Genomic DNA, 227,457 nt, shown 5'->3' on the forward strand with positions numbered 1-227,457 from the left:
TACGAGTTCCTGCAGAGGGCCGGCGTCAAGGCGATCTTCGGGCCGGGCACCAACATCCCCTCGGCCGCGGCGGATATCCTGAAGCTGATCCGCGAGGCGCGTCAGGCCTGACCCCCCGCCGTCCGGGCCCAAGGTGCGGGCGGCGCTTGCGCTTGCCCTTGGCCGCCCGCTGTGGAACCTATCGGTCAGATCAGGAGGTCACATGAACGACGGACGCAACGGATCGGTCAAGCAGTTCATCTGCATCAAGTGGGGCGAGAAGTTCGGCCCGGATTACGTGAACCGGCTTCATGGGATGATCTCTCGGAACGTGACGCCTCCGTTCCGGCTGTATTGCTTCACCGATGACGGGACCGGGCTGAACCCCGACATCGCCGTCCGACCCCTGCCCGATTTCAAATACCGCACGCCGCAGCGGACGCGGGGAAAATGGCCGAAATCGCGGCTCTGGGGCGATCTGGGCGACGTGACGGGCGTTGTCCTGTTCCTGGATCTGGACGTGGTGATCACCGGCGATCTGGACGGGTTCTTCGAATATGGCGACCCCGACGACACGATCCTGGGGCTGAACCCCAACACCCCGCTGGAGAAGATGGGCCAGACCTCGGTCTATCGCATGCGCGTGGGCAAGCTGGCGCCCCTGCAGGAAATCTTCCGCGCCGATCCGCAGGCTGCCGCGGACAAGTACAAGTATGAACAGCGCTTCGTGACCCGCAACGCGCCGGGGGGCGTCAAGTTCTGGCCGCGCGGCTGGCTGGCGCATTTCCGGATGCATTGCATCCCGAACTTTCCGCTGAACTATTTCCGCGATGCGAAGATCCCGCCCAGGGCGCGGATCGTGATCTTTCCGGGCCTGGTCAATCCGCCCGACGCCATCGCGGGCCGCTGGTACGAGGATGGCGACCATGTTAGCCCGCGCGAACACCTGCGCCGCGCCTTCAACGGCCAGCGCCGCGAAAGCTTCGTGAAACACATGCGCCACTACGTCCGCCCCACCCCCTGGGTCGAAAGGCTGTGGCGCGAATGAGCCTGCCGCGCGCCCCTGACCGCCTGCCCGAGGACATGGCCGCCGCGCTTGGCCACGCGATCGCGGGTTTCGGCTTTCTCGAAGAGGCGCTGAAGCGGGCCATCTTCTCGTTGACGCGGCAGGGTCTGGGCGAGGATGCGACCGATCAGCAGCTGGAACGCTGGCTGAAGCGGATGGAGGATATCGCCGACGACTCGCTCGGCACGCTGATCGACAGCTTCGGCGCGGCGATGAAGCACGCGCGGATCGCCGAACGAGAGGTGCTGGTCGAGCGGCTGGGCGTCCAGCGCCTGCGCCGCAACCTGCTGTGCCATGCCAGCTGGCGTCCCGGCCGGACACCGGGCGCCTGGCACCCCACCTTCATCAACACGCGCGGCGAACGCCATCCCGACGACATGACCGCCGAGGATATCCAAGAGATCCACGCCGAGACCCTGCGCATCGCCCGCCGCGTCGTCTCGATCATGCGCGAGACCGGGATCGAGGGCGAATGGGTCGCCGAGTGGGAGGACGAGGATGCGCCTGACCGCTGACTATCCCCCGATCTGGCTGGCGGGCTTCGTGGCGGGCGCATGGGGTCTGGGCCGCGTCCTTCCCGCGGGCCCCGGCTGGCTGGTCTGGCCGGGCCGCGTGCTGGTGCTGCTGGGTCTTCTGCTGATGGCATGGGCCGCCGTGACGATGCTGGCCGCGCGCACCACCGTCGATCCGCATGGCAGCCCGCAGGCGCTTGTCACGCACGGGCCGTTCCGCCTGTCGCGCAATCCGATCTATCTGGGCGACCTCGTGATCCTCGTGGGGCTGTCCCTGTCCTTCGGGGCCTGGATCGCCGCGCCCGCCCTGGGTTGGCTGTTCGCCCGTATCGTGACGACCCGTTTCATCGCCCCCGAAGAGGCACGGCTCGCGCAGGCATTTCCGTTGCAGTTCGCGCAATTCCGGGCCCGAACGCGCCGCTGGATCTGACGCATCGCGCAATTGCGGGTTTCGCGCGTTGCAAGCGTCGCTCCGACGGGCTAACACCCGCTGGATCAAAGACAAGAGGCTGTCATGTCGTCTCCCCTCCGTCTCGGCATCGCCGGGCTCGGCACCGTCGGGATCGGTGTCGTCAAGATCGTGCAGAAACACGCCGAACTGCTGTCCGCACGCAGCGGTCGCCCGGTCGAGATTACGGCCGTTTCCGCGCGCAACCGCACCCGCAACCGCGATGCGGACCTGTCCTCCTATCGGTGGGAGGACGACCCGATGGCCGTCGCCACCGCCGAGGATGTCGATGTCTTCATCGAACTGATCGGCGGCGATGCCGGCATCGCCCGCGACAGCATCGAGGCCGCGCTGCGCGCCGGCAAGGATGTCGTGACCGCCAACAAGGCGCTGCTGGCCGTCCACGGTCAGGAGCTGGCCGAACTGGCCGAAGGTCTGGGCCGCGTGATCCGCTTCGAGGCTGCGGTAGCAGGCGGCATTCCCGTCATCAAGGCCATGGCCGAAAGCATGGCGGGCAACCGGATCACGCGCGTGATGGGCGTGATGAACGGCACCTGCAACTATATCCTGACACGGATGGAAAGCGCGGGCCTGCCCTACGAGGCCGTCTTCGAAGAGGCGCGCCAGCTGGGCTACCTGGAAGCCGACCCGACGCTGGACGTGGGCGGGATCGACGCCAGCCACAAGCTGGCGATCCTGTCCTCGATCGCCTTCGGCACCCGCGTCGATTTCGACGCCGTCGAGATCGAGGGCATCGAGCGCGTCAGCATCGACGACATCCGCCGCGCCTCGGACATGGGCTATCGCATCAAGCTGCTGGGCGTCGCGCAGATGACCGCGCGCGGGCTAGAACAGCGCATGTCGCCCTGCCTCGTGCCCGCCGACAGCCCCCTGGGGCAGCTAATGGGCGGCACGAACATGGTCGTGGTCGAGGGCGACAGCGTCGGCCAGATCGTGCTGCGCGGCGCAGGTGCAGGCGAAGGCCCGACCGCCAGCGCCGTCATGTCCGACATCGTCGAGATCGCGCGTGGCCTTCGCCTGCCGGTCTTCGGGCAGCCCGCCGGGCGCCTCGTCTCGGCCCAGCCTGCCCGCACGGCGGTTCCGGCGGCCTACTATATGCGCCTCGAACTCCAGGACAAGCCGGGCGCGCTTGCCAAGGTCGCGGCAGTGCTGGGCGATGCCGGCATCTCGATCGACCGCATGCGCCAGTACGGTCAGCACAGCCCGGCCAGCGTGCCGGTCCTGGTCGTGACCCACAAGACCACCCCCGAGGCGATCGACCACGCGATCGAGGCACTGCCCAAGACCGGCGTCCTTGTCAGCGATCCGGTCGAGTTGCGCATCGAAGAAGTCTGAAAACCGGAACGGGGGCCGCAAGGCCCCCGTTTCACATCGTGTCACCTGCCCGGCCATGCCGGGCAGGTGCCCGCAAGGTCAGGCGCCCTTGTAGATGTCGACCAGCTTCTGCAGCATGTCCAGCGCATCCTCGCGCGAACGCTGGAAGCTGTTGCGCCCGATGATCGACCCGTTTCCGCCACCGTCGCGGATCGCGCGCGCGTCGTCATAGACGGCATCCGCGCCCTTGGCCGCACCGCCCGAGAAGACGACGATCCGGCGCCCGCCGAAGGATGCCTCCATGCAATGCTGCACGCGCTTCGCCTGGGTCGCGATGTCGATCTGCTTTTCCTCGTAGACCTTCTTGGCCTCGGGCAGCATCAGGTGGTCGGTCGACAGCTTGATCTTGATGATGTGCGCGCCGATCAGCGCCGCGATCTGGGCCGCATAGGCTGCGATGTCGATCGCGGTCTCGCCGTCCTTGGTGATCGCCTCGCCGCGCGGATAGGACCAGATGACGGTCGCGACGCCCTTGGCGGCCGCTTCCTTACGCATCTCGACGATCTCCTCGAACATGTCCAGCGCCATGTCCGACCCCGGATAGATCGTGAAGCCGATGGCGGCGCAGCCTAGGCGCAGCGCGTCGTCCACCGAAGCGGTGATCGCCTGGTTCTTGCCCGCCGTGTTCGACATCAGGCTGTTGGCGCTGTTCACCTTCAGGATCGTCGGGATCTGCCCCGCGAAGGTATCGGCCCCCGCCTCGATCATCCCGAGCGGCGCCGCATAGGCGTTCAGCCCGGCGTCGATCGCCAGCTGGTAGTGATAATGCGGATCGTAGCCCGCGGGGTTCGGCGCGAAGCTGCGTGCGGGACCATGCTCGAACCCCTGATCGACCGGCAGGATGATCATCTTGCCCGTGCCGGCCAGCTTGCCGGTCATCATCATGCGCGCCAGCTGGGCTTTGACGCCCGGCGTCTCCCCTTCGTAATTGGCGAGAATGCGGCGCACCGTGTCGGTCATCTGCATGGGAGAACTCTTCCTGATTGTGGGTCCGGGATGGGATAGCACGGCAATGCGACAAAACAATGCTGATGACGCTAACGGTCCGTAAACAAATCCGTTTTGTTCGCCCGCCTGTCGATATGGACAGTTCTACATAAAATCGTCCGAGTTAACGATTCGGCAATCCGCGGCATTTGCGGCAAGTCCTCGGCATTCCTTTGCGTGAAAAGGCAGAACGAATGCATATCAACGGCAATCTGAATAACCTGCACCTGCGCCTGTTCATCCAGAACGACAGCGCCGATGCCAGCTTCGAGACATCGCTTTTCAGCCGCGCCATCACCGTCGGCGCGGAGGAAATTCCTGAACCGTCCGAAACCGCATCGCAGACGGGCAGCGACGATCACCCCGCATGGGTGGCCCGCTCGGAGACCTATCGCCAGGCCGCCGAAACCGCGCGGGCGGAAGAGGCCGAGACGGAGGCGGCCCCGTCCGATCCGGAACCCGCGCCCGCGCCGGAACCGGAACCCGTGACAGAACCGGAAAGCGCGCCGGAACCCGATACAGCACAATCGGCGGAACCGGCCCCCGCCGCCCAGACCGGCACCCAGACCGGTTCCCCCGGCGGCAGCCGTCGCGGCGGGCTTTTCGGCTGGCTTGCGGGCTGAAACGAAAAAGGGCGGCCCGACATGGCCGCCCTTTCCGAAATCAGTGCTTCGAGGCTTCCAGCGCCGCGACGCCCGGAAGCTCCTTCCCCTCCATCCACTCGAGGAACGCGCCCCCCGCGGTCGAGATGAAGGTGAACTTCTCGGCAGCACCCGCCTTGTTCAGTGCCGCGACGGTATCGCCCCCGCCCGCGACCGAGATCAGCGATCCCTGCTCGGTCATCTCGGCGGCACATGCGGCGGCGGCATTCGTCGCGGCATCGAAGGGCTCGATCTCGAAGGCGCCAAGGGGGCCGTTCCAGATCAGCGTCCGGCAGGCGGTCATGGCTTGGCGCAGCGCCTCGACGGTCTCGGGGCCGGCATCCAGGATCATGGCATCCGCCGGGCATTCCCCGACCGGCAGCGTCTCGGAGGCGGCACCGGCCTTGAATTCGCGCGCGACCACGATGTCGACCGGCAGGTGGATCTTGCAGCCGCCCGCCTCGGCCTTCTCGATGATGGCGCGGGCCGTGTCGGCCATGTCGCGCTCGGCCAGCGATTTGCCGACCTCGACGCCCTGGGCGACAAGGAAGGTGTTGGCCATGCCGCCGCCGATGACCAGGTGATCGACCTTCTCGATCAGGTTCGTCAGCAGCTCCAGCTTGGTGGACACCTTGGCACCGCCGACGACGGCCATGACCGGTCGCTGCGGATCGCCCAGGGCCGCGTCAAGCGCCTTCAGCTCGGCCTCCATCAGGCGGCCCGCGCCTGCGGGCAGCAGCCGCGCCAGCCCCTCGGTCGAGGCATGCGCCCGGTGCGCCGCCGAGAAGGCGTCGTTGATGTAGACGCTGCCGAGCGCCGCCATCGAGGCCGCGAAGGTCGCGTCGTTCGTCTCCTCGCCCTCGTGGAAGCGGGTATTCTCCATCAGGGCGACCTGCCCCTTTTCCAGCGCGGCGACGGCACGCTTGGCAGGGCCGCCGATGCAGTCCTCGGCGAAGACCACCGGCTGGCCCAGGGCCTCTTCCAGCGCTGGCACGATCTGCTTCAGGCTCATGCCCTCGACGCGCTTGCCCTTGGGGCGGTCGAAATGCGCCAGCAGGACGGGGATGCCGCCTGCCGCCTGGATGTCCTTGACGGTCGGGACGATCTTCTCGATGCGCGTCGCGTCGGTCACGCGGCCATTTTCCACGGGGACGTTCACATCGACGCGCGTCAGGACGACCTTTCCGTCAAGATCCATGTCGTCGATGCTGTTGAACTGGGCCATGTCGCGTCCTTTCGGGCTTGCAATATGCTTTGCATGGCTTGTCCCGCATGGCGCGGGGATCGTCAACTGGCGCTTGGGCGGGATCATGCCGCCGCCACGCGCCCCGTCACGGTTTCGCGCGTTGTGCTTCACCGATCAAACCCCTAGATGTCAGGACGAACCTGCGAGAGGAGGGCCCTATGGCCGATATCAAGGACCCCGAGAACACCATCATCATCGAGCTGAAGGACGGCCCCGTCGTCATCGAGCTTCTGCCCGACGTGGCCCCCAAGCATGCCGAGCGCATGAAGGAACTGGCCCGCGCAGGCGCCTATGACAACGTGGCCTTCCACCGCGTCATCGACGGCTTCATGGCCCAGACCGGCGACGTGCAGCACGCCAACATGGAAAAGGACTACAACCCCGGTCGCGCAGGCACCGGCGGCTCGGACCTGCCGGACCTTCCGGCCGAATTCTCGGGCGTGCCGCATGACCGTGGAACCCTGGGCGCGGCGCGTTCGCAGAACCCGAACAGCGCGAACAGCCAGTTCTTCATCAACTTCAATGACAACCACTTCCTGAACCGCCAGTACACGGTCTATGGCCGCGTCATCTCGGGGATGGAAGCCGTCGACAAGATCCAGCGCGGCGAGCCGCCTGCGAACCCCGACCGCATGATCAGCGTCAAGGTGGCCGCAGATGCGTAAGGCATTCCTGATCCCCGCAATCCTGGCGATGGGCGCGCATGGCGCCATCGCGCAGGACGCCCCCGAGGTCGAGGATACCGACGGCCCGAACATGGTCATCACCGTGGCCGATGCCGAGGGCGCCGAGAAGGGCACCATCACGCTGGACCTGCGCGAGGACCTGGCCCCGGCCCATGTCGCGCGCCTGGTCGAGCTGGCCGAGAGCGGCGCCTATGACAACGTGGTCTTCCACCGCGTCATCGACGGCTTCATGGCCCAGACCGGCGATGTCGAATACGGCAAGCAGGACGGCGATACCGGCATGGCGGGCATGGGCGGTTCCGACCTGCCCGACCTCGAGGCCGAGTTCACCGACACCTCGTTCCAGCGCGGCACGGTCGGCATGGCGCGCGCCATGGATCCGAACAGCGCCAACAGCCAGTTCTTCATCAACTATGCCGCGACGCCGTTCCTTGATGGGGAATACACCGTCGTCGGTCAGCTGATCGAGGGCTGGGACGTGCTGGACGCCATCAAGAAGGGCGACAGCTCGCGTCAGGGCAACGGCAAGGTCGAGGCCCCCGACTATATGGCGACCGTCGTCATCGAGGGCGCCGAGGCACCCGCCGAAGACGCCGAGGCCGAGGAAGCCGACGGCTGATCACCGGAAAAGGGGGCTGCGGCCCCCTTCTTCATTCGGGCCGCCCGCGACGGCCATAATGCACTTGCAGCACGGGCGATGCCGTCACTACTGTGCGGACATGACAAGCGCGCCCATTGCCTCTGCGATCGAGATCACACCGACTGCCAAAATCTCTCGCGAGACGCATGGCTGGCGATCCAAATGCCTGCAGCGCCTGATCCGGATGGACCTGCCCGTCCCGCGCAGCTTCGCCGTCGATTGCGACAGCGTGCGCAGCATCAGCCAAGGCCGACCCATCCCCGCCACCGAACTGGCCGAGATCTTCGGCGGCAGCGGTCTGGTCAGCGTGCGCCCCTCGGCGGTCAGCCCGGAATGGGGCGGACCGGGCACCGTGCTGAATGTCGGCATCAACGACGCGCTGCATGAACGCCTGACCGCGCAGATCGGCAGGGCGAATGCCGACGGCGTCTACCTGTCCTTCGTCCAGAGCTATGCCACCCATATCGCGCGGCTGGACCCCGACCTGTTCACGCTGGACGGTCCCGACGCCCTTGCGCGCGCGCTGGACATCTATCGCGGAGAAACGGACGAGGACTTTCCCCAGGACCCCGTCAAGCAGCTGTCCGAGGTGCTGCGTTCCATGGCGCGGGCATGGGACGGGCCGACCGCGCGCCTGCTGCGGCAGGCCAAGGGGGCGCCCGCCGATGCGCCCCTGGGGCTGGTCGTGCAGGAAATGGCGCTGGCGCTTGGGCCGGGGCTGTGCGGATCGGGGACCATCCAGTTCATCGACCCGGTGACCGGCACGCCGCGCGTCACCGGACGCTTTCGCGGGCAGCATCACGGCCAGACCGTCGGCTCGGGGGCGGAAACGCTGTACCTGACGCAGGACGACCGCGGCCCCGCGCTGGAGGACAGCGCCCCCGAGATCTTCGACGAGCTGATCCGCTTCGGCATCGCATCGCGCGAACGCCTGAGAGAGGAGATGCAGATCGAGTTCGTGCTGACCGGCGGCGCCATCTCGGTCATCGACGCGGTGCGCACGCAGCGCAGCGCCCGCGCGGGACTGCGCGTGGCGGTCAGCCTTGCCCGCGACGGCATCATCCCCGTCGAGGAGGCGCTGATGCGCGTCGAACCGCGCGCCCTGGCCGAGCTGCTGCACCACCAGATCGACCCGCGCGCCCCGCGCGACCTGATCGCACGCGGCATCGACGCCAGCCCCGGCGCGGCCACCGGGCGGATCGTCTTCTCCGCCTCCGCCGCGCAGGCCGCGCAGTCGCGAGGAGAGCCCTGCATCCTCGTGCGGCGCGAAACCGTCCCCGAGGATATCCGCGGCATGCACGCCGCCGTCGGCGTCCTGACCGAACGCGGCGGCACGACCAGCCATGCCGCCGTGATCGCGCGCGGCATCGGCCTGCCCTGCATCGTGGGCGCGACCGGCATCGTCATCGACGCCCGCAACCGCACGCTGCGCGCAGGCGCCCGCACCCTGTCCGAGGGCGACGAGATCACCATCGACGGCAGCACGGGCGAGATCCTTGCCGGTGCGGCCGTCCTGCTGCCCCCTGCCCTGGACGACGCGTTCACGCAGCTGATGGACTGGGCCGAGGATGCGGGCGGGCTGGGCGTGCGCGCCAATGCCGACACCCCCGAGGACGCGCTGACCGCGCGCCGGTTCCGCGCCCAGGGCATCGGCCTGTGCCGGACCGAGCACATGTTCTTCGACGCGGAACGCCTCCCCGCCATGCGAGAGATGATCTTCGCCGACACCCCCGAGGATCGCCGCCTTGCGCTGGAACGCATCCTGCCCATGCAGCGCGCCGACTTCACCCGCCTGTTCGAGATCATGGCCGGTCATCCCGTCACGATCCGCCTGTTCGACCCGCCCCTGCACGAATTCCTGCCAAGCGACCGCGACGGCCTGCGCGAACTGGCGGCCTCGCTCGATCTGCCGCTGTCGGACGTGACCCGCCGCGTCGAGGCCCTGACCGAGTTCAACCCCATGCTGGGCATGCGCGGCGTTCGTCTGGGCATCACCGTCCCCGAAATCTATGACATGCAGGCCCGCGCGATCTTCGAGGCCGCGGTCGAGGCCGGCCACAAGGGCGATCCCGTCGTCCCCGAGATCATGATCCCGCTGGTCAGCGCCATGAAAGAGGTCGAGCTGGTCCGCACCCGCGTCGATTCCGTGGCCGCCGCCGTCCGCAACGAGCGCCGCACGGATTTCACCTATCACCTTGGCGTCATGGTCGAAACGCCCCGCGCCGCGCTGCGGGCGGGCGACATCGCCGAACACAGCGCCTTCCTGTCCTTCGGCACGAACGACCTGACGCAGATGACCTATGGCCTGTCGCGCGACGACGCGGGGCGCTTCATGGGGACCTATGTGAACCAGGGCGTCTTCGCCGAGGATCCGTTCCATCTTCTGGACGAGGACGGCGTGGGTGAACTCGTGCTGACGGGCGTCGAACGCGCGCGCCTGCACAACCCCGACATCACGATCAGCGTCTGCGGCGAACATGGCGGCAACCCCGAATCCATCGCCTTCTGCGACCGGGTCGGGATCGACTATGTGTCCTGCTCACCGTTCCGTGTGCCGGTCGCGAGGCTTGCATCCGCGCAATCCGCGATCCACCGGCGACGCGGTCGTTGATTCGCGGCTCAATCACAACCTTCGATTGACGAAATATCCCCATCGCGCCCCGGCCCAAGGCGCGAAATGGCCGATTCACGCCAATACCCCAGAAAAGCATAGGCAAGAAAATGCCGGTATCAGGGGAAAACCGATCGGTTCGGGCGGTCACGCGCTTGTTGGCTGGATTGCAGGAACCTTGGAACCTTAAGCAGTCGGCCACTCGGAGGCGTTGCCGATCTGCTCTCGGCATGCCGCCTTAACGCCCCTTAAAGGGCGACGATGTAAGTAGGACCGACCATGCCCATGCTGCCTCATCGGCTGGCGCACGCCTGTCTCTGTGCCGCTGCCGCCTTGACCATATACGCCTCTCCCACCGCTGCTGGCGGGACCGGCTCTCTCTTCTCGGCCGAGATCGGCCTTTTCGGTGCTGCCGCCTCGACGGTGACCGCGAACGTGGATTCGCCGCTGCTCTATGCGAACCACGAGGCGGATCTGAACACCACGCCGACCGACGATGCCACCGTCTATCTGACCAGCAATGCCGCCAGCTATTCGCAGCAGGACCTGCAATGCCTGGCCGAGGCGCTGTATCACGAAGCCCGCGGCGAGGGCCGTCAGGGCCAGGCCGCCGTGGCCGAGGTGATCCTGAACCGCGTCGACAGCCGGACCTTCCCGTCCAGCGTCTGCGGCGTGATCAACCAGCCCAGCCAGTTCAGCTATACCATCGGGGGCGCCAAGCCGATCCGCAACAAGTCCGCCTATCTGCGGGCCGTGGACATCGCCAAGGCCGCATTGTCGGGCGCACCGCGCAACCTGACCGGCGGGGCGACCTATTTCCACACGCCCTCGGTCCGTCCTGCATGGGCCCGCCGCTTCCAGCGCACGGTGCAGATCGGGCGCCACATCTTCTACAGCACCGGCCAGCGCGTCGCCTCGAACTGAGCGATCTGCTGCGCGGCAGGGCTTGCCCGCCGCGCGGTTTTGCTGTGAATGGCGGATATGGAACAACCGGACCGCATCTTTCTTCGCGACCATGTCATCTCGGCCGAGATCGGCGCCTTCCAGTCCGAACGGGGGCTGGAACAGCGCATGCGCTTCAATCTGACGGTCGATCTGCGCGACAGCGTCGAGGGCGTCGACGACCAGGTGGACCGCATCCTGTCCTATGACGTGCTGACCCAGGCCATCGACACGGCGCTGGCCGACCGCCGCTATGACCTGGTCGAGACCTTGGCCGAACGCATCGCGGCCGAGGTGCTGGCCCATCCCCGCGCCGCCCGCATCGACGTCTCGGTCGAGAAACTGGACCGTGCGCCGGGTGCCCTGGGCATCCGCATCATCCGCGATGCGGGCCGCGTGGCAGCGACCGGCGTTTCGGGTCAGATGCGCGTCGTGGTCTGGTATTCGCCGACCCAGATCCCCGAAGGCGCGGTGGCGATCCTGCCCAGTTTTCCGAACCTGCCCCTGCCGACAGGCGGCGACCGCAGGCGCATCCGGCTGCTTGCCTATGATCAGGCCGCATGGTCGCTGGCATCCGACCTGAACCTCGAGGTCGCCTCTACCCGGACCGAAATCGAGGCCGCAAGCCTTCAGGGCCGTGCCGTGGTCTGGGCCCCTGCCCGCATGTGCTTCGACGCACCCGAGGCCGGCGATACCGACGACACGCTGGCCTTCTGGCTGGCCGACCGGCTGGGCGCGACCGGCGTCGATTTCTCGATGCCCGAAACCCATCCCCTTCCCGCGGCCCCGGGCGGGCTGACCCTGCCCATCGGTCGCCTGCAACCGAAGGTCTAGGCCATGACCGCACGGCAGTATTTCCGACCGATCCCGCAGGACCGTGGCGGGCGCTGGCGTCTTGCCTGTGGCTGGACCGGCTTTTCCCGGTTCGAGCTGCTGGAACGCGGCCAGCCGCCGCGCATCACCGATGACGCCCCCGCCGAGATCCTCGACCGCCTGACCGCCCCGCGCGCGCCCCTTGCGGGTCTGTCGATGGACCGCCCCCGCATCATGGGCATCGTGAATGCCACGCCCGACAGCTTCTCGGACGGAGGCGCGTATGATCCGGCAGCGCAGGCCGCAAGGCTGGTCAGCGACGGCGCCGAGATCCTGGATATCGGCGGCGAATCCACCCGCCCCGGCGCGACCGAGATCGCCATCGAGGACGAGATCGCCCGCGTCCTGCCTACAATCGACGCAGGCCGCCATCTGGCGCCTGTCTCGATCGACACGCGCAAGGCCCCGGTCGCGAAGGCCGCCATCGATGCGGGGGCGGTCATCGTCAACGACGTGTCGGGCCTGGATTTCGACCCCGATCTTGCGGATGTCGTCGCCCGAAGCGGCCTGCCCCTGTGTCTGATGCACGCGCAGGGCGTGCCCCAGACGATGCAAGACGATCCGCGATACGACGACGTGGTGCTGGACGTCTATGACGCGCTGGAGGAACGGATGCGCCGCGCGATGGCGGCAGGAATCCGCGCTGACAGGATCGTGGTCGATCCGGGCATAGGATTCGGCAAGACTCAGGCGCATAATCTGGCGATCCTGCGGCGCATCTCGGTCTTTCACGGGCTGGGCTGTCCGATCCTGCTGGGCGTCTCGCGCAAGCGGTTCATCGGCGCGATCGGCGGGGCGGAGCAGGCACGGGATCGCGCGCCGGGCACGCTGGCGGTCACGGTCGCGGCGGTCGCCCAAGGGGTACAGATACACCGCGTCCACGATGTCGCGGAACATGCACAGGGCCTGCGCCTGATCGCAGCCCTCAACGAAGAAGAGGCAGGGACATGAGCAGGAAGCTTTTCGGAACGGACGGCGTTCGCGGACGTGCGAACACCCATCCGATGACGGCCGAGATGGCGCTGCGCCTTGGCGCCGCCGCGGGCCGGTTCTTCCGCCGTGACGGGCGCAACAGGCATCGCGTGGTCATCGGCAAGGACACGCGGCTGTCGGGCTATATGCTCGAAAATGCGCTGACCGCCGGTCTGACCAGCACGGGCATGAACGTCCTGCTGCTTGGCCCGGTGCCGACGCCTGCCGTGGGTTTCCTCACGCGGTCGATGCGCGCCGATCTGGGGATCATGATCTCGGCCAGCCACAACCCGGCCGAGGATAACGGCATCAAGTTCTTCGGTCCCGACGGGTTCAAGCTGTCGGACGAGGCCGAGGCCGAGATCGAGGAGATCGTCGCGGGCGAGATCGAGCCCGCCCAGCCCCGCAATATCGGGCGGGCCAAGCGCATCGACGACGGGCGCGGCCGGTACATGGAATATGCCAAGACGACCTTCCCTGCCGGTCAGCGGCTGGACGGGCTGAAGGTCGTGCTGGACTGCGCGAACGGTGCGGCCTATCGCGCCGCCCCCGAGGTGCTGTGGGAACTGGGCGCCGACGTGATCCCCGTGGGCGTGAAGCCCGACGGGTTCAACATCAACGACGGCGTCGGCAGCACCCACCCCGAGGCCTGCGCGGCCGCGGTGCGCGAACATGGCGCGCATCTGGGCATCAGCCTGGACGGCGATGCGGACCGCGTGGTGATCGTCGACCAGAACGGACGCGTGGCGGATGGCGACCAGATCATGGCGCTGCTGGCGGGGCGTTGGGCCGAACAGGGCCGCCTGTCGGGGAATGCGCTGGTCGCGACCGTCATGTCGAACCTGGGGCTGGAACACTTCCTGCAAGGTCGCGGCCTGCACCTGGAACGCACCAAGGTCGGCGACCGCTACGTGGTGGAACGCATGCGCGAAGGCCGCTTCAACCTGGGCGGCGAGCAGTCGGGCCATATCGTCATGACCGACTATGCCACGACCGGCGACGGGCTCGTGGCCGCGATGCAGGTCCTTGCCGCGATGGCCGATACGGGGCAGCCGGCATCCGAGCTTGTCTCGCAGTTCGATCCGGTTCCGCAGCTGCTGAAGAACGTGCGCTATGCCGCCGGGGCCGACCCGCTGTCGGCCGAGGTGGTGAAGCGCGTCATCGCCGATGCGGAAACGCGGCTGGCCGGGCGCGGTCGGGTGCTGATCCGAAAGTCGGGGACCGAACCGCTGATCCGCGTCATGGCCGAGGCCGAGGACGAGCGCGAACTGAACGAGGTCGTCGACGGCATCGTCGCGGCAGTGGAAACGGCGGCCTGATCTTGCGTCCCGCGATGGCGGGGGGAATTGCATCCCCCCGCCCCCCTGCCGTTCAGGGATGCGCGGCGATGGGATCGTGGTCGTAAAGCCAGTCGAACCTGCCCGGCATCACCCGTGGGGCGATCCGGTCCGCGATGCGCAGCACCGAATGGCCTGCCAGCCGCATCGCGCCGCGCAGGTGATAGTTCCTGGCGTTGGCATTCGCGGCCTCGACGATGCGGGTCACGCGCGGGATGCGGGCCTGCGCATAAGCGTTCAGCGCCTGATCCTGCGGCTGCGCATCGAGGCACGAGGCCAGAACCCATGCATCCTCGATCGCCATTCCGGCGCCCTGTGCCAGGAAGGGCAGCGTGGGATGCGCAGCATCGCCAAGGATCGCAAGCGTTCCATCCGTCCAGACGGGCGCCACCGGGTGGCGGAACAGACCCCACAGGTTGACCTGATCGACAGCCGCAAGCCAGCCGCGCACCGGATTTCCGAACTCCGCGAATGCCGCGCGCAGTTCGTCGGGGTCGCCGGGCTGCGACCACCCCTCGTTCTGCCAATCGCGGCGTTCCTGCACCGCGACGATGTTCCGAAGCCCCCGCCCAAGGGGATAGCTGACGAGATGCCGCCCCGGCCCCATGAAGACATGAGCCTCGGGCGGGCCGTCGCCTGCGATGACCGCGCGCCACGCGGTCTGGCCGGTGAAGAAAGGAACCTCTCGGCCGTTCAGCCATTCGCGGCTGTGGCCGTGGATGCCGTCGGCGCCCACGACCAGCGCGGCGTCCGGAAGGGCATCGACCGTGCGGCCCAGGCGGATGGTCACACCGGCGGCGCGGGCGGCATCCGACAGGACCCGGATCAGGCGCGGTCGGTGGATCAGCAGGAAATCGGCATCCGGTCGGTGCGATACCAGGTCCATGCGCAGGACCCTTCGGGCCGCAGCATCGTTCAGCTGGACGGCGCGGTTGCGCACAGCCGCCTCCCGCAGGGCCTGCCCGACCCCCAAGGCATCGAGAACCCTGACCGCATTCGCCGATATCTGGATGCCCGCGCCGACGTCGCCCAGTTCCGGAGCGCGTTCGTCCAGCGTCACGTCGGCCCCGCGACGGGCCAGCGCAAGTGCGGCGGTCAGACCGCCGATACCCGCGCCGATGACGGCTGCGCGACGCCCCTGCAGATGGCCCATTAGCTGCCCTTGCACGAAAAGGCCCCGCATCGCGGGGCCGTTGGCGTCAGTTGTCGCGGTGAACGCGTTCCTTGCGCTCGTGGCGTTCCTGCGCCTCGAGGGTCATGGTCGCGATCGGGCGCGCGTCCAGTCGCTTGAGGCTGATCGGCTCTCCGGTCATCTCGCAGTAACCGTATTCGCCGACCTCGATGCGGCGCAGGGCGCTGTCGATCTTCGAGACCAGCTTGCGCTGACGGTCGCGGGTGCGCAGCTCGATCGCGCGGTCGGTCTCCTCGCTCGCGCGGTCGGCGATGTCGGGCACGGCACGGGCGCTGTCCTGCAGGCCTTCGAGCGTCTCGGCCGACTGGTCCAGCAGTTCGGCCTTCCAGGCTTCCAGCTTCCGACGAAAATATTCGAGCTGGAGCTCGTTCATGAAGGGCTCGTCCTCGGCGGGACGGTAGTCCTGGGGAAGGAAGGTCTGGGCTTTCATTACGTCCTCCGGCGGCGCCGGGCGGGTATGAAATTCCGGCACCTTGGGCGCCCCATTACGCCAAGTTTCACGGCTTGTCACTAGCCTTGCGCCGATGGCTATGCGTAATCTGCAACCCGAGCCGCTGAAACAGGCAGTTTCGATCAAGCAATTCTTGCGAAAGGAAGAGCCGATGCAATTCACCGGGACGGACCGCTATGTCGCGCCGCCAGACCTTGCGATGGCGGTCAATGCCGCGGTGACGCTGGAACGCCCGCTGCTGGTCAAGGGCGAACCCGGAACCGGCAAGACCGAACTGGCGCGTCAGGTCGCCGCCAGCCTCTCGATGCCGCTGATCGAATGGCACGTCAAATCAACGACCAAGGCCGCGCAGGGCCTGTACGAATACGATGCGGTCAGCCGGTTGCGGGACAGCCAGCTGGGCGATCCGCGCGTCCACGAGGTCGCGAATTACATCCGGCGCGGCAAGCTGTGGCAGGCATTCGAGGCCCCGGAACGGGTCGTCCTGCTGATCGACGAGGTGGACAAGGCCGATATCGAGTTCCCGAACGACCTGCTGCAGGAACTGGACCGGATGGAGTTCCACGTCTACGAGACCGGCGAGACGATCCGCGCCCGGCAGCGGCCCGTGGTCATCATCACCTCGAACAACGAGAAGGAGCTGCCCGACGCCTTCCTGCGCCGCTGCTTCTTCCACTTCATCCGCTTTCCCGACCCCGAGACGCTGAAGCGCATCGTCGAGGTGCATCACCCCGACCTGAAGCCCCGCCTGCTGGACACCGCCCTGACGCAGTTCATGGAAATCCGCGAGGCACCGGGCCTGAAGAAGAAGCCCTCGACCAGCGAGTTCCTGGACTGGCTCAAGCTGATCCTGGCCGAGGATCTGGCCCCCGAGGACCTGACCCGCGACCCGGCCACGATGCTGCCGCGCCTGCACGGCGCGCTGCTGAAGAACGAACAGGACGTCGCCCTGTTCGAGAAGCTGGCCTTCATGGCCCGCAGGCAGTCGCGCTGAGACTCAGCGGACCTCGGGCAGCGGCTCGACGATGCCGGGGGCCACGGGCTCGTCCGGCGCGGGTGCGCCCTCGTCCGGCAAGGGCGGCGTGACCTCGCGCTCGGGGCGCGCCTTGGGGCGGCCGTCGCGCGCCTTGCGGCGGCCCATGTCGCAGGCGGCGTCGCCGGTCAGCGCGTATTCGATCTGGACCTCGGCGTTCAGCTCGACCTCTCCGGCCTGCACGGGCACGCTGTCGGCCATCGCGGCCTCCATCCGCATCATCGGCTGGGGCGCACGCCCGCCGCTGCTCTCGCGCATGGCCAGGATCGGTCCCAGCTGCGCGCCCGCGGCCTCGGCCAGCAGTTCGGCCTTGCGGCGGGCGTCCTGGACGGCCGCGATGCGGGCCTCGTCCAGCCCCGCGTCGCCGTCCTGACGCTGGAAGGCGATCCCGTCGATCTCGTTCGCGCCCGCCCCCACGATCGCATCCAGAACCTCGCCCAGACGGGCAAGGTCGGTCGCGCGGATCGTGACCATGTTGCGCGCCTCGTAGCCGGTGACCTTCGGCGGCTGGCCTTCGTCGTATTGCATGACCGGACGCAGGTTCAGCCCCGAGGTCTGGATCTGCGCATCCGCGATCCCCGCCCCCGTCAGGGCCTCGATCACGGCGTTCTGGCGGGTCGAGTTCTCGGACATGGCCGCGTCGGCGCTGTCGCCCTGCGTCGTGACCCCAAGCGTGATGACCGCCATGTCGGGCGCGACGCGCGCCTGCCCCGACCCCGCGACCGACAGCCGCGACGGTCCGTGATCCGCCCCGCAGGACATCGCCCCGCCCTGCTGCGCCATCGCGGGCGCGACCGCCATTGCGCTCAATGCAGCGCCCAGCAGCATGCTGCGGATGGTTGAATTCCCTTGCATCGGCTCGCTCCTTCTCGATGCGTGTAAGCCTGCGGGAAGACTGCGCCTTTCGGTCCGGATATCCTAGCCCCATCGACCGCCGATACGATCACAGGACCGCCAGTAACGCTTCCTTCGATACCCGATTTGCGGTAGTGTCGTGGACAATAAACCAAATCGCGCCGCCAAGCGGCCACCCTTCCCCGAGCAGTGACAACATTTCATGAACCATCACGCCGCGCCCCCCGAATTCGCGATGAGCTTCACGCAGGAGGCCGTTCAGCTGGAACGCCGCAGGGGGCCGGACTGGCACCCCGTCGGACAGGCCGAATTCAGCCGGACCGACCTTGCCGCAACGCTTGGCGCGATGCATCGCGACGCGGGCGGCCTGCCCGGCGCAAGCGACACGCTGCTGGTGATCCCGGACGACCAGATCCTCTATACCACGCTGACGGTTCCCTTCGGTTCGGACACCGCCGCGACCATCGCCAAGGCGCTGGAGGCCGCGACCCCCTATGCCGCCGAAGAGCTGACCTTCGACTGGTGCCCCGCCGAGAACGGCGACATCGAGACGCTGCGCGTCGCCGCCGTCGCCCTGCGGACCCTGGAAGAGGCCGAGGATTTCGCCCGCGCGCAGGGGTTCCACCCCTCGGGCTTCATCGGGCGACCGGATGACGAGCGTTTCGACGGGCAGCCCGATTTCGGCTCGGCCCGCGCGATCCGTCCTGTCGCCGCGCGGCCCTTCAGCCAGCCCGATCTGAGCCAGGCACGCGTCACCGCCCCCGCGATCGAAATCGCCGAGGAACGGCCCGCCGCGCCGTCGATGCCGGTCGTCTCGGCCATCGTGCCGCACCGCTATGCGCCCGAACCGGCGGCGGAACCCCTGCCCGAGGTCGAGGCCGCGCCGGTGGGTGCGCCTAAGGTCATCCGCTATGGCAACGGCCTGTCGCCGCGCGCCGCCGCCGTCCATGATCGCGCCGCCGCAGCCCGCGCCCTGCGCGCCGAGCGGCAGGAAGACCGCGCCGAGGAACCCGCCGCCGCCGTGATGGCGCAACTGCGCCGGATCGATTTCAGCCGCCTGCCCGTCATGGTCGGCGGCCTTGCGGCGCTGCTGCTGGGCGGGATGCTGTTCTTCGGCGGCGACGCGCCCGATCAGCCCGTGGATGTGACCGGCACCCCCGAGATCGTCGAGGAGATGCCGACCGAGACCGGCGCCCTGTCCGATCCGCAGCCCGCAGCCGAGCCTGAATTCGTCGAAGCCACGCCCGAGATCGCGCCACCCGCCCCCGAGGTTCAGGCGCCGGTCGCCCTGCCGCCCGAGGCCGTGGCCGCGGCAACCGCGCTTGCCGACCGCCTTGCGGCACCGGTGCAACCCGCCGCCGAAGAACCTGCCGATGCCCCCGCCGACGACGCGCTGACCCAGGCACTGGCCGAGGCGATCGGCAATCCGCAGCCGGAACCCGAACTGCCCGCCCAGCCAGAGGCAGCCGAGACAGAGACGACCGAAGAACCCACCCCCGCGCCAGTCGAGACGACCGAGGCCGCAACGCCGCCTGCCGCGACGCCCGCCCAGACGCAGGCCGCCACGCAGGCCGCAGCCCAGGCGCGCGCCAATCTGCGCAGCTCGGCCCGTCCGCCGCGCACACCGCCCGTGGCCGCCCGTGAACCGGCAGCGCCCGACACGCGTCCGGTCCTGCCCGGCAACCCGTTGCCCTACGAGGCGCGCACCGCGCCTCCGTCGCGCAGCGTGACGGGCGCGCGACCGCCCTCTCGTCCGGCGGCTGCGGCTCCTGCTCCGGCGCCCGCGCCTGCAGCAACGCCGGCACCCAGCCAACCGCAGGCTGCCGCGCGGCCCGCGACGACACCCACGGCATCGCGTCCGCCCAGCCCCAACCGTCGCCCCGCGGCCCAACCCGAGCCCCAGGCCGCCGCACCCGTCGCACCCGTCGCGCAATCCAGCGTCGGAAGCGCGCGCCCGCCCTCGCGCCCCGAGGAAGGCAGCCGCGCCGAAGATGACGCCCCGCGCCCCCTGACCCGCGACGAGCGCGCGGCGCTGGAACGCCAGCTGCGTGATTTCCGCACCGCGCAGGCGGGGGCGAGCGGCCTTGGCCAAGGCGAACGCCGCATACTGATCCAGCTGGCGGATGCGCGCCCGATGCGGCGCCCGACATCGGTCATCGCCCCCTCGCAGAAGGCGGTGACCGATGCGCTGCAGGCCGCGCAATCCGACGGGCTGACCGGCGCCCGCCCGCCCGAGCGCGAGGCCGAAGAGGCCGCGGCCCGTCCGGCGGCCTCGACCCCGGCCAGCGTCACGGCATCGCGCCGCCCGCCCGCACGGCCGGCATCAGCCCGTCCCGCCAGCCCCAGCCTGTCGCAGGATGCCGTTCAGGACGCCATCGCATCGGCCATCGACGACAGCACGGCGCGTCCGGGCGGTGTCGCGCTGACCGCGCTGGCGTCCTCGGCCAAGCCGCCGCGCCGCGCCGCAGGTGCCGCGACGAACGCGATCGCGGCCACCGCCGCACCGGTCGCGGCAGCCGCCGCCGCTACCGCGCCATCGGCAGCCGATCTGCGCGCCGCAGCCGAGGCGCAGGCCGCGCAGGAGGAACAGCGCCGCGCCGATGCCGAATTGCAGGCGCAGGCCGAGGAACGCGCCCGCCGCCAGGCAGCCGCCGACGCCGCTGCCGAAGCGCAGGCCCGCGCACAGGCCGAGGCCCGCGCCCGCGCCCAGGCCGAAGCCGAAGCGCAGGCCGCAGCCGCCCGCAACCAGCGCTATCGTCCCGCCGAGGTCGACGAGGAACCCGATGTGGTCGCCGCCGTCCCCCAAAGCGCGGTGGGAAATGCCGCGGCATCCGCGACCGTCAAGGACGGGATCCGGCTGAACAGCACGCAGATCATCGGGACCATCGGCGCGGGCCGCGCAAGCCGCGCGCTGGTGCGGCTGTCGAACGGGCGCGTCATCACGCTGCGCATCGGCGACAAGATCAACGGCGGCACCATCACCGAGATCAAGGACAGCCGCATCATGTACAACAAGCGCGGCCAGGTGCAGGCGCTCGGGGTGCTTAACGGGCAGTAACCCTCAGCCGTCCAGCGGCGTGACCGAGAAGCCTTCGCGGGCCAGAAGCGCAAGCACGCCGTTCTTGCCCGGCAGGTGCAGCGCGCCGAAGCCCGCGACGATCCCCTTGCCGTCGCGCGCCGCATCCTCGGCCCCCTCGACCAGCGGATCGATCCAGGCACGGTTGCGGTTGTCCATCAGCCGGGTCTGGGCAAGCTGCATCTGGCGTTCGATCTCGGGTCTCGGCAGGGCCTCGTTACGCAGGGCTTCGAGGCGACCGAACTCCCAGATCTTCCAGACATCGCCGGCGAAATAGGCGTCAGCGAGGGTCACCGCGTAATCGTCGGCCAGCCTGGCCGAGGGAAGCGCCGCACGGATCATGTCGATCTCGTCCTTGGGGCTGAGCCCGTCGAAGATGTCGAAGATCGTGTCCCAAGGCTCCAGCGCGCGGACGGGCACGTCGCGGGCCTCGGCGCCTTCGACCAGCTGGCGGTCCAGCCCCTCGACCTCTCCGCCACCCATCGAACGGATCATGCAGGGCGAGACCCCAAGGATCATCGCCGCATACCAGGGCCGCATCCGCGAAGCGACGACCGCGGGCGTCCCGCGATCCTCCATCGCCGCCGACAGGGCCTGCCATTCGTCGGGGGTCAGGCGTTCCGGCAGGGTCGGCCCGTCGGTATCGACCATCAGCGTCGGGTCGCTGCGCAGCGCGTCAGTCAGGCGGGCCTCTTCCTGGGGACCGGCCTCGACATAGAGCGCGGCTGCGTCCTCGATGCGCGGCAGGATGCGGTCCAGCGTGGCACGATGGCGGGGATCGTCGAAGTGATAGGTGCCGACCAGCGTGATGCGTTGATCGCCCCGAGCGGCCTGCCACAGGATGCCCCTACGATAGGGAATCTCGGCGGTCGCGGCCTCCAGTTCCTGCGCCTCGGAGGGGGTCAGATCGGCGAACAGGTTGCGCCCCTCGCAGCCCGATGCGGCATGGGACGCCCCTGCCCCGAACAGGCTGACGACAAGGGCGATCAGGGATTTGCGCATGGGTGCGGGCCTTCTTTGGCAGGCGGTTTCGCGCAGGCTGTCACAACCGGTCGGCGGCTTCCAGTGGCGGGGCGGAAAAGCCATCAGAATACCGTTGACAGTCTGGTGAGCCTTTCCTAGATCAGCGTCATTGGCACTCGCAGCCAGTGAGTGCCAACAGCAACAACACTGCAACCTGAAAGATCGGAGTGTTCAAATGGCATTCAAACCGCTGCAAGACCGCGTGCTGGTCCGTCGCGTCGAATCCGACGAGAAGACCAAGGGCGGCCTGATCATCCCCGACAGCGCCAAGGAAAAGCCCGCAGAAGGCGAAGTCGTCTCGGTCGGCGAAGGCGCTCGCAAGGATTCGGGCGAGCTGATCGCACCTTCGGTCAAGGCAGGCGACCGCGTCCTGTTCGGCAAATGGTCGGGCACCGAGGTTTCGGTCGATGGCGAGGATCTGCTGATCATGAAGGAAGGCGACATCCTGGGCATCATCAGCTGATCGCCCGATCGCCGAACCTTCCAATCTAATTTCAGGAGAATCAAATGGCTGCGAAAGAAGTCAAGTTCAACACCGACGCCCGCGACCGGATGCTGAAAGGCGTCAACATCCTCGCGGATGCCGTCAAGGTGACCCTCGGCCCCAAGGGCCGCAACGTCGTGATCGACAAGTCTTTCGGCGCACCGCGCATCACGAAGGACGGTGTCTCGGTCGCCAAGGAAATCGAACTGTCCGACAAGTTCGAGAACATGGGCGCCCAGATGGTCCGCGAAGTCGCTTCGCGCACCAATGACGAGGCCGGCGACGGCACGACCACCGCGACGGTCCTGGCCCAGGCCATCGTCAAGGAAGGCATGAAGGCGGTTGCCGCCGGCATGAACCCGATGGACCTGAAGCGCGGCATCGACCTGGCAACCGCCAAGGTCGTCGAAGCGATCAAGGCAGCCTCGCGCCCGGTCAACGACACCGACGAAGTCGCGCAGGTCGGCACCATCTCGGCCAACGGCGAAGCCTCGATCGGCCGTCAGATCGCTGACGCCATGCAGAAGGTTGGAAACGAGGGTGTGATCACCGTCGAAGAAAACAAGGGCATGGAAACCGAAGTCGAAGTCGTCGAAGGCATGCAGTTCGACCGCGGCTACCTGTCGCCCTACTTCGTGACCAACCCCGACAAGATGGTCGCCGAGCTGGAAGACGCCTACATCCTGCTGCACGAGAAGAAGCTCTCGTCGCTGCAGCCGATGGTTCCGCTGCTGGAATCGGTGATCCAGTCGCAGAAGCCGCTGCTGATCATCGGTGAGGACGTCGAAGGCGAAGCCCTGGCCACGCTGGTCGTTAACAAGCTGCGCGGCGGTCTGAAGATCGCAGCCGTCAAGGCACCGGGCTTCGGCGATCGCCGCAAGGCCATGCTGCAGGACATCGCGATCCTGACCGGCGGTCAGGTCATCAGCGAAGACCTGGGCATGAAGCTGGAAAACGTGACCATCGACATGCTGGGCACGGCCAAGAAGGTCACGATCAACAAGGACAACACCACCATCGTCGACGGTGCTGGTGAGAAGGCCGAGATCGAAGCCCGCGTCAGCCAGATCCGTCAGCAGATCGAGGAAACCTCCTCGGACTACGACAAGGAGAAGCTGCAGGAACGCGTTGCCAAGCTGGCAGGCGGCGTCGCAGTCATCCGCGTCGGCGGCATGAGCGAGATCGAAGTCAAGGAACGCAAGGACCGCGTCGATGACGCACTGAACGCGACCCGCGCGGCCGTTCAGGAAGGCGTCGTGGTCGGCGGCGGTGTCGCACTGGTTCAGGGCGGCAAGGCGCTGGAAGGCGTGACCGGCGTCAACAGCGACCAGGATGCGGGCGTCGCGATCGTTCGCCGCGCACTGGAAGCACCGATGCGCCAGATCGCCGAGAACGCAGGCGTCGACGGCGCCGTCGTTGCCGGCAAGGTCCGTGAATCGACCGACAAGGCCTTCGGCTTCAACGCGCAGACCGAAGAATATGGCGACATGTTCAAGTTCGGCGTCATCGACCCCGCAAAGGTCGTCCGCACCGCGCTGGAAGACGCAGCATCGGTCGCCGGTCTGCTGATCACCACCGAAGCCATGATCGCCGAGAAGCCCGAGCCGAAGGGCCAGGGCGGCGCACCCGACATGGGTGGCATGGGCGGCATGGGTGGCATGGGCGGCATGATGTAATCATCCGCCTTGCCAACCGGCAGGTTCGGGGGCGTCCTTCGGGGCGCCCCCTTTCGTTTGCGCAAGGCCCCGCGCGGCGCGCATGAAAAAGGCCGCCCCCGAAGGGACGGCCCTTGATTGGACGGAGGGTGCGGATCAGATCACGCTGCCCTCGACCCCCATCGACTTGCACATCGACTGGAAGCGCGAATGCGCGACCTCGCCCATCAGCGCGCGCCCGGCCGGGGTCAGCTTCAGCTCCAACCGGTTGTCGGGCTTCAGGGTCAGGCGCCCGGCCTCGGCAGGGTCGTCGGTCGCGAACATCGCGCCGAAGCGCATGGCCTTGCCGGTGATCTCGGCGGCCTTGATCTCATCCTCGGGGAGAAGGTCGAACAGCGGGGCAAAGCGCGATTTCGCGCGGCTGTTCTTGTAGCGGTGCAGCAGCGCCAGCCCCAGATAGACGCGCTCGGGGTGGCTGAGTGCGGCCATGTTCGCGCGGGTCACGTTGTCGAAGCATGCCTCGGCGCGGTAGTCGGGATGCGTCCGCCAGGCAGTGTCGTGCAGCAGGCAGGCCGCCTGCATCAGCCGGTTGCGTTCGGGCGTGATGTCGGGGAACAAGGGAAGCAGGAAGTGGTACAGCTTCTTGCCGAAACCCGGCATCCGCGCCATCTGCTTTTCGGTAAAGCGGGCGGCCTCGATCAGCGGGTCGCGCTTGCGCAGCGTCGTGGACATGTGCTCGTACAGCAGCCCCTCGCGGATGCCATAGCTGCTGATATCCAGTTCCTCGGGCTGGAAACGGTCGATCATCCGGCCCAGAACGCGCGAGGCCAGCGGCACCAGTTCCATCCGCGAGGACGAGATCCCGGTACGCGAGCGCAAATCCTGCAGGTCGGACTTGCCGATCCAGTCGATCGTTTCCCTCGCCGCGTCGGGGGTCATACGATATTCGTGAAGCACGGTCATGGGATAGCCCGTCCGCTCCATGTCCAGCCGCGCGATGGCACGCCACGACCCGCCGACCAGGTACAGCCTGCGGTGATCCGTGCCCATGTGGTCGGCCAGTTGCGCAAGGATGCCGTCGATATGATCGGACAGCGCCTCGTCCGCGATCTGCTGCAGGCGGAACGGCCCCAGCTGCGAGGTCACGCGGCGACCGATGCGGCCCTGCGACACCTCGGCCAGCTCCATCGAGTTGCCGCCGATATCGCAGACCAGCCCCTTGGCGTCGGGCCAGCCCAGCAGCACGCCCTGCGCGGACAGCCGGGCCTCTTCCTCGCCGTCGATGACCCAGATCTTAAGACCCAGCTTCTTCTCGATCCGCGCCTGGAAGGCGGGGCCGTCCTCGGCCTCTCGCATGGCGGCGGTGGCGACGCAGGTCATGCTCTCGACGCCCATCGACTTGGCCAGCGACGCGAAACGCGTCAGCGCCTCGTAGGCGCGCTCGACGCCCTTGGGGTTCAGGCGACCGGTGCTGGCCATGTCCTGCCCCAGGCCCGCCATGACCTTCTCGTTGTAGAAATAGGCCGGCGACCGCGCGGCGCCGTCGAAGACCACGAAACGGACCGAGTTCGAGCCGACATCGACCACGCCCACCCGCCTCAGCGCCCGCTTGGGCAGCTTGCGGAATTTCGGGCCGAAAGGGTCGATCTTCCGACCGCCGGAGGTTCGCACGCCGTTCATCTTGCGCCTCTTGTTTCGTCGTCCTGATGGTCCTGCCCGCTGCCGGGGCAGAGGTCAATCCGCACCATGCGTCAATTCCGGGACATCCGCAGCCCCTGCCGTCCCGCGCCCGGACAGCGACGGGTTCTCCATGAAGAAGCGGTGGCAGTTGAACAGATCCTCTCGCCCCTCGGGCAGGAAGCGCAGGAAGCGGCCATCGGGTTGCAGGATCCAGCTCTGGGCCTCGTCGGCCATGTTCGCGGCCATCACCTGGTTCACGATCTGCGCCTTGACCGTGTCGTTCATGCATTCGACCAGCGTCTCGACGCGGCGGTTGAGGTTGCGGTCCATCCAGTCGGCCGAACTGATGAAGACCCGCCCCTTGGGCGAGGGCAGCCCGTGCCCCGCGCCGAAGCAGACGATGCGGCTGTGTTCCAGGTATCTGCCGACGATCGACTTCACGCGAATATTCTCGGACAAGCCCTTGATACCTGGTCTTATTCCGCAGATGCCGCGAATCACCAGGCTGATCTTGACGCCCGCCTTTCCGGCCTCGTACAGCGCGTCGATCACCTCGCCCTCAATCAGCGAATTCATCTTGGCCCAGATCGCGGCGGGCCGACCCTGGCGGGCATATTCGGCCTCTTGCCGGATCATCGAGATCAGATAGGACTTCATGTCGATGGGCGCGATCGCCAGGTTCTCCAGCCCCTCGGGCTGAACATAGCCCGAGAGATAGTTGAAGACCTTCGTCGCATCCCGCCCAAGCGCCGCATCGCAGGTGAACAGCGACATGTCGGTATAGATCCGCGCCGTGATCGGGTGATAGTTGCCGGTCCCGTAATGGGTATAGGTGACCAGCGCGTCCCCCTCGCGCCGGACGACCGTGCTGATCTTGGCGTGGGTTTTGTAGTTCACGAAGCCGTAGACGACATGCGCACCCGACCGTTCCAGCCTGCGCGACTGGCGGATGTTCGCGGCCTCGTCGAAGCGGGCCTTCAGTTCGACCAGCGCGGTGACGGACTTGCCCGCCTCGGCGGCCTCGCACAGCGCGTCGACGATCGGACTGTCGCGGCTGGTGCGATACAGGGTCTGCTTGATCGCCAGCACGTCGGGATCGCGGGCCGCCTGCGCAAGGAAGCGGACCACCATGTCGAAGGTCTCGTAGGGGTGATGCAGCAGCATGTCCTTGTGACGGATCGCCGCGAACATGTCGCCGTCATGGTCCTGCACCCGTTCGGGCACGCGCGGGGTGAAGCCGGGCCACATCAGTTCGCGCCGGTGGTCCAGAACCAGCTCCTTCAGGTCGGCCATGCCCAGCAAGCCCTCGACCTCGATGACCTCTTCGTGGCCGACCTCCAGCTCGTCCATGATCAGGCGGCGCAGGCGGTCGGGCGCTCCGGCCGTGATCTTCAGGCGGATGACGCTGCCGCGGCGGCGACGCTTCAGCGCGGTCTCGAATTCACGGACCAGATCCTCGGCCTCCTCCTCGACCTCGAGATCGCTGTCGCGCAGCACGCGGAAGCTGCAATGCCCGACATCGCGATAGCCGGGGAACAGGCTGCTCAGATGCATCAGCAGCAGATCTTCCAGCTTGAGGAACCGCTGTCCGCCCGGCAGCGGGACGAAGCGCGGCAACTGCGCGGGGATCGGCAACAGCGCCTGCATCTGCCGCCCGTCGGTCTGGCGTGCCAGTTCCAGCGCCAGCGAGAAACCGGCATTCGGGATGAAGGGGAACGGGTGTGCCGGGTCGATGGCCAGCGGCGACAGGACGGGAAAGACCTTTTCCTGGAAATAGGTGTGAAGGAAGGTCTCCTCGGCGACGGTCAGGCGCTGGCGCGACAGGATGACGATGCCCGCCTGCTCCATCTCGCGGCGGAGGCGGTTCCAGACGCCCTGCTGCGCGGCCATCAGGCGGCGCGCATCGGCATTGATCAGCGACAGCTGCTCGGACGCGGTCAGCCCGTCCTCGGACGGCGAGGTGCTGCCTTCGCGGACCAGTTCGCGCAGCCCCGCCACGCGGACGGTATAGAACTCATCGAGGTTGGTCGCGCTGATCGACACGAAGCGCAGGCGTTCCAGCAGGGGCACGCGCGGGTTGCGGGCCTCGTCCAGGACCCGCCAGTTGAAGGACAGCCAGCTGAGTTCGCGGTTGAAGAACCGCGCCGGTCCCTCGGGCACCCCGCCCGGCATCTCGTGGGGTTCGGGAAAGGGCGAACGAAGAAAGTCAGCTTGGGTCATCGGTTCCACGGCTCTGGTCGTCGGGGTCCATAGATGCCCCGCGCCCCGTCAGCTTGTCCAGCAGATCAGAGGCGAGGCGACGGGTCGGCGGGGTCTTCTGCGCCATCGCCGCGCGGTCCATCGCGGCGACCAGCCTGCGGGCAAGCCCGAGGTCGCGATCCATGTGCAGCACCAGCCAGTCGATCAGCGGGGCCGCGACCTGCAACTGGCGATCCGCGAACAGCTTGACCAGAACGGCGGCCAGAAGCGCCTCGTCCGGCGGCCCAAGACGCACCTGCGGCATGGCATCCATGCGCGATTGCAGGTCCGGCAGCGACAGCCCCCAGTCGCGGGGCACCAGCCGCGCGGTCAGCAGAAGCAGGCATTCCCGCGCGCCGCACAGGTTCCACAGGTGGAACAGCGCCTCCTCGGCGCCGGCGGCATGGCCCGCGTGGTCGGCATCCTCGACCACGACGGCGCCGCGCTCGACGGCCAGCGTATCGGCGGCATCGGTCCGCAGCGCGGCGCAGCCGATCCGGCGTGCGCCGTTCTCGGCGGCCCAGAAGGCGGCCATGTGCGACTTTCCCGCGCCCTCGGGGCCTATCAGCAGCATGCGCCCGCCGGGCCACAGATGCGGGTGGTCGAGGACACGCAGCGCATCCTGGTTGGCGGGGGCCGGCAGGAAATCGGCCCGCGCCTCGGCGGGCGGCGTCGTCAGGTCCAGCGTCAGCTGGCGATGCGGCGCCCCGGCATTCACGCCGGATCGCCCTCCGCGACCTCGACCCGCAGCGCCTCGCGATAGGTGCCGGGGGGCACGATCTCGACCAGCAGGGGTTCGGGGGTGACGGCATCGTCGCCGATCCCGGTATAGAGCGCGCTGGCGCGGTAGCGTTCGATCGCGAAGCGCGCAAGCACGCCGACCGCCGCCGCCATCGGCACCGCCATCACGAGGCCCACGAAGCCGAACAGCGAACCGAAGACTGACAGGGCCAGCAGCAGCCAGACGGGATGCAGCCCGACATGGCTGCCCACGATCTTGGGCTGGAGATAGTTCCCCTCGACCACCTGCCCGACCGCGAAGATGGCGACCACGGCCCCGATCCACAGCGGATCGCCCCAGAAGCTGAACAGCGCGACGCCGATGGCGGTCACCCCGCCGATCAGCACGCCCACATAGGGGATGAAGGACAGCACCGCCGCCATGATCCCGATGAAGAAGCCGAAGGGCAGCCCCACGAACATCAGCGCCAGCGCGTACCACGTCCCCAGGATCAGGATCACCGTCGCCTGCCCGCGCAGGAAGCCCGACAGCGCGTCGTCGATCTCCGATGCGAGGCGGCGGATCGTGCCGGCATGTTCGCGCGGCAGCAGCTCGTCGATGCGCGCGACCATGCGGTCCCAATCCAGCAGCAGGTAGAAGGACACCACCGGCACGATCACCAGGATCGAGATGGTCCCCAGGATGCCGCGCACCGATCCGAGCACCTTCGAGGCCACGTTGCCCGCCTGTTCGCCCAATGCGGCCTGAAGCTCGGTGAGGGTTTCCTGAAGGCCCGCATCGGTCGGGATCATGCCGGGAAAGCGCGACTCGACGAAGGCGCGGCCCTGGCCCAGCATCTCGGGGGCGGTCTGGATCAACGCGGTCGCCTGCCTGATCAGCAGCGGAAGGATCAGCAGGATCAGCGCGACGGCGACCAGCACGACGACGAAGGTGATGACGACGACCGACATCGTGCGCGACAGGCCCATCCGCTCCAGCCGGTCGGCGACGGGATCCAGAAGATAGGCCACGCCCGCGCCGATCATGAAGGGCAGGATCGCCTGCCCCAGAAGCCACATGGAAATCAGCAGGATCGCCGCGGCAAGCCCCCACCAGATGATCTGCTTGCGAACGGGAACGCCCATCGGATGCCTCATGGTAACACGGGTGCGAATGTGCCGCCCCGCAGCGCCGGTTGCAAGCCGCATGACCGGCTGGTTCTTGGCATCGGCAGCCCGATCCGGTAACGCGGGGACAAAGCTGATCGAAGGATTACACGAATGCGTCTGTCGCGTTATTTCCTGCCCGTGCTGAAGGAAGATCCCAAGGAGGCCCAGATCGTCAGCCATCGGCTGATGCTGCGGGCGGGGATGATCAAGCAGCAGGCGGCGGGCATCTATTCCTGGCTGCCCATGGGCTTCAAGGTCCTGCGCCGGATCGAGCAGATCGTCCACGAGGAACAGATCCGCGCCGGTCACGTCCCCATGCTGATGCCGACGCTGCAATCGGCCGACCTGTGGCGCGAGAGCGGCCGCTATGACGATTACGGCGAGGAGATGCTGCGCATCAAGGACCGCCAGAAGCGCGACCTGCTGTACGGACCCACGAACGAGGAGATGATCACCGACATCTTCCGCAGCCACGTCAACAGCTACAAGGACCTGCCGCTGACGCTGTACCACGTCCAGTGGAAGTTCCGCGACGAGATCCGCCCCCGCTTCGGCGTGATGCGTGGCCGAGAGTTCCTGATGAAGGACGGCTACAATTTCGACCTGACCAAGGAAGACGCGCTGCACGCCTACAACCGGCACCTCGTCAGCTATCTGCGGACCTACGAGCGCATGGGCCTGCAGGCGATCCCGATGCGCGCGGATGGCGGCCCGATCGGCGGCGATTACACGCATGAATTCCTGGTCCTGGCCGAGACCGGCGAATCCGAGGTCTTCTATGACAGCGAGATCACCGAGCTGACCTTCGGCGACCGGCAGATCGACTATGACGATCATGCCGAATGTCAGGCCGTGCTGGAGGAATTCACCAGCCGCTATGCCCGCACCGACGAGACCCATGACGAGGCGATCTTCGCCGAGGTCCCCGAGGATCGCCGCCGCACCGCGCGCGGGATCGAGGTCGGCCAGATCTTCTATTTCGGGACCAAGTATTCCGAACCGATGGGCGCGACGGTCGTCGGCCCCGACGGTGCGCGCGTGCCCGTCCACATGGGCAGCCACGGCATCGGCGTTTCCCGCCTGCTGGGCGCCATCATCGAGGCCAATCACGACGACCGCGGCATCATCTGGCCCGAAGGCGTGACGCCGTTCCATGTGGGCATCGTCAACCTCAAGCAGGGCGACGCCTCGACCGACAGCGCCTGCGACGCGCTCTATGCCGAGCTGACCGCGAAGGGGTTCGAGCCGCTCTATGACGATCGCAACGACCGTGCCGGCGCGAAATTCGCCAGCATGGACCTGATCGGCCTACCCTGGCGGATCACGGTCGGGCCGCGCGGGCTGGCGAACAACAAGGTCGAACTGACCAGCCGCCGCACCGGCGAAGCCGAGGAGATGTCCCCGCAAGAGGCCGTCGCCCGCATCGAGCAGATCTATCAGCCCGTGCGCGACCGCGCAGGCCCCGGCCTGTAATCCACGATAAGACCGCGGCCCCGTTGCGGGCCGCGGTCCCCCGATCCTGAAATCTGACGAAAGGTCAGTAGGATCGACGATACATCGCGCTTTCTTTTTCAGAATCGCCCTTCTAGGCTGCCCCAAGGACAATGTTCCAACTGGGAGACAACCAAATGAAGAAGATTCTTCTCGCGACCGCCGCCGGCGCGCTGATGGCCGGTGCCGCAGGCGCTGAAGAGATCAAGCTGGGCATCTCGCTCGGCTTCACGGGTCCGCTGGAATCGATGTCGCCCGCCATGGCGCAGGGCGCCGAACTGGCGATCAAGGAAATCAACGACAGCGGCGCCTTCCTCGACGGTTCGACCGTGACCGCCGTGCAGGGCGACAGCACCTGCATCGACGCCGCCGCGGCCACCGCGACCGTCGAACGCCTGATCACCGCCGAGGGCGTGAAGGGCATCGTCGGCGGAATGTGCTCGGGCGAGACGATCGCCAGCCTCGAGAACGTCGCCAAGGCCAACGGCATCGTCATGATCTCGCCCTCGGCCACCTCGCCCGCGCTGACGGACATCGAGGATGACGGCCTGTTCTTCCGCACCGCACCGTCGGACGCCCGCCAGGGCGAGGTGATGGCCGAGATCGTGCTGGAAAAGGGCATCGAGACGGTCGCCGTCACCTATACCAACAACGATTACGGCAAGGGCCTGGCCGACGCGTTCGAGGCCGCCTTCACCCAGAAGGGCGGCACCGTCACCGTCAACAGCGCACATGACGACGGCAAGGCCGACTACTCGGCCGAGGTCGCCGCACTGGCGGCTGCGGGCGGCGATGCGCTGGCGGTCGTGGGCTATGTCGACCAGGGCGGTTCGGGCATCCTGCGCGGCGCGCTGGACAGCGGCGCCTTCGAGACCTTCGTCTTCCCCGACGGCATGGTCGGCCAGGCGCTGGCGGACAATTTCGGCGACGAGATCGAGGGCAGCTTCGGCCAGAACCCCGCAGCCGAGGGCGAAGGCCGCGAGACCTATCTGAGCATGGCCGAAGAGGCCGGTTACGACGGGTCGGGCGCCTTCTCGGCCGAGGCCTATGACGCGGCGGCGCTGATCATGCTGGCGATGGCCAAGGCGGGCTCGTCCGATCCGGCCGAATACAAGGGCGCGATCATGGATGTCGCCAACGAGCCGGGCGAGCAGATCCTGCCGGGCGAACTGGCCAAGGCGATCGAGATCATCAATGGCGGCGGCGATGTCGACTATGTCGGCGCGGCAGCCGTCGAATTCGTCGAGCCGGGTGAAAGCGCGGGCACCTTCCGCGAAGTCACCTTCGAGGGCGGAGAGATGAAGGTCGTCGGCTATCGCTGATCGGCACGCCTGACCCGATGGCCCGGCGTCCCCATGACGCCGGGCCATTTTTACAATTGATACAGCCTCTTGGGCGCAAATCCTTATCCATCGGATAAGGTCGGGGAACGAAGGATGATAAGGGTCGAGGACCTACACAGACATTTCGGCGGCTTCCATGCCGTCGACGGGGCCAGCCTGACGATCGAGACCGGATCGATCACCGGGCTGATCGGCCCCAACGGCGCGGGCAAGTCGACGCTGTTCAACGTGATCGCGGGCGTGCTGCCCCCGACATCGGGGCGCGTCTTCATGGACGGGCAGGACATCACCGGCCTGCCCCCGCACGAGCTGTTCCACAAGGGCCTGCTGCGGACCTTCCAGCTGGCCCATGAATTCGCCAGCATGACCGTGCGGGAAAACCTGATGATGGTCCCCGCGGGCCAGTCCGGCGAGACGATCTGGAAGACCTGGTTCCAGCGCAGTCGCATCGCCCGCGAGGAACGCGCCCTGCGTGACAAGGCCGACGAGGTGCTGGACTTCCTGACCATCAGCCACCTGGCCGACGAAAAGGCGGGCAACCTGTCGGGCGGCCAGAAGAAGCTGCTGGAACTGGGCCGCACCATGATGGTGGACGCCAAGATCGTATTCCTGGACGAGGTCGGCGCGGGCGTGAACCGCACGCTGCTGATGACCATCGCCGATGCGATCATCCGGCTGAACAAGGAACGCGGCTATACCTTCTGCGTGATCGAGCATGACATGGATTTCATCGGCAAGCTGTGCGACCCGGTCATCGTCATGGCCGAGGGCAAGGTGCTGGCCAAGGGCAGCGCCAGCGACATCATGCAGGACGAGGCCGTGATCGAGGCCTATCTGGGCACCGGTCTGAAGAACAAGGACATGGTGGGCGCATGAGCGGACAGAACAGCTTCGGCAATCGCGGCAACCGCGATGCATCCGTGGTGAACACCCGCGGCATGGGCACCATCGACGGCACCCGCCGTTCAGGTCCCGTGGGCGAGGGTCGCGCGGGCGATCCCTTCCTGATCGGCGAAGGCATGACCGGCGGATACGGCAAGGGCGCCGACATCCTGCACGATTGCACGATCTCGGTCGAAAAGGGCCAGATCGCCGTGATCGTCGGCCCGAACGGCGCGGGCAAGTCCACCGCGATGAAGGCCATCTTCGGCATGCTGAACCTGCGCCAGGGCAGCGTGCGTCTGAACGGGCGCGACATCACCGCGCTGAACCCGCAGGACCGCGTCAAGGCCGGCATGGGCTTCGTCCCGCAGGTGAACAACATCTTCCCGTCCATGACGGTCGAGGAAAACCTGGAGATGGGCGCCTTCATCCGGAACGACGACATCCGCCAGACCATGCAGCAGGTCTATGACCTGTTCCCCGCCGTCGCCGAGAAGCGCAAACAGGCGGCAGGCGAATTGTCGGGCGGGCAGCGCCAACAGGTCGCCGTGGGCCGCGCGCTGATGACGCAACCGCAGGTCCTGATGCTGGACGAACCGACCGCGGGCGTCAGCCCCATCGTCATGGACGAGCTGTTCGACCGCATCATCGCCATCGCGCGCGGCGGATTGCCCGTGCTGATGGTGGAACAGAACGCGCAACAGGCGATGAACATCGCCGACAAGGCCTATGTGCTGGTGCAGGGCGCGAATGCCCATACCGGCACCGGAAAGGAACTCATGGCCAATGACGAGGTGCGCCGCACCTTCCTGGGGGGCTGAGCGATGGATATCCTGAACGCCCTCGTGGTCTTTCTGAACTTCGTCTTCATCCCCGCCGCCGCCTATGGCGCGCAGCTTGCCCTGGGTGCGCTTGGGGTCACGCTGATCTATGGCATCCTGCGGTTTTCCAACTTCGCGCATGGCGACACGATGGCCTTCGGCACCGCGCTGGTGATCCTGGTCACATGGGGCCTGCAGGCGCTTGGGGTGGGCTTCGGTCCGCTGCCCACCGCGCTGATCGCCCTGCCCATCGGTATCGCGCTGACATCGCTGATGGTGCTGGGGACGGACCGCGTGGTCTATCGCTTCTATCGCAGGCAGAAGGCCGCGCCGATCATCCTGGTCATGGCCTCGGTCGGCGTGATGTTCGTGATGAACGGCCTGACGCGCCTGGTCATCGGCGTGGACGAGATCCGCTTCGACGACGGCGAACGCTTCATCGTGACCGTCCGCGACTTCAAGGCGATGACCGGCCTGGACGAAGGCCTGGCCCTGCGCAGCACGCAGGCGCTGACGCTGGTCGTGGCCTTTGCCGTGATGATCGCGCTGTTCTGGTTCCTGAACCGCACCAAGTCCGGCAAGGCGATGCGCGCCTATTCCGACAACGAGGATCTGGCGCTGCTGTCGGGCATCGACCCCGAACGCGTGGTCCGGCAGGTCTGGATCATCGCGGCCGCGCTGGCGACCATCGCGGGCACGCTCTATGGTCTGGACAAGTCGTTCAAGGCCTTCAACTATTTCCAGATCCTGCTGCCCATCTTCGCGGCGGCCATCGTCGGCGGCCTCGGCAGCCCGCTCGGCGCGATCGCGGGCGGGTTCCTCGTGGCCTTCTCCGAGGTGGCGATCACCTATCCGTGGCTGAAGATCGCGGGCTATGTCGCGCCCTGGTACGAACCCGGCGGGCTGATGCAGCTGCTGGGCACGGAATACAAGTTCGCCGTCAGCTTCGTGATCCTGATCGTGGTGCTGCTGTTTCGCCCGACGGGCCTGTTCCGCGGCAAATCGGTGTAAGGGGGTCATCATGGCAAGCAATCGTCAATCCACCGCATCCGCCAGCCCCTGGCGCGCGCCGGTCCTGTTCGGCATCCTCGCCATCCTGTTCGTGCTGGAGGGGACGGTCCGCAACGACCTCTTCTCGGGCAGCTGGAACACGTCGCTCGCGATCCTGAACATGGGGCTGATCTCGGCCATCACGGCATTGGGCGTGAACATGCAGTGGGGCTATGCCGGGCTGTTCAACGTGGGCGTCGTGGGCTTCCTTGCGATGGGCGCGCTGGCGCCCGTGCTGGTGTCCCTGCCCCCGGTCGAGGGCGCATGGCAGGCCGGTGGCCCTCGCCTGATCCTGTCGCTGCTGGCGGGCCTGGGCGTCCTTGCGCTGGCCCGCCTTGTCTGGGGCCGGACCCGCAAGGGCTGGGCCGTCGCGCTGGTGCTGCTGGCGGGCTTCTTCCTGTTCCGGTCGCTGTTCGACCCCGCCGTCCTCGCGATCGAGGGCAACAACCCTGCCCGTCACGGCAATATCGGCGGGCTGGGCCTTCCGGTGCTGCTGTCCTGGCTGGTGGGCGGCGTCTTTGCCGCCGCCGCGGCCTGGGCCATCGGCAAGGTGGCACTGGGGCTGCGCTCGGACTATCTCGCCATCGCCACGCTCGGCATCGGCGAGATCATCGTGGCCGTCATGAAGAACGAGGACTGGCTGGCGCGCGGCGTGAAGAACATCACCGCCATCCCGCGCCCCGTCGCCTACGAGGTGGACCTGCAGCAGAATCCCGACTTCGTGGCCTTCGCCCAAGGCTGGGGCTTTTCCGCGACCGAGGCGTCGGGCATCTGGGTCAAGCTGTCCTACATGTCGCTGTTTCTCGTCGTGCTGCTGGTCCTGATCCTGCTGGCCGAGCTGGCGCTGAAATCGCCCTGGGGCCGCATGATGCGCGCCATCCGCGACAACGAGACGGCGGCCCGCGCGATGGGCAAGAACGTCACCCGCCGCCACCTCCAGGTCTTCGTGCTGGGATCGGCAGTCATCGGCATCGCCGGTGCGATGATGGTGACGCTGGACGGGCTGGTCGCGCCGACGGGCTACAACCCGCTGCGCTATACCTTCCTGATCTGGGTGATGGTCATCGTGGGCGGGTCCGGCAACAACTGGGGCGCGGTTCTGGGATCGGTGCTGATCTGGTTCCTGTGGATCAAGGCCGAGGTCTGGGGCCCCGCCGCGATCGCCGCGCTGACCGGCCCGCTATCCGACGGTCCCCTGAAGGAGCACCTGCTGGACAGCAGCCCGCACATGCGCTTCATCGCGATGGGCGCGGTCCTGCTGGCCGTGCTGCGCTTCGCCCCAAGGGGCCTTCTGCCCGAGAAGTGATACCGACAGGGGCGCCCCATCCGGGCGCCCCTTACCTTATGCGCGGCAGTCGTTTCCAAGAACAACGCTGTGCCAGACGCGCCCGTCCGCGCCGCGCGCGACGCCGCTGCCGATCTCGAATGACAGCTGTCCCAGCACCTGTTCGCGGTTCGGGCCGGGGATCAGCCAATCCGCGACCGTTCCCTCCGGGCTGGTCCCGCCACCGACCAGCTGCACCACGCCGCAGGTCGGATAGCCGACGGCCCGCGCCCGATCCACGACATTGCTGCCATTCGACCCCGCGACATCGGCGCGCCCCATCAGCGCCATGTCGCAGGCATGGGACTGCGCAATGCGGTCCAGCGCCTCGGTCCGTGCAAGGACGGTCTTGCCCTCGGCCACGCGCGCGGCTTCCACGGCCTGCGCGAGGCGGTCGGCGGCAGGGCCATCGCCCGCGCAGCTGGCGGCCAGCGACTGCTCCATCGGCTCGGCCACCGGCGCGGGGGCGATCCGGTCGCAGGCGCCAAGCGCGCCCAGGGCTGCGATTGCTGTGATCGAGGCACGGAACATGACGGAACCCTTTCGGATCGTTGGATGAACGGTTTGCAGGCGATTTCAGTCCCAACCCCATGCCTTCGCACCGGTTCCCCGGATTGACGGGCGCGAAACCCTTGCATGGCCGCGCGGGCGCGCTTAAAGCGCATCCATGACCCAGCATCAGCGCCTTCTCATCATCGACTTCGGCAGCCAGGTGACGCAGCTTATCGCGCGCCGCCTGCGTGAGCTGAACGTCTACTGCGAAATCCATCCCTTCAACCTGCTGACCGACGAGAAGCTGCGCGAGATCGACCCGCGCGCGATCATCCTGTCGGGCGGCCCCGCCAGCGTGACCGAGACCGGCAGCCCCCGCGCGCCGCAAGCAGTCTTCGAGCTGGGCGTCCCCGTCTTCGGCATCTGCTATGGCCAGCAGGTCATGATGGAACAGCTGGGCGGCCGCGTCGAGGCGGGCCACCACGCCGAATACGGCCGCGCCTTCATCGCGCCTGCGCCGGGCCACAAGGGCGACGGCATCTTCGCCGGCCTGTTCGACGCTGGCCGCGAGGAGGTCTGGATGAGCCATGGCGACCGCGTGACCGAGATCGCGCCGGGCTTCGAGGTGATCGGCACCTCGCCCAACGCGCCCCTCGCGATGATCGCGGACGAGGCGCGCCGCTTCTATGCCGTGCAGTTCCACCCCGAGGTGCACCACACCCCGAACGGCCGCACGATGCTGGAGAACTTCGTCAGGATGGCGGGCTTTACCGGCGACTGGACGATGGCGTCCTACAAGGACGAGGCGATCCGCAAGATCCGCGAGCAGGTGGGCGACCGCAAGGTCATCTGCGGCCTGTCGGGCGGCGTGGACAGCAGCGTCGCTGCCGTCCTGATCCACGAGGCGATCGGCGACCAGCTGACCTGCGTCTTCGTCGATCACGGCCTTCTGCGCCTGAACGAGGCCGAAGAGGTCGTGGAGATGTTCCGCGACAACTACAACATCCCGCTGATCCACGCGAACGAGGCCGACCTGTTCCTCGGCTCGCTCGAAGGCGTTTCCGACCCCGAGGTCAAGCGCAAGACCATTGGCCGCCTGTTCATCGACGTGTTCCAGAAATACGCGGGCGAGATCGACGGTGCCGAGTTCCTGGCCCAGGGCACGCTCTATCCCGATGTCATCGAGAGCGTCAGCTTCAGCGGCGGGCCCTCGGTCACGATCAAGTCGCACCACAATGTCGGCGGTCTGCCCGAGAAGATGGGCCTGAAGCTGGTCGAGCCGCTGCGCGAGCTGTTCAAGGACGAGGTCCGCGCCCTCGGCCGCGAGCTGGGCCTGCCCGACAAGTTCATCGGGCGTCACCCCTTCCCCGGCCCCGGCCTTGCCATCCGCTGCCCCGGCGAGATCACCCGCGACAAGCTGGAGATCCTGCGCAAGGCGGATGCGGTCTTCATCGACCAGATCCGCAAGCACAACCTGTACGACGAGATCTGGCAGGCCTTCGTCGCGATCCTTCCGGTCCGCACCGTGGGCGTGATGGGCGACGGTCGCACCTACGACTATGCCTGCGCGCTGCGTGCGGTGACCTCGGTCGACGGGATGACGGCGGATTACTATCCCTTCACCCATGAATTCCTGGGCGAGACCGCGACGCGGATCATCAACGAGGTCAAGGGCATCAACCGCTGCACCTATGACATCACCTCGAAGCCCCCGGGCACGATCGAGTGGGAATGACCTGAGAAGTTGGGGAACGCGCAGGGCAACTTGCGCGTCCCTTTCGTTCTGGGGGGTGCCATGACGCGATTGATACTGGTTCTGGGCGATCAGCTGTCCGACGATCTGTCCGCGCTGCGCGAGGCGAAGGACGGCGATGTCGTCGTCATGGCCGAGGTGATGGACGAGGCGTCCTATGTCCGCCACCACCCCAAGAAGATCGCGTTCCTGTTCGCGGCCATGCGCAAATTCGCAGATCACCTGCGCGACAAGGGCTTCACCGTCGCCTATACGCGGCTGGACGACCCCGAGAACAGCCAGAAGATCGGCGGCGAATTACTGCGCCGCGCATCGGAACACGACGCGTCCGAGGTGATCGCGACGGAACCCGGCGAATGGCGGCTGATCGACATCCTGACCTATCTGCCGATCACGGTGCGCCAGCTGTCCGACGACCGCTTCTATGCCAGCCACAAGGATTTCCAGGAGTGGGCCGAGGGCCGCAAGGAATTGCGGATGGAGTGGTTCTATCGAGAGATGCGCCGCCGCACCGGCCTGCTGATGGAGGACGACGAGCCTGCGGGCGGGCAGTGGAACTATGACCACGACAACCGCAAGCCCGCCGCGGCCGACCTGTTCCGCGAAGGCCCCCCGCGCTTCGAACCGGACCGGATCACCTGTGATGTGCTGGACCTGGTCGAGCAACGCTTTCCCGAAAATTTCGGCGATCTGCGCCCCTTCGACTATGCCACCGACCGCCAGGGCGCGCTGAAGGTGCTGCGGCATTTCATCGACAATTCGCTGGACGAATTCGGCCCCTATCAGGATGCGATGCTGCAGGACGATCCGCACCTACATCACTCGATCCTGTCGCCCTATATCAATGCGGGCCTTCTGTCCCCGCGCGAGGTCTGCGACCGCGTCGCCAAGGCCTATGCCGAGGGCAAGGTGCGCCTGAATTCCGCCGAGGGCTTCATCCGCCAGATCCTCGGCTGGCGCGAATACATGCGCGGCATCTATTTCATGCAGGGGCCTGATTACACCGACCGGAACGAGCTGGGCCACGACCGCGATCTGCCGCCGCTGTACTGGGGTGCGGAAACGCGGATGAACTGCCTGTCGCAGGCGGTGGGCCAGACGCAGCGCCTTGCCTATGCCCATCACATCCAGCGCCTGATGATCACCGGCAATTTTGCCCTGCTGGCCGGGATCGACCCGCACCAGGTCCATGAATGGTATCTCGAGGTCTATCTGGATGCCTATGAATGGGTCGAGGCCCCGAATGTCATCGGGATGAGCCAGTTCGCCGATGGCGGCATCGTCGGATCAAAGCCCTATGTCAGTTCCGGCAACTATATCGGCAAGATGTCGGATTACTGCAAACATTGCGCCTACAAGGTGACGGCCAAGACCGGCAAGGACGCCTGCCCCTTCAACTTGCTGTATTGGGATTTCCTTGTCCGTCACCGCGAACGGTTCCAGAAGAACCCGCGCATCAGCCGCATCTATGGCACATGGGACCGGATGGATGCCGACAAGCGCAAGACGATCCGGGCCGAGGCTGCCGATTTCCTAAAACGGATGGATGCGGGCGAGACGGTCTGACGCCTTCCCCTTGCGCCCGTTTGCAGGCAATCTGCGCCCGAACGAAGGGGAACACCACATGAGCTGCGCCTGCGGACATCACCACGCGACCGAACGCCACGACTGCGCGGAAGGCGGCATGCCCATCGCCCTGCCCGCCCCGATGGTCGCGTTGACCGGTCGCCTGACCTGCGCGGATGCGGGCCAGATGATGACGGCGCTGAACCTGCTGCCCGATCACGTCACGCTCAGCCGGGCCGAGTCCGGGAACCTGCGCTTCGATCTGTGGCAGGACGACGACCCGCTGGTCTGGCACCTGTCCGAGCTGTTCCGCGACGGCGCGGCCTTCGAGGCGCATCAGGCGCGAACCGCCGACAGCCCCTGGGGCCGCGAAAGCACGCAATTCGCCCGCGACTTTCAGCGCCACGACGTGACCCCCGCGATGCGCCCCGAGGAACGGGGCGATCACGATGCCATCGACCACCTGCTGCACCTGGCTTTCGAGGGCGAGGCCGAGGCCCGGCTGGTGCGCCTGCTGCGCGCGGACGGCGATCTGGCACTGTCGCTGGTGGCGGTTGCCGCGGGAACCGTCGTCGGCCACATCGCGCTGTCGCCCGTGGGCGGGGACCGCCCCGCGCTGGCGCTTGCGCCGGTCGCGGTGCATCCCGCCGCGCAGGGGCTGGGGATCGGGTCCGCGCTGATCCGCGCCGCCATCCAGCATGCAGGCGACACGCCCATCGTCGTGCTGGGCGATCCGGCCTATTACGCGCGCTTCGGGTTCCGGCCCGCCGATCTGACCTCGCCCTATGCGGGGCCGTATCTGCAATTGCTGGGCGATCTGCCGGACGGCGCGACCATCGCCCATGCGCCCGCCTTCGCGGCGCTGTGACCAAGGCTTGCGGTTCGCCACATCAGGGTCCACATCTGTTGCGACAGAAGAAAGGACCCAACGCATGGCCGCCACACCGCTTTACGATGCCGCAGAACAGGTCAAGGGCACGCCCTTCGGGAATCTGCCGGAATGGGACCTCAGCGATCTCTATCCCGGTCCTGACAGCCCCGAGCTGAACTCGGATATCGAGCGTCTGGACGGTCTGGTCCGCGACTTCGCCCAGACCTACCAGGGCAAGCTGGCCGATCTGGATGCCGAGGCCATGCTGACCTGCATCAAGGCCTACGAGGCGATCGACATCATCGCCGGTCGCATCATGTCCTATGCGGGGCTGCGCTATTACCAGAACACCACCGACCCGGCGCGGGCCAAGATGATGGGCGACCTTCAGGCCCGCATCACCGACATGACCACGCCGCTGGTCTTCTTCAGCCTGGAATTCAACCGCATCCCGGATGAAACCTACGAGGCCGTGTTCTCCGCCCCGGACGGTCCCGCGCGCTACAAGCCGGTCTTCGACCGGATGCGCGCCATGCGCCCCCACCAGCTGTCGGACGAGCTGGAGCAGTTCCTGCACGACAACTCGGTCGTCGGCGCCGCCGCGTGGAACCGCCTGTTCGACGAAACCACTGCCGCGCTGACCTTTGATGTCGATGGCGAGGAACTTGGCCTCGAGGCCACGCTGAACCTGCTGACCGATCACGACCGCGCGCGGCGCGAGGCCGGCGCCCGCGCCTTGGCGCAGGTGTTCCAGAAGAATGTCGGCCTGTTCGCCCGCGTCCACAACACGCTGGCCAAGGAAAAGGCCATCGAGGACAAGTGGCGCAAGATGCCCACCCCCCAGCATGGCCGCCACCTGTCGAACCATGTCGAACCCGAGGTGGTCGAGGCGCTGCGCGATGCCGTCACCAAGGCCTATCCGCGCCTGTCGCACCGCTATTATGCGCTGAAGGCGAAATGGCTGGGTCTGGAAAAGCTGCAGGTCTGGGACCGGAACGCCCCCCTGCCGACCGACGCGCCCAAGACGATCGACTGGACCGAGGCGCGCGCGACCGTGATGGACGCCTATGCGGGCTTCTCGCCCAAGCTGGCCGAACTGGCCGAACCGTTCTTCGACAAGGGCTGGATCGATGCCGCCGTGAAGCCCGGCAAGGCGCCCGGCGCCTTCGCGCATCCGACGGTCACGACGGTGCACCCCTATGTCATGTTGAATTACCTGGGCAAGCCGCGCGACGTGATGACGCTGGCCCATGAACTGGGTCACGGCGTGCACCAGCGCCTCGCGGCCGATCAGGGAGAACTGCTGGCCTCGACCCCGCTGACGCTGGCCGAAACGGCCTCGGTCTTTGGCGAGATGCTGACCTTCCGCGCACTGCTGGCCAAAACGACCGACCCCGCGCAGCGCAAGGCGCTGCTTGCCGGCAAGGTCGAGGACATGATCAACACGGTCGTCCGCCAGATCGCCTTCTACGATTTCGAATGCCGCCTGCATGCAGCGCGTGCCGAAGGTGAACTGACCCCCGACGACATCAACGCGATCTGGATGGAGGTCCAGCACGAGAGCCTTGGCCCGGTCTTCGAATACATGACCGGATATGAGACCTTCTGGACCTATGTGCCGCATTTCGTGCATTCGCCCTTCTACGTCTATGCCTATGCCTTCGGCGACGGGTTGGTGAACGCGCTCTATGCGGCCTACGAGGACGGGCTGCCGGACTTCCAGCAGAAGTATTTCGACCTGCTGGCCGCAGGCGGATCCAAGCACCACAAGGAGCTGCTGGCCCCCTTCGGGCTGGATGCCTCCGATCCCGCCTTCTGGGACAAGGGCCTGTCGATGATCGAAGGCTTCATCGACGAGCTGGAGCGCCTGGAAGATTGACGCAGCGGGCCGTCCTTCGGGGCGGCCCCTTGCCATCATTCCGCATGGCATCGCGGGCCTGCCGCGCTATGCTGACCCCCAGGGGATCAGTCGGAGGGGACCATGTGGAAGAAGATTGCAGCAGGCACGGGCCTGCTGCTTGTCGCGGGCGGGGCTGCGTTCTTCAGCTTCGCACCCGCCTATGTCGAACGCGGAATGAACCCGCTGACCATGCCCGAGGACGGGTGGGAGATCACCCCCGAGGCGCAGGACCTGCATGACGGCCTGACCATCGGGGATTGGCATTCCGACGCGCTGCTGTGGGATCGCGACCTGCTGACCCGCGTCGATCACGGCCATACCGACGTGCCCCGCCTGCAGGAAGGCAATGTCGCGCTGCAGGTCTTTACCACCGTCACCAAAAGCCCGCGCGGCCAGAACTATGCCGAGAACAGCGCCGAGGCACCCGACAACATCACGCCCCTGTTCATCGGTCAGCTGCGTCCCATCCCCGCCTGGACATCGCTCAAGGCACGCGCCCTGGTGCAGGCGCGCGCGCTGCGCGACGCGGCCGAGCGTGACCCCGATGCGCTGCGCGTCATCCGGACCCGCACCGACCTGACCGAGCTGCTGGCCGCAAGGCAGGCAGGCGCGAACACGGTCGGTGGCATCCTGGGATCAGAGGGCGGCCACCCGCTGGAACGCGACATCGCGGCCCTGGACGAGCTGTACGACGCGGGCTTTCGCCTGATCGGGCTGACGCATTTCTTCGACAACGAACTGGGCGGCAGCCTGCATGGCGAAGGCGGCTCCGGATCGGGCCTGTCGGATTTCGGGCGGCAGGTCGTGGCCGGGATGGTCGAACGCGACATGATCGTCGACCTGGCCCATGCAAGCCCGCAGATGGTCCGCGACGTGCTGCAGATCGACGGCGTGCGCCCCGTCCTGTCCCATACCGGCATCCACGGCCATTGCCCCAGCCCCCGCAACCTGTCCGACGAGCTGGTCCGCGGGATCGCCGACAAGGGCGGGCTGATCGGCATCGGCTTCTGGTCGGACGTGGTCTGCGGCCCGACACCCGCCGACGTGGCCTCGTCGATCAAGGCCGCGATCCTGCTGGTGGGCGAGGATCACGTCTCGCTCGGGTCGGATCACGACGGATCGGTGGACAGCCCCTTCGGCGCGGCGCATCTTGCGGCGCTGACCCAGGCGCTGATCGATGCCGGCCTGACCGAGGCGCAGATCGCCAAGGTGATGGGCGGGAACATGGTGGGCTTCCTTCTGGACAGCCTGCCGGATGACGAAGGATAGGACATGAAGAAGACGACTTTGCTGAACGCCCGGCTTTCGGGGCTGATCGCATCCATGGGGCATGGCGACCTGATCGTGATCGGGGATGCGGGGCTGCCCGTCCCGCCGGGGGTCGAGGTCATCGACCTTGCCGTCACGCGCGGCCTGCCCGGGGTCTTCGACGTAATGGACGCCATCCTGTCCGAACTGGTGGTCGAGCGTGCGGCCCTTGCGACCGAAGCCTCGGTCGATCTGTCCGCCCGCTTCCGCGAACGCGCCATCGGCCAGGTCGAGACGCTGCCCCACGAGGAATTCAAGCGCCGGTCCCAGGCTGCGCGCGCGGTGATCCGCACGGGCGAATGCACGCCATATGCGAATATCTGCCTCTGGGCCGGGGTGGCGTTCTAAGGGCAGGAACCGGCCCGCCGATGGCGACGTTTCAACCGCAGACAAATTCGGAGGTTTGAAATGTCCCGGAAGTTCCTTGGCCTCGGTGCCATCCTTGCCCTGATGGGCCTTGCCGCCTGCGAGACCGTTCAGGGTGCGGGGCGCGACATCTCGACCGCGGGCGCGGTCATCCAGGAGGAAAGCGCCGAGGCGCAGGCCGGCCTGTGAAACCGAAAGGCCCCCGGATCACCGGGGGCCTTTCATCTTCGGATCAGTTGTCCATCTTCAGGGCCTGGATGAAGGCGGTCTGCGGGATCTCGACCTTGCCGAACTGCCGCATCTTCTTCTTGCCGGCCTTCTGCTTCTCCAGCAGCTTCTTCTTCCGCGTCGCGTCGCCGCCATAGCATTTTGCGGTCACGTCCTTGCGCATGGCCGACAGCGTCTCGCGCGCGATGACGCGGCTGCCGATCGCTGCCTGGATCGGGATCTTGAACATGTGCCGCGGAATCAGCTCCTTCAGCTTCTCGACCATGACGCGGCCCCGGCTCTCGGCGCGGTCGCGATGGACCATCATCGCCAGCGCGTCCACCGGTTCGTCGTTCACCAGCACCGACATCTTCACGAGGTTGTCCTCGCGGTATTCGCTGATCTGGTAATCGAAGCTGGCATAGCCCTTGGTGACCGATTTCAGGCGGTCGTAGAAGTCGAACACGACCTCGGCCAGCGGCAGGTCGTAGACCGCCATCGCGCGGCTGCCCGCATAGGTCAGGTCCATCTGGATGCCGCGACGGTCCTGGCACAGCTTAAGCACGTCGCCCAGATATTCGTCGGGGACCATGATGGTCGCCTTGATGCGCGGCTCGGTGATGTGGTCGATCAGCGTCATGTCGGGCATGTCGGCGGGGTTGTGCAGGTCGCGCACCTCGCCATCCTTCATGTGCAGCTTGAAGACCACCGAAGGCGCGGTGGTGATCAGGTCCAGATCGTATTCGCGTTCCAGGCGGTCGCGGATCACCTCCAGATGCAGCAGCCCGAGGAAGCCGCAGCGGAACCCGAAGCCAAGCGCGGCCGAGGTTTCCATCTCGTAGCTGAAGCTCGCGTCGTTCAGGGCCAGCTTCTCGATCGCCTCGCGAAGGGCCTCGAAATCGTTGGCGTCCACCGGGAACAGCCCGCAGAAGACCACCGGCTGCGCGGGCTTGAAGCCCAGAAGCGCGCGGTCGGTCGGTTTCTTTTCATGCGTGATGGTGTCGCCGACGCGGGTGTCGCGGACCTGCTTGATCGAGGCGGTGAAGACCCCGATCTCGCCCGGACCGAGTTCCGCGATATCCTTCATCGCGGGCGTCAGCACGGCCAGCTTGTCCAGGCGGTAGGTCGCGCCGGTCTGCATCATCTTGACCTGGTCACCCTTGCGGATGACGCCGTCCATGACGCGGATCATGACGACGACGCCAAGATAGGCATCGTACCAGCTGTCGACCAGCATCGCCTTGAGGGGCGCATCCCGGTCGCCCTTGGGCGCGGGCAAACGGTGGACGATGGCCTCCAGCACGTCGGGGATGCCCATGCCGGACTTGGCGCTGATCGGGATGGCCTGCGACGCGTCGATGCCGATCACGTCCTCGATCTGCTCCTTGACGCGGTCGGGTTCCGCCGCAGGCAGGTCGATCTTGTTCAGAACCGGAACGATCTCGTGGTCGGCGTCGATGGCCTGATACACGTTCGCCAGCGTCTGCGCCTCGACGCCCTGCGTGGCGTCGACGACCAGCAGGCTGCCCTCGACCGCGCGCATCGACCGGCTGACCTCGTAGGCGAAATCGACGTGGCCCGGCGTGTCGATCAGGTTCAGGATATAGGTATGCCCATCCTGCGCCGGATAGGCGATGCGAACGGTGTTCGCCTTGATGGTGATCCCCCGCTCACGCTCGATGTCCATGGCATCGAGGATCTGGTTCTTCATGTCGCGTTCGGCGACAGTCCCCGTCAGCTGGATCAGCCGGTCGGCGAGGGTGGATTTTCCGTGGTCGATATGCGCCACGATGGAGAAGTTGCGAATGCGGTCGAGCTCGGTCATGGCCGGGCTATACAGGGCCGCGAGGCGCTGGAAAAGAGGATTCAAGCACCCCGCGGCACAAGGTCGTCAGATGACGGTCGGCAGATCGGCCGCCGCGATCATCAGCCGCGCCACCTCGGCCGAGGATTGCGGGTTCTGACCGGTGACCAGCTTGCCGTCGGCAAGGGCATAGGACGACCAGTTCTCGCCCGCGCTGTATTCGCCGCCCTGCTCCTTCAGGCGGTCCTCCAGCAGGAAGGGGACGGTGCCCGACAGGCCCACGGCCTCTTCCTCGGAGTTCGAGAAACCGGCGACGCGGCGGCCCTTGATCAGCGGATCGCCGTTCGACAGCCTCGCGCCCAGAAGCCCCGCCGGACCGTGGCAGACTGCACCGACGACGGCGCCCTTCTCGAACGCCTCGGCCAGCAGGCGACCAAGCGCCTCGTTCTGGGGCAGGTCCCACATGGTGCCGTGGCCGCCCGGCAGGAAGACGATGTCGCAGCCCGAGACCTGGACGTCCGCGACCTTCTCGGTGTTGTTCAGGCGGTTCATGGCGGCATCGTCGGCCAGGAAGCGGCGGACCTCGTCGGTCATCGCGTCATCGGCCTCGCTGCTGGGATCGGCGGGCGGGCGTCCGCCTTCGATGGACGCGATCTCGATGTGGTAACCGGCATCGGACAGCGCCCAGTAGGGGGCGGCCAGTTCTTCCCAGTAGAAGCCGGTGGGCGTGTCGGTGTCGCCCATCCTGCCATGCGAGGTGAGGATGATCAGTGCCTTGGGCATGGTGGTCTCCGATAGCTGTTCGACCAACAAATGTATGGCCGTCCTAGCGGGTTCCATCGCCCCGGCGCCGACGGGACGCGCGCAGCAGGCTGCCGACCACCTGCCTGCCGCCGCCGCGCAGACGGGCCTCGCGCCACATGGCATAGCCCCCTGCCCCCGCGATCAGCGCCGCACCCGCCAGCGTGATGGCGTCGGGCCGTTCGCCGAAGACGAGGGCCGCGATGATCAGCGCAAAGCCCAGCCGGGCATAGCGGAAGGGCGCGACCATCGACGCCTCGCCCATGCGCAGGGCCGCGACCATGACCGCGTATCCGCTGACGCCGAAGACGACGGTCCCCGCGACATGGACCCACTCGATCGGCGTCGGCATGGCCAGCGTTTCGGAGCGCAGCAGGATCAGCACGATGCCCGCCGGAACGATCGCGCCATAGGCCGCACCCGACAGGATGTCGGATGGCAGATCGGCAGGGACCAGCCGCGTGACCAGATCGCGCAGCGCCAGACCGAAGACCCCGACCACGGCCCACAGCATCACCGGATCGAAGGATTGCGTGCCGGGCCGCAGGATCAGCAGGACGCCCGCAAAGCCCAGGATCACCGACAGCCAGCGACGCCAGCCGACCGTCTCGCCCAGGAACAGCGCCCCGCCCATGACCAGCGCCAGCGGCAGCACCTGAAGGATCGCGGCAGTCGCGGCCAGGTCGCCCTTGGCCAGCGCGGTGACGAAACCGACGGCGCCGATGATCTCGCCCAGGGTGCGCAGCAGGACGACGGGGCGAAGGATATCGCGCGACAGCATGCGACCGCCCCGCAGGCGCAGTCTGATCCAGAAGATCGCCGCACCCGGCAGGCCGGTCAGGACCAGAAGCAGCCCGACGCCCATGCCGGCGCCCAGCAGCTTGATGAAGGCGTCCTCGATCGCGAACAGCGCCATCGCGGCGACCATCAGCAGTGCCGCGCGGCCATTCGCCTCGGCGCTCATGCTCTGCGGATCCAGTCCAGAAGGTCGGGCAGTTCGGCCAGCGTCGCGATCCGGCGGAAGCGCGGATCCTCGGGCTCGTCGGCATGTTCCAGCACCCAGGTCATCTCGTGCGGGACATGCACGCCCCAGCCGCCAAGCTCGATCACCGGGATCACGTCGCTTTTCAGCGAATTGCCGGCCATCAGGAAGGTTTCGGGGGCGATCCCCTGCGCGGCAAGGACGCGGGCATAGGCCTCGGGCGATTTCTCGGCCAGGATCTCGACCGAGGCGAAGCGTTCCGCAAGGCCCGACGCCGCGACCTTGCGTTCCTGGTCCATCAGGTCGCCCTTGGTGATCAGCATCAGGCGATGGCCGGACAGGCGGTCCAGCGCATCCTCGACCCCCGGCAGCAGGTTGACGGGATGTGCCAGCATCTCCTGCCCCAATTCCAGGATGCGGTGGATCGTGCGACCGTCCACCGCGCCGTCGGTCAGCTGGATCGCGGTTTCCACCATCGACAGCATGAACCCCTTGATGCCATAGCCATAGCGTTCGAGGTTCGCGCGTTCCACATCGACCAGCCGCGCGGCGATGTCGCCCGGTTCGGCATGGGCCGACAGCATCGCGCAGAATTCTTCTTCGGTCAGCCGGAAGAAGCTCTCGTTTTCCCACAGGGTGTCGTCGGCATCGAGGCCGATGGCGCGGATCATGTGCCCTCCTGGCGCCCGCATGGGGCGATTTGTCCGCACCCGCGCGATTGAGCGGCGGGGGCGCTGATGCTATGATACCGGCTGCATGCGGGATCGCGAAGACCGGGTCAACCGGCGGACCGCTGCCCGAGGATCAGGAAACCGAGGAGACAGTCATGTTCAATCGCCTAGTGATCGCGGCCGCCGCGGTCGTGCTGACGACGCCGCTTGCGATGGCGGGGCCCATCGACAACGCATGCGTCCGTTCCGACCGCGCGCGCGGCAACGCCCCCCTGTGCGGCTGCATCCAGCAGGTCGCCAACCGGTCGCTGTCGCGGTCCGACCAGCGCCGCGCGGCGCAGTTCTTCCGCGACCCGCACCGCGCCCAGGAAGTGCGGATGTCCAAGCGCGATTCCGACAACGCCTTCTGGCGCCGCTATCGCAACTTCGCCTCCCAGGCCGAGGCGCTGTGCCGGTAAGCCGTTTGCGGATCACGGTGCTGACCGGCGCCGGTATCTCGGCCGAGAGCGGGTTGCCGACCTTCCGCGCCTCGGACGGGCTGTGGGAAGATCACCGGATCGAGGACGTGGCCACGCCCGAGGGCTTTGCCCGCGATCCCGAACTGGTGCATCGATTCTACAACATGCGCCGTGCCGCGGCGTCCGAGGCGCAGCCGAACGCGGCGCATCGCGCGCTGGCGCAGCTGCAGGATCATCACGACCTGACGCTGGTCACGCAGAACGTCGACGCACTGCACGAACGCGGCGGCAGCCGCGACGTGATCCACATGCATGGCGCGCTGGACGGGGCCCTGTGCGCGGAATGCGACCATCGCTGGCCCGCGCCCGCAATCATGTCGCCGGACGACCGCTGCCCCAACTGCGCCGCGCCCGCGACCCGGCCCGACATCGTCTGGTTCGGAGAGATCCCCTATCACATGGACCGGATCTGGACAGCGCTGGAGGGCGCGGACCTGTTCGTCGCGATCGGCACGTCGGGCAACGTCTATCCCGCGGCGGGATTTGCGCAGCACGCGTCGCGCAACGGGGTCGAGTGCGTCGAACTGAACCTTCAGACCAGCATGAACGCCCGAGATTTCGACCGCCAGATCATGGGCCCGGCATCCGAGACCGTGCCCGAATGGGTCGCCACGCTGCTATAGCCGGGACAGGATCTCGTCGGTCAAGCCGTTGACCTCGTCGCTGGCGGGGCCGCGCCGCGCGGTTTCCGATGCGCCCAGCCCCGCGCCGAGGCTCTCGGCATATGCCACGCGGTTCGCAAGCTGCGTATCGGCCAGTGCCGCGCCCAGGCCCTGCGCCCCTGCCGCGACCTCGGCCGCAAGGCGGGTATTGGGTCGGGTGCGGTTCAGCACGATCAGTACGTCCGCCTTTTCGCGCTTGGCCAGGTCCAGCACGCCTTCAGTCGCCCACAGGTCCACCTGGCTGCTGGCGACGGGCACCAGAACAAGGTCGGCCACGCGCAGCGCCGGGCGCAGGTCGCTGTCGATCTTGGGCGGCGTGTCGATGATGACGAAATCGAAGCGCTTCTTCAGCTTCTCGGATTCGTAGCTGGCACCCCATGCGGAAGAGGTCGAGAAATCCATCGCCTCGTCCTCGCCCCTCGACTGCATGCGTTCCATGAACCAGCGGCCCATGCTGCCCTGCGGATCGGTATCGACCAGCGCCACGGAATGGCCCCGCGCGTGCAGGCAGACGGCCAGGTTAACCGCCAGCGTCGTCTTGCCCGATCCGCCCTTCTGCTGCGCGACGGTGATGATGCGGCCTGCCATGAAGATGCCCCTTACCGATGGTCCTTCCGGGCAGGTTAACGAAGCGTCACGCGATTGCACGGAATTTCTGCGCTTGCATCATCTTGGTGGTGCAGCAGGATTGCACACCCCGGAAAGCGCGGGCATGTTTGCACAAAATGAAAAGACAGGAGCACAGGGATGACGCCGATCTTCGACGGCCACAACGATCTTTTGCAACGCATCGTCGCGGCCGGAGCCGGCGGACAGGACCTGTGGCTGAACGGGAACGGGCGCGGCCACCTGGACCTGCCGCGCATCCGCAAGGGCGGCATGGTCGGCGGCTTCTTCGCGATCTGGGTGCCCTCGCCCGCCGGTCTGGACGATGATGAGAGCCTTCGCCAGCTCGAGAATCCGCCCTTCCGACTGCCCCTGCCCGAGCCGATCGCCCCGGACGCCGCCCTGCCCCATGCGATGGCGCAGGCCGCAGCCCTGCTGTCGCTGGAACGCACCGGCACGCTGCGCGTCGTTCGCGACGCCGCCGATCTGCGCGACGCCATCGCGCAGGGCCAGATCGCCGCGATCATGCACATGGAGGGGATCGAGGCGATCCCGGACATGGACGCGCTGCATCTGTGGCACCGGATGGGGCTGCGGTCGCTCGGGCCGGTCTGGTCGCGGAACACGCGCTTTGCCGAAGGGGTGCCCTTCGCCTTCCCTGCCACGCCCGATATCGGTGCGGGCCTCAGCGCGGACGGCAAGCGGCTGGTCGCGGAATGCAACAAGCTGGGGATCATGCTGGACCTGTCGCATCTGAACGAGGCCGGTTTCGACGATGTCGCCGCGCTGTCGGATGCACCGCTGGTCGCCAGCCACAGCTGCGCCCACGCGCTTTGTGAAAGCAGCCGGAACCTGACGGATCGACAGCTTGAGGTCATCGCCCAAAGCCGCGGCCTCGTCGGTCTGAACTTCGCTTCGAGCTTCCTGCGCAAGGACGGGCGGCGTCTGCCGCTGGACGATCTGGACGTGATGATCCGCCACATGGACCACATGATGGGCATCCTAGGCGAGGACGGCGTGGCGCTCGGGTCGGATTTCGATGGCGCGTTGATGCCCGCCGACCTTGCGGATGCGGCAGCGCTTCCGAACCTCGTCGCCGCGATGGAAAAGGCAGGCTATGGGCAGGAGTTGATCGCCAAGATCACGCACCGGAACTGGATTTCGGCGCTGGAACGCACCTGGAAGCCCACCTGAACGAAAAAGGCCCGGTCGATGGACCGGGCCTTGTCATTCATTCCGACGTCTGATCGTCGGGCGGTGTGCCGGTATCCGCCTGCGCGACGGCCACCATCTCGGCCAGTTCGGGGTCGGCCCCCAGATCGGCAAGCTGATACGCCTGGGTCAGGCTGTCGGATGCCAGCGCGATATTGCTGACGACCTGCGCACCCGGCGCGGCAGGGCCATAGGTCTGTCCGTTCACCGCGAAGTAGATCGCACCGGAATTGCCCGTCCGCAGGGTCGGCGCCTCTTCCAGCTTGGGCAGGGTGAAGCGTTCGCCCGCATCCATGATCTTTTCCAGAAGGACCGTGCCATCGGCTGCCTTGACGCGGACCCATGCGGGACGCGCGGCCATCAGCTCCAGCTCGGGCGCATCGGGGGCGGTCGTGCTGACGCCTGCCTCGGCCACCTGCTGTTCCGGCTGCGAGGGGCCCTCGACCTCGGTCGGCTGCGACACCTCGGTCACCTGCCCTGCGGCGGCGATCACGCTCTCGACCGCGGCGGCATTCTCGATGATGCCCGGATCGATGGCCGCGATGGGGCCGTCGCGCGCGGTCAGCACCGGCGCTTCGAGGATCTGCGGACGATAGAGACGGTCCAGCGATTCCGGCTGCGGCAGGTTCTGCGCAAGCGTCGCGCTGCCGTTCTGTTCGATGGTCGGGTCCACGATGCCCGCGCCCTTGGTCGGGTCAAGCTCGGCCACGATGCTGGGCGTGTCGTCGCCCGGCGCAAGCGTGACGCGCTGCACCTCTTGCAGGACGGCATAGCCGCCATAGGCAAGCCCGCCGATCAGCGCGACCAGAACCAGCATCGCGCCGACGGCACCGGGCTGGATCTCGGACCAGAAGCTTTTCTTCTGCGGGATGAACAGCGCACGGGGATTGGCCAGCGCCTCGGCCGGGTCCGAGGGACGGCGTGCGGGCTTGGGACCGGATGCTGCGGCGGCCATGCCGTGGGTCGGCTGGAAACCGGATTCCTGGCAGAACCGGCGGAAGGTCCAGTCGGGGTCCATGCCCAGATAACGGGCATAGGAACGCACATAGCCCGAGATGAAACTGGGCGTGTCGAACGACGTGATATCGCAATTCTCGATCGCGGCGACATAGGACGCCCTGATGCGCAGCTCTCGCTGAACATCAAGCAGCGACTTGCCCAAAGTCGCCCGCTCGCCCCGCATGAGATCGCCCAAACGTGTATCTTCGTCGAGGAAATGCACGTCTTCCTCCACTTGCACGAAGTCCTCTGCCGGGTGTTTTGCCCGCAGCCTGCTCATCCCGAATGCCTCATCCGCCCCTATGGCCCACTCCGAATCGGAGATTAGGCCAGCTTCTTTACCAACACGTTATCACGGCGGCGAGAGCAGTTCACGGGCAGATTTCGTCAGGCGCTCAATTCGGCACGATTCAGCGCGCATTGGGACCAGAGGTTGTCCATCGCGCGCACCAGGTGGTCGATCTGCTTGGGATCGTGCACCGGCGAGGGCGTGAAGCGCAGCCGCTCGGTCCCGCGCGGAACGGTCGGGAAGTTGATCGGCTGGACATAGATGCCGAAATCGCGCAGCAGCATGTCGGACAGCGCCTTGCAATGCACCGGGTGCCCGACATGGACCGGCACGATATGGCTGCCATGGTCGATGATCGGCATGCCAAGCGATTTCAGGCGCATCTTCAGGATGCGCGCATGCAGCTGCTGGGCGTCGCGCAGCTTCTGCCCCTCGGGCGTCTTCAGGAACGCGATCGAGGCCGCAGCACCCGCAGCCACCGCCGGCGGAAGCGAGGTCGTGAAGATGAAGCCCGGCGCATAGGACCGCACCGCGTCGCACATCTTGGCGCTGGCCGCGATATAGCCGCCGAAGACGCCGAACGCCTTGCCGAGCGTGCCGTTGATGATGTCGATCCGCCCCGTTAGGCGGTCGCGTTCGGACACCCCGCCGCCGCGCGGGCCGTACATGCCGACCGCGTGAACCTCGTCCAGATAGGTCAGGGCACCGAATTCCTCGGCAATGTCGCAGATCGCCTCGATCGGGCCGAAATCGCCGTCCATGGAATAGATCGACTCGAACGCGATCAGCTTGGGGGCGGCAGGGTCGTCGGCTTCCAGCAGTTCGCGCAGGTGGTCCAGATCGTTGTGGCGGAAGATGCGCTTGGCGCCGCCGTTGCGCTTGATCCCCTCGATCATCGAGGCGTGGTTCAGCGCGTCCGAGTAGATGATCAGGCCCGGGAACAGCTTGGGCAGCGTCGAAAGCGTCGCGTCATTGGCGATATAGGCGCTGGAGAAGACCAGCGCGGCCTCTTTGTGGTGCAGATCGGCCAGCTCGGCTTCGAGGCGCTTGTGATAGACGGTCGTCCCGCTGATGTTGCGCGTGCCGCCCGATCCCGCGCCGGTGGCGTCCAGCGCCTCGTGCATGGCCGACAGAACCGCCGGATGCTGGCCCATGCCCAGATAGTCGTTGCCGCACCAGACCGTGATTTCCTGCTTCTGCCCGTCCGGACGGTTCCAGACCGCCTGGGGGAAACGGCCCTTGTCACGCTCGATATCGATGAAGGTGCGATAGCGCCCTTCGTCGTGAAGCCGTGCAATGGCAGAATCCAGAGCAGCGTCGTAATTCATGGCGGGCGTTCCCTTGCGTAACCTGGCTGGGTGCGATCATCTGCGATCACGCGCGTTGCCGCCTTGATAGAGGTCAAAGCGCCGAAGTGACAGTCTAAAAACGATGCATCCGGTAAAAGATGCCTCGTCAAACCCAACAAAAACAGTGGAAAGATAGGTTTCATGGGCATCGACGCAAGGCTTGGCGACATCCTGACGCAGCTTGACAAGGGGCGCGAGGAAGCGCTCTCGCGGCTGTTCGAACTGCTGCGGATTCCCTCGATCTCGACCGACCCGGAATACGCCCCCGAGGTCCGCCGCGCCGCCGAATGGCTGGTCGCCGAACTGACGGATCTGGGGCTGGATGCGAAGCTGCACGACACGACCGGCCATCCGATGGTGGTGGCGCACACGCCTTCGGGCGATGCGCGTCCGGTGCTGTTCTACGGCCATTACGACGTGCAGCCGGTCGATCCGCTGAACCTGTGGGACCGCGATCCGTTCGATCCCGAACTGCAGGACACGCCCGACGGCACGGTGATCCGCGCGCGCGGCGCGTCCGACGACAAGGGCCAGCTGATGACCTTCGTCGAGGCGCTGCGGGCGTGGAAGGCCGTCCACGGCACCCTGCCCACCGACCTGGTGCTGCTGTTCGAGGGCGAGGAGGAATCCGGCTCTCCGTCGCTGCTGCCCTTCCTGAATGCGCATCGCGACGAGCTGTCGGCATCCATCGCGCTGATCTGCGACACGGGCCGCTATTCCGACGGGCGTCCCGCGATCACCACCCAGCTTCGCGGGCTGGTGGGCCAGGAGGTCGTGATCCGCGGCGCCGATCGCGACCTGCATTCGGGCGCCTTCGGTGGGCTGGCCGCGAACCCGATCATGGTGCTGTCGCAGGCGCTTGCGGCGCTCAAGGATGCGGATGGCCGCGTCACCCTGCCCGGCTTCTATGACGGGGTCGAGGACCTGCCCGAACAGCTGGCCCGCGACTGGGAGGCGCTGAACTTCGACGCGCAGGCCTTCCTTGGCGGTGTCGGCCTGAAGACCCCCATCGGTGAAAAGGGCCGCACGCCCTTGGAAATGCAGTGGAACCGCCCCACTGCCGAGATCAACGGCATCGCGGGGGGATATGCGGGCGATGGCTTCAAGACCGTCCTGCCCGCCGAGGCCCGCGCCAAGGTCAGCTTCCGCCTGACCGGCCAGCAGGACCCCGCGAAGATCCGCGACGCGTTCCAGGCGCATGTCCGCAGCTTCGTCCCCGACGACTGCCGGGTCGAGTTCCACGACCACGGTGCCAGCCCGGCCAGCGTCATGGACATCACCGATCCCGCCTTCGGCCTTGCCCGCGAGGCGCTGTCCGACGAATGGCAACAAGAGGCCGTCTTCATCGGCGCGGGCGGGTCCATCCCCATCGCGGGCGATTTCAAGCGGATGCTGGGCATGGACACGATGCTGATCGGCTTTGCCAAGGATGACGACCGCATCCATTCGCCGAACGAGAAATACGACCTCGAAAGCTTCGAGAAGGGCGCGCGGTCCTGGGCGCGCATCCTTGCCGCGCTGCGATAAGGGAAAGGGGCGGTGTTCTCACCGCCCCTTCTTCGTCCCCCGCTCGATTATCTCTCAGCTCTCGGTCGAGCAGTAGCTCTGCGACGAGGTCCATGCCGCGATGTCGGCCCGCTTGCGGTCGCTGCGCATCGGCGCCCAGTCGCGGGCAACGCCGCGCCAGCCGTCGCCATCATGTGCGACCGCGTTATCGCGCCCGACCTGGTGCGACATGATCTTGACCGCGCAGGACATGTTGTCCGCGCCGTTCTTGATGTTGCCGGTGCAACCGTAATGCCGCCAGGTCGCGGGCGCGATCTGCATCAGCCCCAGCCAGCGGCCGCCGCCGCCCGAAGCCTGCGGGTTGTAGGTGCTTTCGTGCTTGGCCACCGCCGACAGCAGGCCCGCCCAGAACGCGCGGCGGCCCGTTTGGGTCAGCTCGCGATAGTTGGGGCAATACTCGTTGATGTCCTGGGGCACCTGCGACAGGATCGTCGCCCCTTCGCGGTCCAGTGCCGCCAGCGTCGCGCGGGTCCATTCGCTGGATCCCTGCTGTCCCCACCGCATCGGAGGCGTTTGCGCCAGGGCCATCTCCTGCACTTGGACCTCGGCCTTTACCTCGGCCTTCGGGGTTTGGGTGCAGGCAGTGGCAACGGCCAGTGCGGCAAGAGAGAGCGCGATGCGCATTCGGACCTCGGCGGGTTGTTTCGTCGCCGTCCTGATTATCGACCCCGCGGAATCCCGCAAGCTTGGCGTGGCAGGCTCGGCAAGATCACGCCAATCGCCGGCGATGCGTGACGCAATCCCGCCCAAGGCCCGGCGAAATCCCGCATTCGTTAGAATGCGCGCGATTTTCGTGCTTGGCGGGTGCGCTCGAATCGCGGGCGTCATTGCGGCCCGTGACAAGCCCCGCGCCATCGCGTAGAAGCCCGCCAAGACCGATAGAACGCAATGAGGCGCCGATGCTTGACCTGACCTTCACCCCACCCGAGCCCAAGGTGATCCAGGGCGCGACAAGCGACTGGGAACTGGTGATCGGGCTGGAGGTCCACGCGCAGGTGGCTTCGAAGGCCAAGCTGTTCTCGGGCGCGTCCACCGAATTCGGGGCCGAACCCAACAGCAACGTGGCCTTCGTCGACAGCGCAATGCCCGGCATGCTGCCCGTCATCAACGAGTTCTGCGTGGCGCAAGCCGTGCGCACGGGTCTGGGCCTGAAGGCCGCGATCAACCTGTTCAGCGCCTTCGACCGCAAGAACTACTTCTATCCCGACCTTCCGCAGGGCTATCAGATCAGCCAGCTCTATCACCCCATCGTGGGCGAGGGAGAGGTGATCGTGGACATGGCACCGGGCATCGCCCGCCGCGTCCGCATCGAGCGCATCCACCTGGAACAGGACGCGGGCAAGTCGATCCACGACATGGATCCCAACATGTCCTTCGTCGACCTGAACCGCACGGGCGTCGCCCTGATGGAGATCGTCAGCCGCCCCGACATCCGCGGCCCCGAAGAGGCTGCCGCCTATGTCGGCAAGCTGCGCCAGATCATGCGTTACCTGGGCACCTGTGACGGGAACATGCAGAACGGCAACCTGCGCGCCGACGTCAATGTCAGCGTCTGCAAGCCCGGCGCCTATGAGAAATACCAGGAGACCGGCGATTTCGGCCATCTGGGCACCCGCTGCGAGATCAAGAACATGAACTCGCTGCGCTTCATCCAGGCCGCGATCGACTACGAGGCCCGCCGCCAGATCGCCATTCTCGAGGATGGCGGAAAGATCGTGCAGGAAACGCGCCTCTACGATCCCGACAAGGGCGAGACGCGCTCGATGCGGTCCAAGGAAGAGGCGCATGATTACCGCTACTTCCCCGATCCCGACCTGCTTCCGCTCGAGATCGAGCAGGCATGGGTGGACGACATCGCCGCCGACATGCCGGAACTGCCGGACGAGAAGAAGGCGCGCTTCGTCAAGGATATGGGCCTGTCGGAATACGACGCGGGCGTCCTGACCGCCGAGGTCGAGAGCGCGAACTTCTTCGAGGCGGTCGCCTCGGGGCGCGATGGCAAGATGGCCGCGAACTGGGTCATCAACGAGCTGTTCGGCCGCCTGAACAAGGAAGGGCTGACCATTCAGACCTCGCCCATCTCGGCGGCGCAACTGGGCGGCGTGATCGACCTGATCGCCAAGGGCGACATCTCGGGCAAGATCGCCAAGGACCTGTTCGAGATCCTGTGGACCGAAGGCGGCGACCCGGCCGAGATCGTCGAGGCCCGCGGCATGAAGCAGGTCACCGACCTCGGCGCCATCGAGGCCGCGGTCGACGAGATCATCGCCGCGAACCCCGCGCAGGTCGAGAAGGCCAAGGCCAACCCGAAGCTCGCAGGCTGGTTCGTCGGCCAGGTCCTGAAGGCCACGGGCGGCAAGGCCAACCCCGCCGCCGTCAACGAACTGGTCGCGAAGAAGCTGAACGGCTGACCCCGCATCCGCCGCGGGCGACCGCGGCGGCTTTCCCTTCAGGAGGACGCATGGACGCCTTTGAATACACGGTCATTCCCGCCCCCTCGCGCGGGGAAAAGGACAGCCAGGCCAAGACCGCGACCGACCGCTATGCGCTGGCCGTCACGTCCGAGCTGAACCGCATGGCGGCGGAGGGCTGGGAATACCTGCGCGCCGAGGCCCTGCCGAGCGAGGAACGCAGCGGCCTGACCGGGCGCGTCACGACCTATCACAACCTGCTGGTGTTCCGTCGCCCGAAGAAGCGCTGATCACGCCGCGCGTGTCAGGCGCATCGGGGCGAAATCCTCGATCCTGACCTGCGCGCGGTCGAAGGTGCAGAAACTGCCGGGCGGCACCTCGATCCAGTCCGCCTGGTCCTGCTCCAGCGGTTCGGAGACGACGGCGAAACCCTGCCTGCTGTTCGACCACCGATAATAGAGCGAGGGCGCGTGATCGTCGCTGGCCGTCCGCAGGGCGAACAGCCGTCGACCGTCCGACAGCGCACAGGCCGCACGCATATGCGGCGCCTCGCCCCGCTCTCGCGCCAGGGCGGTCAACCGGCCTATCGCGATCTCCAACGCGGATTTCGGATCCTCGTCCAGCCCCGCCCCAAGCGCGATCAGGAACAGCGCCTCGCTGTCGGTCGCGCCCATGCGGTGGCCGTATTGCGCATCCGCGATCAGCGCATCGGCCTGCCTGCGGAACCTGTCATAGCCGCCGAACTGCCCGTTATGCATGAAGGACCAGCGCCCCACCGCGAAGGGATGGCAGTTGTTCCGGCTGGTCGCCGTCCCGGTCGAGGCCCGCACATGCGCAAGGAACAGGCCGGACCGCACCTGCCCGACAAGGCTGCGAAGATTGGGGTCGGACCATGCAGGCATGACATCGCGGTACAGACCCGGCTCGGGCCGTTCGCCGTACCAGGCAAGCCCGAACCCGTCCGCGTTCACCGGCGTCGGGCAGCGCGTCGCGCCCTGGCTCTGCCGGATCAGCGAATGCGCCGGTCGGCTGACGATGTCTTCCAGGAATATCGGTTGGCCCACATAGGCGGCCCAACGGCACATGGCACTGCCCCATCATGACTGCTTTGCGACAGTCCTAGCATGACGGGGCAGGCATTGGCACGCGGTTACGTCGCGGCGGGTGCCTCTTCGACGATCACCAGGTCGCGTTCGCTCGCGCCCTTGGCATGTTCCAGCGCGGCCTGGTACTCGCTGCTCTCATAGCAGGCAACAGCGGCCTCAAGGCTGGGAAAGCGCACGACGACGTTGCGCGCGCGATCGCGCCCCTCGAGCTGCCGGTGACGGGACCCACGGGCAAGGAAAACCCCGCCATGGCCCTCGATCGCCGGACCCGCAGCCTTGGCATAGCGGCCATAGGCTTCGGCATCCGTCACATGAACATTTGCAATCCAGAGTGCGGTCATTTGCTGTCCTCGATCAGTTTGCGTGCGTCCTGGAACGCGGTTTCCGCGGCCGCAAGCGAGGGGGCGCCGCCCTGTGCGCGGTCGGGGCGGCCGCCACCGCCTTTGCCGCCAAGCGCCGCGGTCGCCGCCTGGACCAGAGCGACCGCGCTGATCCGATCCGTCAGATCCGCGGTCACCCCGGCCGCAACGGTGGCCTTGCCATCGGCTTCGGCCAGCACCAGAACCGCACCGCTGCCCAGCTGGGATTTCATGTCATCGACCAGGCCGCCCAGCTCCTTGCCGCCGACGCCCTCGACCGTGCGACCGATGAACTTCACGCCCGCGATCTCCTCGGCCTCGGATGCGCCACCGGCACCCATGGCAAGCTGGCGCTTCAGCTGCGCGACCTCGTTGGCCAGCGCCTTGCGTTCGTCCGACAGCGCCTTGACGCGGTTCACGACCTCGCCCGCCTGTGCCTTGAGGATGCCTGCGATCTCGCCCAGTTGGCGGTCGGCGTCGCGCAGGTGGTCCATCGCAGCCTGGCCCGTCAGAGCCTCGATCCGGCGCACGCCCGCGCTGGACGCACTGTCGCTCAGCAGCGCGAAGGCGCCGATATCGCCGGTGCGCGCGACATGCGTACCGCCGCACAGTTCCAGCGAATAGGTCCGGCCGTCCGTGCCCTTGCCGCTGCCGTCCTGCGCGCCCATCGACACGACCCGAACCTCGTCGCCGTATTTCTCGCCGAACAGGGCCTGCGCGCCGATCGCGCGGGCATCGTCCGGCGTCATGATGCGCGTCACGACCGGGCTGTTCTGGCGGACGTATTCGTTCACCTCGGCCTCAATCCGCGACATTTCTTCGGGGGTGACGGCATGGTTGTGGCTGAAATCGAAGCGCAGGCGGTCCGGCGCGTTCAGGCTGCCCCGTTGCGCGACGTGATCGCCAAGCGCGCGACGCAGCGCCTCGTGCAGCAGGTGCGTGGCCGAGTGGTTCGCACGGATCGCGCCGCGACGGTCGTGATCGACCGAAAGCTGCGCGCCCTGCCCCGGCGCGATGGTGCCCATCGTCACCTCGGCCTGGTGCAGGAAGACACCCGCGACCTTCTTGGTGTCGGTCACGCGTGCCGCGCCGGTCTCGGTCTTGATCAGGCCGGTATCCCCGACCTGACCGCCCGATTCCGCATAGAAGGGCGACTGGTTGACGACGATGGCGATGCTTGCGCCCTCGGCGGCCTCGGTCACTGCAGCACCGTCGGCGACCAGCGCCAAAACCTGGCCCTCGGCCTCTTCGGTGTCATAGCCCAGGAATTCGGTCGCGCCGTGCTCCTCGGCCAGCTCGAACCAGATCGCGGCGTCCTTCGTCTCGCCCGAGCCGCTCCAGGCGGCGCGCGCCTTGGCCTTCTGCTCGGCCATGGCGCTGTCGAAGCCCTCGGTATCGACGGCGCGGCCCTTCTCGCGCAGCGCGTCCTGCGTCAGATCCAGCGGGAAGCCATAGGTGTCGTACAGCTTGAACGCGGCCTCGCCCGGCAGGTTCGCACCTTCGGGCAGCTTGCCCAGTTCGTCGTCCAGCAGGCGCAGCCCGCGGTCCAGCGTCTGGCGGAAGCGCGTCTCCTCGGACCGCAGCGTTTCCTCGATCAGGGCCTGCGCGCGGTTCAGTTCGGGATAGGCCGCGCCCATCTGGTGGACCAGCGAGGGCACAAGGCGGTGCATCAGCGGGTCCTGTGCGCCCAGGATGTGGGCGTGACGCATCGCGCGGCGCATGATGCGGCGCAGGACGTAACCGCGCCCCTCGTTGCTGGGCATGACGCCATCGGCGATGAGGAAGCTCGTGGACCGCAGGTGGTCCGCGATGACGCGGTGATGCACCTTGCCCGGACCGTCGGGATCCGCGCTGGTCGCATGCGCGCTGGCCTCGATCAGGCTGCGCATCAGGTCGGTGTCATAGTTGTCGTGCTTGCCCTGCAGCAGCGCACCGATGCGTTCCAGCCCCATGCCAGTATCGATCGACTGCATGTCCAGCGCGCGCATCGAGCCGTCCTCGAACTGCTCGTTCTGCATGAAGACGATGTTCCAGATCTCGATGAAGCGATCGCCATCCTCGTCGGGCGAACCCGGAGGGCCGCCCCAGATGTGGTCGCCATGGTCGAAGAAGATCTCGGTGCAGGGACCGCAGGGGCCGGTCGGGCCCATCTGCCAGAAATTGTCGCTGGTCGGGATGCGGATGATGCGGTCGTCGGACAGGCCCGCGACCTTCTTCCAGATATCCGCGGCCTCGTCATCGGTGTGATAGACGGTGACCAGCAGCTTTTCCTTCGGGATGCCGAATTCCTTGGTCAGCAGTTCCCAGGCATAGGGGATCGCCTCGGTCTTGAAGTAGTTGCCGAAGCTGAAATTGCCCAGCATCTCGAAGAAGGTGTGGTGCCGCGCGGTATAGCCCACATTGTCCAGGTCGTTGTGCTTGCCGCCTGCACGGACGCATTTCTGCGCGCTGGTCGCACGGTTGTAGTCGCGCGTCTCGACCCCGGTGAACAGGTTCTTGAACTGGACCATCCCCGAATTCGCGAACATCAGCGTCGGGTCGTTGCGCGGAACAAGCGGGCTGCTGTCGACGACACGGTGGCCGTTCTTTTCGAAGTAGCCGAGGAAGGTGGAACGGATATCGTTCAAGCTGGGCATGGCGGGCCTTCATGCAATGAGTACTGTGCCGGCAGACCGGTTTGCCGGATGGTCTAACGGCCCCCCGCAGCGCTGTCCAGCAATCGCGGACGGGCGGAACGCAGAACGCCGGGCACATGGCCCGGCGTTCGTGCGGTTTACCGGTCGATCGGTTCCCGGTCAGTCCTCGGTCAGGGCGTCGTCGCCCTCGCCGCCATCCATGCCGAACTCCAACCCGTGGCTGGCGCGGATCTTATCCTCGATCGCATAGGCGATCTCGGGGCGGTCGCGCAGGAACTGCTTGGCGTTCTCGCGGCCCTGGCCGATACGCTCGTCGCCATAGGAATACCAGGCGCCCGACTTCTCGACCACGCCGGCCTTCACGCCCAGGTCGATCAACTCGCCGACCTTGCTGATGCCTTGGCCGTACATGATGTCGAAATCGACCTGCCGGAACGGAGGCGCGACCTTGTTCTTGACGACCTTCACGCGGGTCGTGTTGCCCGTCACCTCGTCGCGGTCCTTGACCGAACCGGTGCGGCGGATGTCCAGGCGGACCGAGGCATAGAACTTCAGCGCGTTGCCGCCCGTGGTCGTCTCGGGGCTGCCGAACATGACGCCGATCTTCATGCGGATCTGGTTGATGAAGATCACCATGCAGTTGCTGCGCCCGATGCTGGCGGTCAGCTTGCGCATGGCCTGGCTCATCAGGCGGGCCTGGCTGCCCATCTGCATGTCGCCCATGTCGCCCTCGATCTCGGATTTGGGCGTCAGCGCCGCGACCGAGTCGACCACCACGAGGTTCACCGCGCCCGAGCGGACCAGCGTGTCCACGATCTCCAGCGCCTGCTCGCCCGTGTCGGGCTGGCTGATCAGCAGCTCGTCCAGGTTCACGCCCAGCTTCTTGGCGTATTGCGGATCCAGCGCGTGCTCGGCGTCGACGAATGCGCAGACCCCGCCCTTCTTCTGTTCCTCGGCCACGACGTGCAGCGTCAGCGTCGTCTTGCCCGAGCTTTCCGGCCCGAAGATCTCGATGATGCGGCCCTTCGGCAGGCCGCCGATGCCAAGCGCGATATCGAGGCCAAGCGAGCCGGTCGAGGTCGCCTCGATCTCGGCGACGGGGCTGTCCTTGCCAAGCTTCATGATCGAGCCCTTGCCGAACTGGCGTTCGATCTGGGCCAGGGCGCTGTCGAGGGCCTTCTGCTTGTCGGCAGTCCGTTTGTCAGTCATGTCGAAAATGCTCGCCTGTGCCATTCAATCATCCTTGTTATTCCACAGCCCCCCGTTCGGGGCAATCAAAACACCGGTGGATGTTCGCTTCTTGTTCTGCCCATAGATGCGACAGTTCACAGACGATTTCAAGATGATCTTGGTTAACATCCCATCCGCCCGCCAAGCATAGGCGGCGATGTCTTAACGAACCGTTTACACGCACGCCCGCTTTCGATATTCCGGTTTGGGAAAACGAAATCCGAGGATCGACGACTGGCATGCTGATATTCTGGGAACAAAGGCTCGTATTCCTGGCAAACCCCAAGACCGGTTCTTCGGCGATCGAGATGGCGCTGGAATCGCTTGCCTCGGCGGCGTTGCAGCGGCCCGCCATGCTGAAGCACACCGATGTCGCGACCTTCCGTCGCCATGTCGGCCCCTGGCTTCAGGCGCAGACGGGCGAGGCCTTCACGACCGTCGCGCTCATGCGCGAACCCGTCGACTGGCTGCGCAGCTGGTACCGCTTCAAGCTGCGCGACGATCACGACGACCCCCACCACGCGATGCAGGGTGTCAGCTTCGCGCGCTTTGCGGAACTCTATGCCGCCGATGACGGTCCGTCGCGGCTGGGCATCGGGTCGCAGGCGGGCTTCCTGACCGATGGCGATGCCCATGCCGACTGCATCTTCCGCTATGAGCAGATCCAGGACTTCGTGGACTTCCTCGAGAACCGGCTCGACTGCGCGATCGAACTGCCGCGCATCAACGTCCCGCCAAGCGTCGATGTCGCCCTGTCCGACGAGGCCGAGGAGGACCTGCGCGAACTGATGGCCGAGGACATGATGCTGTACGACAGCATCTAGTGAAGGGTCGGGCCGCCTGACGAAAGTTGGGCGGCCACGGCATCGGCCAGCTCGGACAGGGTGAAGGGCTTGGACAGGAAGCTGGCGCCCGCGACGGGAACCTGGCCGTCCACGAACACGTCCTCGGTATAGCCCGACATGAAGATGACCTTGGCCGCGCGATGCGTCTCGCGCGCCTTGCGGACCCAGGCGGGGCCGTCCATTCCCGGCATCACGACATCCGTGACGAAGATGTCCACGGCGCGCGACTGTTCCTCCAGCGCCTTCAGCGCCTCTTCGCCAGTGGCGGCCTCGATCACGTCATAGCCCTTCAGCCGCAGCGCGCGCGCGGCGAAGGCGCGGACGGGGGCCTCGTCCTCGACCAGCAGCACGGTGGCGCGTTCGGCCTGCCGGACCTGCGGCGCGGGCCTTGGGGCGACTGCCTCGGGGATGACGGCCTCGTTCGCGGGGAAATAGATCGAGAAGGTCGTGCCCTTCCCCATCGCGCTGTCGCAGAAGATGTATCCCCCGGTCTGCTTGACGATCCCGTATGCGGTGGACAGGCCAAGGCCCGTCCCCTCGCCGATGCGCTTGGTGGTGAAGAAGGGCTCGAATATCTTGGCAAGATGCTCGGGCGCGATGCCGGTGCCTTCGTCGCGCACGACGATGCGGACGTAATCGCCCGGCGGCATGGCGACATCGTCGCGCTGCACCGTGTCGGACATGGCGGCATTCTCGGCCCGGACCGAGATCTGGCCACCATCTGGCATCGCATCCCGCGCGTTCACCACGAGGTTCATGATCACCTGTTCAAGCTGGCGCTTGTCGGCGCGGACGGCCCGCAGCGCGGGGTCGTAGGTGATCGCAAGGCCGACCTTCTCGCCCACCAGGCGGTTCAGCAGATGGGTCAGGTCGGCCAGCGTCTCGCGCAGGTTCAGCACCTCCAGGCGCAATGTCTGCTTGCGGGAGAACGCCAGCAGCTGCCCGACAAGCGCCGCCGCGCGATTGGCGTTCTGGCTGATCTGGTCGAGGTCGGCGTAATCCGGGTCGCATTCGTCACGCCGCAGCATCAGCAGGTCGCAATGCCCGCTGATCGCCGTCAGAAGGTTGTTGAAATCATGCGCGACACCGCCGGCCAGTTGGCCGATGGCCTGCATCTTCTGGCTTTGCGCGAACTGCGCCTCGAGCGTCTTCAGCGCGCTTGCATCGGTCATCACCGCCGTCAGGCGATCGGCCCGCGCGGCATCGCGCGCCAGCGAGATCTGGAAGTGCCGCTCTCGCAGCTCGGGGCCGCGGCCTTCGGGGTGGCGCAGGCGCAACATCTCGGTCGTGTTCACGACACGCCCGGCCGCGACATCCGCGATCCATTCCGTCACGGGCCGTCCGGGGCCATCGAGGATCGTGGCGATGCTGCGATCGGCGCATTCGGTGCGCCCGTCCAGCAGGTCGCGCGCGCTGCGGTTCGCGCGAAGGATCGTGCCATCCGCGGCCAGTCGCAGCAACGCGACGGGGATGGCCTCGAACTCGTCCGCAGACTCGGCCTCGAGGCTCATCGCGATGTCGATGACGGCAGGCTCGCTGCCGTTGCCCTGAAGCGTCCAGATCTGCAGCGGCGCGTCGGGAAGGCTGCCCAGCACCAGCGTCTCGTCGGGGCCGACCGACAGCTCGGCCGTGCCATAGCGCCATGCGCGTGCGATCAGGTCGTCGATATCGCCCTGCGCATCGGCGCGTCGGCGCGTGAACAGCCCCGCGATGGGGCGTCCGGTATGATCCTCGAACGCGTGACGCGCGGCGCGGTTCTGGAACAGGACCAGCCCATCGGGATCGCAGACCCAGACGGGTTCGTCGGTCGCCGCGACCTCGCCCCGGATCGCCTTCAGCGCGCGCCTGGACGCGATGCCCCGCATCGCCTGCTGCAGCGACAGCGCGCCGCCCAGAAGATACCACGCGACCGCCACGCTGGCCCCGATCACCGCCGAGCGTCCAAGCGCGGCCTCGGGTGCGACCATCAGCAGGCCCGCCCCCACCGCCATCGGTGCCAGCAGCAGCGGCATGGCGGTCATCGTCGCGTTGCGCGACATCCGCAGATGACGGTCCAGAAAGCCCATGCGATTCGCCCCTTGATCCTTCGGCAGGGGCCAGGATGACCGCAAAGCGGTTAATGTGCGGTTAATCGCGGTCAGCCGCATCGCATCAGCGCGACGAAGAACCCGTCCCCGGCATCCAGCGGGGTCATCAGCCGGCGCGTCTGCAGCGTGAACCGCGGATGGCGGGCAAGGAACGCCTCGACCTGCGCGTCGTTCTCGTCCCGCAGGAGGGAACAGGTCATGTAGGCCAGGTGGCCGCCGGGCTTCACCAGCCCCGCCACCCGATCGAGGATCTCGGCCTGAAGGGCAAGCAGCCCTTGCAGGCCATCCTCGTCCAGTCGCCATTTCGCATCCGGCCCCCGACGCCACGTGCCGCTGCCCGAACAGGGCACATCGGCGACCAGCAGATCGACCGGATCGCGCGGCGCCTCGACCACACGGATCCGGGCATGCGCACGGGCCGCCCGCGCGGGCAGATCGCCAAGGCGGGCGGGAGAGGCGTCATGCGCAAGGTAGCGCGCGTCAGGTTCGCGCGCGGCAAGGGCAAGCGACTTGCCGCCCCCGCCCGCGCAGAAATCCAGCACCGTGTCGCCCGCCTTCAGCGGCAGCATCGCGCAGGCGATCTGCGGCGACAGGTCCTGCAGCTCAACCAGACCGTCCTTGTAGGGCGCGCTCTGGGCCAGCTTGCGTTCGTTGCGGGTGATGCGCAGGGCGGTGGGCAGGTCGGGATGCGGCGCGGTCTCGATCCCGGCCTCGGCCAGCGCCGCCATCGCGGCATCCGGCGTGCCGCGCTGCGGATTGACGCGCAGCCAGACCGGCGCGCGTTCGGTCATGACACGCGCGACAGGGGCCGCGTCGGAACCAAGCGCCTCGTTCCAGCGGGGGCGCAGCCAGTCGGGCAGGTCGTCCGGCAGATCGGCGGGGGCGACATGCGCGGCCTCGTGGTCGGTCAGGGCGGCGGGGGCGTGCCTCTCGCCCGTGAAGATCGCGGCGGGGTCACCGCTTTCGGCGCGCAGATGGCCGATCATCAGCCCCCGCCCCGTCAGCGCGCCCCCAAGCGCGGCAAGGCTGTCGCGACGGCGCAGCGCGCCGAAGACCAGGTCGCGCAGCGCGGCACGGTCCCCGGACCCCGCAAACCGGCTGGCGCGCGACCAGCGCAGCAGCGCGGCCTCGGCGGGGGTGCCTTCCAGGATACGGTCGAGAATTTCGGCTGCGGCGGCGATGCGGGCGGCGGGGGTCATGGCTGGCCTTCAGGTCTTGGGGCGTCGTGGCAAAAGCGCGCCGCTGATCAGCAATGGCAGTCCCGCCCCCACGGCAAGGACCAGCCCCGCAAGGCGCTGATCCAGCATGACCGGCAGACCCCAGATCGCGGCGCCCTCGATATGGTGGGGATAGAGGATATCGCCCGCCGAAAGCAATGCGGCACCGATGGCGACCAGTGTCGCCCCAAGCGCGATCATGGGCAGGCGCGCGGGCCCCCGCCTCCAGAAGCACCACGCCGCCAGCAGGACGATGATCGCGGGCAGCGAGGGCGCATGGAACCAAGCCAGCTCGGCCAGGCGGGGGACATGCGCGGCCACGACCGCCAGCGGCAGAAGCGGCCAGGCGACCGCCACGGGCCGGGCCGCGGCCATCGCAGGCCCCGCCAGCAGCATCGCCACCAGCAGCTGCGCCGCCTGCCCCGAGGCCAGCATCCGCCCCAGACCCGACAGCGGCGAGACCAGCACCACCGCCGCCAGAAGCACCGCGACCGGCGACCGGCGCAGGAACACCGCCATCGCCAAGACCAGAAGCCAAGCCGCAGGGTCGGCGCTGAAACCGCGCCAGGGCGCATCGGGTGTGGGAAGATCGAACAGCATGACCGTCTTTGACCAGCGCGATCACGCTCATGCAAGCGTGAAGCCGCGAATGTCGACAACAGGGCCGCGAATGGTGAAACTGCGTCCTGCCGCACCTGCATCCACGGAGAACCGATGACCGACGCACCCCCGACCGGCCCCATGACCGGCCGGCCGCATGACGCGCCGCCCAGCCCGCAGCACGGAACCCAGGGCGACCGCTATGCCCGGGAACTGGAGCGCCATCTCGACTGGCTCGACACCTTCACCTCGACCGCGCTCGGGGTGCTGGCATCGGCCTCGGGGATCTATACCTATCTGGGGGTCAGGTCGCTTCTGGATCAGCCGGGCATCTGGACCACCTTCGCGGCGCTGGCCTATTCCATCGCGGTCTCGGTCGGGATCTTCGTGTTCTGGTCCTATCTGCTGCGGCTGCTGCCCGCGATGCGCAGCGCGGCGTCGCGGATGGGGCTGCTGCTGGCGATGTGCCTGGGCTGCGTGGCGATCGTCGCGATGTCGTCCTGGCTGAACGCCGCGGCCCTTGCGGGCGGTGCGGCGGTCGAAACGCACATGGCCAACACGGTGCAATCCTATCAGTCCTCGTTGGAGCGTGCGCACGCGAACGCGGTCGCGGGGCAGGCCCTGTCGCGCGACGTGGCCCGCGTGCGCCAAAGCTTCGACGACCTGTCCGCACAAGAGGAAGGCGGCACGCTGTCGGGCTTCCAAGGGCGCGGCGCGGTCTTTCGCGTTCTGACCCAGAAGGGGGCCGAGCTGACGGCCCTCGAAACACAGCTGATCGAGGCCGAGGGCCCGATCGAGGACACCTTCGCCCAGGGGAACGCCGTCCTGTCGCGGATGCGCGGCATCGCCGTCGGCGCGGGCCCGCTCGAGGATCGGACCGTCCAGTTCTCGGAGGATGCGGTCGAGCTGGCGGGCATGATCACCCGCCTGCGGCAGCTGAACCCCGCGCCGCTGGTCACGCGGGCTGCGCAGGACTTGTCGGAATCCGCGATCCTGCCCGAACTGGACGGCAGCACGGAAGGGATCCGGCAGGGGCAGTCCAGCACCATCGCCTCGGTGCTGGGGCTGGTCGATCAGCGCGCGCGCACCCTGGGCCAGGCCGCGTCCGAGGTCGAGGCCCTGCCCCAGCCCGACGAGGCGGTCTATACCCCCATGTCGGGCGCGGATGCGGTCATCGTCTATGCCCGCAACTTCGTGCCTGCATGGGCGGGCGCCATATCCATCGACCTGCTGCCCGCCGTCCTGGTCTTCATCATGGTCGTCGTGCAGGCCGCGATCCGGTCGGGGCGCGGGCTGCATCACACGGATGACCGGATGACGGTGGGCGAATTGCGCGCCGCGCTGGCGGCATCGGAACTGCTGCGCGAGCACGATGCGGCGCAGGCGCGGCGGGACTGAGGGGATGCGACTGTTCTCCTCTCCTCAATCCGCGATCCGGTCGGTGCTCATCGCGCAGGTCGTGCTGGGCGTGGCCATCGTGGCGATCGACCTGCGCGACGATCCGGGCAATGCCGCGCCGGGCCTGTTCACCCCGCAGGAAGGTCCGTCCGTCCGCCCCTATCGCCCCGACCTGCGCCCCGCAGAACCGGGCGCGCCCGCGATGCGCCCCATGCCCAAGCAGCTGGAGTTCAGCGAAACCGACGACGCCATCGTGATCGAGGGCCAGATCGCCGTAGGCGATGCCGACCGCTTTGCCGAATGGCTGGACGAAACCCGCCCCGCCGCGTCCGAGGTGTCGCTGGACAGCTCGGGCGGTTCTGTCGCGGATGCGCTGGCCATCGGGCGCACGATCCGGGGCGCGGGATACGACACGCGGATCGCGCAGGGTTCGGTCTGCATGTCGGCCTGCCCCTACATGCTGGCAGGCGGCACGGAACGCCGCGCCGACGAGGGATCGACCGTGGGCGTGCACCAGCACTACTTCGGCAAGAACGCGATCCTGCCCGCCTTCATGGCCGTCAGCGACGTGCAGCGCGCGCAGGCCAGCGTCATGGACTATCTGACCGAGATGGGCGTCGATCTGCGCATGATGATCCCCGCCCTGCGCACCGCCCCCGAGGATATCAGCGTCCTGTCGCCCCAGCAGATGCAGGAATGGTCGCTGACCTTCGCGCCCGACGCATAGCTGCCATTCGCCCCGCCCGGGTTGCGGCCCGCGCCATGCTTCATTAGCTGACTAACGAACCGAAACGTTAGCCAGCTAATGACATGACCGATACAAGCATCATCGACTCTCTTCTGGCAGTGATGCGCGACCTGCGCCGGCATTTCGACGAGGCCGCGCGCGACATGGGCCTGACCATGGCCCGCGCCAAGATCATCACCACGCTGCACCGCGAACAGGGCATGACCCAGACCGCGCTTGCCGCGCAGCTGGGCATCGAGACGCCCACGCTGAAGCGGCAGCTGGACGGGCTGGCCGCCGACGGTTTCATCGAACGCCGCCCGATCAAGGGGGACGCCCGCAAGAACGCGGTGTTCCTGACCGACAAGGGCCAGGGCAGCCAGATCGTCGCCTTCAGCACGGCGATGCGCCAGGACGTGATCGCGGGCATCCCCGAGGACGACCTGACCACCGCCCGCCATGTGCTGGACGCCATCGCCGCGAACATCGCACGGCGCTCGTCATGAGCCAGGCCCCCGCAGCACATCCCCCCCTGCCCGTCCCGCAGGCGCTGGCCTACATGGCCGCCGCCGCGCTGCTGGCGATCACGCAGGGGCTGGATCAGGGCTTCCTGATCACGAACATCCCCAGCTTCGCGGGCGAACTGGGCGTCACGACCACCGATGCCAGCTGGCTGCTGATCGCCTACATGGTTCCGCGCGCGGCGCTGCCGCTGATGCTGATCAAGCTGCGCACGCAATACGGGCTGCGCCGCTTTGCCGAATGGGGCATCGCGATCCACGTCGTGGTGGCCTTCGCGGTGCTCTGGGTCAGCGACATGCGCTCGGCCGTGGTGCTGCACTTCCTTGCGGGTGCCGCAGCGGCGCCGCTTTCGACACTGGCCTTCCTCTACATGCTGGAACCGCTGGAGCAGTCCTGGAAGATGCGGCTGGGCATGCCGCTGGCGATGGCGCTGATCATGTCGGGGACCAGCATCGCCTGGATCGTGTCGCCTTGGCTGATCGGAGACGGAGGGCTGGAATGGGTCCACCTCACATCGCTTGGGCTGTCGATGGCGTCGCTGGCGCTGGTGTTCCTGCTGCCGCTGCGCCCCGTGCCGCACATGAAGGTCATCAAGGCGATGGACCTCGTCAGCTTCGTGCTGCTGGGCACGGGCTTTGCGGGGATCGTCACCGGCTTCGTCATGGGCCCGGCCCATTACTGGTCCGAGCCGTGGATCATCTGGACCCTTGCCGTGGCCGTCGCATCCCTTGCCGCGGGCGCCATGATCGAACTGAACCGCGAGGCACCGCTGCTGGACATCCGCTGGCTGTTCAGCCCCGCGATCCTGCACCTGACCGGAGCGTTGCTGCTGCTGCGCCTGCTGCTGTCCGAGCAAAGCTCGGGCGCGCCGCGCATGTTCCAGGTCCTGGGGCTGCAGGGCGAACAGATGGGCACCATGTTCGGCGTCATCGTCGCGGGGACCGTGCTTGGCGCGCTGGCCTGCGTGGCGTGGATGCGCCCCGACCGCGTGGCGAAGTTCCACCTGGTCGCGCTGCTGATCATCGCGGGCGGGGCGTGGATGGATACCCATTCGACCGTCCTGACGCGGCCCCACCAGATGCTGATCAGCCAGGGGCTCATCGCCTTCGCGGGCATGGTCTTCATGGTTCCCGCGATGATGGCGGGGCTGCTGACGGCGCTTGCCCGCGGGCCGCAATACCTGCTGTCCTTCATCATCGTCTTCATCTCGACCCAGAGCCTTGGCAGCGTCATCGGCTCGGGGCTGTTCTCGACCCTCATCACCCATCGTCAGGCAGCGCATTACCAGGCGCTGACCGAACAGCTTGCCATCGGCGACACCCAGACCGCGAACGCCATCGCGACGCGCATGGCGCAGTTGCAGCCGGGGCTGACCGACGCCACTGCGCGGCAGGCGCAGGCCGTGGCCCAGATCGCGCAGGACGCGGCGCAGCAGGCCACGGTGATGGCCTATGACGATGCCTATACCCTCATCTTCCTTGCGGCCTCGCTGGCGGCCTTCGCGCTGGTGATGCACCTGCTGCGCGACCGCATCGCCAAATGGCTGGCGCCCGCCGCGACGGAACAGGAACATATCGGATCCGCGACATGACCAAGACCAAGCTTCTTCCGACCCTCATCGCAATGCTCATCGGTGCGGCAGGCGTGGCGCTGCTGCTGTTCGCCTGGCATCTGCCGCCCTTCCACCCCTCGGCCCCCACGACCGAGAACGCCTATATCCGGGGCAAGGTCACCACGATCTCTCCTCAGCTGTCGGGATATGTCAGCGCCGTCGAGGCGACGGATTTCCAGGCGGTCTCGAAGGGGGACGTGATCGCCCGCATCGACGACCGCATCTTCCGCCAGAAGCTGGCACAGGCCGAGGCCCAGCTGGAGGCCGCGCGCGCCGCGCTGCAGGTCGGCCGCCAGGGCGTCGCCTCGGCCGAGGCCGCCCGCCGCGCCGCCGAGGCCGGCGTCGCATCCGCGCGCGCCGCCCAGGCGAACGCGCAATCGGAATGGGACCGCGCGAACCGGCTGCAGGATCGGGGCGTCGCCTCGCAATCGACCGCCGACCAGGCACGGCAGGCGCTGGATCAGGCCGATGCCGCCGTCACGCAGGCCGAGGCCCAGCTGGACGTGCAGTCCGAGGCCATCGCGTCCGCCAAGGTGGCGCTGTCCTCGCGCGAAGCCGACATCGCCTCGGCCGAGGCATCGGTGGAGCTGGCCCGGATCGACCTGGAGAACACCGTGATCCGTGCGCAGGACGATGGCCGCCTTGGGGCGCTGTCGGTCCGCGTCGGGCAATACGTGACACCGGGCACCTCGCTGGTGGCCGAGGTGGGGTCGGACCTGTGGATCATCGCGAATTTCCGCGAGACGGAGCTGGCGGGGATGAAACCCGGCGATGCGGTCGATTTCACGGTCGATGCGATCCCCGGCGCCGACTTCACCGGACAGGTCGAGGCGTTCTCGCCCGCCACGGCATCCGAGTTCAGCCTGCTCTCGGGATCGAACGCGACGGGGAACTTCACCAAGATCGCCCAGCGGCTGCCGGTCCGCATCGCCATCTCGCCCGATCAGCAGCAGGCCGCACAGTTGGCCCCCGGCCTGTCGGTCGTGGTCAGGGTCGGGGGCTGAGCGCCCCCGACGCGCGGAACCGCAACAGCCGCAGCGCATTCGCGGTGACGAGCACCGTCGCGCCGGTATCGGCCAGGATCGCGATCCAGAGGCCGGTCACCCCGGCGATGGTGGTCAGTAGGAACAGCGCCTTCAATCCCAGCGCGATGGCGACGTTCTGACGGATGTTCCCCATCGTCGCACGGGCAAGCCGGATCAGCCCGGCGACATCGCCCACCCTGTCGCGCAGGATCGCGCCATGTGCCGTTTCCAGCGCGACATCGGTCCCCGAGCCCATCGCGATCCCCACATGCGCCGAGGCCAGCGCGGGCGCGTCGTTGATCCCGTCCCCCACCATCATCGCGTGACCGTCGCGTGCCAGCTCGCGCATCGCATCGACCTTGTCGGCAGGCAGCAACCCCGCGCGATGATCGATCCCCAGCGCCCCGGCGATGGTCGCGGCCGTCCGCTCGTTGTCCCCCGTCAGCATCACGGGAACGACCCCCAGCGCGCGCAGATCGCGGATGGCCTGCGCGGCATCGGGTCGGGCCTCGTCCTGCAGGGCGATCAGCCCTATCACGCCCTCCTGCCACAGCAGCACGACGGTCTTGCCCTCATCCTCCAGCATCTGGGCGCGCATGGCCCATTCCGGTGTCATCACCCCCCGCTCGGTTGCCAGCCGGACCGAGCCGATGGTGGTGCGCACCCCCTCCACCTCTGCCTCGGTCCCCATTCCGGGTATGGCGCACGCCGCCTGCGCACGGGGCAGCGCCTGCCCCTCTGCCTTCGCAAGGATCGCCCGTCCCAGCGGATGGCTTGCACCCTGTTCCACGGCAGCAGCCAGCGTCAGCAGCCTTGCGGTATCCTCTCCCTCGATATCGGTGACCACGGGCCGGCCTTCCGTCAGCGTCCCCGTCTTGTCGAAGGCGACATGGGTGATGCGGGCGACGTTCTCCATCACGGCGCCCCCCTTCATCAGCATCCCCTGCCTTGCCCCCGCCGCCATCCCCGAGGCGATGGATGCCGGGACCGAGATCACCAGCGCACAGGGGCAGCCGATCAGCAGCAGCGTCAGCGCCCTGTAGGTCCAGTCGGTCCAACCCCCACCCTGCGCGAGGGGCGGTATCACGGCCACGAGGATCGCCAGCCCCACGATCACCGGCATGTAGATGCGGCTGAACCGGTCGATGAAGCGTTCGGTCGGGGCGCGGGCGCTCTCGGCCTCCTGCACCAGCTTGACGATACGGGCGATGGTGTTGTCCGAGGGGTGACGGGTCACGCGGACCCGCAGCGCGGCATCGGCATTGATCGAGCCTGCGAAGACGTCTTCTCCCTCGGTCTTGGGCACCTGTCGGCTTTCCCCCGTGATCGGGCTTTCATCCACGCCCGAGCGTCCTTCGACGATCTGCCCATCCGCCGGTATCCTGTCCCCCGGACGCACCAGCACCACCTGGCCGATGCGCAGGCGTGACGCAGCCACCTTGGTCGTGCCCTGTGGCCCCTCCAGCAGGGCGGTTCTCGGGATCAGGGCCGACAGCGCACGGATCCCGTCGCGGGCACGTCCGGCGGCGAACCCCTCCAGCAGTTCCCCGACCGCAAAGAGGAACACGACAAGTGCGGCCTCTTCCTCGGCGCCGATGATCAATGCGCCCCCTGCAGCGATGCTCATCAGCATCTCGATGGTAAAGGGCATGCCGATCCGTGCCATGCGCCATGCCTTGCGGGCGACGGGCGCGACACCCAGCAGAGTGGCAGCGACGAAGGCCCAGCGGGACCATGCCTGATCCGTCACCGCACCGATGCCCCATGCGATGACCAGAAGCGCACCGGTTACCAGCACCAGCCGACCCTTGGCACCACGATACCAGGCGGTCTCGCCCGGTGGGTCATCCGCATCCCCCGGCATGACGAAGCCGGCGTCCGGCCCCCCCGGCATATCCGGGTCGTGGATGCCGAAGCCGATCCCCCTGACGGCGCTTTCAACCGCGTCCGGGCTGCCGCTTTCATCCAGCCGCAGGCTCAGCCGTTCGGCCATCAGCGTCACCTCGACCTCGGACACGCCGGGCAGCCGTTCGACCGCCCCGCGCAGCTTGGCCGCGCAGGACCCGCAATCCATCCCCGTCACGCGCCATTCCCGCAGATCGCCACCCATAGCCATCGGACCCCCAGTCGCCAAGAATTGCAGATGGTGTAGCCTAGCCCCCTGCCGCAGCGGATGCGACCCCGTGGCGCGGGCATGAAAAAGCCCCGCGGACCTGATGGTCGCGGGGCCGGTTCGTCAAGCTGGCGCAGGCATCAGCCCATGCGATAGTTCGGGCTCTCGCGCGTGATCTGCACGTCGTGGACGTGGCTTTCCTTCAGGCCCGCATTGGTGATGCGGACGAACTCGCAGCCCTTGCGCATCTCGGGGACCGTGGCGCAACCGGTATAGCCCATCGCCGCGCGCAGGCCGCCGACCAGCTGATGGATCACGTTGCCTGCCGGACCCTTGTAGGGAACCTGGCCCTCGATACCTTCGGGCACCAGCTTGTCCGTCGCCGCGTCCTTCTGGAAATAGCGGTCGGCCGAGCCGCGCGCCATCGCCCCCAGCGAGCCCATCCCGCGATAGGACTTGAAGCTGCGGCCCTGGTACAGGATCACCTCGCCGGGGCTTTCATCCGTGCCCGCGATGGCGCTGCCGACCATGGCGCAGCTTGCACCGGCGGCAATGGCCTTGGCGAAATCGCCCGACAGCTTGATCCCGCCATCGGCGATGATGGGCGTGTCGCCTGCAGCGGCGGATGCGTCCATGATCGCGGTCAGCTGCGGAACGCCGACACCCGCCACGACGCGCGTGGTGCAGATCGAGCCGGGGCCGATGCCGACCTTCACCGCATCGGCGCCTGCACCGATCAGGGCGCGGGTCGCCTCGGCGGTGGCGACATTGCCGGCGACGACCTGCGCGGTGCTGCTATAGGCCTTCACGCGCTCGACCGCCTTGGCGACGCCCGCGGAATGGCCATGCGCGGTGTCGATCACCACCATGTCCACGCCCGCGTCGATCAGCGCACAGCTGCGCTCGAAGCCCTCGTCGCCGACCGTCGATGCGGCGGCAACGCGCAGGCGGCCCAGGTCGTCCTTGCAGGCAAGCGGGTTCAGCACGGCCTTCTCGGTATCCTTCAGCGTCAGCAGGCCGGTCAGCTTGCCCGACCCGTCGGTCACCAGCAGTTTCTCGATCCGGCGCGCCTTCATCAGGTCGATGGCCTCCTGCCGGTCGGCGGGCTCTTGCAGGATGGCAAGACGGTCGGCGGTCATCATGGCGCTGACCGGGGTGCGGTCGTCGCTGGCAAAGCGCATGTCGCGGTTCGTGACGATGCCCACCACGCGCCCCTCGGCATCCACCACGGGGAAGCCGGTGACGTTGAAGCGGTCCTGAAGCGCCTTCGCATCGGCCAGGGTCTGGTCGGCGCGCAGGGTGATCGGGTTGTAGACGATCCCGCTCTCGAAGCGCTTGACGCGGCGGACCTCGTTGGCCTGCTGCTCGGTCGTCAGGTTGCGATGGATGACGCCGATGCCGCCCGACTGGGCCATGGCGATGGCCATCCGGCTTTCGGTGACGGTATCCATCGCCGAGGACAGCAGCGGGATGTTCATCCGGATGGAACGGGTGACATGCGTGGTCACATCGGCCGTGGACGGCATGACCGTCGAGGCTGCGGGAACCAGAAGCACGTCGTCGAAAGTGAGAGCCTCACGAATCTGCATGGGGGTATCCTTGCGGCAAGATCGTTTGGCAGTTCCCCTTTTCACGGGATGCCGGGTTTGTCCACCCTTCACACCGCGCAAAAGCGCAGTTGCAGAAATGAAACTTGGCCCGCAATTGCATGACCATAACGTCACGTAAGCTCGACAGGGCAATTGATCGGTAACATGTTTGGCATAATCCTGTGATCCAGGGCGTTCGCGTCCATAGGGAGGAATGAACATGAAGATTGCACTGACAGGTGTCGCGGCCCTGCTTGTGGGCGCCTCACCGCTGCTGGCGGGCGGGATCGAACGCGCGCCCCAATCACTTTCGGCACTGTTCGAGGAGGGGAACTATGTCGAGCTGAGCTTCGGCGGCGTGGACCCGTCGGTCGACGGGACCGACGTGGCGATCCCCGGCCTCTATCCGGGCGGCACGGCCACGGGCGACGTGGCGCAGGGCTACGGCTTTACCGGCCTTGCCTACAAACACCAGTTCACCGAGGCGTTCTCGGGTGCGATCATCGTCGAGCAGCCCTTCGGCGCCGACATCCGCTACCCTAGTGCGATCGATGGCGGCACGCCCCTGCTGGGCGGCACCTTCGCGAAGGTGGACAGCACCACCTTCACCGCGCTTGGGCGCTACAAGATGCCGAACCAGTTCTCGGTCCATGGCGGTATCCGCGGATCGCGCGCCAGCGGCGAGGTGGGGCTGAGCGGCCTCGCCTACGGACCCGTCTCGGGCTACAACGTGGAACTGGACGACGACACCGCCATCGGCTGGGTCGCAGGCGTCGCTTGGGAGAAGCCCGAGATCGCGGCACGCGTCTCGCTGACCTACAACTCCGAGGTCGAGCACGATTTCGACACGGTCGAGACCGGCCCGCTGGTCGATCCCGACGGTGCCGGCCCGCTGCCCGACCTGCCGCTGCTGGCGGGCGACTCGGTCACCACGGTCAAGACGCCGCAAAGCTGGAACCTGGAATTCCAGACGGGCGTCGCGCCCGACACGCTGGTCTTCGGCTCGGTCCGGTGGGTGGACTGGTCGGAATTCCGCGTCGATCCCGCGAACTTCGTGAACGTCACGGGCGGCGGTCTGGTCGAACTGGAGGATACGACCACCTACACGCTTGGCGTCGCACGCAAGTTCAACGAAACCTGGTCCGGCTCGGCCTCGTTCACCTTCGAGAAGGCGGGCGACGACCTCGTGTCGCCGCTGGCACCGACGAACGGCCGCAAGGGGATCACGCTTGCCGCGATCTACAACCAGGGTCCCATGCGCATCACGACCGGCGTGAACTATACCAGGGTCGGCGACGCGATGCCCGAAACCGGCACGCCCGACACCGCCCGCGCCGACATGCGCGACAACGACGCCTGGGGCGTCGGCGTGCGGATCGGCTACCGCTTCTGACAGCGGCACGGATCGCACTGACGGCCCCGCCCAGCGCGGGGCCGTTTTCCGTTTGCCGCCTCGGGTCTTTCAAAACGCCCCGCGGGCCGCTACCTAGATCACCGATCTGACAGAGGAAGCCCCGCATGATCTATCGCAGCGCCGAGGAATGGCGGAACGCCCAGTCCAAGCGGATCGTGCTGTTCGGCATGTCGGGCCTGGGCAAGACCTATCTTGCGACGATGCTGCGCCAGACCGGGGACTGGTTCCACTACTCGGTCGATTACCGGATCGGCACCCGCTACATGGGCGAATACATCGCCGACAACTTCAAGCGCGAGGCGATGCGCGTGCCGCTGCTGCGCGAGCTGCTGATGTCCGACAGCGTGTATATCGCCAGCAACATCACCTTCGAGAACCTCGCGCCGCTGTCCACCTATCTGGGCAAGCCCGGCAGCCAGAGCCGCGGCGGGCTGGATTTCGACGAATACCGCCGCCGCCAGAACCAGCATCAGCGCGCCGAGATCGCGGCCCTGCTGGACACGCGCCATTTCGTCGAACGCGCCGACGACATCTATCGCATCCCGCATTTCGTCTGCGACAGCGGCGGATCCATCTGCGAGGTCGTGGACCCGACCGATCCCGACGATCCGGTTCTGCAGGCCCTGTCGCGCGACCTGCTGATGGTCTGGATCGAGGGGTCGGACGCCCATACCGCCGAGCTGGTGCGCCGCTTCGACCGCGCGCCCAAGCCCATGTATTACCAGCCCCAGTTCCTGGAACGCGCCTGGGTCGCCTATCGCGTCGAGAAGGGGCTGGACGAACACGAGGTCAATCCCGACGACTTCATCCGCTGGACCTATGCCCGCGCGCTGGCGCACCGCCAGCCGCGCTATGCCGCGATGGCGAAGCTGGGCGTGACGGTCAAGGCCGAGGAAGTGGCCGAGATCCGCAGCCCCCAGGATTTCGACGACCTGATCGCGCTGGCGATCGCCCGCAAGGAAAGCTGACATGCCCATCACCCTGAACGAGAACCTTCCCGCCTATCGCATCCTGTCGGACGAAGGGGTGATGGTGATGTCGCCGGGGCGTGCGGCCACGCAGGACATCCGCCCCCTGCGCATCGGGCTGCTGAACCTGATGCCCAAGAAGATCCAGACCGAGAACCAGTTCGCCCGCGTCATCGGCGCCACGCCCCTGCAGATCGACTTCCAGCTGATCCGCATGTCGGACCACGAAAGCCGCAACACCGCTGCCGACCACATGGAGAGCTTCTATCGCCCCTTCCGCGATGTCGAGGCCACGGGCGAGAAGTTCGACGGGCTGGTCATCACCGGCGCCCCGATCGAGCAGCTGCCCTTCGCGGACGTGACCTATTGGGACGAGCTGGAGCGCGTCTTCGCCTGGACCCAGACCCATGTGCATTCTACCTTCGGCGTCTGCTGGGGGGGCATGGCGATGGCCTGGCATTTCCACCGGCTGGAAAAGCACCTGCTGGACGCCAAGGCCTTCGGCTGCTTCCGCCACCAGAACCTGCAACCGGCATCGCCCTATCTGCGCGGCTTCTCGGACGATGTGCTGGTCCCCGTCAGCCGCTGGACCGAGATCCGGCAGGAGGATGTCGACGCCCGCCCCGACCTGACGACCCTGCTGGCCAGCCCCGAGGTCGGCCCCTGCCTGCTGTCGGACCCGAAGCACCGCGCGCTCTATGTCTTCAACCATTTCGAATATGACAGCACGACGCTGAAGGACGAATACGACCGCGACGTGCAGGCGGGCAAACCCATCGACGTGCCGCGCAACTACTATCCCGACGACGATCCGACGCGCACGCCCTCGAACCGGTGGCGCAGCCATGCGCATCTGCTCTACGGTAACTGGATCAACGAGATCTATCAGACGACCTGGTACGACATGAACCGCATCGGAGAGGGATAGGCCATGGTTCCGAAGGACATGCCCGACATGCCGCTTGTCGGCCGCATCGGCGATTATCTGCAGAACGACGCGCCCAAGGCGATCCGCAAGGCCGTCGAGGACGGCGACAAGGACGACATCCTGGACAAGGGCTATCCCTACGACGCCGAGATGTCCAAGGGCGACTACAACGACCACATGGACGCGCTGCAGGTGCAGCTGGTGCGCATGATGCATTGCGTGATCCATCGCGGCCAGCGCGTCGTCGTGCTGTTCGAGGGGCGCGACGCCGCCGGCAAGGGCGGCACGATCGAGCGTGTCCGCGAGAACCTCAATCCCCGCTCGTCCTACATCGTGGCGCTGCCCAAGCCGACCGAGCGTGAATCGACCCAGTGGTATTTCCAGCGCTATGTCGATCACCTGCCCGCCGCCGGAGAGATCGCGCTGTTCGACCGCAGCTGGTACAATCGCGGCGTGGTGGAGCGGGTGTTCGACTTCTCGACCGAGCACCAGCGCAACGCCTTCTTCCGCCAGCTGCCGGGCTTCGAGCAGACGCTGGTCGATGACGGCGTGATCCTGGTCAAGCTGTGGCTGAACGTGGGCCGCGCCGAACAGCTGCGCCGTTTCCTTGCGCGCGAACAGGACCCGCTGAAGCAGTGGAAGCTGAGCCCCGTCGATGTCGAGGGGCTGGCCCGGTGGGACGAATACACCACCGCCATCCGCGACACGCTGAACCTGTCGCATTCGCCCATCGCCCCCTGGACGGTGATCCGGTCCGACGACAAGCGGCGCGCCCGCATCGCGGCCATCCAGACCATCCTTCACGCCGTCGATTACGCGGGCAAGGATGCCGATGCGATCGGCACGCCGGACCCCAGGATCACCGGCGGCCCCGAGATGCTGGACGACTAGTCGTTTTTCTTGCGCAGGCCACAAGCGGCGGCTAGCGTTCGGGCAATCAACCCGAACCGAGAGGCCGGAAAAACATGCGCTTGCTGACCACCACCATCCTTGCGGCCTCGGCGGCCCTGCCGGCCTTCGCGGCCGATGGCGACCTGACGATCTTCGACTGGGCCGGCTTCGAGGTCCCCGAGATATTCCAGGCCTATGTCGACCAGCATGGCGACAGCCCGACCTTCGCCTTCTATGGCGACGACGACGAGGCGTTCCAGAAGATGGCCTCGGGGTTCCGCGCGGACGCGGTGCATCCCTGCAGCCAGATGGTCGGCAAGTATCGCGACGCCGGCCTGATCGAGCCCTGGGACACCGACCGCATCCCGAATTTCGACAAGATCGCCCCGCGCTTCCTCGATTCCGAGGTGTTCAAGGACGATCAGGGCGTCTGGTTCATCCCGACCGACTGGGGCGCCACCGCCGTCGCCTATAACAGCGAGACCGTCCCGGCCGAGGATGTGGCCAGCCTGCAGGTCTTCACCGACCCGAAATACCAGGGCCGCACCTCGTTGCCCGACAGCGCGGACGACGTCTGGGCGCTGGCCTATCTGGCGACCGGCACGACCGACTGGACCGATGTCAGCGACGAACAGTTCCAGGCCGCCGCCGACTGGCTGCGCCAGGCGCATCAGAACGTCGCCGCATACTGGGCCGACCCGTCCGAACAGGCGCAGCTGATGGCCTCGGGCGCGGTGGACGTGGCATGGTCGTGGAACGACGGTGTCGTCTACCTGCAAGAGGACGACTATCCCGTCGGCTTCCAGCGCGAGGCCGAGGAAGGGTCCTCGACCTTCTTCTGCGGCTTCGTCAACGTGAAGGACGGCCCGGGCAGCGAGGACAAGCTGTACGATTTCATCAACGCATGGCTTGCCCCCGAGGCCGGTCAGGGCCTGCTGGACGCGATCGGCTATGGCCACACCTCGACCGAGGCGATGGCCACGATCGAGGACCAGCCCGCCGTCCAGGAGGGTCTGGCCGATATCGACGTGCCGGTCCTGGCCCAGACCCCGAACGACCCCGAGCAGCGCCAGCGCCAGCTGGCCGAGTTCGAGAAGATCAAGGCCGGCTTCTGATCCCACCGTCCGGGCGGCCCTTACATGAGGGCCGCTCATGATCTTCTGCAGAACTATGAATTTGCAGGCGGGTGGCTGGGGGCATATATCACGGGCTTCAAAGGAAAGGCCCCTGCATGTCCCTGCCCCGATCGCCCGCCTTCGATGCGCTGAACCGCGCCGCCGATGAACGCATCCTGATCCTCGACGGGGCGATGGGCACGCAGATCCAGGATCTGCACCTCTCCGAGGAGGATTATACCGGCCACGGGTCGGGCCATGTCTGCAGGCACCATTCCGAACATCCGCAGAAGGGCAACAACGACCTTCTGATCCTGACCCAGCCCGACGCGGTCGAGGACATCCATTACCGCTATGCCATCGCGGGCGCCGATATCGTCGAGACGAACACCTTTTCCTCCACCACCATCGCGCAGGCCGATTACGGGCTGGAGAACGCGATCGAGGATCTGAACGTCGAAGGCGCGCGCGTCGTGCGCCGCGCCCTGGACCGCGCCACCGCGCAGGATGGCAAGCCCCGCTTCGTCGCGGGCGCGCTTGGGCCGACGAACCGCACCGCGTCGATCAGCCCGGACGTGAACGATCCCGGCTTTCGCGCGATCACCTTCGACCAGCTGCGCATCGCCTATCTTCAGCAGGCGCGCGGGCTGATCAAGGGCGGGTCCGACATCCTGCTGATCGAGACGATCTTCGACACGCTGAACGCCAAGGCCGCGATCTTCGCCTGCCAGCAGGCGATGGAGGAGCATGGCCAGGCGATCCCGCTGATGATCTCGGGGACGATCACCGACGCCTCGGGGCGCACGCTGTCGGGGCAGACCCCCACGGCGTTCTGGTATTCCGTCCGCCACGCGAACCCCTGGACGGTGGGCCTGAACTGCGCACTTGGCGCTGCCGCCATGCGCCCCCACCTGGCCGAGATGGCGGGCGTCGCGGATACCCGCATCTGCGCCTATCCCAACGCCGGGCTGCCCAACGCCTTCGGCCAATACGACGAAGGCCCCGACGACACCGCCCGCCAGGTCGCCGAATTCGCGGCCGAGGGGCTGGTGAACGTCGTCGGCGGCTGCTGCGGCACCACCCCCGACCATATCCGCGCCATCGCCGACGCGGTCGCCGCCCACAGCCCGCGAAAGGTGCTTGCCCATGTCTGATCGCCTGCTTCGCCTCTCGGGCCTTGAACCCTTCACGCTGACCTCGGACATTCCGTTCGTGAATGTCGGCGAACGCACCAACGTCACCGGCAGCGCGCGCTTCCGCAAGCTGATCAAGAACCGCGACTATGCCGCGGCGCTGGATGTCGCCCGCGACCAGGTGGAAAACGGCGCGCAGATCATCGACATCAACATGGACGAGGGGCTGATCGACAGCCGCGCCGCCATGGTCGAATTCCTGAACCTGCTGGCCGCCGAGCCCGACATCGCCCGCGTGCCGATCATGATCGACAGCTCCAAATGGGAGGTGATCGAGGCGGGCCTGCAATGCGTGCAGGGCAAACCGGTCGTGAACTCGATCAGCATGAAGGAAGGGGTCGAGCAGTTCCGCCAGCAGGCGAAGCTGTGCCTTGCCTATGGCGCCGCCGTCGTCGTCATGGCCTTCGACGAACAGGGCCAGGCCGACACCGCCGCCCGCAAGATCGAGATCTGCAAGCGCGCCTATGACATCCTCGTGGACGAGGTGGGCTTCCCCCCCGAGGACATCATCTTCGATCCCAACATCTTTGCCGTCGCCACGGGCATCGAGGAACACGACAATTACGGCGTCGATTTCATCGAGGCCACGCGCTGGATCCGCACGAACCTGCCGCATGCGCATGTCTCGGGGGGCGTGTCGAACCTGTCCTTCAGCTTCCGCGGGAACGAACCCGTGCGCGAGGCGATGCACGCGGTGTTCCTCTATCACGCCATCCAGGCCGGGATGGACATGGGCATCGTCAATGCGGGTCAGTTGGCCGTCTATGACCAGATCGACCCCGAACTGCGCGAGGCCTGCGAGGATGTGGTCCTGAACCGCCGCCCCGACGGGACCGAGCGCCTGCTGGAGATCGCCGAGAAGTTCCGCGGCGACGGGGGCGGCCAGAAGCGCGAGAAGGACCTGTCCTGGCGCGAATGGCCCATCGAGAAGCGCCTGGAACACGCGCTGGTCAACGGCATCACCGAATATATCGAGGCCGACACCGAAAAGGCCCGCCAGGCCGCCGAACGCCCGCTGCACGTCATCGAAGGCCCGCTGATGGCCGGGATGAACGTGGTCGGTGATCTGTTCGGCGCGGGCAAGATGTTCCTGCCGCAGGTGGTGAAATCGGCCCGCGTCATGAAACAGGCCGTCGCCGTCCTTCTGCCCTACATGGAGGAGGAGAAGCGCCAGGGCGGTAGCACCGAGCGCGAAAGCGCGGGCAAGGTGCTGATGGCCACGGTCAAGGGCGACGTGCACGACATCGGCAAGAACATCGTGGGCGTCGTGCTGGCCTGTAACAATTTCGAGGTCATCGACCTTGGCGTCATGGTCCCCCCGCAGAAGATCCTGCAGGTCGCCCGCGAGGAGAAGGTCGACATCATCGGCCTGTCCGGGCTGATCACGCCCTCCCTGGACGAGATGGTCCATGTTGCCGCCGAGATGGAGCGCGAGGGCTTCGACATTCCGCTGCTGATCGGCGGCGCGACCACCTCGAAGATCCACACGGCGGTCAAGATCGCGCCCCGCTATGATCGCGGGCCCGCGGTCTATGTCACCGATGCCAGCCGCGCGGTGGGCGTGGCCTCGGCGCTGCTGTCGCCCACGCAGAAGGACGGCTATGTCGCGGATCTGCGGGCGGAATACGCGCAGGTGGCCGACCGCCACGAACGGTCCGAGGCCGCGAAAAGCCGCCTGCCCCTGGCATCGGCGCGCGCGAACGCCATCGCGCTGGACTGGTCCGCCTACGACCCCGTCGCGCCCAGCTTCACCGGCACCCGCGTCATCGACGATTGGGACCTGGCCGAGATCGCGCGCTATATCGACTGGACGCCGTTCTTCCAGACATGGGAACTGAAGGGCGTCTATCCCCGCATCCTGGAAGACGAGAAGCAGGGCGAGGCCGCCCGCCAGCTGTTCGCCGAGGCGCAGGAGATGCTGGCCCGCATCATCGAGGGCCAGTGGTTCAAGCCCCGCGCCGTCGTAGGCTTCTGGCCCGCGAATGCCGTGGGCGACGATATCCGCCTGTTCACGGATGCCGACCGCAGCGAAACGCTGGCGACGCTGCACACGCTGCGCCAGCAGGTGACCAAGCGCAACGGTCGCCCGAATGTCGCGCTGTCGGATTTCGTGGCCCCCGAGGGGATCGCGGACCATGTGGGCGGCTTCGTCGTGACCGCCGGCCCCGAGGAATCCGAGATCGCGGCCCGCTATGAACGCGCGAACGACGATTACGGCGCGATCATGGTCAAGGCGCTGGCCGACCGCTTTGCCGAGGCCATGGCCGAGATGCTGCACGAACGCACGCGGCGCGACTACTGGGGCTATGCCAAGGACGAGACCTTCTCTCCGCAGGAGCTGATCGGCGAGCCTTATGCCGGCATCCGGCCCGCGCCCGGCTATCCGGCGCAGCCCGACCATACGGAAAAGGACACGCTGTTCCGCCTTCTGGACGCGACTGCCGCCACGGGGGTCGAGCTGACGGAAAGCATGGCGATGTGGCCGGGATCCTCGGTCTCGGGGATCTACCTGGCGCATCCCGACGCCTATTACTTCGGCGTGGCCAAGATCGAAGAGGATCAGGCCCGCGATTATGCCGAACGCAAGGGCATGACCCTGGCCGAGGTCGAACGCTGGCTGGCGCCCGTGCTGAACTATGTCCCGGCCAAGGCGGACGCCGCGAAAACCGACGCCGCCTGACGAAAAAGGCCCGCGCATCGCTGCGCGGGCCTTCTTGTTTCAGGCGTCAGGCGCCCGGATCCTCGCGCAGCATCTGCCGTCCAAGGATGTGGTCGGCGGCCTTCTCGCCCGTCATGATCGACGGGCCGTTCAGATTGCCGTTGGTGATCCGCGGGAAGATCGAGCTGTCGGCCACGCGCAGCCCCTCGACCCCGATCACGCGCAGTTCCGGATCGACCACCGCCATCGGATCGTCCACCGCGCCCACGCGGGCGGTCCCGCAGGGGTGATAGGCCGATTCCGCGTGCTCGCGGATGAAATCGTCGATCTCGGCATCGGTCTGCGCGTGGTCACCGGGCTGGATCTCCTCGCCGCGATACTCGGCGAAGGCGGGCTGATCGAAGATCCTGCGCGTATGCCGGACGGCGGCGCGGAACTCGTCCCAGTCATCCTCGTGCGACATGTAGTTGAAGCGGATCTCGGGGGCCGCGTTCGGATCGGCGCTTTTCAGGCGCACGGTGCCGCGCGACTTGGACCGCATCGGACCGACATGCGCCTGGAACCCGTGCCCCTGCGCGGCGGCCTTGCCGTCGTAACGGACGGCCAGCGGCAGGAAGTGGTACTGGATGTCGGGATAGGGCACATCCTCGGTCGAGCGGATGAAGCCGCAGCTCTCGAACTGGTTCGACGCGCCGAGGCCCGTCTTCTGCAGCAGCCACTCGATCCCCACCCGGCTTTTGCCCAGCAGGTTGTAATAGGTGTACAGCGTGACCGGCTTCAGCGACTTGTACTGCATGTAGACCTCGAGATGGTCCTGCAGGTTCGCGCCGACGCCCGGACGATCCGACAGCGTCTGGATGCCGTGTTCGGCCAGGTGGTCGGCAGGGCCGATCCCCGACAGCATCAGCAGCTTGGGCGTGTTGATCGAGCTGGCCGAGACGATCACCTCGCGCGAGGCGAGGACGGCCTTGACCTGGCCCTTCTGCTCGATCTCGACGCCGACGGCGCGCTTGCCCTCGAACAGGACGCGGCGCGCAAGGCCGCGCACGACCGTCAGCTTGCCCGACTTCTTGGCCGGACGCAGATAGGCATTGGCCGTGGACCAGCGGCGACCCTTCCAGATCGTCGCCTCCATCGGGCCGAAGCCTTCCTGTTGTTCGCCGTTGTAATCGTCGGTCCGGGGCCAGCCCGCCTGTTCGCCCGCCTCGATGAAGGTGTTGAACAGCGGGTTCTTGCGCTTGCCGCGCGACACGTGCAGCGGGCCGCTGTCACCGCGCCATTCCGAGGTCTGCGCCCCGGTCGGATCGCCGTGCCACGTCTCCATCCGCTTGAAATAGGGCAGCACGCCGGCATAGTCCCAGCCCTCGGCTCCGCTTTCCTGCCAGTGCTCGTAATCCATGCGGTTGCCGCGCACGAAGACCATCCCGTTGATCGAGGACGATCCCCCCAGCACCTTGCCACGCGGGGTCGCAAGACGGCGGTTCCCCAGACCCGGCTCGGGTTCCGAGCTGAAGCCCCAGTCGTAGCGCTCCATGTTCATCGGATAGGACAGCGCGCCCGGCATCTGGATGAAGGGGCCGATATCGCTGCCGCCGAACTCGATCAGGGTGACGGTGCGACCCGCCTCGGTCAGGCGATAGGCCAGCGCGCAGCCTGCGCTGCCGGCCCCGATGATGACGTAATCGGCGGTCGCCGCCGCCTTGGGCAGATCAGTAGGGTGCATCGACGCCTCCCATCCCGACATAGACCGATTTCAGCTGCGAATAATGCTCGATCGCGGCGGCCGAGTTCTCGCGGCCCACGCCCGACATCTTGACGCCGCCGAAGGGCATCTGCACGGGCGTCAGGTTGTAGGTGTTGATCCAGCAGGTCCCGGCCTGAAGGTTGCCGATGACGCGATGCGCGCGCGTCAGGTCCTGCGTGAAGACCCCCGCGGCCAGGCCGAAGCCCGTGTCGTTGGCACGGCGCACGACCTCTTCCTCGTCGAAGAAGGACAGCGTGGTCATCACCGGGCCGAAGATCTCGTCGCGGGCGATCTCCATGTCGTCGGTCGCATCGGCAAAGACGGTGGGCGGGATGAACGCGCCCTCGCCCGTGCCGCCGCAGACCATGCGCGCGCCGGCAGCCTCGGCCCCCTCGATCATGGCGCGGATCTTGGCGGTCTGGGCCGCATTGATCATCGGGCCGTGATTGGTGTCGGGGTCCAGCGGATCGCCCATGCGGATGTTGCGCACGCGTTCGACCAGGCGGTCGAGGAAGCGCTGCTTGATGCCTTCCTGCAGGAAGACGCGCGTCCCGTTCGAGCAGATCTGACCCGAGCTGTAGAAGTTCGCCAGGATCGCCGCGCTGACGGCATCTTCGAGGTTGGCGTCGTCGAAGACGATCAGGGGCGACTTGCCGCCCAGTTCCATCGTGACATGGCGCATCCCCTCGGCCGCGGCGGTATAGACCTTGCGCCCCGTGGGCACCGAACCGGTCAGCGACACCTTGGCGACATCGGGATTGGTGACCAGCGACGCGCCGACCTGGCCGCGGCCTTGCACGACGTTGTAGACACCGGCGGGAACGCCCGCCTCGATGAAGATCTCGGCCAGCTTCAGCGCGCCCAGCGGCGTTTCCTCGGAGGGCTTGTAGACCATGGAATTGCCCATCGCCAGCGCGGGCGCGGCCTTCCAGCAGGCGATCTGGCTGGGATAGTTCCAGGCACCGATGCCCGCGCAGACGCCCAGCGGCTCTCGGCGGGTATAGGCCCAGTCCTGCCCAAGCGGGATCATCTGCCCCGTCACAGTGGCGGCAAGACCGGCGTAATACTCCAGCGCCTCGGCGCCCGAGGGCCAGTCGGCGACCAGCGTTTCCTGGATGGGCTTGCCGGTATCCAGCGTTTCAAGGCGCGCAAGCTCTTCGTTGCGCTCCTCGATGATGCGGACGGCGCGCGACAGGATGCGACCGCGTTCGACCGGGGCCATCGCGGCCCATTCGACCTGCGCGCGGCGTGCGGATGCGCAGGCGCGTTCCACCTGCTCGGGCGATGCCTCGCGCAGGGTGGCGATGGTTTCGCCGGTAAAGGGATAGAGGACGGCCAGCTCGGGGCCTTCGCCCTCGACATATTCGCCGTCGATGAAAAGGCTGGCCTTGGGTTGTGCGGAAAGACTCATTTGAGGGTTTCCTCGAGATAGGACATGACGATGTTCATGGAGGCATCCGCGTCGGTCGGTCCCGGTGTCAGGACCGCGCGCAGGTAGACCCCGTCGATCAGCGCACCGAGCGTCTCGGCGGTGCGTTCAGGGTGATCGGTCAGGCCCCGCAGGGCGACGATCAGGTTCGAGCGCAGGCGACTGCGATAGATTTCCAGCAAACGGGCCGCGTCCTTGTTGACGAAGGACAGGGCATAGAAATTTAGCCAAGCGCTGACCGTTTCCCGCTGGAAGTTCTGGGGCGCAAAGCTGGCCTGCACGATGGCGTTGACGCGACCGCGCGGCCCGTGGCCGGGCAGCACCTCGCGCACGGACTGGCCATAGACGCGCAGGATATAGCGCATCGCCGACAGGAAGATCTGCTCCTTCGACCCGAAATAGTGATGCGCCAGGGCAGGCGACATGCCCGCCCTCTTCGCGATCTGCGCCACGGTCACGTCGAGCGAGCCCGCACGACCGACTTCGTAGATGGCAGCATTGATCAGCGCTGCTTTTCGGATAGGCTCTGCGCCAAGTTTCGGCATTCCTGCACCACAAATCTTAAGATTTTCGTTGCTTTGCCGGGACAACATAGCGTTAATTGACTGACCAATCAAGAACAGGGAGCCAAAAATGACCCTTTCGCGAATTGCACTGGCCGCCGCACTGGGTGCCGCAGCCACATTCCCCGCCGCCGCAGCCGAACCCGATCAGTGCCATACGGTGGTCTTCTCGGATGTGGGCTGGTCGGACATCACGGCCACCACCGCGCTGACCTCGACCGTGCTGCAGGCACTGGGATACGAGACCGAAACCCGCCTGCTGTCGGTGCCCGTCACCTATACGGCGCTGTCCACCGACGACGTGGACGTGTTCCTGGGCAACTGGATGCCCACGATGGAGGCCGACATCGCCCCCTATCGCGACGAGGACACGGTGGACACGGTCCGCACGAACCTGACCGGCGCGAAATACACGCTGGCCACCAACAAGGCCGGTGCCGATCTGGGCATCGCCGATTTCGCCGACATCGCGGCGCAGAAGGACGCGCTGGACGGCAAGATCTACGGGATCGAGCCGGGCAATGACGGCAACCGCCTGCTGCTGGAGATGGTCGCGGGCGACCAGTTCGGCCTTGGGACCTTCGAGATCGTCGAATCCAGCGAACAGGGCATGCTGGCGCAGGTCGGCCGGGCCAAGAACTCGGGCGATCCGATCGTCTTCCTGGGCTGGGAGCCCCACCCGATGAACGCCCAGTTCGAGCTGACCTACCTGACCGGCGGCGACGACATCTTCGGCCCCGACCTGGGCGGTGCCGAGGTGCGCACCAACACGCGCGCGGGCTATGTCGAGGAATGCCCCAATGTCGGCAAGCTGCTGTCGAACCTCGAATTCACGCTGGCGATGGAAAACGAGGTGATGGGCAAGATCCTGAACGACGGCCAGGACCCGATGGAGGCCGCGGCCGAATGGCTGGCCGCCAATCCCGATGCCGCGACCCCGTGGCTGGTCGACGTGACCACCGTGGACGGCAACGATCCGAAGGCGGCGCTGGACGCCGCGCTGGAAGGCTGACACATCCGGACCGGGCGCGGCACCCGTCGCGCCCGGCAACCCGTTCCCGACAGGCAGAGGCGCGAAGATGGAGCAGCTCACCCAGTGGGTCACCGACAACAAGATCCCGGTCGGCAAGACCGCCAAGGCCGTGTTCGACTGGCTGAACGCCAATGCCGCGCCGCTGTTCAACGCGATCTCGGACGCGATGGACGCGCTGATCGACGGCGTTCTGGGCGCGCTCGAGGCGCCGCATCCCTTCCTGTTCATCCTGATCGCGATGGCACTGACCTATGCGCTGCAACGGCGGATCTCGGTCTGCCTGCTGATGGGCGCGGGCCTCTTGTTCGTCCTCAACCAGGGATACTGGGAGGAAACGCTGCAATCGCTGACGCTGGTCCTGTCGGCCTGCATCGTCTGCATGGCGATCGGCGTCCCCGTCGGGATCGCTGCGGCCCACCGGCCCCGGCTCTATGCGTGGATGCGGCCGGTGCTGGACCTGATGCAGACGCTGCCGACCTTCGTCTACCTGATCCCGGCCATCGTCTTCTTCGGCATCGGCATGGTGCCGGGGCTGCTGGCCACGGTCATCTTCGTTCTGCCAGCCCCGATCCGGCTGACGCAGCTGGGCATATCCTCGACCCCCGCCGCCCTGACCGAGGCCGCGCGCGCCTTCGGCGCGACGCCCCGCCAGCTGCTGTGGAAGGTCGAACTGCCAAGCGCCCTGCCCCAGATCATGGCGGGCCTGAACCAGACCATCATGCTGTCGCTGTCCATGGTCGTGATTGCCGCGCTTGTCGGCGCATCGGGGCTTGGGGTGCCGGTCGTGCGCGCCCTGAACAGCGTGAACACCGCGCTTGGCTTCGAATCGGGTTTCGTCATCGTCGTCGTCGCCATCCTGCTTGACCGGATGCTGCGCATGGAGGGCCGGAAATGAGCGCCACGGAACGCACCGCCGTCGAATTCGACCGCGTCTCGATCGTCTTCGGCGACCGCCCCGCGTCGGCCCTGCCCCTGATGGACGAGGGGCTCGAACGCGGCCCCATCAAGGACGAGACCGGCCAGGTCCTGGGCGTCCACGACTGTTCGCTGTCCGTGGCCGAGGGCGAGATCCTCGTGCTGATGGGCCTGTCGGGATCGGGCAAGTCCACGCTTCTGCGGGCGGTGAACGCGCTCAACGACGTCTGCCGCGGCGAGGTCCGCATCCGGCAGGGCGACAGCATGGTCAGCGTGACCGGCGCCGGCGCCAAGAGCCTGCGAGAGATCCGCCTGCGCAACGTCGCGATGGTCTTCCAGCAGTTCGGCCTGCTGCCCTGGCGCAGCGTGCGCGACAATGTCGGCCTGGGGCTGGAGCTGGCGGGCCTGCGCGCCTCCGAACGGCGAGAGCGGGTCGATCAGCACTTGGCCACCGTCGGGCTGGCGGAATGGGCGGACCGCAAGGTCGGCGAATTGTCGGGCGGCATGCAGCAGCGCGTCGGCCTTGCCCGCGCCTTCGCGACCGAGGCCCCGATCCTGCTGATGGACGAACCCTTCAGCGCGCTGGATCCGCTGATCCGCGCGCGCCTCCAGGACGAGCTGCTGGAGCTGCAGGCCAGGACCCGGCGCACCATCATCTTCGTCAGCCACGACCTGGACGAGGCGTTCAAGCTGGGCAACCGCATCGCCCTGATGGAGGGTGGGCGCATCGTCCAGATCGGCACCGCCCGCGACATCATCGCCAATCCGGCCAACGAATACGTGGCGGATTTCGTGGCGCACATGAACCCGCTTGGCGTGCTGACCGCCGAGGATGTCGCCGAACCCGGCGAGGCTGCGGGCGAGCCCGTCCCCCGCGACATGCCGGTCCGCGACGTGATGGACCGCCTGACGGGCGACACCGCCGTTCCCGTGCAGGGCGGCGGGCGCATCACCCGGGCCGCGGTGCTGGCCCGCCTGATCGACCCGCGGGGCTGACGATCAGCTGTATTGCAGGTCGCGGTGATACCGGATCAGCAGCGCCAGGCCCAGGGCGATCAGGATCAGCGCCACGCCGAACAGATAGGCGTGGCTGACATAATCGCCGCTGTAGGACGCGAAGAACGACCGCCGCATCTGCCCGATCACATGGATCAGGGGGTTGTACCACAGCCAGTCCTGATAGGGCTGCGGCACGTCGTCGAAGATGAAGAACAGCCCCGACACGATGAACAGCGGGCGGGTCACGATGGACCAGACCGACTGCCACCAGATGAAGGCCTGGAACAGGAAGCAGTTCATCACACCCACCCCCGTCGCGAAGACGATGGCCATCAGCATGCCAAGGGCGATCCCGCCGATCTGCGGATGGGTCCGCGTCTCCATCATCATGCTGATGCCCACGAAGATCACGATAGCGACCATCATGTGCGTGATCGTGTTGAACAGGATCCGCGCGATCAGGGCGTCCATGAAGGTCACCGCCGGATAGGCCAGCAGCGGCTTAGAGTAGGTGATCGCGTTCGACACCTTCCCCGAGATGTCCATGTAGGCCATGAACGGCACCATGCCCGTCGCATAGAAGATCGCGAAATTCGTCCCGATCGGCGGCGCCCGGAACCCGAGCGAGAAGATCATCGTCAGCATCACGATCCCGCCCACCGGCTCGAGGATCGCCCAGAGATAGCTGCCGCGCCCGCGCCCGTTGCTGGTCTGCATCTCTCGCAGGACCAGGGCACCGATGGCGCGCAGGCTGGCATAGCTGCGATGCTTGCGCACCTCCTTCAGCTGCCGCTGCCCCTGGGGCCGCGTCTGACGGGGGAATGCCGGCTTGGAGAAAGGTCGGGTGTCGGACATGCCGCGCCTTCTTGCGTTCACGATCCCGCCGTCTGATCGGCACTGGAACTGTCGACCGTGCTTATGTATGACGATGCTGACAAATGCAACAAGACAGGCGGGGCGAGCGCATGTCCGCTGATGACCAAACACCGGCCCAAGGCACCGGGCCCGATGCAAGCGGCCCGCAGAACGGAGGCTCGCAGGCCAATGAACCGGAACGCAGCGCCAAGCCTGCACAGGTCGAGAACCAGAACCGCTTCCAAGGAGCGCAAGGCCACCGTGCGCAAGTCAAGTGGCGCGGGCCGATGCAGGCCAGGGGCTCGAATGCCGGCGCCCAGATGCACCGCATGAAGGCCGCGAAATCCGACGCGGCGACCAATGCCGCCCAGAAGCAGCGCATCGCGCAGGCCCGCGCCAAGATGCAGGGCGCGCCGGTCGCGCCGACCGCCTCGGTCGCGCGGGTCAAGCGCCGCCATCGCGGCATGGTCGCGGCCTTTGCGCTGGTGGTCGGGCTGCCCACGATCATCGCGGGCGCCTATCTGAACCTGCGGGCGGCGGACCAGTACGCCTCCTATGTGGGCTTCTCGGTCCGGTCCGAAAGCGCGGGAAGCTCGACCGACGTGCTGGGCGGTCTCAGCTCGCTCGTGGGGGTCACCTCCAGCTCGACCAGCGACACCGACATCCTCTACAAGTTCATCCAGAGCCGCGACCTGGTGGAACGCGTCGACCGCCGCATGGACCTGCGCGAAATCTGGTCGAAGGCCCCCGGGGATCCCGTCTTCTCGTTCACCGGCAACGACTCGATCGAGGATCTGGTCGGGGAATGGGAACGCAAGGTCCGCATCCAGTACGATGACGGGATGATCGACCTGCGCGTCCTTGCCTTCGATCCGCAGGACGCCCAGGACATCACGCAGGCGATCCTGGACGAGGGTACCGTCCTCATCAACGAGCTGAACGACATCAGCCGCGAGGATGCCCTGCGCTATGCCCGAGACGAGCTGGAGCGCGCGCAGGAGCGCCTGCGAGAGGCACGCCAGGCCGTGACCGAGTTCCGCAACCAGTACCAGATCGTCGACCCCGAGGCCGACGTGCAGGGCCAGGTCGGCGTCGTCACCTCGCTGCAGACGCAGCTTGCCGAACAGCTCGTGTCGCTCGGGCTGCTGCGGGCCAATGCCCAGCCCGACGATCCGCGCATCTCGCAGACGGAACTGCGCGTCGATGTCATCCGGGAGCAGATCGACAACGAACGCCAGAAGGTCGGCACCAATACCGAGGATGTCGCCCTGTCCGAGGTCGTCGGCCAGTACGAGACGCTGGCCGTCGATCGGCAATTCGCGGAAACGAGCTATACCACGGCGCTGGCCTCGTTCGAGGCCGCCCGCGCCGAGGCCGTGCGCCAGTCGCGCTATCTTGCGCCCTATATCCGCCCGACGCTGGCGCAGGAACCCGAGTTCCCGCAGCGCGGTCAGCTTCTGGCGATGATCTTCGGCTTCCTGACGCTGATCTGGATCATCGGCTGCCTCGCCTTCTACAGCCTGCGCGACCGGCGATGATCCGGCTTCAAAACCTGACCAAGACCTATACGCTGAACGGTCGCAGCAAGGTGGTGGCCGACAACATCACCGCGACCTTCCCCACCGGGGTCTCGGTCGCGCTGCTGGGGCGGAACGGCGCGGGGAAATCCTCGCTTCTGCGGATGATCTCGGGGGCGATGCTGCCGACCTCGGGGCAGATCCTGTCGACCGGCACGATCAGCTGGCCGGTTGGCTTTGCCGGATCGTTCAGCGGAGAGCTGACGGGCGAGCAGAACTGCCGCTTCGTCGCCCGCCTCTATGGCATCGATACCGAGGAACTGCTGGCCTTCGTCGAGGATTTCGCCGAACTGGGCGACCATTTCCGTCTGCCCCTGCGCAGCTATTCCTCGGGGATGAAGTCGCGGCTGGCCTTCGGGCTGTCGATGGCCGTGCCCTTCGACACCTACCTGGTGGACGAGGTGTCGGCCGTGGGCGACGCGTCCTTCAAGGCCAAGTCGAACCACGTCTTCAACCACCGCATGGACCGCGCGGGCGCCATCGTGGTGTCGCATTCGATGGGGATGCTGCGCGCCGTCTGCAAGGCGGGCGCCGTGCTCGAGGCAGGCAAGCTGTTCTATTTCGACGATATCGACGACGCGATCGCGATGCACATGGAGAACATGGAACAATCGCGTTCGCAGATGTAACGATTGCATGTCACCCCATACCAAAGGGGTGGATCAATTTCGACATCGCGCCTAGTCTCCGCCGAAGGTAGGAGATGGGAATCCATGAAAATCATCGTATTGGGCGGAGACGGTTTTTGCGGCTGGCCCACCGCACTGCATCTTTCGGCCCGTGGCCACGATATCGTGATCGTCGACAACCTGTCGCGCCGCAAGATCGACATCGAGCTGGAGGTGACCTCGCTGACGCCGATCAGGCCGCTTGGCGAACGCATCCGCGCATGGGCCGAGATCTCGGGGCGGGACATCCGCGCGGTCGATCTGACGGTCGGGCAGGATTACGACCGCCTGCTGGACCTGATCCGGTCCGAGCGTCCCGACGCGATCATCCATTTCGCCGAACAGCGCGCCGCGCCCTATTCGATGAAATCCAGCCGACACAAGCGCTACACCGTCAGCAACAACCTGAATGCGACGAACGACGTGCTGGCGGCCATCGTGGAATCGGGCCAGGACATCCACCTGCTGCATCTTGGCACGATGGGGGTCTATGGATACGGCACCGCGGGCATGAAGATCCCCGAGGGGTATCTGGACGTGACCGTGGACACCGCGAACGGGCCCCATCGGCAGCAGATCCTGTATCCGGCGAATCCAGGCAGCATCTATCACATGACCAAGACGCAGGATCAGTTGTTCTTCTTCTACTACAACAAGAATGACGGGCTGCGGATCACCGACCTGCACCAGGGCATCGTCTGGGGCACCCAGACCGAGGAGACGGCACGGGACGAGCGGCTGATCAACCGCTTCGACTACGACGGCGATTACGGGACCGTGCTGAACCGCTTCCTGATGCAGGCGGCGATCGGCCATCCGATGACGGTGCACGGGACGGGCGGGCAGACGCGCGCCTTCATCCACATCCAGGATACATGCCGCTGCATCGAACTGGCGCTGATGAACCCGCCCGCCGCGGGCGAGCGCGTGCGCATCCTGAACCAGATGACCGAGACGCACCGCGTCCGCGACCTGGCCCAGATGATCGCCGCCCGGACGGGCACGCAGATCGCCTTCCAGGAAAACCCCCGCAACGAGGCCGACGAGAACGACCTGCATGTCGCCAATGACGGCTTCCTCGGGCTGGGCCTGCAACCGATCAAGCTGGAGGACGGGCTGCTGGCCGAGGTCCGCGACATCGCCAGCCGCTATGCCGATCGCTGCGACCGGACCAAGATCCCCTGCCTGTCGCTGTGGCGGCCCCGCACGGCGGCGGAATGACGGATCGGGCCGGGGAAACCCGGCCCTTTCCACGGGTGCCCGACGGTTACTGGACCTTGGCCCAGGTCTGGCTCTTGCAGATCAGGCCGCCCGCGACGCAGCCCGACAGGCTCATCCGGTCGCCCGACACGACCGCCTTGCCGTTATAGACCTTGTCGTTGGCCGGTCGCCACACGCGGCCCTCATAGGCGCCGCCGCCCTTCGCCGCCATGTCGATGACGATCTGGCGGCCAAGGTTCGGCGACTGGTATTCCGCGCCGTCCTTGAAGGTGCGGCTGATCGTGCCGCAGAACGCGCCGCCGCAGGGCGCGATGGTGACATGGGCGAAGGCCCCCTCGTCCGGCTGTGTCTGCCAGATCCCCTCGATCGGGTCGGCCGCAGCCGCCCCCGCCGCCAGCGCGAAGCCTGCGGCCAGAATGAAATGACGCATGATCCCTCCTCCCTGTAAGGATGGCCCAGATTGCGTCCCGGCACGGGTGGCTGGCAAGCATAACGTAGGGTCCGCCACTTGCCCCAAGGGGCCTGTCATGCCAAAGGGATGCGACCCCGATCCAAGGCCCGGAGCTTGCAGATGATCCTCTATCCCGCCATCGACCTCAAGGACGGCAATTGCGTGCGCCTGCTGCGCGGCGACATGGAGGCTGCGACCGTCTTCGGGACCGACCCGGCGGCACAGGCCCGCGCCTTCCAGGATGCCGGTGCGCAGTGGCTGCACCTGGTCGACCTGAACGGCGCCTTCGCGGGCCGTCCGGTCAATGCCGAGGCGGTCGAGGCGATCCTGGCACGCACCGACATTCCCGCCCAGCTGGGCGGCGGCATCCGCGACATGGCCACGATCGAGGCGTGGATCTCTCGCGGGCTGTCCCGCGTCATCCTGGGCACCGTAGCGGTCGAGAACCCCGCCCTCGTGCGCGAGGCCGCTGCCGCCTTCCCCGGCAAGATCGCGGTCGGCATCGATGCGCGCGCGGGTCGCGTGGCCACCCGCGGCTGGGCGACCGAGACCGACGTCATGGCGACCGATCTTGCCCGCCAGTTCGAGGATGCGGGCGTGGCGGCCATCATCTATACCGATATCGACCGCGACGGCGCGATGGGCGGCCCGAACATCGCCGCGACCGAGGCGCTGGCCCGCGCCGTGGACATCCCGGTCATCGCATCGGGTGGCGTGTCCTCGCTGGAGGACCTGCATGCGCTGAAGGCGACCGGCGTCATCTCGGGGGCGATCTCGGGGCGCGCGCTCTATGACGGGGCGCTGGACCTGGGCCAGGCGCTGGCCGCGCTGGCCTGATCCCCAAGGAAAGGTTGAAGCGATGCTGAAGACCCGCATCATCCCCTGCCTGGACGTGGCCGACGGTCGCGTGGTCAAGGGCGTGAACTTCGTAGACCTGCGCGACGCCGGCGATCCGGTCGAGGCCGCGCGCGCCTATGACGCCGCCGGCGCCGACGAGATCTGCTTCCTCGACATCCATGCCACGCACGAGAACCGCGGCACGATGTTCGACCTTGTGACGCGCACCGCCGAACAGTGCTTCGTGCCGCTGACGGTCGGCGGCGGCGTGCGGACCTCGGACGATGTGCGCGCGCTGCTGCTGGCGGGGGCCGACAAGGTCAGCTTCAACAGCGCCGCCGTGGCCGATCCCGACGTGGTGGCCCGCGCGGCGGACCGCTTCGGCAGCCAGTGCATCGTCACCGCCATCGACGCCAAGACCGTGGCGGATGGCCGGTGGGAGATCTTCACCCATGGCGGCCGCAAGTCCACCGGCATCGACGCCGTGGAATTCGCCCGCCTCGTCGAATCGAAGGGCGCGGGAGAGATCCTGCTGACCTCGATGGATCGCGACGGCACGCGATCGGGCTTCAACATCGGTCTGACCCGCGCCATCGCGGACGCGGTGAACATCCCGGTCATCGCATCGGGCGGCGTCGGCACGCTGGACCACCTGGTCGAGGGCGTGACCGAAGGCCATGCAAGCGCCGTGCTTGCGGCCTCCATCTTCCATTTCGGCACCCATACCATCGCCGAGGCCAAGGAATACATGGCCGCCGCCGGCATCCCCATGAGGCTGACATGACCGCCATCGAACGCCTTGCCGCCACCATCGAATCCCGCAAGGGCGCGGATCCCGATGGCAGCTGGACCGCCAAGCTGCTGGCCAAGGGCCCCGAGAAATGCGCCGAGAAGTTCGGCGAGGAGGCCGTCGAGGCGATCATCGAGGCCGTGAAGGGCGATCGCGCGCGCCTTGCCTCCGAGGCGGCGGACGTCCTCTATCATCTGATGGTGATGCTGGCGGCGCGTGATGTTACGCTGGCGGATGTCGAAGACGAACTTGCCCGGCGCGAAGGCGTTTCGGGCATTGCCGAGAAGGCATCTCGGGGGCAATAGGCCCGTTCGAAACGCAGAACCCTTCCCCTTGGGCAATGCAAGGGGCTATAAGCGCCGCAATCGCCGCCAAGGTGCGGCATCGAAAAACATGGCAGAGGACGGCATGACCAACGATTCCAAGCACGGCAAGCACCACGAAGGCGACGTGGCCTTCATCCAGTCGCTGGCCGAACTGCTGAACGCAAGCGAACTGAGCGAAATTCAGGTCGAACGGGAATATGGCGAACATGACCGGCTGACGGTCAGCCTGGCCAAGCAGGGCCAGCAGGTCGTCTATGCCGCAGGCGCACCGGCCGCGGCCCCCGCACCTGCCGCGGCACCCGCGCCCGCAGCGGCACCGGCCGCAGCCCCCGCCGCGAACGAGGATCCGGCCAGCCTTCCGGGCGCCGTGACCTCGCCCATGGTCGGCACCGCCTACCTGGCCGCCGAGCCGGGCGCCGCGCCCTTCGTCCAGATCGGTCAGACCGTCGCCGAAGGCGAGACGCTGATGATCGTCGAGGCGATGAAGACCATGAACCACATCCCCTCGCCGCGCGCGGGCACGGTCAAGCGCATCCTGGTCGATGACGGCGCACCGGTCGAATTCGGCGCCCCCCTGATGGTCGTCGAGTAAGGGCAGCCCATGTTCGACAAGATCCTCATCGCCAACCGGGGCGAGATCGCGCTGCGCGTGATCCGCGCCTGCCGCGAGATGGGCATCGCCAGCGTCGCGGTCCATTCGACCGCCGACGCGGATGCGATGCATGTCCGCATGGCAGACGAATCCGTCTGCATCGGCCCTGCCCCCTCGGGGCAGAGCTACCTGTCGATGCCCGCGCTGATCTCGGCCTGCGAGATCACCGGCGCGCAGGCCATCCATCCGGGCTATGGCTTCCTTTCGGAAAATGCCGGCTTCGTGCAGATGGTCGAGGACCACGACCTGACCTTCATCGGTCCGCGTGCGGAACATATCCGCATCATGGGTGACAAGATCACCGCCAAGGACACGATGAAGAAGCTGGGCGTGCCCTGCGTTCCGGGCAGCGAAGGCGGCGTGAACGACGTCGACGATGCCAAGCGCGTCGCGGGCCAGATCGGCTATCCCGTCATCATCAAGGCGACGGCGGGCGGCGGTGGTCGCGGCATGAAGGTCGCCAAGGACGAGGCGGGCCTCGAGGTCGCGTTCCGCACCGCGCGGGCCGAGGCGAAGGCCGCCTTCGGCAATCCCGACGTCTATATCGAGAAGTACCTGCAGAAGCCGCGCCACATCGAGATCCAGGTCTTCGGTGACGGCAAGGGCCGCGCGGTCCACCTGGGCGAACGCGACTGCTCGTTGCAGCGTCGCCACCAGAAGGTGCTGGAAGAGGCGCCCGGCCCCGCGATCAGCCCCGAGGAACGCGCGCGCATCGGCAAGATCTGCGCCGACGCCGTGGCCGAGATCGGCTATGCCGGCGCGGGCACGATCGAGTTCCTCTACGAGGATGGCGAGTTCTACTTCATCGAGATGAACACGCGCCTTCAGGTGGAACATCCTGTGACCGAGGCGATCTTCGGCGTGGACCTCGTGCGCCAGCAGATCCTGGTCGCAGCCGGCCACGAGATGGAGTTCCGCCAGGAGGACCTGACCATCGCCGGCCATTCGATCGAGGTTCGGATCAACGCCGAGAAGGTGCCGACCTTCTCGCCCTGCCCCGGCAAGATCACCCAGTACCACGCCCCCGGCGGCCTTGGCGTGCGGATGGATTCCGCGCTCTATCAGGGCTATTCGATCCCGCCCTATTACGACAGCCTGATCGGCAAGCTGATCGTGCATGGTCGCGACCGGACCGAGGCCCTGGCCCGACTGGAACGCGCACTGGGCGAGCTGATCGTGGACGGTGTGGACACGACCGTCCCGCTGTTCCGCGCGCTTCTGGAAGAGCCCGACATCCAGTCCGGCAACTACTCCATCCACTGGCTCGAGCGGTGGCTGGAGAAGAACTTCGCCTGAGGGCTGGGTGCTGACGCCCGCGCAATTGCTGAACGGCTATGCGCGCGGCGTCTTTCCCATGGCCGAAAGCGCGGATGACGACCAGCTGTGGTGGTTCGACCCGCCCATGCGGGGCGTGCTGCCCGTCGGTGGCATCCGGGGATCACGCTCGCTTCGGCGCGAATTGCGCCGGGGCGGGTGGTCCGGACATTTCGGCGATTTCGCACACGTCGTTCGCGCCTGTGCCGACCGCGAAACCACCTGGATCAACGAGCCGCTGTTCCGGCTGTACCTGCAACTGAACGCGATGGGCCACGCCCACGCGATCGAGGTGCGACAGGACGGCGAATTCGCAGGCGGCATCTTCGGGGTGACGCTCGGGCGGGCCTTCTTCGGGGAATCCATGATGTCGGCGCGCAGGAACGGGTCGAAGATGGCGCTTCTGTGGACCTCGTCGCATCTTGCACGCTGCGGCTTCAGCCTGTTCGACACGCAGTTCCTGACCCCGCATCTGGAACGCATGGGCGGGTCCGAAATTCCGCGGGCCGTCTACCGTCGCCAACTGGCGACCGCGCTGTCAGGCAATGCGGAATTCGGCGCGGCGGATCTGCCCGACGCCGATCAGCTCTGGCAGGAAATCACCCAGACGTCATAGCGCGCATCGTCCAGCGCCGACAGCGCCGGAGAGCTGGCGATCATCCACCCGCTGAAGACGGTCGCGTTCTGGCGCAGGTCCGTGACGATCAGCTGGGCATAGGCGTCCGAGCTGGGATCGGCCGCGGGATAGCGGCATTCGCCGAGCCGCACCTCGAGCCTGCCATAGCGAACCGCCTCGCCCACCGACAGGCGCAGATCGGTCGTGCGGCCCGACACCTTGTCCAGCCCCCGAAGCAAGGCACCCTCGGCGCGCGCGACCTCCTGGGCGGCGGCGGGGCTGGCAAGCAGAAGCGACAGGATGGCGGCGCGGATCATTCTTCCCCTCCCTCCGAGGCTTGGCTGTCGACGAATTTCAGCATCAGCTGCAGAAGGCTCACGGCGCCCTGCACGTCCTCGATCTCGTCGCCGGGCGCAAGGTTCTCCAGGCTGCCGCCCGGCTGGATCTGGATATAAGCGCCGCCCAGCAACCCGTCGGACTGGATTATCGCGGCACTGTCAGCGGGCAGGACGATCCCCTCGGGGATGCGCAGCACCGCGTCGGCCATGTAGGTCTGCGGATCCAACTGCACCTTGGACACCTTGCCGATCGGGACGCCCGCCATGCGGATCTCGGTGCCCACGGACACGCCATCCACATCGGGGAAGGATGCCGTGACCTCGTATCCACCCTGCGAGAAACGCCCCTGCGCGGCCCATCCGAGGAAACCGGCGGCCACCGCGATCACGACGGCACCCGCGATCAGCTCGGCCCGTGCCGTTCCTGCGTCGCTTGCCGCGGTCATCTTATTCGGGCTGCCAGGCTTCGTAATCGCTGCGCTTCGCCGGTTCCGCACGATAGAGCGAACCCGCGGGCACATAGGCATCGTCGGTCCCGGTCAGGTTGGGCAGGTGCGGCTTTTCCCACGCCTTGTGCAGCAGCGGAACCTCGGTCGGGGCCTCGTTCCAGGTGTGGTGCAGCCAACCATGCCATTCGGGATCGATGCGGCTGGCCTCGGCCTCGCCGGAATAGATCACCCAACGGCGCTTGCCGTCCTTGTTCTGATAGAAGACGTTGCCCTGCGCATCCTCGCCGACCTTGGTGCCGTTGCGCCAGGTCCAGAACTGGGTGTTGACGGTCTGGCTGTTCCACCAGGTCAGAGCGCGAAGCAGAAAGGACATGTCGGGAACCCTCGAACGGTTTTTCGATGATATGCCCCAGTTTCGGGCCGGGGTCCAGATCCCCGCATGTCGCGGGGATCCGGGCCGCGACGGGTCAGCCCGCCGTCGCGCTTTCCTTCTTCTGATCCGTGTGGATCAGCAGCGGCTTCACGGTGCTGTGCGCGACCGCATCCTCGTTCACCACGACCTCCTGCACACTGTCCATGCCGGGCAGTTCGAACATGGTGTCCAGCAGGATCTCCTCCATGATCGAGCGCAGGCCGCGCGCGCCGGTCTTGCGTTCGATCGCGCGCTTGGCGATCGCCTGCAGCGCGTCCTCGGTAAAGGTCAGCTGCACGCCTTCCAAGTCGAACAGGCGCTGGTACTGCTTGACCAGCGCGTTCTTCGGCTTGGTCAGGATGATGATCAGCGCTTCCTCGTCCAGGTCGGTCAGGGTGGCGATGACCGGCAGACGGCCGACGAATTCCGGGATCAGGCCGAATTTCAGCAGATCCTCGGGCTCCAGCTCCTTGAAGGTCTCGCCCACGCCCTGGTCGGTGTTTTCCTTGACCGAGGCGCCGAAGCCCATCGCGGTGCCCTTGTTGCGCTGCTGGATGATGCGATCCAGACCGGCGAATGCGCCGCCGCAGATGAACAGGATGTTCGTCGTGTCCACCTGCAGGAATTCCTGCTGCGGATGCTTGCGGCCACCTTGCGGCGGAACGCTTGCGACGGTCCCTTCCATGATCTTCAGCAGCGCCTGCTGAACACCCTCGCCCGACACGTCGCGCGTGATCGAGGGGTTGTCGGACTTGCGCGTGATCTTGTCGACCTCGTCGATATAGACGATGCCGCGCTGCGCGCGTTCGACGTTGTATTCGCTGGCCTGAAGCAGCTTCAGGATGATGTTCTCGACATCCTCGCCGACATAGCCGGCCTCGGTCAGGGTCGTCGCATCGGCCATCGTGAAGGGAACGTCCAGGATGCGCGCCAGCGTCTGCGCCAGCAGCGTCTTGCCGCAGCCCGTCGGGCCGATCAGCAGGATGTTCGACTTCGCAAGCTCGATATCGCCCTTCGCACCATGGTTCAGGCGCTTGTAGTGGTTGTGCACGGCCACCGACAGGACGCGCTTGGCGTGCTCCTGCCCGATGACGTAATCATCCAGAACGCCGCAGATCTCGCGCGGGGTGGGAACGCCCTCGCCGGACTTGAGGCCGGTCGATTTCGTCTCCTCGCGGATGATGTCCATGCACAGCTCGACGCATTCGTCGCAGATGAACACCGTCGGACCCGCAATCAGCTTGCGGACCTCGTGCTGGCTCTTGCCGCAAAAGCTGCAATAGAGCGTGTTCTTGCTGTCGCTGCCGGACTGGTTCGCCATCGTCCACTTCCTTCATTGCCGCAGGCAGGTCTTGTCTGCGGGCGAAGCGCGGGACCATTCCAGCGCATCGCATTCCTTGGGCGTGGCCGGAACGCGCGAAGCGCGCATCCCGACCGGTTGCTTTCCATGTTAGGGACTGGCCGTTCCGGTCACAATCCCCACGGCGCTTATTTCTTGTCGGCCTCGGCCTTGCCGCGGGGTGCGACCACCTCGTCGATCAGGCCCCAGTCCTTCGCCTCGTCGGGCGACATGAAGCGGTCGCGCTCCAGCGCCTCCTCGACCTGTTCCAGCGTGTTGCCGGTGTGCTGGACATAGATCTCGTTCAGGCGGCGCTTCAGCTTCTCGGTCTCGCGCGCGTGGATCAGGATGTCGGTCGCCTGGCCCTGGTACCCGCCCGAGGGCTGGTGCACCATCACGCGGCTGTTCGGCAGCGAGTAGCGCAGCCCCGGTTCGCCCGCCGCCAGCAGCAGCGAGCCCATCGACGCAGCCTGCCCCACGACCAGCGTGGAGACGCGCGGGCGGATGTACTGCATCGTGTCGTAGATCGACAGGCCCGAGGTGACGACGCCACCGGGGCTGTTGATGTACATGCTGATGTCCTTCGAGGGGTTCTCGGCCTCGAGGAACAGCAGCTGCGCACAGATCAGCGTGGACATCCCGTCATGGACCGGCCCCGAGACGAAGATGATCCGTTCCTTCAGCAGGCGCGAGAAGATGTCGTAGGCCCGTTCCCCGCGCGAGGTCTGTTCGACCACCATGGGAACGAGGGTGTTCATGTAGAATTCTGCCGGATCGCTCATCTTCAGTCCTTCTTTGGTCCCTGTCCCCGCGATTCGACCGGGTGCTCGGACCCGTGTTAGACGCGATAGGTTGACAGAGTCTTAGTAACGGGCAAGGACAGCCGCAAGGGATGGAACGACATTCATGGCCCTGCCTGCCACGAAACGCGACGGAGAAATGCCTTGAAACTGATCGTGGGCCTTGGAAATCCGGGCACGAAATATGCGGCGAACCGCCACAATATCGGCTTCATGGCGCTGGACCGCATGGCCGACGACCACGGCTTGGGCCCCTGGCGCGCGCGTTTCCAGGGGCAGGTGGCCGAAGGGCGGCTGGGCACGGACAAGGCCGTCCTGCTGAAGCCCGCGACCTTCATGAACCTGTCGGGGCAATCCGTGGGCGAGGCGATGCGATACCTCAAGCTGACGCCCGACGACGTGATCGTCCTGCATGACGAACTGGACCTTGCGCCCGGCAAGTGCCGCGTGAAGACCGGCGGCGGCCATGCGGGTCATAACGGGCTGCGCTCGATCCACCAGCATATCGGTGCGGATTACCACCGTGTCAGGCTGGGCATCGGCCATCCGGGGCACAAGGACCGCGTGGCGGGCTATGTCCTGGCCGATTTCGCCAAGGCCGAGCAGGATTGGCTGGACGACCTGATGCGCGGCGTCTCGGACGGGGCACCGTCGCTGGTGGCGGGCGATTGGGGGCGGTTCCAGAACGCGGTCGCGAACCGCACCGCGCCTGCGCGCAACAGCGGCACCGCCGCGCCCGCCAAGGTCGCGAAACCCGAAGCGAAGCCCGAACCGAAGCCGCAGCCGGAACCCGAACAGCCCGCCAGCTTCACCGACCGGCTGCGCGCCCTGTCGGACCGCTTCAAGTGAGCGTGGCTGTCAGGGACGCCTTTCGCGACCAGGCACGGTCCTGCCGGGATCTGGGCTCTCCGCTGACCGCCGATATCTGCGAGACGCTGGCCGATGCGCTGCAGGACGGCCCCATCGCGCGGCGGGTGCTGGGCTGGCAGGGCGATGCCACCAGCCGCGGGGATTCCGTGCCGCTGCGCCTGTGCGGTGCGCTGCATGCGCTGGTCCTGACGGGCCGCGATCCGGCGCTGGCCAGTGCCTATACCGCGCGGAACGTCGGTGCGGACCTGCTGCTGGCTGCCATCGACGCGCATCGGGATTTCGTCCTGGACTGGCTGGACAGCCCGCCCCAGACGAACGAGGTCGCACGCTCGGCCGTGCTGATCGGCGCGGCGCGCTTCCTGTCGACGCAATGCGACCTGCCGCTGTCGCTGCTGGAGCTTGGCGCCTCGGCGGGGCTGAACCTGAACTTCGACCGCTATCACCTGTTCACGGGGTCGGGCGTCGTGCTGACGCCGGAATGGCGGGGCGATGTGCCGCAGGGCAGCTTCGCGGTGGCGGAGCGCTGCGGGGTCGATCTGAACCCGCTGGATGCCCGCGCGGACGGCCTGCGGCTGATGGCCTATTGCTGGGCGGATCAGGAGGCGCGGCTGGCACGGCTGCGCGCGGCGCTGGACCTGGCGCGGACCCATCCGGCGCGGGTCGATGCGGGGGATGCGGGGGCGTGGCTGCGCGACCGGCTGGCCCTGCCCCAGCCGGGACGCCTGCGGCTGGTGTTCCACACCGTCGCCGCGCAGTATTTCCCGCCCGCAACGGCCACGATGGTCGCGCAGGCGCTGGAACACAGCCCTGCCGACGCGGCATCCCCGCTGGCGCATTTCGGGATGGAGGCCGATGGCGGCCACGGTGCCGCGTTGACCCTGACCCTGCGCGACGGCGATACGCGGCGCTGGTCGCTTGGCCGCGCCGATTTCCACGGCCGCTGGATCGACTGGCAGCCCCGACCCTTGGCCTGACGCGCGCTTGCCCCTAGGCTGGACCCGTCAGCCATCACGGAGAAGCGCATGGAACCCTCGGTCAACGTCCTTGGCGGGGATCTGCAGCCCTGTTCGACATCGCCCCTGACGGGGTTCTATCGCAACGGCTGCTGCGATACCGGCCCCGAGGATCGGGGCAGCCACACGGTCTGCGTGATCGTGACGGCGGAATTCCTGGCCATGTCGGCCTATCTGGGCAACGACCTGTCGACACCGCGACCCGAGTTCAACTTCGCGGGGCTGAAGCCCGGCGACCGCTGGTGCCTGTGCGCGGCGCGCTTCCTGCAGGCGGCACAGGAATACGCCGCACCCCGCGTGGTGCTGGAGGCGACGCATCTGAAGGCGCTGGAGGTCGTGCCGCTGGACCTGCTGCAGCGGCACGCCGTCGGGGCCGACGATCAGGCCTGAATATCGACGCCCAAGTGCTTGGCGACGGTGAAGATGTCCTTGTCGCCGCGCCCGCACATGTTCATGACGATCAGGTGGTCGGCAGGCAGCGTCGGTGCGATCTTGATGACATGGGCCAGCGCGTGGCTGGGCTCCAGCGCGGGGATGATGCCTTCCTGCGCACAGCACAGCTGGAACGCCTCCAGCGCCTCCTTGTCGGTGATGCTGACATATTGCGCGCGGCCCACGTCCTTCAGCCAGGCATGTTCAGGCCCGATGCCCGGATAATCCAGGCCCGCGCTGATCGAGTGCCCTTCCAGGATCTGCCCGTCATCGTCCTGCAGCAGATAGGTGCGGTTGCCATGCAGCACACCCGCGCGGCCGCCGACCAGGCTGGCGCAATGCTCCATCCGGTCGTCGACGCCCTTGCCGCCGGCCTCGACCCCGATGATGTTCACGCTGTCGTCGTCGAGGAACGGATAGAACAGCCCCATCGCGTTCGAGCCGCCACCGATGGCCGCGATGATCGTGTCGGGCAGGCGCCCCTCGCGGGCCATGATCTGCTCGCGCGCTTCCTTGCCGATAATCGACTGGAAATCGCGGACCATCGCCGGATAGGGATGCGGACCCGCCACGGTGCCGATGCAGTAGAAGGTGTCGCGCACATTCGTCACCCAGTCGCGCAGCGCGTCGTTCATCGCGTCCTTCAGCGTGCCGCGACCGCTGGTCACGGGCACGACCTCGGCGCCCAGAAGGCGCATGCGGAAGACGTTGGGCGCCTGGCGTTCGACGTCATGCGCGCCCATGTAGACGACGCATTTCAGCCCGAAGCGCGCGCAGACGGTGGCCGTCGCCACGCCGTGCTGGCCCGCTCCGGTCTCGGCGATGATGCGGGTCTTGCCCATGCGCATCGCCAGCAGGATCTGGCCCAGCACGTTGTTGATCTTGTGCGCGCCGGTGTGGTTCAGCTCGTCCCGCTTCATGTAGATCTTGGCGCCGCCCAGGTGCTGGGTCAGGCGTTCGGCGTAATACATGGGCGACGGGCGGCCGACGTAATGGGTCCACAGATCGTCCATCTGCGCCCAGAATTCCGGGTCCGTCTTGGCGCGTTCGTATTCGTCCTGCAGGTCCAGGATCAGCGGCATCAGCGTCTCGCTGACGAAGCGGCCGCCATAGATGCCGAAGCGCCCCTGTTCGTCGGGTCCGGTCTTGAAGCTGTTCAGCAGATCGTCGGCCATGGAAAGCGCCTTTGCGGTCGGATTGAAACGGTTTCGCCCCTTCTAGCCGCCTTGGCGCGCGGGGTGAAGGGTCAGGGGCGCAAAAGGCGCCCCACGCCCCGGTCAGGACGCCGCACGCACGCGCGACAGCCAGTCGGGGTCCATCTGCGGCACCGCCTCCAGCAGCCTGCGGGTGTAATCCTGCTGCGGCGCATCGAAGATGCGGTCGCGCGGGCCCTGCTCGACCACCCTTCCCTTCTGCATGATCACCACCTGATCCGCGATGGCCCGGACCGTCGCCAGGTCGTGGGTGATGAACATGTAGGTCAGGTCCAGCTCGTCCTGCAGCCGCATCAGCAGGCGCAGGATGCCGCCCGCGACCAACTGGTCCAAGGCCGAGGTCACCTCGTCGCAGATGACGAAGCGCGGCTCGGCGGCAAGGGCGCGGGCGATGCCGATGCGCTGCTTCTGCCCGCCCGACAATTCGGGGATGCGTCGGTCGAGGAACTTGTCCGGCGACAGCTCTATCAGCTCCATCAGGTCGCGGACGCGCGACTGCAGCGCCTTGCCCGTCAGGCCGCGACAGAAGCGGGCGGGCCGGGCCAGCGTCTCGCGGACGGTATGGCGGGGGTTCAGCGCGGTATCCGCCATCTGGTAGATCATCTGGACATCGTGCAGCAGGTCGCGACCCCGCGCGCGGTAATCCGCGGGCAGCGGGTCGCCCTGCCACAGCACCTGCCCAGACATGGGCGGCATCAGCCCCGCGATGACCTTGGCCAGCGTGGACTTGCCCGAACCGCTCTCGCCGACCACGGTGGTCGTGCGCCCGCGGGGCAGTTCAACCGACACGTCGTGCAGCACCTTCACGTCGCCATAGCCTGCCGAGAGGTCGCGGCATTCAAGCAGCGCGGGGCGCGGCTCGACCCGCGCGGGACGGTTCAGCGACCGCACCGACCAAAGCGATCGGGTGTAATCCTCGCGCGGGGTGGCCAGCATGTCGCGCGTGGGCTGGGTCTCGACCTCTTGCCCGTGGCGCATGACCATGATGCGGTCGGCCATTTGGCTGACGACCGCAAGGTCGTGCGTGATGTAAATCGCGGCCGCGTCGTAACGCTCGACGATGTCGCGCATCGCGCCCAGCACCTCGATCTGGGTGGTCACGTCCAGCGCGGTCGTCGGCTCGTCGAAGACGATCAGGTCGGGGCGGCAGGCCATCGCCATCCCGGTCATCGCGCGCTGCAGCTGCCCCCCCGACATCTGGTGGGGATAGCGCATCCCGATCCGGTCGGCATCGGGCAGCTGCATCTGGCGGAACAGGCGGATCGCGTCCTCCTCGGCCTCGGGGCGCGACATGACGCCGTGCAGGACCGGAGCCTCGGTCACCTGGTCGATCACCCGATGCGCGGGGTTGAAGCTGGCGGCCGCCGATTGGGCGACATAGGCCATGCGCCTGCCCAGCAGCTTGCGCAGGCGGCGCGGCGACTGGGATGTCAGCTCGGTCCCGTCGAAGGTGACGCTGCCGCCCGCGAACCGCACGCCGTCGCGCACGACGCCCATCGCTGCCAGCCCGGCCGAGCTCTTGCCCGCGCCGCTTTCCCCCACGAGGCCCACGACCTCGCCGCGCTTCAGTTGCAGGTCCAGCCCGTGCAGGATCACGGTCGGATCGGATTTCGGGCCAGCCTCCAGCCGCAGGCCGCGCATGTCCAGAAGGGTGTCCATCTTCGCCTCGCTCATGTCTTCAGGCCGCTGGCGCGGTGCAGCATCCAGTCCACGATGAAATTGATCGCCACGGTCAGCAGCGCGATCGCGCCTGCGGGGATCAGCGGGGTGATGTCCCCGAAGGTGATCAGCGTCGCGTTGTCCTTGACCATCGAGCCCCAGTCGGCGGTGGGGGGCTGGATCCCGATGCCAAGGAAGCTGAGCGCCGCGATGAACAGGAACACGAAGCAGAAGCGCAGCCCGAATTCCGCGATCAGCGTCGAGGAGATGTTGGGCAGCACCTCGCGGCGCATCAGCCAGAACGTGCCCTCGCCGCGCAGGCGGGCGGCCTCGATGAAGTCCAGCCGCACGACGTTCATCGCCGCCGCCCGCGCCAGGCGATAGACCGGCGCGACATAGATGAAGGCGATCACGGCGACCATGTTCGGGATCGACGGCCCGACGATGGCCAGCATCATCAGCGCAAGGATCAGCGGCGGGACGGCCATGATGACGTCGATGATCCGCGACAGGACCTGATCCACCCAGCCGCCGCGCAGTGCGGCGAACATGCCCAGCATGGACCCCGCCGCGAAGGCCATCGCGGTCGTCAGCAGGGCCAGCCCCACCGTGTTGCGCGCCCCGTAGATCATGCGCGACAGCATGTCCCGGCCAAGGTTGTCGGTGCCCAGGGGGTGCTCGGCGCTCCAGGGCAGGAACTGCATGCCGACGATCTCGGTCTCGGCATGGGGGGCGATCAGGGGGGCGAAGATCGCGGTCAGCATCGTCAGGGCGACGACGATCATGCCGAACCAGGCGGTGGGCGGCGCTGTCTTCAGCGTCTTCATATGCGCTCCTTTCCCTGTTTCAGCCGCGGCGCAGGCGGGGGTTGGACATGATCGACAGGATGTCGGCCAGCACGTTCAGCGTCACATAGGTCGCCGCGAAGAACAGGCCCACGGCCTGCACCACCGGCAGGTCGCGGCTGGACACGGCATCGACCAGCAACTGCCCCATCCCCGGATAGGAGAAGACGGCCTCGACCACGACGACGCCCACGATCAGATAGGCAAGGTTCAGCGCGACCACGTTGATGATGGGCGCGGCCGCATTGGGCAGCGCGTGGCGCAGGATCACCCGCCAGCGCGGAACGCCCTTCAGGCGCGCCATCTCGATATAGGGGGATGCCAGCACGTTGATGATCGCGGCCCGCGTCATGCGCATCATGTGCGCCACCACGACCAGCATCAGCGTCAGCGCCGGCAGGAAGCACCGATAGACCGCATCGCCAAGCGAGGTCGCCTCGTCGATGCGGGCCAGCGTCGGGAACCACCCAAGCCGGATCGAGAAGACGAGGATCAGCACGTAGGCCACGAAGAATTCCGGCATCGAGATCGCGCTGAGCGCGCCCACGTTCACGCCCCGGTCGAACGGGCTGTTGCGCCACATCGCGGCCAGAAGGCCCAGGGCCACCGCGACCGGCACCGCGATGATCGCGGCATAGGCGGCAAGGAACATCGTGTTCGACAGGCGCGACATCAGCAGGTCCGCCACCGGCCTGCGCGAGGCCAGCGAATTGCCCAGATCGCCCTGCGCCACCCCCGACAGCCAATCGAGATAGCGCAGATGCGCCGGCAGATCGAGGCCAAGCTCGGCCCGCCACGCGGCAAGGGTTTCGGGGGTGGCCGACTGGCCCAGGATCTGCTGGGCAAGGTCGCCCGGTTGCAGTTCGATCCCGACGAAGATCAGCGCCGAGACCGCGAAAAGGGTCAGGACACCAAGGATCAGCCGCTGCAGGATCAGCTTGGAAACATTGGACATCGCGTGTTCTCCTGGGCCGCCCCGGATGGCGGGGCGGCGGGATGCGCTTCGTGGGCGTGCGGGGACGGCCTCAGGCCATCCACCACCGTTCGATGAAGCGGACGCTGTCCAGGTCCCACATCTCGGATATCCGCTCGGGCATGCGGATCTTCGTGCTCATGGCCGAGACATACTGCCCGAATGCCGGGATGAGCGAGCCGTTGTCCTGCTGGCACAGGCCCTGCATCTCGGCATACATCTCGGTGCGCAGGCCCTGGTCCAGCTCGGACCGGGCGGCGACCAGCAGCTCGTTGAAGCGGGGGTTCTCCCAGTGGGTATCGTTCCAGTCGGCCCCGGCGGCATAGCCTGCGCTGAACATCAGGTCCGGCGTCGGACGCCCGCCCCAATAGCTGCAGCAGAACGGGCTCTTCAGCCAGACATTCGACCAGTAGCCGTCATCGGGCTGGCGATCGACGGTGATGTTGATGTTCGCGGCCCGCGCGGCCTCGGCGAACAGGACCGACGCGTCCACCGCGCCGTTGAACGCCGCGTCCGAGGTCTGGAGCGTGATGTCCAGCCCGTCCAGCCCCGCCTTGGACAGGAAATGCTTCGCCTTGTCCGGGTCATAGGCGTGCTGTTCCAGATCCGGGTTGTAGAACGGCATGGAGCTGGCGATCGGGTGATCGTTGCCGACCGTGCCATAGCCCAGCAGGATCTTGTCCACGATGGCCTGCCGGTCGATGGCGTATTTCACCGCCATACGGACATTCGCGTCGTCGAAGGGCGCGGCCTTCGTGTTCATCGGCATGGTATAGTGCAGCGTGCCGTTCTGGGTGTGCACGCGCAGGTTCGGGTTGCGCGCCATCAGCGGCAGGGTCTTGAGGTCGGGGCGGTCGATCAGGTCCACCTCGCCGGTGACCAGCGCATTCATCCGCGCGGCCGGATCGCCGACCTTCAGCAGGACCACGCGGTCGAAATGGGCGCGCCCCTCCTTCCAGTAGTCGTCGCGGCGGCGCAGGTCGGCGCGGACGCCCGGCTCGAAGTTCTCGATCACATAGCCGCCGGTGCCGATCATGCTGTCGGCGTCGATGCGGCCGTCCATGTCCTTGCGGATGGTCAGGTGATAATCGTTCAGGATCAGCGGGAAATCGGCGCTGCCCGAGGTCAGGTCGAACACGACCGTGCTGTCGCCATCGGCGCGGATGTCCGCGATCTGGCTCAGCAGGCTCTTGACGCCGGACTTGGACGCGTCGCCCATGTGGTGGCGGATGGACGAGATGACATCGACCGCGCGCAGCTTCATCCCGTCCGAGAAGGTCGCGTCGTCACGCAGGCGGAAGGTCCAGCTGGCGGCATCGGCGTCAGGCTCCCAGCTTTCGGCCAGGCTGGGCTGAGCGGTGCCGTCCGGCCCGATCTCGACCAGGGTCGAGAATACGGCATAGCTGATCGCGAACATGAAGTCGTTGGAATAGGTCGCCGGGTCCATCGAATCCGAGCTTTCGCCCTGGGTATAGCCGACGCGCAGCGTGCCGCCCTTCTTCGGCGTGTGGTCCTGTGCCATGGCGGGCATGCCCATCCCCAGCACCAGCCCGCCCGCGGCGGCCCCGGCCATGAAGCCGCGGCGCGAAGTTGCCCAATTCGTCGATGTCATCTCTTTCCCCTCTGACAGTGATGGCGGCGACCCCGGTGCGGGGCTTCCTCAGACCGCGATTGCGATGGATTTCGTGCGCGTATAGGCCTCCAGCCCTTCCAGTCCCTTTTCCCGGCCGAAGCCGGACTTGCGGTTGCCGCCGAATGGCAGCTCGATCCCGCCGGCCCAATAGTCGTTGATGGTGACCTGCCCCGCATCGACCCTGCGTGCAACCCGCAGTGCGGTGGTGATGTCGGGCGTGTAGATGCCGGCATTCAGCGCGAAGTCGGTGCCGTTTGCCAGCGAAATCGCTTCGTCGATATCATCGAATGTCTGGACGGTCAGCACGGGGCCGAAGATCTCCTGCTGGACGGCATCGTCGTCCTGCGGAACGCCGTCGATCACGGTCGGCGCATAGAACCAGCCGGCGCCCGTCTCGGGGTCGGTCACGGCATGGCCGCCGGTCACGATCTCCAGCCCGCGGGCGCGTGCGGCATCGACATGGCCCGCGATCCGCGACAGGTGCAGATCGGAATTGACGGCGCCCATGTCGGGGTTGCGCAGGCCGTGGCCGACGCGCAGCTTCTGCGCCCTGGCGACCAGTTCGGACAGCACCTGGTCGTGCAGGCTGCGATGCACGATCAGCCGCGACCCGGCCGAGCAGATCTGCCCGCTGTTCGAGAAGATCGCCCACAGCGCCCCGTCGGCCACCTTCGCCGCGGATGCATCCGCAAATCCGATCAGCGGCGACTTGCCGCCCAGCTCCAGCGTCAGGCCGGTGACGTTCGGGGCCACGCGCTGCATAACGTCGATCCCCGTCCCGACCGAACCGGTGAAGGTCACGTGGCGCACGCGCGGGTCGCCGACCAGTGGCGCACCGGCCTGGGCGCCCGTCCCCGTCACCACGTTCACGACACCCGCGGGCACGCCCGCACGCACCAGCAGATCCGCGATCAGCAGCGCGGTGAAGGGCGTCGTCTCGGCCGGTTTCACGACCGCGGTGCAACCCGCCGCCAGCGCGGGCGCGATCCCGCGCACCAGCGTCGAGGTGGGATAGTTCCAGGGCACGATATGCGCGGTGACGCCGACCGGCTCCTTGGCTGTGAAGGCGACCGTCCCGCCGCCCAGGTCGGGGCTGCGCCCGTCCAGCTTGTCTGCGGCGCCCGCGTAATATTCGAACAGCCGCGCCGATCCCGCGACATCGCCCTGCGCCTCGGCCAGGGTCTTGCCGCTGTCGAGGCTCTCGACCACGGCCAGCAGGTCGGCCTCGGCGCGCATCAGGGCGGCCACGTCGTTCAGGATGCGGCAGCGTGTTGCGGGCGGCACGTCGCGCCAGGCCTCGAACGCGCGCTGCGAGGATGCAAGCGCGCGGTCCACATCCTCGGCCCCCCCGGCGGCAAAGCTGCCAAGCACGGTGCCGCGGCCCGGATCGAAGCTGTCCATCCGCGCGCCGTCGCTGGCCGGATGGAAGGCGCCGTCGATGTAATGTCCCTGCGGCAGCATCGGCAGCGTGCCCGTTTCGTCGTACGTGCGGATCAAATCGGCAAGCTTCATGGCTGCTCCTCGGTGACTTGGTATTGGGCGCGGGCAAGGAATTCGGGCGAGATCTCGACACCCCAGCCGGGGGCGTCGGTCACGCTCACCCTGCCATCCGCGACGGCATAGGGGTCGTTCCGGAACAGCCCTCGCTGCCACGGATAGTAGTCGTCCCCCTCGATCGAGAATTCGAGATAGCGCCCCGCATTCGGCACGGCGCGCAGCAGGTGCATGGTGAACAGCGTGACCATCGACAGGTTCGCCGCATGGGGCGTGCAGGGCAGCCCCGCCGCATGCCCCATCCGCGCGACCTGCATGGCGCGGATCATGCCGCCCACATAGAGGATGTCAGGCTGCACGATGTCCACCGCGCGCATGTCGATCATGCGCCGCCAGTTCACCAGGTCCCAGTCCTGTTCCCCGCCCGCGACCTCGATGCTCAGGGCAGCATTGACGCTGGCCGTCTGCTCCAGCTCCCAGTACAGGCACGGCTCTTCGTAATGTTCATAGCCGTGATCCTGCAGCATCCGGCCCACGGCGATGGCGCGTTCGGGCAGGAAGCCGGAATTGGCATCGACCAGAAGATGCGCGTCATCGCCCATGGCGCGGCGCATGGTGGGCACGATCTCCTCGGTGCGGCCGTCCCATTCGTCGCGATCCTGGCCGCATTCCGCCCCCACGCGGACCTTGAACGCGTCGAAGCCGTGACGGTCTCGCAGGTCCTGCATGCGGCGGGCCTCGTCCGCGGGGGTGATGTCGCGGCGCATCGAGGACGCATAGGCGCGGATCGGCCCCGGATCGCCGCCCAGAAGGCTTGCGACCGGCAGGTCCAGCGACCTGCCGCGCCAGTCCCAGGCGGCGGTCTCGAACCCGGCCAGCGCGCGGCACAGATAGGTGCCGGGATACTTGTGCTCGCGCAGCGGAACCTGCGCCACGATATCCTCCAGCGCACCCATCCCGCGCCCCAACGCCCATGGCGCGACCGAGCGGTGCAGCACCTGGCAGGTAATGTCGGAATTATAGGGCGAGACCTGCCCCCAGCCGATCGCACCGTCCCGCGTGGTCACGCGGACGAAACCGACCAGCGGGGTGGTGAAGGTCTCGATCCGGGCGATGCGCGGCCCGCTGTCGTCACCGCCCCTTGCGTGGCGCAGCGGCACGGCACCGGATGCGGAATAGGGCTGGCTCATGCGTCCTCCAGGATCATGTCGGCGGCGCGCCATGCGACCATCATCGTCGGCGCGTTGGTATTGGCGGATGTCAGATTCGGAAAGACCGAGGCATCGACCACCCGAAGCCCCGCGAACCCGTGCACCCGCAGGCGCGGATCGACGACCGACCCTGTGGCATCGGCCCCCATCCGGCAGGTCCCCACGGGGTGGAACACCGTGCCGCAGCGTTCGCGGAAATCGGCAAGGATCGCCGCGTCGTCCATGTCGCGCAGATCGGGACCGATGGGCCCCTTCACCAGCGGCGTCATCGCATCGCTGCGCATCAGCGCACGGCACAGCCGCCCACCCGCCACGACCTGCGCGCGGTCCTCATCCGTGGCCAGGCTGTCGGGACGGATCAGCGGCGCGTCCCCCGCATCAGCCGAGGATATGTCGATCCGCCCCCGGCTGGTCGGACGCGCGGGCGAGAAGCCGATGATGAAGCCCGGAAACGGATCGGGGTTGATGACCGTCCGCGTCCCCTTGGGCGTCGTCGTATAGGTGACGGGGTTGAAATACAGCTGCTGGTCCGGGCGCCCCAAGGCGGGATCGGTGCGGAAATACCCGCCGCACTGGTTCACCGACAGCGCCAGCGGTCCCTTGCGCGTCAGCAGGTATCGCAGCCCCGCGCGGATCTTGCCCGTCAGCGGCGACAGCACGTCGTTCAGCGTCGGCTGCGTCGCACGATACAGATAGCTGATCCCCAGATGGTCCTGCAGATGCCCGCCGACATTCGGATTGTCGGCAATGCAGTCGATGCCGTGGTCGCGCAGATGGCCCGCAGGCCCGATCCCCGACCATTGCAGGATGCGCGGCGAGGTGACCGAGCCTGCAGCCAGGATGATCTCGCGCCCTGCCACAGCCTCGGACGGGGTGCCGTTCCGGTCATAGGCGACGGCCACGGCGCGGCGTCCCTGAAACCGGATGCGGCGGACCAGCGCGCCCGTCAGCAGCGTCACGTTCGCGCGCCGCAGCGCGGGTCGCAGCATCGCAGCGGCCGAGGAATGCCGCCGCCCCCGCCGCGTGTTGATGCGATAGGTCGCGGCCCCTTCGGGCGTGCCGCCGTTGTGGTCCGCGGATGCGGGCAGGCCCAGCTCGGACGCCGCCTCGAAGAAGTGGCGGTTCACCGGATGCACCTGGTCCGACACGTCCTGCACGTGGATCGGGCCGTCCCCGCGCGTGCTGCCATCCGGCGCGACATGCGTCTCGATCCGGTCATAGGCCTCGCGGACCGCATCCCAGCCCCAGCCGGTCGCGCCCGCCGCCTGCCAGTCGTCGAAATCGCCCGGGAGCCCCCGCGCATAGAGCATGGCGTTGATCGACCCCGAGCCCCCCACGACACGCCCGCGCGGCCAGTAGTCGCTGCGCCCGTTCAGCGCCTCCTGGGGCTGAGAGCTGTAGCGCCAGTTCACCCCCGGATGATGGAAGGTCTTGCCATAGCCCATCGGCAGGGAAATCCACGGCAACCGGTCAGGGCCTCCGGCCTCCAGGATCAGGACGCTGCGACGCCCCGACCGCGACAGGCGTTCGGCCAGCACGCAGCCTGCCGAACCTGCACCGACGATGATGTAATCGTATCGTGACACGCGACCTCCGAATTCGGGTGCACTGTGTCAGTTTGACGACCGGGGTGCATAACGAATAATAATTCGTCCGAACCTCGAAATAATTCGCAGAAGAATACCCGCCCCATGTTCAACGAATTGCCGCCCCTGCCTTGGCTTCGCGCCTTCGAGGCAAGCGCCCGGCTGGGCAACTTCACCCGCGCCGCCGAGGAGCTGGCCCTGACCCCCTCCGCCGTCAGTCACCAGGTCCGCTCGCTCGAGGCGCGGCTGGGGCAGCAGCTTTTCACGCGCGCGCGGCGGTCGCTTTCGCTGACGCGGCTGGGCCAGAGCTATCTTCCGATCATCACGCAGGCATTCGCGGCGCTGAACGATTCGACCTCGGGGCTGTTCGGCAAGACGCAGGGGAACACGGTCACGCTGCGCTGCCTCAGCTCGCTGACCAGCCTGTGGCTGCTGCCGAAGATGGCCCGCCCCCTGCCCGACGTGACGCTGCGGCTGTTGTCCACGTCCTGGTCCGACGATCCGGGCCGCGAGGGGATCGACATCGACATCCGCTATGGCGACGGCACCTGGTCCGACGGAGAGGTGATCCCCCTGATGCAGGGCGACGTCCTGCCCGTGGCGACGCCGGAACTGGCGGCCCGCGGCGACATCGCTTCAGGCCCGCTGATCGCGGTCACCGGCGTGCTGGATTCGTGGGAGCATTTCTTCACCTGTCACTTGCCTGACAGGCACGCGCCCGACCCTGCCATCACGGTGGACCAGTCGCTTGTCGCGCTGGAACTGGCGACCGCAGGGCGCGGCTTCGCCCTGGTGGCCGAGGTATTCGCCCGTCCCTATCTGCAGGACGGGCGGCTGGTTCCGGCAGGCGACCGCCGCATCCCCGAACGGCTGGGGCACCACATCGTGCTGCCGCACGGCACGAACCCCCACCGCCCCGAGGTCGCGGCCATCATCGAATGGCTGCGGCGATAGGGCCCTTCTGCGCCACCCCCGCGACATAGGTCTGCGCGACGGCGCGGTCGTCGCCCATGATCTGCAGGATGAACAACTCCTCGGACAGGGTGCGGATGCGTTCGGAACGCAGCGCCATCGCAGGCGTCGCCAGCGCGTCCAGCACGACCAGATCGGCGTCCGAGCCGGGGGCCAGCGTGCCGATCCGATCCTCCATCCCAAGCGCCATGGCATTCCCGCGCGTGGCCCAGTGGAACGCCGCCAGCGGGTGCAGCTTCTGCCCGCGCATGGCCATGACCTTGTAGCCCTCGTTCAGGGTCTGCAGCATGGACCAGCTGGTCCCGCCACCGACATCGGTCGCCACGCCGCTGACGATGCCCGCATCGCGCAGCCCGTCGGCGTCGAACAGCCCCGAGCCAAGGAACAGGTTCGAGGTGGGGCAGAAGATCGCCCGGCTGCCAGTCTCGGCCATTCGCGCGATCTCGCGGTCCCGCAGGTGGATGCAGTGGCCCAGCAGCAGACGGTCCGACAGCAGGCCGTTCTGTTCATAAATGTCCAGATAATCCCGTGCCTTGGGATACAGACTTAAGGTATATTCGATCTCGGCCAGGTTCTCGCTCAGATGGGTCTGGACGTGGCAGTCCGGATGCTCGGCCGTCAGCGCACCCGCCGCCGCAAGCTGTTCCGGGGTCGAGGTGATCGCGAAGCGCGGCGTGATCGCATAGCGCTGGCGGCCCTTGCCGTGCCACGCCTCGATCAGCGCCTTGCTGTCGTCATAGCTGCTCTGGGCGGTGTCATGCACCTCGGGGATGGCGTTGCGGTCCATCATCACCTTGCCCGCGACCATCGCCATGTTCCGCGCATGGGCGGCGCTGAACAGCGCCTCGGCCGAGGTCTTGTGGACCGAGCAGAAGGCCACCGCGCTGGTCGTGCCGTTCGCGACCAGCTGATCGAGGAACAGCCCCGCGATCCGCGCGGCATGGTCGGGATTGCCGAAGCGGGCCTCTTCGGGGAAGGTATAGTTCTGCAGCCAGTCCAGCAGCTGCGCGCCCCAGCTGGCGATGACCTGCGCCTGCGGGAAATGGATATGCGGGTCGATGAAGCCCGGCATGATCAGATGCGGGCGGTGGTCGATCTCGGGCAGGTCGGGTTCGGCCAGGTCGGCGTGATCGCCCACGGCCTCGATCAGGCCGTCGCGGATGACGATGGCGCCATCTTCCCAGAAACGGTGATTGTCGGCGGTCTGGTTCGGATCGGCGTGGAAATCGAGGACGCGGCCCCGGATCAGTTGTCGCATGTCTGCTCGTTCAGATGGGCGTGGGAAACAAGGCGGGCGATCTCGGCCATGGTGAAGGCCGCGATGAATTCGGGGCGCTTGTCGGGCGTGCCGCCGCTGCCGATGGGGCAGACCAGCGGCGCGGGGTCGATCCCCTGCCCGCGTGCGAAACGCGCGAAGCGGGCGCGCTTGGTCGCGCTGCCGATCATGCCGACATAGGCCAGATCGCCGCGCGACAGCGCCTCGGAGGCCAGCAGGAAATCCAGCGCGTGATCATGGGTCAGGATGACCGCGATGTCGCCCGCGCGGGCGGCGCGCAGCTCGGCCTCGGGGATGGGGGTCAGGCGGGTGGTCACGCCACGGGCCAAGGCCAGTTCCTCGGGGCGGCTGTCGATCAGCGTCACCTCCAGCGGGAGGACCGACAGCGCGGGTGCCAGCGCGCGACCGACATGGCCCGCGCCGAAGACCAGCGCCTGCCTGCGCCGTTCGGCGCGCGGTGCGCCACGATCCAGCGTCAGGACGACGCGACCGCCGCAGCATTGCCCGATCTCGGGGCCCAGGGGCACGTCCATGCGGGCCTGCGCCTCGTTTCGGGCCAGCATCTGGCGGGCGCGGTCGATGGCCATGTATTCCAGCTGCCCGCCGCCGATGGTGCCCGTGACCCGATCCGGAGTCACGAACATCTCGGCCCCGGCATCGCGCGGGGTCGAGCCCTTGGCCGCCGAGATGCGGACGCGGATCATCGCGACAGGCGCTCGACCGCCATCAGCACGCGCTCGGGCGTGGCGGGGGCATCGATGCGGGCCGGCTCGCGGTAATCGCAGACCGAGGCCACGGCCATGTTGATCGCCTCGAACACGCTGATGCCCAGCATGAAAGGCGGCTCGCCCACGGCCTTGGACCGCTTGACGGTGCGTTCGGGGTTCACCGACCATTCGGCCAGCCGCACGTCGAAGATGCGCGGCCGGTCCGATGCCAGCGGCACCTTGTAAGTCGAGGGCGCATGCGTGCGCAGGCGGCCCTTGTCGTCCCACCACAATTCCTCGGATGTCAGCCAGCCCGCACCCTGCACGAAGGCGCCTTCGACCTGGCCGCGATCCAGCGCCGGGTTCAACGAGCGGCCCACGTCATGCAGGATGTCAATCCGGTCGATCCGGTATTCGCCGGTCAGCGTGTCCACCGAAACCTCGGACACCGCGGCGCCATAGGCATAGTAGAAGAAGGGCCGCCCCTGCCCGGTCGAGCGGTCCCAGTGGATCTTGGGCGTCTTGTAGAAGCCCGCAGCCGACAGCTGGATACGCGCCATGTAGGCCGCGCGGATCAGGTCGGCCCAGGGCACCAGCTCGTCGCCCACCTGCACCGCGCGCGGACGGAATGCCACGCGGTCGGGCGCCACGCCCCAATGCGAGGCTGCGAATTCCACCAGCCGCGCCTTGATCTGTTCCGCAGCATCCAGCGCCGCCATGCCATTCAGATCCGCCCCCGACGATGCCGCCGTGGCCGAGGTGTTGGGCACCTTCTCGGTCGTGGTCTTCGTGATCTTGATCAACGAGATGTCGCATTGGAACGCCTCGGCCACGACCTGCGCGACCTTGGTGTTCAGCCCCTGCCCCATCTCGGTCCCGCCATGGTTCAGGTGGATCGAGCCGTCATTGTAGACATGGATCAGCGCACCCGCCTGGTTGAACCACGTCGCGGTGAAGCTGATGCCGAACTTGACCGGCGTCAGCGCGATCCCCTTGCGGATGACGCCGCCCTTCGCGTTCCAGTCCAGCACGGCCTGCCGGCGCGCGTGGTAATCGCTGCTGGCCTCCAGCTCGTCGAAGATGCGCGGCAGGATCTGGTCGGTGACCTCCTGGTGATAGGGGGTCAGCTGGCCGTTCTGGTACAGGTTGCGCTTGCGCACCTCCAACGGGTCCATGCGCAGCGCATAGGCGATCTCCTCGATCATGCGTTCGGCCACGATCACGCCCTGCGGGCCGCCAAAGCCGCGGAACGCCGTGTTGCTGACGGTGTTCGTCCGCATCGGATGGCTGCTGACCCGCACATTGGGATAGTAATAGGCGTTGTCGGCATGGAACAGCGCCCGGTCGGTCACGGGGCCGGACAGGTCCGCGCTGAAGCCGCAGCGCGCGTACCAGTCGCCATCGACCGCGCGGATGCGTCCCTGATCGTCGAAGCCCACCTGGTAATCCACCACGAAATCGTGGCGCTTGCCCGTGGCGGTCATGTCGTCGTCGCGGTCGGGGCGAATCTTGACCGCGCAGTTCCAGCGGCGCGCCGCGATGGCGGCCACGCAGGCGAACAGGTTCATCTGCGTTTCCTTGCCGCCGAAGCCGCCCCCCATGCGGCGCACGTTCACCACGACCGAATGGTTCGGCACCCCAAGGGCATGGGCGACCATGTGCTGCACCTCGGACGGGTGCTGGGTCGAGACATGCAGCACCATGTCGTCATCTTCGCCCGGCACGGCCATGGCGATCTGCCCTTCAAGGTAGAAGTGGTCCTGCCCGCCGATCGCGAAGCGCCCCGCGATCCGGTGCGGCGCGTCGGCCATCGCGGCGGCCGCATCGCCGCGCTTCAGGGTCAGCGGGTCGGTGACGTATCCCATCCCGGCATCGCGGGCCGCGATCGGGTCCAGCGCATGGGGCAACGCCTCGTATTCGATCCTGGCCATCCGCGCCGCGCGGCGGGCGGCGTCGCGGGTCCGGGCGATGACCGCGAATACCGGCTGACCCAGGAAATGGACCATCCCGTCGGCCAGGATCGGATCGTCGTCCTTGCCGTTTGGCGACACGTCGTTGACGCCCGGCAGGTCCGCCGCCGTCAGCACGCCCAGCACGTCCGGATGCGCCAGCACATCGGTGTAATCCGCCGACAGGATGCGCCCATGCGCGCATTCCGACAGGCCCAGATAGGCATGGGCAAGGCCCGAGGGCTCGTTCAGGTCGTCGGTATATTCGGCACGGCCCGTGACATGCTTGGCCGCGCTGTCATGGATGGCGTCCTGATGCGCAAGGCCGCGGATCGGGGCGTTGTCGGTTGCGTCCTTCATGCGACCTCCTTGGCGGCATCGCGCAGGGTGACGGGCAGATCCGGGTCGGATTGCTCCAGCCAGAAGCGGCGGATCAGGTTGCGCGCCACGCTGGCGCGGTATTCGGCGCTGGCGCGCATGTCGCTGAGCGGGGTGAAATCATCCGCAATGGCGCGACCCGCCGCGGCAAAGCTGTCGGCGGCGAAGGGCTGGCCGATCAGCGCGTTCTCGGCCGCGGTCGCACGGCGCGGGGTCGCGGCCATGCCGCCGCAGGCGATGCGTGCGTCGATGATGGTGCCGCCTTCCTCGCGCACCACGATGCCCATCGCCACGGACGAGATGTCGCTGTCGCGGCGCTTGGACACCTTGTAGGCGGCGATGCGGGCAGCCGGGGTCGGGATCACGATCTCCTCGACGAACTCTCCGGGTTTGCGGTCCTGCTTGCCGTAATCGATGAAGAAATCCTGCAGCGGGATCTGCCGCCGGGTATCGCAGTGACGCAGCACGATTTCGGCGCCAAGCGCGATCAGCAGCGGCGGCGTGTCCCCGATGGGCGAACCGTTGGCGATGTTCGCGCCGATGGTGCCGAGGTTGCGGACCTGCCAGCCGCCGATGCGCAGCCAGTAATCAGCGACCTGCGGCAGATGACGGCGGATCATCGGCAAGGCCTCGGAATAGGTGACGCCCGCGCCGATGCGCAGCGCGCCGTCCTCATGGCGGATGTCCTTCATCAACGCGCCGATGAAGATGGCACTGGGAATGGGGCGCAGGAACTTGGTGATCCACAGGCCCACATCGGTCGCACCCGCGACGATGGTGGCGTCGGGCTGCTGGACCAGCAGCGCGGCAAGATCGTCCGTATCGGCGGGCACGATGGCGCGGTGCCCGTCGCGGGACACATCGACGCGGCCCTGCCGCATCGCGGCCAGCCGCCGCGCGACATCCTGGCGTTCACGGGCCAGCGCATCCATCGCCTGACCGCCCGCGCGGGCGGCGGCGAGTGCGGCGTCGATGATCGGGCGGTATCCGGTGCAGCGGCAGATATTGCCCTGCAACGCGGTTTCGATCATCTCCTCGGACGGGTCGGGATCGGTCATCCACAGACCATAAAGCGCCATGACGATGCCCGGCGTGCAGAAGCCGCACTGGCTGCCGTGATGTTCGACCATCTCCGCCTGGACCGGGTGCAGCCCCCCATCCGGTGCCGCCAGATGTTCGATCGTGACGATATGCGTGCCGTGGCAGGCCGCAAGCGGACGGATGCAGGCGTTGATCGGTTCATAGACCAGACCGTCGGGCGTCACGCGCCCCGACAGGATGGTGCAGGCGCCGCAATCGCCCTCGGCGCAGCCTTCCTTGGTGCCCGTCAGGCGGCGGGCGATGCGCAGATGATCCAGCAGCATGTCCGAGGGCGACACCTCGGACAGGGCGATCTCTTGGTCATTCAGCAGGAAACGCAGCTGGGTCATCCTTGGTCCTTCCGGGCATGCGTGGGAACATGAATGCTAGGGCGGAAAAAGCCGTTGCGAAATCATTTCCGACTTGGAAGACTTTACACGAAACGTTGAAAGCCGAACATCCCATGTCCTATCTCGAAAGCCTGCGCGTCTTCGTCCGCGTCGTCGAACTGGGTTCGATCACCGCAGGCGGGCGCGATCTGCGTCTTTCGCCGGCAGTCGCCTCGAACCGGATCAAGGATCTGGAGAACCGCTTCGGCCTGCGCCTGCTGAACCGCACCACCCGCAAGCTGACCACGACCGAGCTGGGGCGCGCCTTCTACGACCATGCCAAGCGGGTGATCGAGACCCTGGACGAGGCCGAGGCGCTGGTCAGCAGCTTTTCGGGCAAGCCGCAGGGGGTGATCCGGCTGACCGCGCCGCTTGGGCTGGGGCGAAGGCTGGTCGCGCCGCTGATCCCGCGTTTCTGCGACGACAATCCCGGCGTCGAGATCCGGCTGCGGCTGTCCGATCGCAACGTCAACATCGTCGAGGATGCGATCGACCTTGCCTTCTTCTTGGGCGAGCCTGCGGATTCCGCCCTGAAATGGCGCAAGATCGCGGATTGCCCGCGCGTTCTGGTCGCAGCGCCGGCCTATCTGGCGGCTCGGGGGCGGCCCGAGCGACCCGAGGATCTGGCGGATCACGATTGCCTGCTGCTGCGGTACCCCCGCAGCCCGGAATATTACTGGACCCTTGTGACGCCCGAGGGCCCGCGCAAGATGATGGTCACGGGACGCTTCGACACCGATGACGGAGAGGTCCTGCGCGACTGGGCACTGACGGGGCACGGCATCGCGAATCGGCCCCGATACGAGGTGGCCGACGACCTGGCGGCAGGACGGTTGGAGGTGGTGCTGCCCGAGACGCCGCCGACCGTGGCGCAGATGGGTTGCCTGACGCCCCATCGGCGGTTGCAGGATCCCAAGGTGCGCATGTTCGCGGATTTCGCGGTGCGGGAATTGCGGCCGCTGTTTGACTGAGCAGGCACGCCGCGCAGCCCCCATCGAAGGGGCCGCGCGGCGCGGGGGCCGATGGCCCCCGACAGCGCCCTAGCTGAAGGCGTGGCGCAGGGTCGGCACCCGCGACAGCACCAGGCGGTCGAGGATCAGCACCGCCGCGAAGGTCAGCCCAGCCAGCGGGAAGGCCACCCCGATCACGGCACCCACCACGACCGCGCCCCGCCACATCGGCATCGCATGCGGCATGGGCGGCGCGACAAGGCGCAGGCTGCCCGAGGGGCGGCGCATCCACCACATTACCGCGCCGCTGACACAGAGGAAGATCACCCCGAGGCAGAAGGCGGTGTTGGCGATGACGCTCCACCAGCCCAGGGTGCCCATGTGCAGCGCGATGCCCGCGGCCATCGCCTGCCCCGCGACGGGATAGTCTGCGAACCGCATGTCGGCCAGCACGCGGCCGCTGTAGCGGTCCACATGCACGGTCCGGTCGCTGAACGGATCGCGGCTGTCGGTCGACATCGAATCGCGAGAGATCGTCCAGACGGCGTCCGGCCTGCGCGGGATGTTCAACTGGTACCGCCCCTCGAACCCGATCTGCCGGGCAAAGCGGTCGATCGTGTCGATGTTCAGCGGGCCCGTCGCCCGAAGATCGCCGCCTGCATCCGAACCCGATGCGGGAAGCGGGGCCTGTTCGAGCGTCCAGGGAACCTCTTTCGGGCCGTCGTTCAGGCTGGCATGGGTCAGGTCCGACAGCGGCACCGCATCGTATTTCGCGGGCGGGAAGGTCGACCAAGCCTGCATCATCCGCGCGCCCCAGATCCCCGCCCAGGACAGCCCCGAGATCAGGAAGAACAGCAGCGCGACCGAGATCCAGATCCCCGTGACCGAATGCAGCGACCGCCACAGGCCGCGCCCCTTGGCCGGAACCGGCAGCAGCGCGCGCCAGCTCTGCCCTCCGCGGGGCCACCACAGATACAGGCCCGTCGCCAGCAGCATGATCCCGAGCGATGCCGCGATTTCAATCACGCGGTCGCCGAAGACGCCCATCAGCAGGGTGCCATGCGTGTTGTCGGCCCAGTCGTACCAGCCGCCGCGATGGGCGAAATCGGACACGACCGTGGCGGTGTATGGATCGACGGCGACGGTGCGGGCACCCTCGGCCCCGTCGATGCGAAAGATCGCGGCGCTTTCGGCATCGCGAGGGGCCACGTATTTCACCGGCTCTCCTCCGGGAACTGCCGAGAGGGCGGCGGTGACCTGCACGGTCAGGCTGGCGGGGTCGCCCTGCGGAACGACGGCGATACGTTCGCCGTCGCGCCCGTCGATCTGGGCGATCCACAGCATCATCAGGCCGGTCACGGCAAGGATCAGGAAGATGGGAATGACGAACAGCCCGGCATAGAAATGCCAGCGCCATGCGGCACGATAGAAGGCGGCCCGCGTGGCGGGCGATCGGGTGGTCATGAAGGAACCTCTGGCTGGATTGACGAAATGGGGGTGTCGTCAACCGGCAGGAGGGGCGCGGGCCTGCGCCAGAAGCGGGGGATGGGACGGCAGCGCGGGCGGCGCGGCGTCAAGGCGCGGAAAGCTGCGCGCGATGCGCAGCCACAGCGGCTGATCCGCTGGCGTCGCGTGGTCCAGCGCATGGACCAGCAGGCAATGCGCGTCATGTTCGTCCGAGGGCGGCTGCGGGCGCGGATCGATCTGGGCCAGGGAAACACGTTCCAGGCCGTGGCCCGTGCAGATCACGACGAAGCCGTCGTCGATCAGCCCCATATCGGCAAGCGCCGCCGAGGTCTTCGGCAGCGTCAGGCCCAGCATCACGCCAAGCAGCAGGGCGATGTGCAGGACCCGCAGCATGGGCAAAGCTGTCGCCCGCGCCGCATCACCTGTCAAGGTGCGGTTGCTGCGACCTCTCGCCCCTCGGCCTGGCGGAACCAGCGGATGATGGCGGCGCGTTCCTCGCCCGTCATCCCGCTGAGATTGGCGGGCGGCATCGCGTTGGTCAGCCCCGCCTGGAAATAGATCTCCTTGGCGGAACGGGCGATGTCGGCGGGCGTCTCCAGCAGGACGCCCTTGGGGGCGTGGTGGATGCCGTCCCAGTTCGGTTCGCGCGCGTGGCACATGGCGCAGCGGCCCGCGACGGTGCGGGTCACGGCCTCGAACCCCTCGGCATCGGCAAAGCGCTGCTCGACCGAGGTCAGGCTGCGCGCCTGCGATTCCTCGTAGCTGTCGCGGTTCAGGCCAAGGGCAGAGAGCCACATGACGCCCACGAACAGCATCGCGGTCACGGCCCAGGTCCACCACAGCTGCCCCTTGCCCGCATGCATGCTGTTGAAGAAGTGCCGGATCGTGACGCCCATCAGGAAGATCAGTGCCGCGATCAGCCAGTTGTATTCGCTGGCGAAGGCCAGGGGATAGTGGTTCGACAGCATCAGGAAGACGACGGGCAGCGTCAGATAGTTGTTATGCGTGGATCGCAGCTTGGCGATCTTGCCGTATTTCGGATCGGGCGCGCGGCCCGCCTTCAGGTCCGCCACCACGATGCGCTGGTTCGGCATGATGATGAAGAACACGTTCGCGGTCATGATCGTGGCGGTGAACGCCCCCAGATGCAGCAGCGCGGCGCGGCCCGTGAAGACCTGGTCATAGGCCCAGCCCATCGCCACCAGCGCGACGAACAGCAGCAGCATCAGCGCCGTCGGGTGATCGCCCATGCGCGACTTGCACAGCCGGTCATAGATCAGCCAGCCCACCGCCAGCGACCCGCCCGAGATGGCGACCGCCTGCCAGATCGCCAGGTCCGCCTTCTGCGGATCGATCAGGAACAGGTTCGCCCCCGCCCAGTAGGTCACCGCCAGCAGCGCCGCCCCCGACAGCCAGGTCGAGTAGCTTTCCCATTTGAACCAGGTCAGATGCTCGGGCATGCGTTCCGGTGCGACCAGGAACTTGCGGATGTGATAGAAGCCTCCCCCGTGGACCTGCCATTCCTCGCCATGGGCACCGGGGGGCAGGTCGGGCGCCTTGCGCAGGCTCAGGTCCAGCGCGATGAAGTAGAAGGACGACCCGATCCAGGCGATGGCCGTCACGACATGGGTCCAGCGGACGGCGAAGGCCAGCCATTCCCAGATGATGGTGCTGTCGGGGATCATCTCAGCTGCCCCGATAGGTGCTGTAGCCGAAGGGAGAGATCAGCAGCGGCACGTGATAATGCGCATCCTCGGACATGCCGAAGCGGATCGGGATGATGTCCAGGAAGCGGGGGCTTTCGGGCGGGATGCCCGTGGCGTCCATCCAGGCACCGGCGTGGAATTCCAGCTCGTAGGTGCCGGTGGCGAAGCCGTCCTCGGGCAGGATGCGGCTGTCGGTGCGGCCGTCGGCATTCGTGATCAGCCGCGCGATCTCGGTCCGCGCGCCGCCGTCCAGGCGGTACAGCACGATCCGCATTCCCGCGGCAGGCGCGCCGCGCGCCGTGTCCAGAACATGGGTTGTCAGGTAACCGGTCATGATGCCCCCTTCTTCATCGCCTTCACCAGCTTGATAGCCGATGCGCCGGGTCATGACATACGGACCCGGCGCAAGGCAGTCTTCAGGATTCGTTGAAAATCGTCACGGGGTAAAACGCCCCCCGCGCGAGATCTTCACGGGCGGTCGCTGCGCAGGCCGGACCCTTTGCCCGACAATCCGCCCGACACCTCGTCGGTGGCCTCGGCGGCCAGTTCCTCGGGCAGGACCAGGTTCAACACGATGGCGATCAGGGCGGCGGGCAAGATGCCGGACGCGCCCAGGACGCGCAGCGTGTCGGGCAGGTGCTGCAACGCGTCGGGCGATCCGGGCGCGGTGCCCATCGCCTCGAGCTGCAGGCCCAGGCCGACCGACAGCGCGACGGCGAAGATGACCATGTTGCGCCGGTTCCACGTCACGTCCGACAGCATCGAGATGCCCGAGGCCACGACCATGCCGAACATGACGATCACGCCCCCGCCCAGAACCTCGATCGGGATTGTGCGGATGACGGCGCCGATCTTGGGCATCAGCCCGCACAGGATCAGGAAGATCGCGCCGATGGTGACGACGTGGCGGCTCATGACGCCGGTCATCGCGATCAGGCCGACATTCTGGCTGAACGAGGTGTTGGGAAAGCCGCCGAAGACGCCCGCGACCGCGGTGCCAAGGCCGTCGGCGAAGGTCGCGCCCTCGATCTCTCGGTCGGTGGCCTCGCGGCCGGCGCCGCCCTTGGTGATGCCCGACACGTCGCCCACGGTCTCGACCGCCGACACGAAGGCCATCAGGCAGAAGCCGATGATCGCGGCGATCGACAGCTCGAACCCGTATTTGAACGGCATGGGCAGCGCGAAGACGGCGGCGTTCGACCAGGACCCGCCGATCGCCTCCAGCGTCAGTTTGCCCGTGACCAGGCAGAAGCCATAGCCCGCAAGGATGCCCACCAGCACCGCCGAGATCGCCAGCATCCCGCGCGCATAGAATTTCAGCCCCAGGGTCACGGCGATCACGACCAGCGCGGCGGACCAGCTTGCAAGGCTGCCATAGCTCTCGGCCCCCTGCGCCTTGGCGGGCACGCCGCCCGCCGCGTATTCGATGCCGACCTTGACCAGCGCAAGGCCGATCATCGTCACCACGAGGCCCGTCACCAGCGGCGGCAGCGCAAAGCGGATGCGCCCGATGACCAGGCCCAGTGCCGCATGGAACATGCCCCCGATCAGCACGCCGGTGAACAGCGCGGCCAGGCCGTCCACGCCCTTGCCCGCGACCAGCGGGATCATGATCGGGATGAAGGCGAAGGACGTGCCCTGCACGATGGGCAGCGCGGCGCCCACCGGGCCGATGGTGACGGTCTGCAGCAGCGTGGCGATGCCCGCGAACAGCATGGACATCTGGATCAGGTACAGAAGCTCGGGGAAATCAGGGCTGTTCGACCCGAAGCCGAAGCCCGCGGCCCCTGCCACGATGATCGCGGGCGTGACGTTCGCCACGAACATCGCCAGCACGTGCTGCACCCCAAGCGGGATCGCCAGCAGCAAGGGCGGCGTGTGGTTCGGGTCCTTCAACTGTTCGGCTGTGCCCAGCACCTGGTCGGCCATGGCCTGTCCCCTCTGTCGGTTGTCGTTGGTTTCTGCCTTTCGCCGTGTCGCCGACGGGGCCGGTATTTCCAGCCATCCGCCCATCGCGCCCGCGCCGCCATGATTCGGGCGCGGGGGCCACGATCATCTTCCGCTGCTGCCCGCCTTTGCGGCAATCACCTGCACAAAATCGCGGCAGCAATATCGCGCCCAAAGCTTCCGGTTTTCCGGGCGGTCCGAATTTTCTGCTTGTCTGGCAGGATATTCCGGCGAAAACACGATGACGCACCAGACGGAGAGAGCAGATGGCAGACCCGACCCGCCGTCGCGGGCGCCCGCGCAAGACCACACCCGATGCACCGGCCACCGTGCAGGCGCTGGACCGTGCGCTGGATCTTCTGGACCTGCTTGCCCTTCGTCCGGGCCTGACCCTGTCCGAGGTGTCCGAACATTCCGGCCAGCCGCCCTCGACCGTGCACCGCGTGCTGCACACGCTGGCGACGCGCGGCATGGTCGAAAGCGACCCCTCGACCCAGGCGTGGAACATCGGGCCCGCGACCTTCCGGCTGGGATCGGCCTTCATGCGCCGCTCGGGGCTGGTCGAGCGCGCGCGCCCGATCCTGCGGTCGCTGATGCAGCACACGGGCGAGACCGCGAACCTGGGCATCCTGCAGGGCGAGACCGTGCTGTTCCTGTCGCAGGTCGAGACGCAGGAGACGATCCGCGCCTTCTTTCCGCCGGGCACCCGCTCGCCCCTGCACGCATCGGGGATCGGCAAGGCGCTGCTGGCCTTCGGGCGTCCCGAACTGCTGGATGCGCTGGTCGAGGGGCCGGGCCTGACACGCTTTACCGAAGGAACGCTGACCGACCGGGACGCGCTGACGGCGGATCTGGCGCGGATCCGGCATCGCGGCTTTTCCCTGGACGACGAGGAACGGACGCGGGGGATGCGCTGCATCGCGGCGCCGGTCTTCGACCTGTCGGGCGAGGCGCTTGGCGGGATCTCGGTCAGCGGGCCTGCGCATCGGATCGGCCCCGAACATATCAAGACGCTTGGCGCGACGGTCGTCGCTGCCGCGCAGGACCTCAGCGAGGCGCTTGGCGCCGCACCCGCCGAGGCGCGCTAAAGACCGGGGGCCGCGATCGTCACGCCCCCCGGCCCCATCTCAGTGCCCGCCGAAGAAGGCGAACTTGGCCACGAACAGCCCGGCGATGACCCAGGTCGCGGCGTGGACCTGCCCTGCCCGCCCCGTCAGCAGCTTGATCGCCGCATAGGACACGAAGCCGAAGGCCAGCCCGTTCGCGATGGAATAGGTCAGCGGCATGGCGATGGCCGTCAGCACCGCGGGCGCGGCCTCGGTCACGTCGTCCCAGTCCAGCTCGGCCAGTTCGCGCAGCATCAGCGTGGCGACATACAGAAGCGCGGGGGCCGTCGCATAGGCCGGGACCGCCCCCGCCAGCGGCGCGAAGAACATCGCAAGCAGGAACAGGACGCCCACGACGACGGCGGTCAGGCCGGTCCGCCCGCCTGCCTGCACGCCCGACGCGCTTTCGACATAGGCGGTGGTCGAGGAGGTGCCCAGCATCGAGCCCAGGGTGATCGCGGTGGAATCCGCCATCAGCGCGCGGCCCAGGTTAGCGTCGCGATCCGTGCCCTTGTCGCTCAGAAGCCCCGCGCGCTTCGCGACCCCGATCAGCGTGCCCGTCGCGTCGAACACCTCGACCAGCACCATGACCAGGATCACCTGGAAGATGCCCGCCGTCAGCGCGCCCGCGATGTCCAGCTGCAGGAAGGTCGGCGCGATCGGGGGCGGCATCGACACCACGCCGCCGAAGCTGCTGACGCCCAGAAGGATCGCCGCGACCGTCACGACCAGGATGCCGATCAGGATCGAGCCGCGCACGTTCAGCGCATCCAGCGTCACGATCAGGAAGAAGCCCGCGATGGTCAGCGCTGTTCCGGGCGCGGTCAGATCGCCCAGGCCCACCAGCGTGGCCGGGTTGTCCACCACGATGCCCGAGGATTGCAGCGCGATGATCGCGAGGAACAGCCCGATCCCCGCCGCGATGGCGCTGCGCATGGATGCGGGAATGCCCCCGATCAGCCAGCGCCGGATGCCCGTCACCGACAGGATCAGGAAGACGATGCCGCTGATGAAGACCGCGCCCAGTGCCTGCTGCCAGGTGAAGCCCATGCCCCCCACCACGGTAAAGGCGAAGAAGGCGTTCAGCCCCATTCCGGGCGCCATGCCGATGGGCCAGTTCGCCCAGACGCCCATGATCAGCGACCCCGCCGCCGCCGCAAGGCAGGTCGCCACGAAGACCGCATCGCGGTCCATTCCGGTGCTGGACAGGATCTCGGGATTGACGAAGATGATATAGGCCATCGTCAGGAAAGTGGTCAGACCGGCGATCAGCTCGGTCCGGATGCTGCTGCCCTTCTCGGCCAGCTTGAAGAAGTTCTGCATTGTCCCCCCTTGGCGGGTTCTGGGCCGCCCTTTCGGCGCAGCATGGGCGCGTGCAAGGGCTGTCTCAACCGGGCTGGGTCGCTCAAGTCTTTCCACGAAATCTTGAAAGCGGGCCGATCTTCGACGATTCGTTGATAGTGAATTTGGCAAAGCGGCGCTTGCACGCGGCCCTTATGCGCGATTTTGTGAACGCGCGACACCCCGAAGAACCGGAGATCAAGATGCGCTACAGCCGCGACCTGCGAGGATATGGCGAAACCCCACCCGATCCGCGCTGGCCGGGAAATGCGCGCATCGCCGTGCAGATCGTCCTGAACTACGAAGAGGGCGGCGAGAACAGCATCGAGCATGGCGACCAGGCCTCCGAGGCGTTCCTGTCCGAGATCATCGGCGCCCAGCCCTGGCCCGGCCAGCGGCACTGGAACATGGAATCGATCTACGACTACGGCGCGCGGTCGGGCTTCTGGCGGATGCACCGGATGCTGAAGGACCTGCCCGTCACCGTCTATGGCGTGGCGACCGCGCTGGAACGCAGCCCCGAGCAGGTGGCCGCGATGAAATCCGCCGGATGGGAGATCGCGACCCACGGCCTGCGCTGGATCGATTATCGCGACGTTCCCGCCGAGGTCGAGGCCGACCACATCGCCCGCGCGGTCGAGTTGCACCGCCAGGTCACGGGCGAACGCCCGCGCGGCTTCTACCAGGGGCGCTGCTCGATGAACACGATCCGGCTGGGCTGCGAGGAAGGCGGCTTCGAATACCTTGCCGACAGCATCGCGGACGAGTTGCCCTACTGGCACGAACACGATGGCGGCGCGCAGCTGATCGTGCCCTACACGATGGATGCCAACGACATGCGCTTCTCGTCGGGTCAGGGCTTCGGGACGGGGACGGATTTCTTCGACTATCTCCGCGACAGCTTCGACATGCTCTATGCCGAAGGGGCGGCGGGGGCGCCAAAAATGTTCTCGATCGGGCTGCATTGCCGACTTGCGGGCCGTCCGGGCCGCGCGATGGCGCTGCGGCGGTTCCTGGATCATGTTCAATCGCACGAGGGGGTGTGGTTCGCCACGCGGCTGGACATCGCGCGGCACTGGGCCACTGAGCATCCCTGGCAGCCGCGCCAGCGCCCCTCGCGCATGGATCGCGCCGAATTCGTCGAACGCTTCGGCGGCATCTACGAACATTCGCCCTGGATCGCCGAACGCGTCTGGGACGCCGAGATGGGCGCCGTCCATGACAGCGCGGCGGGGCTTGCGGGCCGGATGGCGCAGGTCTTCCGCGCGGCGGACGATGCCGAACGGCTGGGCGTCCTGCGCGCGCATCCCGACCTGGCGGGCAAGCTGGCGCAGGCACGGCGCCTGACCGCCGACAGCACCGCCGAACAGGCCAGCGCCGGACTGGACGCGCTGACCGATGCCGAACGCGCCGAGTTCACGCGCCTCAACGAGGCCTATGTCGCGCGGCACGGCTTCCCCTTCATCATCGCCGTGCGCGACCACGACAAGGCGGGCATCATGGCCGCCATGCGGGCGCGGCTGGACAACGACACCGAAACCGAACGCAGCACGGCCGAGGAACAGGTCGCGCGCATCGGAGAACTGCGCCTGAAGGAGGCCCTTGCATGACCGACCAGCCGCCCAAGGACGCCCCGACCGGCAATGTCCCCGAAACCGCCCTGCCCGGCCCCTATGCCGGTCCCGTCGCGGGCCTGCCCCCGCAGGCCGGGCTGACCACCGACACCGCCGTCTTCACCGAGGCCTATGCCGTCATCCCCCGCACCGTCATGCGCGACATCGTGACCTCGTTCCTGCCGGGATGGCGGGGGATGCGCATGTGGATGCTGGCACGCCCGCTGTCGGGCTTTGCCGAGACGTTCAGCCAGTACATCGTCGAGCTGGCCGAGGGCGGCGGCTGCGACACCCCCGAGGACGACCCCGAGATCCAGCATGCCTTCTTCGTCACCGGAGGAGAGATGTGCCTGACCATCGACGGGACCGAGCACCTGATCGGCCCGGGCGGCTTCGCCTATGTCCCCCCCGGCATGCCCTGGGCGCTGCGCAACACGACGCCGGGGAACACGGGCTTCCACTGGTGGCGCAAGCGCTGGCAGCCCGCCGCGGGGATCGACCGCCCCGATCCCATCGTGACGCGCGAACAGGATATCGCGCCCTCGATGATGCCCGACACGGATGGTGCATGGGGCACCGCGCGCTTCATGGACCCCGCCGATCTGCGCCACGACATGCATATCACGCTGGTCACCTTCCAGCCCGGCGGGTCGATCCCCTTCGCCGAGACGCATGTGATGGAACACGGCCTGTTCGTGCTGGAGGGCAAGGCCGTCTATCGTCTCAACCGCGACTGGGTCGAGGTGGGCGCGGGCGATTTCATGTGGCTGCGCGCCTTCTGCCCGCAGGCCTGCTATGCGGGCGGTCCAGGGCGCTTCCGCTACCTGCTCTATAAGGATGTGAACAGGCACGCACCGCTCTGGCCGAACCGCTAGGCCTTGGTGGCGGGTGCAGGCGGGGTGCGGGGCGCGGCGCGAAGCCGGGCCTCGCGCCAGGTGATATAGGTGATCGCCCCGATCATCATCCCGCCGCCCAGCATGACCCATCCGTCCAGCGGCTCGTGGAACACGATCACGCCGACAAGGCTGGCCCAGACAAGCTGCAGGAAGGTCACGGGCTGGGTCACCGTCAGCGGCGCGGCGGCGAAGGCGCGCGTCATGCTGTAATGGCCCGCCGTCGCGAAGACCGCGACCAGCCCCAGCCACATGATCTGCCCGAAGGTCGGCGGCACCCATTGCGCGATGGCCAGCGGCAGTAGGCCGATGGCGACGGTCAGCGACATCATCGCCACCACGACCGAGGCCGGGATACGCTCGCTCAGGCGCTTGGCCACCAGGTAGGACGCCCCGAAGGCGATGGCCGCGCCGATCTGCGACAGGTGGCCGGGGTCCAGCGGACGCATGCCGGGCCGCAGGACGACCAGCGCCCCCAACAGCGCGACGCCCACCGCCGCGATCCGCCGCGCGGCCAGCTTCTCGCCCATGAACAGCGCAGCGCCGACGGTCACGATGATCGGGTTGAGGAACCCGATCGCCGTCACCTCGGCCACGGTGATGCGCGACATGGCATAGAACCACAGCGTCACCGCGACGCAATGCAGCGCCCCGCGCGTGGCGATCAGCCCCCAGACCGGACGCGAGAAGCCGCGCCGCAGCGCCGGGACCAGCACCGGGGCCAGGAAGACCAGCCCGATGACGAAGCGGATGAAGGCCGCCTGCGCCGCGGGCAGCGCGCCCTCCAACCCGCGCACGATGCTGTTGACCATGACGAAGCACGCGCCGGTCAGCAGCATCCAACCGATGCCGATCATGTCGCGACGGGTCTGGGAATTGTCCTGCATGATCTGCAACTGCCGAGTTTCGCGCGGCAAGGCAAGGATTAACTGCGGCTCAGGCGTCGCTTATCAGCTTCCATGCGATCGACCACATCAGCAGCGCGACCAGCGTGTCCAGCACGCGCCACGCCACGGGCCGCGCGAAGACCGGCGCAAGATAGCGCGCGCCATGCCCCAGCAGCAGGAAGAAGACCAGCGATCCGGTCATCGCCCCCAGCCCGAAGACCCAGGGCCGCGGCCATTGCGCCGAGATGCCACCCAAGAGCAGCACGGTATCCAGCCAGACATGCGGGTTCAGCCATGTCAGGGCGGCGATCACGGCCATCGCGCCCCACAGCCCCCGATCCTCGCCCTCGGGGCGCAGGGCGGCGCCGCCGCGAATGGCCGACACGAGCGACCGCGCGCCATAGGCCAGAAGGAAGATCACGCCGCCCCACCGCATCGCGCTGGCCAATGCGGGCGCGTGCTGCAGGATGCCGCCCATGCCCGCCACCCCAAGCGCGATCAGGACCGCATCCGACAGCGCGCAGAACAGCACGACCGGCAGCACGTGCCGCCTCAGGATGCCCTGACGCAGCACGAAGGCATTCTGCGCCCCGATCGCCGCGATCAACGAGATGCCGGTCCCCAGACCGCCGAAATAGGATGCAAGCATGTCATCACCTCCGGCCATTGCCCTAGCGCGACGCGCGGATTAACGTAACTGAAAAGTTCTTACGTGGATTAAGCTCAGCTAATGTTCGACTATCCCGCCTTGGCCGCCCTGGCCGAGATCCTCCGGCGCGGCAGCTTCGATGCGGCGGCGGCTGCACTGGGCGTCACGCCGTCGGCGATCTCGCAGCGGATCCGCAATCTCGAGGAACGGGCGGGGACGGCGCTGATCGACCGCGGCCCGCCCCTGCAGGCGACCGAGGCCGGCGCAAGGCTGGCCGCGCATCTGGAGAACGTGCGCCTGATGGAATCCGCGCTGGACGACCGCACCGTGCCGCAGATCCGCATCGCGCTGAACGCCGACAGCCTTGCGGGCTGGGCCATGCCCGCGCTGCGGCACGCGCCGGGGCTGCTGGAGATCGTGATCGACGATCAGGACCACGCGGCGGACTGGCTGCGGCGGGGTCTGGTCATGGCGGCGCTGACAACGGCGGGACGGCCCCTGCCCGGCTGCGATGCGGTCTTCCTGGGGCACATGCGATACCGCGCGACTGCCAGCCCCGGCTTCGTCGCCGCGCATTTCGCGGGCGGTCTGGATGCCGACAGCATGGCCGCGGCCCCCAGCCTGTCCTTCAACACCAAGGACGCGCTTCAGGACCAATGGGCGCGGCAGAAGCTGGGGCGCGCGGTGTCCCTGCCGCTGGTGCGCATCCCCGCGACCGAACCCTTCGCCCATGCGACGCGGCTGGGGATCGGCTGGGGCATGAACCCCGAGGCGCTGATCGCGGATGACCTGGCGACAGGGCGGCTGGTCGATCTGGACCCGGACCTGCCCATCGACGTGCCCCTGCACTGGCAGGTGAACCGCATGATGGCGGGCGTGCTGAAACCGCTTGGGGATGCCATGAAAAAGGCCGCCGGGAAGGCGCTGCTTCCCTGACGGCCCTTTCCTGCACGATGTCGGCGCGTCACAGCTGCGCGGCGACATCCTCGGTCAGGTCGAAATTGCCGGTGACGTTCTGGACGTCGTCGTCATCCTCCAGCGTGTCGATCAGCTTCATCAGCTTCTGCGCGGTCTCGACATCGGTGATCTCGGTCGGGGCCTGCGGCTTCCAGATCAGCTTCGCGGTCTCGGATTCGCCAAGGGCCGCCTCGAGTGCCGAGGAGACCTCGTTCAGGTCGGTATCCGCGCAATAGATCCAGTGACCTTCCTCGTCGCTGGACACATCCGAGGCGCCGGCCTCGATCGCGGCCATCATCACGTCATCCGCATCCCCTGCCGACAGGGGGTACATGATCTCGCCCACGCGGTCGAACATGAAGCTGACCGAACCGGACTGGCCCAGATCGCCGCCCGACTTCGCGAAATAGCTGCGCACGTTCGAGGCGGTCCGGTTGCGGTTGTCGGTCATCGCCTCGACCACCAGCGCGATCCCGTTGGGGCCGTAACCCTCGTAGCGGATCTCCTCGTAGTTCTCGGCATCCCCGCCCAACGACTTCTTGATCGCGCGGTCGATCACGTCCTTCGGGACGGATTTCGCCTTGGCTTCCTTGACGGCAAGGCGCAGGCGCGGGTTCTTTTCAGGGTCGGGGTCGCCCATCTTCGCGGCGACCGTGATCTCTTTCGCCAGCTTCGAGAACAGCTTCGAGCGCGCGGCATCCTGCCGGCCCTTGCGATGCTGGATGTTGGCCCATTTGGAATGACCTGCCATATCGGGCGTCCTTCACGCTTCTTCATGTAAATCGGAATCTGGCCCCGCTTGTAGTCCACCCCGACCACCCATCGCAAGCCACGAGAACCCAAGCACCGGATCCGGCGTTGCACCCGACATGGTCCGCACCTGCGGGCCGGAAAGGGACAGATGACAATTCCGCAGATCACCTTGTTTTCGCTTCTGGGCGTGACGGTTTGCCTGATGATGTGGGGACGGCTCCGCTACGACTATGTCGCGTTCGGATCGCTGATGGCCGCGGTGCTGCTGGGCCTCGTGCCCGCGGACCAGGCGTTCTCGGGGTTCGGCAACCCGACCACGGTCATCGTGGCGCTGGTGCTTGTTGCCACGGCGGGCCTGACCCGTTCGGGTGCGGTCGCGCGGCTGACGCGCATCCTGTCGGGCCGCGAACGCAGCACCACGGCCCATGTCGCGCTGTTCGGCGCGGTCGGCGGGCTGCTGTCGGGCTTCATGAACAACATCGCGGCGCTGGCGATGCTGATGCCGGTGGATCTTCAGACCGCCCGCAAGGCCAAGCGCGCCGCCGGACTAACGCTGATGCCGCTGGCCTTCGCGACGATCCTGGGCGGGATGCTGACGCTGATCGGCACGCCGCCGAACCTGATCGTGTCGGGATTTCGCGCCGATGTCGTGGGCGAGCCCTATCGCATGTTCGACTTCCTGCCGGTGGGCGGGGCGGTCGCGCTGGCGGGCATCGCCTTCGTCGCGGCCCTGGGCTGGCGCCTGCTGCCGCGCCGCGACAATGACGGCAGCGACAATTCGGGACCGCAGCGGCGTTATATCAGCCACCTGGTCGTCACCGATGCCAGCAGCCTTGCCGGTCAGACCATCAGCGAGGCCCGCGACGAGGCCTCGGGCGCGCAGGCGCGCATCATCGGCCTGCGCCGCCGCGGCACCGAAGCCCACGAGGCCCTGGACGAGATGCAGATCGAGGCCGGCGACGTGCTGATCATGCGCGCCGATCCCGCCGCCCTGGACGAGTTCCGCGTGAACGCCCGGCTGGCATTCCCCGACGGCCATTCCGAGCCCCGCGCCCGCAAGGACAGCGAGGGGCAGCAGCTGATCGAGGTGCTGATCCCGCGCACCTCGGACCTGATCGGACGCTCGGCCCAGTCCTTCGGGCTGGCGAACCGCCATGACAGCATCCTGATGGGCCTGCGCCGCGGCGGCCTGACCCTGCGCGAGGACGTGCTGCGCCGTCGCCTGCAATCGGGCGACCTGCTGCTGGTGCTGACCCCCGAAAGCCGCATCGACGACCTGCTCCAGTCGACATCGCTGCTGCGCATCGACGGAGCCAGCCTGCCCGTCCAGCGCGAAGGCCACATGACGGCGGCGGTCGGCATCTTCCTTCTGGCGGTGCTTGCCGCGACCTTCGGGCTGACGACCATGCCCATCGCGCTTGGCTGCGTGATCCTGGCCTATGTCGCCTTCGGGGTGCTGTCCCCACGAGAGATCTATGCACATGTCGACTGGCAGGTCATCGTCCTGCTGGGTTCGATGATCCCCCTGGGGCTTGCCCTGGACGAGACCGGAGGCTCGGCTCTGATCGCGAATGCGATCGCGGGGTTGACGCAGGGTTACCCCGCCTGGGCGTCCCTGGTGCTGCTGATGGCCGCCACGATGATGCTGTCGGACGTGCTGAACAACAACGCGACCACGATCATCGCGGCCCCCGTCAGCATCCGCCTGGCCGAGGCTCTGCAGGTCCAGCCCGATGCCTTCCTGATGGGCGTGGCGGTGGCGGCATCATGCGCTTTCCTGACGCCCATAGGACACCAGAACAACACGCTGATCCTTGGGCCGGGCAATTACCGCTTCGGCGATTACTGGCGCATGGGCCTGCCGCTGGAGCTGATCGTGATGGCCGTGTCGGTGCCGCTGCTGCTGATCGTCTGGCCGCTCTGATCGCGGGAAAACCGGCAGCCGGACATGCAAACGCGGCCCCGGATGGGGCCGCGCATACATCGGATCGAACCGTTCAGGTCGCTTACAGCGCGGCGGCGCCGCCCAGGATGCGGCGAACCTCGCCTTCGCGGGTCAGGCCGCGTGCAGCCAGATCCTCGTCATTGAGGCGGCTCAGGCGGTCCAGTGCGCGCATCTGCGGGCTGGCCTCGGCCAGTGCGACCATGGCGCGGCCCAGGGCGCGGAAGGGCGCCAGCAGCATGGCGGCGTTGAATTCGTTGGCTTTGCCGTTGGCAGAGACGATCGTGGCCATGTGGAAACTCCTTGCGAATGCCAAAGTCGTTTCCTCCCCTGCGCACAAGATCGGGTCTGGGGGCGCGGGATGCAACCGACGATGCTGCATGGCAGCATTGCATCCCGCGCGAGGCGGCCCGGCCTCAGTTAAGGGGCCAGATCACCGGGATCAGCAGCGATGCGACCACGGCCATCAGCAGGTTCAGCGGCAGACCGACCTTGATGAAGTCCGCGAAGCGGTATCCGCCCGGACCATAGACCAGCGTGTTGGTCTGATAGCCGATCGGCGTCGCGAAGCTGGCCGATGCGCCCATCATCACCGCGATGACAAGCGGGCGCGGATCGACGCCCAGGGTGTTGCCCAGGCTGATCGCCACGGGCGTCACGATGACGGCGACGGCATTGTTGGTCACCGTCTCCGTCAGGGTCGTCGCAAGGACATAGACCGCAAGCACCAGCGCCCAATGCGGCAGCGTCGCAAGCCAGGGTGCGACCTGGTCCACGACCAGCTGCACCGCGCCGCTGCGTTCAAGCCCCGCACCGACCGCCAGCATGGCGAAGATCAGCGCCATCAGGCGACCGTCGACGAAGGACAGCGCCTCGTCGGCGTCGATGCAGCGCGTGCCCAGCACGACCGCCACCCCGATGAAGGCCAGCAGCAGGATCGGCGCGATCTCGAGCGCGGAGAGAAGCACGACCCCCACCAGCGTCGCGACCACGATGGGCGCGTGCTTGCGGCGGAAGGCGCGGTCCGAGGGCGCGCTGACCTCGACCATGTCCATGTCGCTGGACAGGCGCTGGATATCCTCCTGCGCGCCTTCCAGAAGCAGCGTGTCGCCGACGCGCACGACCAGGTCGTCCAGCTGGCGGCCAATATTCTGGTTCTTGCGATGCGCGGCCAGCACATAGACGCCATAGCGGCGGCGCAGGCGCATCGAGCCCAGGCTGCGCCCGACCATGTGGCAGCCCGGCGTGATCAGCACCTCGACGGTGGTGGTCTGGACCGAGCTGAGCTTGTCCACCATGCGCAGTTCCTTGTGGGACTGAAGGCCCAGGACCTCGGACATGGGGGTGCGCAGGACGACGCGGTCGCCTTCCTCCAGGCGCACGCCGTCAAGGTCGCGGCGCAACGAGGCGTCGCCCCGCAGCACGTCGATCACGCGGGCGCTGTCGCGGGCGAAGATGTCGACCTCGTCCAGGGCCTTGCCGACCAGCGACGACCCTTCGGGGATCGCGACCTCGGTAAAGAACTTGGCCTTGCTGCGGCCCGACAGAAGCGCGGACATGCTGTCACGGTCGGGCAGGACGCGCGGGGCGACCAGCAGCAGGTAGATCACGCCGACCACGGCCATCGGCAGGCCGACCCAGGTGATCTCGAAGATGGTGAAATGCTCCATCCCCGAGGCGCGGGCCACGCCGTCGACCAGAAGGTTGGTCGAGGTGCCGATCAGCGTCATCGTGCCGCCCAGGATCGACAGGTAGGACAGCGGGATCAGCAGCTTCGAAGGGCTTTTGCCCATTTCGCCGGCAAGACGCATGAAGATGGGCATCATGACCACGACCAGCGGCGTGTTGTTGACGAAGGCCGACATCGCGCAGACCGCGATGCTGACCAGCGCCAGCGTCACCATCGGGCGATCACCCGCATGATGCGCGGCCCTGTTGCCGATCCAGTCCAGCGCCCCGGTCCGGACAAGGCCGCCGACGATGATGAACATGAAGGCGATGGTCCAGGGGGCCGAGTTCGAAAGAACGCCTGCGACATCGTCGACGCGCAGGATGCCCAGCAAAAGCAGGACAACCGCGCCAAGGATGGCCGTCACCTCGGGGGGATAGGTTTCCCGGATGAACAGCGTGAGCATGCCGATGATGATGAAGATCGTCACGACTGCGGCGGTGGTGCCCGCCAACTCGAATCCGAACATTTAGAACCCATGGTTAGGCAGGGCACCGCCCTGCGTCGGCGCATACTGCTTCGGATGCCACCCTTCCCGCAAGAGTGCTTCACGAGGCCGCAACGCCAAGTCACTTCGACGCGGTCAGGCGCCCTCGGGATGCGTCTGAGACAGGCGTCCGCCCATGCGGACGGCCTCGATGCGCTTGGCCATGCCCGTGCGGTCGTCGGTCTCGACCAGGACGCCCGACAGGGTGCCCGGCCCCTCGGCGGGGGTGAAGCGGTCGCGCGTCATGCCGGTGACGAAGCGGCGCAGCGGCTCGGTCTTCTCCATGCCGATGACGCTGTCGTAATCGCCGCACATCCCCGCATCGCTCATGTAGCCGGTGCCGCGCGGCAGGATCTGGGCATCGCCCGTCGGGATATGCGTATGCGTGCCCACGACAAGGCTGGCGCGGCCGTCGCAGAAATGGCCGACGCCCATCTTCTCGCTCGTGGCCTCGGCGTGGATGTCGACCAGCACTGCCTGGACCATGCCGCCCGGCGGATGGGCGCGCAGCACCCCGTCCAGCGCCGAGAACGGATCGTCATAGGGCCGCGACATGAACACCTGCCCCAGGGCCTGCACGATCAACGCCTTGCGCCCGCGCTGGTCGGTCACGATGGTCGATCCCCGCCCCGGCGCATCCTTGGCATAGTTCAGCGGCCGGATGATCCGCGGTTCCCGATCGATATAGGACAGCATGTCCTTCTGATCGAAGGCATGATCGCCAAGCGTCAGGCAATCCGCGCCCGATTCCAGCAGCAGCTGCGCATGACCCGCGGTCAGACCGCGCCCGCCGCTGCTGTTTTCGGCGTTCACAACGACAAGATCGGCCTTCAGGCGCGCACGCAGCCCGGCCAGGTTCTCCGTGATCGCACGCCGCCCCGAGCGGCCCATCACATCGCCAAGAAAGAGGATTTTCATGCCGCCCTGCTACGCTATCGGCACGAATTGCTCAAGACGCGACGGAAGGGCTGGTGCCGGCTGAGGGATTTGAACCCCCGACCCCCTGCTTACAAGGCAGACGCTCTACCACTGAGCTAAGCCGGCGAACCGGGTTCTGCGATAGCGCGGGACGCGCGCTTTCGCAAGCCGTCGCGCGCAGATCCGAAATTGGTGCGCGCCAGAAACGCGACCGCCAGCAGGCCCACGGCCATGACCAGCAGCGCCGCCGGCGCGGCATTGCCCAGATCCTCGAGGCTGGCGCGTTCATGGGTGCGCGTCGCCAGCGTCTCGAAGTTGAAGGGCCGCAGCAGCAGCGTCGCAGGCAGTTCCTTGACGCAATCCACGAAGACCAGCAGCAGCCCCGCGCCCACCGATCCGCGCATCAGCGGCAGATAGACCGCGCGCAGGACGCCCCCCTCGTTCCGCCCGAGCGACCGTGCCGCCATCGGCAGCGACGGCGAGACGCGCGTGAAGGCCGCGTCGATCGCGCCCTGGCCGATGGCGAAGAAGCGCACGACATAGGCCAGGACGATCGCCGTGCCCGTTCCCGTCAGGATCAGCCCCGGATCGTGGCCCGTCAGCGCAAGCCAGGCATCGGCCACGCGATGATCCAGCGCGGCCAGCGGGATCAGGATGCCCACCGCCAGCACCGCCCCCGGCGCGGCATAGCCGACCGTGGTGACAGGCATCAGCAGCCGCGGCAACCGGCTGGCCGACAGCCTTGCGCCATAGACCATGACCAGCGCCAGCCCCACCGTCACGAGCGCCGCGCAGGCCCCCAGCCACAGCGTGTTCAGCGTCGCCTCGAACAGGCCCGGCGTGATCCAGCCCTGGGGATAGGCGATGGCGTGGCGCGCGATCACCCCCACGGGCAGCACGAAGCCAAGCGTCACCGGAAAGGCGCAGGCCAGCATCGCCATGACGCCCCCCGCCCCCGTCAGCCGCGTGCGCGACACGGGGCGCGACTGGCGCGCGGTCTGGTGGTACCGCGCGTGGCGGCGGGCGAACCGCTCGGCCAGGGCCAGCAGCACGACGATGGCCAGGATCGCGCAGGCGATCTGCGCCGCCCCGCCCGCGTTGCGACGTTCCAGCCAGGTGGTGAAGATGCCGGTGTTCAGCGTCTGCACCCCGAAATAGCTGACGACCCCGTAATCCGCGACGGCCTCCATCATGGCGATGGCCGCGCCCGCGACGATGGCCGGACGCGCAAGGGGCAGCCCGACACGCGTGAACAGCCCCCACCGCCCGGTGCCCAGGGCGCGCGCGACCTCGAATGCGCTGCCGGACTGTTCCGTCAGCGCGACCCGCGTCAGCAGATAGACATAGGGATAGAGCGCGGCCCCCAGCACCACGACGGCGGCGGGTGCCGACCTGATGCGCGGGAACCAGTAGTCCTGCGCGCTGGCCCAGCCGAACCAGTCGCGCAGCGCGATCTGCACCGGCCCCGAATAGTCCAGGAAATCCGCCAGCGCATAGGCTCCGACATAGGCCGGAACCGCCAGCGGCATCAGCAGCGCCCATTGCAGCCAGCGCCTGCCGGGAAAATCGTGCATCGCCACCAGCCACGCGGTCCCCGCCCCCATGATCGCGGCCAGAAGCCCGGTCCCGGCGGCCAGCGCGACCGTCGTCATGAAGTATCGCGGCATGACGGTGGCCATCAGGTGGGGCCAGATGTTCTCGGTCGGATTGGCCGCGATCCACGCGACCGCAAGGATCGGCAGCAGCACGCCCGTCGCGACCAGCACCGCCGCCAGCGACCATCCCTGCCGCAGCACGCGCCTGCGGGGCCTTGCGGTCTGCGGGGATCGGTCGGGGTTCTGGGATGCGGCGGTCATGGTGACGGTCTTGCCCCAAAGCAATTTGACTGTCCACGCCCGAAGACTATTCTGCGCAGCGACAAGGCCCCGGCAAACGGGGCATGGCAGCCAGAGGGGCGGGACGACAGATGCAGATGGTCTTTCACTTGGGCGTGCACGCCACGGATGGCGACAGGTTGCTCAGGACGCTGCAGGAAAACCAGCCGCAGCTTCGGCAGGCCCGGACCGAGGTCGTCGTCCCCGAACGCCACAAGGACATCTTCGACGAGGCCCTTCAATCGCTTGCGGGCGGAAACTCGACCCCCGAGATGGAACAGATCATGCTGGACGCCATGCTCGAGGCCGAGGATCCGCAGCGGGTCATCATGTCCACCGCCACTTTCATGGGCGCCTTCGGGCGGGTCGTCGGCCGCGAGGGGCTGTATCCGCAGATCGGGCGGCGCGCGGCGGCGCTGACGCGGCTGTTCCCGTCCGCCCGGACCGAGTTCTTCCTGGCGATCCGCAACCCCGCGACGCTGCTGTCCGACGTGCTGCCGCAGTTCACGGGCGGCGATTACACCGAGCTGATGCAGGGCAACCAGCCGATGGACCTGCGCTGGCGCGATGCCATCCAGCGGCTGGTCGCATCCGTGCAGGGTCGCCGCATCGTCATCTGGTGCCACGAGGACGTGCCGCTGATCTGGCCCGAGATCGTGCGCATGGTCGCGGGCGCGGGGCCGGACATCCCGCTGAAGGGCGGGTCGGCCTATGTGAACGACCTTCTGACCGACGAGGGCGCGCAGCAGCTGCGCGATGCGCTGTCGGGCCAGGACCAGCTGTCAGTGTCGCGCCGAAGGGCGATCTTCACCAACATCATCGCCCAGCACGCCAAGCCCGATGCGCTGGACCAGTCGATCAAGCTGCCGGGCTGGACGCAGGACGTGGTGGACCAGGTGACCGAGACCTATCGCGCCGACGTGGCCGAGATCGCGGTCCTGCCGGGCGTGGAATTCATCCTGCCGTGACAGGATTGGCCCGGTCCCCGTCGCGGGAACCGGGCAGCCTGCTCAGGCCATGCCCAGTGCGGACTTGTACATCTCGAGGATGGCTTCCTCCTCGGCGATGTCGTCGCGGTGACGCTTGCGCAGGGCCACTATCTTCTTCATGACCTTGGTGTCGTAGCCGCGCGCCTTCGCCTCGGCCATCACCTCTTTCTGGCGCTCGCTGATGTCCTTCTTCTCGGCTTCCAGCTGCTCGAATTGCTCGATGAACTGGCGCAGCTCGTCTGCTGCGACGCCGTAGGCCTGATCGTCCTGCATCGGTTCGTCCCCATACTGCTTTCGCCACGGGTGTTAGGCGGTCTTGCCCCGACGTGCAATCGCCGCTAGGCCCAAGGCCCGAAGCTTGGGCGACCCGACGCCGCAGGAGGACGCGATGACGATGTATGACTGGCTGATCTGGATCGGCGCCGCACTGACCGTGACCGGGCTTGCCGGCATCGTGTGGTGCATCACGACCGTGGCCCGCGCCCGCCGCGCCGGGCTGGACGACGAGGCGCTGCGCATCCGCATGCGCAAGGTGCTGGCCGTCAACATGGGCGCGCTGGCCTTCTCGACCATCGGCTTGATGCTGGTGGTGGTCGGCATCATGCTGGCACCCTGAGGGCGCGGGCATGAAGGCACTGATCCAGCGCGTTTCCGAAGCCTCGGTCGAGGTCGGGGGTCAGGTCGTCGGCCGCATCGGGCCGGGCCTGCTGGTGCTGGTCTGCGCCATGCGCGGCGACGACGACACCGCCGCCCCCAAGCTGGCCGCCCGCATCGCCAAGCTGCGCATCTTCCGCGACGACCAGGACCGGATGAACCGCTCGCTTCTGGATGTCGGCGGGCAGGCGCTGGTCGTCAGCCAGTTCACGCTGGCCGCCGATACGCGCAGCGGGAACCGCCCCGGCTTCTCTCAGGCGGCGCCGCCCGACGAGGGGCGCGACCGTTACCAGGGGTTCGTGCAGGCGATGCGCGACCAGCAGATCCATGTCGAAACCGGCATCTTCGGGGCCGACATGAAGGTGCGCCTGCTGAACGACGGTCCGGTCACGATCATGATGGACAGCGCCGACCGCGCTTGACTTCGGGCGCGTCCTGCCCCATCTGAACGGCTTGTCTGGCCCCGCTGCCGCGTGAGCAGCCGCAGGTCTCCTGCCCGGTCCCGACACGATCTTCCGGTTTCCCATCACGCGGGGAGGCTTGCGGGACCCTCGTATTTCGCCCGCACCTTGCCACATGCCGCATGACGACGCGGCCCCGCACCCGTGCCTTGTTCGAGGGGGCCCGGGCGAGAAAGAGACCTATGAACAAGCCCGATTTCCGCCGCCCCCGCCGCGGCAAGCCCGTCGATGCACCCGCCGCGAACGAAGGCCGCCGCGCGCCGTCGCGCCCGCCCCTGTCCGAAGGGCCCTTCTTCGACATGGGCATCGACGCCCGCATCAACGCCAACATCACCGCCATGGGCCTGACGAAGCCCACGCCGATCCAGACCCAGGGCATCCCCCACGTGGTCGAGGGTCGCGACGTGCTGGGCCTTGCCCAGACCGGGACTGGCAAGACGGCGGCCTTCGGCCTTCCGATGCTGACCCGCCTGATCAAGTTCGGCAAGAAGCCCGACCCGAAGACCTGCCGCGCGCTGATCCTGGCGCCGACGCGCGAACTGGCCACCCAGATCGCCGCGAATATCGACGCCTATGCCGAAGGCACGCCGATCCGCAGCTTCCGCGTCGTCGGCGGCGCCTCGATCAACGTCCAGACCGAGCGCATGTCGCGCGGCGTTGACGTGCTGATCGCCACGCCGGGCCGCCTGATGGACCTGATCGAGCGTCGCGCGATCGACCTGTCGGCCACCACCTACCTGGTGCTAGACGAGGCCGACCAGATGCTGGACATCGGCTTCATCCATACCCTGCGCAAGATCGCCAAGATGCTGCCGCGCGAACGCCAGACGCTGATGTTCTCGGCCACGATGCCGAAGCTGATGCAGGAGCTGTCGGACACCTATCTGACCGATCCGGTCAAGGTCGCCGTCAACCCGCCGGGCCAGGCCGCCAAGAAGATCGAGCAGGGCGTCCACTTCACGCCGCAGGGCGACAAGGCCACGCTGCTGTCGGAATACATGTCCAAGCATGTGGGCGAGCTGGCGATGGTCTTCGGCCGCACCAAGCACGGCTGCGAGAAGCTGGCCAAACTGCTGGACAAGTGGGGCTTCAAGGTCGCCGCGATCCACGGCAACAAGTCGCAGGGCCAGCGTGAACGCGCGCTTGCCTCCTTCCGCGCGGGCGAGACGCATGTGCTGGTCGCGACCGACGTGGCCGCGCGCGGTCTGGACATCCCGCAGGTCGCCCATGTCTACAACTACGACCTGCCCAACGTTCCCGAGAACTATGTCCACCGCATCGGGCGGACGGGCCGCGCGGGCCGCGACGGTCGCGCCGTGGCCTTCTGCGCCCCGGCCGAGATGGGCGAACTGCGCGCCATCGAGAAGGCGATGAAGACCCAGATCAACGTGATCGGCGGTCATCCCTGGACCCCGCCCCCGTCCGAGCCGAAGCGCGGCGGTCGCGGTGGCGGCGGTGGCGGCAACCGCCCCCCGCAGGGCGGCAACAAGCGCCCCACGCGCCGTCCGGGCAACGGCCCCAAGCGCTGATGTGACAGGCAAGGCCGCGGCGACACCCTCGCCGCGGCTTTCGCTTGAGATGGGCGCGCGGCGCGGCTATCTGCTGGCGCCATGGCGAAGCTCTATTTCAACTATTCCACGATGAATGCCGGCAAGAGCACCTTGCTGCTGCAGGCATCCTACAACTATCGCGAACGCGGGATGGCGACGCTGCTGCTGACGGCGGCGCTGGACGATCGCGCGGGCGCGGGGCGCATCGCCAGCCGCATCGGCATCGGGGCGGACGCCACCGTCTTCGGCCAGTCCGACGACCTGTTCGCGCTGATCGCGGATCAGGGCACGGGCTGCGCCTGCATCTTCGTGGATGAGGCCCAGTTCCTGACCCGCGAACAGGTCTGGCAGCTGGCCCGCGTGGCCGACGATCTGGGCATCCCCGTCATGTGCTATGGCCTGCGCGTCGATTTCCGGGGCGAGCTGTTCCCCGGATCCGCGGCGCTTCTGGCCCTGGCCGACGACATGCGCGAGGTGCGCACCATCTGCCATTGCGGGCGCAAGGCCACGATGGTCGTGCGCAAGGACGGCCAGGGCCGTGCCATCACGGAAGGCGCGCAGGTGCAGGTCGGCGGGAACGAGACCTATGTCTCGCTCTGCCGCAGGCACTGGCGAGAGGCCGTGGGCGACTGAAACCCGATCAAATCTGTGCGTCACGGCCCTGCCCCGCGTTGCGGCGCGGCGGGGTCTGATGTAACCATCACGCCCAAACAGGCAAAGGGACATGAAGATGCGCGCATTCCTGCTTCTGGGCGCGGCCGTATTGGGCTTGGCGACCTCCGCGCAGGCCTTCGATACGAACGCCAAGGCCGCCTGGGTCTATGACGTCCAGACCGGCACCGTTCTGATGGAAAAGAACGCCGAGGCGTCGATTCCCCCCGCCTCGATGTCCAAGCTGATGACGCTGTACATGCTGTTCGAGGCGATCGAGGAAGGCCGCGTCCAGCTGGACACCCAGCTGCCCGTCTCGACCCGCGCGCGGCAGATGGGCGGATCGACCATGTTCCTGAACGAACTGGATCGCCCCACGGTCGAACAGCTGATCAAGGGCATCATCGTGCTGTCGGGCAACGATGCCTGCGTGGTCGTGGCCGAAGGGCTGGCCGGAACCGAGGAGGCATTCGCCCGGCAGATGACCGAGCGTGGCCGAGAGATCGGGCTGGAGAATTCGTCCTTCCGCAACGCGACCGGCTGGCCGAACCCCGAACACCGCATGTCGGCCGAGGATCTGGGCCGCCTTGCGCGCCTGCTGGTCGAGAAGTTCCCGCAATACTACCAGTATTTCGGCCTGGCCGAGTACCGCTTCGACGACCGTGCGCCCGCGAACCGCTTCAACCGCAACCCGCTGCTGCGGCTGGGGATCGGGGCCGACGGCCTCAAGACCGGCCACACGCAGGAGGCGGGCTATGGCCTGGTCGGCTCGGCCAAGCAGGACGACCGCCGCGTGATCTTCGTCATCAGCGGTCTGGATACCGAGGACGCCCGCGCCGAAGAGGCCGAGCGCATCACCCAGTGGGCCTTCCGCCAGTTCACCATGCGCAACCTCGTTCCCGCGGGCGAGACGGTAGTCGATGCCCCCGTCTGGCTGGGCACCGCGAACACCGTCGGGCTGACCACGCAGAACGGGGTGAACGTGCTGGTTCCGGCGGGCGCGCAGGACCAGGTGGACGTGCAGGTCATCTATGACAGCCCCCTGCCCGCGCCCATCGCCAAGGGCGACAAGCTGGGCGAGCTGGTCGTGACCATCCCCGGCACGCGCGACACCGTGACCCCGCTGGTCGCGACCGCCGATGTCCCCGAGGCGGGCTTCCTCGGGCGGCTGAAGGGCGCGGTGATGCAGCTGGGCCAGCGCGCCATCGACGCCGTCACCGGCTGATGCTGATCAGCTTCGAGGGCATCGACGGCTGCGGCAAGAGCACGCAATCGCGCCTTCTGGCCGATGCGCTGACCGCCGAGGGTCGCGAGGTCGTCCTGACCCGCGAACCCGGCGGCAGCCCCGGCGCCGAGGAGATCCGCCGCCTTCTGGTCGAGGGTACCGGCGAACGCTGGTCCCCCGAGACCGAGTGCCTGCTGTTCACCGCGGCCCGGCGCGATCACATGGAACGGCTGATCCGCCCCGCGCTGGATGCGGGCCGCACGGTGGTCACCGACCGCTTTGCCGACAGCACGCGTGTCTATCAGGGCGCGGCGCGCGGCGATCTGCGAGTGCTGGTCGATCAGCTTCACGGCCTGATGATCGGAACCGAGCCCACGCGCACCTTCGTCATCGACATCGACCCCGAGACCGGCCTTGCGCGCGGCCAGGCCCGCGGCGGCCACGAGGACCGGTTCGAGAGCCTGGGCCTGGAATTCCAGCAGCGTCTTGCGCAGGGCTTTCGCGCGCTGGCCGCCGAATATCCCGACCGCGTGCGCCTGATCGACGGTCGCGGCACCCCTGAACAGGTCGCGGCCCGCGTCAGGCAGGCGCTGTGAAGACCGAGATCGCGGATATCCCCGAGGCCGACCGCGTTCCCGGCGCCCCTCATCCCCGCCACGCACCGCGCGTGCTGGGCCACGACGCCGCGATCGCGTCCTTCACCGAGGCCGCGCTGTCGGACCGCCTGCATCACGCCTGGATGCTGACCGGCCCGCGCGGCGTGGGCAAGGCGACGCTGGCCTGGGCGATGGCGCGCTGGCTGATCTCGGGCGCGACTGATCCCGGCCTGCGGACCGATCCCGACAGCCCCGAGATCCGGCGCATCGCCTCGCTTGCCGAGCCGCGCCTGCAACTGATCCGCAGGCCCTGGGACGACAAGGCGGGCCGCCTGTCCGCGCAGATCACCGTGGACGAGATCCGCAAGCTGCTGTCCTTCTTCCACCTCTCATCCGCCGAGGGCGGCCGCCGCGTCGCGATCATCGACGCCGCCGACGACATGAACGTCCAGGCCGCGAACGCGCTTCTGAAGGTGCTCGAGGAACCGCCCGCCGATGCGGTCATCCTGATCATCGCGCATCAGCCTGCGGGCCTGCTGCCCACGATCCGGTCGCGCTGCCGGACGCTGCGGCTGCAATCGCTGAACCCCGGCCAGATGGGCAACATCCTGGCCGACATGGGCATCGACGAGGATGCCGAGGCCCTGTCGGCCCTGTCCGACGGATCCGTGGGCGAGGCGCTGCGCCTTGCGGGTCAGGACGGGCTGGACCGATACCAGGCGCTGGTGGACCTCTTCGCCTCGCTTCCGCGCATGGACAGGCTGGCCGCCGCGAAATTCGCGGATGGCGCGGCGGGACGCGCGACGGCGACGGGCGATCCGTTCGACCTGACGATCACGGTGATCGACCGCTTCCTGACGCGGCTGGCGCGTGCGGGGCTGATGGGCGCGCCCCTGCCCCAGGCCGCGCGGGGCGAAGGCGCGCTGATGGCATGGCTGTCGCCCGACGACATGGCCGCGCGGGCCTGGGCCGATGCGCAGGCGCGGCTGTCGGCGCGGGCGCGCGCGGGTCGGGCGGTCAACCTTGACCCTGCCGCGCTGGTCATGGATATGGTGCTGGAGCTTGCGCAACTGCCGCCCGCCCAATCCGCCCCGCCCCATCCGTAAGACCAGAAGGGACAGCCCATGCAGGATACGGCCCCGGCCCCCATCGTCGACAGCCACTGCCATCTCGATTTTCCGGATTTCGACGGCGAACACGATGCCCTGCTGGACCGCGCACGCGCGGCGGGCGTCACGCGGATGGTGACGATCTGCACGAAGCTGCGCCTTGAACCGCAGGTCCGCGCCCTGGCCGAGGCGCATGAGGGCGTCTTCTATGCCGCCGGCACCCACCCCATGAGCGTCGCGGATGAACCCATGACGACGGTCGACCAGCTGGTCGCACTGGCCCAGCACCCGAAATTCGTGGGCATCGGGGAAACGGGCCTCGATTACCACTACACCGCCGAAAGCGCGGGCGCGCAGCAGGAAAGCCTGCGCATCCATATCGAGGCCGCGCGCCGGACCGGGCTGCCGCTGATCATCCATGCCCGCGACGCCGATGACGACATGGCCCGCATCTTGACCGAGGAACACCGCGCAGGCGCATATGGCTGCGTGATGCACTGCTTCAGTTCCTCGGCCGACCTGGCCCATGCGGCGCTGGATCTGGGCTTCTACCTGTCGATGTCGGGGATCGCGGCCTTCCCGCGGTCCAGGGACCTGCGGGACATCTTCGCCGCCGCCCCCATCGACCGCATCCTGGTGGAAACCGACAGCCCCTATCTTGCGCCGCCCCCCCATCGCGGCAAGCGGAACGAGCCCGCCTATGTCGCCAAGACCGCCGCCGTGGGGGCCGAGGTGTTCGGGCTGGACTATGCCGAGTTCGCGGCCCGGACGACCGCGAATTTCGACCGGCTGTTCGCGAAGGCCGCATCGTGATCCGGGCGACGATCCTCGGATGCGGATCGTCGGGCGGCGTGCCGCGGCTGGGAAACCGTTGGGGCGCCTGCGACCCGTCCGAACCAAGGAACCGCCGCCGCCGCTGTTCCATGCTGATCGAGCGTGAGGGCCCCGACGGCACGACCCAGGTGCTGATCGATACCGGCCCCGACCTTGTGCCGCAGCTGCTGGACGCCGATGTGGCGACGCTGGACGCGGTGGTCTTCACCCATGCCCATGCCGATCACTGCCACGGCATCGACGACCTGCGGCAGCTGGTCTACAACGCCCGGCGCATCCTGCCCGTCTGGGCCGACCGCCCGACCGCCGACGCGCTGGTCGAACGCTTCGGCTATGTCTTCGAAACCCCCGAGGGCAGCCAGTACCCCCCCATCTGCGAACTGAACCTGATCGAGCGTGCCGTCACCATCGATGGCCCCGGCGGGCCCGTCACGCTGATCCCGTTCCGCGTGCAGCACGGCGACATCACCGCGCTCGGGTTTCGGGTCGGGGGGATCGTCTATCTGCCCGATGTCTCGGCCATCCCCGACGCGGCCTGGCCGCTGATCGAGGATGCGCCCGTCTTCGTCATCGACGCGCTGCGCCACGAGCCCCATCCCAGCCACGCCCATCTGGACCTTGCGCTGGAATGGATCGCGCGTGCCCGCAACCGCCAGGCCGTGCTGACGAACATGCATATCGACATGGATTATGCGAGCGTCGCGGCATCCACCCCCGACCACGTGATACCGGCCTTCGACGGCATGGTCATCGAAACCCACGGCGACACACCGGAACTGGCCCCCGCATTATGAGCGCACTCTTCACGATCATCCTTCCCGTCTTCCTGGTGGTCGGCTTCGGCTATACGGTGGCAAGGATCGGATGGTTCAAGGAGAGCGCGGTCGACGGGCTGATGACCTTCGCCCAGAACTATGCCGTGCCGTCGCTGCTGTTCGCGTCGATGGCGCGGCTGGATATCGGGTCCGAGTTCCGCCTGCCGCTGCTGCTGCCCTTCTACGTGGGCGCATTCGCCAGCTTCGGCGTCGCATGGGCGGGGGCGCGATACCTGTTCGGGCGGCCCGCGATGGACAGCGTCGCGATCGGCTTCGTCTGCCTGTTCTCGAACTCGCTGCTGCTGGGGGTGCCGATCACGGAACGCGCCTATGGTCCCGATGCGCTGACCGGGAACTGGGCGATCATCTCGATCCACTCGCCGCTGCTGTACACCTTCGGGATCACCGTGATGGAGTTCACACGCGCGCGTGGACAGGACCTGTCGGTCGGGCGCGTCGCGCTGCGCGCCGTCAGCGGCGTCCTGCGCACGCCGATGGTGATCGGCATCATGGCGGGGCTTGCGATGAACCTGCTGATCCAGGCGGGGCTGACCATGCCGCAGGGCTTCTGGGACGGGGTGGACATGATCGCACGCGCCGCCCTGCCCGCGGCCCTGTTCGGGCTGGGCGGCATCCTGCACCGCTATCGCCCCGAGGGTGACATGGCGACCATCGCGATGTGCTGCGCGGCCAGCCTGATCCTGCATCCGGCCATCGCCTTCGGGCTGGCGCATCTGTTCGCGCTGGACGTGTCGGGGATGCGGTCGGCGGTGCTGACGGCGGCGATGTCGCCGGGGGTCAACGCCTATCTGTTCGCCAACATCTACGGGGTGGCCAAGCGCGTGGCGGCATCGACGGTTCTGGTCGCCACGGCCGCGTCGATCCTGACGATCTGGATGTGGCTGGCGATCCTGCCCTGACCGCCAGCCCCCGTTTCAGTGCGGGGTCACGCCCCGGATGCGTTCGGACCTGCGGCGCAGCAGCTCTACCGTGGTCAGCAGCGCGATCGAGAACACCACCAGCAGGGTCGCGACCGCAAGGATCGCAGGGCTGATCTGTTCGCGGATCCCGTTCCACATCTGGCGCGGGATGGTCTGCTGATCGGGTCCGGCGATGAACAGGACGGCCACGACCTCGTCGAAGGACGTCACGAAGGCGAACAGCGCCCCTGAGATCACGCCCGGCAGGATCAGCGGCATCGTCACCTTGAAGAAGGTCCGCCGCGGGCTGGCCCCAAGCGATGCAGCCGCCCGGTTCAGCGACTGGTCGAACCCCACCAGCGTCGCCGTCACCGTGATGATGACGAAGGGAATCCCAAGCGTCACATGCGCGAAGATCACCCCCAGATAGGTGCCGGCCAGGCGCCCGCATTGCGGGTCCAGACCGAACAGGGTCAGCAGCTCGCACGGGTTCGAGTAGAAAAAGAACATCCCCGTCGCCGTGATGATCAGCGGCACGATCATGGGCGAGATCAGGATCGCCATGATCGCCCGCCGGAACGGCATTTCCGGGCGCGACAGGCCAAGCGCGGCCAACGTGCCCAGCACCGTCGCCAGGATGGTCGAGAAGATCCCGATGATGATCGAGTTCTTGGCCGCCTGCACCCATTTCGCATTCGCCCATGCATCGCCCCACCAGGACAGGTCGCGCGGCCCGTCGGGCGCGGTCATCCCGAAGGTCAGCAGGCTGTCGTACCAGCGCATGCTGTAGCCTTCGGGGTCGAAGCTCAGCATCTTGTCGGTGAAGGTGAAATAGGGCTCGGCGTTGAAGGACAGCGGGATGATGACCACGATCGGCGCGATCAGGAAGAAGAAGATCGCCGCGCAGATCGCGATATAGGCATAGTGCCAGATACGTTCGAGCGGGCTTGCATAGGTCGGAACTGCCATCTTCTATCCCAGCTTCAGGTTGTCGACGCCGACCAGCCGGTCGTACAGCCAATAGAGCACGAGGACCGCGCCCAGAAGCAGCGCGGCCAGCGCCGCCGCCATCGACCAGTTCAGCGTGTCGGTCATGTGCATCGCGATCATGTTGGAAATCAGCTGCCCCGACGATCCGCCGACCAGCGCGGGCGTGATGTAGTAGCCGACCGCAAGGATGAAGACGAGCATCGCCCCCGCCCCCAGCCCAGGCAGCGTCTGCGGGAAATAGACCCGACGGAACGCCGTCCAGCTGGTCGCGCCAAGGCTGCGCGCCGCCCGGACATAGGACGGGTTGATCGTCCGCATCACGGAATACAGCGGCAGGATCATGAAGGGCAGCAGGATATGCGTCATCGCGATGATCGTGCCCGTCTGGTTGTAGATCATCTGTAGCCTCTGCCCGTCCCCGATGATGCCCAGCCACACGAGGATGTCGTTGATCACCCCCTGCTGCTGCAGCAGCACCATCCAGCTGGTCGTCCTGACCAGAAGCGAGGTCCAGAAGGGCAGCAGAACCAGGATCATCAGCAGGTTCGACTTGCGCATGGGCAGCGTCGCCAGCAGATGCGCGATCGGAAAGCCCAGCACGAAGGTCAGCGCCGTGATCAGCCCCGACAGCCAGAAGGTCCGCCAGAACAGCGTCAGGTAGATGCGGCGGTTCTCGGGGACCTGCACGATCTCGCCCATCTCGTTGCGGGTGCGATCGACCGAGGCGAGGTAGAAGTTGGACGTGACCGCCGTCGAGGCGCTGCGCATCACCGACCACAGCTGCGGATCGCCCCATTCCTCGTCGATCTCCAGCAGGGCCTCGCGATAGGGCGGCTCGATCCCGCGGCGGACCTTGCGCCCGGTCGAGGTGAACAGCGACCGCGTCCCCGCCATGTCGTAATTGATGCGCGTGCCGACCACGCCGATGCTGCGCGCCTCGGCGCTGGCGGTCAGGTCGGCGGCCAGCGCGGCCCATGCCGCATCGTCCGGTACGGTGCCCGCAGGGGTTTCGGCGAACCAGGCCGAGACCTGCGGCATGTTTGCCGAGAAGCCGTCATTGTGGAAAGAGCGTTGCAGCATCTGCCCGATCGGCACCACGAAGGTGATCAGGATGAAGGCCAGAAGCGGCGCGACCAGAAGGAAGGCGCGACGCCTTGCCTTGGACTGGCTGCGTGCCAGCGCGCGCGCAAGCGGCTTGCCATCCGCCGTGGTCAGCCTTGCGGGCGCGCCCGATGCCGTCGTGGCGATGGCTGCATGTGGATCAAGGGCTGCGTTCGCCATGTCGTCCCCGAAATTGGTCGGCCGCCGCGTCCTTGCGCGGCGGCCATCGTGGTCAGGAAGCAGCCAGCCAGGCGTTGAAGCGCTCGCTCAGCTCGGCATCGTGGTCGGCCCAGAATTCCGGGTCGTCCATGACGGCATTCTCCAGCGCCTCGGGGCTGGTCGGCATGTGGGGCGCCATCTCGGTCTCTCCGTCCTGGTACAGCCCCACCAGGTCGGCCGAGGATTTGCGCGCCGGGCCATAGGCGATGTATTTCGCCTGGTCCGCCAGCCGCTGCGTGTCGGTCGCGAATTTCAGATAGTCCATCGCGGCTTCGGGATTGGGCGCGCCCTTCGGGATCACGAACATGTCCATGTCCATGTACTGCCCGTCCCAGATCACCTCGAAGGGCTGGCCCTCGGCGACCATCGCGTCGAAGATGCGGCCGTTATAGACGGTCGTCATGCTGACCTCTCCGTCGGCCAGAAGCTGCACGGGCTGGGCGCCCGCTTCCCACCAGACGACGTCGTCCTTGATCGTGTCCAGCTTGGCGAAGGCGCGTTCCACACCCTCGTCGCTGCCCAGCTCGTCATAGACGTCGGCAGCGGCGACCCCGTCCGCGATCAGCGCCAGGTACAGCGTGCGCTTGGGGTTCTTCGGCAGGCCGCGTTTGCCCGGGAAGGTCTCGGTGTCGAAGAAATCGACCGCGCTGGTCGGGGCGTCGCCCTCGAACTTGGTCGTGTTGTAGGAAATGACCGTCCCCCAGACGATGTTCGCGACCGCGCAATCCAGCAGCGCGCCATCCACGAAGTCCTCGGTCGCGGCGGTGCCGTCGGGTGCGGCGGGCAGGCTTGCAGGGTCGATCTCGACCAGCGCGCCCTCGTCGCAGAGGCGGATCGCGTCGCTGACCTCGATGTCGAAGACGTCGCCGGTGACGTTGCCGGCCTCGACCTGCGCCTTGAGGGGCGTGGCGGGGTTGTCGGCGGCGATCATGTTGACCTTGACGCCCGTCTCCTCGGCGAAGGGCTTGTTATAGGCCTCGACCTGGCTTTTCTCATAGGCACCACCCCACGAGACGACGTTGACCTCTTGCGCGGTCGCGGGAAAGGCCATGCCCGCAAGGGCGGTGGACAGGATAAGCGTCGATTTCACGTGCATTTCTCCCAGTTGGTTCGGGCGTCTGTCGCGCCCTGTCATCAGCCCCGTTCGGGGCGTGGTGCCGGGCGGGTGCGCCCCGCCCGGTCGTTCGCGTCAGCCTGCCAGCCAGGCGTTGAAGCGTTCGTTCAGCTCGGCGTCGTGATCGACCCAGAACTCCAGGTCGGATCCGAGCGCATTGGTCATGTTCGCATCGGTCGTCGGCAGATGGGGGCCCATCGGCTGGTCGGTGCCCTCGATATTGCCGACCATCGCGGCGGCCGAACGGCGCGGCGGGCCATAGCTGATGAACTCGGCCGCGCGGGCCTGCGGCGCGGGCGCCGTGGTCCAGGCGACGAATTCCAGCGCATCCTCGAGGTTGGGGGCACCGGCGGGGATCACCCAGCCCTCCATCTCGAAGATCTGGCCGTCCCAGATGATCTCGAACGGCTGACCGTCGGCCTGCGCGGCGTTGAAGATGCGCCCGTTGAAGGCATAGGCCATGCTGACCTCTCCGTCCGCCAGAAGCTGCGGCGGCTGGGCGCCTGCCTCCCACCAGATGACGTCGTCCTTGATGGTGTCCAGCTTGGCGAAGGCGCGCGCCACGCCCTCGTCGGTGGCCAGCGTATCATAGACCTCGTCGGCGGGAACGCCGTCGGCCATCAGCGCCAGTTCCAGGTTGAACTTGGCGCCCTTGCGCATGGTGCGCTTGCCGGGGAAGCCCTCGGTGTCGAAGAAATCGGCGGGCGTCGCGGGCTTGGCATCCGCGAAGGCCTCGTCGTTGAACGCCAGCACCATCGAGTAGACATCCGTGCCCACGAAGCATTCGGTCACCGCGCCATCGATGAAATCGTCCATCGCGGCGGTGCCATCCTCGGCGGCCTTCAGGATCGCGGGGTCGATCGGCTCGACCAGCCCCTCGTCGCACAGGCGCACGGCATCGGCATATTCGACCGACGCCACGTCGATCGAGACGTTGCCTGCCTCGACCTGCGCCTTGATCGGCGTCGCGGGATTGTCGGCGTCGGACATGACGACCTCGGTCCCGGTCTCGGCCATGAAGGGCTTGGCATAGGCCTCGAGATGGCTGTTGCCATAGGCGCCGCCCCAGGACAGCAGGTTGACCTCGGCCATGGCAGGCGCGGCGGTCATGCCGATCGCGGTGCCGAGCATCAGAATACGCTTCATCGAAAAAACTCCCGAACATGGTTGATGCGGCGATGTTGGCCGTCGTTCTTGGCCGCCATTGGGGGCGGCGGGCCGGCGCGCGCTCAGACCGGGTCCAGCGCGCGGGCGTCCTGGGGATGCCATCCGATGCGGATCTGCTGACCGGCCTCCAGCCGCGTCTGTCCGATGGTGTTGCGCATCTTCATGACGAAATTGTCGCTGCCCGCGACCGACAGGCGGGCGCGCAGGATGTCGCCCATATAGACGACATCCATGACCCGCGCCTCGATCGTATGGGCGCCGGGGGGCATCATCTCGGGCTTGAACTCGACACGCTCGGGGCGGATCGAGACGGTCGTGCGCTGACCCTTCTCGCGGATGTTCACGGCGGTGGCGTCGATCAGCCCGCCGCCGTCCAGACGCACCAGCGCCTTGTCGCCCTGAAGATCCTCGATCACGCCGGCAAGGGCGTTGTTCTCGCCGATGAAGCCCGCGACGAAGCTGTTCTCGGGGGCCTCGTACAGCTGCGCAGGCGGGGCAAGCTGCTGGATCCGCCCGTCATTGAAGACGGCGATGCGGTCCGACATGGTCAGCGCCTCGCCCTGGTCATGGGTCACATAGACGACGGTGATTCCAAGATCCTCGTGCAACTGCTTGATCTCGAACTGCATATGTTCGCGCAGCTGCTTGTCCAACGCGCCCAGGGGTTCGTCCATCAGAACCAGTTCGGGATCGAAGACCAGCGCCCGCGCCAGGGCGATGCGCTGCTGCTGGCCACCCGAAAGCTGCGCGGGGCGACGGCTGGCAAAGCTGCCCATCTGCACCATGTCCAGCGCGCGCTTGATGCGGTCCTCGCGCTCGGCCTTGGTCATGCCGCGCACTTCCAGCGGAAAGGACAGGTTCTCGCCCACGGTCATGTGGGGGAACAGGGCATAGTTCTGGAACACCATGCCGATGCCGCGCTTGTGCGGGGGCACCTGGTTGATCGGCCGCCCGTCCAGCCGGATGTCGCCATGGGTCGCGGTCTCGAAGCCCGCAAGCATCATCAGGCAGGTGGTCTTGCCGGACCCGGACGGCCCCAGCATGGTCAGGAATTCGCCCTTGCCGATTGCAAGGTTCAGATCCTTCACGACAAGTGTCTGACCGTCATAGCTTTTCTGCACATGCTCGAAGGCGACGAATGCGTCGCCACTACGGTTGTCCAGCAATAGGCGCTCTCCCTGTTGTCGGTTTGTCGTTCAGCGCAGTCGGAGGTTAAGCGCCCCCCGGCCAAGCTGGCAACATTATTTGCGACATGGTTGCGCCACGGCACGGGGGTCTTGCATCCCCCGATCCGGCATGAGGGCGGGCGAAATCTTTCGCTGCCCCAGAAAAGGCAAACCGCCGCCCGAAGAACGGGCAGCGGTTTTTTTCATCGTCGAAGCAGCGGCTTACCAGGCTTTCTTCGGGCCCTTGCGATGGGGCTTCTTGCCCTCGCGGCGGGGGCCGTCCTTGCCCGGGCCCGGTCGGCTGTTCGGCCGCTGGAATTTCGCGGGCTTGCCACCCGGTGCGCGGCGCGCCTCGGGGCTCAGGTCGGGCTCGCCCTCCATCCGCAGCATCGTGATCTCGTCGGTCAGCTCGGATGCCTCGCCAAAGCGCTTGGCGTCCTTGGCCGCGATCTGGACATAGCTGTCGTCCTGACGGATGCGGATGGCACCGATGGATTCACGGCCGATCCCGCCGGCATCGCAGATCTTGGGCAGCAGCCAGCGCGGCTCGGCACGGCCGGTATGGCCGACCGTCAGGCGGAACCAGACCGAGGGCCCGATCTCGCGCGCGGGGCGCGGCTCGCGCGGTTCGCGGGGTGCGCGCGGGTCCGAGGAATTGCGCGGCTGGACCGGCGTCACCTCTTCGGGGGCCGGACGGCCCTCGCGCCACAGGCGCAGGATGCCGGCGGCCAGCGCCTCGGGGGTGAAGCGTTCCATCAGGTTGGCGATATGCGCGGCATCGTCGCCGATCGGATCGTTCAGCGCGGGGCTGTCCAGGAGGCGGGCCTCGTCGCGGGCCTCGACCTCTTCGGCGGTGGGCGCGGGGCCCCATTCCGCGACGACGCGGGCACGCTGCAGCAGGCGCTGCGCTCGCGACTGTTCCGACACGGGCACGATCAGGGCGGACACGCCCTTGGCCCCTGCCCGACCCGTGCGGCCCGAACGGTGCAGCATGGTTTCGGGGTTCGTCGGCAGGTCGGCGTGGATCACCAGTTCCAGGCCCGGCAGGTCGATGCCGCGTGCGGCAACGTCGGTCGCGATGCAGACGCGGGCGCGGCCGTCACGCAGCGCCTGAAGCGCGTGGTTGCGTTCCTGCTGGCTCAGCTCGCCCGACAGGGCGACGGCCTTGAAGCCGCGGTTCGACATGCGCGACAGCAGGTGGTTCACGTTCGCACGCGTCTTGCAGAAGATGATCGAGGTCTGGGCCTCGTGCAGGCGCAGCAGGTTGAAGATCGCCGGTTCGCGGTCGCGGCCGCTGACCGTGATCGCGCGATAGGAGATGTCGCCGTGCTGGCGCGATTCGCCGATGGCGCTGATGCGCAGCGCGTCGTTCTGGAAGTCGCGGGCCAGCGCCTCGATCGCGGGCGGCACCGTGGCCGAGAACATCAGCGTGCGGCGGCTTTCGGGCGCAGCACCCAGGATGAACTCCAGGTCCTCGCGGAAGCCGAGGTCCAGCATCTCGTCGGCCTCGTCCAGGACGGCGACCTTCAGCGCGGTCAGGTCCAGGCCCCCGCGGTCGATATGGTCGCGCAGACGGCCGGGCGTGCCCACAACGATCTGTGCGCCCTGCTGCAGCGCGCGGCGTTCGTTGCGGTAATCCATCCCGCCCACGCAGGTCGCGATGCGCGCCCCCGCATAGAGCCAGCTGAGTTCGCGCGCCACCTGCAGCGCCAGTTCGCGCGTCGGCGCGATCGCCAGCGCACGCGGCAGCGCGGCTTCGGGCAGGGTGTCGTTCTTCAGCACTTCGGGGCCCATGGCCAGGCCGAAGGCTACGGTCTTTCCCGAACCGGTCTGCGCGGACACCAGAAGGTCGCGGCCCTGCGCGTCATCCGCCAGGACGGCGGTCTGCACGGAGGTCAGGCTGTCATAGCCCTTTTCGGCCAGCGCCGCGGCAAGCGGTGCGGGAATTTTGTGGTCGGTCATTGAAATCGCCAATTGTGGGGGAACGTTCGAACCCCGATGGGTGGCACCCCCAGCCCTTGCGATCCGCCCCAAGCCAAGGGGCCATCGCGCCTTGGACATGCGGCACCGAAGCGCGCCTTCTAGGGCGGGCGCGCGGCAAAGTCCATGCCCCATCGGCACCCCGCCGCATTATTTCCCCTTGAAGCGCGCCCGGCCCGGCACTAGCGTCCGCCCGATGACCGTTGGGGTGCCCCGTCATGGGGCTGAGAGGCTGCGTGCCAACCCATCGAACCTGATCCGGTTTGCACCGGCGGAGGGAACGGTTCCGGCCCGCAGGCACATCTTGCGCAAGGCCCCCCGTCACCCCCGCCCCACCAGGAGGATGACGTGACGACCCCCATTGCCCTGACCATCGCAGGCTCTGATTCCGGCGGAGGCGCGGGAATCCAGGCCGACCTCAAGACCTTCTCGGCGCTTGGCGTCTATGGTGCCAGCGTGGTGACGGCACTGACCGCGCAGAACACGCTTGGCGTCGGCATGGTCGAGCCCGCAAGTCCCGCCATGATCCGCGCCCAGATGTCGGCGGTGCTGGGCGATCTGGACGTGCGCGCGATCAAGCTGGGGATGCTGGGCGATGCCGAGGCCATCGACGCCGTGGCCGTTGAGCTGCCCGACGACATGCCGGTCGTGCTGGATCCGGTGATGATCGCGAAATCGGGGGATGCGTTGCTGCGACCCTCGGCCATCAGGTCGCTGCGGGACCGGCTGATGACCCGCGCCGATCTGCTGACACCCAACATCCCCGAGGCCGCCTGCCTGCTGGGCACGCGCGATGCGACATCCGAGGATGGGATGATCGAACAGGGCCGCGCGCTGCTGGATCTTGGCGCCCGCGCGGTGCTGATGAAGGGCGGGCACCTGGCGGGCGATATCTGCCCCGACCTTCTGATCACCCCGGGCGGCGTCCTGCGCCTCAGCGCGCCGCGCCGCGCCACGCCCAACACCCACGGCACCGGCTGCACACTGTCGGCCGCGATCGCGGCGGGGCTGGCGCAGGGCAAGGGCATGGCGGATGCGGTCCGGGCCGCGCATGGCTATCTGCAGGGTGCCATCTCCGCGGCGGACGGGCTGGGCGTCGGCGGCGGGCACGGGCCGGTGCATCATTTCCACGCGGCCTGGCATGGCTGAGATCACGATCATCGGCGCGGGCGTCGCGGGACTGTTCGCCGCCCATGAACTGTCGCGCCGTGGGGCGCGGGTCCGCGTGCTGGACCGCAGCGGCTCGCCGGGGCCGCATGGCTGTTCCTGGTGGGCGGGCGGCATGCTGGCCCCGGACTGCGAAGGTGCGACGGCGGAACCCGTGGTGACGCGCCTTGGGCGCGAGGCTGCCGCCGCATGGGCGCGCGTCACCACCGTCACCCATCGCGGCACGCTGGTCGTCGCGCTGCATCGCGACCGGTCCGAGCTGGACCGCTTCGCCCGCCGGACCCAAGGCGCGCACCGGCTGGACGCCGATGGCATCCGGGCGCTGGAACCCGATCTGGACCACCGCGACGGCCTGCATTTCCCGGACGAGGCCCATCTGGACCCGCGATCCGCGCTGGCGGACCTGCTGGCCGACCTTGACCGTCGCGATGTGGCCGTCGAACGGGCCGAGGCCACCCCCGAGGATATCGCGGGCACCGTCATCGACGCGCGCGGCATGGCCGCCCCCGGCCTGCGCGGCGTGCGCGGGGAGATGGTCGTCATCCGCAGCCCCGAGATCGCGCTGACACGTCCCGTGCGGCTGCTGCACCCGCGACACCCGCTTTATGTCGTGCCGCGGGGCGACGGGCGGCTGATGCTGGGGGCCACCCAGCTGGAAAGCGCCTCTTGCGGTCCCATCCACGTGCGGTCGCTTCTGGAACTGCTGTCGGCCGCCTATGCGCTGGACCCCCGCCTGGCCGAGGCCGAGCTGGTCGAGACCGGCGCCGACCTGCGCCCCGCATACCCCGACAACATCCCGCGCGTGACGCGCAAGGGCCGCATCCTGCGGCTGAACGGCCTGTTCAGGCACGGCTTCCTTCTGGCCCCCGCCCTTGCCCGCCAGGCCGCCGACCTTCTGCTGAACGACACGAAAGGAGAACTCGTCCATGAGGATCGAGGTTAACGGAGAGCCGCACGACATCGCCGCCCCCACGCTTCTGGACGCGCTTCGGGAACTGGGCTGGGCCGAGGCCCGCGTCGTGACGGCGGTGAACGGCGATTTCGTCCCGCTGTCGGCGCGCGCGGCGCATGATCTGCGCGACGGCGACCGGATCGAGGTCCTGACCCCGATGCAGGGGGGCTGAGATGCTGTTCTATGGAACCGAGCTGTCATCGCGCATGATGCTGGGAACGGCGCAATACCCCTCGCCCGCGATCATGGAGGACGCGTTCCGCCGCAGCGGCGCGTCGGTCGCCACCGTGTCGCTGCGGCGCGAGGGCGGTCGCGGCCAGGGCTTCTGGGACATCGTGCGCAAACTGGGCGTGCATCTGCTGCCGAACACCGCCGGATGCCACAGCGCCAGGGAGGCCGTGACCACCGCCCGCATGGCCCGCGAGATGTTCGAGACGAACTGGATCAAGCTGGAGGTGATCGGCCATTCCGACACGTTGCAGCCCGACCCGTTCGGCCTGCTGGACGCGGCCGAGACCCTGTCGGCCGAAGGGTTCGAGGTCTTCCCCTATACCACCGAGGACCAGGTGCTGGCGCAGCGCCTGCTGGATGCGGGCTGCAAGGTGCTGATGCCCTGGGGTGCGCCCATCGGGTCCGGTCTGGGGCTGAACAACCGCCACGGGTTGCGGATGCTGCGCGCGGCCTTTCCCGACGTGCCGATGGTGATCGACGCGGGCCTCGGGCTGCCCAGCCACGCCGCCGAGGCGATGGAGATGGGCTTCGACGCGATCCTGCTGAACACCGCCATCGCGCAGGCGGGCGATCCGGCGCTGATGGCCTGCGCCTTCGCCCGCGCGGTCGAGGCCGGGCGCATGGCCCGCGATGCGGACCCGATGTCGCCGCGCGACATGGCCGTCCCCTCGACCCCCGTCATCGGAAAGGCATGGCTGTGAGACTGCCGCGCTTCTATCCCATCTTCGACGACGCGGACTGGCTGGAACGCGCCCTGCCCCTTGGGGTGCGGCTGGTTCAGCTGCGCCTGAAGGACCGCCCCGACGCCGAGATCCGCGACCACCTGCGGCGCGGCCTCGCACTGGCGCGGGATCATGGCGCGACGCTGGTGGTGAACGACCACTGGCAGGCGGCGATCGACCTTGGCGCAGAGTGGTTGCATCTGGGACAGGAGGATCTGGACGAAGCCGACCTGCCCGCGATCCGGCGCGCGGGGCTGCGGCTGGGCGTGTCCACGCATGACCATGCCGAACTGGACCGCGCGCTGGCGCTGGCGCCCGATTACGTCGCGCTCGGGCCGGTCTGGCCGACGATCCTGAAGAAGATGCGCTGGCACGAACAGGGTCTGGGCAAAGTCGCCGAATGGCGCAGGCTGGTGGGCGATCTGCCGCTGGTGGCCATCGGCGGGCTGAACACCGACCGCGCGGCAGACGCCTTCGCGGCGGGGGCCGATATCGTGTCGGTCGTGACCGACATCACGCTGAACCCCGACCCCGAGGCCCGCATCCGGCAATGGCTGCGCGTCACGGCGCAATGAAAAGGGCCGCCCGGTTGGGGCGGCCCGTTCGTCATGCGTCGCGGCTTACCACGAGGTCAGCACGGCGCCTTCGTATTTCTCGTCGATGAAGGCCTTCACCTCGGCGCTCTGATAGGCCTCGACCAGGGTCTTGACCCATGCTTCGTCCTGACGGCCGTCCTGCACGACCAGGATGTTCACGTAGGGGCTGTCCTGCTCCATCGCGATGGCGTCGTCCTTGGGCGACAGGCCCGAGGCCAGCGCATAGTTCGTGTTGATGACCGCGATGTCGGCATCGGCCAGCGCACGGGGCAGCTGCGCCGCGTCCAGTTCGAGGAAGCGCAGGCCCTTGGGGTTGTCCTGGACGTCCAGCGGGCTGGGGACCAGGCCCGTGCCCTCGGCCAGGGTGATCAGACCCAGATCCTGCAGGATCAGCAGGGCGCGGCCACCGTTGGTCGGGTCGTTCGGGATGGCGACCTGCGCCCCTTCGGGCAGGTCCGCGATGTCGGTCAGGCTGTCGGAATAGACGCCCATCGGGGTGGTGATGGTGGTGCCCACCTCGACCAGCTCGAACCCGCGATCCTTCATCTGGTTTTCCAGATAGGGGCGGTGCTGGAAGCTGTTGGCGTCCAGGTCGCCATCGGCCAGCGCCTGGTTCGGCACGACATAGTCCGAGAACTCGATGACCTCGATGTTCAGGCCCATCGGCTCGGCCACCTTGGCGACCTCTTCCATGATCTCGCCATGTTCGCCGGGCGAGACGCCGACCTTGATGTCCTCGGCCATGGCGGCGGCGGCGCTCAGGGCAAGTGCGGAAGTGAAGGCAGTCAGACGCAGCATGGGATTGGTCCTTTCTTGTCTGCGGAAAACAGGTCGCGTGGCCTTAATGGCCCCGATTGCGGGCGGCACGGCGATCCACGCGGGCGGCAACGCGTTCGCCAAGCGACTGCACCAGCTGGACCAGCACGATCAGGATGACGACCACGGCCAGCATCACCTCGGGCATGAAGCGCTGATAGCCGTAGCGGATGCCCAGGTCGCCCAGGCCCTGCCCGCCGACGGCACCGACCATCGCGGAATATCCGATCAGGCTGACCACGGCCAGCGTCAGCCCAAGCGTGATCGCGGGCAGCGCCTCGGGGATCAGCACCTTGCGTATGATCTGGAAGGGCGTCGCGCCCATCGCGCGGGCGGCCTCGATCAGGCCGGCATCGACCTCGCGGATGGCGTTTTCCACGAGGCGCGCGATGAAGGGGATGGCGGCGATGGTCAGCGGCACGATGGCCGCATCCGTCCCGATCGAGGTGCCGACCATCATCCGCGTGAAGGGGATGATCGCGACGACCAGGATGATGAAGGGCACGGACCGCGTGGCGTTCACGACCAGACCCAGTGCCCAGTTGACCCAGGGGCTGCTAAGCAGCTCGCCCCGCTGAGAGGTCGCCAGGTAGACCCCGAGCGGAAGCCCCCCGATCGTGCCGAGGATCGCCGACAGCGCCACCATGTAGAGCGTCTGCAGCGTGGCATCCCAGAGAATGGGGATCAGGTTAGCGGACATGGCCCAGCACCTCCGTCAGAAGTCCGTGACGTTCGAGATAGGCGCGCGCCTCGTCCGCGCGCGCTGCCTCGAGCGAGATCAGCAGGTTGCCGAAGGGATGGGTGCCCACCTCCTCGATGGCGCCCGCCAGGATGTTGGCCGAGATGCCCAGCTCGGTCGCCAGAAGCGACAGCATGGGGTCGGTCGCATGGTCGCCCGCGAAGGTCACGCGGATCACGGCCTCGGACGGGCCGTCGGGGCGTTCGGATAGCAGGCGGTCGGCGATGAAGGCCGGAAGCGTCGCGCCGGTGACGCCCGACAGGAAGGACCGCGTGGTCGCATGGGCGGGACGGGTGAAGACCTTGTGCGTCTCGCCCGCCTCGACGATGCTGCCGCCCTCGATCACGGCCATGTGGCTGGCGATGTCGCGCAGCACGGCCATCTCGTGGGTGATCAGCAGGATGGTCAGGCCCAGGTCGCGGTTGATGCGGGCCAGCAGTTCAAGGACGGTCTGCGTGGTCTCGGGGTCCAGCGCGCTGGTCGCCTCGTCCGACAGCAGGACCTTGGGGTCGGTCGCAAGGGCGCGGGCGATGCCGACGCGCTGCTTCTGCCCGCCCGACAGTTCGGCGGGATACCGGTCGGCCAGCGCCTGCAGGCCCACCTGCTCGATCAGCTCGTCCACGCGGGGACGGATCTTCGCGCGGGGCGTGCCCGCGACCTCCAGCGGCAGGGCCACGTTGTCGCGCACCGTGCGAGAGGCCAACAGGTTGAAGTGCTGGAAGATCATGCCGACATCGCGGCGGATGTGGCGCAGCGCCGATCCGCGCGCAGTGCCCACGTCGCGGCCCGCGACGGTCACGCGCCCCTCGGTCGGGCGTTCGAGGCCGTTGACCATGCGCAGCAGCGTGGACTTGCCCGCCCCCGAGCGGCCGATGATGCCGGTGATGCTGCCCTGCGGGACCGCAAGGTCGATGCCCGACAGGGCGGTGACGCGGGTGCCGTCGCCCTTGGGAAATGATTTGCCGACCCCCTCGAACAGGATCGCGGCGTCTTTGGTGGTGCTGCTCATACTGGTCCCGTTCAGACGGTGTCGCGCGATAGGCGCAGATGCCCGAAAGGCGGCGAAGGTTCAAGCCCGCCCGCCCCCGCGCGCAAGGCCGTGATGGGAACGCGCGGACCGGGCGCCGGTTCGCGCCGGAACGACCGACCGCCCGCGGGTGCGGCCAGCGGACGAACGGACCGGACGGGGCCGCGCGGGCGGAACGCTGTTCTTATTCCGCGGCGGTCGCGCTTGGGGCGGCCAACAGGTCGTTCAGCACGCTGCGCAGGTGATCGGGGCGGAAGGGCTTCTCGATCAGGGGTGCGTGGTCATGCCCGCGCGGCAGGTGTTCGCGCCCGTATCCCGACAGGAAGCAGAAGCGAACGCCGTCGCGCGACAGGAGGTCCGCGACCTCGTCCACCGGCTGCCCCTTGAGGTTCCCGTCGAGGATCGCAAGATCGACCTCGACCTGGCCCGCCATCTCCAGCGCCTCGGGGACGGTGCGGGCGATGCCCACGACCTCGGCCCCGGCATCCTCCAGCTCGTGGCGAAGGTCCAGCGCGACCAGCGGCTCGTCCTCGACCAGCAGGATGCGGCTTTCGCCCAGGGATTGCGCGCGGCAGGGTGCGGGCGCGGCCTCGGCGGGCTGGGGCTTGTCCGGGGCCTGGTGGGGGCTGACCCCTTCGGACAGGCGCAGCGTCCAGATCACGCCCTCGGGGCGCCAATCGACGCTGACGGCACGCGGATCGCCCCCGCCGACGGCGGTGATCAGCGTCGTGCCGAAGCCCGAACCGGCAGGCGCGATCACGGGCGGGCCGCCCTCTTCGCGCCATGTCAGCGTCAGGTGCCGGCCATCCAGCCGCCATTCCAGGTGCACGTGGCCATCGGGGACCGACAGCGCGCCGTATTTCGCGGCATTCGTGCCCAGTTCGTGCAGCGTCAGCGCAAGGCGCAGCATGGTTTCGGGGGCCAGTTCCACCGAGGGGCCCGCGCTGTGCAGCCGGTCGCCGTCCAGCGTGCCGGACCTGACCTGATCCTCGACCAGCTGATCCAGCGGCGCGCTAGCCCAGGTCGCGTCCGACAGGATGGAATGCGCCCGCGACAGCGCCTGCAGGCGACCGCCGAAGCTCTGCTCGAATTCGGGCAGGCTGCCCGCCTGACGCAGGCTCTGGCGCGAAATGGCCTGCACATTGGCCAGCGTGTTCTTGATGCGGTGGTTCAGCTCCCCGATCAGCAGCGAACGGACCTCCTCGGCCTGCTTGCGTTCGGTGATGTCGAGGATCTGCAGCGACAGCGACGGACCCGATCCGTCATCCAGCACCGAGCCATAGACCTCGCAGGGGATCGGCCCCAGATCGGCGTGATCCAGCTGCAGCTCGGTCGAGAAGCGCGGCGCCTGTTCGTCGGCCGCGGCCAGCCATTCCGTCAGCTGGCGGGCGCCGTCATCGTCCAGCCAGCCGGTCCGGTTGGCGGATTGCCCCATCATCTCGGAGGCACTGCGGCCGAAGGCGCGTTCGGCCCCCTTGGACCATGCCCGGACCTGAAGGTCGGGGGCCAGCGCCACGAAGGCCAGCGGCGAATTGTCCACATGCGCCCGAAGCTGCGCCGCGACCTGGTCGCGATGCCGTGCGATGGCCTGCATCTCGTCGCGCTGGCGCAGCAGGTCCTTGGCCTGCCGACCGATGCGATAGAAGACCTCGGCCTTGGATTTCAGGATCACCGGGTCGATCGGCTTGAAGATGTAATCGACCGCGCCCGCCTCGTAGCCGCGGAAGCGGCGGGCCTCGTCCATCTCGGCCGCGGTGACGAAGATGATGGGCACCCCGCGCGTGCGCTCGGTCGCGCGCATCAGCTCGGCCAGCTCGTAGCCGTCGGTGCCGGGCATCTGCACGTCCAGGAAGGCCAGCGCATAGTCGTTGACCAGCATCAGCTCCAGCGCCTCGGCGGCCGATCTTGCCTGGTCGACCACCAGCCCGTCGCGTCGCAGCAGCGCCTCGAGGGCCGCGATGTTCTCGGCGATGTCGTCGACGATGAGGAAGCGGATCGGTCTATCGGGCATGGCTCGTCTCGAGTTGGGGGCTGCGGCGCCAGATGCGTTGGGATTCGTCGAAGGGCTGGAAGACCGGCGCATGGGACGAGAAGCGAAGCGTCTCGTGCGCGCCCAGCCCGAGGAACCCGCCACGGGTCAGCGCCTCGGAGAACAGGCCGATGGCCCGGTCCTGCAGGGCGCCGTCGAAATAGATCAGCACGTTGCGACACGAGATCAGGTGCATCTCCGAGAAGACCTGGTCGCTGGCAAGGTTGTGTTCGCTGAACAGCACGCGCTGACGCAGCCGCCGGTCGATCGCCGCGCGGCCATAGGCGGCGGTATAGTAGTCCGACAGCGACCCCCGCCCCCCCGCCTGCTGGTAATTGCGCGAGAAGACCGCAAGCCGGTCGATATCATAGACACCGGCCTCGGCGCGCAGCAGCGCGCGGCGGTTGATCTCGGTCGCGTAGAACATCGTGCGGTCCAGAAGCCCCTCCTCGTGAAAGAGGATGGCCATGGAATACAGCTCCTCTCCGTCCGCGCAGCCCGCGATCCAGACCTTGAGCGAAGGGTAGGTCTGCAGATGCGGGATCACCTCGCGGCGCAGCGACAGGAAATAGGACGGGTCGCGGAACATCTCGCTAACCTGCACGGTCATGGCGTCGATCACCTCGGGCAGGACCGATGGGTCGTGCAGCACCCTGCCCTGCGCCTCGGACAGGGTGGCGCATCCCAGCCTTTCGCGCGCGATGTCGGCGCGGCGGGCAAGCGATGCGCGGCTGTAGGCGCGAAAGTCGAAATGGTGGCGCCGGTGCAGCGCCTCCAGGAACAGGTCCAGTTCGATCCCCTCGGTCGGGGTGGCGGGAACGGGGTCGATGCTCATCGCGGCATCCACACGCGGACCAGCGACAGCAGCTTGTCAACGTCCAGGGGCTTGGGCAGGTAATCGTTCGCGCCCGCCGCAAGGCACTGGTTCTGGTCCTCGGCCATGGCCTTGGCGGTCAGCATGATGATGGGCAGGGTCTTCCAGCGGTCGATGCGGCGGATCTCCTTGGTGGCGGTCAGGCCGTCCATCTCGGGCATCATCACGTCCATCAGCACCAGGTCGACCGAAGGCGCGCCCCCGTCCGCCACGCGCCCGAGCGCCTCCAGCGCCTCGCGGCCGTTCCGCGCGATCTGGACGGTCGCGCCATGCGGTTCGAACACACCGGTCAGCGCATAGACGTTGCGGATGTCGTCCTCGACCACGAGGATGCGGCGGCCTTCCAGCTGGGCATCGCGGTTCAGCGACTGGGCCAGCATCTCCCGCTGCTTCTCGGGCAGGTCGCTGACGACCTGGTGCAGGAACAGCGTCACCTCGTTGATCAGGCGCTCGGGCGATTTGGCGCCCTTGATGATGATGGACTTGGAATAGCGGCGCAGGCGCTGTTCCTCGGTGTCCGACAGGGCGCGGGCGGTATAGACGATGACCGGCGGGAAGGATGCCATCCCGTCGCCGTCAAGCTGCTGCAGCAGGTCGAAGCCGGACGCGTCGGGCAGCGTCATGTCCAGCACGATGCAATCCACCGTCTGGCTGCGGCAGACCTCCAGCGCCTCGGCGGCGGTGCCGGCGCCGATCGTCTCGACCTCGTCGCTGGCCAGAAGCGCGCGCAGACCCTCCATCTGGGCGGGATCGTCCTCGACGATCAGCACGCGGCGCATCCGGCTCTCGAGCCGCGCCTCGAGGTTGCGGATCGCGCTGGCCAGTTCGGCCCGCTCGACGGGTTTGAGCATATAGCTCATGGCACCCTGCGCCAGCGCCTCCTTGGTGCGATCCTCGGCCGAGACGACATGCACGGGGATGTGCCGCGTGCGCGTGTCGCGCTTCAGGCGATCCAGCACCGACAGGCCGGAATGGTCGGGCAGGCCCATGTCCAGCACGACCGCATGCGGCAGGAAGTGACGCGCCGCGCGCACGGCGTCGTCGGCCCGTCCCACGCAGACGGCGCGGAAGCCCAGTTCGCGCGCAAGGTCCAGCAGGATCTGCGCGAAGACCGCGTCATCCTCGACCACCAGCATCACGCGGTCGTCGCTGCCGACGATGGCGCGGTCGTCCTCGACCCCCGGCAGGGCGTCGAACATCAGCGGATCGCCCTGCGGCTCGGTCTCGAATGTGGGGGCATCGCGGCGGCGCGGGGCGGGTGCGGGCGCGGCCTGCTGGCGCGCGGGCGTCGCGGGCAGGATCAGCGTGAAGGTGCTGCCCTCGCCCGGGGTGCTGTCCAGCGTGATGCGCCCGCCCAGCAGGTCCGCCAGTTCACGAGAAATCGACAGCCCCAGCCCCGTCCCCCCGAACCTGCGAGAGATCGTGCCGTCGGCCTGCCGGAAGGCGTCGAACACCGCCTCGTGCTGGGCGGGGTCGATGCCGATGCCTGTATCCTTGACCGCGAAGGCGATCTCCTGACCGCGCTTCGAAATGTCCAGCGTCACGCGCCCCTTCTCGGTGAATTTCAGCGCGTTCGAGATGAAATTGCGCAGGACCTGTTCCAGCCGCGTGCGGTCGCTTTCGAATTCGACCATGTCGGGCGCGATCTGCGCGGCGACCTGCAGGCCCTTGGCGCGGGCCTGCGCCTCGAAGCCGCGCATCAGCTTGTCGGCCAGCTGGGCGGGGTCGATATGGTCGCGTGCAAGGTCCAGCTTGCCCGCCTCGATCTTGGACAGATCCAGGATGTCGTTGATCAGCGCCAGCAGATCCTTGCCCGAGCTTTCGATCGTCTCGGCCCAACGGACCTGTTCGTCCGACATGTTGCGGCCGCGGTTCTCGGCCAGAAGGCGCGACATGATCAGCAGCGCGTTCAGGGGCGTGCGCAGCTCGTGCGACATGTTGGCGACGAATTCGGACTTGTAGCGGCTCTCGCGCTCCAGCTCGGATGCCTGATCCTCGAGCATGCGGCGCGCGCCCGCCAGCGCGTCTCGCTGTTCTTCCAGTTCCTGCGTCTGGCTTTCCAGCTGGGCGTTCTGCTGTTCCAGCTCGGCCTGCTGGGTTTCAAGCCGCTGCTGGCTGTCCTGCAGGGCGCGGGTCTGTTCCTCCAGCTCCTCGTTGGTGGCGGCAAGTTCCTCGGTATGGCTGCGCAGTTCCTCGGACTGGCGGCGCGTTTCCTCCAGCAGTTCCTGGACCTGTTCGCGGATCAGCGCGGTGCGGATGCCGATGCCCAGCTGTTCGGAAATCAGCTCCGCAAGCTCGTCCAGCCGCCCCGAGGGCAGCTGGTCCAGCCCCAGCTCGATCACGCCATTGACCTGCCGGCCATCCTTCAGCGGCACCAGCAGCGTATGCGGCGAACGACCCCGAGCCAGCCCGGATCCCCAACCAAGCGCCTCGGACGGGGCCAGCCTCAGCGTCAGCGGGACGCCTTCGGACACGCAGCGCGCCAGATGCCCGCCCGACGGCATGATCTTGTCGGGCAACGAGGTTTCGTCCACCCCCCAGCCCGAGGCGCGCTCGAAGATCCCGTTGCGGCGGATATACACGACGCCAGCCAGCGCGCCGATGCGGGGCGACAGGGTTTCCAGCACGCGGTGCGACAGCTTGTCGGGCGACAGCTCTCCCTCGATCGCGCGGGCAAGGTCGATGCGGATCTCGTTGACCCATTCGTCGCGCATCAGCCGCACGCGGTTGCGGATCAACGCCCGCCCCACCACGCCGAGCGTCAGGAAGATCGCCGCCGCCATCGTCCGGTTCGCCATGGCCAGGCGCGGATCGATCCCCGTGCGGTCCGCCGCGAAGCCATAGACCATCCCGGCGCAGGCGATGACCGCGACGATCGGCGGCAGCCAGGCGCGTTCGCTTGCAAAGGACAGGGCCAGTGGCACGGCATAGCCGAGCCAGACGGCGGTCCCCAAAGGCACGTTGGGCTCGAACGCCAGAACGACGACGAGCGAGGCAAGGACCATCGCGAAGATGGTCATATCCTTGGAATTGACGGACATTCCTGACTTCTCAGCCTTTCGAGACAAACCGCTGCAAAACGCAAACTCGTGGCGAACGGTTCGGTTCAACGGAAAGTGAAGTTTTTCTGAAGGGAAAGCGGACCCTGCCCGCGCCGAATGCATATAGGCCCTGGTGGGCATTGTCAAAATCCGCGCGGAAAGGTCGCAGGAAAATCGCACCCTTGGGGCGGAACACGCGCCCGCGGGTCGCGTTGGCCCCAGACTGTCATCCGAATGTCAAAGGTCGTTCATGCCCATCCTCTCGGCTCCGCTTGCGTCCTATTTCCAGCGCCCCGCCCTGCGGGCGACGGGGGACGGGCGATTGCCGAAGGGGCTGCCGGTCGCGGTCGTCGCGGGTGTGATCCTGACCTGGGCGGCATCCGCAACGGTCGGGGCCGCCGCCACGGCATGGGCCGGAATGGTCGGCTTCGCCATCGCCGCCGCGGGGATCGCGCAGCTGATGCGATGGCACTATCCGCATCGCGCCTTCGGGGGCTGCAACACCGTCACGCTGATGCGAGTCGCGCTGACGGCGGCGCTGATCTCGGCGCTTGCCGGGGGGCAGGCTGCTGGCTGGGCCGTTGCCGTGGTGGCGTCGGTCGCCCTGACGATGGACGGGCTGGACGGCTGGCTGGCGCGGCGCAGCGGGCTGTCATCCGATTTCGGCGCACGCTTCGACATGGAGGTGGACGCGGCCCTGGCCTTCGTGCTGTCGCTGCACGCGATGCTGGGCGGACCCATCGGCGCCGAGGTGCTGTTCCTCGGGGTCATGCGCTATGCCTTCGTGATCGCGGGCGTCTGCCACCACGCCTTCCGCCAGCCGCTGCCGCCGAGCTTCCTGCGCAAATGCATCTGCGTGCTGCAACTGGGCACCCTGATCCTGCTGCAACTGCCGATCCTGTCGCCCGATGCCGCGATCATCATCGGTCGCGTCGCCGCCGGTGCGCTGATATGGTCCTTCGGAACCGATGCGATCTGGCTGTGGAGACATCGTTGATCCGACGGGCTGCCCCGCTTCTGATTTCGGCACTGCTGCTGCATGCGATCACGGCCCTGCCGTCATCGCCCGGCGCGATGCGCATCGACGCATGGCTGCGCCCTGCCCCCGAACTGCTGGTCCTGCTGCTGATGCTGGTCCTGCTGGGCGACCGTGCAGCCTCGCGTGCCCTGCGCATGGCCGCGACCGTCACCATCGGCGTGCTGAGCATCCTGAAACTGGCCGATATCGCCATGCAGATGGCACTGGGGCGCAGGTTCAACCTGGTCGCCGACATCCCGCTGATCGACGCCTCGGTCCGGTTGATCGCGGGCGCGGTCGGGCGGATCGGCGCGGTGCTGCTGGTCGTGGCCGCGATCCTTGCGGCCTTCGCGATCTTCCGGTCGCTGTGGTGGGCCCTCGGGCGCTGGTCGCGGGCGGGCGTTCCCGCGGCGATCCCCGTGATCGCGCTCGCGGGTCTGACCCTCGCGATGAACCCCGCGCCGATGCTGTGGAACTATGGCGCAGGCCAGATCCGCACCGCGCGCGCCACCACGACCGAGCTTGCGAAGTTCCGCGTGGCCGCCGCACAGGACGACGCCGCCCGCATCGCCCAGCCCTTCGGCCTGATCGACCGCGACGTGATCTTCGTTTTTATCGAGAGCTATGGCAGGGCCAGCTTCGACGTGCCGCGATATGCCGCGACCCATCTGCCGATCCTGCGCGATGCGGCCGCCGATCTGGACCGTGCGGGCCTTGCGATGCGCTCGGGGTTCCTGACCTCGCCCACGCATGGCGGCCAGAGCTGGCTGGCCCATGCAACCTTCGCGAACGGTCTGCGGATCGAGGGGCAGACCCGCTATCGCGCGGCGCTGGCAAGCGGGCGGCAGACGCTGTTCCACATCGCGCAGGATGCCGGGTTGCGGACCGCAGCCGTGATGCCCGCGATCACCCGCCTCTGGCCCGAGGCCCGGGAAATGGGCTTCGACACCGTGCTGGACGCGAAGGCCCTCGACTACAGGGGGCTGCCCTTCAACTGGGTCACGATGCCCGACCAGTTCACGCTGGCCGCGATGGACCGCAAGCTGCGCGGCACCGCCGATGCGCCGCTTCTGGCGCAGGTGGCGCTGATATCCTCTCACGCGCCATGGACGCCGATCCCGTCGATGATCCCGTGGGACCAGGTCGCCGATGGACGCGAATTCGACGAGATGGCCCGCAGCGGCGATACGCCCAAGACCGTCTGGCGCGATCGCGAACGCGTCCGGGAACAATACGGAAAGTCCATCGACTATGCCCTGCGCGCGGTTACGGAGTATGCGGCGCTGCATGCCGACGATCCGCCGCTGCTGGTGCTGGTGGGCGATCATCAGGCGGCAAGCTCTATCGGGTTGGATGAACGTCACGAGGTGCCGATCCATGTCATCGGCCCCGACCACCTGGTGCGCCGAACTGCCGAATGGGGCCTGACCCCCGGCCTGATCCCCGAAGCGGGCAGCCCCGCCATCCCGATGGAGGAGATGCGCATGAACATCCTGCGCAGCTTCTCGGGGGATGCGGGCAGGCCGTGGTCATGACCATGGCGCGGGCGCTTCGCATCATCGTCGCCATCGCGATCCTGTCGGCCCTGTGGTGGGGTCTGGACGGCCAGCGCGCATTGGGATTGCTGGCCGCCGCCGATCCGCGCTGGCTGGTCGCCGCGCTGGCCGCGCTGAGCCTCCAGACCCTGCTGTCGGCATGGCGCTGGCAGATCACCGCGCGGTTCTTCGGCCAGACGATCCCGCTGCGGGCGGCGGTCGCGGAATACTATCTTGCGCAGATCGTGAACCAGTCGCTGCCCGGCGGGATCGCGGGCGATGCGGGCCGCGCCTACCGCGCGCGTCATGACGGCGGGCTGCGCCGCGCGGGCAGCGCGGTCGTGGTGGAACGCGTTCTGGGTCAGGTCGCGCTGCTGGCCGTGCTGCTGGCGGGGCTGGCGCTGCCATTCGGCCCTGACCTGCCCGCCACGCTGCACCGCGCCATCCTGATCGGAGGGGTGATCGCAGGCATCGCGCTGCTTCTGGTGCCGCGACCCGCGCTGACACCCGGCTTCGTCGCGCATCAGGTGGCGCTGAACCTGGCCATCACCGCGCTGAACATCGCGGGCTTTGCGATGGCCGCCCGCGCGACGGGCAGCATCATCGCACCCGGTCAGGCGATGGTCCTTGTGCCGCTGATCCTGCTGACCATGATCCTGCCCGTCACCATCGCGGGCTGGGGTCTGCGCGAGGGCGCGGCCGCCGCGCTGTTCCCGCTGATCGGCGCCTCGTCCGAAGCGGGGCTGGCGGCCAGCATGGCCTTCGGGCTGGTCTTTCTGACCGCGACACTTCCCGGCATCGCGGTGATCGGCCGCGATACCGCAATCGCCCTGACCCGGACGAGGATATGACCACAAAACGACCCGCGACCTTCGTTCTTCCCGGAGACATCACGACGCTGACCGGAGGCTATCTCTATGACCGGCACCTGGTCGATCATCTGCGCCTGCAAGGGCGCGAGATGCAGGTGCTGTCCCTGTCCGACAGTTTCCCGACGCCCGATGCCGACCAGATGGACCGGGCCATGCAGGCGCTGGCCGACATCCCGCAGGACCGCGTGGCCATCGTGGACGGGCTGGCCTTCGGCGCCATGGACACCGCGCGGCTGGCGCAGGTGCGGGCGCCGCTGGTCGCGATGATCCACCACCCGCTGGCGCAGGAAAGCGCCCTGTCCCCCGATCTGCGCCAGCACCTGTACCAGACCGAGCGTGCGAACCTTGCGCTGGTGCGCCACATCCTGGTCCCCAGCCCCCATACGCGGCAGATGCTGGTCGAACGCTATGACGTCGCGCCGGACCGCATCACCGTCGCGCGTCCCGGCACCGCCGCGCGGGCGACGACGCCCGCCCGACCGCAGGACCCGCCGCTGATCCTGTCGGTCGGCATCCTGCATCCGCGCAAGGGGCACGACCTGCTGCTGGCCGCGTTTGCACGGCTGCACGATCTGGACTGGCGCGCGGTGATCGTGGGCAGCCCCTGGGACCGGGATCACGCGCGGATGCTGGCCGATCAGGTCGCGGGCGGCTGGCTGGCCGACCGGGTCCAGCTGGCGGGCCGGGTCGATGACGACCGGCTGCAATCGCTCTATGGCGCGGCGGGGATCTTCGCGCTGGCAACCCGATACGAGGGTTACGGCATCGTCTTCGACGAGGCGCTGTCCCATGGGCTGCCCATCGTCAGCACGCGGGTCGGCGCGGTGCCCGATACCGTTCCGCGCGATGCGGGCATCCTTGTTCCGCCGGAAAACATCGCGGCACTGACCGAAGCGCTGCGCGATCTGCTGACCGACCCCGCACAGCGCAAGGCCCGCGCGGATGCCGCGTGGCAGGCGGGACGCGATCTGCCCGGCTGGGACGACACCGCGCGGGTCGCGGCAGGCGTGCTGGACGCCATCGGCTGAGCCTTGCGACAGCGGCGCGATCGTGCATGGATGCGCGGGACCAAGGGATGAAGGGGATACCGATGGACCAGCCGCAATACGTGATCACGCCGCCCGCGCAGGCCAGCGCGCCCGTTCTGGGCAGCAGCGCGCGCTTTCCCGTGCGCCGCATCTTCTGCGTGGGCCGCAACTATGCCGACCACGCCCGAGAGATGGGGCACGACCCGGATCGCGAACCGCCCTTCTTCTTCACCAAGCCCGCGGATGCGCTGCTGACCGACGGCGCCGACCTGCCCTTCCCCTCGGCGACCGAGGATCTGCACCACGAGGCGGAGCTGGTCGTCGCGCTTGGCCAGGGCGGGCGCGACATCGCGGTCGAGGATGCCGCGGGCCTGATCTGGGGGGCTGCCGCCGGGATCGACTTCACCCGCCGCGACCTTCAGGCCGAGGCCAAGCGCATGAGCCGCCCGTGGGACATGTCCAAGGGCTTCGACCATTCGGCGGCGTTGGGCGCGCTGACCCAGGGGCCCGCCCCCGAAAAGGGCCGCATCTGGCTGAGCGTAGACGGAGAGATGCGCCAGGATGCCGACCTGTCGGACCTGATCTGGTCCATCCCCGAGGTCATCGCCCACCTGTCGCGTCTGGTGGCGCTGGCACCGGGCGACCTGATCTTCACCGGCACGCCCGCGGGCGTCAGCGCCGTCACGCGCGGGCAGCAGGTCAAGGTCGGCATCGAGGGGCTTGCCCCCCTCGATACCAGGATCGTCTGAGGATCAGCCGAGCGAATAGCCCGTTCCGCGCACCGTGCGGACCGGGTTGTCGCCGCCGTTCTGCATCAGCGCCTTGCGCAGGCGGCCGACATGCACGTCGATGGTGCGGGTATCGACATAGATGTCGCGCCCCCACACGCGGTCCAGAAGCTGCTCGCGCGTCCAGACGCGGCCGGGCTTCTCCATCAGCGTGGACAGCAGGCGGAACTCGGTCGGGCCAAGGTGAAGGGGCGAGCCTGCGCGAAAGACGCGATGCTCGGCCGCGTCCAGCAGGATGTCCCCGAAGCTGAGCCTCTCGCCCATGCTGGCCGGGCGCGTGCGGCGCAGCTGCGTGCGCAGGCGTGCCATCAGCTCGACCACGGAATAGGGCTTGACGACGTAATCGTCGGCGCCGGTCTCCAAGCCGCGGACGCGGTCCACCTCTTCGCTGCGGGCCGACAGCATGATGATGGGGATCTGGCGCGTGGCGGGATCGGCCTTGACCTGGCGGCAGACCTCGATGCCCGAGACCTTGGGCATCATCCAGTCCAGCACGATCAGGTCGGGGTTTTCCTCCTGCACCAGAAGCAGCGCGTCCTCGCCATTGTCGGCGACGACAACCTCGAAGCCCTCGGCCTCGAGGTTGTATTGCAGAACCTCGCGCTGCGCGCCCTCATCCTCGACGACCAGAACACAGGGGGCCTGACGCGTCATGGATCAGCCCTCTTCCGCGATCATGGGAACGCTGCTGGCCTTGGGGCGGGCATCCTCGGGGATGTCGCCCGTCACCAGATAGATGACCTGCTCGCAGATCGAGGTCGCGTGGTCGCCCATGCGCTCGACGTTCTTGGCGATGAAATGCAGATGCATGCAGGCCGTGATGTTGCGCGGATCTTCCATCATGTGGGTCAGGAATTCGCGGAACAGGGCGTTGTACATCTGGTCGACTTCCAGGTCGCGCTGGCGCACGTCCTCGGCCAGGTCGGCGTCGCGGCGGATATAGCTGTCCAGCGAATCCTGCAGCATCTTGTTGACCGCCCCGCTCATGCGGCGAAGGGCCATGCCGGCACCCTCGATCGGGGGCATCTGCGACAGGACGCTAGAGCGCTTGGCCATGTTCTTGGCGAAATCGCCCACGCGTTCCAGCGAGGCGGCGATCTTCATGACGGCCAGGACCATGCGCAGGTCGGTCGCGGTGGGCGCGCGCAGGGCGATCAGGCGGGCGGCGTCCTCGTTGATCTGGATTTCCAGCGCGTCGATGGCCTTGTCGCGGCGGCGGACATCCTCGGCCAGGTCCTCGTCGCGGGAATCCAGCGCGGTGGCGGCGTCGGTGATCGCGGCCTCGACCATGCCGCCCATCTTCACGACCAGCGCCTGGATGGTTTCCAGGTCGCGGTCGAATGCGGACGAGATATGCTTGTCGCGGTTCATGTGCTGTCCTTTCGCGCGCTCAGCCGATGCGGCCCGAGATGTAGGCCTCGGTCCGGCTGTCCTGCGGCTTCGTGAAGATGTCGTCGGTGTCGCCGTATTCCACCAGGTTGCCCAGGTGGAAGAAGGCGGTCTTCTGGCTGACCCGTGCGGCCTGCTGCATCGAGTGCGTGACGATCACGACCGAGAATTCCTGGCGCAGCTGCTCGATCAGTTCCTCGACCTGGCCGGTCGCGATGGGGTCCAGCGCGCTGCAGGGCTCGTCCATCAGCAGCACTTCGGGGCTGGTGGCGACGGCGCGCGCGATGCACAGGCGCTGCTGCTGGCCGCCCGACAGGCCGGTGCCTGGTTCCTGCAGGCGGTCCTTGACCTCGTTCCACAGGGCGGCGCCGCGCAGCGATCGCTCGACGATCTCGTCCAGCTCGGCGCGGTTGCGCGACAGGCCGTGGATGCGCGGGCCATAGGCCACGTTGTCATAGATCGACTTCGGGAAGGGGTTCGGCTTCTGGAACACCATGCCCACGCGGGCGCGCAGCTGCACCGGGTCCACGCGCTTGTCGTAGATGTCCTCGCCATCCAGCCGGATCTCGCCCTGGATGCGGGCGATGGGGATGGTGTCGTTCATGCGGTTGATGCAGCGCAGGAAGGTCGACTTGCCGCAGCCCGACGGCCCGATGAAGGCCGTGACGGTCTTGTCCAGGATGTCCACGTCGACATCCTTGATGGCATGCTTGTCGCCATAGAACACCTGCACCTTACGTGCCGAGATCTTGATGTCGTCCTGGCCCACGGCGTTCTCCATTCGATTAGTATCGTACATTGTTGTTCCCTTTCGGCCGGATCACCAGCGGCGCTCGAAGCGGCGGCGCAGGACGATTGCAAGCACGTTCATGCACAGCAGGAAGGCCAGCAGCACGATGATGGCGCCCGACGCGCGTTCGATGAAGGCGGGGTCGGCGCGCTGCGTCCAGTTGTAGACCTGCACCGGCAGCGCGGATGCGGGGTCGAACAGGCCCTCGGGCGGGGCAGCGGGGAATTCGCGGACGAAGGCCACCATGCCGATCAGCAGCAGCGGCGCGGTTTCGCCCAGTGCCTGCGCAAGGCCGATGATCGTGCCCGTCAGGATGCCCGGCATGGCCAGCGGCAGGACGTGGTGGAAGACCGACTGCATCTTCGACGCGCCGACCCCCAGTGCCGCGTCGCGGATCGAGGGCGGGACCGCCTTCAGTGCCGCGCGGGTCGAGATGATGATCGTCGGCAGCGTCATCAGGGTCAGCACCAGGCCGCCCACGATGGGCGCCGATTGCGGCAGGCCCGCGAAGTTGATGAAGGCCGCAAGGCCCAGGATGCCGAAGACGATCGAGGGGACCGCCGCCAGGTTCGAGATGTTCACCTCGATGACGTCGGTCCAGCGGTTCTTGGGCGCGAATTCCTCGAGATAGATCGAGGCGGCGACCCCGATCGGCACGGCCAGGAACAGCACCACCAGCATCATGTAGAGCGAGCCGAGGATCGCGACGCCCACGCCCGCGGCCTCGGGGCGCTGGTCGGATGCGTCGGGATTGGTCACGAAGTCCCAGTTGAAGCGCGTCACCAGCATGCCGCGCTCCTTCAGCTCCTCGGCCAGCATCAGCTGCTGGGGCGAGGTGTTGCCGTCGGCCTCGGCGCTTTCCATCGTGACGCGGCCCTTGAAGTAGCCGTCCACGCGGCCGTTCACCAGCACGTTCGTCTCGACCGTCGTGCCCAGCAGCTCGGGATCGGCCAGCACACGGTCGCGCAGCTGGGCGGATGCCTCCTTCGAGATGAGGCCCCCGATATCCTTGTCGCTCAGGCCCTCGATCTCGATCCCGCCATCGGCGACGGCGGTATCGACGGCTGCGTCCAGCACGCGGCCATAGGACAGGGTCAGCACCTTCGACATCTCGGCCGGGTCGCGGTTCCCCTTGGGGTCCAGCACATCGGCATCCAGCGCGACGGGGATCGACAGATAGGTCTGGCGGAACGCCCCTGCCCCGCCCCCGATGATCGAGCTGAGCAGCACGACAAGCGCCACCAGCGCGACGCCGATCGCGGCGGCACCATAGCTGCGGAAGCGCTTCTCGGCGGCGTTGCGTTTCCTGGTCCGCGCATCCGCGACCAGCAGGGACGATTTCGTCGCGTCACGCGACGCGTCGGCGGGCATCGGAAGATCGGTCATTCGTACTGCTCGCGGTATTTGCGCACGATATAGAGCGCGACGATGTTCAGGGCGAGGGTGATGACGAACAGCGTCAGACCCAGGGCGAAGGCGACCAGCGTCTCGGGCGCCGAGAAGTCGTTGTCGCCGGTCAGCTGGCTGACGATCTTGACGGTGATCGTCGTCATGGCCTCGAACGGGTTGAGGCTCATCCTAGCGGCGGCCCCGGCGCCCAGCACCACGATCATCGTCTCGCCGATGGCGCGGCTGGCGGCCAGCAGGACGGCGCCGACGATGCCCGGAAGGGCGGCGGGCAGGACGACCTGCTTGATCGTCTCGGACGGGGTGGACCCGAGGCCCAGCGCACCGTCACGCAGCGATTGCGGCACGGCGTTGATGATGTCGTCCGAAAGCGAGCTGACGAAGGGGATCAGCATGATCCCCATGACCAGACCCGCCGTCAGCACCGAGGCGCCCGACTGGCCCAGGCCCAGCGGCTGCGCGAAGTAGTCGCGCAGCATCGGCCCGACGGTGATCAGCGCGAACAGGCCGTAGACGATGGTCGGAATGCCGGCCAAGACCTCGATCGCGGGCTTGGCGATGCCACGCACGCGCTTGCTTGCGTATTCGGACATGTAGATCGCGGCGAACATCCCGATGGGCACCGCGACCAGCAGGGCGATGAAGCTGATATACAGCGTGCCCCACAGCAGGGGCAGGATCCCCAGGTCCGAGTTGCCCTGGAAGCGCGGCGTCCAGTTGGTGCCGAAGAAGAAATCGGTCCAGCTGTATTTCTGGAAGAAGTGGCCGGTCTCGAAGACCAGCGACAGGACGATGCCCGCGGTGGTCAGGATGGCGATGGTGGAACACAGGATCAGCACACCCATCACGATCCGCTCGACCGTGTCGCGTGCCTTGTATTCGACGCCGATACGGGTCAGCCCCCAGACGAAGCCGATGATGCCCGCGGCGACGGCAAGCAGGCCGACGAAGGCGCCGGATTGTTCGCCCAGAATGCCCGCCATGCGCAGGAAGGATGCGATGACGATGACGGCAACGGGGGGGCGCCAGCGTCGTCAGGGCCACGCTGTAGCCGTGATAGGTGGGACGGCTGTGCAGGCGGCGGATATCGGGGCCGGCAGCGGCAAAAGCCCGGCCTCGCGCGGCGAAATAGCCGGCGATGGCCAGGATCAGGCTGGCGATGAAAGCCCAGGACAACGGCATAAGGCGTTTCCTTGCGTCAAGGCATGGAGGGAAGGTCGGTATGGCGGCGCGACAGGTGCCGCGCCGCCGGGTCGTTTACTGCATGGCTTCCTGGTTGGCCACGGCTTCCTGCGTCGCGGCCAGTTCCGGGTCCGAGACCAGGCCGTACTGGGCCAGCGGGCCGTCGGGGCCTGCCAGTTCATCGGCGACGAAGAAGGATGCGTATTCCTCGAGGCCGGGGATCACGCCGATATGCGCCTTCTTGACGTAGAAGAACAGCGGACGCGAAACCGGGTACTCGCCCGAGGCGATGCTTTCGGTCGAGGGGGTGACGCCCGACATGGTGCCGACGCGCAGCTTGTCCATGTTGTTCTCGTAGAAGGACAGGCCGAAGACGCCGATGCCGTTCGGCGCGCTCTCGATGCGCGACAGGGTCTCGGTATAGTCGCCGTCGATATCGACCGACTTGCCGTCGGTGCGCAGGGTCATGCAGGCTTCTTCCGCCGCATCCTCGTCGCCCATCTCGGCCATGAAGACCTCCATGGCGCCCGATTCCTCGCAGCCGGCCAGGATGACCTTCTCCTCGAAGACTTCGCGGGTGCCGTGCTTGGTGCCCGGAACGAAGGCCAGGATCTCCTGCTCGGGCAGGTCGGCGTTCACTTCGTTCCAGTTGGTCGCGGTGTTGTCGACGATGGCGCCGTCCTTGACGACCTTGGCGGCCAGGGCGTTGAACCAGTCGGCCGGGGTATAGGCGAATTCCGGACCTTCCGAGGCGTTGGCGAAGACGATGCCGTCATAGCCGATGCGGACCTCGATGATCTCCTCGACGCCGTTGGCGGCACAGGCCTCGATCTCGCTGTCCTTGATCTGGCGCGAGGCGTTGGCGACGTCGATGGTGTTTTCGCCCACGCCTTCGCAGAACTTCTTCAGGCCGGCCGACGAGCCGCCCGATTCCACGACCGGCGTCGGATAGTCGGTGTTCTCGCCGAAGGCTTCGGCGACGATGGTTGCGTAGGGCAGCACGGTCGAGGAACCGGCGACCTGGATCTGGTCGCGTGCCGCAGCGGCCGAAGCCGACAGTGCGATGGCCGAAAGGGCGGTAGCGGTAAGGCCGAAGGTTTTCACTTGCTGTCTCCGTTGCAGGAAGAGTTTTGCATGGGGCATGCCCTAGCCCCCGAATGTGACGCCTATGTATGAGATTTGTAACAGCAGGGTGACAAAGCAGGCCCGGCTGCGCAAGGGCGTCATGAAAAAGCCCCGCCGGATGGCGGGGCCTGTACGAAAGGACAGGTCGTCCCCTCAGCCCCACTCGGCCGTGAACTCGCGCCATTCGCGCGCACCCATGCCGGATTGCTCCTGGGTCACGGTTTCGCCCGCAAGGCGGCGCTTCAGGACGGCGGCGGCCTGCGCGGACAGGCTGACGGCATCCATGCGGTAATCGCGGAAGGCATTGAAGGCCGCGGGCACCCAGTCGGCGACGATGTCGCACATCTTCTCGGCATAGACGCGGATCTCGTACTGGGCGTGGCTGTCGGCGCGCAGGCGCAGGAAATGCAGCAGGTTGTGCAGGTCCGTCTTCCAGTACCACTGGGTATAGATGTTGGCGGGCAGGTTCATCCGCGCCAGTTCGCGCGCAAGTCCCTGCTGGCCGTCATTGCTCAGCATGCTCTCGTAGTGGTCGTAGGACCGCATCGCGTCGTCGCGCAGCAGGTCCAGCACGCGCTGCGCCTCGTCGCCCTGAAGGATCTCGCCCCGGCCCTGGTTGTTCTGGCTGGACTGCGCGGCCAGCTGATCGGGCGCGGGGATATAGAATTCACGGTCGAGGATCGAATAGCGCGCGGAATATTCGTTCACGTTCGCCATGCGGTGGCGGATCCACTGGCGGGCCACGAAGACCGGCAGCTTGACGTGGAACTTGACCTCGCACATCTCGAACGGGGTCGAGTGCCAGTGCCGCATCAGATAGCGGATCAGCCCCTCGTCGTTCTGGACCGATTTCGTGCCGCGACCATAGCTGACACGCGCCGCCTGGCAGATCGCGGAATCGTCGCCCATGTAGTCGATGACGCGGACCAGCCCGTGATCCAGCACATGGTGCGCGACATAGAGGTGCTTTTCCATGCCGGGAACGGTGGCACGCAGCGTCTGTTGCGGGGCTTCGCGCAGGGCGTCGATCTCGGCCTGCTGTTCCGGGGTCAGGGGCATGGCGGTCCTTTCTGGCTTCGTGTCCGTCATTTGACGCATCGGGGGCCGGATCGCAAGCTTGCCGACCGTGGCACGGCGTGACACCTTGCCCGCGACCGGAACCAAGGAGATGACGATGGACATCCGCTATCTGCACACGATGGTGCGCGTGAAGGACCTGGAAAAGACGATGGCGTTCTTCAGCCTTCTGGGCCTCGAGGAAACCCGCCGCATCGACAACGAGAAGGGCCGCTTCTCGCTGGTCTTCATGGCGCCTCCGGGCCAGCCGGAATGCCCGGTCGAACTGACCTGGAACTGGGACGGCGACGAGGGGCTTCCCTCGGACAGCCGCCATTTCGGCCATCTCGCCTATCGCGTCGGCAACATCTACGAGATGTGCCAGAAGCTGATGGATGCGGGCGTGACCATCAACCGCCCCCCGCGCGACGGGCACATGGCCTTCGTGCGCAGCCCCGACAACATCTCGATCGAGATCCTGCAGGAGGGCGACGACCTGCCCCCGCAAGAGCCGTGGGCAAGCATGGAGAACACCGGCCACTGGTAATCCCGACCGCGCCGTCCGCCCCGAAGGCGGGCGGCGTCAATAGATGTAGCGGATCTGCTCGGTCCAGAAGCGTTCGATCCGGCGGGATTGCATGTTCACCTGGTCCAGGGGCGGATCCTCGAGGACGCCCGACATGGCAAGCCCCTCGGCGTGGCGCAGGAACATCGCGTGGACGGTGTTGCGCACCTCCTGCCCCTCGTCGGTCAGGCGCACGCGGACCGAGCGGCGGTCCATGTCGCAGCGCTCGTGATGGACATAGCCCATCGCGACCAGCTTCTTCAGGTTGTAGCTGACATTGGACCCCTGGTACATCCCGCGAGAGCGCAGCTCGCCCGCGGTCACCTCGGCACTGCCAAGGTTGTACAGGATCATCGCCTGCACCGGCGTCAGGTCGGCCCGTCGCAGACGCTCGAACTCGTCCTTGATCAGATCCAGCATCAGCCGATGCATCCTTTCCAGGATCTGGAGGGATTCGAGATAGGCCTCGGTCATTTCCGAGATGCCGGCGGCCTCGGCCATGCTGGCCGCCGACGGAAGCGGGTCACGATGTGCGGATGCAAGCATTGGATCTGGTCGTCCTGTCCTGTGCGTCATGCCTCATGACTGACACAGGAAAGACAACCGACGGTTAACGCCGCTGCCTTTTCCGCACCCTTGCGATCATTTTCCCGCCGCGAAGCGCGCGGCGGCGTGATCCGCGATCATCTCCAGCATGGGTGCCAGGAAATCGGGGGCGCCGCGATCGACCGGGCTTTCGGTCTTGATGCGCGCGGTGACCCACAAATACAGGTCCTGGTCGTTCTCGCCCAGCATGCGTTCGTACAGGTCCAGCTGTTCGTCGGTCAGACGGCCCAGCCCGTCATCGGCGAAATGGCCCAGGATCAGGTCCATCTCCTTCATGCCCCGCCGCCAGCTGCGCATGTGCAGCCGCTTCAGCCGGTATTCGCGCGGCTCGGATGTGTCAGACATTGCCAAGGGCCTCCTGCAAGCGTTCAACGCGGGCGCTGGCATCGGCAAGGATGCGGCGCAGCTCTGTCAGCTCGGCCCGGAGGGCCGCGCCCGCGGCGGTGTCCTTGGGGCCTGTCCCCTCGCCCGTCAACAGCCAAACAAGCGAAACGCCCGTCAGCGTGGCGATACGTCCCATCAGGCTGGCGGTCGGTTCGGCCTGATCGACCTCCCATCCCTCCAGCGTGTCGGCCAGGATGCCCAGCTCCTCTGCCAGCTGGGCGACGCCCAGTCCCGCCCCTTCGCGTGCGGCGGTCAGTCGGTCGCCCAAGGTGGCGACCTGATCGGCATAGCTGTCCATGAACGGGATCCCTGCTTGTGGCATGTCGCGGGGCAGCGTAAGCCAGTCCGGCCCGCAGTTCAAACCGACGAGACAGCGACCATGGCCCTCATCTCCGACCGGCTTGCCCGGATCAAGCCCTCGCCCACCATCGCGATGACCACCCGCGCCGCGGAGCTGCGCGCGGAAGGCCGCGACATCATCGGTCTGTCGGCGGGCGAGCCCGATTTCGACACGCCCGAGAACGTGCGCGAGGCCGGCAAGCAGGCGATCGACCGCGGCCTGACGCGATACACCGCCGTCGATGGCACGCCCTCGCTGAAGCGCGCGATCGTGGACAAGTTCGCCCGCGAGAACGGCCTCGACTATACCCCGGCCGAGATCACCGTCGGCACCGGCGGCAAGCAGATACTGTTCAACGCGCTGATGGCCACGCTGGACGATGGCGACGAGGTGGTCATCCCCGCGCCCTACTGGGTCAGCTATCCCGACATGGTGCTGCTGGCGGGCGGGAAACCAGTCGTCGTGCCCTGCACCATCGAGGCGGGCTTCCGCCTGACCCCCGAGGCGCTGGAGGCCGCGATCACGCCGCGCACCAAGTGGCTGATCCTGAACTCTCCCTCGAACCCGTCGGGGGCGGGATACGACCGCGCGCAGATGAAGGCGCTGACCGAGGTGCTGCTGCGCCACCCCCATGTCTGGGTGTTGGCCGACGACATCTACGAACACCTGGTCTTCGACGGCTTCGAATTCTGCACCCCCGCGCAGGTCGAACCCGCACTGAAGGACCGCGTGCTGACCATGAACGGCGTCAGCAAGGCCTATGCCATGACCGGCTGGCGCATCGGATACGGGGCCGCGCCGCGCCCGCTGATCGCCGCGATGGCCAAGCTGCAGTCGCAATCGACCTCGAACCCCAGCTCGATCAGCCAGTTCGCCGCCGAGGCCGCGCTGAACGGCCCGCAGGACTACATCCGCGACAGCCGCGCGGTGTTCCAGCGCCGTCGCGACCTTGTCGTGGCCGGGCTGAACGAATGTCCCGGTATCGAATGCCCGACGCCGCAGGGGGCGTTCTACGTCTATCCATCCATCGCGGGACTGATCGGGGCGACGAGCGCCGCCGGAACCCGCATCGACGACGACGAGGCATTCGCCAACGCGCTTCTGGACGAGGAAGGCGTGGCCGTGGTCTTCGGTGCGGCTTTCGGCCTCTCGCCGCATTTCCGCATCAGCTATGCCACATCGGACGAACAGCTGACCGAGGCGGTCGCACGGATCCGCCGCTTCTGCGAGGGGTGCAACTTCGGCGGATAAACATGCGTTAAGTCTCCAAGCCATTATTGGAGACACACATGCTGCCACATGACGCCATCGTGGTCGTCGCCGACGGCCGCTCTGCCACGCTGTTCCGTAACGTGTCGCGTTACGGGCTGCTTCTCGAACCCTCCGAGAGCCTCGACCCTGCTGACGGCAGCGCCGCGTATTTCCCCGAGGCGCTTGCCAGCCACCTGAACGCGCTGGCCTGCCAGCAGCGTTTCGACGACATCGCGATCATCGCGGATCCCGACACGCTGCGGACCCTGCGGCGGCATTATCACAAGGAATTGCAGTTCCGCCTGCGCAAGGAGGTCGCGCAGGCGATCGCGCCGCAGCCCGAGGCCGCGGCATCCGCGCTTCACTGAAGCTGCGCCAGCACGGCCATCAGAAGGACGCCCCCCAAGGGGACGCCCAGGAACCAGAACAGTAGTTCCTTCATGCCGCGCGGAATCCTCACAGCGCGGTCCAGCCGCCGTCCACGCTGATCGTGGTGCCCGTGATCTGGGCGGCCGCGTCGCTGCACAGGAATACCGCCGTATCGCCCAGCTGGTCGGTCGTGGCGAATTCCTTCGACGGCTGGCGTTCCAGGATGACCTTCTCGATCACCTCCTCGCGATCCATCCCGTATTTCTGCATCGTGTCGGGGATCTGCGCCTCGACCAACGGCGTGTGGACATAGCCGGGGCAGATCGCGTTCGCGGTGATCGGATCGCGCGCCGTTTCCAGCCCCGTCACCTTGGTCAGCCCGACGATGCCGTGCTTGGCCGCGACATAGGCGGATTTGTAGGGGCTGGCGGTCAGGCCATGCGCCGAGGCGATGTTGATGACGCGGCCCCAGCCCGCCTCGCGCATCATCGGCAGCGCGGCGGCAATGGTGTGGAAGGCCGAGCTGAGATTGATCGCCATGATCGCGTCCCATTTCTCGGTCGGGAAATCGGGAATGGCCGCGACATGCTGGATGCCCGCGTTGTTCACGATGATGTCGCAGCGGCCCGCCTTCTCGACCAGAGCGCGGCATTCGTCCGCCTTGGACATGTCGGCCTTGATATAGCGCGCCTCGACGCCGTGTTCGGCGGCCAGCTTGGCTGCCAGCTCGTGATCCTCGTCGCGGTCGGTGAAGCTGTTCAGGACCACGTTCGCCCCTGCCCGCGCAAGGCGGCTGGCCACGCCCAGCCCGATCCCGGAGTTGGAGCCGGTGATGACGGCGGTCTTGCCGACCAGAAACTTCTCGAACACGGGGAAACCTCCTGCTTTGACCGGGCGGACGCGCCCTTCGCAGTCGCAGCATGAGAAAAAAAAAGCGCCCGCACAAGGCGGGCGCAAGTCATGAGGCAGGTTTCATACAGGCAAGAAACCTATCGAGCAGTGGGTTATTTATACGCGAGGAACCGCCCGAGTCCAACACCGAACTTCCGGGTTTGGTTGACGCACCCCCGCCAAGCCTGTTGATAATGTTGCCAAACAAGAAGGCTCGGGGCGGCAGGCAATGCGAATCTACGAAATCCTTAACAAATCTGCGTCAGCGCGGGTCTGTGCCGCCTTGGGCGCCCTTGCGTGCGGTGTTGCAGCAATGCCGCTGACAACCCTTGCCGATCCCGCGCATGGCATTGCAATCTATGGAGAACCGGCACTGGAGCCCGGTTTCGCGCATTTGCCCTATGCCGACCCCGAAGCGCCGCAGGGCGGCACGATTCGGCTGGCCGAGCCCGGGGGCTTCGACAGCCTGAAACCCTGGATCCTCAAGGGCAATCCCGCATGGGGCGTGGGCGTTCACGTCACCGAAGCCCTGATGATGCGGTCGATCGACGAACCCTTCACGCTGTACGGCCTGCTGGCCGAAAGCGTGGATGTGGCCCCTGACCGCTCCTGGGTCGAATTCACGCTGCGCCCCGAGGCCCGATTCTCGGATGGGAGCCCCGTCACGCTGGACGACGTGATCTGGAGCTACGAGACATTGGGCACACAGGGGCATCCGCGATACCTGGGCGCCTGGTCCAAGGTCGAGACGCTGAAGAAGACCGGCCCCCGCAGCATCCGCTTCACCTTCAACGAGATCGACCGCGAACTGCCCCTGCTGATGGGCATGCGCCCCATCCTGAAGAAATCCCAGTGGGAGGGGCAGGATTTCACCCAGTCCAGCCTGGAGCCCCCTATCGGCAGCGGCCCCTATGTCATCGAGAGCGTCGATCCGGGCCGCTCGATCACCTTCCGCAGGAACCCCGACTACTGGGGCGCCGATCTGCCACTGAATGCGGGGCTCTATAATTTCGACGCGATCCGCTACGACTATTTCGCGGATGGCAATGCGATGTTCGAGGCGTTCAAGGCCGGCGAGGTCGATGTCTGGCGTGAGCTTTCGGCCCAGAAATGGCAGACCGAGTTCGATTTTCCCGCCGTCCAGCGCGGCGACGTGACCCTGTCCGAGATCCCGCAGGAACGCCCCTCGGGGATCGTGGGGCTGGTCATGAACACCCGCAACCCGATCTTCGACGACTGGCGCGTGCGGCAGGCCATGATCGAGATGTTCAACTTCCGCTTCATCAACCGGGTGCTGAACGGCGGAAACGATCCGCGGATCACGTCCTATTTCTCGAACAGCTACCTGTCGATGGATGAGGGACCCGCGACCGGGCGCGAGGCCGAACTGCTGGCCCCCCATGCCGACACCCTGCCCCCCGGCACCATCGAGGGTTACGGCCTGCCCGAAGGCGCGGAACGCGCGATGGACCGCCCCGCCATCCGCCGCGCCATGAAGCTGATGGAGGATGCGGGCTGGACCGTGCAGGACGGCCGCATGGCCGATGCGGACGGACGCCCCTTCGAATTCGAGATCCTGCTGAACCAGAACGGCAGCGCGATGCGCAGCGGCTCCGAGGTGCTGCAGATGGTCAACATCTTCGTCGAGGCGCTGCGCCCCCTGGGCATCCGCCCCAACGTGACCATGCTGGATTCCGCGCAATTCGTGCAGCGGACCAACAACTATGCCTTCGACATGACTTGGTACGAACGCGGCCTGTCGCTGTCGCCCGGCAATGAACAGCGGCTCTATTGGGGGGCGTCGGGCGTGTCCGATCCGGGCAGCCGCAACTGGATGGGGATGGACAGCCCCGCCGCCGAGGCCGCGATCGACGCGATGGCCGCCGCCGAGGATCGCGACGACTACATCGCCGCCGTCCGCGCACTGGATCGTGTGCTGACGGCCGGGCGCTATGTCATACCTGTGAACTATTCCCCCGTTTCGCGTCTGGCCCATGCCACGCGGCTTGAATACCCTGATCACATACCGGTTTACGGGGATTGGCCCGGCTTCATGCCGGATGTTTGGTGGCAGGAGGCGAACTGATGCGGATCTTGTGTGTTACGATTCTGGCCTGCGCGACGCTGGCCGGCTGCAACACCGTCGCAGGTGTCGGCGAGGATATCACCGGGGTTGCCCGCTGGACCCAGGGCAGCCTTCCCGCAGGAGGGAGTTACTACTGATGAAGTGGCACCACGTCCAAGAGAACTGGAGCGCCTTCTACGAGGCGATCACCGACAAGTGGCCCGAGGTCGACGAAGCCGACCTGGACGAGATCGACGGCGACCAGCGCGCCTTCGTCGAATACCTGACCGAGGTCACAGGCCAGGAACCCGAGGAAGTCCGCGAGGAGATGCGCGAATGGCTGCGAGGAGAGATCCCGTCGGACATCGTCATGGACCCCGTGCATGACAACCAGTCGATCCGGCTCAGCTCCAAATACGTCAACGAGGGCGAGGACGAGTTTGCCGACGATGCCCGCTTCGGCGACGATGGCGACAACGCCGAGGATGGCTGAAACGAAAGACGCCGCCCCGCCGGGCGGCGTCTTCAGTTCTTACGCCCGAAGCGCGGGCTCTGCGGGCAAGCCCTTCAGCTTGCCCCTCTTCATGATCAGCATCACGTAGATGACGCCATAGAGGCCCGCGACGGTCAGACCCACCCAGTGGATCTCGAACGGGGTGAACATGTAGGCGGCGACCAGGCCCAGCTGCATCGCGAAATGCAGCGGATAGTAGCGGCGATCGCCCAGGTTCTCTCGCGACCAGCCCAGATTGGCCGAATAGAGACGGATCAGGCTGTCGAGCGAGTTGATCACGAAGACCACGCCCACGCCGATCATGAACCAGTTCAGCCAGCCGGGGATCGCGATCGAACCCTGATGATAGACGAACAGCACGCAGAACCACAGCCCCAGGGGCACCGCCGGCAGGAAGACCATCGCCAGCGCCAGCTGCCAGGTGTTCAGCCCGCCCACGAAGCGCGCCACGAACTGGCCGATCATGATCGACCACGCGAACCACCAGAACAGGTAGAACTCGTGATAATCGTTGATGGGCGTCGAGAAGCGCGGCAGGTGGCGGAAGTAATCCATCAGCAGGCCGACATTGCCCACGAAATCGGACATGCCCACGCGGCTGTAGACGAAGGCAATCATGGCAAGCGCGGTGAAGGCCAGCGTGCCGAAGCCGTAGCTCGAGATGATGGCGAGCCATTTCATCACATTCATGTTGCCGCTGGAGATGACGGCAGCACCGATCACCACCACGACCAGCACCCAGATCGCCGTCTGCGACATCTCGGGGGCATAGCCCGGCAGGCTGGTCATGAACAGGTAGCAGGTGAACGAGCAGGTCGCGATGACGGTCAGGTTGTAGACCCATTTCACCAGCGGGATCTCGAACAGCTTCAGCTTGGGCTCGATGGCCACGAAATAAAAGGTGGCGACGAAATACATCAGCCAGACCAGCGGTCCCCACATGCCGAACTCGACGGCCAGGGCGTTGGTGAAGGCGAAGGCGCCGTCTTCCTCGTAGACGGGGAATTCGCTCAGCGGCAGCATCACGAGGCCCATGTCCAGGCCGGCGGTGAACAGCAGCGCGATCAGCGTGAACAGGCCGACGGGCGATTCGCCACGCATCGGCAGGCGCGGCCAGCGGACAAGCACGAACACCGCGCAGGCAAGAACGCTTAGATATGCGACGGTTATGATCGGCGTCATATGCGATCCTTGTTTTCGCAATCGAATGATCTTCTGGGTGACCGGCCCGAACAAGCGCAGCGGCAGTGCTGGACTGCCGCCGCCAAGTCGTCACCGGCGCGGCATACGGGTGCCGCTTATTTGTTTGATGAGCTAAGAATGATGGATATTGATTGCTTAGTCAATCAAAAACATCGGAAGGGTTGAGCCGCCCCTCCGCATCTGTCAAAGGGCAGCCTTGATCATGGCGGAACGGGGGTCCCGCATGTCCACGGTTATGAAACTTGCGACGGGCAGCATCCTGCTGGGCCTGTTAGTCCTTGCGCTCAAGACGCTGGCATGGCGGCTGACGGGGTCGGTCGCGCTGATGTCGGACGCGCTGGAAAGCATCGTGAACGTGGCGACCGCCGTGGCGGCGCTGGTGGCGATCCGCGTGGCGCAGCGCCCGGCGGATGACGGCCACCCCTATGGCCACCACAAGGCCGAGTTCTTCTCGGCCGTGCTGGAAGGCGTGCTGATCATCGTCGCGGCCCTGGTGATCCTGCACGAGGCATGGGAGGCGTTCCGCGCCCCCCGCATGATCGATGCCCCCGCAGCGGGTCTTGCGATCAACGCCGTCGCGGGCGCACTGAACGCGATCTGGTGCCGGGTTCTGCTGGTGCAGGGGCGCAGGTTGCGCTCGCCCGCGCTGGTGGCCGACGGGCGGCACCTGCTGTCGGATGTCGTCTCATCCGCCGGGGTGCTGCTGGGCGTGGCGCTGGCCCATGCCACGGGCTGGGCGGTGCTGGACCCGCTGCTGGCGATGCTGGTGGGGCTGAACATCCTGTGGTCGGGCTGGCGCGTCATGGCCGCATCCATCGGCGGCCTGATGGACGAGGCCGTCCCCGACGAGACGCTGCAGGCGATCCGCGACATCATCTCGGACAAAGCCACCGGCGCGATCGAGGCGCATGACCTGCGCACGCGACATGCAGGCGCGGTGACCTTCATCGACTTCCACCTGGTGATCGACGGGCAGACCAGCGTGGCCGATGCCCATGCGATCTGCGACCGGATCGAGGGGTCACTGAAGGCGCTGCTGCCCGATGCGCAGATCACCATCCATGTCGAGCCCGAACACAAGGCCAAGCATTCGGGCGTCCTCGTCCTCTAGTCCCGCAGGCGGACCCAGACCGGGACGTGATCGCTCGGCTTCTCGCCCGCGCGGGCATCGCGATCCACGCCCGTCTCGACCATCAGATCGGCGGCCTGCGGGGACAGTAGCAGGTGGTCGATGCGGATGCCGTCATCCTTGTTCCACGCCCCTGCTTGGTAATCCCAGAAGGTGAAGGGCCCGCGCGTCGCATGCGGGTCGCGGATGCGCACCGCATCGGTCCAGCCCTGGTTCACGATCCGGCGGAAGGCCGCGCGGCTTTCGGGGCGGAACAGGGCGTCCTCGGTCCATTTCTGCGGATTGGCCGCGTCGCGCGGCTCGGGGATGATGTTGTAGTCGCCCAGCATGATCACGGGCATCTCGGATGCCAGCAGCTCCTCGGCGCGCAGGCGCAGCCGTTCCATCCATGCCAGCTTGTAGTCGTATTTCGGACCCGGCGCGGGGTTGCCGTTCGGCAGGTACAGGCCCGCGATGCGGACCGCGTGATCGCCGATCACCGTCGCCTCGATATAGCGGGCCTGCTCGTCCTCGTCGTCGCCGGGCAGGCCGCGGGTCACGTCCTCCAGCGGCAGCTTCGACAGGATCGCGACGCCGTTGAAGCTCTTCTGGCCATGCGTCTCGACCCGCCAGCCCATGTCCTCGAAATGCTCGCGCGGAAAGTTCTCGTCCACGGACTTGATTTCCTGCAGGACGACCAGATCGGCATCGGTCGAGGCCAGCCAGTCGCTGAGCGCCTGGATGCGTGCCTTGACGCCGTTGATGTTGAAGCTTGCGATTTTCATGGGCGGCATCTTTAGCGCCGCCCCCGGATTTGGCAACCGCCCCGGATGGGGCGGCCCTACATCGAGAAGGACGTCCCGCAGCCGCAGCTGCTGGTGGCGTTCGGATTCTCGATCACGAAGCGCGCGCCGATCAGTTCGTCCGTGAAGTCAATCACGGCATTGGCCAGGAACGGCAACGACACCGGATCGACCACGACCCGCTGGCCGCCCTTTTCCAGGACCAGGTCGTCATCCTCGGGCTTGTCCAGCCGGATGTCGTACTGGAAGCCGGAACATCCCCCGCCGGACACGGCGACGCGCAGCGCCACGGGGTCCTTTCCCGCGTTGATTTCGGCCAGCCTGTCATAGGCCCGCTCGGTGACTTTGGGTGGCAAGTTCATGGGTCGTTCCCGTTTTCGTCCGACACGGGGAAATATAGGGTCTGATGCGAACACTCGCAAGGAAGGCCCTGCAACACGTGACCGCACTCGCGCCCTATGCCTGCAAGCCCGAGGACAGCCGTGGCCGGCTGAGCCCCGAACAGCTGTCCACCTTCCGTTCGCCCTGGCAGCGCGACCGCGACCGGATCATCCATTCCAGCGCCTTCCGCAGGCTGAAGCACAAGACGCAGGTCTTCGTGGAACAGGACGGCGAAGCCTATCGCGGCGATTATTTCCGCACGCGCCTGACCCACACCATCGAGGTCGCGCAGGTCGCCCGCACCATCGCGGGCGCGCTGTCGCTGAACACCGACCTGGCCGAGACCGTGGCGCTGGCGCATGACCTGGGCCACCCGCCCTTCGGCCACACGGGCGAGGATGCGCTGGCCGTCCTGATGGAGCCTTACGGCGGCTTCGACCACAACGCCCAGGCCTTGCGCATCGTCACGCGGCTGGAGCGTCACTACGCCGATTTCGACGGCCTGAACCTGACCTGGGAGAGCCTCGAGGGCATCGCCAAGCATAACGGCCCCGTCACGGGCGACCTGCCCTATGCCCTGGCCGAGGTGAATGCCGACTGGGATCTGGAGCTTGCGACGAATGCCAGCGCCGAGGCGCAGGTCGCGGCCGTGGCGGACGACATCGCCTACAATCACCACGACCTGCATGACGGGCTGCGCGCGGGCCTGTTCACCGAAGGCGATCTGGCCGAACTTCCGGTGATCGGCCCCGCCTTCGCCGATGTGGACCGCCTCTATCCCGATCTGGATGCGCAGCGTCGCCGTTACGAGGCGCTGCGCCGCGTCTTCGGCGTCATGGTCGAGGATGTGATCGCCGTGGCCGAGAACCGGCTTGCCGCGCTGCAGCCGCAATCGGTGGACGACATCCGCGGGATGGAGGGGCCGATCATCCGCTTCTCGAAGCCGCTCTATCAGAACATCAAGGCGATCAAGTCCTTCCTGTTCCAGCGCATGTACCGCGCCCCTTCCGTGGTCGTGGAACGCAAGTCGGTGACGCAGATGGTGAACGACATGTTCCCGCTGTTCCTCGACACGCCCGAATGCATGCCCGACCAGTGGCACCGCGCCGCGCTGGCCCTGCCCGACCGCACGGAACGCGCGCGGCTGGTGCTGGACTATGTCGCGGGCATGACCGACCGCTTCGCCATCGCGGAACATCACCGGCTGTTTCCCGACAGTTCGAACTGATCCGGGCCGGGTTGCGTTGACTGCCCGACGCAACCCGACACCAAAGGAGGATCGGATGATCACCAAGACCGGATCTGCGAAATGGGAAGGCGGCCTCAAGGAAGGCAAGGGCCAGGTGTCCAGCCAGTCCGGCGCGCTGTCGGACCAGCCCTACGGCTTCAACACCCGCTTCGAGGACAAGCCCGGCACCAATCCCGAGGAACTGATCGGCGCGGCGCATGCGTCCTGCTTCTCGATGGCGCTGGCGATGATGCTGGAACAGGAAGGCATCTCGGGCGTCGCGATCGAGACGACCTCGGAGATCTCGATGGACAAGGAGGGCGACGGCTTCGCCGTCAAGAAGGCCCATCTGAAGACCTCGATCAAAGCCGATGCCGATCAGGCCAAGGTCATGGAGATTGCCGACAAGGCCAAGGCCGGCTGCCCGATCTCGAAGCTGCTGAACGCCGAGATCACGATGGACGCCAAGATGGCGTAATGCGAAACGCCCGGTCCTGTCGGACCGGGCGTCATCGTTTCAGACCATCATTTCCTTGGTCGCGGTCAGCGACAGGTCGGGATGGTCGCGACCCACGCGGTCGATGTCCCATTGCAGGCGGGTCAGGAAGACCAGATCGCCGTCATGGTCCAGCGCCATGTGCTGCTTGTTCGCGTTGGAAAACGCCTCGACCTTGTCCTTCGGTCCGGCCACCCAACGCGCGCTGGTGAACTGGCTGGCCTCGAAGCGGACGGGGATGCCGTATTCCAGCTCGATCCGGCTGGCCAGCACCTCGAACTGCAGCGCACCCACGACGCCCACGATGAAGCCCGAACCGATCATCGGCTTGAAGACCTTGGCCGCGCCTTCTTCGGCGAACTGCATCAGCGCCTTTTCAAGGTGCTTTGCCTTCATCGGATCGGTCGCCCGGACCGATTGCAGCAGTTCGGGCGCAAAGCTGGGGATGCCGGTGAAACGCAGGGCCTCGCCCTCGGTCAGGGCATCGCCGATGCGCAGCTGGCCGTGGTTCGGAATGCCGATGATGTCGCCGGCCCATGCCTCTTCGGCCAGTTCGCGGTCGGCGGCCAGGAACAGGACCGGGTTGCTGACGGCCATGGGCTTCTTGGACCGCACATGCGTCAGCTTCATCCCGCGTTCGAAATGCCCGCTGGCAAGACGCACGAAAGCCACGCGGTCGCGGTGCTTGGGGTCCATGTTCGCCTGGACCTTGAAGACGAAGCCCGTGACCTTCTTTTCCTCGGGGGCGATCTCGCGGTCGGCGCTGTTCTGCGGCTGCGGCTCGGGCCCGTAGGTGCTGATGCCCTTCATCAGCTCCTGCACGCCAAAGCTGTTGATCGCGCTGCCGAACCAGATGGGCGTCATGTGCCCTTCCAGGAAGGACTGGCGGTCGAAGGTCGGCAGCAGCTCGCGCGCCATCTCGATCTCTTCGCGCAGCTGCGTCAGCAGGTGGTCGGGGATGTGCTGGGCCAGCTTGGGGTCGTCCAGACCGTCAATGGCGATGGATTCCGCGACCTTGTTGCGGTCGGCGCGGTCCATCAGCTCCAATCGGTCGTTCAGCATGTCATAGCAGCCAAGGAAATCGCGGCCGACCCCGATGGGCCAGCTGGCGGGCGCCACGTCGATGGCCAGGTTCTCCTGGATCTCGTCGATGATCTCGAAGGTCTCGCGGGATTCGCGGTCCATCTTGTTACAGAAGGTCAGGATCGGCAAATCGCGCAGGCGGCACACCTCGAACAGCTTGCGCGTCTGGGATTCGACGCCCTTGGCGCCGTCGATCACCATGATCGCCGCATCCACCGCCGTCAGCGTGCGATAGGTGTCTTCCGAGAAATCGCTGTGACCCGGCGTGTCCACCAGGTTGAACCGGAACCCGTCGAAATCGAAGGACATCGCCGAGGCCGAGACCGAGATCCCGCGATCCTGTTCCATCTTCATGAAGTCCGACCGCGTTCGCCGCGCCTCGCCCTTGGCGCGCACCTGTCCGGCCATCTGGATGGCGCCACCATACAGAAGGAATTTCTCGGTCAGCGTGGTCTTGCCGGCATCCGGGTGCGAGATGATCGCGAAGGTCCGGCGGCGTGCGATTTCGGGCGGAAGTTCGGGGCGGTTTGTCATGGCCAGCGCTTTACCGCGCCCGTGTGGACAAGGCAATCGCCACGAGGCACCGCGTAGAATTGTCTGCAATGCGGGGCTTGTGCGCCGCAGCGATCGGCGCATGATCCGACCCCATCGGTTGCGCAAGACGGGGACAGGGTATGCCCGCGCCACGGGACAGATCGATGCGGCTTCTGGCGGAACGCGGCCTCGAATGGCTGCGGCGGCACATCATGGACCTGCCCGACCCCTGCCCCGCGGACCATCCCGCGCTGCCCGCGCTTGCCGCGACCGGGCGGCTGGCACCGATGCTGTCGGCGCTGCGCGGAAGGCCCTCCCCGCTGGAGTCGCTGGTCGGCAGGCGATTACCCCCCGATCTGCTGCGGGATGCCGCGCTGCGCGTCACCGAGGGCGCACGCGACGGGACGACGCTGCTGCTGATGCAGGCGGGCGCGCCGGATACGCAGCCGTGGCGGCTGGCCTGCGATCAACTGGCGTCGGACACGGGCCTGCCCCTGACCGACCGCCTGCCATTCGCCAAGCACGACCTTCTCCCCAAGGCTGAGCGCCTGCTGGATCGCGCCGATGCGGAAACAAGCCTGACGCTCATGCTGCACCTGTGGCGGTTCGGGACCGCCCGCCCGCAGTTGTCGGATCGGTGGGCCGTCACCCGCATCCACGACCGGCTGCAATGGCTGCTGCAGGACGCATCCGACAGGCGGGACACGACCGACCTCGCATCGACCCTCGTGTCACTGACGCTGATCGATCCCGGCTTCGATCCGGGCAGGCACGCCGCGGACCTGATCGCATCGCAACGGTCCGACGGGTCCTTCGGGGCAAGGCTGGGCGAAGGGGTGCTGAACCAGTCCCTGTGCGACGGCGCGACACCGACGCTGGCCGCGATCCATGCGCTGCACGCGATGGGCTGGCGGCGCGGGCAGCCAAGCGTCCCGACACCGCATCCCGGGCGCGCGTCCTGATACCCGTCAAACGCAATGCGGCGCGGACAATCGCCCGCGCCGCATGAACCGATGCCGGATGTGCGCTCAGCGCACGATCATCACCGAGACCGGCGAATGACGCGCCACCGCGTTCGCGTCGCGACTGACGCGGATGCTGCGCAGCTCGTCCGGCTGATCGGTCGCCATGACGATCAGGTCGGCGGCATATTTCTCCTGCGCGCGCAGGATGGTCTCGGCGATATGGCCGTGCCCGACATGGACCTTCACGCGCGACGGATCGTCGAAATGCGTGTCGGCAAAGCGGTCCAGCTCGACCTTCTGGGCCTGCAGGATCTTCTCCTCGTAGCCGCGCGGCAGGAAGGTCGCCACCATCGAGCTGCCGAAGTCGTGGACGATCCCCAGAAGGTGGATCACGCCCCGATCCGCTGCCAGCCGCTTGGCGACCGGCAGGGCCTTGGCCCAGCTTTCAGGATGCTGAAGGTCGATCGGCAGAAGGATGTTGTCATGCATGGCTTGCCCCTTTCGCATCGGTCGTCGGCGCGGTGCGGCGACGCTGCGCCCAGACCACCAGCCCCAGCAGCAGGAATGCCGGGATATAGATCCAGTAACGCGACGGCGCGTCGGCCGGTGCGCGCACCGCCATGATCGTCTGATCCCAGTCCAGGCCGGCATCCTGCGCGGGGCTGCCGAAGGCCACGTTGTCGATCACGACCTTCTCGCCATCCTCGATCAGCTCGATCCCGGCGGCGGCCAGGCGATCCTCGCCGGTCTCGCCCTCGGGGACCTCCAGCAGCGCCGAGAACTCGGTCGGGGTGCCGATGTCGTTGAAGCCCGAGATGCGCAGCCGCAGCCCCTCGCCCGGGACGCTGTCCTCCAGCGCCTGGACGAATTCGGTCGCGGGGCGTTCCTCGAAGGGCGGGAAGGCATAACCCCAGAAGAAGCCCGGACGGAAGATGGTGAAGGCGATCAGCAGCAGCGCCACGCCCTCCCAGATGCGGTTGCGGACGATGAACCACCCCTGGGTCGAGGCCGCGAACAGCAGCATCGCGATGGTCGCCGTCACGAAGACGAAGATGCCCTGCACCCAGCCCACGTCGATCAGCAGAAGATCCGTGTTGAAGATGAACAGGAACGGCAGCGCCGCGGTCCGAAGGCTGTAGAAGAACGCCACGACCCCCGTGCGGATCGGATCGCCGCCCGACACGGCCGCAGCCGCGAAGGAGGCAAGCCCCACCGGCGGCGTCACGTCCGCCATGATCCCGAAGTAGAAGACGAACAGGTGCACCGCGATCAGCGGCACGATCAGCCCGTTCTGCTGCCCGAGGGTCACGATGACGGGTGCCAGCAGCGCCGAGACGACGATGTAGTTCGCCGTGGTCGGCAGGCCCATCCCCAGGATCAGCGACAGGACCGCCGTCAGGCCCAGGATGGCCAGCAGGTTGCCGCCAGACAGCACCTCGACCACGTCGGCCAGCGCGGCACCGACGCCGGTCTGGCTGACCGCACCCACGATGATGCCCGCGGTCGCCGTGGCGATGCCGATGCCGATCATGTTGCGCGCGCCCGAGATCAGGCCGTCGACCAGGTCGTTCACGCCCGAACGCAGGGCCGTGCCCGCGCCCTTGTTGCCCGACCCGTCCTCGCCGCGCAGCATCACCATCAGGGGGCGCTGCGTGACCAGGATGAAGATCATGAAGGCCGTCGCCCAGAAGGCCGAGAGGCCCGGCGACAGGCGGTCCACCATCAGCGCCCAGACCAGCACGACGACCGGCAGGATGAAGTGCAGGCCCGACCGCACCGTCGGCCCCGGCAGCGGAAGCTGCGTCACGGGGGCGTTCGGATCGTCAAGATGCAGCGGTTCTTCCTTCGAGGCGACCCACAGCAGCGCGACATAGGCGGCGGTCAGCAGCGCGAAGACCACGTAGGGCGCGGCGGCACCGAAGGCGGGACGGATCCAGCCCATCGTGTAATAGACGATCAGCGACAGCGCGCAGACGCCCGCGACGAGGAAGGCGGTGCCCAGCAGGCGGCGCAGGATCGGCGGCGGCGTATAGGCGCGCGGCAGGCCCTGCATCCCGGCCTTCATCGCCTCGAGATGGACGATGTAGACCAGCGCGATATAGCTGATCGTGGCGGGCAGGAAGGCGTGCTTGACCACGTCGAAATAGGGGATGCCCACATATTCGACCATCAGGAAGGCCGCTGCCCCCATGACGGGCGGCATGATCTGGCCGTTGACCGAGGATGCGACCTCGACCGCGCCGGCCTTTTCGGAATTGAACCCGACCTTCTTCATCAGCGGGATGGTGAAGGTGCCGGTGGTGACCACGTTGGCGATGGACGACCCCGAGATCAGGCCCGTCATCGCGCTGCTGACCACGGCCGCCTTGGCCGGTCCGCCGCGCATGTGGCCCATCATCGAGAATGCGACCTGGATGAAGTAGTTGCCCGCGCCCGCCTTGTCCAACAGTGCGCCGAACAGCACGAACAGGAACACGAAGCTGGTCGAGACGCCCAGCGCGATGCCGAAGACGCCCTCGGTCGTGATCCACTGGTGGTTGGCGACCTCGGTCAGCGAATTGCCCCGATGCGCGATGATCGAGGGCATGTAGGGCCCGAGGAACGTATAGACGAGGAACACCGTCGCCACGATCATCAGCGCGGGCCCGAGGCTGCGGCGCGTGGCCTCCAGCAGCAGCAGGATGCCGACGACTGCGATCATCAGGTCGCGCGTGATCGGCGCGCCGACGCGGCGGCCCAGCTCGTCGCTGAAGACGAAGACATACATGGTCGCGACCACGCCCAGGATCGCCAGCGCCCATTCCCAGGGCGGGACCCATGCCTTGGGCGACCCCATCAGGATGGCGCCGATCAGCCCGATGGCGACCAGCGCGATGAACCAGATCGGCATGCTTGCCGGCGATCCATAGATGAACAACCCGCTGAGGATCAGCGGAACGACGATGCCAAGACCCAGCTGGAACGGTGATTTTTCAGCGGGATAGGCCATGAAAGCCAGAAACAGCGCAAAGGCCAGGTGGACCGAACGCGCATCCGTCGCGCTGACGATGCCGAAATTCAGCATGAAGGGCAGCGGCGAGGCGATCCACAGCTGGAACAGCGACCAGCACAGGGCCACCGTCAGGATCAGCCGCCCGACGAAACCGGGGGGCGTCCGCGCGCCCGTGTCGGATGACGCGACAAGCTCGTCCAGCTCGGCCTGGCTCAGTTCTCCTCGGCCCGAGGCGCCCATCTCGACCGCGCTGGCCTGTTGCTGGCGGCGCTCCGCCTCTCTGTCCGTCTCGCTCATCACGGCACCCCTTGGATCTGGATTTGTCTTTATTGCTTCATGATGAAAGGGCGGCCCGATGGGGCCGCCCTTCTGGTCAGGACCGGATCACTCGACCCAGCCCTGCTCGCGATAGTAACGCTCGGCGCCCGGATGCAGGGGCGCGCTGTTGCCGTCGGCGACCATTTCCTCGGGGGTGAGGTTGGCGAATGCCGGGTGCAGGCCCTTGAAGCGGTCGAAGTTGTCGAAGACGGCCTTCACGACCTGGTAGACGGTCTCTTCGGGGATGTCCTCGGAGGTGACGAAGGTCGCCTTGACGCCGAAGGTTTCGGTGTCCTCGTCATTGCCCGCATACATGCCGCCCGGAATGGTGGCCTTGGCATAGTAGGGGTTCTCGGCGATCAGGCTGTCGATCGCGTCGCCCGCGACGGTGACCAGGCGCGCGTCCACGGTCGAGGTCGCCTCCTGGATCGAGCCGTTCGGGTGGCCGACGGTATAGCTGATGGCATCGACCTGGTTGTCGCCCAGTGCGGCCGACTGTTCCGCCGGGCGCAGTTCCGAGGACAGCGAGAAGTCGTCCATCGACATGCCCATCGTGTCCAGCACGATCTCGAAGGTGCCGCGGGTGCCCGAACCGGGGTTGCCCACGTTCACGCGCTTGCCGGCAAGATCCTCGAACTTCTCGATGCCGCTGTCCGCACGCGCGACGACGGTGAAGGGTTCCGCATGGACCGAGAAGACGGCGCGCAGCTTGTCGAAGGCGTCGCCCTCGAAGTCCGAGCTGCCGTTATAGGCGTGGAACTGCCAGTCGGACTGCGCGACGCCCATCGTCATGCCGCCGGACTTGATCTGGTTGATGTTGTCGATCGACCCGCCTGTCGCCGGTGCCGTGCAGCGCAGGCCCGTCTCGGCGGTGTCGCGGTTCACGAGACGGCAGATCGACTGGCCGACCACGTAGTAGACGCCCGTCTGGCCGCCGGTGCCAATGGTGATGAACTGCTCTTCCTGGGCCAGCGCGGGGCCCGCGACCAGCGCGAAGGCCGTGCCGAACAGGATCGGTTTCAGTTTGCTCATGCTGCTTCTCCCTTTGTCGCTATGCGGAAGGGGCGGATATGCCGCGGCCACCTTCGACGCAAGACCCCTTCATGCTTAGACAATCCGGCGGTTTTGACAATCCCCGGCGGGCTTCGGGTCAGTCGTGCAGCACCGCTGCCACCCGTTCGCGCAGCACCGGCAGCAGATCGCGGGCAAACCACGGGTTGCGGCGCAGCCACGCGGTATTGCGCCAGCTTGGATGAGGCAGCGGCACCGTATCGGGGCCGAATTCGCGCCAATCCGCCACGGTCTGCGTGACGTTCCCCCGCCCCAGATGCCAGCGCATCGCATGCCCGCCGACCAGCAGCGTCAGGCGCGGGCGCAGGTGGTCCACGACCTGTCCGCGCCATGTCGCCGCGCAGATCGGCGGGGGCGGCAGATCGGACCCCTTGGCGTCATAGCCCGGAAAGCAGAAGGCCATCGGCACGATCGCGATGCGCGCGCGGTCGTAGAACAGGTCCTGATCCACGCCCATCCATTCGCGCAGGCGATCCCCCGACCGGTCGGTGAAGGGACGCCCGCTTTCATGCACGCGCGCGCCGGGTGCCTGCCCCACGATCAGGATGCGTGCGCCCTGTCCGAACCAGACGACGGGCCGCGGCGCATGGCGTGTCGCGGTCGCTGCAAAGCGCTCGGCGCAGATGCGGCAGGCCCCGATCCGCGCCCTCAGATCGTCGATATCCTTCATTTGAGGCAATATCGTGGCGTTCGGCGCTGGCCACAACCGGGGGTTTCGGGATCAACTGGTCCAAGGGTGGACAGCGGGAACGGGGGAAACTAATGTCGCGGCCAAGGGATGGGGCGTCCTGCATGGCTGGCCCCTTGCACAAATTCTGCCGGTGAATCAGGGCCATGCTCGAATTCGACAACGTCTCCAAGGCATTCTGGACAGGCAAGCAGCACAAGGTCATCCTGGACCGTGCGTCCTTCCGCGTGGAACTGGGCAACTCGCTCGGGATCCTGGCGCCGAACGGGACGGGCAAGACGACGCTGATCAACATGATGTGCGGCCTGGAACAACCCGACGAGGGGCGCATCCGCCGCGACTGCCGCATTTCCTTCCCGCTGGGGTTCATGGGCGGCCTTGTCAGCCGGCACAGCGCGAACGAGAACGCGCGGTACATCGCGCGCATCTACGGGCTGGATCCGGATTACGTCTCGGCCTTCACGCGCTGGTTGTGCGACATCGCGGAATATTTCGACATGCCGGTCGGCACCTACTCGGCGGGGATGCGGCAGCGGTTCAACTTCGCCCTGCTTCTGGCGCTGGATTTCGACATCTACCTGATCGACGAGGGGATGCCGCAGACGACGGATGTGGAATTCAACCGCAAGGCGGGTACAGTGCTGTTCGAGCGTCTGCAGACCTCGACCACGGTGATCGTGTCGCACCAGCCCAAGACGATCGAGAAGTTCTGCAATCGTGCCGCCGTCCTGCGCGACGGCAAGCTGTACATGTTCGAGACTTTGGACGAGGCCAAGCAATATTATGATTACACCGCCTAAGGCGCGCCGCTTCCATGGTTCGGTCTCGGAATCCGTCAAGCCGGGCGCGGGGGAAACCCGCGCCACGCCCGAAGCCGCGACCGACGCCGCCAAGGAAGCCCTGCCCAACGCCGCGCAGATCCGGGCCGAGAAGATGAAGCGCTTCACCGCCACCGAAGAGATCGCGGACGGGTTCGAGGGGATGCTGCCCCCCGGCGGGGCCAAGCCCGCCAACGACGCCCCCTCGGGCGAACTGGACGCCAAGCTGGCCGCCATCCGCGAAGAGAAGCTGACCCCGCGCCAGCTGCGCATCGCCCGCCGCATCGCGCAGCTGCACAAGATCGAGGTGTCGAGCGACGAAGAGGCCGTCCTGCGCCTGCGCGAACGCGGGATCGACCCGTCCCACCGCGGTGCCGTGGGCCAGATCCTGAATTCGGAAGGGCAGCGCGCGCAGGCCGAACCCGCGCCGAACGCCCCCGCGATCCGCCCGCAGCTGCCCAGCACCGTGCCGGGCGGCGACGCGCCCAACCTCCCCTCTCGCGAGCAGCTGACCGAGGACAAGCGCGCGGCCGAGATCTTCCGCATCCAGCAGGACATCGCGCGCAGGCGCAGGCGCAGGCTGGCGATGCTGGCGCTGCGGCTGCTGATCTTCGTCTTCATCCCGACCGCGCTGGTCAGCTGGTACTATACCACCGTCGCAAGCCCGCTCTATGCCACGGAATCGCAGTTCCAGATCCAGAGCGCGGATGGCGGCGGATCGGGCGGCGGGATCGGCGCCGCGCTGGCCGGGGCGGCCATGTCCACGAATACCGACGCCGTGGCGGTGCAAAGCTATCTGACCTCGCGGAACGCGATGCTGCGGCTGGACGCCGATCACGGCTTCAAGCGCGCCTTCCAGGAGGCGTCCATCGACCCGGTCCAGCGCCTGGCCGAGGACGCGACCAACGAAGAGGCCTATGGCGTCTACAAGGATTCGGTCAAGATCGGCTATGACCCGACCGAAGGCGTCCTGAACATGGAGGTGATCGCCCCGTCGGCCGACCTTTCCGAGGAATTCAGCCGCGCGCTCATCTCCTATGCCGAAGAGCAGGTGGACACGCTGACATCGCGGCTGCGTTCGGACCAGATGGACGGTGCCGCGGAATCCTACGAGGATGCCGAGGCGAAGATGCTGGCCGCCCAGATCCGCGTCCAGGAATTGCAGGAACAGCTGGGCGTCCTGGACCCCACCGCCGAAAGCAGCGTCGTGATGGGACAGGTGTCCTCGCTGGAAGGTCAGCTGACCGAGAAGCAGCTGGAGCTGGGGCAGCTTCTGGCCAATCCCAGCCCGGTCCAGAGCCGCGTCGACGCGGTGCGCGGCGATATCGTCCGCCTGCGAGAGATGATCGAGACCACGCGCACCCAGCTGACCGAAGGAAGCGACGACCGCAGTTCCCTTGCCGCGATCACCGGGCGCCTGCGCGTGGCCGAGGCCGAGCTTGCGACACGGCAGGAACTGCTTGCAGCCGCCGCCGCACAGATGGAAACTGCACGGATCGAGGCGAACAAGCAGGTCCGCTATCTCTCCATCTCGGTCGCGCCGATCCCCCCGGACGAGGCGACCTATCCAAAGGCCTTCCAGAACACCATCGTGGCGTTCCTGATTTTTTCAGGCATCTATCTGATGACGTCTCTGACGGCCTCCATCCTACGAGAACAGGTTTCTACATGACGAAACAGAAACATATCCGGATCGGGCGCATCACCTGCGGCAACGATCTGCCGCTGACGGTGATCGCCGGCCCCTGCCAGCTGGAAAGCCGCGACCACGCGATGATGATCGCGGAAACGATGGCCAAAGCCTGCGAAGATGCGGGCGCGTCCTATGTCTTCAAGGCCAGCTATGACAAGGCCAACCGGACATCGCTGTCGGGTCGGCGCGGCCTGGGCATCGACGAGGGGCTGCGCATCCTGTCCGATGTGCGCGACGCCTTCGGATGCCCCGTGCTGACCGACATCCACGATGCCGACCAGGCGCGCAAGGCGGCGGGCGTGGTGGACATCATCCAGATCCCGGCCTTCCTGTGCCGCCAGACCGACCTGCTGCTTGCCGCGGGCGAGACCGGCGCCGTCGTCAACATCAAGAAGGGCCAGTTCCTGGCACCCTGGGACATGCCCAACGTGGCCGCCAAGGTCGCCTCGACAGGGAACGAGAACATCCTGCTGACCGAACGCGGGGCCAGCTTCGGCTATAACGCGCTGGTCGCCGACATGCGGTCGCTGCCGATCATGGCGCGCACGGGCTATCCCGTCATCATGGACGCCACGCATTCGGTCCAGCAGCCCGGCGGGCTTGGCGGCGCATCGGGCGGCCAGCGCGAATTCGCCCCGGTCATGGCCCGCGCGGCGGTCGCGCTTGGCGTCGGCGGCGTCTTCATCGAAACGCACGAGGATCCTGACAACGCGCCCTCGGACGGGCCGAACATGATCCACTTGGAACGGATGCCCGCGCTGATCCGCTCGTTGATGGAATTCGACCGTCTGGCCAAGGCCGATCCGCTGAACGCATGATCCGCAGGTTGATCCTTGCCGCGATGCTGGCGCTGCCCCTGCTGGCGGCGCCCGTTGCGGCACAAGAGGACACCGGGGGCGCGGCCCCGGCGGGCACCATCTCGGTCGGGGATATCGGGGCGACGGATCTGGCGATCCTGAACCGCATCGGCAGCATCCTGGCCCAGATCCCCGAATTCGACGGCATCCGGGCCGAGGTCGATGCCGGCATCGTCACCCTTGACGGCGAGGTCGCCGAGCAGGAGGCGATCGAGCGCCTTCTGGGCCTGGTCGGGCGCGTCGACGGCGTTGTGTCGATCCGGAACGAGGTCGCACCCTCGACCGACCTGGCGACGCGGCTGGAATCGGTGCGCGCAAGGTTCCAGTCGCGCCTGACGGCGGTGATCGCGGGCCTGCCCTTCGTGGCCCTGGGTCTGCTGGTCGGCACGCTGATCGTCCTGCTGGGCAGTTGGCTGTCCAGGCGGGAAAAGACGCTGGCACGGATTGCGCCCAACCCCTTCATCGCGGGCTTTCTGGCGCAGGCCATCCGGCTGACCGCGTGGATCGTCGCGCTGGTCGTCGCGCTGGACCTGATGGGCGCACGCGCGTTGCTGGGGACACTGCTGGGGGCCGCCGGTATCTTTGGCCTGTCGCTCAGCTTCGCCGCCCGCGACACGATCGAGGGATTTGTCGCGACGATGCTTCTGTCGCTTCGCCAGCCCTTCAACCCGAACGACCTGATCGAGGTGAACGGCCTGCGCGGTCGCGTGATCCGCCTGACCAGCCGCGGCACGACCCTGCTGACGCTGGACGGCAACCATATCCGCATCCCGAACCAGATCATCTACAAGGCGGTGCTGACGAACTTCACCCGCAACCCCGAGCGTCGCTTCATGGTCGACATCACGCTGGACCCCGCCGCCGATCTGGGCCGCGCGCGGGACCTGGCGCTGAAGACGATGGCGGGGATGGATTTCGTGATGAAGCGCCCCGAGCCTGTCGCCTGGCTGGATGTCGCGGGCCCCGAACACCTGATCCTGCGCGCGGGCGGCTGGGTCTCGCAGGACGGCACCGATTTCGACCTCGCGCGCGGCGAGGCGTTCCGCCTGCTGCACCACGCGCTGGACGCCAAGGGCTTCCTGCCGCCCGAGCTGGTCCACAAGATCCAGATCGAACAGCCCGACACCGCCGAGGCCGCGGCACCGCAGCGCCGCCCGCGTCCTGCCGATCCGCGCCTGCGCGATCTGGGCCCGGACGCCGCCTTCGAGGAGATCATCGAACGCGAGCGCGTGGATGACGGGCGCGACCTGCTGAACCCCTCGCGCTAGGCCTGTCCCGCGGCGTGGCCCGACGCCCATGCCCATTGGAAGTTGTAGCCGCCCAGCCACCCGGTGACATCGACGCATTCACCGATGAAATGAAGGCCGGGAACCGACCGCGCCTCCATCGTTTTGGCGTCCAGATCGCGCGTATCGACCCCGCCAAGCGTCACCTCGGCAGTGCGGTATCCTTCGGTGCCCACGGGGCGCAGGGTCCAGGCGTTGATCCGTGCCGCAAGGCGGTCCAGCTGCTTGTTGTTCTGGTCGGCAAGGCGGGCCTTCGACAACCCTGCCTCGTCGGCGATGGCATGCGCAAGACGCTCGGGCAGGACGCGCGACAGGATGGTCGCCACCGCGGTCCGACCCGCCTGCCCCCGTTGGTCACGCAGCCAGGCCGCGATATCCGTTCCGGGCGCGAGGTCGACGCGCAATTCCTCGCCCGCCTTCCAGAAGCTCGAGATTTGCAGGATCGAGGGCCCGCTGATCCCGCGGTGGGTATAGAGAAGCGCGTCGCTGAAATCGCCCCCGCCATGCGCGATCCGCGCATCCGTCGCGATCCCGGCCAAGGGCTTGCACAGCGCAAGGTCCTGTTCGGCAAAGGTCAGCGGGACAAGGCCCGGGCGCGTCTCGACCATGCGCAGGCCGAATTGCTGCGCCAGGTCATAGGCAAAGCCCGTCGCGCCGATCTTCGGAATGGACTTGCCCCCCGTCGCGACCACCAGCCTTGCGGTGCGAATATCGACGCCGACACCCCGCAGCCGGAAGCCGTCGCCATCACGCTCGACGCTGTCGATCGGGGTCTGCAGGCGCAGCTCGGCCCCGCGCATGCGGTTCAGCAGCATGTTCGTGATCTGCGTCGCCTTCCCGTCGCAGAAAAGCTGGCCCTGCGTCTTCTCGTGCCACGCGATTCCCGCCGCATCCACCAGCGCCACGAAGTCGGCGGGCTTGTAGCGCGACAGCGCGCTGGCCGCGAATCTGGGATTCGCCGACAGGAATCGATCCCGCGCCGTCGCCATGTTCGTAAAGTTGCACCGCCCCCCGCCCGAGATCCGAATCTTCTCGGCCGGCTTGGCGGCATGATCCAGCACCAGCACCCGCCTTCCCTGCGCGATCGCCGATCCGGCGCAGAACAGACCGGCCGCGCCGGCACCCAAAATGACTATGTCCCAGTGTTCCATGACAGTCGCATATAGCCCTGATGAAAAAGGAACAAGATTTCTGAATTTTCGACTTGCACCCCCCGAACAGGTTGAGTAATCACCCTCCCACAGTTGGGGCGTAGCCAAGTGGTAAGGCAACGGTTTTTGGTACCGTGTACCGTAGGTTCGAATCCTACCGCCCCAGCCAACTTCCAGTAAGTCGTTGAGATAGCTCGTCTTATCGAGGGCGGACAGCCGATCTGGACCATTGTCCATCATCACTGTCCATCATGGAGCCTGTGTCCCCAATCGAGGGACCTGCCATGGGCATTGCCAATTTCGTCTTCCGCCGGGGCGCGATCTACACCTGGCGCCGCCGCATTCCCAAACGTGCCGAATCCGACGCCGCGAACCTCCAGGTCTCGCTGCGGACCGCTTGCCCGTGGACAGCGCGCAGGCTGGCCGTCATCGTGACCGCCGAGAGCGAGAGGGTGTTCGACCGCATGGGCATGGAAGGACTGACGCCGCAGGTGGCGCATGAATGGCTGGAGACCGTCATCCGGGAAGAGCTGGAGCGATCCGCCAGGCGCGACCGCGCCGCGTTCCATCTGCCGCAGACCGGCAACCCGGTCGAGAGCGCGCATCAGGACCATCTGGCGGGCGAGGCGCTGCGCCTCATCGCCCGCAAGGGCATCGAGCTGGAGCTGGACGAGGACGAGCGGCGCGAGCTGACCGCGCGCGGCTATTCCGAGGCCGATCTGGACCGCATCAACGAATACCAGGTCATCCTCGGCCGCGACGCGGCCACCGAGCCGGTCGAGAACCGCATCCGGCGCCGCGTGGCGGGGATCGCGGGGAAGGAGCGCATCAGCGGGCACGAGTTCTTCGACGCCAAGCGCATCTGGCTCAACGGCCGCGCGGCGGCGCTACTGTCGTCCAAGGCGGGGCTGGACCGGGGCTTCGACGATGCCATGGCGATGGCGGGTAGGCTGCGGGACGGAAAGCCCCTGCCGGTTGCCGAGGATGCCGCGCCGCCCACTCCCACATCCGAATCCGCCCCCGCATTCGATCCCGCGCTCCAAGCCGTCGCGGACCGCCTCGCCAGCCGCAAGGAGAAGCGCGGGCGGGTCACGGACAAGACCGCCTACCAGATCCGCAAGACCGCCGAGCTGCTGCACGAGGCCACCGGCATCGAGGACATCCGCAAGCTGCGGCAGGAACACCTGATGGCCTTCAGCAACATCATGCATGCCCTGCCCCCGACCTATCGCAAGACGCCGAAGGAGCGGGATATGACGCTGCCTCAGATCATTGAGGCGGCAGAAACCGCAGGCCGGAAACAGGGCCTGTCCGCCGCCACGATCAACCGCAATCTCGGCTTCGTCGGGCAGCTCATCAAGCACGCCCGCTCGGAAGGGCTGAGCCTCGATCCGCTTCTGGACACGCGCGATCTGCGCGAGACCGACCCAGAGGACGACCAGGACAAGGTCGCGCCCTTCAGCCGCGACGACTTGCGCCGCATCTTCGCAGGCCCCGTCTGGCAGGGCTGTCAGAGCGCGGGGCGCCGCACCCGGCCCGGCGATCTCGTCATCAGGGACGCGCTCTACTGGCTGCCGCTGATCGCGGCCTATACCGGCGCGCGGCGCGAGGAGATCGCGGGCCTCGCGCGCGAGGACATCGTCACCGAGGACGGCATCGCGGCCTTCCACTTCCGCCCGACCGAAATCCGGCGCCTGAAGAACCGCCCCTCTCAGCGCAAGGTGCCGATCCACCCGCACCTGCTGGAGCTGGGCTTCCTGGAGCATGTCGCGCAGGCCGAGACCGGCCAGGTCTTCCCGGACCTGAAGCGTCGCAAGGGGCGCGGCACGCTGTCGGATGCCATCAGCTTCAACTGGCACAAGCTGCTGCGCTCACAGCTGGGCGAGGATGCCGCGAAGAAGAACTTCCACTCCTTCCGTCACTACGTCACCGACGAGCTGCGCTACCGCCAGGACGTGCCCGACCTCTCGCGCCATCATCTGCTGGGCCACGCCATCAGTTCGGAAGAGGATCGCCGCTACGGCCAGCGCACGCCCCTGCCCCTTCTCAAGCCACTGATAGAGGCACTGCCGAGGGTGTTTTGACATGGCGAACAGTTGGAGGGCGCATTTCGGCCCTTTGCGGCCGCTAGACGCACGACCGATGCTGCCTGGCAGCCTCTCCAAACCGGACGTTAGAGCCTTGGCGCAGCGGAACCGAGTTGGCAGAGACTGCTATACGGGACTACCCTCGGCACGCGAACTCGGAATCACTCATCAACCAGATGGCCATTCTGCTCACGTCCCCAATACGCTTGATAGTTCGGGCCATGGCTTTCGGGCCGCTGCCCTTTTTCAGGTTTGCTCATCATGACCGGCAATGGTGCAGGCAGATCGGGGCCTACGATGATCGCTTCACCCTGTGACAGTGATGGGATGAAGGCAGCAGCGCTGCGATCCAGATCGCCGCAAGCTCTTTCAATGGTCTCCCGGTCTCGGTCATTCGTGAGCCTGTGGACAAACAAGGTTCCAAGCTGACTGAGAACATCCTGCGGCACATCTCTGGGTCGCTGGGTGGCGACGACGGTGGACAGACCGTATTTCCTACCCTCCTTGGCGATGAGACCAAAAGCATCGAGGTTGACGCTATTCTGGTCATCGCCAACAGACCGCCCAATGAACTGGTGAGCTTCATCTAGGAGACAAACGAGCGGATTTTTTCGGAAACGCCCTTGCCGCGCGATGCCGAGCAAATAGCGACCAAGAGCGTTCAGCAGCAACTCACGCGCATTGTGCTTGAAGCTCACGTTTTGGAATGAAAGCACCAAAGCTCTCGCATGTTGATCATCAAGAAACGCCTCGATTTCAGCACATATGTCCAAGCCGTCTCGCGAAAAGAAGCATGACATATCCGGTGAGTTCAAGAGCGTCTCGATCCGAATGACCAAGGTATTGTTATAGCTAACTTGCCTTGGGTCCACACCGCCGAATGTGCCGTCCGCATTGGCCGGAAACAGGCACTCTTTGCCAATTTGGTTGGAAAGCACTTTGAGATCGAAGTCGCAGTCGTCTGTCGCCAACTGATCGGCTAGCATTAGTTGAGCGCGACCGAGCGGTTTCCTGTGTTGGTTTGCTTTCGAAACAGTTCTGTTCTCGTCAAGTTGGATGAAGCCGACCGTTTTTTGCTTGTGCTGAACTTCTATGCGAAGTGCATCGCTGCCTTCGACGGGATGTTGCGGAAACTGCAATGGGTTTGCCAACAGCAGTCGGGCCATTCTCAAGCTAATAATAGCGCTCCGAAGCGTGGGGCCTTGGCTCTGCCCAGTTGGTCTGAGCAGAGCATTCAAGTCAAGCTCGGACAGCCTCTCACTCGGAAACCGTACCAAGCGCCCTTCAGCGGCTTGGTCATTAGAGAACTCAAACTCCCGTGCGTCGGCCACCTTTCCCGTAAACTCTCCAGTGGGATCAAACAGAATACATTTTCCGCCGATCCGCACGATTTCATTGACCAAGCGGGAAACCGTCCAGCTCTTGCCCCCGCCTGTCGCACCAAATACTCCACAATGACGACCGAACAGTTTCTCCGGAGGAATGCTGAGGGCGGCATCGTCCAGTCCGGATAGGTGCCCTAGCTCGACGAGTAACGGTGAGCTGTCACTCTTTACGTCGCCTTCCAAGGCATCCTTGATGGAATTGGACAGCGCCCCGCCCTCTGCGAGGTAGACTCCATCGCCGACCCTAGGCTGCGTGTTGATACCGCGCGTTACTTTCCGAGTTGTCTTGCTGACAGTTGCTAGCAACTGGACGCGTCCCTGTGGTTCAACCGTAGGATCGGTTTCGATCTGGTGTTCAAGAACATTTCGCTGCCTGTCTGGAATGCCAACTTCCGTCACGCGCCCTAAGATCGCTGAGCGGTCGCAATCGACAAACACGAAATCACCAACAGAGCCTTTCGCCAGCCCGCGCCGTCCGAGGGCTGCAAGAGCATTCGGTAAGGTGAGTTCCACGGCACTTGCCGTTACCCGTGTGACCGTTCCGATGCGCTTGGACGGGTCGATCAGAGAGGCAAGCTCGCTCATGCACTGTCGCCTTCGCGAAGCTTTTCAAGTCGAACATGCAAGAGCTGCCGATCCGTCTTGCCAGATATCATCGGCAGGGCATCGGCAAGGTCTTCGAAACGACCGTTCAGCATAGTAATGCGGGTATCACCCTGCCGCACAAGACGGGCGATCTTGCTCTGGTAAGCACGTTGCCCACGCAGATCGAGGGCAATTTCCTGCGCGTCTTCATCAAAGAGCTTATGATCCTCCACGAACCCGCAATCACAAAGCACGAGGCGCAGTGACAGGTTCGTTTCGATAGCTGACCAGATCGGGGCGCTGATATGGTCGTCTGCGAAACCGAAGCCGGAGACGATCAACGTTGTATCCGGTTCCCGCAAGGCAGCCTGCAAAGCTGCGAACATGTCCAGGTAGGGGCTTTCGAACGCCTCCTGATATTTCGAAGATCGAGGATAGATCAGGACTGGCTTGCGGTCGTCGCCGGGGTCATCGACGCTGCGAATGACGACTTCATCCGACCGTCGCCGCCAATCCACAGACCCGTGAAGCTTGTATAGGTGGAACACACCGTCTAGGTAGTCAGCTTTCGTGCTGGAAGCCACTCGCCGCACGATATCATAATCGAAGTGATCGCGGTTGAACCGCTGTTCCGCACTGTGGGAAAACCCGTCGATCAGGACGACGCCGAGGCGTAGCCCCGCCGTTTCGATGCAAAGATCGTAATTAGTAGTGAACAGTTTAACTCTGGGCTTTTCTGGGGTTCGACGGGCAAACTTGCGAAGAAACCCGGTGTGCGCGGGCAATTCCGTGTCGCTTTGAACGAAACCAACCTCAGCAAGAATTTCGCGTTCTGCGGTGACTACAAAATCTTTCAGTTGTGCAAGCCTTGGACGATCAGGGAACGCGGCATCCTTCTCAGCCCGAACCTCCAACAGCTCGATGGACATCTTGCACAAACTCAACAGGGCTTCGATGTTTTCCTCCCCTTCCGCAGGAACGTGTCCAATAACTGATTGCGCAACGGCGTTGAAATCTGCGTCGCCGCAACCTTTCTTGACCGCCTCCCATAGGTGCCACATCCCCGGCGGATTCGGCCCGCCATCGTTCTTGGCCGAGAAAGACGCGCCAGACCCCAAGAGAACCACGACATTGGTCGAGTGCAGTGCCGCCAATAGGGCCTCTTCGACTTGATCCTTGCAACCGGCCTTCGGTTTCTTGCTGGGGTCGTTCGGGTCTTCTCTTTCTCCCTCCCAACGAAGCCAGTTGCCGTCGCGTGTCAACAGACGCAGAAGTTTTTCATCGCCCTCTGGATGGCCGCTCCAATAGTTTGTCAATTTTTTCATCCGAATATGCAATTAAAAGTCGAGGCTAATCGATCTCGATTAATAGGTAAACCGTCTAGGAAGCAGCTGCAGATTGACACACTGTGGCCGCAAGCAAATAAACGTCTGCGTTCAGCGCAGGGCATTCTACAGTTTGCCCATGCAGCGAACGACCGCTCTCTGCCCTTATTCACCCATGTCGCAGATGCTCCGCGCCCACCACCGCCACGGCCCCTGAACCTTCTCGCTACATCGACGGCCCGTCCCGATAGTCGTGCTCGATCTCGGGTCCACCGCGCGTCTCGATGGCGTTCCACGACCTGATGACGAACCCGACGAAGCGCCTGAGTAGCGACTGCCCCGGCGCCCTAGGCGCATCCGCTGCGAACGCGCCCCGAAGTTGGCTGCCCAGTCCACGTCCCGTGATCTTGTTGTTAGTCACGGTCACCGAGCCATCCTCCAGACCGGTCATGATGGCATTCAGACCCTCGAAGGCATTCTCCAGATCCTGCTCCTTCGCTTTGACGGCTTCCTCTCGGGCAGTGACCCTTGCCTCGTGCAGCTTTGCCTGACGAATAAAGGCCTCCTTCTGATCGCTCAGCGCTTTCCTCTCCGCAGCCAGATTTGCCTCGGCGGCCGCCAGATCCAGTGCCCGAGCCTCCAGGGAGGCCCGCGTTTCCGCATTGCTGGCTTCGGCAGCGGCATTCTGCTGCGCGAACTTGAGGTTGGTTTCATGGTCACTCTTCTGGCTCTGCATCACCTTCGCCAGGCGCTTCGCCGTCTCCTTCTCGGCAGCATGCTGCCTGGTGGTCTTGCGGGCCTTGCGCGGCCCGTCCCGCAGCAGGCCCGAGGGCGCACCGACCTGAGCGTGATAATCGTCCTGGAACGCGCGTAGCGCCGCGTTATAGGCCTTGTTCTCGGCAGTGCGTCCCCTTGTGCGGCGATGCTCTTGTTGATGGGCCTTGTTGCGCTCGCGCCAATCCGCAAGCAGCGCGTCATTGCGTGCCTCGCAGGCCGCGCATTCGGCCTCCCAGGCCGCGATCTTCTCGCGATAGGCGATCTCGTTTCTGGCCTGCGTCTTGCGGTTCTTGCTGGGCTTGAACTTCTTGGGCTTCCTCGGCCTCGGCTCCAGCTCGGGCCGGGGCAGGCCCGGGATGGGTGTCGTCGCCTCCTCGCTTTCCCGCACCCGCTCCGCTGCAGCCTTGCCCGCATGAAGCTTGTTGGCGTTGAGTTTCGGATCCCCGACGTTCAGCGCCAAGATATGGAAGTGCACATGCGCTTCATCCGTGTGCACAACGACTGCATATTCCACGCCCGGAGGCATGCGCTTCTCGAAGTGGCTCACCGCCCGGTCCATCCAGGCCCCGACCTCTCGTTTCAGCTCGGGCGATTTGCCGCCCCAGATATCCTCGATCCTGGCCGGGTGAGAGTGGATCTCGGTATAGAGCGTATGGGCGTCGTTCCTCAGGCGTCTCTGATAAGACCGACCCGACGGATTTTGGACCGTTTCGACAGTATTGGCGGTCAGGGTCCTCCAGAGCGCCCGCAGTTCCTCCACCGACCTGGTCCCGGGAAACTGCTGCGCCGGTCGCGGAGAAGAAACATGCTCCGAATATCGCGCCTCCCGTGCGGCTTCCGCGAATACCTGCTCCGCCGAGTTGAAGTGGTCGCTTCCGCGCGTGGCCTGTCTTGGTTTTGCGCTGTAGCACTCGATATGGACGAACTGATAGGACATGTGCCCCTCCCTCAAGTTCCCCCACAGGTCGAGTTGGGCGTTGCCTCTCTGTTCCGCAAGAACTAAGCTTGAACTACACCCCATGACCTCTGCGCCGTAAAAGCTCGCTACAGTGACAGACTGTAGGTAGCTCTTCGAGCTACCGTCTGCCCCTCACGCCGGGGAGGCGCTCCATCGCCCTTGCGGGCAATTGCGCGGAGACCTGGCGGCCTCCTTGCGGCCCGCGGCTGGCGCCGCGGTCCCGATTCAGAAGGTGCCTGCGTAGGGCCTGCGGCGGGCACTCGACCTCGATTGGATATATCGCGGCGGCCCCTTGAATCATGGCCGGGACCTGTCCCGGCCATGCGCGCGGCAGCGCGCGAACGATGTGTTACGTGATGACGCTGGCTCGACGTGCCTTGGGCAATTGCTAAGGCCATGTCCGCTGGCATGGGCTGTGCAAACCGCGTTGCGTGTGGATGGCCGCCGTTCGCTTCGTCGCTTGGCAAGGTCGGCAAAGCAGACGAAGCGAAGCTTCGCCCAGCCACGTCATCGACAACCTTGGGCTACCACTTGAAGACATGCCGCAAGACGCGAAAGTTGCCGCTAAGCTTGTTGCCTCCCAGATCCCCGGCAAGCCTTTGCAAGACGCCGCCGAAACCATAGTTCGGAATGGCATCCTCCACAGCCTTCACTTGCACCCGTGTCAAACCCTTACGGATTTTTCCATCGGTCGCGTCGATCCAATCGCCCTTGCGAATTGCTTCTACGATAGCCTGGTTGGGCCCGCGATAGGGGAAGACCTTGTGATGCCAGTGGATCGCATCGCGCAGCAACCGAGGATCAAGCCCCCAGCAATATTTTTCGTTGTCGGCCAGAGCGTGTTCTTCGGATGGCTCCAGATAAGCCAGCTCGTTCTCCGTCCAGAGCCCAATGTCGTGGTAGACAAGAGCGGTTTCAACCAGAGGCCTTGCTTCTTCGTCACCACCGAGAAAGTGCATTGCATAGGTGATCACGCGATAAACGTGACCGCGATATGCCGGGTAATCGTCGCCAATGATGTCCCGGTAAGGGGCAAACAATCGTTCCACACGATCACTATGATCGATCGCTTGAATGATATCGGGCATATTGCAACCTCTCTTGGAACTGGATGGCGCAGGTTGTAATCAGGTGATTACAGTTACGGGGAAAGGTAAGTCAACAGGTGATTACTTGGATATCGAATTGAGCAAGCCAAAGATGCCTGACGCGAAGCCACGCAATCCCTCCGCAACCAGAGACGCCCTGATGGGTGCGGCGCGCGCAGAATTTCAGCGGACGGGTTATGAGGCAGCAAGCACACGCAAGATCGCGTCGGCAGCGGGGTGCAATCCCGCCCTGATCAGCCGTTACTACGGATCGAAGATCGGCTTGTTCGAAGCGGTCATGGAAGAATGTATCGACCTTGCCCCGCTTCAAGGACTGCCACTGCCTGAAATGGTTGAGGCATTGGCTGACATCGCCCTGGGCAAGGCCGATCCGACGGGCGGCTTTGATCCATTGGTCGTCGCCATCAAGTCCTCCGGTTCCGTCGAAGCGCAGGACGTTATTCGCACCAAGCTTGGCAACCCAATGGTGAAGCAACTGGCGGCCCTGATCGGCGGCAACAATTCCGATCAGAAGGCTGGCGTGATACTCAGCATCATTTCGGGAATGTTCGTTGGTCGTGTCTCGGTGGATGCCGAGGCACTTTCTGCGGATCACGACAGTGCCTTGAAGGAGTTGCTGGTGCACGCGATGACGGCCGTATTGTCGCCCGATCGTTAGGCTCAGGACCCATCAATCGGCCTGCGGCGCCACTGGCGGCGTAGTTCACACCTCCAACCATAGGAGGGTGTGGCCAATAGTTTGGGGTTGAGCGACGAGCAGATGGCACGGCTCGAGCCCTTCTTTCCGAAGAGCCATGACGGGCCACGGATCGATGATCGCCGTGTTCCGAGCGGGCGATCTGCCCCCGGAATGTCCATCGCCCTAACGTAGAGTTTGCTTCATCACAAATGAGCAGACGACATGAGGAAAAGGCCTGCCCTGGGATCGAACGAACCCGAAACCTGGCGAGATGCCGGAACTCTACAGAGTTCTACGGTCCGCTGGCAGATGCTGCATCTTGTTGGCAGGTGAGAACCCTGCCACGGATGCTGCCGCCACAAACGCGGCACGAGCGGAACTTACAGGCAGGAGGCATTCCATCGCTGCGTCGATCCGGCTCAGCGCCGCATCGCGGGCGGCGCCGGAGGTCGGCCAGTTGACCTCGAGCCAATAGCGAGCCTGCTCTATTGTAGAGATCGCCTTGATCTCAGTTCCGTCGTCAGAGTGCAGTGCAAGGGGGCTACCCCAGTTCAGTTCTATCATATCATTTTTTTCTTTTTATGTTTCAGCTCTCCCAGAATCTCGGCCAGAACCAGTTCCTGAATGCAAACGGGGACGGCCTGATGGCCGCCCCCGCCGTAGCTATGTGCCGAGTGGGCTTATGCCAGAGTCAGATTGGTAGCGGATTCGCGACCGTCACGACCACGCTCGATGTCGAAGCTCACGGCTTGCCCATCGGCAAGCGAGGTCAGGCCTGCGCGCTCGACCGCGGAAATGTGAACGAAAACGTCGCTGCTGCTACCTTCCGGTGCAATGAAGCCGAAGCCTTTGGTGCTGTTGAACCATTTCACGGTGCCAGTGGCCATCGTGTCGTCTCCTGATATATCGCCATCCGCGAGATTGCGATGGCCCGGCTCGGTCCCGTCTTAAAGACAACTGAAGCCGATGAGGGAGACAGAAGGTCGAAGATTAGTCGCGATGCCAGTATCAGATGGAGGCTTTCAAGCAAGAATACAAGCCTTGCCAGAAAGGTGGTTGGGGCGCCCAGAGGGTTGGACCGTTCGACAGCCCCTGAAACCGCGATGAAAGCGCCCCCTCATCGCTTTGACATGGTTCATGTCTTGCCGATGTGGGAGACCCCGAGCACCACTTCGTGCAGGCGCGCTGCGCGTCAATGGATCGGCTCATCAGGCCATAGAATTTCGGCGCGTGCAGCAAGTTGGAATGCCATATCAGATATCCTGCGGTTTGAAATCTGCGGGGTCGCGCGGCATTACACTCTTCAAAAGAGCTACGGATTTTTCCAGCCCTTCCAATGAATTGAGCAGCACATCTTCATGTTCTATCGAAAGCCAGCCGTCGTAGCCCGCCATCTTCAGGCGATAGCAGAACTGACGCCACCATTCATCCCCATGGCCGAAACCAAGCGTGATGTAGGACCAGGCCCGCGCCGGAATATCCATCAGCGGTCCGTTCTCAAGCAGTGAGTTGGCGGCCTGAACGGGGGCGTTCAGCATCGTGTCCTTGGCATGCACATGGTAGATCAGATCACCCAATGCATCGGCGGCGGCCAGCGGATCGGCCCCCATCCAGAACAGGTGCGACGGATCAAGGTTCGCGCCGATTACGGGGCCTATGGCTTCGTTCAGCCGCTTGAGGGATGCGACATTGTAGACGCATTGGTTGCCGTGCAGTTCCAGCGCGATGCGCGTCACGCCGTTTTCGCGGGCGAGCCCGGCAATCTCGGACCAGAAGGGGATCAGCTTCTCCTCCCACTGGTATCGAAGGATCTCTTGTGTTTCCGGAGGCCAAGACGACACCACCCAATTGGGCATGGTGTCCCCTGGGCTTCCGGCCGGCAGGCCCGACATCGTGCAGACGGTGGTCACACCCATGTCGCCCGCCACGCGGATGGTGTCGCGCAGGTCCCTGCCCTGCGTCGCATCGGTCGGATGCAGAGGGTTGCCATTGGCATTCAGGCTGATGATCTCAAGCCCGCGATCCTGAAACGCGCGGTGGAAGTCGTCCCGTTTCCGGCGGTCTTCCAGCATGCCGCGCAAGTCGAAATGCGGGGCGGTGGACCAGCCGCAGGTGTTCACCTCGACCCCCGACACCCCCATACGTGCCGCGTGGTCCAGCATCTCGGTCAGGCTGATGCCGCCGAGGCTGTCGGATACGAAACCCAGTTTCATGCCGCCCTGCCTTTCTGGATCGAATAGAAATCCGGCCTGCCGATCATCCGGACGGGCGTCTTCTGCCCGCTGTCCAGTGCCAGGGCGCCCGCTTCCGCGACAATCGCCGCGCAATAGCCATCCCAGCAGTCCGAAGCGATGGCCGGGAAGACCCCGGTGTTCACGAAGCGTAGGAAATCGCGGTTCTGACGGACATAGGCCTCGTGGTAGCGACCGCGCCAATCTGCGTCGTATCGGGTGGATGCGGCCAGCCTCATGTCGGTCCGGCTGTAGGCCACATTGTTCATCGCGACACTGCCGCGCTCGCCCACAAGTTCGGCGCGCACGTCATAGCCGTAGTCGGCATTGTTGTTCACCTCGATGGTGACGACCTGACCGCCGTCGGTTTCCAGCACCATCACGACCGGCGCCACGCGCCCGTCCGACCGTCTGGGTTGAGTCGCGGTCACGCTGGTGAATTCGCAGCCAAGGACATGGCGGACAACATCGAATTCATGCGGGGCGGAATTGGTGATCGCCATGGCGCCGGTGAAATCGGAAGCCGGAGTTTCGACATTGCGGTGAAAGTTGTGCATCATCAACGCACGTCCCAGCCGGCCTTGATCCAGCGCCTGTTTCATCTCGACATAGGCCTGATCATAGCGGCGCATGAAGCCCAGCATGACGCAGCGCGTGCCGACATTCTGCTCGGCCTGCATCACCTGAAGGCATTCACCGGATTTCTGTGACAACGGCTTTTCGCACAGCACCGGCTTGCCCGCCGCAATGCAGGCAGTCGACAGCGGTGCATGGGTGAAATCGGGCGAGGCGATGATGACCGCATCCACGTCGTCGCGCGCGATCACGGATTGCGGGTCGCCGGACACGTCCTGCGCCCCGCAACCATCGGCAAGCGCCCTGGCGCGGTTTGCGTCCATGTCGCAGATCACCTGAAGCTGCGCGCCGGGCATGTCCTCGGCAACGATCTTTGCGTGATCCGCGCCCATCAGTCCCGCGCCGATGACGGCAAGCCTGATTGTCATTGCAAGTCTCCTCACGTCGGGTCGGAACAGCTCCGCCCGTCGAATTCTGGGGTCGTTGGGATCGGGCAGATCCTGTCTGCCCTTTTCTTGTCAGAGCGGTGCCGCGGCCGTGCG

The 227,457-nt window shown here is 66.8% G+C and carries 211 protein-coding genes, 2 tRNA genes, 1 pseudogene and 1 riboswitch (2 of these 215 running past the window's edge); of the genes and pseudogenes, 108 read left to right on the top strand and 106 right to left on the bottom strand.

From position 1 onward, the window contains the following. The 5 genes from scpA to F804_RS0105195 all read left to right on the top strand — a co-directional run. On the top strand, positions 1-111 hold the 3' end of the coding sequence (gene scpA / locus F804_RS0105175) for a methylmalonyl-CoA mutase (RefSeq protein WP_028725640.1). Its footprint begins 2,025 nt before the window's first position; the window shows 111 of its 2,136 coding nt (coding positions 2,026-2,136); its start codon lies beyond the left edge, outside the window; the stop codon is at positions 109-111. A gap of 91 nt (positions 112-202) precedes the next feature. After that, positions 203-1,027: a hypothetical protein gene (locus tag F804_RS0105180; protein ID WP_022706690.1), complete on the top strand. Its 825-nt coding sequence runs from the start codon at positions 203-205 to the stop codon at positions 1,025-1,027. Beyond that, the gene (locus tag F804_RS17330) at positions 1,024-1,560 is read left to right on the top strand and encodes a hypothetical protein (RefSeq protein WP_022706691.1); all 537 of its coding nucleotides are present in this window, start codon (positions 1,024-1,026) and stop codon (positions 1,558-1,560) included. The genes F804_RS0105180 and F804_RS17330 overlap by 4 nt, the downstream gene beginning before the upstream one ends. Next, the gene (locus F804_RS0105190) at positions 1,544-1,987 is read left to right on the top strand and encodes a methyltransferase family protein (protein ID WP_028725690.1); all 444 of its coding nucleotides are present in this window, start codon (positions 1,544-1,546) and stop codon (positions 1,985-1,987) included. The genes F804_RS17330 and F804_RS0105190 overlap by 17 nt, the downstream gene beginning before the upstream one ends. An 84-nt stretch (positions 1,988-2,071) precedes the next feature. Beyond that, positions 2,072-3,361, top strand: coding sequence for a homoserine dehydrogenase (locus tag F804_RS0105195; RefSeq protein ID WP_022706692.1), 1,290 nt, complete (start codon positions 2,072-2,074; stop codon positions 3,359-3,361). Between the two features lie 78 nt (positions 3,362-3,439). Here the strand turns inward: F804_RS0105195 and F804_RS0105200 are convergent, their stop codons facing one another. Next, positions 3,440-4,366, bottom strand: coding sequence for a class I fructose-bisphosphate aldolase (locus F804_RS0105200; RefSeq protein WP_022706693.1), 927 nt, complete (start codon positions 4,364-4,366; stop codon positions 3,440-3,442). Between the two features lie 215 nt (positions 4,367-4,581). On the opposite strand from F804_RS0105200, the gene F804_RS0105205 reads away from it, so the two are divergent. Further along, positions 4,582-5,010, top strand: coding sequence for a hypothetical protein (locus tag F804_RS0105205; protein ID WP_022706694.1), 429 nt, complete (start codon positions 4,582-4,584; stop codon positions 5,008-5,010). Between the two features lie 40 nt (positions 5,011-5,050). Here F804_RS0105205 and F804_RS0105210 read toward each other — a convergent pair whose 3' ends face one another. Continuing rightward, a complete protein-coding gene (locus F804_RS0105210) occupies positions 5,051-6,253 on the bottom strand; it encodes a phosphoglycerate kinase (protein WP_022706695.1) in 1,203 nt (400 codons plus the stop codon). A gap of 179 nt (positions 6,254-6,432) precedes the next feature. On the opposite strand from F804_RS0105210, the gene F804_RS0105215 reads away from it, so the two are divergent. The 7 genes from F804_RS0105215 to glmM all read left to right on the top strand — a co-directional run bounded on the left by F804_RS0105215 (position 6,433) and on the right by glmM (position 14,317). After that, complete coding sequence (locus F804_RS0105215) at positions 6,433-6,939, top strand: peptidylprolyl isomerase (RefSeq protein ID WP_022706696.1); 507 nt, start codon at positions 6,433-6,435, stop codon at positions 6,937-6,939. Continuing rightward, complete coding sequence (locus F804_RS15705) at positions 6,932-7,579, top strand: peptidylprolyl isomerase (RefSeq protein ID WP_022706697.1); 648 nt, start codon at positions 6,932-6,934, stop codon at positions 7,577-7,579. Before F804_RS0105215 ends, F804_RS15705 begins: the two co-directional genes overlap by 8 nt. 100 nt (positions 7,580-7,679) lie before the next feature. Then, positions 7,680-10,211, top strand: coding sequence for a putative PEP-binding protein (locus tag F804_RS0105225; RefSeq protein ID WP_022706698.1), 2,532 nt, complete (start codon positions 7,680-7,682; stop codon positions 10,209-10,211). A 333-nt stretch (positions 10,212-10,544) separates the two neighbouring features. Continuing rightward, complete coding sequence (locus F804_RS15710) at positions 10,545-11,135, top strand: cell wall hydrolase (protein ID WP_245540318.1); 591 nt, start codon at positions 10,545-10,547, stop codon at positions 11,133-11,135. A gap of 57 nt (positions 11,136-11,192) precedes the next feature. Continuing rightward, positions 11,193-11,987: a dihydroneopterin aldolase gene (locus tag F804_RS0105235; protein WP_022706700.1), complete on the top strand. Its 795-nt coding sequence runs from the start codon at positions 11,193-11,195 to the stop codon at positions 11,985-11,987. Between the two features lie 3 nt (positions 11,988-11,990). Further along, the gene (gene folP, locus F804_RS0105240; RefSeq protein WP_022706701.1) at positions 11,991-12,977 is read left to right on the top strand and encodes a dihydropteroate synthase; all 987 of its coding nucleotides are present in this window, start codon (positions 11,991-11,993) and stop codon (positions 12,975-12,977) included. After that, positions 12,974-14,317, top strand: coding sequence for a phosphoglucosamine mutase (glmM, locus tag F804_RS0105245; protein WP_022706702.1), 1,344 nt, complete (start codon positions 12,974-12,976; stop codon positions 14,315-14,317). The genes folP and glmM overlap by 4 nt, the downstream gene beginning before the upstream one ends. 52 nt (positions 14,318-14,369) lie before the next feature. On the opposite strand, the gene F804_RS0105250 is transcribed toward glmM, so the two are convergent. Both F804_RS0105250 and dksA read right to left on the bottom strand, forming a co-directional pair. Beyond that, positions 14,370-15,488, bottom strand: a complete 1,119-nt coding sequence (locus F804_RS0105250) for an FAD-dependent monooxygenase (RefSeq protein WP_022706703.1) — start codon at positions 15,486-15,488, stop codon at positions 14,370-14,372. Between the two features lie 46 nt (positions 15,489-15,534). Continuing rightward, positions 15,535-15,957 (bottom strand): RNA polymerase-binding protein DksA, encoded by a 423-nt coding sequence (gene dksA, locus F804_RS0105255; RefSeq protein WP_022706704.1) that lies wholly within the window; start codon positions 15,955-15,957, stop codon positions 15,535-15,537. 172 nt (positions 15,958-16,129) lie between these two features. On the opposite strand from dksA, the gene F804_RS0105260 reads away from it, so the two are divergent. Then, entirely contained in the window at positions 16,130-16,972 is an 843-nt protein-coding gene (locus F804_RS0105260) for an AAA family ATPase (RefSeq protein ID WP_022706705.1), read from the top strand. Positions 16,973-16,975: 3 nt separating this feature from the next. Here the strand turns inward: F804_RS0105260 and F804_RS15715 are convergent, their stop codons facing one another. Next, positions 16,976-17,866, bottom strand: a complete 891-nt coding sequence (locus tag F804_RS15715) for an SIMPL domain-containing protein (protein WP_022706706.1) — start codon at positions 17,864-17,866, stop codon at positions 16,976-16,978. A 202-nt stretch (positions 17,867-18,068) separates the two neighbouring features. On the opposite strand from F804_RS15715, the gene F804_RS16870 reads away from it, so the two are divergent. Further along, on the top strand, positions 18,069-20,924 hold the full coding sequence (locus tag F804_RS16870; protein ID WP_022706707.1) for a hypothetical protein: 2,856 nt from the start codon (positions 18,069-18,071) through the stop codon (positions 20,922-20,924). 3 nt (positions 20,925-20,927) lie between these two features. Here F804_RS16870 and F804_RS0105275 read toward each other — a convergent pair whose 3' ends face one another. Continuing rightward, positions 20,928-21,944 carry a TraB/GumN family protein gene (locus F804_RS0105275; protein WP_022706708.1) on the bottom strand — a complete coding sequence of 339 codons (1,017 nt, stop codon included), beginning with the start codon at positions 21,942-21,944 and terminating at the stop codon, positions 20,928-20,930. A gap of 196 nt (positions 21,945-22,140) precedes the next feature. On the opposite strand from F804_RS0105275, the gene F804_RS0105280 reads away from it, so the two are divergent. Both F804_RS0105280 and groL read left to right on the top strand, forming a co-directional pair. After that, complete coding sequence (locus F804_RS0105280) at positions 22,141-22,428, top strand: co-chaperone GroES (RefSeq protein ID WP_022706709.1); 288 nt, start codon at positions 22,141-22,143, stop codon at positions 22,426-22,428. Positions 22,429-22,472: 44 nt separating this feature from the next. Continuing rightward, on the top strand, positions 22,473-24,125 hold the full coding sequence (groL, locus tag F804_RS0105285; RefSeq protein WP_022706710.1) for a chaperonin GroEL: 1,653 nt from the start codon (positions 22,473-22,475) through the stop codon (positions 24,123-24,125). 135 nt (positions 24,126-24,260) lie between these two features. Here groL and F804_RS0105290 read toward each other — a convergent pair whose 3' ends face one another. From F804_RS0105290 to F804_RS15730, 4 genes are read right to left on the bottom strand one after another with little or no spacing between them, the layout of a single operon-like run. Then, positions 24,261-25,784 carry a Ppx/GppA family phosphatase gene (locus F804_RS0105290; RefSeq protein ID WP_022706711.1) on the bottom strand — a complete coding sequence of 508 codons (1,524 nt, stop codon included), beginning with the start codon at positions 25,782-25,784 and terminating at the stop codon, positions 24,261-24,263. A 54-nt stretch (positions 25,785-25,838) separates the two neighbouring features. After that, positions 25,839-28,004, bottom strand: a complete 2,166-nt coding sequence (locus F804_RS0105295) for an RNA degradosome polyphosphate kinase (RefSeq protein ID WP_022706712.1) — start codon at positions 28,002-28,004, stop codon at positions 25,839-25,841. Then, positions 27,991-28,740 (bottom strand): P-loop NTPase family protein, encoded by a 750-nt coding sequence (locus F804_RS15725; protein WP_022706713.1) that lies wholly within the window; start codon positions 28,738-28,740, stop codon positions 27,991-27,993. Before F804_RS15725 ends, F804_RS0105295 begins: the two co-directional genes overlap by 14 nt. Beyond that, positions 28,737-29,900: an AI-2E family transporter gene (locus tag F804_RS15730; RefSeq protein ID WP_245540319.1), complete on the bottom strand. Its 1,164-nt coding sequence runs from the start codon at positions 29,898-29,900 to the stop codon at positions 28,737-28,739. The genes F804_RS15725 and F804_RS15730 overlap by 4 nt, the downstream gene beginning before the upstream one ends. A 123-nt stretch (positions 29,901-30,023) precedes the next feature. Between F804_RS15730 and proS the strand changes: the two genes are divergently transcribed. The 6 genes from proS to F804_RS0105335 all read left to right on the top strand — a co-directional run bounded on the left by proS (position 30,024) and on the right by F804_RS0105335 (position 36,805). Next, entirely contained in the window at positions 30,024-31,385 is a 1,362-nt protein-coding gene (proS, locus tag F804_RS0105310; RefSeq protein WP_022706715.1) for a proline--tRNA ligase, read from the top strand. 155 nt (positions 31,386-31,540) lie between these two features. Further along, positions 31,541-32,725: an ABC transporter substrate-binding protein gene (locus tag F804_RS0105315; RefSeq protein ID WP_022706716.1), complete on the top strand. Its 1,185-nt coding sequence runs from the start codon at positions 31,541-31,543 to the stop codon at positions 32,723-32,725. 114 nt (positions 32,726-32,839) lie between these two features. Beyond that, the gene (locus F804_RS0105320; protein WP_022706717.1) at positions 32,840-33,622 is read left to right on the top strand and encodes an ABC transporter ATP-binding protein; all 783 of its coding nucleotides are present in this window, start codon (positions 32,840-32,842) and stop codon (positions 33,620-33,622) included. Further along, a complete protein-coding gene (locus F804_RS0105325) occupies positions 33,619-34,449 on the top strand; it encodes an ABC transporter ATP-binding protein (protein WP_022706718.1) in 831 nt (276 codons plus the stop codon). Before F804_RS0105320 ends, F804_RS0105325 begins: the two co-directional genes overlap by 4 nt. Positions 34,450-34,452: 3 nt before the next feature. After that, on the top strand, positions 34,453-35,460 hold the full coding sequence (locus F804_RS0105330; protein ID WP_022706719.1) for a branched-chain amino acid ABC transporter permease: 1,008 nt from the start codon (positions 34,453-34,455) through the stop codon (positions 35,458-35,460). 10 nt (positions 35,461-35,470) lie between these two features. Further along, a complete protein-coding gene (locus tag F804_RS0105335) occupies positions 35,471-36,805 on the top strand; it encodes a branched-chain amino acid ABC transporter permease (protein WP_022706720.1) in 1,335 nt (444 codons plus the stop codon). Between the two features lie 36 nt (positions 36,806-36,841). Here F804_RS0105335 and F804_RS16875 read toward each other — a convergent pair whose 3' ends face one another. Beyond that, complete coding sequence (locus F804_RS16875) at positions 36,842-37,354, bottom strand: CAP domain-containing protein (RefSeq protein ID WP_022706721.1); 513 nt, start codon at positions 37,352-37,354, stop codon at positions 36,842-36,844. A 136-nt stretch (positions 37,355-37,490) separates the two neighbouring features. Between F804_RS16875 and guaA the strand changes: the two genes are divergently transcribed. The 7 genes from guaA to F804_RS0105375 all read left to right on the top strand — a co-directional run bounded on the left by guaA (position 37,491) and on the right by F804_RS0105375 (position 45,268). Beyond that, on the top strand, positions 37,491-39,050 hold the full coding sequence (gene guaA / locus F804_RS0105345) for a glutamine-hydrolyzing GMP synthase (protein WP_022706722.1): 1,560 nt from the start codon (positions 37,491-37,493) through the stop codon (positions 39,048-39,050). A gap of 60 nt (positions 39,051-39,110) precedes the next feature. Beyond that, a complete protein-coding gene (locus F804_RS0105350) occupies positions 39,111-40,634 on the top strand; it encodes a cryptochrome/photolyase family protein (protein WP_028725645.1) in 1,524 nt (507 codons plus the stop codon). Between the two features lie 58 nt (positions 40,635-40,692). Then, positions 40,693-41,502 (top strand): GNAT family N-acetyltransferase, encoded by an 810-nt coding sequence (locus F804_RS0105355; protein WP_022706724.1) that lies wholly within the window; start codon positions 40,693-40,695, stop codon positions 41,500-41,502. A gap of 64 nt (positions 41,503-41,566) precedes the next feature. Beyond that, on the top strand, positions 41,567-43,384 hold the full coding sequence (locus F804_RS0105360) for a M3 family oligoendopeptidase (RefSeq protein ID WP_022706725.1): 1,818 nt from the start codon (positions 41,567-41,569) through the stop codon (positions 43,382-43,384). A 102-nt stretch (positions 43,385-43,486) separates the two neighbouring features. After that, complete coding sequence (locus F804_RS0105365; RefSeq protein ID WP_022706726.1) at positions 43,487-44,674, top strand: dipeptidase; 1,188 nt, start codon at positions 43,487-43,489, stop codon at positions 44,672-44,674. A gap of 3 nt (positions 44,675-44,677) precedes the next feature. After that, positions 44,678-45,061 (top strand): D-ribose pyranase, encoded by a 384-nt coding sequence (gene rbsD / locus F804_RS0105370; RefSeq protein ID WP_022706727.1) that lies wholly within the window; start codon positions 44,678-44,680, stop codon positions 45,059-45,061. A 60-nt stretch (positions 45,062-45,121) separates the two neighbouring features. Further along, positions 45,122-45,268, top strand: coding sequence for an entericidin A/B family lipoprotein (locus F804_RS0105375; protein WP_022706728.1), 147 nt, complete (start codon positions 45,122-45,124; stop codon positions 45,266-45,268). Positions 45,269-45,311: 43 nt separating this feature from the next. On the opposite strand, the gene lepA is transcribed toward F804_RS0105375, so the two are convergent. From lepA to F804_RS0105395, 4 genes are all read right to left on the bottom strand, one after another. Next, the gene (gene lepA, locus F804_RS0105380) at positions 45,312-47,111 is read right to left on the bottom strand and encodes a translation elongation factor 4 (RefSeq protein WP_022706729.1); all 1,800 of its coding nucleotides are present in this window, start codon (positions 47,109-47,111) and stop codon (positions 45,312-45,314) included. 66 nt (positions 47,112-47,177) lie between these two features. Next, entirely contained in the window at positions 47,178-47,873 is a 696-nt protein-coding gene (locus F804_RS0105385; RefSeq protein WP_028725646.1) for a type 1 glutamine amidotransferase domain-containing protein, read from the bottom strand. Between the two features lie 43 nt (positions 47,874-47,916). Next, the gene (locus F804_RS15740) at positions 47,917-48,855 is read right to left on the bottom strand and encodes a DMT family transporter (RefSeq protein WP_022706731.1); all 939 of its coding nucleotides are present in this window, start codon (positions 48,853-48,855) and stop codon (positions 47,917-47,919) included. Beyond that, positions 48,852-49,544 (bottom strand): HAD family hydrolase, encoded by a 693-nt coding sequence (locus tag F804_RS0105395; protein WP_022706732.1) that lies wholly within the window; start codon positions 49,542-49,544, stop codon positions 48,852-48,854. Before F804_RS0105395 ends, F804_RS15740 begins: the two co-directional genes overlap by 4 nt. Before the next feature lie 155 nt (positions 49,545-49,699). Here F804_RS0105395 and F804_RS17565 point away from each other — a divergent pair, with 155 nt between their 5' ends. After that, positions 49,700-50,002, top strand: coding sequence for a hypothetical protein (locus F804_RS17565; RefSeq protein ID WP_022706733.1), 303 nt, complete (start codon positions 49,700-49,702; stop codon positions 50,000-50,002). A gap of 5 nt (positions 50,003-50,007) precedes the next feature. Further along, complete coding sequence (locus F804_RS0105405; protein ID WP_022706734.1) at positions 50,008-50,685, top strand: NAD-dependent deacylase; 678 nt, start codon at positions 50,008-50,010, stop codon at positions 50,683-50,685. Here the strand turns inward: F804_RS0105405 and parA are convergent. Further along, a complete protein-coding gene (gene parA / locus F804_RS0105410) occupies positions 50,680-51,312 on the bottom strand; it encodes a ParA family partition ATPase (protein ID WP_022706735.1) in 633 nt (210 codons plus the stop codon). The genes F804_RS0105405 and parA overlap by 6 nt on opposite strands. 159 nt (positions 51,313-51,471) lie before the next feature. On the opposite strand from parA, the gene F804_RS0105415 reads away from it, so the two are divergent. Further along, the gene (locus F804_RS0105415; protein WP_022706736.1) at positions 51,472-52,524 is read left to right on the top strand and encodes a dipeptidase; all 1,053 of its coding nucleotides are present in this window, start codon (positions 51,472-51,474) and stop codon (positions 52,522-52,524) included. A gap of 37 nt (positions 52,525-52,561) precedes the next feature. On the opposite strand, the gene F804_RS0105420 is transcribed toward F804_RS0105415, so the two are convergent. Continuing rightward, positions 52,562-53,821 carry a helix-turn-helix domain-containing protein gene (locus tag F804_RS0105420; protein WP_051142293.1) on the bottom strand — a complete coding sequence of 420 codons (1,260 nt, stop codon included), beginning with the start codon at positions 53,819-53,821 and terminating at the stop codon, positions 52,562-52,564. A 107-nt stretch (positions 53,822-53,928) separates the two neighbouring features. Next, positions 53,929-55,158 carry a 5-aminolevulinate synthase gene (hemA, locus tag F804_RS0105425; RefSeq protein ID WP_022706738.1) on the bottom strand — a complete coding sequence of 410 codons (1,230 nt, stop codon included), beginning with the start codon at positions 55,156-55,158 and terminating at the stop codon, positions 53,929-53,931. A 162-nt stretch (positions 55,159-55,320) separates the two neighbouring features. Here hemA and F804_RS0105430 point away from each other — a divergent pair, with 162 nt between their 5' ends. Further along, positions 55,321-56,706, top strand: a complete 1,386-nt coding sequence (locus F804_RS0105430; RefSeq protein WP_022706739.1) for a dipeptidase — start codon at positions 55,321-55,323, stop codon at positions 56,704-56,706. A gap of 54 nt (positions 56,707-56,760) precedes the next feature. Here F804_RS0105430 and F804_RS0105435 read toward each other — a convergent pair whose 3' ends face one another. Then, complete coding sequence (locus F804_RS0105435) at positions 56,761-57,369, bottom strand: lytic transglycosylase domain-containing protein (protein WP_028725649.1); 609 nt, start codon at positions 57,367-57,369, stop codon at positions 56,761-56,763. Positions 57,370-57,644: 275 nt separating this feature from the next. Between F804_RS0105435 and gatB the strand changes: the two genes are divergently transcribed. Together gatB and F804_RS15745 are read left to right on the top strand one after the other, a co-directional pair. Next, a complete protein-coding gene (gene gatB / locus F804_RS0105440) occupies positions 57,645-59,156 on the top strand; it encodes an Asp-tRNA(Asn)/Glu-tRNA(Gln) amidotransferase subunit GatB (protein ID WP_022706741.1) in 1,512 nt (503 codons plus the stop codon). A gap of 50 nt (positions 59,157-59,206) precedes the next feature. Then, complete coding sequence (locus F804_RS15745) at positions 59,207-59,446, top strand: DUF4177 domain-containing protein (RefSeq protein WP_051142294.1); 240 nt, start codon at positions 59,207-59,209, stop codon at positions 59,444-59,446. Here the strand turns inward: F804_RS15745 and F804_RS0105450 are convergent, their stop codons facing one another. From F804_RS0105450 to recA, 4 genes are all read right to left on the bottom strand, one after another. Then, the gene (locus F804_RS0105450) at positions 59,447-60,241 is read right to left on the bottom strand and encodes a class II glutamine amidotransferase (protein ID WP_022706742.1); all 795 of its coding nucleotides are present in this window, start codon (positions 60,239-60,241) and stop codon (positions 59,447-59,449) included. Positions 60,242-60,306: 65 nt separating this feature from the next. Then, positions 60,307-60,603, bottom strand: a complete 297-nt coding sequence (locus F804_RS0105455; protein ID WP_022706743.1) for a DUF1330 domain-containing protein — start codon at positions 60,601-60,603, stop codon at positions 60,307-60,309. Then, a complete protein-coding gene (gene alaS / locus F804_RS0105460; protein ID WP_022706744.1) occupies positions 60,600-63,257 on the bottom strand; it encodes an alanine--tRNA ligase in 2,658 nt (885 codons plus the stop codon). The genes F804_RS0105455 and alaS overlap by 4 nt, the downstream gene beginning before the upstream one ends. Before the next feature lie 159 nt (positions 63,258-63,416). Beyond that, positions 63,417-64,490, bottom strand: coding sequence for a recombinase RecA (gene recA, locus F804_RS0105465; RefSeq protein WP_022706745.1), 1,074 nt, complete (start codon positions 64,488-64,490; stop codon positions 63,417-63,419). Positions 64,491-64,726: 236 nt separating this feature from the next. Here recA and F804_RS0105470 point away from each other — a divergent pair, with 236 nt between their 5' ends. Further along, positions 64,727-65,311, top strand: a complete 585-nt coding sequence (locus F804_RS0105470) for a sulfotransferase family protein (RefSeq protein WP_022706746.1) — start codon at positions 64,727-64,729, stop codon at positions 65,309-65,311. Here the strand turns inward: F804_RS0105470 and F804_RS0105475 are convergent. The 3 genes from F804_RS0105475 to F804_RS0105485 all read right to left on the bottom strand — a co-directional run bounded on the left by F804_RS0105475 (position 65,308) and on the right by F804_RS0105485 (position 69,236). Then, positions 65,308-67,398, bottom strand: coding sequence for a hybrid sensor histidine kinase/response regulator (locus F804_RS0105475; RefSeq protein WP_022706747.1), 2,091 nt, complete (start codon positions 67,396-67,398; stop codon positions 65,308-65,310). The genes F804_RS0105470 and F804_RS0105475 overlap by 4 nt on opposite strands. 71 nt (positions 67,399-67,469) lie before the next feature. Then, complete coding sequence (locus F804_RS0105480; RefSeq protein ID WP_022706748.1) at positions 67,470-68,618, bottom strand: RsmB/NOP family class I SAM-dependent RNA methyltransferase; 1,149 nt, start codon at positions 68,616-68,618, stop codon at positions 67,470-67,472. Positions 68,619-68,627: 9 nt separating this feature from the next. Further along, positions 68,628-69,236, bottom strand: a complete 609-nt coding sequence (locus F804_RS0105485) for a cytochrome c oxidase assembly protein (protein ID WP_022706749.1) — start codon at positions 69,234-69,236, stop codon at positions 68,628-68,630. Between the two features lie 114 nt (positions 69,237-69,350). On the opposite strand from F804_RS0105485, the gene F804_RS0105490 reads away from it, so the two are divergent. The 5 genes from F804_RS0105490 to F804_RS0105510 all read left to right on the top strand — a co-directional run bounded on the left by F804_RS0105490 (position 69,351) and on the right by F804_RS0105510 (position 74,499). After that, on the top strand, positions 69,351-70,634 hold the full coding sequence (locus F804_RS0105490) for a hypothetical protein (RefSeq protein WP_022706750.1): 1,284 nt from the start codon (positions 69,351-69,353) through the stop codon (positions 70,632-70,634). 4 nt (positions 70,635-70,638) lie between these two features. Then, complete coding sequence (locus F804_RS0105495) at positions 70,639-71,361, top strand: COG3904 family protein (protein WP_022706751.1); 723 nt, start codon at positions 70,639-70,641, stop codon at positions 71,359-71,361. Positions 71,362-71,444: 83 nt separating this feature from the next. Next, entirely contained in the window at positions 71,445-71,867 is a 423-nt protein-coding gene (locus F804_RS0105500) for a MarR family winged helix-turn-helix transcriptional regulator (protein ID WP_022706752.1), read from the top strand. Beyond that, complete coding sequence (locus F804_RS0105505) at positions 71,864-73,474, top strand: efflux MFS transporter permease (protein ID WP_022706753.1); 1,611 nt, start codon at positions 71,864-71,866, stop codon at positions 73,472-73,474. Before F804_RS0105500 ends, F804_RS0105505 begins: the two co-directional genes overlap by 4 nt. Next, positions 73,471-74,499: an HlyD family secretion protein gene (locus F804_RS0105510; protein ID WP_022706754.1), complete on the top strand. Its 1,029-nt coding sequence runs from the start codon at positions 73,471-73,473 to the stop codon at positions 74,497-74,499. The genes F804_RS0105505 and F804_RS0105510 overlap by 4 nt, the downstream gene beginning before the upstream one ends. Here F804_RS0105510 and F804_RS0105515 read toward each other — a convergent pair. Next, a complete protein-coding gene (locus F804_RS0105515; protein WP_028725651.1) occupies positions 74,483-76,636 on the bottom strand; it encodes a heavy metal translocating P-type ATPase in 2,154 nt (717 codons plus the stop codon). The two genes, F804_RS0105510 and F804_RS0105515, sit on opposite strands and share 17 nt — an antisense overlap. 137 nt (positions 76,637-76,773) lie before the next feature. Then, positions 76,774-78,222: an IMP dehydrogenase gene (guaB, locus tag F804_RS0105520; RefSeq protein ID WP_022706756.1), complete on the bottom strand. Its 1,449-nt coding sequence runs from the start codon at positions 78,220-78,222 to the stop codon at positions 76,774-76,776. Between the two features lie 220 nt (positions 78,223-78,442). Here guaB and F804_RS0105525 point away from each other — a divergent pair, with 220 nt between their 5' ends. From F804_RS0105525 to metH, 7 genes are all read left to right on the top strand, one after another. Then, the gene (locus F804_RS0105525; RefSeq protein ID WP_028725652.1) at positions 78,443-79,615 is read left to right on the top strand and encodes an OmpP1/FadL family transporter; all 1,173 of its coding nucleotides are present in this window, start codon (positions 78,443-78,445) and stop codon (positions 79,613-79,615) included. A gap of 125 nt (positions 79,616-79,740) precedes the next feature. Then, positions 79,741-80,604, top strand: a complete 864-nt coding sequence (locus tag F804_RS0105530) for an ATPase (RefSeq protein ID WP_022706758.1) — start codon at positions 79,741-79,743, stop codon at positions 80,602-80,604. A gap of 1 nt (position 80,605) precedes the next feature. Continuing rightward, positions 80,606-81,532: a homoserine O-succinyltransferase gene (locus tag F804_RS0105535; RefSeq protein ID WP_022706759.1), complete on the top strand. Its 927-nt coding sequence runs from the start codon at positions 80,606-80,608 to the stop codon at positions 81,530-81,532. Between the two features lie 3 nt (positions 81,533-81,535). Continuing rightward, the gene (gene ppk2 / locus F804_RS0105540; RefSeq protein WP_022706760.1) at positions 81,536-82,423 is read left to right on the top strand and encodes a polyphosphate kinase 2; all 888 of its coding nucleotides are present in this window, start codon (positions 81,536-81,538) and stop codon (positions 82,421-82,423) included. A gap of 74 nt (positions 82,424-82,497) precedes the next feature. Then, complete coding sequence (locus F804_RS0105545; RefSeq protein ID WP_022706761.1) at positions 82,498-83,538, top strand: ABC transporter substrate-binding protein; 1,041 nt, start codon at positions 82,498-82,500, stop codon at positions 83,536-83,538. A gap of 116 nt (positions 83,539-83,654) precedes the next feature. Then, the gene (locus tag F804_RS0105550) at positions 83,655-84,692 is read left to right on the top strand and encodes a homocysteine S-methyltransferase family protein (RefSeq protein WP_028725653.1); all 1,038 of its coding nucleotides are present in this window, start codon (positions 83,655-83,657) and stop codon (positions 84,690-84,692) included. Continuing rightward, on the top strand, positions 84,685-87,411 hold the full coding sequence (metH, locus tag F804_RS0105555) for a methionine synthase (protein WP_028725654.1): 2,727 nt from the start codon (positions 84,685-84,687) through the stop codon (positions 87,409-87,411). The genes F804_RS0105550 and metH overlap by 8 nt, the downstream gene beginning before the upstream one ends. Positions 87,412-87,457: 46 nt before the next feature. Here the strand turns inward: metH and betA are convergent, their stop codons facing one another. From betA to betI, 3 genes are read right to left on the bottom strand one after another with little or no spacing between them, the layout of a single operon-like run. Beyond that, positions 87,458-89,113 carry a choline dehydrogenase gene (gene betA, locus F804_RS0105560; RefSeq protein WP_022706762.1) on the bottom strand — a complete coding sequence of 552 codons (1,656 nt, stop codon included), beginning with the start codon at positions 89,111-89,113 and terminating at the stop codon, positions 87,458-87,460. Next, on the bottom strand, positions 89,100-90,545 hold the full coding sequence (gene betB, locus F804_RS0105565) for a betaine-aldehyde dehydrogenase (RefSeq protein WP_022706763.1): 1,446 nt from the start codon (positions 90,543-90,545) through the stop codon (positions 89,100-89,102). The genes betA and betB overlap by 14 nt, the downstream gene beginning before the upstream one ends. Beyond that, positions 90,542-91,108 (bottom strand): transcriptional regulator BetI, encoded by a 567-nt coding sequence (gene betI / locus F804_RS0105570; protein ID WP_022706764.1) that lies wholly within the window; start codon positions 91,106-91,108, stop codon positions 90,542-90,544. Before betI ends, betB begins: the two co-directional genes overlap by 4 nt. A gap of 88 nt (positions 91,109-91,196) precedes the next feature. On the opposite strand from betI, the gene choX reads away from it, so the two are divergent. From choX to choV, 3 genes are all read left to right on the top strand, one after another. After that, positions 91,197-92,138: a choline ABC transporter substrate-binding protein gene (choX, locus tag F804_RS0105575; protein WP_022706765.1), complete on the top strand. Its 942-nt coding sequence runs from the start codon at positions 91,197-91,199 to the stop codon at positions 92,136-92,138. Positions 92,139-92,205: 67 nt separating this feature from the next. Then, the gene (gene choW / locus F804_RS0105580; RefSeq protein WP_022706766.1) at positions 92,206-93,054 is read left to right on the top strand and encodes a choline ABC transporter permease subunit; all 849 of its coding nucleotides are present in this window, start codon (positions 92,206-92,208) and stop codon (positions 93,052-93,054) included. Further along, on the top strand, positions 93,051-94,070 hold the full coding sequence (gene choV / locus F804_RS0105585) for a choline ABC transporter ATP-binding protein (protein ID WP_022706767.1): 1,020 nt from the start codon (positions 93,051-93,053) through the stop codon (positions 94,068-94,070). The genes choW and choV overlap by 4 nt, the downstream gene beginning before the upstream one ends. Positions 94,071-94,073: 3 nt before the next feature. Here choV and F804_RS0105590 read toward each other — a convergent pair whose 3' ends face one another. Then, complete coding sequence (locus F804_RS0105590; RefSeq protein WP_022706768.1) at positions 94,074-94,928, bottom strand: ABC transporter permease; 855 nt, start codon at positions 94,926-94,928, stop codon at positions 94,074-94,076. 287 nt (positions 94,929-95,215) lie between these two features. On the opposite strand from F804_RS0105590, the gene F804_RS0105595 reads away from it, so the two are divergent. From F804_RS0105595 to F804_RS0105605, 3 genes are all read left to right on the top strand, one after another. Then, on the top strand, positions 95,216-96,466 hold the full coding sequence (locus F804_RS0105595) for a KpsE/RkpR family capsule polysaccharide export protein (protein WP_022706769.1): 1,251 nt from the start codon (positions 95,216-95,218) through the stop codon (positions 96,464-96,466). Further along, on the top strand, positions 96,463-97,134 hold the full coding sequence (locus F804_RS0105600) for an ABC transporter ATP-binding protein (protein ID WP_022706770.1): 672 nt from the start codon (positions 96,463-96,465) through the stop codon (positions 97,132-97,134). The genes F804_RS0105595 and F804_RS0105600 overlap by 4 nt, the downstream gene beginning before the upstream one ends. Positions 97,135-97,218: 84 nt before the next feature. Further along, positions 97,219-98,394 carry an NAD-dependent epimerase/dehydratase family protein gene (locus F804_RS0105605; protein ID WP_022706771.1) on the top strand — a complete coding sequence of 392 codons (1,176 nt, stop codon included), beginning with the start codon at positions 97,219-97,221 and terminating at the stop codon, positions 98,392-98,394. A gap of 46 nt (positions 98,395-98,440) precedes the next feature. On the opposite strand, the gene F804_RS0105610 is transcribed toward F804_RS0105605, so the two are convergent. After that, positions 98,441-98,824 (bottom strand): DUF2147 domain-containing protein, encoded by a 384-nt coding sequence (locus tag F804_RS0105610; protein WP_022706772.1) that lies wholly within the window; start codon positions 98,822-98,824, stop codon positions 98,441-98,443. Positions 98,825-98,965: 141 nt separating this feature from the next. Here F804_RS0105610 and hisA point away from each other — a divergent pair, with 141 nt between their 5' ends. The 6 genes from hisA to aat all read left to right on the top strand — a co-directional run bounded on the left by hisA (position 98,966) and on the right by aat (position 103,380). Then, positions 98,966-99,682, top strand: a complete 717-nt coding sequence (gene hisA, locus F804_RS0105615; protein WP_022706773.1) for a 1-(5-phosphoribosyl)-5-[(5-phosphoribosylamino)methylideneamino]imidazole-4-carboxamide isomerase — start codon at positions 98,966-98,968, stop codon at positions 99,680-99,682. A gap of 22 nt (positions 99,683-99,704) precedes the next feature. Then, entirely contained in the window at positions 99,705-100,466 is a 762-nt protein-coding gene (gene hisF / locus F804_RS0105620; protein ID WP_022706774.1) for an imidazole glycerol phosphate synthase subunit HisF, read from the top strand. Further along, positions 100,463-100,777, top strand: coding sequence for a phosphoribosyl-ATP diphosphatase (locus tag F804_RS0105625; protein ID WP_022706775.1), 315 nt, complete (start codon positions 100,463-100,465; stop codon positions 100,775-100,777). Before hisF ends, F804_RS0105625 begins: the two co-directional genes overlap by 4 nt. 103 nt (positions 100,778-100,880) lie before the next feature. After that, positions 100,881-101,390, top strand: coding sequence for an acetyl-CoA carboxylase biotin carboxyl carrier protein (gene accB, locus F804_RS0105630; protein ID WP_022706776.1), 510 nt, complete (start codon positions 100,881-100,883; stop codon positions 101,388-101,390). A gap of 9 nt (positions 101,391-101,399) precedes the next feature. Beyond that, complete coding sequence (accC, locus tag F804_RS0105635; protein ID WP_022706777.1) at positions 101,400-102,746, top strand: acetyl-CoA carboxylase biotin carboxylase subunit; 1,347 nt, start codon at positions 101,400-101,402, stop codon at positions 102,744-102,746. 7 nt (positions 102,747-102,753) lie between these two features. Further along, on the top strand, positions 102,754-103,380 hold the full coding sequence (aat, locus tag F804_RS0105640; RefSeq protein ID WP_022706778.1) for a leucyl/phenylalanyl-tRNA--protein transferase: 627 nt from the start codon (positions 102,754-102,756) through the stop codon (positions 103,378-103,380). Here the strand turns inward: aat and F804_RS0105645 are convergent. The 5 genes from F804_RS0105645 to F804_RS0105665 all read right to left on the bottom strand — a co-directional run bounded on the left by F804_RS0105645 (position 103,347) and on the right by F804_RS0105665 (position 106,700). Continuing rightward, positions 103,347-103,697, bottom strand: coding sequence for a DUF2155 domain-containing protein (locus F804_RS0105645; protein ID WP_022706779.1), 351 nt, complete (start codon positions 103,695-103,697; stop codon positions 103,347-103,349). The two genes, aat and F804_RS0105645, sit on opposite strands and share 34 nt — an antisense overlap. After that, complete coding sequence (gene mlaD / locus F804_RS0105650; RefSeq protein WP_022706780.1) at positions 103,694-104,164, bottom strand: outer membrane lipid asymmetry maintenance protein MlaD; 471 nt, start codon at positions 104,162-104,164, stop codon at positions 103,694-103,696. The genes F804_RS0105645 and mlaD overlap by 4 nt, the downstream gene beginning before the upstream one ends. Position 104,165: 1 nt before the next feature. Next, positions 104,166-104,540 (bottom strand): NADH:ubiquinone oxidoreductase subunit NDUFA12, encoded by a 375-nt coding sequence (locus tag F804_RS0105655; RefSeq protein ID WP_022706781.1) that lies wholly within the window; start codon positions 104,538-104,540, stop codon positions 104,166-104,168. 94 nt (positions 104,541-104,634) lie between these two features. Further along, complete coding sequence (clpX, locus tag F804_RS0105660) at positions 104,635-105,900, bottom strand: ATP-dependent Clp protease ATP-binding subunit ClpX (protein ID WP_022706782.1); 1,266 nt, start codon at positions 105,898-105,900, stop codon at positions 104,635-104,637. Between the two features lie 167 nt (positions 105,901-106,067). After that, positions 106,068-106,700: an ATP-dependent Clp protease proteolytic subunit gene (locus F804_RS0105665; RefSeq protein WP_022706783.1), complete on the bottom strand. Its 633-nt coding sequence runs from the start codon at positions 106,698-106,700 to the stop codon at positions 106,068-106,070. A 162-nt stretch (positions 106,701-106,862) separates the two neighbouring features. Between F804_RS0105665 and pth the strand changes: the two genes are divergently transcribed. From pth to F804_RS0105680, 3 genes are read left to right on the top strand one after another with little or no spacing between them, the layout of a single operon-like run. Beyond that, positions 106,863-107,567: an aminoacyl-tRNA hydrolase gene (pth, locus tag F804_RS0105670; protein ID WP_022706784.1), complete on the top strand. Its 705-nt coding sequence runs from the start codon at positions 106,863-106,865 to the stop codon at positions 107,565-107,567. 2 nt (positions 107,568-107,569) lie between these two features. After that, a complete protein-coding gene (locus F804_RS0105675; protein ID WP_028725659.1) occupies positions 107,570-108,562 on the top strand; it encodes a DUF2332 domain-containing protein in 993 nt (330 codons plus the stop codon). Positions 108,563-108,610: 48 nt separating this feature from the next. Next, the gene (locus F804_RS0105680; protein WP_022706786.1) at positions 108,611-108,991 is read left to right on the top strand and encodes a DUF2237 family protein; all 381 of its coding nucleotides are present in this window, start codon (positions 108,611-108,613) and stop codon (positions 108,989-108,991) included. Here F804_RS0105680 and trpB read toward each other — a convergent pair. The 8 genes from trpB to F804_RS0105720 form a co-directional block, all read right to left on the bottom strand. Beyond that, on the bottom strand, positions 108,982-110,208 hold the full coding sequence (trpB, locus tag F804_RS0105685; protein ID WP_022706787.1) for a tryptophan synthase subunit beta: 1,227 nt from the start codon (positions 110,206-110,208) through the stop codon (positions 108,982-108,984). The genes F804_RS0105680 and trpB overlap by 10 nt on opposite strands. A gap of 102 nt (positions 110,209-110,310) precedes the next feature. Next, positions 110,311-111,921, bottom strand: coding sequence for an ABC transporter ATP-binding protein (locus F804_RS0105690; protein WP_022706788.1), 1,611 nt, complete (start codon positions 111,919-111,921; stop codon positions 110,311-110,313). After that, entirely contained in the window at positions 111,918-112,733 is an 816-nt protein-coding gene (locus F804_RS0105695) for an ABC transporter permease (protein WP_022706789.1), read from the bottom strand. The genes F804_RS0105690 and F804_RS0105695 overlap by 4 nt, the downstream gene beginning before the upstream one ends. Before the next feature lie 19 nt (positions 112,734-112,752). Continuing rightward, positions 112,753-113,706: an ABC transporter permease gene (locus F804_RS0105700; RefSeq protein ID WP_022706790.1), complete on the bottom strand. Its 954-nt coding sequence runs from the start codon at positions 113,704-113,706 to the stop codon at positions 112,753-112,755. Between the two features lie 70 nt (positions 113,707-113,776). Beyond that, on the bottom strand, positions 113,777-115,336 hold the full coding sequence (locus F804_RS0105705) for an ABC transporter substrate-binding protein (protein ID WP_022706791.1): 1,560 nt from the start codon (positions 115,334-115,336) through the stop codon (positions 113,777-113,779). 48 nt (positions 115,337-115,384) lie between these two features. Continuing rightward, the gene (locus F804_RS0105710) at positions 115,385-116,869 is read right to left on the bottom strand and encodes an aldehyde dehydrogenase family protein (RefSeq protein WP_022706792.1); all 1,485 of its coding nucleotides are present in this window, start codon (positions 116,867-116,869) and stop codon (positions 115,385-115,387) included. Continuing rightward, positions 116,866-118,041: a mandelate racemase/muconate lactonizing enzyme family protein gene (locus F804_RS0105715; protein WP_022706793.1), complete on the bottom strand. Its 1,176-nt coding sequence runs from the start codon at positions 118,039-118,041 to the stop codon at positions 116,866-116,868. The genes F804_RS0105710 and F804_RS0105715 overlap by 4 nt, the downstream gene beginning before the upstream one ends. Further along, on the bottom strand, positions 118,038-119,648 hold the full coding sequence (locus tag F804_RS0105720; protein ID WP_022706794.1) for a GMC family oxidoreductase: 1,611 nt from the start codon (positions 119,646-119,648) through the stop codon (positions 118,038-118,040). The genes F804_RS0105715 and F804_RS0105720 overlap by 4 nt, the downstream gene beginning before the upstream one ends. Before the next feature lie 105 nt (positions 119,649-119,753). Here F804_RS0105720 and F804_RS0105725 point away from each other — a divergent pair, with 105 nt between their 5' ends. Next, positions 119,754-120,602 carry a LysR family transcriptional regulator gene (locus F804_RS0105725; protein ID WP_022706795.1) on the top strand — a complete coding sequence of 283 codons (849 nt, stop codon included), beginning with the start codon at positions 119,754-119,756 and terminating at the stop codon, positions 120,600-120,602. On the opposite strand, the gene guaD is transcribed toward F804_RS0105725, so the two are convergent. From guaD to xdhA, 4 genes are read right to left on the bottom strand one after another with little or no spacing between them, the layout of a single operon-like run. Further along, the gene (gene guaD, locus F804_RS0105730; RefSeq protein ID WP_022706796.1) at positions 120,580-121,878 is read right to left on the bottom strand and encodes a guanine deaminase; all 1,299 of its coding nucleotides are present in this window, start codon (positions 121,876-121,878) and stop codon (positions 120,580-120,582) included. The two genes, F804_RS0105725 and guaD, sit on opposite strands and share 23 nt — an antisense overlap. After that, the gene (gene xdhC / locus F804_RS0105735) at positions 121,866-122,600 is read right to left on the bottom strand and encodes a xanthine dehydrogenase accessory protein XdhC (RefSeq protein WP_022706797.1); all 735 of its coding nucleotides are present in this window, start codon (positions 122,598-122,600) and stop codon (positions 121,866-121,868) included. Before xdhC ends, guaD begins: the two co-directional genes overlap by 13 nt. Then, positions 122,597-124,912 (bottom strand): xanthine dehydrogenase molybdopterin binding subunit, encoded by a 2,316-nt coding sequence (gene xdhB / locus F804_RS0105740; protein WP_022706798.1) that lies wholly within the window; start codon positions 124,910-124,912, stop codon positions 122,597-122,599. Before xdhB ends, xdhC begins: the two co-directional genes overlap by 4 nt. Further along, the gene (xdhA, locus tag F804_RS0105745) at positions 124,909-126,360 is read right to left on the bottom strand and encodes a xanthine dehydrogenase small subunit (protein WP_022706799.1); all 1,452 of its coding nucleotides are present in this window, start codon (positions 126,358-126,360) and stop codon (positions 124,909-124,911) included. The genes xdhB and xdhA overlap by 4 nt, the downstream gene beginning before the upstream one ends. Positions 126,361-126,473: 113 nt before the next feature. Here xdhA and F804_RS0105750 point away from each other — a divergent pair, with 113 nt between their 5' ends. Beyond that, entirely contained in the window at positions 126,474-127,370 is an 897-nt protein-coding gene (locus F804_RS0105750) for a LysR family transcriptional regulator (RefSeq protein ID WP_022706800.1), read from the top strand. Between the two features lie 69 nt (positions 127,371-127,439). Here F804_RS0105750 and F804_RS0105755 read toward each other — a convergent pair whose 3' ends face one another. The 5 genes from F804_RS0105755 to F804_RS0105775 all read right to left on the bottom strand — a co-directional run bounded on the left by F804_RS0105755 (position 127,440) and on the right by F804_RS0105775 (position 132,451). Next, complete coding sequence (locus F804_RS0105755) at positions 127,440-128,813, bottom strand: PepSY-associated TM helix domain-containing protein (protein WP_022706801.1); 1,374 nt, start codon at positions 128,811-128,813, stop codon at positions 127,440-127,442. A 39-nt stretch (positions 128,814-128,852) separates the two neighbouring features. Next, positions 128,853-129,209 carry a DUF2946 family protein gene (locus F804_RS0105760; RefSeq protein WP_022706802.1) on the bottom strand — a complete coding sequence of 119 codons (357 nt, stop codon included), beginning with the start codon at positions 129,207-129,209 and terminating at the stop codon, positions 128,853-128,855. Positions 129,210-129,241: 32 nt separating this feature from the next. Next, positions 129,242-130,501 (bottom strand): urate hydroxylase PuuD, encoded by a 1,260-nt coding sequence (locus F804_RS0105765; RefSeq protein WP_022706803.1) that lies wholly within the window; start codon positions 130,499-130,501, stop codon positions 129,242-129,244. 1 nt (position 130,502) lies between these two features. Continuing rightward, complete coding sequence (gene uraH, locus F804_RS0105770; protein WP_022706804.1) at positions 130,503-130,856, bottom strand: hydroxyisourate hydrolase; 354 nt, start codon at positions 130,854-130,856, stop codon at positions 130,503-130,505. Positions 130,857-130,990: 134 nt separating this feature from the next. Beyond that, positions 130,991-132,451 carry a uracil-xanthine permease family protein gene (locus F804_RS0105775; RefSeq protein WP_022706805.1) on the bottom strand — a complete coding sequence of 487 codons (1,461 nt, stop codon included), beginning with the start codon at positions 132,449-132,451 and terminating at the stop codon, positions 130,991-130,993. A 284-nt stretch (positions 132,452-132,735) separates the two neighbouring features. On the opposite strand from F804_RS0105775, the gene bhcR reads away from it, so the two are divergent. Next, positions 132,736-133,557 carry an HTH-type transcriptional regulator BhcR gene (bhcR, locus tag F804_RS0105780; protein ID WP_022706806.1) on the top strand — a complete coding sequence of 274 codons (822 nt, stop codon included), beginning with the start codon at positions 132,736-132,738 and terminating at the stop codon, positions 133,555-133,557. Between the two features lie 39 nt (positions 133,558-133,596). Here the strand turns inward: bhcR and F804_RS0105785 are convergent, their stop codons facing one another. Beyond that, positions 133,597-134,898, bottom strand: coding sequence for an NCS2 family permease (locus F804_RS0105785; protein WP_022706807.1), 1,302 nt, complete (start codon positions 134,896-134,898; stop codon positions 133,597-133,599). Between the two features lie 221 nt (positions 134,899-135,119). Here F804_RS0105785 and puuE point away from each other — a divergent pair, with 221 nt between their 5' ends. Together puuE and F804_RS0105795 are read left to right on the top strand one after the other, a co-directional pair. After that, a complete protein-coding gene (gene puuE / locus F804_RS0105790) occupies positions 135,120-136,526 on the top strand; it encodes an allantoinase PuuE (protein ID WP_028725663.1) in 1,407 nt (468 codons plus the stop codon). Continuing rightward, the gene (locus F804_RS0105795; protein ID WP_022706809.1) at positions 136,523-137,404 is read left to right on the top strand and encodes a bifunctional allantoicase/(S)-ureidoglycine aminohydrolase; all 882 of its coding nucleotides are present in this window, start codon (positions 136,523-136,525) and stop codon (positions 137,402-137,404) included. The genes puuE and F804_RS0105795 overlap by 4 nt, the downstream gene beginning before the upstream one ends. Here the strand turns inward: F804_RS0105795 and F804_RS0105800 are convergent. Together F804_RS0105800 and F804_RS0105805 are read right to left on the bottom strand one after the other, a co-directional pair. Beyond that, positions 137,401-138,309 (bottom strand): DMT family transporter, encoded by a 909-nt coding sequence (locus F804_RS0105800; protein WP_028725665.1) that lies wholly within the window; start codon positions 138,307-138,309, stop codon positions 137,401-137,403. The two genes, F804_RS0105795 and F804_RS0105800, sit on opposite strands and share 4 nt — an antisense overlap. Positions 138,310-138,358: 49 nt before the next feature. Then, entirely contained in the window at positions 138,359-138,958 is a 600-nt protein-coding gene (locus F804_RS0105805; RefSeq protein ID WP_022706811.1) for a LysE/ArgO family amino acid transporter, read from the bottom strand. An 81-nt stretch (positions 138,959-139,039) separates the two neighbouring features. On the opposite strand from F804_RS0105805, the gene F804_RS0105810 reads away from it, so the two are divergent. Beyond that, positions 139,040-139,894, top strand: coding sequence for a LysR family transcriptional regulator ArgP (locus F804_RS0105810; RefSeq protein ID WP_022706812.1), 855 nt, complete (start codon positions 139,040-139,042; stop codon positions 139,892-139,894). Between the two features lie 28 nt (positions 139,895-139,922). Here F804_RS0105810 and F804_RS0105815 read toward each other — a convergent pair whose 3' ends face one another. Next, positions 139,923-140,666 carry a YebC/PmpR family DNA-binding transcriptional regulator gene (locus F804_RS0105815; RefSeq protein WP_022706813.1) on the bottom strand — a complete coding sequence of 248 codons (744 nt, stop codon included), beginning with the start codon at positions 140,664-140,666 and terminating at the stop codon, positions 139,923-139,925. A 150-nt stretch (positions 140,667-140,816) separates the two neighbouring features. On the opposite strand from F804_RS0105815, the gene F804_RS0105820 reads away from it, so the two are divergent. After that, positions 140,817-142,592 (top strand): SLC13 family permease, encoded by a 1,776-nt coding sequence (locus F804_RS0105820; RefSeq protein ID WP_022706814.1) that lies wholly within the window; start codon positions 140,817-140,819, stop codon positions 142,590-142,592. An 82-nt stretch (positions 142,593-142,674) separates the two neighbouring features. On the opposite strand, the gene F804_RS0105825 is transcribed toward F804_RS0105820, so the two are convergent. The 5 genes from F804_RS0105825 to F804_RS16880 form a co-directional block, all read right to left on the bottom strand. Then, positions 142,675-142,902, bottom strand: coding sequence for an SAM domain-containing protein (locus F804_RS0105825; RefSeq protein ID WP_022706815.1), 228 nt, complete (start codon positions 142,900-142,902; stop codon positions 142,675-142,677). Between the two features lie 124 nt (positions 142,903-143,026). Then, positions 143,027-144,808 carry an SLC13 family permease gene (locus F804_RS0105830; RefSeq protein WP_022706816.1) on the bottom strand — a complete coding sequence of 594 codons (1,782 nt, stop codon included), beginning with the start codon at positions 144,806-144,808 and terminating at the stop codon, positions 143,027-143,029. 114 nt (positions 144,809-144,922) lie between these two features. Then, positions 144,923-145,744: a TIGR00282 family metallophosphoesterase gene (locus F804_RS0105835; RefSeq protein WP_022706817.1), complete on the bottom strand. Its 822-nt coding sequence runs from the start codon at positions 145,742-145,744 to the stop codon at positions 144,923-144,925. A 51-nt stretch (positions 145,745-145,795) separates the two neighbouring features. Next, positions 145,796-145,870: transfer RNA gene (locus F804_RS0105840), tRNA-Thr, on the bottom strand. After that, the gene (locus F804_RS16880) at positions 145,861-147,600 is read right to left on the bottom strand and encodes an ABC transporter permease (RefSeq protein ID WP_051142303.1); all 1,740 of its coding nucleotides are present in this window, start codon (positions 147,598-147,600) and stop codon (positions 145,861-145,863) included. The genes F804_RS0105840 and F804_RS16880 overlap by 10 nt, the downstream gene beginning before the upstream one ends. A 110-nt stretch (positions 147,601-147,710) precedes the next feature. On the opposite strand from F804_RS16880, the gene F804_RS0105850 reads away from it, so the two are divergent. Then, on the top strand, positions 147,711-148,586 hold the full coding sequence (locus tag F804_RS0105850; protein WP_022706818.1) for a hypothetical protein: 876 nt from the start codon (positions 147,711-147,713) through the stop codon (positions 148,584-148,586). 42 nt (positions 148,587-148,628) lie between these two features. Here F804_RS0105850 and F804_RS0105855 read toward each other — a convergent pair whose 3' ends face one another. Continuing rightward, positions 148,629-148,880 (bottom strand): DUF2312 domain-containing protein, encoded by a 252-nt coding sequence (locus F804_RS0105855; RefSeq protein WP_022706819.1) that lies wholly within the window; start codon positions 148,878-148,880, stop codon positions 148,629-148,631. An 85-nt stretch (positions 148,881-148,965) separates the two neighbouring features. On the opposite strand from F804_RS0105855, the gene F804_RS0105860 reads away from it, so the two are divergent. From F804_RS0105860 to F804_RS0105905, 10 genes are all read left to right on the top strand, one after another. Beyond that, positions 148,966-149,223, top strand: a complete 258-nt coding sequence (locus F804_RS0105860; protein ID WP_425413862.1) for a hypothetical protein — start codon at positions 148,966-148,968, stop codon at positions 149,221-149,223. A gap of 10 nt (positions 149,224-149,233) precedes the next feature. Continuing rightward, entirely contained in the window at positions 149,234-149,683 is a 450-nt protein-coding gene (dtd, locus tag F804_RS0105865; protein WP_022706821.1) for a D-aminoacyl-tRNA deacylase, read from the top strand. Positions 149,684-150,021: 338 nt separating this feature from the next. Beyond that, the gene (locus F804_RS15755) at positions 150,022-151,251 is read left to right on the top strand and encodes a DEAD/DEAH box helicase (RefSeq protein ID WP_040595742.1); all 1,230 of its coding nucleotides are present in this window, start codon (positions 150,022-150,024) and stop codon (positions 151,249-151,251) included. 81 nt (positions 151,252-151,332) lie between these two features. After that, a complete protein-coding gene (locus F804_RS0105875; protein ID WP_022706823.1) occupies positions 151,333-151,905 on the top strand; it encodes a thymidine kinase in 573 nt (190 codons plus the stop codon). Between the two features lie 97 nt (positions 151,906-152,002). After that, complete coding sequence (locus F804_RS0105880) at positions 152,003-153,148, top strand: D-alanyl-D-alanine carboxypeptidase family protein (protein WP_028725666.1); 1,146 nt, start codon at positions 152,003-152,005, stop codon at positions 153,146-153,148. Next, positions 153,148-153,744 (top strand): dTMP kinase, encoded by a 597-nt coding sequence (gene tmk / locus F804_RS0105885; RefSeq protein ID WP_022706825.1) that lies wholly within the window; start codon positions 153,148-153,150, stop codon positions 153,742-153,744. The genes F804_RS0105880 and tmk overlap by 1 nt, the downstream gene beginning before the upstream one ends. Further along, complete coding sequence (locus F804_RS0105890; RefSeq protein ID WP_022706826.1) at positions 153,741-154,850, top strand: DNA polymerase III subunit delta'; 1,110 nt, start codon at positions 153,741-153,743, stop codon at positions 154,848-154,850. Before tmk ends, F804_RS0105890 begins: the two co-directional genes overlap by 4 nt. A gap of 18 nt (positions 154,851-154,868) precedes the next feature. After that, entirely contained in the window at positions 154,869-155,666 is a 798-nt protein-coding gene (locus F804_RS0105895; RefSeq protein WP_022706827.1) for a TatD family hydrolase, read from the top strand. After that, positions 155,663-156,481 (top strand): MBL fold metallo-hydrolase, encoded by an 819-nt coding sequence (locus F804_RS15760; RefSeq protein WP_022706828.1) that lies wholly within the window; start codon positions 155,663-155,665, stop codon positions 156,479-156,481. Before F804_RS0105895 ends, F804_RS15760 begins: the two co-directional genes overlap by 4 nt. Beyond that, entirely contained in the window at positions 156,478-157,422 is a 945-nt protein-coding gene (locus F804_RS0105905; RefSeq protein WP_022706829.1) for an AEC family transporter, read from the top strand. The genes F804_RS15760 and F804_RS0105905 overlap by 4 nt, the downstream gene beginning before the upstream one ends. Positions 157,423-157,437: 15 nt before the next feature. On the opposite strand, the gene F804_RS0105910 is transcribed toward F804_RS0105905, so the two are convergent. The 6 genes from F804_RS0105910 to F804_RS15765 all read right to left on the bottom strand — a co-directional run bounded on the left by F804_RS0105910 (position 157,438) and on the right by F804_RS15765 (position 165,141). After that, on the bottom strand, positions 157,438-158,391 hold the full coding sequence (locus tag F804_RS0105910) for an ABC transporter permease (RefSeq protein WP_022706830.1): 954 nt from the start codon (positions 158,389-158,391) through the stop codon (positions 157,438-157,440). Between the two features lie 3 nt (positions 158,392-158,394). Next, entirely contained in the window at positions 158,395-159,693 is a 1,299-nt protein-coding gene (locus F804_RS0105915) for an ABC transporter permease (protein WP_022706831.1), read from the bottom strand. 52 nt (positions 159,694-159,745) lie between these two features. Then, the gene (locus F804_RS0105920; RefSeq protein WP_022706832.1) at positions 159,746-160,828 is read right to left on the bottom strand and encodes an ABC transporter substrate-binding protein; all 1,083 of its coding nucleotides are present in this window, start codon (positions 160,826-160,828) and stop codon (positions 159,746-159,748) included. 93 nt (positions 160,829-160,921) lie between these two features. Beyond that, on the bottom strand, positions 160,922-161,992 hold the full coding sequence (locus F804_RS0105925) for an ABC transporter substrate-binding protein (protein ID WP_022706833.1): 1,071 nt from the start codon (positions 161,990-161,992) through the stop codon (positions 160,922-160,924). Between the two features lie 83 nt (positions 161,993-162,075). Beyond that, a complete protein-coding gene (locus F804_RS0105930; protein ID WP_022706834.1) occupies positions 162,076-163,179 on the bottom strand; it encodes an ABC transporter ATP-binding protein in 1,104 nt (367 codons plus the stop codon). Positions 163,180-163,401: 222 nt separating this feature from the next. Next, positions 163,402-165,141: a DEAD/DEAH box helicase gene (locus F804_RS15765; RefSeq protein WP_084686470.1), complete on the bottom strand. Its 1,740-nt coding sequence runs from the start codon at positions 165,139-165,141 to the stop codon at positions 163,402-163,404. A gap of 212 nt (positions 165,142-165,353) precedes the next feature. Beyond that, positions 165,354-165,456, top strand: a riboswitch (TPP riboswitch). Between the two features lie 51 nt (positions 165,457-165,507). Here F804_RS15765 and thiD point away from each other — a divergent pair. The 5 genes from thiD to F804_RS0105960 are packed head-to-tail and all read left to right on the top strand — an operon-like array spanning position 165,508 to position 168,806. Next, complete coding sequence (gene thiD / locus F804_RS0105940; RefSeq protein WP_022706835.1) at positions 165,508-166,308, top strand: bifunctional hydroxymethylpyrimidine kinase/phosphomethylpyrimidine kinase; 801 nt, start codon at positions 165,508-165,510, stop codon at positions 166,306-166,308. Beyond that, a complete protein-coding gene (locus F804_RS0105945; protein WP_022706836.1) occupies positions 166,301-167,269 on the top strand; it encodes an FAD-dependent oxidoreductase in 969 nt (322 codons plus the stop codon). The genes thiD and F804_RS0105945 overlap by 8 nt, the downstream gene beginning before the upstream one ends. Then, positions 167,253-167,450, top strand: coding sequence for a sulfur carrier protein ThiS (gene thiS, locus F804_RS0105950; protein WP_022706837.1), 198 nt, complete (start codon positions 167,253-167,255; stop codon positions 167,448-167,450). Before F804_RS0105945 ends, thiS begins: the two co-directional genes overlap by 17 nt. 1 nt (position 167,451) lies before the next feature. Beyond that, positions 167,452-168,210 (top strand): thiazole synthase, encoded by a 759-nt coding sequence (locus F804_RS0105955; RefSeq protein WP_022706838.1) that lies wholly within the window; start codon positions 167,452-167,454, stop codon positions 168,208-168,210. Further along, entirely contained in the window at positions 168,207-168,806 is a 600-nt protein-coding gene (locus F804_RS0105960; protein ID WP_022706839.1) for a thiamine phosphate synthase, read from the top strand. Before F804_RS0105955 ends, F804_RS0105960 begins: the two co-directional genes overlap by 4 nt. Positions 168,807-168,851: 45 nt before the next feature. On the opposite strand, the gene F804_RS0105965 is transcribed toward F804_RS0105960, so the two are convergent. From F804_RS0105965 to F804_RS0105990, 6 genes are all read right to left on the bottom strand, one after another. Next, a complete protein-coding gene (locus tag F804_RS0105965; RefSeq protein ID WP_022706840.1) occupies positions 168,852-169,625 on the bottom strand; it encodes a MetQ/NlpA family ABC transporter substrate-binding protein in 774 nt (257 codons plus the stop codon). Positions 169,626-169,668: 43 nt separating this feature from the next. Beyond that, positions 169,669-170,343 carry a methionine ABC transporter permease gene (locus F804_RS0105970; protein ID WP_022706841.1) on the bottom strand — a complete coding sequence of 225 codons (675 nt, stop codon included), beginning with the start codon at positions 170,341-170,343 and terminating at the stop codon, positions 169,669-169,671. Next, the gene (locus F804_RS0105975) at positions 170,333-171,391 is read right to left on the bottom strand and encodes a methionine ABC transporter ATP-binding protein (RefSeq protein WP_022706842.1); all 1,059 of its coding nucleotides are present in this window, start codon (positions 171,389-171,391) and stop codon (positions 170,333-170,335) included. Before F804_RS0105975 ends, F804_RS0105970 begins: the two co-directional genes overlap by 11 nt. 202 nt (positions 171,392-171,593) lie before the next feature. Then, positions 171,594-173,420: a response regulator gene (locus F804_RS0105980; protein WP_022706843.1), complete on the bottom strand. Its 1,827-nt coding sequence runs from the start codon at positions 173,418-173,420 to the stop codon at positions 171,594-171,596. Next, positions 173,410-174,273 carry a CheR family methyltransferase gene (locus F804_RS0105985; RefSeq protein WP_040595715.1) on the bottom strand — a complete coding sequence of 288 codons (864 nt, stop codon included), beginning with the start codon at positions 174,271-174,273 and terminating at the stop codon, positions 173,410-173,412. Before F804_RS0105985 ends, F804_RS0105980 begins: the two co-directional genes overlap by 11 nt. Next, a complete protein-coding gene (locus tag F804_RS0105990; protein WP_040595747.1) occupies positions 174,270-177,332 on the bottom strand; it encodes a response regulator in 3,063 nt (1,020 codons plus the stop codon). Before F804_RS0105990 ends, F804_RS0105985 begins: the two co-directional genes overlap by 4 nt. Before the next feature lie 271 nt (positions 177,333-177,603). Between F804_RS0105990 and F804_RS15770 the strand changes: the two genes are divergently transcribed. Genes F804_RS15770 through F804_RS0106015 form a run of 5 tightly spaced genes read left to right on the top strand, consistent with a single transcriptional unit; the run spans position 177,604 to position 182,555 of the window. Beyond that, positions 177,604-178,350 (top strand): CDP-alcohol phosphatidyltransferase family protein, encoded by a 747-nt coding sequence (locus tag F804_RS15770; RefSeq protein WP_022706846.1) that lies wholly within the window; start codon positions 177,604-177,606, stop codon positions 178,348-178,350. Next, positions 178,347-179,906, top strand: coding sequence for a sulfatase-like hydrolase/transferase (locus F804_RS0106000; protein WP_022706847.1), 1,560 nt, complete (start codon positions 178,347-178,349; stop codon positions 179,904-179,906). Before F804_RS15770 ends, F804_RS0106000 begins: the two co-directional genes overlap by 4 nt. Then, positions 179,903-180,757, top strand: a complete 855-nt coding sequence (locus F804_RS15775) for a lysylphosphatidylglycerol synthase transmembrane domain-containing protein (protein ID WP_022706848.1) — start codon at positions 179,903-179,905, stop codon at positions 180,755-180,757. Before F804_RS0106000 ends, F804_RS15775 begins: the two co-directional genes overlap by 4 nt. Beyond that, positions 180,754-181,806, top strand: a complete 1,053-nt coding sequence (locus F804_RS0106010; RefSeq protein ID WP_022706849.1) for a glycosyltransferase family 4 protein — start codon at positions 180,754-180,756, stop codon at positions 181,804-181,806. Before F804_RS15775 ends, F804_RS0106010 begins: the two co-directional genes overlap by 4 nt. A gap of 47 nt (positions 181,807-181,853) precedes the next feature. Continuing rightward, complete coding sequence (locus F804_RS0106015) at positions 181,854-182,555, top strand: fumarylacetoacetate hydrolase family protein (RefSeq protein WP_245540321.1); 702 nt, start codon at positions 181,854-181,856, stop codon at positions 182,553-182,555. A gap of 3 nt (positions 182,556-182,558) precedes the next feature. Here the strand turns inward: F804_RS0106015 and phoB are convergent, their stop codons facing one another. The 7 genes and pseudogenes from phoB to thyX all read right to left on the bottom strand — a co-directional run bounded on the left by phoB (position 182,559) and on the right by thyX (position 189,546). Beyond that, positions 182,559-183,248 carry a phosphate regulon transcriptional regulator PhoB gene (phoB, locus tag F804_RS0106020; protein ID WP_022706851.1) on the bottom strand — a complete coding sequence of 230 codons (690 nt, stop codon included), beginning with the start codon at positions 183,246-183,248 and terminating at the stop codon, positions 182,559-182,561. Between the two features lie 3 nt (positions 183,249-183,251). Continuing rightward, positions 183,252-183,965, bottom strand: coding sequence for a phosphate signaling complex protein PhoU (gene phoU, locus F804_RS0106025; RefSeq protein WP_022706852.1), 714 nt, complete (start codon positions 183,963-183,965; stop codon positions 183,252-183,254). Positions 183,966-183,984: 19 nt separating this feature from the next. Next, the gene (pstB, locus tag F804_RS0106030; RefSeq protein WP_022706853.1) at positions 183,985-184,764 is read right to left on the bottom strand and encodes a phosphate ABC transporter ATP-binding protein PstB; all 780 of its coding nucleotides are present in this window, start codon (positions 184,762-184,764) and stop codon (positions 183,985-183,987) included. Between the two features lie 39 nt (positions 184,765-184,803). Further along, complete coding sequence (pstA, locus tag F804_RS0106035) at positions 184,804-186,159, bottom strand: phosphate ABC transporter permease PstA (protein ID WP_028725674.1); 1,356 nt, start codon at positions 186,157-186,159, stop codon at positions 184,804-184,806. After that, positions 186,156-187,362: pseudogene (pstC, locus tag F804_RS15780) on the bottom strand (phosphate ABC transporter permease subunit PstC). The gene pstA and the pseudogene pstC overlap by 4 nt, the downstream one beginning before the upstream one ends. Positions 187,363-187,437: 75 nt before the next feature. Then, complete coding sequence (locus F804_RS0106045) at positions 187,438-188,466, bottom strand: substrate-binding domain-containing protein (protein ID WP_022706855.1); 1,029 nt, start codon at positions 188,464-188,466, stop codon at positions 187,438-187,440. Positions 188,467-188,640: 174 nt separating this feature from the next. Further along, positions 188,641-189,546 carry an FAD-dependent thymidylate synthase gene (gene thyX, locus F804_RS0106050; RefSeq protein ID WP_022706856.1) on the bottom strand — a complete coding sequence of 302 codons (906 nt, stop codon included), beginning with the start codon at positions 189,544-189,546 and terminating at the stop codon, positions 188,641-188,643. A gap of 115 nt (positions 189,547-189,661) precedes the next feature. Here thyX and F804_RS0106055 point away from each other — a divergent pair, with 115 nt between their 5' ends. Beyond that, the gene (locus F804_RS0106055; protein WP_022706857.1) at positions 189,662-190,090 is read left to right on the top strand and encodes a VOC family protein; all 429 of its coding nucleotides are present in this window, start codon (positions 189,662-189,664) and stop codon (positions 190,088-190,090) included. Positions 190,091-190,126: 36 nt separating this feature from the next. On the opposite strand, the gene F804_RS0106060 is transcribed toward F804_RS0106055, so the two are convergent. From F804_RS0106060 to F804_RS0106070, 3 genes are all read right to left on the bottom strand, one after another. Then, entirely contained in the window at positions 190,127-190,609 is a 483-nt protein-coding gene (locus F804_RS0106060) for a MarR family winged helix-turn-helix transcriptional regulator (protein WP_051142305.1), read from the bottom strand. A gap of 141 nt (positions 190,610-190,750) precedes the next feature. Then, positions 190,751-191,059, bottom strand: coding sequence for an FAD assembly factor SdhE (locus tag F804_RS0106065; protein ID WP_022706859.1), 309 nt, complete (start codon positions 191,057-191,059; stop codon positions 190,751-190,753). Continuing rightward, a complete protein-coding gene (locus F804_RS0106070) occupies positions 191,052-191,396 on the bottom strand; it encodes a helix-turn-helix domain-containing protein (RefSeq protein WP_022706860.1) in 345 nt (114 codons plus the stop codon). Before F804_RS0106070 ends, F804_RS0106065 begins: the two co-directional genes overlap by 8 nt. 81 nt (positions 191,397-191,477) lie before the next feature. On the opposite strand from F804_RS0106070, the gene F804_RS0106075 reads away from it, so the two are divergent. Both F804_RS0106075 and F804_RS0106080 read left to right on the top strand, forming a co-directional pair. Next, positions 191,478-192,689 (top strand): pyridoxal phosphate-dependent aminotransferase, encoded by a 1,212-nt coding sequence (locus F804_RS0106075; RefSeq protein WP_022706861.1) that lies wholly within the window; start codon positions 191,478-191,480, stop codon positions 192,687-192,689. Positions 192,690-192,727: 38 nt separating this feature from the next. Beyond that, positions 192,728-193,057 carry a baeRF12 domain-containing protein gene (locus tag F804_RS0106080; protein ID WP_022706862.1) on the top strand — a complete coding sequence of 110 codons (330 nt, stop codon included), beginning with the start codon at positions 192,728-192,730 and terminating at the stop codon, positions 193,055-193,057. An 88-nt stretch (positions 193,058-193,145) separates the two neighbouring features. Here the strand turns inward: F804_RS0106080 and F804_RS0106090 are convergent, their stop codons facing one another. Then, the gene (locus F804_RS0106090; RefSeq protein WP_022706863.1) at positions 193,146-193,928 is read right to left on the bottom strand and encodes a 3-hydroxybutyrate dehydrogenase; all 783 of its coding nucleotides are present in this window, start codon (positions 193,926-193,928) and stop codon (positions 193,146-193,148) included. 334 nt (positions 193,929-194,262) lie between these two features. Here F804_RS0106090 and F804_RS0106095 point away from each other — a divergent pair, with 334 nt between their 5' ends. Beyond that, entirely contained in the window at positions 194,263-196,035 is a 1,773-nt protein-coding gene (locus F804_RS0106095) for an extracellular solute-binding protein (RefSeq protein ID WP_022706864.1), read from the top strand. Positions 196,036-196,171: 136 nt separating this feature from the next. Continuing rightward, a complete protein-coding gene (locus tag F804_RS0106105; protein WP_022706866.1) occupies positions 196,172-196,507 on the top strand; it encodes a hypothetical protein in 336 nt (111 codons plus the stop codon). 39 nt (positions 196,508-196,546) lie between these two features. Here the strand turns inward: F804_RS0106105 and F804_RS0106110 are convergent, their stop codons facing one another. Further along, positions 196,547-197,710 carry a BCCT family transporter gene (locus F804_RS0106110; protein WP_022706867.1) on the bottom strand — a complete coding sequence of 388 codons (1,164 nt, stop codon included), beginning with the start codon at positions 197,708-197,710 and terminating at the stop codon, positions 196,547-196,549. A gap of 244 nt (positions 197,711-197,954) precedes the next feature. Here F804_RS0106110 and F804_RS0106115 point away from each other — a divergent pair, with 244 nt between their 5' ends. Continuing rightward, a complete protein-coding gene (locus F804_RS0106115) occupies positions 197,955-198,842 on the top strand; it encodes a cation diffusion facilitator family transporter (RefSeq protein WP_028725678.1) in 888 nt (295 codons plus the stop codon). Here F804_RS0106115 and xth read toward each other — a convergent pair. Further along, complete coding sequence (xth, locus tag F804_RS0106120) at positions 198,839-199,624, bottom strand: exodeoxyribonuclease III (protein WP_022706869.1); 786 nt, start codon at positions 199,622-199,624, stop codon at positions 198,839-198,841. The genes F804_RS0106115 and xth overlap by 4 nt on opposite strands. A 56-nt stretch (positions 199,625-199,680) precedes the next feature. Next, the gene (locus F804_RS0106125; RefSeq protein WP_022706870.1) at positions 199,681-200,004 is read right to left on the bottom strand and encodes a HesB/IscA family protein; all 324 of its coding nucleotides are present in this window, start codon (positions 200,002-200,004) and stop codon (positions 199,681-199,683) included. 77 nt (positions 200,005-200,081) lie between these two features. On the opposite strand from F804_RS0106125, the gene F804_RS0106130 reads away from it, so the two are divergent. Continuing rightward, on the top strand, positions 200,082-201,251 hold the full coding sequence (locus F804_RS0106130) for a deoxyguanosinetriphosphate triphosphohydrolase (RefSeq protein WP_022706871.1): 1,170 nt from the start codon (positions 200,082-200,084) through the stop codon (positions 201,249-201,251). A gap of 55 nt (positions 201,252-201,306) precedes the next feature. Next, positions 201,307-201,729: an OsmC family protein gene (locus tag F804_RS0106135; RefSeq protein WP_022706872.1), complete on the top strand. Its 423-nt coding sequence runs from the start codon at positions 201,307-201,309 to the stop codon at positions 201,727-201,729. Positions 201,730-201,768: 39 nt separating this feature from the next. Here the strand turns inward: F804_RS0106135 and F804_RS0106140 are convergent, their stop codons facing one another. Then, entirely contained in the window at positions 201,769-203,364 is a 1,596-nt protein-coding gene (locus F804_RS0106140) for a peptide chain release factor 3 (RefSeq protein WP_022706873.1), read from the bottom strand. Between the two features lie 164 nt (positions 203,365-203,528). Between F804_RS0106140 and F804_RS0106145 the strand changes: the two genes are divergently transcribed. Beyond that, a complete protein-coding gene (locus F804_RS0106145; RefSeq protein ID WP_022706874.1) occupies positions 203,529-204,326 on the top strand; it encodes a hypothetical protein in 798 nt (265 codons plus the stop codon). Positions 204,327-204,392: 66 nt separating this feature from the next. On the opposite strand, the gene F804_RS0106150 is transcribed toward F804_RS0106145, so the two are convergent. From F804_RS0106150 to F804_RS0106165, 4 genes are all read right to left on the bottom strand, one after another. Beyond that, positions 204,393-204,818, bottom strand: coding sequence for a universal stress protein (locus F804_RS0106150; protein ID WP_022706875.1), 426 nt, complete (start codon positions 204,816-204,818; stop codon positions 204,393-204,395). Continuing rightward, positions 204,811-207,618 (bottom strand): TRAP transporter permease, encoded by a 2,808-nt coding sequence (locus tag F804_RS0106155; RefSeq protein ID WP_022706876.1) that lies wholly within the window; start codon positions 207,616-207,618, stop codon positions 204,811-204,813. The genes F804_RS0106150 and F804_RS0106155 overlap by 8 nt, the downstream gene beginning before the upstream one ends. 87 nt (positions 207,619-207,705) lie before the next feature. Further along, positions 207,706-208,671 (bottom strand): TAXI family TRAP transporter solute-binding subunit, encoded by a 966-nt coding sequence (locus tag F804_RS0106160; RefSeq protein ID WP_022706877.1) that lies wholly within the window; start codon positions 208,669-208,671, stop codon positions 207,706-207,708. A 118-nt stretch (positions 208,672-208,789) separates the two neighbouring features. Beyond that, entirely contained in the window at positions 208,790-209,380 is a 591-nt protein-coding gene (locus F804_RS0106165) for a uracil-DNA glycosylase family protein (protein ID WP_022706878.1), read from the bottom strand. 164 nt (positions 209,381-209,544) lie between these two features. Between F804_RS0106165 and F804_RS0106170 the strand changes: the two genes are divergently transcribed. From F804_RS0106170 to F804_RS0106185, 4 genes are read left to right on the top strand one after another with little or no spacing between them, the layout of a single operon-like run. Beyond that, positions 209,545-210,198 carry an ABC transporter ATP-binding protein gene (locus F804_RS0106170; RefSeq protein ID WP_022706879.1) on the top strand — a complete coding sequence of 218 codons (654 nt, stop codon included), beginning with the start codon at positions 209,545-209,547 and terminating at the stop codon, positions 210,196-210,198. Next, positions 210,182-211,888 (top strand): KpsE/RkpR family capsule polysaccharide export protein, encoded by a 1,707-nt coding sequence (locus F804_RS0106175; protein ID WP_022706880.1) that lies wholly within the window; start codon positions 210,182-210,184, stop codon positions 211,886-211,888. Before F804_RS0106170 ends, F804_RS0106175 begins: the two co-directional genes overlap by 17 nt. Then, positions 211,885-212,727: a 3-deoxy-8-phosphooctulonate synthase gene (gene kdsA / locus F804_RS0106180; protein ID WP_022706881.1), complete on the top strand. Its 843-nt coding sequence runs from the start codon at positions 211,885-211,887 to the stop codon at positions 212,725-212,727. Before F804_RS0106175 ends, kdsA begins: the two co-directional genes overlap by 4 nt. Continuing rightward, on the top strand, positions 212,724-214,034 hold the full coding sequence (locus F804_RS0106185; RefSeq protein ID WP_022706882.1) for a mechanosensitive ion channel family protein: 1,311 nt from the start codon (positions 212,724-212,726) through the stop codon (positions 214,032-214,034). The genes kdsA and F804_RS0106185 overlap by 4 nt, the downstream gene beginning before the upstream one ends. On the opposite strand, the gene F804_RS0106190 is transcribed toward F804_RS0106185, so the two are convergent. Then, a complete protein-coding gene (locus tag F804_RS0106190; protein WP_022706883.1) occupies positions 214,031-215,203 on the bottom strand; it encodes a BaiN/RdsA family NAD(P)/FAD-dependent oxidoreductase in 1,173 nt (390 codons plus the stop codon). The two genes, F804_RS0106185 and F804_RS0106190, sit on opposite strands and share 4 nt — an antisense overlap. Before the next feature lie 94 nt (positions 215,204-215,297). On the opposite strand from F804_RS0106190, the gene F804_RS0106195 reads away from it, so the two are divergent. Together F804_RS0106195 and F804_RS0106200 are read left to right on the top strand one after the other, a co-directional pair. Further along, a tRNA-Gln gene (locus F804_RS0106195) sits at positions 215,298-215,372 on the top strand. A gap of 115 nt (positions 215,373-215,487) precedes the next feature. Further along, positions 215,488-217,287: a site-specific integrase gene (locus F804_RS0106200; RefSeq protein WP_022706884.1), complete on the top strand. Its 1,800-nt coding sequence runs from the start codon at positions 215,488-215,490 to the stop codon at positions 217,285-217,287. 164 nt (positions 217,288-217,451) lie between these two features. Here the strand turns inward: F804_RS0106200 and F804_RS15785 are convergent, their stop codons facing one another. The 4 genes from F804_RS15785 to F804_RS0106225 all read right to left on the bottom strand — a co-directional run bounded on the left by F804_RS15785 (position 217,452) and on the right by F804_RS0106225 (position 223,408). Continuing rightward, on the bottom strand, positions 217,452-219,260 hold the full coding sequence (locus F804_RS15785; protein WP_040595716.1) for an ATP-binding protein: 1,809 nt from the start codon (positions 219,258-219,260) through the stop codon (positions 217,452-217,454). Then, positions 219,257-220,585 (bottom strand): SIR2 family protein, encoded by a 1,329-nt coding sequence (locus tag F804_RS0106215; RefSeq protein WP_211214613.1) that lies wholly within the window; start codon positions 220,583-220,585, stop codon positions 219,257-219,259. Before F804_RS0106215 ends, F804_RS15785 begins: the two co-directional genes overlap by 4 nt. 226 nt (positions 220,586-220,811) lie before the next feature. Next, the gene (locus tag F804_RS0106220; RefSeq protein WP_022706887.1) at positions 220,812-222,299 is read right to left on the bottom strand and encodes a hypothetical protein; all 1,488 of its coding nucleotides are present in this window, start codon (positions 222,297-222,299) and stop codon (positions 220,812-220,814) included. Between the two features lie 545 nt (positions 222,300-222,844). Beyond that, positions 222,845-223,408, bottom strand: a complete 564-nt coding sequence (locus tag F804_RS0106225; protein WP_022706888.1) for a hypothetical protein — start codon at positions 223,406-223,408, stop codon at positions 222,845-222,847. Between the two features lie 13 nt (positions 223,409-223,421). Here F804_RS0106225 and F804_RS16885 point away from each other — a divergent pair, with 13 nt between their 5' ends. After that, on the top strand, positions 223,422-224,087 hold the full coding sequence (locus F804_RS16885; RefSeq protein ID WP_169447680.1) for a TetR/AcrR family transcriptional regulator: 666 nt from the start codon (positions 223,422-223,424) through the stop codon (positions 224,085-224,087). Positions 224,088-224,390: 303 nt separating this feature from the next. Here the strand turns inward: F804_RS16885 and F804_RS17120 are convergent, their stop codons facing one another. The 5 genes from F804_RS17120 to F804_RS0106250 form a co-directional block, all read right to left on the bottom strand. Beyond that, positions 224,391-224,672, bottom strand: coding sequence for a DUF982 domain-containing protein (locus F804_RS17120; RefSeq protein ID WP_022706890.1), 282 nt, complete (start codon positions 224,670-224,672; stop codon positions 224,391-224,393). A gap of 116 nt (positions 224,673-224,788) precedes the next feature. Then, complete coding sequence (locus F804_RS0106235; RefSeq protein ID WP_022706891.1) at positions 224,789-224,995, bottom strand: cold-shock protein; 207 nt, start codon at positions 224,993-224,995, stop codon at positions 224,789-224,791. A 366-nt stretch (positions 224,996-225,361) separates the two neighbouring features. Beyond that, positions 225,362-226,321 (bottom strand): sugar phosphate isomerase/epimerase family protein, encoded by a 960-nt coding sequence (locus tag F804_RS0106240; protein WP_022706892.1) that lies wholly within the window; start codon positions 226,319-226,321, stop codon positions 225,362-225,364. After that, a complete protein-coding gene (locus F804_RS0106245; protein WP_022706893.1) occupies positions 226,318-227,343 on the bottom strand; it encodes a Gfo/Idh/MocA family oxidoreductase in 1,026 nt (341 codons plus the stop codon). Before F804_RS0106245 ends, F804_RS0106240 begins: the two co-directional genes overlap by 4 nt. Before the next feature lie 90 nt (positions 227,344-227,433). Further along, a protein-coding gene (locus F804_RS0106250) for an ATP-binding cassette domain-containing protein (protein WP_022706894.1) crosses the window boundary here: on the bottom strand, positions 227,434-227,457 show its 3' portion. It continues 801 nt past the right edge of the window; the window shows 24 of its 825 coding nt (coding positions 802-825); its start codon lies off the right edge, out of view; its stop codon occupies positions 227,434-227,436.

The organism is Paracoccus zeaxanthinifaciens ATCC 21588 (assembly GCF_000420145.1).
GTDB classification, from domain to species: domain Bacteria; phylum Pseudomonadota; class Alphaproteobacteria; order Rhodobacterales; family Rhodobacteraceae; genus Paracoccus; species Paracoccus zeaxanthinifaciens.

Excerpts from the sequence above, each read along its gene's own strand:
- F804_RS0105600 (WP_022706770.1), top strand. The coding sequence starts at position 96,463 with ATGATCCGGCTTCAAAACCTGACCAAGACCTATACGCTGAACGGTCGC.
- F804_RS0105855 (WP_022706819.1), bottom strand. The coding sequence starts at position 148,880 with ATGCAGGACGATCAGGCCTACGGCGTCGCAGCAGACGAGCTGCGCCAG.
- F804_RS0105830 (WP_022706816.1), bottom strand. The coding sequence starts at position 144,808 with ATGTTCGGATTCGAGTTGGCGGGCACCACCGCCGCAGTCGTGACGATC.
- F804_RS0105490 (WP_022706750.1), top strand. The coding sequence starts at position 69,351 with ATGACCGACGCACCCCCGACCGGCCCCATGACCGGCCGGCCGCATGAC.
- rbsD (WP_022706727.1), top strand. The coding sequence starts at position 44,678 with ATGAAGAAGACGACTTTGCTGAACGCCCGGCTTTCGGGGCTGATCGCA.
- mlaD (WP_022706780.1), bottom strand. The coding sequence starts at position 104,164 with ATGACCGCGGCAAGCGACGCAGGAACGGCACGGGCCGAGCTGATCGCG.
- uraH (WP_022706804.1), bottom strand. The coding sequence starts at position 130,856 with ATGACCGGTTACCTGACAACCCATGTTCTGGACACGGCGCGCGGCGCG.
- F804_RS0105755 (WP_022706801.1), bottom strand. The coding sequence starts at position 128,813 with ATGACCACCCGATCGCCCGCCACGCGGGCCGCCTTCTATCGTGCCGCA.
- F804_RS0105480 (WP_022706748.1), bottom strand. The coding sequence starts at position 68,618 with ATGACCCCCGCCGCCCGCATCGCCGCCGCAGCCGAAATTCTCGACCGT.
- F804_RS0105290 (WP_022706711.1), bottom strand. The coding sequence starts at position 25,784 with ATGAACGGCGTGCGAACCTCCGGCGGTCGGAAGATCGACCCTTTCGGC.
- accC (WP_022706777.1), top strand. The coding sequence starts at position 101,400 with ATGTTCGACAAGATCCTCATCGCCAACCGGGGCGAGATCGCGCTGCGC.
- F804_RS0105915 (WP_022706831.1), bottom strand. The coding sequence starts at position 159,693 with ATGGCGAACGCAGCCCTTGATCCACATGCAGCCATCGCCACGACGGCA.
- F804_RS0106165 (WP_022706878.1), bottom strand. The coding sequence starts at position 209,380 with ATGAAGGATATCGACGATCTGAGGGCGCGGATCGGGGCCTGCCGCATC.
- F804_RS0105485 (WP_022706749.1), bottom strand. The coding sequence starts at position 69,236 with ATGCTGTTCGATCTTCCCACACCCGATGCGCCCTGGCGCGGTTTCAGC.
- F804_RS16880 (WP_051142303.1), bottom strand. The coding sequence starts at position 147,600 with ATGACCGCCGCATCCCAGAACCCCGACCGATCCCCGCAGACCGCAAGG.
- hisA (WP_022706773.1), top strand. The coding sequence starts at position 98,966 with ATGATCCTCTATCCCGCCATCGACCTCAAGGACGGCAATTGCGTGCGC.
- F804_RS0105975 (WP_022706842.1), bottom strand. The coding sequence starts at position 171,391 with ATGAGCAGCACCACCAAAGACGCCGCGATCCTGTTCGAGGGGGTCGGC.
- F804_RS0105250 (WP_022706703.1), bottom strand. The coding sequence starts at position 15,488 with ATGGGCCATCTGCAGGGGCGTCGCGCAGCCGTCATCGGCGCGGGTATC.
- F804_RS0105350 (WP_028725645.1), top strand. The coding sequence starts at position 39,111 with ATGACGCGATTGATACTGGTTCTGGGCGATCAGCTGTCCGACGATCTG.
- F804_RS0105500 (WP_022706752.1), top strand. The coding sequence starts at position 71,445 with ATGACCGATACAAGCATCATCGACTCTCTTCTGGCAGTGATGCGCGAC.
- F804_RS0105815 (WP_022706813.1), bottom strand. The coding sequence starts at position 140,666 with ATGGCAGGTCATTCCAAATGGGCCAACATCCAGCATCGCAAGGGCCGG.
- F804_RS15755 (WP_040595742.1), top strand. The coding sequence starts at position 150,022 with ATGGGCATCGACGCCCGCATCAACGCCAACATCACCGCCATGGGCCTG.
- F804_RS0105595 (WP_022706769.1), top strand. The coding sequence starts at position 95,216 with ATGCAGGCCAGGGGCTCGAATGCCGGCGCCCAGATGCACCGCATGAAG.
- F804_RS0105225 (WP_022706698.1), top strand. The coding sequence starts at position 7,680 with ATGACAAGCGCGCCCATTGCCTCTGCGATCGAGATCACACCGACTGCC.
- F804_RS0105920 (WP_022706832.1), bottom strand. The coding sequence starts at position 160,828 with ATGCACGTGAAATCGACGCTTATCCTGTCCACCGCCCTTGCGGGCATG.
- F804_RS0105315 (WP_022706716.1), top strand. The coding sequence starts at position 31,541 with ATGAAGAAGATTCTTCTCGCGACCGCCGCCGGCGCGCTGATGGCCGGT.
- xdhB (WP_022706798.1), bottom strand. The coding sequence starts at position 124,912 with ATGAAGGACGCAACCGACAACGCCCCGATCCGCGGCCTTGCGCATCAG.
- tmk (WP_022706825.1), top strand. The coding sequence starts at position 153,148 with ATGCTGATCAGCTTCGAGGGCATCGACGGCTGCGGCAAGAGCACGCAA.
- alaS (WP_022706744.1), bottom strand. The coding sequence starts at position 63,257 with ATGCCCAGCTTGAACGATATCCGTTCCACCTTCCTCGGCTACTTCGAA.
- F804_RS0105980 (WP_022706843.1), bottom strand. The coding sequence starts at position 173,420 with ATGCCCGATAGACCGATCCGCTTCCTCATCGTCGACGACATCGCCGAG.
- F804_RS0105385 (WP_028725646.1), bottom strand. The coding sequence starts at position 47,873 with ATGCCCAAGGCACTGATCATCCTCACCTCGCATGGCAGGATGGGCGAC.
- guaD (WP_022706796.1), bottom strand. The coding sequence starts at position 121,878 with ATGCGACAACTGATCCGGGGCCGCGTCCTCGATTTCCACGCCGATCCG.
- F804_RS0106110 (WP_022706867.1), bottom strand. The coding sequence starts at position 197,710 with ATGACGCCGATCATAACCGTCGCATATCTAAGCGTTCTTGCCTGCGCG.
- F804_RS0106060 (WP_051142305.1), bottom strand. The coding sequence starts at position 190,609 with ATGGCCGAGGCCGCCGGCATCTCGGAAATGACCGAGGCCTATCTCGAA.
- betB (WP_022706763.1), bottom strand. The coding sequence starts at position 90,545 with ATGAGTCTTTCCGCACAACCCAAGGCCAGCCTTTTCATCGACGGCGAA.
- F804_RS0105665 (WP_022706783.1), bottom strand. The coding sequence starts at position 106,700 with ATGAGCGATCCGGCAGAATTCTACATGAACACCCTCGTTCCCATGGTG.
- F804_RS0105985 (WP_040595715.1), bottom strand. The coding sequence starts at position 174,273 with ATGAGCATCGACCCCGTTCCCGCCACCCCGACCGAGGGGATCGAACTG.
- phoU (WP_022706852.1), bottom strand. The coding sequence starts at position 183,965 with ATGAACCGCGACAAGCATATCTCGTCCGCATTCGACCGCGACCTGGAA.
- F804_RS0105590 (WP_022706768.1), bottom strand. The coding sequence starts at position 94,928 with ATGTCCGACACCCGACCTTTCTCCAAGCCGGCATTCCCCCGTCAGACG.
- F804_RS0105200 (WP_022706693.1), bottom strand. The coding sequence starts at position 4,366 with ATGCAGATGACCGACACGGTGCGCCGCATTCTCGCCAATTACGAAGGG.
- F804_RS0105800 (WP_028725665.1), bottom strand. The coding sequence starts at position 138,309 with ATGCAGGACAATTCCCAGACCCGTCGCGACATGATCGGCATCGGTTGG.
- F804_RS0105690 (WP_022706788.1), bottom strand. The coding sequence starts at position 111,921 with ATGAGCGAGGCGAAGATGGACACCCTTCTGGACATGCGCGGCCTGCGG.
- F804_RS0106010 (WP_022706849.1), top strand. The coding sequence starts at position 180,754 with ATGACCACAAAACGACCCGCGACCTTCGTTCTTCCCGGAGACATCACG.
- F804_RS15730 (WP_245540319.1), bottom strand. The coding sequence starts at position 29,900 with ATGAGGCATCCGATGGGCGTTCCCGTTCGCAAGCAGATCATCTGGTGG.
- F804_RS0105545 (WP_022706761.1), top strand. The coding sequence starts at position 82,498 with ATGCGCTTGCTGACCACCACCATCCTTGCGGCCTCGGCGGCCCTGCCG.
- bhcR (WP_022706806.1), top strand. The coding sequence starts at position 132,736 with ATGGCAGACCCGACCCGCCGTCGCGGGCGCCCGCGCAAGACCACACCC.
- F804_RS0105775 (WP_022706805.1), bottom strand. The coding sequence starts at position 132,451 with ATGGCCGACCAGGTGCTGGGCACAGCCGAACAGTTGAAGGACCCGAAC.
- F804_RS0105970 (WP_022706841.1), bottom strand. The coding sequence starts at position 170,343 with ATGTCCGCTAACCTGATCCCCATTCTCTGGGATGCCACGCTGCAGACG.
- pstA (WP_028725674.1), bottom strand. The coding sequence starts at position 186,159 with ATGACCGATCTTCCGATGCCCGCCGACGCGTCGCGTGACGCGACGAAA.
- phoB (WP_022706851.1), bottom strand. The coding sequence starts at position 183,248 with ATGACGCGTCAGGCCCCCTGTGTTCTGGTCGTCGAGGATGAGGGCGCG.
- F804_RS0106155 (WP_022706876.1), bottom strand. The coding sequence starts at position 207,618 with ATGAGCGAGACGGACAGAGAGGCGGAGCGCCGCCAGCAACAGGCCAGC.
- F804_RS0105420 (WP_051142293.1), bottom strand. The coding sequence starts at position 53,821 with ATGAGCAGGCTGCGGGCAAAACACCCGGCAGAGGACTTCGTGCAAGTG.
- F804_RS0106150 (WP_022706875.1), bottom strand. The coding sequence starts at position 204,818 with ATGCATGACAACATCCTTCTGCCGATCGACCTTCAGCATCCTGAAAGC.
- F804_RS15745 (WP_051142294.1), top strand. The coding sequence starts at position 59,207 with ATGGACGCCTTTGAATACACGGTCATTCCCGCCCCCTCGCGCGGGGAA.
- F804_RS0105215 (WP_022706696.1), top strand. The coding sequence starts at position 6,433 with ATGGCCGATATCAAGGACCCCGAGAACACCATCATCATCGAGCTGAAG.
- F804_RS0105760 (WP_022706802.1), bottom strand. The coding sequence starts at position 129,209 with ATGCTGCGGGTCCTGCACATCGCCCTGCTGCTTGGCGTGATGCTGGGC.
- puuE (WP_028725663.1), top strand. The coding sequence starts at position 135,120 with ATGCGCTACAGCCGCGACCTGCGAGGATATGGCGAAACCCCACCCGAT.
- F804_RS0106075 (WP_022706861.1), top strand. The coding sequence starts at position 191,478 with ATGGCCCTCATCTCCGACCGGCTTGCCCGGATCAAGCCCTCGCCCACC.
- F804_RS0105260 (WP_022706705.1), top strand. The coding sequence starts at position 16,130 with ATGCAATTCACCGGGACGGACCGCTATGTCGCGCCGCCAGACCTTGCG.
- glmM (WP_022706702.1), top strand. The coding sequence starts at position 12,974 with ATGAGCAGGAAGCTTTTCGGAACGGACGGCGTTCGCGGACGTGCGAAC.
- F804_RS0106200 (WP_022706884.1), top strand. The coding sequence starts at position 215,488 with ATGGGCATTGCCAATTTCGTCTTCCGCCGGGGCGCGATCTACACCTGG.
- F804_RS0105365 (WP_022706726.1), top strand. The coding sequence starts at position 43,487 with ATGTGGAAGAAGATTGCAGCAGGCACGGGCCTGCTGCTTGTCGCGGGC.
- F804_RS0105430 (WP_022706739.1), top strand. The coding sequence starts at position 55,321 with ATGGGCATCGACGCAAGGCTTGGCGACATCCTGACGCAGCTTGACAAG.
- F804_RS0106015 (WP_245540321.1), top strand. The coding sequence starts at position 181,854 with ATGAAGGGGATACCGATGGACCAGCCGCAATACGTGATCACGCCGCCC.
- F804_RS0106235 (WP_022706891.1), bottom strand. The coding sequence starts at position 224,995 with ATGGCCACTGGCACCGTGAAATGGTTCAACAGCACCAAAGGCTTCGGC.
- F804_RS0106175 (WP_022706880.1), top strand. The coding sequence starts at position 210,182 with ATGATTACACCGCCTAAGGCGCGCCGCTTCCATGGTTCGGTCTCGGAA.
- F804_RS0106160 (WP_022706877.1), bottom strand. The coding sequence starts at position 208,671 with ATGAGCAAACTGAAACCGATCCTGTTCGGCACGGCCTTCGCGCTGGTC.
- F804_RS0106065 (WP_022706859.1), bottom strand. The coding sequence starts at position 191,059 with ATGTCTGACACATCCGAGCCGCGCGAATACCGGCTGAAGCGGCTGCAC.
- folP (WP_022706701.1), top strand. The coding sequence starts at position 11,991 with ATGACCGCACGGCAGTATTTCCGACCGATCCCGCAGGACCGTGGCGGG.
- F804_RS15765 (WP_084686470.1), bottom strand. The coding sequence starts at position 165,141 with ATGACCGACCACAAAATTCCCGCACCGCTTGCCGCGGCGCTGGCCGAA.
- choX (WP_022706765.1), top strand. The coding sequence starts at position 91,197 with ATGACCCTTTCGCGAATTGCACTGGCCGCCGCACTGGGTGCCGCAGCC.
- F804_RS0105325 (WP_022706718.1), top strand. The coding sequence starts at position 33,619 with ATGAGCGGACAGAACAGCTTCGGCAATCGCGGCAACCGCGATGCATCC.
- guaB (WP_022706756.1), bottom strand. The coding sequence starts at position 78,222 with ATGCAGATTCGTGAGGCTCTCACTTTCGACGACGTGCTTCTGGTTCCC.
- F804_RS17120 (WP_022706890.1), bottom strand. The coding sequence starts at position 224,672 with ATGATAGAACTGAACTGGGGTAGCCCCCTTGCACTGCACTCTGACGAC.
- betI (WP_022706764.1), bottom strand. The coding sequence starts at position 91,108 with ATGCCGAAACTTGGCGCAGAGCCTATCCGAAAAGCAGCGCTGATCAAT.
- metH (WP_028725654.1), top strand. The coding sequence starts at position 84,685 with ATGTCTGATCGCCTGCTTCGCCTCTCGGGCCTTGAACCCTTCACGCTG.
- guaA (WP_022706722.1), top strand. The coding sequence starts at position 37,491 with ATGACCCAGCATCAGCGCCTTCTCATCATCGACTTCGGCAGCCAGGTG.
- F804_RS0106190 (WP_022706883.1), bottom strand. The coding sequence starts at position 215,203 with ATGGAACACTGGGACATAGTCATTTTGGGTGCCGGCGCGGCCGGTCTG.
- F804_RS0106170 (WP_022706879.1), top strand. The coding sequence starts at position 209,545 with ATGCTCGAATTCGACAACGTCTCCAAGGCATTCTGGACAGGCAAGCAG.
- F804_RS0105655 (WP_022706781.1), bottom strand. The coding sequence starts at position 104,540 with ATGTCCTTTCTGCTTCGCGCTCTGACCTGGTGGAACAGCCAGACCGTC.
- choW (WP_022706766.1), top strand. The coding sequence starts at position 92,206 with ATGGAGCAGCTCACCCAGTGGGTCACCGACAACAAGATCCCGGTCGGC.
- proS (WP_022706715.1), top strand. The coding sequence starts at position 30,024 with ATGCGTCTGTCGCGTTATTTCCTGCCCGTGCTGAAGGAAGATCCCAAG.
- F804_RS0105190 (WP_028725690.1), top strand. The coding sequence starts at position 1,544 with ATGCGCCTGACCGCTGACTATCCCCCGATCTGGCTGGCGGGCTTCGTG.
- gatB (WP_022706741.1), top strand. The coding sequence starts at position 57,645 with ATGCTTGACCTGACCTTCACCCCACCCGAGCCCAAGGTGATCCAGGGC.
- F804_RS0105415 (WP_022706736.1), top strand. The coding sequence starts at position 51,472 with ATGACGCCGATCTTCGACGGCCACAACGATCTTTTGCAACGCATCGTC.
- F804_RS0105895 (WP_022706827.1), top strand. The coding sequence starts at position 154,869 with ATGCAGGATACGGCCCCGGCCCCCATCGTCGACAGCCACTGCCATCTC.
- hemA (WP_022706738.1), bottom strand. The coding sequence starts at position 55,158 with ATGAATTACGACGCTGCTCTGGATTCTGCCATTGCACGGCTTCACGAC.
- F804_RS0106140 (WP_022706873.1), bottom strand. The coding sequence starts at position 203,364 with ATGACAAACCGCCCCGAACTTCCGCCCGAAATCGCACGCCGCCGGACC.
- F804_RS0105765 (WP_022706803.1), bottom strand. The coding sequence starts at position 130,501 with ATGATCCCCGACAGCACCATCATCTGGGAATGGCTGGCCTTCGCCGTC.
- F804_RS0105945 (WP_022706836.1), top strand. The coding sequence starts at position 166,301 with ATGGCTGAGATCACGATCATCGGCGCGGGCGTCGCGGGACTGTTCGCC.
- F804_RS0105180 (WP_022706690.1), top strand. The coding sequence starts at position 203 with ATGAACGACGGACGCAACGGATCGGTCAAGCAGTTCATCTGCATCAAG.
- F804_RS0105825 (WP_022706815.1), bottom strand. The coding sequence starts at position 142,902 with ATGGCCACGATCGTCTCTGCCAACGGCAAAGCCAACGAATTCAACGCC.
- F804_RS0105515 (WP_028725651.1), bottom strand. The coding sequence starts at position 76,636 with ATGGCTATGGGTGGCGATCTGCGGGAATGGCGCGTGACGGGGATGGAT.
- hisF (WP_022706774.1), top strand. The coding sequence starts at position 99,705 with ATGCTGAAGACCCGCATCATCCCCTGCCTGGACGTGGCCGACGGTCGC.
- F804_RS0106105 (WP_022706866.1), top strand. The coding sequence starts at position 196,172 with ATGAAGTGGCACCACGTCCAAGAGAACTGGAGCGCCTTCTACGAGGCG.
- xth (WP_022706869.1), bottom strand. The coding sequence starts at position 199,624 with ATGAAAATCGCAAGCTTCAACATCAACGGCGTCAAGGCACGCATCCAG.
- choV (WP_022706767.1), top strand. The coding sequence starts at position 93,051 with ATGAGCGCCACGGAACGCACCGCCGTCGAATTCGACCGCGTCTCGATC.
- thiS (WP_022706837.1), top strand. The coding sequence starts at position 167,253 with ATGAGGATCGAGGTTAACGGAGAGCCGCACGACATCGCCGCCCCCACG.
- F804_RS0105905 (WP_022706829.1), top strand. The coding sequence starts at position 156,478 with ATGAGCGCACTCTTCACGATCATCCTTCCCGTCTTCCTGGTGGTCGGC.
- clpX (WP_022706782.1), bottom strand. The coding sequence starts at position 105,900 with ATGGCGAACCAGTCCGGCAGCGACAGCAAGAACACGCTCTATTGCAGC.
- betA (WP_022706762.1), bottom strand. The coding sequence starts at position 89,113 with ATGCACCCTACTGATCTGCCCAAGGCGGCGGCGACCGCCGATTACGTC.
- F804_RS0105450 (WP_022706742.1), bottom strand. The coding sequence starts at position 60,241 with ATGTGCCGTTGGGCCGCCTATGTGGGCCAACCGATATTCCTGGAAGAC.
- F804_RS0105820 (WP_022706814.1), top strand. The coding sequence starts at position 140,817 with ATGACAATTCCGCAGATCACCTTGTTTTCGCTTCTGGGCGTGACGGTT.
- recA (WP_022706745.1), bottom strand. The coding sequence starts at position 64,490 with ATGGCACAGGCGAGCATTTTCGACATGACTGACAAACGGACTGCCGAC.
- F804_RS0106245 (WP_022706893.1), bottom strand. The coding sequence starts at position 227,343 with ATGACAATCAGGCTTGCCGTCATCGGCGCGGGACTGATGGGCGCGGAT.
- F804_RS0105335 (WP_022706720.1), top strand. The coding sequence starts at position 35,471 with ATGGCAAGCAATCGTCAATCCACCGCATCCGCCAGCCCCTGGCGCGCG.
- F804_RS0105435 (WP_028725649.1), bottom strand. The coding sequence starts at position 57,369 with ATGCGCATCGCGCTCTCTCTTGCCGCACTGGCCGTTGCCACTGCCTGC.
- dksA (WP_022706704.1), bottom strand. The coding sequence starts at position 15,957 with ATGAAAGCCCAGACCTTCCTTCCCCAGGACTACCGTCCCGCCGAGGAC.
- F804_RS0105530 (WP_022706758.1), top strand. The coding sequence starts at position 79,741 with ATGATCTATCGCAGCGCCGAGGAATGGCGGAACGCCCAGTCCAAGCGG.
- F804_RS0105195 (WP_022706692.1), top strand. The coding sequence starts at position 2,072 with ATGTCGTCTCCCCTCCGTCTCGGCATCGCCGGGCTCGGCACCGTCGGG.
- F804_RS0105835 (WP_022706817.1), bottom strand. The coding sequence starts at position 145,744 with ATGAAAATCCTCTTTCTTGGCGATGTGATGGGCCGCTCGGGGCGGCGT.
- accB (WP_022706776.1), top strand. The coding sequence starts at position 100,881 with ATGACCAACGATTCCAAGCACGGCAAGCACCACGAAGGCGACGTGGCC.
- F804_RS0105910 (WP_022706830.1), bottom strand. The coding sequence starts at position 158,391 with ATGGCAGTTCCGACCTATGCAAGCCCGCTCGAACGTATCTGGCACTAT.
- F804_RS0105925 (WP_022706833.1), bottom strand. The coding sequence starts at position 161,992 with ATGAAGCGTATTCTGATGCTCGGCACCGCGATCGGCATGACCGCCGCG.
- F804_RS0105705 (WP_022706791.1), bottom strand. The coding sequence starts at position 115,336 with ATGACATCGACGAATTGGGCAACTTCGCGCCGCGGCTTCATGGCCGGG.
- F804_RS0105550 (WP_028725653.1), top strand. The coding sequence starts at position 83,655 with ATGTCCCTGCCCCGATCGCCCGCCTTCGATGCGCTGAACCGCGCCGCC.
- trpB (WP_022706787.1), bottom strand. The coding sequence starts at position 110,208 with ATGGCCGACGATCTGCTGAACAGCTTCAAGACCGGACCCGACGAACAG.
- F804_RS0106185 (WP_022706882.1), top strand. The coding sequence starts at position 212,724 with ATGATCCGCAGGTTGATCCTTGCCGCGATGCTGGCGCTGCCCCTGCTG.
- F804_RS0105495 (WP_022706751.1), top strand. The coding sequence starts at position 70,639 with ATGCGACTGTTCTCCTCTCCTCAATCCGCGATCCGGTCGGTGCTCATC.
- F804_RS0105375 (WP_022706728.1), top strand. The coding sequence starts at position 45,122 with ATGTCCCGGAAGTTCCTTGGCCTCGGTGCCATCCTTGCCCTGATGGGC.
- thyX (WP_022706856.1), bottom strand. The coding sequence starts at position 189,546 with ATGCCCCTGACCCCGGAACAGCAGGCCGAGATCGACGCCCTGCGCGAA.
- F804_RS0105535 (WP_022706759.1), top strand. The coding sequence starts at position 80,606 with ATGCCCATCACCCTGAACGAGAACCTTCCCGCCTATCGCATCCTGTCG.
- ppk2 (WP_022706760.1), top strand. The coding sequence starts at position 81,536 with ATGGTTCCGAAGGACATGCCCGACATGCCGCTTGTCGGCCGCATCGGC.
- xdhA (WP_022706799.1), bottom strand. The coding sequence starts at position 126,360 with ATGACCCAGCTGCGTTTCCTGCTGAATGACCAAGAGATCGCCCTGTCC.
- F804_RS0105750 (WP_022706800.1), top strand. The coding sequence starts at position 126,474 with ATGTCCTATCTCGAAAGCCTGCGCGTCTTCGTCCGCGTCGTCGAACTG.
- F804_RS0105695 (WP_022706789.1), bottom strand. The coding sequence starts at position 112,733 with ATGAAGACGCTGAAGACAGCGCCGCCCACCGCCTGGTTCGGCATGATC.
- F804_RS0105725 (WP_022706795.1), top strand. The coding sequence starts at position 119,754 with ATGTTCAACGAATTGCCGCCCCTGCCTTGGCTTCGCGCCTTCGAGGCA.
- F804_RS0106135 (WP_022706872.1), top strand. The coding sequence starts at position 201,307 with ATGATCACCAAGACCGGATCTGCGAAATGGGAAGGCGGCCTCAAGGAA.
- lepA (WP_022706729.1), bottom strand. The coding sequence starts at position 47,111 with ATGACCGAGCTCGACCGCATTCGCAACTTCTCCATCGTGGCGCATATC.
- F804_RS0106225 (WP_022706888.1), bottom strand. The coding sequence starts at position 223,408 with ATGCCCGATATCATTCAAGCGATCGATCATAGTGATCGTGTGGAACGA.
- xdhC (WP_022706797.1), bottom strand. The coding sequence starts at position 122,600 with ATGATCCGCGTCCGCATCTCGGCGGCCAAGGGCTCGACCCCGCGCGAT.
- F804_RS0105955 (WP_022706838.1), top strand. The coding sequence starts at position 167,452 with ATGCTGTTCTATGGAACCGAGCTGTCATCGCGCATGATGCTGGGAACG.
- F804_RS0105645 (WP_022706779.1), bottom strand. The coding sequence starts at position 103,697 with ATGATCCGCGCCGCCATCCTGTCGCTTCTGCTTGCCAGCCCCGCCGCC.
- F804_RS0106215 (WP_211214613.1), bottom strand. The coding sequence starts at position 220,585 with ATGAAAAAATTGACAAACTATTGGAGCGGCCATCCAGAGGGCGATGAA.
- F804_RS0105785 (WP_022706807.1), bottom strand. The coding sequence starts at position 134,898 with ATGCAGAACTTCTTCAAGCTGGCCGAGAAGGGCAGCAGCATCCGGACC.
- F804_RS16870 (WP_022706707.1), top strand. The coding sequence starts at position 18,069 with ATGAACCATCACGCCGCGCCCCCCGAATTCGCGATGAGCTTCACGCAG.
- F804_RS0105680 (WP_022706786.1), top strand. The coding sequence starts at position 108,611 with ATGGAACCCTCGGTCAACGTCCTTGGCGGGGATCTGCAGCCCTGTTCG.
- F804_RS0105395 (WP_022706732.1), bottom strand. The coding sequence starts at position 49,544 with ATGATCCGCGCCATCGGCCTCGATGCCGACGACACCCTGTGGGAAAAC.
- F804_RS0105715 (WP_022706793.1), bottom strand. The coding sequence starts at position 118,041 with ATGAGCCAGCCCTATTCCGCATCCGGTGCCGTGCCGCTGCGCCACGCA.
- F804_RS0105875 (WP_022706823.1), top strand. The coding sequence starts at position 151,333 with ATGGCGAAGCTCTATTTCAACTATTCCACGATGAATGCCGGCAAGAGC.
- kdsA (WP_022706881.1), top strand. The coding sequence starts at position 211,885 with ATGACGAAACAGAAACATATCCGGATCGGGCGCATCACCTGCGGCAAC.
- F804_RS0105965 (WP_022706840.1), bottom strand. The coding sequence starts at position 169,625 with ATGCTGCGTCTGACTGCCTTCACTTCCGCACTTGCCCTGAGCGCCGCC.
- pstB (WP_022706853.1), bottom strand. The coding sequence starts at position 184,764 with ATGGAGAACGCCGTGGGCCAGGACGACATCAAGATCTCGGCACGTAAG.
- F804_RS0106070 (WP_022706860.1), bottom strand. The coding sequence starts at position 191,396 with ATGGACAGCTATGCCGATCAGGTCGCCACCTTGGGCGACCGACTGACC.
- F804_RS15775 (WP_022706848.1), top strand. The coding sequence starts at position 179,903 with ATGACCATGGCGCGGGCGCTTCGCATCATCGTCGCCATCGCGATCCTG.
- F804_RS17565 (WP_022706733.1), top strand. The coding sequence starts at position 49,700 with ATGTTCAATCGCCTAGTGATCGCGGCCGCCGCGGTCGTGCTGACGACG.
- F804_RS0105525 (WP_028725652.1), top strand. The coding sequence starts at position 78,443 with ATGAAGATTGCACTGACAGGTGTCGCGGCCCTGCTTGTGGGCGCCTCA.
- F804_RS0105510 (WP_022706754.1), top strand. The coding sequence starts at position 73,471 with ATGACCAAGACCAAGCTTCTTCCGACCCTCATCGCAATGCTCATCGGT.
- F804_RS0105610 (WP_022706772.1), bottom strand. The coding sequence starts at position 98,824 with ATGCGTCATTTCATTCTGGCCGCAGGCTTCGCGCTGGCGGCGGGGGCG.
- F804_RS15785 (WP_040595716.1), bottom strand. The coding sequence starts at position 219,260 with ATGAGCGAGCTTGCCTCTCTGATCGACCCGTCCAAGCGCATCGGAACG.
- F804_RS0106095 (WP_022706864.1), top strand. The coding sequence starts at position 194,263 with ATGCCGCTGACAACCCTTGCCGATCCCGCGCATGGCATTGCAATCTAT.
- F804_RS0105275 (WP_022706708.1), bottom strand. The coding sequence starts at position 21,944 with ATGCGCAAATCCCTGATCGCCCTTGTCGTCAGCCTGTTCGGGGCAGGG.
- F804_RS15715 (WP_022706706.1), bottom strand. The coding sequence starts at position 17,866 with ATGCAAGGGAATTCAACCATCCGCAGCATGCTGCTGGGCGCTGCATTG.
- F804_RS0106080 (WP_022706862.1), top strand. The coding sequence starts at position 192,728 with ATGCTGCCACATGACGCCATCGTGGTCGTCGCCGACGGCCGCTCTGCC.
- F804_RS0105455 (WP_022706743.1), bottom strand. The coding sequence starts at position 60,603 with ATGACCGCACTCTGGATTGCAAATGTTCATGTGACGGATGCCGAAGCC.
- F804_RS15705 (WP_022706697.1), top strand. The coding sequence starts at position 6,932 with ATGCGTAAGGCATTCCTGATCCCCGCAATCCTGGCGATGGGCGCGCAT.
- F804_RS0105235 (WP_022706700.1), top strand. The coding sequence starts at position 11,193 with ATGGAACAACCGGACCGCATCTTTCTTCGCGACCATGTCATCTCGGCC.
- F804_RS0106115 (WP_028725678.1), top strand. The coding sequence starts at position 197,955 with ATGTCCACGGTTATGAAACTTGCGACGGGCAGCATCCTGCTGGGCCTG.
- F804_RS15770 (WP_022706846.1), top strand. The coding sequence starts at position 177,604 with ATGCCCATCCTCTCGGCTCCGCTTGCGTCCTATTTCCAGCGCCCCGCC.
- F804_RS0105795 (WP_022706809.1), top strand. The coding sequence starts at position 136,523 with ATGACCGACCAGCCGCCCAAGGACGCCCCGACCGGCAATGTCCCCGAA.
- F804_RS0105280 (WP_022706709.1), top strand. The coding sequence starts at position 22,141 with ATGGCATTCAAACCGCTGCAAGACCGCGTGCTGGTCCGTCGCGTCGAA.
- F804_RS0105355 (WP_022706724.1), top strand. The coding sequence starts at position 40,693 with ATGAGCTGCGCCTGCGGACATCACCACGCGACCGAACGCCACGACTGC.
- F804_RS0105210 (WP_022706695.1), bottom strand. The coding sequence starts at position 6,253 with ATGGCCCAGTTCAACAGCATCGACGACATGGATCTTGACGGAAAGGTC.
- dtd (WP_022706821.1), top strand. The coding sequence starts at position 149,234 with ATGAAGGCACTGATCCAGCGCGTTTCCGAAGCCTCGGTCGAGGTCGGG.
- F804_RS0106145 (WP_022706874.1), top strand. The coding sequence starts at position 203,529 with ATGCGGCTTCTGGCGGAACGCGGCCTCGAATGGCTGCGGCGGCACATC.
- F804_RS17330 (WP_022706691.1), top strand. The coding sequence starts at position 1,024 with ATGAGCCTGCCGCGCGCCCCTGACCGCCTGCCCGAGGACATGGCCGCC.
- F804_RS0106055 (WP_022706857.1), top strand. The coding sequence starts at position 189,662 with ATGGACATCCGCTATCTGCACACGATGGTGCGCGTGAAGGACCTGGAA.
- F804_RS0105320 (WP_022706717.1), top strand. The coding sequence starts at position 32,840 with ATGATAAGGGTCGAGGACCTACACAGACATTTCGGCGGCTTCCATGCC.
- F804_RS0106240 (WP_022706892.1), bottom strand. The coding sequence starts at position 226,321 with ATGAAACTGGGTTTCGTATCCGACAGCCTCGGCGGCATCAGCCTGACC.
- F804_RS0105625 (WP_022706775.1), top strand. The coding sequence starts at position 100,463 with ATGACCGCCATCGAACGCCTTGCCGCCACCATCGAATCCCGCAAGGGC.
- groL (WP_022706710.1), top strand. The coding sequence starts at position 22,473 with ATGGCTGCGAAAGAAGTCAAGTTCAACACCGACGCCCGCGACCGGATG.
- F804_RS0105330 (WP_022706719.1), top strand. The coding sequence starts at position 34,453 with ATGGATATCCTGAACGCCCTCGTGGTCTTTCTGAACTTCGTCTTCATC.
- F804_RS15740 (WP_022706731.1), bottom strand. The coding sequence starts at position 48,855 with ATGAGCGCCGAGGCGAATGGCCGCGCGGCACTGCTGATGGTCGCCGCG.
- F804_RS0105805 (WP_022706811.1), bottom strand. The coding sequence starts at position 138,958 with ATGCTTGCATCCTATTTCGGCGGTCTGGGGACCGGCATCTCGTTGATC.
- F804_RS0105710 (WP_022706792.1), bottom strand. The coding sequence starts at position 116,869 with ATGAAGCTTGCCGATTTGATCCGCACGTACGACGAAACGGGCACGCTG.
- F804_RS0105505 (WP_022706753.1), top strand. The coding sequence starts at position 71,864 with ATGAGCCAGGCCCCCGCAGCACATCCCCCCCTGCCCGTCCCGCAGGCG.
- parA (WP_022706735.1), bottom strand. The coding sequence starts at position 51,312 with ATGGCAGGCCGCATCATCACCGTCGCGCAGCAGAAGGGCGGATCGGGC.
- F804_RS0105470 (WP_022706746.1), top strand. The coding sequence starts at position 64,727 with ATGCTGATATTCTGGGAACAAAGGCTCGTATTCCTGGCAAACCCCAAG.
- F804_RS0106125 (WP_022706870.1), bottom strand. The coding sequence starts at position 200,004 with ATGAACTTGCCACCCAAAGTCACCGAGCGGGCCTATGACAGGCTGGCC.
- F804_RS0105360 (WP_022706725.1), top strand. The coding sequence starts at position 41,567 with ATGGCCGCCACACCGCTTTACGATGCCGCAGAACAGGTCAAGGGCACG.
- F804_RS0105605 (WP_022706771.1), top strand. The coding sequence starts at position 97,219 with ATGAAAATCATCGTATTGGGCGGAGACGGTTTTTGCGGCTGGCCCACC.
- F804_RS0105880 (WP_028725666.1), top strand. The coding sequence starts at position 152,003 with ATGCGCGCATTCCTGCTTCTGGGCGCGGCCGTATTGGGCTTGGCGACC.
- F804_RS16875 (WP_022706721.1), bottom strand. The coding sequence starts at position 37,354 with ATGTTCCGTGCCTCGATCACAGCAATCGCAGCCCTGGGCGCGCTTGGC.
- F804_RS0105205 (WP_022706694.1), top strand. The coding sequence starts at position 4,582 with ATGCATATCAACGGCAATCTGAATAACCTGCACCTGCGCCTGTTCATC.
- F804_RS0105850 (WP_022706818.1), top strand. The coding sequence starts at position 147,711 with ATGCAGATGGTCTTTCACTTGGGCGTGCACGCCACGGATGGCGACAGG.
- F804_RS0105295 (WP_022706712.1), bottom strand. The coding sequence starts at position 28,004 with ATGACCCAAGCTGACTTTCTTCGTTCGCCCTTTCCCGAACCCCACGAG.
- F804_RS0105990 (WP_040595747.1), bottom strand. The coding sequence starts at position 177,332 with ATGACCATCTTCGCGATGGTCCTTGCCTCGCTCGTCGTCGTTCTGGCG.
- F804_RS0105810 (WP_022706812.1), top strand. The coding sequence starts at position 139,040 with ATGTTCGACTATCCCGCCTTGGCCGCCCTGGCCGAGATCCTCCGGCGC.
- F804_RS0105700 (WP_022706790.1), bottom strand. The coding sequence starts at position 113,706 with ATGTCCAATGTTTCCAAGCTGATCCTGCAGCGGCTGATCCTTGGTGTC.
- F804_RS0106220 (WP_022706887.1), bottom strand. The coding sequence starts at position 222,299 with ATGTCCTATCAGTTCGTCCATATCGAGTGCTACAGCGCAAAACCAAGA.
- F804_RS0105475 (WP_022706747.1), bottom strand. The coding sequence starts at position 67,398 with ATGGGCTTTCTGGACCGTCATCTGCGGATGTCGCGCAACGCGACGATG.